Annotated in this window: 199 protein-coding genes and 6 pseudogenes (2 of these 205 running past the window's edge); 99 read left to right on the top strand and 106 right to left on the bottom strand. The window is 70.2% G+C overall.

Annotated features, from left to right (window positions below):
- Positions 1–409: the 3' end of an RNA polymerase sigma factor SigJ gene (gene sigJ, locus RDV84_RS07200; RefSeq protein WP_309152917.1), read on the top strand. Its footprint begins 494 nt before the window's first position; the window shows 409 of its 903 coding nt (coding positions 495–903); its start codon lies beyond the left edge, outside the window; its stop codon occupies positions 407–409.
- A 983-nt stretch (positions 410–1,392) separates the two neighbouring features.
- Here the strand turns inward: sigJ and RDV84_RS07195 are convergent.
- The 3 genes from RDV84_RS07195 to RDV84_RS07185 form a co-directional block, all read right to left on the bottom strand.
- Complete coding sequence (locus RDV84_RS07195; protein ID WP_309152916.1) at positions 1,393–1,935, bottom strand: cytochrome c oxidase assembly factor Coa1 family protein; 543 nt, start codon at positions 1,933–1,935, stop codon at positions 1,393–1,395.
- 68 nt (positions 1,936–2,003) lie between these two features.
- Positions 2,004–2,717 carry an aspartate/glutamate racemase family protein gene (locus RDV84_RS07190; RefSeq protein WP_309152915.1) on the bottom strand — a complete coding sequence of 238 codons (714 nt, stop codon included), beginning with the start codon at positions 2,715–2,717 and terminating at the stop codon, positions 2,004–2,006.
- 145 nt (positions 2,718–2,862) lie between these two features.
- Complete coding sequence (locus tag RDV84_RS07185) at positions 2,863–4,533, bottom strand: M28 family peptidase (RefSeq protein WP_309152914.1); 1,671 nt, start codon at positions 4,531–4,533, stop codon at positions 2,863–2,865.
- Between the two features lie 205 nt (positions 4,534–4,738).
- Between RDV84_RS07185 and RDV84_RS07180 the strand changes: the two genes are divergently transcribed.
- On the top strand, positions 4,739–5,605 hold the full coding sequence (locus tag RDV84_RS07180) for a hypothetical protein (protein ID WP_309152913.1): 867 nt from the start codon (positions 4,739–4,741) through the stop codon (positions 5,603–5,605).
- Between the two features lie 13 nt (positions 5,606–5,618).
- Here RDV84_RS07180 and RDV84_RS07175 read toward each other — a convergent pair whose 3' ends face one another.
- The 6 genes from RDV84_RS07175 to RDV84_RS07150 form a co-directional block, all read right to left on the bottom strand.
- On the bottom strand, positions 5,619–6,212 hold the full coding sequence (locus RDV84_RS07175; RefSeq protein ID WP_309152912.1) for a hypothetical protein: 594 nt from the start codon (positions 6,210–6,212) through the stop codon (positions 5,619–5,621).
- Between the two features lie 79 nt (positions 6,213–6,291).
- On the bottom strand, positions 6,292–7,062 hold the full coding sequence (locus RDV84_RS07170; protein ID WP_231783908.1) for a transporter: 771 nt from the start codon (positions 7,060–7,062) through the stop codon (positions 6,292–6,294).
- Positions 7,059–7,430, bottom strand: a complete 372-nt coding sequence (locus tag RDV84_RS07165) for a hypothetical protein (RefSeq protein ID WP_309152911.1) — start codon at positions 7,428–7,430, stop codon at positions 7,059–7,061. The genes RDV84_RS07170 and RDV84_RS07165 overlap by 4 nt, the downstream gene beginning before the upstream one ends.
- A gap of 140 nt (positions 7,431–7,570) precedes the next feature.
- Positions 7,571–8,047, bottom strand: a complete 477-nt coding sequence (locus RDV84_RS07160) for a nuclear transport factor 2 family protein (RefSeq protein WP_309152910.1) — start codon at positions 8,045–8,047, stop codon at positions 7,571–7,573.
- A 153-nt stretch (positions 8,048–8,200) separates the two neighbouring features.
- Entirely contained in the window at positions 8,201–9,352 is a 1,152-nt protein-coding gene (dinB, locus tag RDV84_RS07155) for a DNA polymerase IV (protein WP_309152909.1), read from the bottom strand.
- Between the two features lie 86 nt (positions 9,353–9,438).
- The gene (locus RDV84_RS07150; RefSeq protein ID WP_309152908.1) at positions 9,439–9,876 is read right to left on the bottom strand and encodes a hypothetical protein; all 438 of its coding nucleotides are present in this window, start codon (positions 9,874–9,876) and stop codon (positions 9,439–9,441) included.
- Positions 9,877–10,019: 143 nt separating this feature from the next.
- On the opposite strand from RDV84_RS07150, the gene RDV84_RS07145 reads away from it, so the two are divergent.
- From RDV84_RS07145 to RDV84_RS07130, 4 genes are all read left to right on the top strand, one after another.
- Entirely contained in the window at positions 10,020–10,520 is a 501-nt protein-coding gene (locus tag RDV84_RS07145; RefSeq protein ID WP_057949689.1) for a hypothetical protein, read from the top strand.
- Positions 10,521–10,687: 167 nt separating this feature from the next.
- Positions 10,688–11,725, top strand: a complete 1,038-nt coding sequence (locus RDV84_RS07140) for a class 1 fructose-bisphosphatase (RefSeq protein ID WP_078996076.1) — start codon at positions 10,688–10,690, stop codon at positions 11,723–11,725.
- A 299-nt stretch (positions 11,726–12,024) separates the two neighbouring features.
- A complete protein-coding gene (locus RDV84_RS07135) occupies positions 12,025–13,488 on the top strand; it encodes a sigma-54 dependent transcriptional regulator (RefSeq protein WP_250448571.1) in 1,464 nt (487 codons plus the stop codon).
- A 35-nt stretch (positions 13,489–13,523) separates the two neighbouring features.
- Positions 13,524–14,192 carry a hypothetical protein gene (locus RDV84_RS07130; RefSeq protein WP_057949691.1) on the top strand — a complete coding sequence of 223 codons (669 nt, stop codon included), beginning with the start codon at positions 13,524–13,526 and terminating at the stop codon, positions 14,190–14,192.
- An 84-nt stretch (positions 14,193–14,276) separates the two neighbouring features.
- On the opposite strand, the gene RDV84_RS07125 is transcribed toward RDV84_RS07130, so the two are convergent.
- From RDV84_RS07125 to RDV84_RS07095, 7 genes are all read right to left on the bottom strand, one after another.
- On the bottom strand, positions 14,277–15,680 hold the full coding sequence (locus tag RDV84_RS07125; protein ID WP_309152907.1) for a transporter: 1,404 nt from the start codon (positions 15,678–15,680) through the stop codon (positions 14,277–14,279).
- 35 nt (positions 15,681–15,715) lie between these two features.
- Entirely contained in the window at positions 15,716–16,456 is a 741-nt protein-coding gene (locus RDV84_RS07120; protein WP_309152906.1) for a hypothetical protein, read from the bottom strand.
- Positions 16,457–16,482: 26 nt separating this feature from the next.
- Complete coding sequence (locus RDV84_RS07115; RefSeq protein ID WP_309152905.1) at positions 16,483–17,229, bottom strand: C39 family peptidase; 747 nt, start codon at positions 17,227–17,229, stop codon at positions 16,483–16,485.
- A gap of 76 nt (positions 17,230–17,305) precedes the next feature.
- Positions 17,306–18,121 (bottom strand): hypothetical protein, encoded by an 816-nt coding sequence (locus tag RDV84_RS07110; RefSeq protein ID WP_309152904.1) that lies wholly within the window; start codon positions 18,119–18,121, stop codon positions 17,306–17,308.
- A gap of 59 nt (positions 18,122–18,180) precedes the next feature.
- A complete protein-coding gene (locus RDV84_RS07105; RefSeq protein WP_250448561.1) occupies positions 18,181–18,942 on the bottom strand; it encodes a hypothetical protein in 762 nt (253 codons plus the stop codon).
- A 55-nt stretch (positions 18,943–18,997) separates the two neighbouring features.
- The gene (locus RDV84_RS07100; RefSeq protein ID WP_309152903.1) at positions 18,998–19,621 is read right to left on the bottom strand and encodes a hypothetical protein; all 624 of its coding nucleotides are present in this window, start codon (positions 19,619–19,621) and stop codon (positions 18,998–19,000) included.
- Positions 19,618–20,145: a hypothetical protein gene (locus tag RDV84_RS07095; RefSeq protein ID WP_309152902.1), complete on the bottom strand. Its 528-nt coding sequence runs from the start codon at positions 20,143–20,145 to the stop codon at positions 19,618–19,620. The genes RDV84_RS07100 and RDV84_RS07095 overlap by 4 nt, the downstream gene beginning before the upstream one ends.
- Before the next feature lie 367 nt (positions 20,146–20,512).
- Here RDV84_RS07095 and RDV84_RS07090 point away from each other — a divergent pair, with 367 nt between their 5' ends.
- The gene (locus tag RDV84_RS07090; protein WP_309152901.1) at positions 20,513–21,271 is read left to right on the top strand and encodes a 2OG-Fe(II) oxygenase; all 759 of its coding nucleotides are present in this window, start codon (positions 20,513–20,515) and stop codon (positions 21,269–21,271) included.
- Between the two features lie 9 nt (positions 21,272–21,280).
- Here RDV84_RS07090 and RDV84_RS07085 read toward each other — a convergent pair whose 3' ends face one another.
- The 6 genes from RDV84_RS07085 to RDV84_RS07060 form a co-directional block, all read right to left on the bottom strand.
- The gene (locus RDV84_RS07085) at positions 21,281–22,708 is read right to left on the bottom strand and encodes an APC family permease (RefSeq protein WP_309152900.1); all 1,428 of its coding nucleotides are present in this window, start codon (positions 22,706–22,708) and stop codon (positions 21,281–21,283) included.
- A 203-nt stretch (positions 22,709–22,911) separates the two neighbouring features.
- Positions 22,912–24,222, bottom strand: coding sequence for a fumarylacetoacetase (fahA, locus tag RDV84_RS07080; RefSeq protein ID WP_309152899.1), 1,311 nt, complete (start codon positions 24,220–24,222; stop codon positions 22,912–22,914).
- Complete coding sequence (gene hmgA / locus RDV84_RS07075; protein ID WP_309152898.1) at positions 24,219–25,520, bottom strand: homogentisate 1,2-dioxygenase; 1,302 nt, start codon at positions 25,518–25,520, stop codon at positions 24,219–24,221. Before hmgA ends, fahA begins: the two co-directional genes overlap by 4 nt.
- The gene (locus RDV84_RS07070; protein WP_057949702.1) at positions 25,517–25,735 is read right to left on the bottom strand and encodes a DUF2783 domain-containing protein; all 219 of its coding nucleotides are present in this window, start codon (positions 25,733–25,735) and stop codon (positions 25,517–25,519) included. Before RDV84_RS07070 ends, hmgA begins: the two co-directional genes overlap by 4 nt.
- Positions 25,732–27,327: an FAD-dependent oxidoreductase gene (locus tag RDV84_RS07065; protein ID WP_309152897.1), complete on the bottom strand. Its 1,596-nt coding sequence runs from the start codon at positions 27,325–27,327 to the stop codon at positions 25,732–25,734. Before RDV84_RS07065 ends, RDV84_RS07070 begins: the two co-directional genes overlap by 4 nt.
- 4 nt (positions 27,328–27,331) lie before the next feature.
- Positions 27,332–28,291 carry an MBL fold metallo-hydrolase gene (locus tag RDV84_RS07060; protein ID WP_057949704.1) on the bottom strand — a complete coding sequence of 320 codons (960 nt, stop codon included), beginning with the start codon at positions 28,289–28,291 and terminating at the stop codon, positions 27,332–27,334.
- A 143-nt stretch (positions 28,292–28,434) separates the two neighbouring features.
- Between RDV84_RS07060 and RDV84_RS07055 the strand changes: the two genes are divergently transcribed.
- The 5 genes from RDV84_RS07055 to feaR all read left to right on the top strand — a co-directional run bounded on the left by RDV84_RS07055 (position 28,435) and on the right by feaR (position 33,729).
- The gene (locus RDV84_RS07055; protein WP_309152896.1) at positions 28,435–29,175 is read left to right on the top strand and encodes a LuxR C-terminal-related transcriptional regulator; all 741 of its coding nucleotides are present in this window, start codon (positions 28,435–28,437) and stop codon (positions 29,173–29,175) included.
- Between the two features lie 120 nt (positions 29,176–29,295).
- A complete protein-coding gene (locus RDV84_RS07050; protein ID WP_309152895.1) occupies positions 29,296–30,594 on the top strand; it encodes an NAD(P)/FAD-dependent oxidoreductase in 1,299 nt (432 codons plus the stop codon).
- Between the two features lie 32 nt (positions 30,595–30,626).
- Positions 30,627–30,992, top strand: coding sequence for a cupin domain-containing protein (locus RDV84_RS07045; RefSeq protein WP_078996091.1), 366 nt, complete (start codon positions 30,627–30,629; stop codon positions 30,990–30,992).
- Between the two features lie 104 nt (positions 30,993–31,096).
- Positions 31,097–32,584, top strand: a complete 1,488-nt coding sequence (locus tag RDV84_RS07040; RefSeq protein WP_309152894.1) for an aldehyde dehydrogenase family protein — start codon at positions 31,097–31,099, stop codon at positions 32,582–32,584.
- A gap of 179 nt (positions 32,585–32,763) precedes the next feature.
- Entirely contained in the window at positions 32,764–33,729 is a 966-nt protein-coding gene (feaR, locus tag RDV84_RS07035; RefSeq protein WP_309152893.1) for a transcriptional regulator FeaR, read from the top strand.
- A 21-nt stretch (positions 33,730–33,750) separates the two neighbouring features.
- Here the strand turns inward: feaR and RDV84_RS07030 are convergent, their stop codons facing one another.
- Positions 33,751–35,187: an APC family permease gene (locus RDV84_RS07030; protein WP_309152892.1), complete on the bottom strand. Its 1,437-nt coding sequence runs from the start codon at positions 35,185–35,187 to the stop codon at positions 33,751–33,753.
- 401 nt (positions 35,188–35,588) lie between these two features.
- Between RDV84_RS07030 and RDV84_RS07025 the strand changes: the two genes are divergently transcribed.
- Positions 35,589–36,452, top strand: coding sequence for a transporter (locus RDV84_RS07025; RefSeq protein WP_309152891.1), 864 nt, complete (start codon positions 35,589–35,591; stop codon positions 36,450–36,452).
- 134 nt (positions 36,453–36,586) lie between these two features.
- Here the strand turns inward: RDV84_RS07025 and RDV84_RS07020 are convergent, their stop codons facing one another.
- Together RDV84_RS07020 and RDV84_RS07015 are read right to left on the bottom strand one after the other, a co-directional pair.
- Positions 36,587–37,021 carry a response regulator gene (locus tag RDV84_RS07020; protein WP_031374300.1) on the bottom strand — a complete coding sequence of 145 codons (435 nt, stop codon included), beginning with the start codon at positions 37,019–37,021 and terminating at the stop codon, positions 36,587–36,589.
- The gene (locus RDV84_RS07015; protein ID WP_309152890.1) at positions 37,014–38,198 is read right to left on the bottom strand and encodes a sensor histidine kinase; all 1,185 of its coding nucleotides are present in this window, start codon (positions 38,196–38,198) and stop codon (positions 37,014–37,016) included. Before RDV84_RS07015 ends, RDV84_RS07020 begins: the two co-directional genes overlap by 8 nt.
- A gap of 125 nt (positions 38,199–38,323) precedes the next feature.
- On the opposite strand from RDV84_RS07015, the gene RDV84_RS07010 reads away from it, so the two are divergent.
- Both RDV84_RS07010 and RDV84_RS07005 read left to right on the top strand, forming a co-directional pair.
- The gene (locus RDV84_RS07010) at positions 38,324–40,120 is read left to right on the top strand and encodes an SLC13 family permease (RefSeq protein WP_057949710.1); all 1,797 of its coding nucleotides are present in this window, start codon (positions 38,324–38,326) and stop codon (positions 40,118–40,120) included.
- A 658-nt stretch (positions 40,121–40,778) separates the two neighbouring features.
- Positions 40,779–40,997, top strand: coding sequence for a hypothetical protein (locus RDV84_RS07005; protein WP_309152889.1), 219 nt, complete (start codon positions 40,779–40,781; stop codon positions 40,995–40,997).
- Here the strand turns inward: RDV84_RS07005 and RDV84_RS27305 are convergent.
- Positions 40,975–41,193, bottom strand: coding sequence for a DUF6053 domain-containing protein (locus tag RDV84_RS27305; RefSeq protein WP_486624528.1), 219 nt, complete (start codon positions 41,191–41,193; stop codon positions 40,975–40,977). The two genes, RDV84_RS07005 and RDV84_RS27305, sit on opposite strands and share 23 nt — an antisense overlap.
- Before the next feature lie 287 nt (positions 41,194–41,480).
- Here RDV84_RS27305 and RDV84_RS07000 point away from each other — a divergent pair, with 287 nt between their 5' ends.
- Entirely contained in the window at positions 41,481–43,391 is a 1,911-nt protein-coding gene (locus RDV84_RS07000) for a M4 family metallopeptidase (protein ID WP_309152888.1), read from the top strand.
- A 218-nt stretch (positions 43,392–43,609) separates the two neighbouring features.
- Here RDV84_RS07000 and RDV84_RS06995 read toward each other — a convergent pair whose 3' ends face one another.
- The 3 genes from RDV84_RS06995 to RDV84_RS06985 form a co-directional block, all read right to left on the bottom strand.
- Entirely contained in the window at positions 43,610–44,716 is a 1,107-nt protein-coding gene (locus RDV84_RS06995) for a lysozyme inhibitor LprI family protein (RefSeq protein WP_309152887.1), read from the bottom strand.
- Positions 44,717–44,729: 13 nt separating this feature from the next.
- The gene (locus RDV84_RS06990) at positions 44,730–45,572 is read right to left on the bottom strand and encodes a lysozyme inhibitor LprI family protein (RefSeq protein ID WP_250448532.1); all 843 of its coding nucleotides are present in this window, start codon (positions 45,570–45,572) and stop codon (positions 44,730–44,732) included.
- A 441-nt stretch (positions 45,573–46,013) separates the two neighbouring features.
- Complete coding sequence (locus tag RDV84_RS06985; RefSeq protein ID WP_057949715.1) at positions 46,014–46,916, bottom strand: LysR family transcriptional regulator; 903 nt, start codon at positions 46,914–46,916, stop codon at positions 46,014–46,016.
- A 128-nt stretch (positions 46,917–47,044) separates the two neighbouring features.
- Here RDV84_RS06985 and RDV84_RS06980 point away from each other — a divergent pair, with 128 nt between their 5' ends.
- On the top strand, positions 47,045–48,613 hold the full coding sequence (locus RDV84_RS06980) for an MFS transporter (protein ID WP_309152886.1): 1,569 nt from the start codon (positions 47,045–47,047) through the stop codon (positions 48,611–48,613).
- A gap of 91 nt (positions 48,614–48,704) precedes the next feature.
- On the opposite strand, the pseudogene RDV84_RS27300 reads toward RDV84_RS06980, so the two are convergent.
- The 3 genes and pseudogenes from RDV84_RS27300 to RDV84_RS06970 all read right to left on the bottom strand — a co-directional run.
- A pseudogene (locus RDV84_RS27300) lies at positions 48,705–48,770 on the bottom strand (DUF6053 domain-containing protein); the annotation flags it as partial.
- Positions 48,767–49,885, bottom strand: coding sequence for a PA0069 family radical SAM protein (locus RDV84_RS06975; protein ID WP_309152885.1), 1,119 nt, complete (start codon positions 49,883–49,885; stop codon positions 48,767–48,769). The gene RDV84_RS06975 and the pseudogene RDV84_RS27300, both read right to left, overlap by 4 nt.
- A 468-nt stretch (positions 49,886–50,353) precedes the next feature.
- Positions 50,354–51,172 carry an SIMPL domain-containing protein gene (locus RDV84_RS06970; protein ID WP_309152884.1) on the bottom strand — a complete coding sequence of 273 codons (819 nt, stop codon included), beginning with the start codon at positions 51,170–51,172 and terminating at the stop codon, positions 50,354–50,356.
- A gap of 403 nt (positions 51,173–51,575) precedes the next feature.
- On the opposite strand from RDV84_RS06970, the gene cls reads away from it, so the two are divergent.
- The 3 genes from cls to RDV84_RS06955 all read left to right on the top strand — a co-directional run bounded on the left by cls (position 51,576) and on the right by RDV84_RS06955 (position 54,574).
- Positions 51,576–53,024, top strand: a complete 1,449-nt coding sequence (gene cls / locus RDV84_RS06965; protein ID WP_057949719.1) for a cardiolipin synthase — start codon at positions 51,576–51,578, stop codon at positions 53,022–53,024.
- Between the two features lie 429 nt (positions 53,025–53,453).
- The gene (locus tag RDV84_RS06960) at positions 53,454–53,714 is read left to right on the top strand and encodes a hypothetical protein (RefSeq protein ID WP_057949720.1); all 261 of its coding nucleotides are present in this window, start codon (positions 53,454–53,456) and stop codon (positions 53,712–53,714) included.
- A 104-nt stretch (positions 53,715–53,818) separates the two neighbouring features.
- Positions 53,819–54,574, top strand: a complete 756-nt coding sequence (locus RDV84_RS06955) for a pyridoxine 5'-phosphate synthase (protein ID WP_078996102.1) — start codon at positions 53,819–53,821, stop codon at positions 54,572–54,574.
- A gap of 845 nt (positions 54,575–55,419) precedes the next feature.
- On the opposite strand, the gene RDV84_RS06950 is transcribed toward RDV84_RS06955, so the two are convergent.
- The 14 genes from RDV84_RS06950 to dnaA form a co-directional block, all read right to left on the bottom strand.
- Positions 55,420–55,725, bottom strand: coding sequence for a hypothetical protein (locus RDV84_RS06950; RefSeq protein ID WP_138885499.1), 306 nt, complete (start codon positions 55,723–55,725; stop codon positions 55,420–55,422).
- Between the two features lie 733 nt (positions 55,726–56,458).
- Positions 56,459–56,863 carry an ExbD/TolR family protein gene (locus RDV84_RS06945; RefSeq protein WP_309152883.1) on the bottom strand — a complete coding sequence of 135 codons (405 nt, stop codon included), beginning with the start codon at positions 56,861–56,863 and terminating at the stop codon, positions 56,459–56,461.
- Positions 56,864–57,272: 409 nt separating this feature from the next.
- Positions 57,273–57,689, bottom strand: a complete 417-nt coding sequence (locus tag RDV84_RS06940) for an ExbD/TolR family protein (protein ID WP_057949723.1) — start codon at positions 57,687–57,689, stop codon at positions 57,273–57,275.
- A 15-nt stretch (positions 57,690–57,704) separates the two neighbouring features.
- Positions 57,705–58,118, bottom strand: a complete 414-nt coding sequence (locus RDV84_RS06935; RefSeq protein ID WP_057949724.1) for an ExbD/TolR family protein — start codon at positions 58,116–58,118, stop codon at positions 57,705–57,707.
- 44 nt (positions 58,119–58,162) lie between these two features.
- Positions 58,163–58,912, bottom strand: a complete 750-nt coding sequence (locus RDV84_RS06930) for a MotA/TolQ/ExbB proton channel family protein (RefSeq protein ID WP_057949725.1) — start codon at positions 58,910–58,912, stop codon at positions 58,163–58,165.
- Between the two features lie 90 nt (positions 58,913–59,002).
- Entirely contained in the window at positions 59,003–59,680 is a 678-nt protein-coding gene (locus tag RDV84_RS06925) for an energy transducer TonB (protein WP_057949726.1), read from the bottom strand.
- Between the two features lie 146 nt (positions 59,681–59,826).
- Positions 59,827–61,044, bottom strand: a complete 1,218-nt coding sequence (locus RDV84_RS06920) for a tetratricopeptide repeat protein (protein WP_057949727.1) — start codon at positions 61,042–61,044, stop codon at positions 59,827–59,829.
- Between the two features lie 133 nt (positions 61,045–61,177).
- A complete protein-coding gene (locus RDV84_RS06915) occupies positions 61,178–61,981 on the bottom strand; it encodes a M48 family metallopeptidase (protein ID WP_057949728.1) in 804 nt (267 codons plus the stop codon).
- A gap of 88 nt (positions 61,982–62,069) precedes the next feature.
- Complete coding sequence (locus tag RDV84_RS06910; RefSeq protein WP_309152882.1) at positions 62,070–63,083, bottom strand: CPBP family intramembrane glutamic endopeptidase; 1,014 nt, start codon at positions 63,081–63,083, stop codon at positions 62,070–62,072.
- Positions 63,076–65,508: a DNA topoisomerase (ATP-hydrolyzing) subunit B gene (gyrB, locus tag RDV84_RS06905; protein WP_309152881.1), complete on the bottom strand. Its 2,433-nt coding sequence runs from the start codon at positions 65,506–65,508 to the stop codon at positions 63,076–63,078. Before gyrB ends, RDV84_RS06910 begins: the two co-directional genes overlap by 8 nt.
- 148 nt (positions 65,509–65,656) lie before the next feature.
- Positions 65,657–66,727 (bottom strand): DUF5694 domain-containing protein, encoded by a 1,071-nt coding sequence (locus RDV84_RS06900; RefSeq protein ID WP_309152880.1) that lies wholly within the window; start codon positions 66,725–66,727, stop codon positions 65,657–65,659.
- Between the two features lie 152 nt (positions 66,728–66,879).
- A complete protein-coding gene (gene recF / locus RDV84_RS06895) occupies positions 66,880–67,965 on the bottom strand; it encodes a DNA replication/repair protein RecF (RefSeq protein WP_309152879.1) in 1,086 nt (361 codons plus the stop codon).
- A 359-nt stretch (positions 67,966–68,324) separates the two neighbouring features.
- The gene (gene dnaN, locus RDV84_RS06890) at positions 68,325–69,425 is read right to left on the bottom strand and encodes a DNA polymerase III subunit beta (RefSeq protein WP_057949732.1); all 1,101 of its coding nucleotides are present in this window, start codon (positions 69,423–69,425) and stop codon (positions 68,325–68,327) included.
- Between the two features lie 750 nt (positions 69,426–70,175).
- On the bottom strand, positions 70,176–71,525 hold the full coding sequence (dnaA, locus tag RDV84_RS06885) for a chromosomal replication initiator protein DnaA (RefSeq protein ID WP_057949733.1): 1,350 nt from the start codon (positions 71,523–71,525) through the stop codon (positions 70,176–70,178).
- A gap of 317 nt (positions 71,526–71,842) precedes the next feature.
- On the opposite strand from dnaA, the gene rpmH reads away from it, so the two are divergent.
- The 3 genes from rpmH (at position 71,843) to yidC (ending at position 74,241) form a co-directional block, all read left to right on the top strand.
- Positions 71,843–71,983, top strand: a complete 141-nt coding sequence (gene rpmH, locus RDV84_RS06880; RefSeq protein ID WP_027083663.1) for a 50S ribosomal protein L34 — start codon at positions 71,843–71,845, stop codon at positions 71,981–71,983.
- Positions 71,984–72,060: 77 nt separating this feature from the next.
- Positions 72,061–72,495, top strand: coding sequence for a ribonuclease P protein component (rnpA, locus tag RDV84_RS06875; RefSeq protein WP_057949734.1), 435 nt, complete (start codon positions 72,061–72,063; stop codon positions 72,493–72,495).
- Positions 72,496–72,510: 15 nt separating this feature from the next.
- Positions 72,511–74,241, top strand: a complete 1,731-nt coding sequence (gene yidC / locus RDV84_RS06870; protein ID WP_309152878.1) for a membrane protein insertase YidC — start codon at positions 72,511–72,513, stop codon at positions 74,239–74,241.
- Here the strand turns inward: yidC and RDV84_RS25975 are convergent.
- A complete protein-coding gene (locus tag RDV84_RS25975; RefSeq protein WP_425606296.1) occupies positions 74,174–74,428 on the bottom strand; it encodes a DUF6053 domain-containing protein in 255 nt (84 codons plus the stop codon). The genes yidC and RDV84_RS25975 overlap by 68 nt on opposite strands.
- Before the next feature lie 59 nt (positions 74,429–74,487).
- On the opposite strand from RDV84_RS25975, the gene mnmE reads away from it, so the two are divergent.
- Positions 74,488–75,858, top strand: a complete 1,371-nt coding sequence (gene mnmE / locus RDV84_RS06865) for a tRNA uridine-5-carboxymethylaminomethyl(34) synthesis GTPase MnmE (protein ID WP_309152877.1) — start codon at positions 74,488–74,490, stop codon at positions 75,856–75,858.
- 488 nt (positions 75,859–76,346) lie between these two features.
- Here mnmE and RDV84_RS06860 read toward each other — a convergent pair whose 3' ends face one another.
- From RDV84_RS06860 to RDV84_RS06840, 5 genes are all read right to left on the bottom strand, one after another.
- The gene (locus tag RDV84_RS06860; protein ID WP_309152876.1) at positions 76,347–77,447 is read right to left on the bottom strand and encodes an alkene reductase; all 1,101 of its coding nucleotides are present in this window, start codon (positions 77,445–77,447) and stop codon (positions 76,347–76,349) included.
- 221 nt (positions 77,448–77,668) lie between these two features.
- Positions 77,669–78,472 carry a 2,5-didehydrogluconate reductase DkgB gene (gene dkgB / locus RDV84_RS06855; RefSeq protein ID WP_250448501.1) on the bottom strand — a complete coding sequence of 268 codons (804 nt, stop codon included), beginning with the start codon at positions 78,470–78,472 and terminating at the stop codon, positions 77,669–77,671.
- A gap of 33 nt (positions 78,473–78,505) precedes the next feature.
- The gene (locus tag RDV84_RS06850; RefSeq protein WP_309152875.1) at positions 78,506–79,708 is read right to left on the bottom strand and encodes an MFS transporter; all 1,203 of its coding nucleotides are present in this window, start codon (positions 79,706–79,708) and stop codon (positions 78,506–78,508) included.
- A 316-nt stretch (positions 79,709–80,024) separates the two neighbouring features.
- On the bottom strand, positions 80,025–81,371 hold the full coding sequence (locus RDV84_RS06845; RefSeq protein ID WP_309152874.1) for a TFIIB-type zinc ribbon-containing protein: 1,347 nt from the start codon (positions 81,369–81,371) through the stop codon (positions 80,025–80,027).
- Positions 81,371–82,438, bottom strand: a complete 1,068-nt coding sequence (locus RDV84_RS06840; protein ID WP_250448495.1) for an SPFH and helix-turn-helix domain-containing protein — start codon at positions 82,436–82,438, stop codon at positions 81,371–81,373. Before RDV84_RS06840 ends, RDV84_RS06845 begins: the two co-directional genes overlap by 1 nt.
- 504 nt (positions 82,439–82,942) lie before the next feature.
- Between RDV84_RS06840 and RDV84_RS06835 the strand changes: the two genes are divergently transcribed.
- Entirely contained in the window at positions 82,943–83,983 is a 1,041-nt protein-coding gene (locus RDV84_RS06835; RefSeq protein ID WP_078996115.1) for an energy transducer TonB, read from the top strand.
- Between the two features lie 86 nt (positions 83,984–84,069).
- Here the strand turns inward: RDV84_RS06835 and RDV84_RS27295 are convergent.
- From RDV84_RS27295 to RDV84_RS06815, 5 genes and pseudogenes are all read right to left on the bottom strand, one after another.
- A pseudogene (locus RDV84_RS27295) lies at positions 84,070–84,144 on the bottom strand (DUF6053 domain-containing protein); the annotation flags it as partial.
- Between the two features lie 33 nt (positions 84,145–84,177).
- Positions 84,178–85,365 (bottom strand): ABC transporter permease, encoded by a 1,188-nt coding sequence (locus RDV84_RS06830; RefSeq protein WP_057949743.1) that lies wholly within the window; start codon positions 85,363–85,365, stop codon positions 84,178–84,180.
- Positions 85,362–86,108 carry an ABC transporter ATP-binding protein gene (locus RDV84_RS06825; RefSeq protein ID WP_057949744.1) on the bottom strand — a complete coding sequence of 249 codons (747 nt, stop codon included), beginning with the start codon at positions 86,106–86,108 and terminating at the stop codon, positions 85,362–85,364. Before RDV84_RS06825 ends, RDV84_RS06830 begins: the two co-directional genes overlap by 4 nt.
- A gap of 106 nt (positions 86,109–86,214) precedes the next feature.
- Positions 86,215–87,759: an alpha/beta hydrolase gene (locus RDV84_RS06820; RefSeq protein ID WP_309152873.1), complete on the bottom strand. Its 1,545-nt coding sequence runs from the start codon at positions 87,757–87,759 to the stop codon at positions 86,215–86,217.
- Between the two features lie 255 nt (positions 87,760–88,014).
- Positions 88,015–88,761 carry a ferredoxin--NADP reductase gene (locus tag RDV84_RS06815; RefSeq protein WP_101943574.1) on the bottom strand — a complete coding sequence of 249 codons (747 nt, stop codon included), beginning with the start codon at positions 88,759–88,761 and terminating at the stop codon, positions 88,015–88,017.
- 235 nt (positions 88,762–88,996) lie between these two features.
- Here RDV84_RS06815 and RDV84_RS06810 point away from each other — a divergent pair, with 235 nt between their 5' ends.
- From RDV84_RS06810 to RDV84_RS06800, 3 genes are all read left to right on the top strand, one after another.
- Positions 88,997–90,019 carry an ABC transporter ATP-binding protein gene (locus RDV84_RS06810; protein ID WP_309152872.1) on the top strand — a complete coding sequence of 341 codons (1,023 nt, stop codon included), beginning with the start codon at positions 88,997–88,999 and terminating at the stop codon, positions 90,017–90,019.
- Positions 90,016–90,828 carry an ABC transporter permease gene (locus tag RDV84_RS06805; protein ID WP_078996119.1) on the top strand — a complete coding sequence of 271 codons (813 nt, stop codon included), beginning with the start codon at positions 90,016–90,018 and terminating at the stop codon, positions 90,826–90,828. The genes RDV84_RS06810 and RDV84_RS06805 overlap by 4 nt, the downstream gene beginning before the upstream one ends.
- 1,148 nt (positions 90,829–91,976) lie before the next feature.
- On the top strand, positions 91,977–92,516 hold the full coding sequence (locus tag RDV84_RS06800) for a hypothetical protein (protein ID WP_309152871.1): 540 nt from the start codon (positions 91,977–91,979) through the stop codon (positions 92,514–92,516).
- Positions 92,517–92,573: 57 nt separating this feature from the next.
- Here the strand turns inward: RDV84_RS06800 and RDV84_RS06795 are convergent, their stop codons facing one another.
- Positions 92,574–93,434: a hypothetical protein gene (locus RDV84_RS06795; protein WP_309152870.1), complete on the bottom strand. Its 861-nt coding sequence runs from the start codon at positions 93,432–93,434 to the stop codon at positions 92,574–92,576.
- 370 nt (positions 93,435–93,804) lie between these two features.
- On the opposite strand from RDV84_RS06795, the gene RDV84_RS06790 reads away from it, so the two are divergent.
- Together RDV84_RS06790 and RDV84_RS06785 are read left to right on the top strand one after the other, a co-directional pair.
- Positions 93,805–96,957, top strand: coding sequence for a TonB-dependent receptor domain-containing protein (locus RDV84_RS06790; RefSeq protein WP_309152869.1), 3,153 nt, complete (start codon positions 93,805–93,807; stop codon positions 96,955–96,957).
- 186 nt (positions 96,958–97,143) lie between these two features.
- A complete protein-coding gene (locus tag RDV84_RS06785; RefSeq protein WP_309152868.1) occupies positions 97,144–97,611 on the top strand; it encodes a hypothetical protein in 468 nt (155 codons plus the stop codon).
- 13 nt (positions 97,612–97,624) lie between these two features.
- Here RDV84_RS06785 and RDV84_RS06780 read toward each other — a convergent pair whose 3' ends face one another.
- Positions 97,625–98,419, bottom strand: a complete 795-nt coding sequence (locus RDV84_RS06780) for a TatD family hydrolase (protein ID WP_057949750.1) — start codon at positions 98,417–98,419, stop codon at positions 97,625–97,627.
- 350 nt (positions 98,420–98,769) lie between these two features.
- Here RDV84_RS06780 and hrpB point away from each other — a divergent pair, with 350 nt between their 5' ends.
- The 3 genes from hrpB (at position 98,770) to RDV84_RS06765 (ending at position 103,904) form a co-directional block, all read left to right on the top strand.
- Positions 98,770–101,316, top strand: coding sequence for an ATP-dependent helicase HrpB (gene hrpB, locus RDV84_RS06775; protein WP_309152867.1), 2,547 nt, complete (start codon positions 98,770–98,772; stop codon positions 101,314–101,316).
- Between the two features lie 285 nt (positions 101,317–101,601).
- The gene (locus RDV84_RS06770; protein ID WP_057949752.1) at positions 101,602–101,964 is read left to right on the top strand and encodes a hypothetical protein; all 363 of its coding nucleotides are present in this window, start codon (positions 101,602–101,604) and stop codon (positions 101,962–101,964) included.
- A gap of 878 nt (positions 101,965–102,842) precedes the next feature.
- Positions 102,843–103,904: an IS30 family transposase gene (locus tag RDV84_RS06765; RefSeq protein WP_057945874.1), complete on the top strand. Its 1,062-nt coding sequence runs from the start codon at positions 102,843–102,845 to the stop codon at positions 103,902–103,904.
- Positions 103,905–104,196: 292 nt separating this feature from the next.
- Here the strand turns inward: RDV84_RS06765 and RDV84_RS06760 are convergent, their stop codons facing one another.
- Complete coding sequence (locus tag RDV84_RS06760) at positions 104,197–105,294, bottom strand: hybrid sensor histidine kinase/response regulator (protein WP_057949753.1); 1,098 nt, start codon at positions 105,292–105,294, stop codon at positions 104,197–104,199.
- A 252-nt stretch (positions 105,295–105,546) separates the two neighbouring features.
- Between RDV84_RS06760 and RDV84_RS06755 the strand changes: the two genes are divergently transcribed.
- Both RDV84_RS06755 and RDV84_RS06750 read left to right on the top strand, forming a co-directional pair.
- The gene (locus RDV84_RS06755; protein WP_309152866.1) at positions 105,547–106,500 is read left to right on the top strand and encodes an aldo/keto reductase; all 954 of its coding nucleotides are present in this window, start codon (positions 105,547–105,549) and stop codon (positions 106,498–106,500) included.
- A 73-nt stretch (positions 106,501–106,573) separates the two neighbouring features.
- Entirely contained in the window at positions 106,574–107,527 is a 954-nt protein-coding gene (locus tag RDV84_RS06750) for a DMT family transporter (protein ID WP_309152865.1), read from the top strand.
- A 67-nt stretch (positions 107,528–107,594) separates the two neighbouring features.
- Here RDV84_RS06750 and RDV84_RS06745 read toward each other — a convergent pair whose 3' ends face one another.
- Entirely contained in the window at positions 107,595–109,346 is a 1,752-nt protein-coding gene (locus RDV84_RS06745; protein WP_309152864.1) for a hypothetical protein, read from the bottom strand.
- 494 nt (positions 109,347–109,840) lie between these two features.
- Here RDV84_RS06745 and RDV84_RS06740 point away from each other — a divergent pair, with 494 nt between their 5' ends.
- Entirely contained in the window at positions 109,841–110,242 is a 402-nt protein-coding gene (locus RDV84_RS06740; protein ID WP_309152863.1) for a hypothetical protein, read from the top strand.
- A 13-nt stretch (positions 110,243–110,255) separates the two neighbouring features.
- Here the strand turns inward: RDV84_RS06740 and RDV84_RS06735 are convergent, their stop codons facing one another.
- A complete protein-coding gene (locus RDV84_RS06735; protein ID WP_057949758.1) occupies positions 110,256–110,792 on the bottom strand; it encodes a pseudouridine synthase in 537 nt (178 codons plus the stop codon).
- A 408-nt stretch (positions 110,793–111,200) separates the two neighbouring features.
- Between RDV84_RS06735 and RDV84_RS06730 the strand changes: the two are divergent.
- Positions 111,201–112,260: pseudogene (locus RDV84_RS06730) on the top strand (IS30 family transposase).
- Between the two features lie 859 nt (positions 112,261–113,119).
- On the opposite strand, the gene RDV84_RS06725 reads toward RDV84_RS06730, so the two are convergent.
- Entirely contained in the window at positions 113,120–113,944 is an 825-nt protein-coding gene (locus RDV84_RS06725) for a class I SAM-dependent methyltransferase (protein ID WP_425606439.1), read from the bottom strand.
- 488 nt (positions 113,945–114,432) lie between these two features.
- Positions 114,433–115,404, bottom strand: coding sequence for a LysR substrate-binding domain-containing protein (locus RDV84_RS06720; protein ID WP_309152862.1), 972 nt, complete (start codon positions 115,402–115,404; stop codon positions 114,433–114,435).
- A gap of 161 nt (positions 115,405–115,565) precedes the next feature.
- Here RDV84_RS06720 and RDV84_RS06715 point away from each other — a divergent pair, with 161 nt between their 5' ends.
- The gene (locus tag RDV84_RS06715) at positions 115,566–115,802 is read left to right on the top strand and encodes a hypothetical protein (protein WP_057949759.1); all 237 of its coding nucleotides are present in this window, start codon (positions 115,566–115,568) and stop codon (positions 115,800–115,802) included.
- A 52-nt stretch (positions 115,803–115,854) separates the two neighbouring features.
- On the opposite strand, the gene aceK is transcribed toward RDV84_RS06715, so the two are convergent.
- On the bottom strand, positions 115,855–117,585 hold the full coding sequence (aceK, locus tag RDV84_RS06710) for a bifunctional isocitrate dehydrogenase kinase/phosphatase (RefSeq protein WP_309152861.1): 1,731 nt from the start codon (positions 117,583–117,585) through the stop codon (positions 115,855–115,857).
- 74 nt (positions 117,586–117,659) lie between these two features.
- On the opposite strand from aceK, the gene RDV84_RS06705 reads away from it, so the two are divergent.
- Together RDV84_RS06705 and RDV84_RS06700 are read left to right on the top strand one after the other, a co-directional pair.
- On the top strand, positions 117,660–118,136 hold the full coding sequence (locus tag RDV84_RS06705; protein ID WP_309152860.1) for a hypothetical protein: 477 nt from the start codon (positions 117,660–117,662) through the stop codon (positions 118,134–118,136).
- 295 nt (positions 118,137–118,431) lie between these two features.
- The gene (locus RDV84_RS06700; RefSeq protein ID WP_309152859.1) at positions 118,432–119,469 is read left to right on the top strand and encodes a DUF4344 domain-containing metallopeptidase; all 1,038 of its coding nucleotides are present in this window, start codon (positions 118,432–118,434) and stop codon (positions 119,467–119,469) included.
- Between the two features lie 83 nt (positions 119,470–119,552).
- Here RDV84_RS06700 and RDV84_RS06695 read toward each other — a convergent pair whose 3' ends face one another.
- The 4 genes from RDV84_RS06695 to icd form a co-directional block, all read right to left on the bottom strand.
- Positions 119,553–119,939 (bottom strand): hypothetical protein, encoded by a 387-nt coding sequence (locus RDV84_RS06695; RefSeq protein ID WP_309152858.1) that lies wholly within the window; start codon positions 119,937–119,939, stop codon positions 119,553–119,555.
- Positions 119,905–120,867, bottom strand: coding sequence for a peptidoglycan recognition family protein (locus RDV84_RS06690; protein ID WP_309152857.1), 963 nt, complete (start codon positions 120,865–120,867; stop codon positions 119,905–119,907). Before RDV84_RS06690 ends, RDV84_RS06695 begins: the two co-directional genes overlap by 35 nt.
- A 224-nt stretch (positions 120,868–121,091) precedes the next feature.
- Positions 121,092–121,469, bottom strand: a complete 378-nt coding sequence (locus RDV84_RS06685; RefSeq protein WP_309152856.1) for a hypothetical protein — start codon at positions 121,467–121,469, stop codon at positions 121,092–121,094.
- Between the two features lie 324 nt (positions 121,470–121,793).
- A complete protein-coding gene (gene icd / locus RDV84_RS06680; protein ID WP_309152855.1) occupies positions 121,794–123,122 on the bottom strand; it encodes an isocitrate dehydrogenase (NADP(+)) in 1,329 nt (442 codons plus the stop codon).
- A gap of 234 nt (positions 123,123–123,356) precedes the next feature.
- Here icd and RDV84_RS06675 point away from each other — a divergent pair, with 234 nt between their 5' ends.
- On the top strand, positions 123,357–123,956 hold the full coding sequence (locus tag RDV84_RS06675) for a hypothetical protein (protein ID WP_309152854.1): 600 nt from the start codon (positions 123,357–123,359) through the stop codon (positions 123,954–123,956).
- 25 nt (positions 123,957–123,981) lie between these two features.
- Positions 123,982–124,494 carry an SPRY domain-containing protein gene (locus RDV84_RS06670; protein WP_309152853.1) on the top strand — a complete coding sequence of 171 codons (513 nt, stop codon included), beginning with the start codon at positions 123,982–123,984 and terminating at the stop codon, positions 124,492–124,494.
- Here RDV84_RS06670 and RDV84_RS06665 read toward each other — a convergent pair.
- Both RDV84_RS06665 and RDV84_RS06660 read right to left on the bottom strand, forming a co-directional pair.
- Positions 124,491–124,889: a YkgJ family cysteine cluster protein gene (locus RDV84_RS06665; protein ID WP_309152852.1), complete on the bottom strand. Its 399-nt coding sequence runs from the start codon at positions 124,887–124,889 to the stop codon at positions 124,491–124,493. The two genes, RDV84_RS06670 and RDV84_RS06665, sit on opposite strands and share 4 nt — an antisense overlap.
- Before the next feature lie 294 nt (positions 124,890–125,183).
- A complete protein-coding gene (locus RDV84_RS06660; RefSeq protein ID WP_057949773.1) occupies positions 125,184–125,891 on the bottom strand; it encodes a UPF0149 family protein in 708 nt (235 codons plus the stop codon).
- 71 nt (positions 125,892–125,962) lie between these two features.
- Between RDV84_RS06660 and RDV84_RS06655 the strand changes: the two genes are divergently transcribed.
- The gene (locus RDV84_RS06655) at positions 125,963–126,358 is read left to right on the top strand and encodes a YchJ family protein (protein ID WP_309152851.1); all 396 of its coding nucleotides are present in this window, start codon (positions 125,963–125,965) and stop codon (positions 126,356–126,358) included.
- Between the two features lie 367 nt (positions 126,359–126,725).
- On the opposite strand, the gene RDV84_RS06650 is transcribed toward RDV84_RS06655, so the two are convergent.
- From RDV84_RS06650 to RDV84_RS06625, 6 genes are all read right to left on the bottom strand, one after another.
- Positions 126,726–127,238, bottom strand: coding sequence for a hypothetical protein (locus RDV84_RS06650; protein WP_057949775.1), 513 nt, complete (start codon positions 127,236–127,238; stop codon positions 126,726–126,728).
- A gap of 77 nt (positions 127,239–127,315) precedes the next feature.
- Positions 127,316–127,624, bottom strand: a complete 309-nt coding sequence (locus tag RDV84_RS06645) for a LysM peptidoglycan-binding domain-containing protein (RefSeq protein WP_057949776.1) — start codon at positions 127,622–127,624, stop codon at positions 127,316–127,318.
- A gap of 267 nt (positions 127,625–127,891) precedes the next feature.
- The gene (gene queF / locus RDV84_RS06640; RefSeq protein ID WP_309152850.1) at positions 127,892–128,704 is read right to left on the bottom strand and encodes an NADPH-dependent 7-cyano-7-deazaguanine reductase QueF; all 813 of its coding nucleotides are present in this window, start codon (positions 128,702–128,704) and stop codon (positions 127,892–127,894) included.
- A 184-nt stretch (positions 128,705–128,888) separates the two neighbouring features.
- Positions 128,889–130,268, bottom strand: a complete 1,380-nt coding sequence (locus RDV84_RS06635) for a M20 family metallopeptidase (protein ID WP_309152849.1) — start codon at positions 130,266–130,268, stop codon at positions 128,889–128,891.
- Between the two features lie 90 nt (positions 130,269–130,358).
- Complete coding sequence (locus RDV84_RS06630) at positions 130,359–131,051, bottom strand: hypothetical protein (protein WP_309152848.1); 693 nt, start codon at positions 131,049–131,051, stop codon at positions 130,359–130,361.
- Positions 131,052–131,054: 3 nt separating this feature from the next.
- Positions 131,055–132,371 (bottom strand): amidohydrolase, encoded by a 1,317-nt coding sequence (locus RDV84_RS06625; protein WP_309152847.1) that lies wholly within the window; start codon positions 132,369–132,371, stop codon positions 131,055–131,057.
- A 46-nt stretch (positions 132,372–132,417) separates the two neighbouring features.
- Between RDV84_RS06625 and RDV84_RS25965 the strand changes: the two genes are divergently transcribed.
- The 4 genes from RDV84_RS25965 (at position 132,418) to RDV84_RS06610 (ending at position 133,530) form a co-directional block, all read left to right on the top strand.
- A complete protein-coding gene (locus tag RDV84_RS25965) occupies positions 132,418–132,540 on the top strand; it encodes a DUF6053 domain-containing protein (protein WP_425608194.1) in 123 nt (40 codons plus the stop codon).
- 176 nt (positions 132,541–132,716) lie between these two features.
- Complete coding sequence (locus RDV84_RS06620) at positions 132,717–132,932, top strand: hypothetical protein (protein WP_057949780.1); 216 nt, start codon at positions 132,717–132,719, stop codon at positions 132,930–132,932.
- Positions 132,933–133,054: 122 nt separating this feature from the next.
- Positions 133,055–133,267: a hypothetical protein gene (locus RDV84_RS06615; protein ID WP_250448436.1), complete on the top strand. Its 213-nt coding sequence runs from the start codon at positions 133,055–133,057 to the stop codon at positions 133,265–133,267.
- A 44-nt stretch (positions 133,268–133,311) separates the two neighbouring features.
- Positions 133,312–133,530, top strand: a complete 219-nt coding sequence (locus RDV84_RS06610) for a hypothetical protein (RefSeq protein WP_309152846.1) — start codon at positions 133,312–133,314, stop codon at positions 133,528–133,530.
- A gap of 93 nt (positions 133,531–133,623) precedes the next feature.
- On the opposite strand, the gene RDV84_RS06605 is transcribed toward RDV84_RS06610, so the two are convergent.
- Positions 133,624–134,946 carry a hypothetical protein gene (locus RDV84_RS06605; protein ID WP_309152845.1) on the bottom strand — a complete coding sequence of 441 codons (1,323 nt, stop codon included), beginning with the start codon at positions 134,944–134,946 and terminating at the stop codon, positions 133,624–133,626.
- A 563-nt stretch (positions 134,947–135,509) separates the two neighbouring features.
- Between RDV84_RS06605 and RDV84_RS06600 the strand changes: the two genes are divergently transcribed.
- Positions 135,510–137,651, top strand: a complete 2,142-nt coding sequence (locus tag RDV84_RS06600) for a TonB-dependent siderophore receptor (RefSeq protein WP_309152844.1) — start codon at positions 135,510–135,512, stop codon at positions 137,649–137,651.
- Between the two features lie 217 nt (positions 137,652–137,868).
- Here the strand turns inward: RDV84_RS06600 and RDV84_RS06595 are convergent, their stop codons facing one another.
- Entirely contained in the window at positions 137,869–138,870 is a 1,002-nt protein-coding gene (locus RDV84_RS06595) for an aldo/keto reductase (protein WP_057949785.1), read from the bottom strand.
- Positions 138,871–139,077: 207 nt separating this feature from the next.
- Here RDV84_RS06595 and RDV84_RS06590 point away from each other — a divergent pair, with 207 nt between their 5' ends.
- From RDV84_RS06590 to RDV84_RS25960, 3 genes are all read left to right on the top strand, one after another.
- The gene (locus RDV84_RS06590) at positions 139,078–139,953 is read left to right on the top strand and encodes a LysR family transcriptional regulator (RefSeq protein WP_309153700.1); all 876 of its coding nucleotides are present in this window, start codon (positions 139,078–139,080) and stop codon (positions 139,951–139,953) included.
- Between the two features lie 237 nt (positions 139,954–140,190).
- Positions 140,191–141,582 carry an APC family permease gene (locus RDV84_RS06585; protein WP_309152843.1) on the top strand — a complete coding sequence of 464 codons (1,392 nt, stop codon included), beginning with the start codon at positions 140,191–140,193 and terminating at the stop codon, positions 141,580–141,582.
- 9 nt (positions 141,583–141,591) lie between these two features.
- Positions 141,592–141,714: a DUF6053 domain-containing protein gene (locus tag RDV84_RS25960; protein WP_425606297.1), complete on the top strand. Its 123-nt coding sequence runs from the start codon at positions 141,592–141,594 to the stop codon at positions 141,712–141,714.
- Positions 141,715–141,723: 9 nt separating this feature from the next.
- On the opposite strand, the gene RDV84_RS06580 is transcribed toward RDV84_RS25960, so the two are convergent.
- From RDV84_RS06580 to RDV84_RS06565, 4 genes are all read right to left on the bottom strand, one after another.
- Positions 141,724–143,448: a serine hydrolase gene (locus tag RDV84_RS06580; RefSeq protein ID WP_309152842.1), complete on the bottom strand. Its 1,725-nt coding sequence runs from the start codon at positions 143,446–143,448 to the stop codon at positions 141,724–141,726.
- A gap of 109 nt (positions 143,449–143,557) precedes the next feature.
- The gene (locus tag RDV84_RS06575) at positions 143,558–144,115 is read right to left on the bottom strand and encodes a DUF2569 family protein (RefSeq protein WP_309152841.1); all 558 of its coding nucleotides are present in this window, start codon (positions 144,113–144,115) and stop codon (positions 143,558–143,560) included.
- Between the two features lie 108 nt (positions 144,116–144,223).
- On the bottom strand, positions 144,224–144,730 hold the full coding sequence (locus tag RDV84_RS06570) for a DUF2569 family protein (protein WP_309152840.1): 507 nt from the start codon (positions 144,728–144,730) through the stop codon (positions 144,224–144,226).
- A gap of 221 nt (positions 144,731–144,951) precedes the next feature.
- Positions 144,952–145,380: a hypothetical protein gene (locus tag RDV84_RS06565; protein WP_309152839.1), complete on the bottom strand. Its 429-nt coding sequence runs from the start codon at positions 145,378–145,380 to the stop codon at positions 144,952–144,954.
- Between RDV84_RS06565 and RDV84_RS06560 the strand changes: the two genes are divergently transcribed.
- Genes RDV84_RS06560 through RDV84_RS06550 form a run of 3 tightly spaced genes read left to right on the top strand, consistent with a single transcriptional unit; the run spans position 145,379 to position 149,814 of the window.
- A complete protein-coding gene (locus tag RDV84_RS06560; RefSeq protein ID WP_309152838.1) occupies positions 145,379–147,067 on the top strand; it encodes an efflux MFS transporter permease in 1,689 nt (562 codons plus the stop codon). The genes RDV84_RS06565 and RDV84_RS06560 overlap by 2 nt on opposite strands.
- A 15-nt stretch (positions 147,068–147,082) precedes the next feature.
- Positions 147,083–148,426 carry an HlyD family secretion protein gene (locus RDV84_RS06555; protein WP_309152837.1) on the top strand — a complete coding sequence of 448 codons (1,344 nt, stop codon included), beginning with the start codon at positions 147,083–147,085 and terminating at the stop codon, positions 148,424–148,426.
- Positions 148,423–149,814: an efflux transporter outer membrane subunit gene (locus tag RDV84_RS06550; RefSeq protein ID WP_309152836.1), complete on the top strand. Its 1,392-nt coding sequence runs from the start codon at positions 148,423–148,425 to the stop codon at positions 149,812–149,814. The genes RDV84_RS06555 and RDV84_RS06550 overlap by 4 nt, the downstream gene beginning before the upstream one ends.
- Positions 149,815–149,977: 163 nt before the next feature.
- On the opposite strand, the gene RDV84_RS06545 is transcribed toward RDV84_RS06550, so the two are convergent.
- From RDV84_RS06545 to RDV84_RS06520, 7 genes and pseudogenes are all read right to left on the bottom strand, one after another.
- Positions 149,978–150,793, bottom strand: a complete 816-nt coding sequence (locus tag RDV84_RS06545; RefSeq protein WP_057949795.1) for an aminoglycoside phosphotransferase family protein — start codon at positions 150,791–150,793, stop codon at positions 149,978–149,980.
- 344 nt (positions 150,794–151,137) lie between these two features.
- The gene (locus RDV84_RS06540; RefSeq protein ID WP_057949796.1) at positions 151,138–151,407 is read right to left on the bottom strand and encodes a hypothetical protein; all 270 of its coding nucleotides are present in this window, start codon (positions 151,405–151,407) and stop codon (positions 151,138–151,140) included.
- A 27-nt stretch (positions 151,408–151,434) separates the two neighbouring features.
- A pseudogene (locus tag RDV84_RS25955) lies at positions 151,435–151,632 on the bottom strand (DUF6053 domain-containing protein); the annotation flags it as partial.
- A 75-nt stretch (positions 151,633–151,707) separates the two neighbouring features.
- Positions 151,708–152,091 carry an HU family DNA-binding protein gene (locus RDV84_RS06535; protein ID WP_057949797.1) on the bottom strand — a complete coding sequence of 128 codons (384 nt, stop codon included), beginning with the start codon at positions 152,089–152,091 and terminating at the stop codon, positions 151,708–151,710.
- 551 nt (positions 152,092–152,642) lie between these two features.
- Positions 152,643–153,755, bottom strand: coding sequence for a cell division protein ZapE (gene zapE, locus RDV84_RS06530; protein WP_309152835.1), 1,113 nt, complete (start codon positions 153,753–153,755; stop codon positions 152,643–152,645).
- Positions 153,752–154,804 carry a lysozyme inhibitor LprI family protein gene (locus RDV84_RS06525; RefSeq protein ID WP_309152834.1) on the bottom strand — a complete coding sequence of 351 codons (1,053 nt, stop codon included), beginning with the start codon at positions 154,802–154,804 and terminating at the stop codon, positions 153,752–153,754. Before RDV84_RS06525 ends, zapE begins: the two co-directional genes overlap by 4 nt.
- Positions 154,805–154,821: 17 nt before the next feature.
- A complete protein-coding gene (locus tag RDV84_RS06520; RefSeq protein WP_309152833.1) occupies positions 154,822–155,514 on the bottom strand; it encodes an alpha/beta hydrolase in 693 nt (230 codons plus the stop codon).
- A 183-nt stretch (positions 155,515–155,697) separates the two neighbouring features.
- Here RDV84_RS06520 and RDV84_RS25950 point away from each other — a divergent pair, with 183 nt between their 5' ends.
- Together RDV84_RS25950 and RDV84_RS25945 are read left to right on the top strand one after the other, a co-directional pair.
- Complete coding sequence (locus RDV84_RS25950; RefSeq protein ID WP_425606441.1) at positions 155,698–155,781, top strand: DUF6053 domain-containing protein; 84 nt, start codon at positions 155,698–155,700, stop codon at positions 155,779–155,781.
- 62 nt (positions 155,782–155,843) lie between these two features.
- On the top strand, positions 155,844–155,918 hold the full coding sequence (locus RDV84_RS25945) for a DUF6053 domain-containing protein (protein ID WP_425606442.1): 75 nt from the start codon (positions 155,844–155,846) through the stop codon (positions 155,916–155,918).
- A 36-nt stretch (positions 155,919–155,954) separates the two neighbouring features.
- On the opposite strand, the gene RDV84_RS06515 is transcribed toward RDV84_RS25945, so the two are convergent.
- On the bottom strand, positions 155,955–157,736 hold the full coding sequence (locus tag RDV84_RS06515) for an ExeM/NucH family extracellular endonuclease (protein ID WP_309152832.1): 1,782 nt from the start codon (positions 157,734–157,736) through the stop codon (positions 155,955–155,957).
- 236 nt (positions 157,737–157,972) lie between these two features.
- Positions 157,973–158,488, bottom strand: coding sequence for a c-type cytochrome (locus RDV84_RS06510; RefSeq protein ID WP_057949800.1), 516 nt, complete (start codon positions 158,486–158,488; stop codon positions 157,973–157,975).
- A gap of 459 nt (positions 158,489–158,947) precedes the next feature.
- On the opposite strand from RDV84_RS06510, the gene RDV84_RS06505 reads away from it, so the two are divergent.
- The 10 genes and pseudogenes from RDV84_RS06505 to RDV84_RS27290 all read left to right on the top strand — a co-directional run.
- Positions 158,948–159,364 carry a YjfI family protein gene (locus RDV84_RS06505; RefSeq protein ID WP_057949801.1) on the top strand — a complete coding sequence of 139 codons (417 nt, stop codon included), beginning with the start codon at positions 158,948–158,950 and terminating at the stop codon, positions 159,362–159,364.
- On the top strand, positions 159,361–160,125 hold the full coding sequence (locus RDV84_RS06500; protein WP_057949802.1) for a PspA/IM30 family protein: 765 nt from the start codon (positions 159,361–159,363) through the stop codon (positions 160,123–160,125). Before RDV84_RS06505 ends, RDV84_RS06500 begins: the two co-directional genes overlap by 4 nt.
- A gap of 315 nt (positions 160,126–160,440) precedes the next feature.
- Positions 160,441–160,563, top strand: coding sequence for a hypothetical protein (locus RDV84_RS06495; RefSeq protein WP_309152716.1), 123 nt, complete (start codon positions 160,441–160,443; stop codon positions 160,561–160,563).
- Positions 160,564–161,286: 723 nt separating this feature from the next.
- The gene (locus RDV84_RS06490) at positions 161,287–162,336 is read left to right on the top strand and encodes a potassium channel family protein (protein ID WP_309152831.1); all 1,050 of its coding nucleotides are present in this window, start codon (positions 161,287–161,289) and stop codon (positions 162,334–162,336) included.
- A 19-nt stretch (positions 162,337–162,355) separates the two neighbouring features.
- Positions 162,356–163,024: a DUF2491 family protein gene (locus RDV84_RS06485; RefSeq protein WP_425606443.1), complete on the top strand. Its 669-nt coding sequence runs from the start codon at positions 162,356–162,358 to the stop codon at positions 163,022–163,024.
- A gap of 46 nt (positions 163,025–163,070) precedes the next feature.
- Positions 163,071–163,478, top strand: a complete 408-nt coding sequence (locus tag RDV84_RS06480) for a DUF350 domain-containing protein (RefSeq protein ID WP_057949805.1) — start codon at positions 163,071–163,073, stop codon at positions 163,476–163,478.
- Positions 163,479–163,486: 8 nt separating this feature from the next.
- Complete coding sequence (locus tag RDV84_RS06475; RefSeq protein WP_057949806.1) at positions 163,487–164,122, top strand: DUF1190 domain-containing protein; 636 nt, start codon at positions 163,487–163,489, stop codon at positions 164,120–164,122.
- 21 nt (positions 164,123–164,143) lie between these two features.
- Positions 164,144–165,331, top strand: a complete 1,188-nt coding sequence (locus RDV84_RS06470) for a glutathionylspermidine synthase family protein (protein WP_309152829.1) — start codon at positions 164,144–164,146, stop codon at positions 165,329–165,331.
- Between the two features lie 100 nt (positions 165,332–165,431).
- Positions 165,432–165,512, top strand: a pseudogene (locus RDV84_RS25940) (DUF6053 domain-containing protein); the annotation flags it as partial.
- A 215-nt stretch (positions 165,513–165,727) separates the two neighbouring features.
- A pseudogene (locus RDV84_RS27290) lies at positions 165,728–165,772 on the top strand (DUF6053 domain-containing protein); the annotation flags it as partial.
- Between the two features lie 34 nt (positions 165,773–165,806).
- Here RDV84_RS27290 and RDV84_RS06465 read toward each other — a convergent pair.
- Positions 165,807–167,060, bottom strand: coding sequence for a serine hydrolase domain-containing protein (locus tag RDV84_RS06465; RefSeq protein ID WP_309152828.1), 1,254 nt, complete (start codon positions 167,058–167,060; stop codon positions 165,807–165,809).
- Between the two features lie 397 nt (positions 167,061–167,457).
- Here RDV84_RS06465 and RDV84_RS06460 point away from each other — a divergent pair, with 397 nt between their 5' ends.
- The 7 genes from RDV84_RS06460 (at position 167,458) to RDV84_RS06430 (ending at position 181,576) form a co-directional block, all read left to right on the top strand.
- The gene (locus RDV84_RS06460) at positions 167,458–169,098 is read left to right on the top strand and encodes a M4 family metallopeptidase (RefSeq protein WP_078996176.1); all 1,641 of its coding nucleotides are present in this window, start codon (positions 167,458–167,460) and stop codon (positions 169,096–169,098) included.
- 290 nt (positions 169,099–169,388) lie between these two features.
- Positions 169,389–170,144 carry a 4'-phosphopantetheinyl transferase family protein gene (locus RDV84_RS06455; protein WP_309152827.1) on the top strand — a complete coding sequence of 252 codons (756 nt, stop codon included), beginning with the start codon at positions 169,389–169,391 and terminating at the stop codon, positions 170,142–170,144.
- Between the two features lie 162 nt (positions 170,145–170,306).
- The gene (gene pabB / locus RDV84_RS06450) at positions 170,307–172,487 is read left to right on the top strand and encodes an aminodeoxychorismate synthase component I (protein WP_309152826.1); all 2,181 of its coding nucleotides are present in this window, start codon (positions 170,307–170,309) and stop codon (positions 172,485–172,487) included.
- 549 nt (positions 172,488–173,036) lie between these two features.
- Entirely contained in the window at positions 173,037–175,493 is a 2,457-nt protein-coding gene (locus RDV84_RS06445; protein ID WP_309152825.1) for a type VI secretion system Vgr family protein, read from the top strand.
- Positions 175,494–175,508: 15 nt separating this feature from the next.
- Positions 175,509–175,940, top strand: coding sequence for a DcrB-related protein (locus RDV84_RS06440; protein ID WP_309152824.1), 432 nt, complete (start codon positions 175,509–175,511; stop codon positions 175,938–175,940).
- Between the two features lie 48 nt (positions 175,941–175,988).
- The gene (locus RDV84_RS06435; protein ID WP_309152823.1) at positions 175,989–180,725 is read left to right on the top strand and encodes an RHS repeat-associated core domain-containing protein; all 4,737 of its coding nucleotides are present in this window, start codon (positions 175,989–175,991) and stop codon (positions 180,723–180,725) included.
- Positions 180,707–181,576, top strand: coding sequence for a hypothetical protein (locus RDV84_RS06430; protein WP_309152822.1), 870 nt, complete (start codon positions 180,707–180,709; stop codon positions 181,574–181,576). The genes RDV84_RS06435 and RDV84_RS06430 overlap by 19 nt, the downstream gene beginning before the upstream one ends.
- Here the strand turns inward: RDV84_RS06430 and RDV84_RS06425 are convergent.
- Together RDV84_RS06425 and RDV84_RS06420 are read right to left on the bottom strand one after the other, a co-directional pair.
- Positions 181,553–181,975: a hypothetical protein gene (locus tag RDV84_RS06425; protein WP_309152821.1), complete on the bottom strand. Its 423-nt coding sequence runs from the start codon at positions 181,973–181,975 to the stop codon at positions 181,553–181,555. The genes RDV84_RS06430 and RDV84_RS06425 overlap by 24 nt on opposite strands.
- A 59-nt stretch (positions 181,976–182,034) precedes the next feature.
- Positions 182,035–183,675: a SulP family inorganic anion transporter gene (locus RDV84_RS06420; protein WP_309152820.1), complete on the bottom strand. Its 1,641-nt coding sequence runs from the start codon at positions 183,673–183,675 to the stop codon at positions 182,035–182,037.
- A 350-nt stretch (positions 183,676–184,025) separates the two neighbouring features.
- On the opposite strand from RDV84_RS06420, the gene RDV84_RS06415 reads away from it, so the two are divergent.
- Together RDV84_RS06415 and RDV84_RS06410 are read left to right on the top strand one after the other, a co-directional pair.
- Positions 184,026–184,622 (top strand): ECF-type sigma factor, encoded by a 597-nt coding sequence (locus RDV84_RS06415; protein WP_309152819.1) that lies wholly within the window; start codon positions 184,026–184,028, stop codon positions 184,620–184,622.
- Between the two features lie 10 nt (positions 184,623–184,632).
- Positions 184,633–187,353, top strand: a complete 2,721-nt coding sequence (locus RDV84_RS06410; protein WP_309152818.1) for a protein kinase domain-containing protein — start codon at positions 184,633–184,635, stop codon at positions 187,351–187,353.
- On the opposite strand, the gene RDV84_RS06405 is transcribed toward RDV84_RS06410, so the two are convergent.
- From RDV84_RS06405 to RDV84_RS06395, 3 genes are all read right to left on the bottom strand, one after another.
- On the bottom strand, positions 187,350–188,315 hold the full coding sequence (locus RDV84_RS06405; RefSeq protein ID WP_309152817.1) for a hypothetical protein: 966 nt from the start codon (positions 188,313–188,315) through the stop codon (positions 187,350–187,352). The genes RDV84_RS06410 and RDV84_RS06405 overlap by 4 nt on opposite strands.
- Positions 188,316–188,441: 126 nt before the next feature.
- Positions 188,442–190,049 carry an adenosine deaminase gene (locus RDV84_RS06400; RefSeq protein WP_309152816.1) on the bottom strand — a complete coding sequence of 536 codons (1,608 nt, stop codon included), beginning with the start codon at positions 190,047–190,049 and terminating at the stop codon, positions 188,442–188,444.
- Positions 190,046–191,191 carry a purine nucleoside permease gene (locus RDV84_RS06395; protein WP_309152815.1) on the bottom strand — a complete coding sequence of 382 codons (1,146 nt, stop codon included), beginning with the start codon at positions 191,189–191,191 and terminating at the stop codon, positions 190,046–190,048. The genes RDV84_RS06400 and RDV84_RS06395 overlap by 4 nt, the downstream gene beginning before the upstream one ends.
- 372 nt (positions 191,192–191,563) lie before the next feature.
- On the opposite strand from RDV84_RS06395, the gene RDV84_RS06390 reads away from it, so the two are divergent.
- The 20 genes from RDV84_RS06390 (at position 191,564) to RDV84_RS06295 (ending at position 210,971) form a co-directional block, all read left to right on the top strand.
- The gene (locus RDV84_RS06390) at positions 191,564–192,376 is read left to right on the top strand and encodes an alpha/beta fold hydrolase (RefSeq protein WP_309152814.1); all 813 of its coding nucleotides are present in this window, start codon (positions 191,564–191,566) and stop codon (positions 192,374–192,376) included.
- A gap of 164 nt (positions 192,377–192,540) precedes the next feature.
- Entirely contained in the window at positions 192,541–192,759 is a 219-nt protein-coding gene (locus RDV84_RS06385; protein WP_057949819.1) for a hypothetical protein, read from the top strand.
- Between the two features lie 271 nt (positions 192,760–193,030).
- A complete protein-coding gene (locus RDV84_RS06380) occupies positions 193,031–193,366 on the top strand; it encodes an I78 family peptidase inhibitor (RefSeq protein ID WP_078996190.1) in 336 nt (111 codons plus the stop codon).
- Between the two features lie 172 nt (positions 193,367–193,538).
- The gene (locus RDV84_RS06375) at positions 193,539–194,315 is read left to right on the top strand and encodes a fimbrial biogenesis chaperone (protein WP_082644769.1); all 777 of its coding nucleotides are present in this window, start codon (positions 193,539–193,541) and stop codon (positions 194,313–194,315) included.
- Positions 194,316–194,334: 19 nt separating this feature from the next.
- The gene (locus RDV84_RS06370) at positions 194,335–197,007 is read left to right on the top strand and encodes a fimbria/pilus outer membrane usher protein (RefSeq protein ID WP_309152813.1); all 2,673 of its coding nucleotides are present in this window, start codon (positions 194,335–194,337) and stop codon (positions 197,005–197,007) included.
- Positions 196,997–197,971, top strand: coding sequence for a fimbrial protein (locus tag RDV84_RS06365; protein WP_309152812.1), 975 nt, complete (start codon positions 196,997–196,999; stop codon positions 197,969–197,971). Before RDV84_RS06370 ends, RDV84_RS06365 begins: the two co-directional genes overlap by 11 nt.
- A gap of 675 nt (positions 197,972–198,646) precedes the next feature.
- Complete coding sequence (locus RDV84_RS06360) at positions 198,647–199,183, top strand: fimbrial protein (RefSeq protein ID WP_078996194.1); 537 nt, start codon at positions 198,647–198,649, stop codon at positions 199,181–199,183.
- A 111-nt stretch (positions 199,184–199,294) separates the two neighbouring features.
- Positions 199,295–201,052, top strand: coding sequence for a S8 family serine peptidase (locus RDV84_RS06355; protein WP_309152811.1), 1,758 nt, complete (start codon positions 199,295–199,297; stop codon positions 201,050–201,052).
- Between the two features lies 1 nt (position 201,053).
- Positions 201,054–201,596, top strand: coding sequence for a hypothetical protein (locus tag RDV84_RS06350; RefSeq protein WP_057949825.1), 543 nt, complete (start codon positions 201,054–201,056; stop codon positions 201,594–201,596).
- Positions 201,597–201,757: 161 nt separating this feature from the next.
- Positions 201,758–203,443, top strand: coding sequence for a S8 family serine peptidase (locus RDV84_RS06345; protein ID WP_309152810.1), 1,686 nt, complete (start codon positions 201,758–201,760; stop codon positions 203,441–203,443).
- 2 nt (positions 203,444–203,445) lie between these two features.
- The gene (locus RDV84_RS06340) at positions 203,446–203,982 is read left to right on the top strand and encodes a hypothetical protein (protein ID WP_057949827.1); all 537 of its coding nucleotides are present in this window, start codon (positions 203,446–203,448) and stop codon (positions 203,980–203,982) included.
- A gap of 447 nt (positions 203,983–204,429) precedes the next feature.
- Positions 204,430–204,966 (top strand): fimbrial protein, encoded by a 537-nt coding sequence (locus RDV84_RS06335; RefSeq protein WP_057949828.1) that lies wholly within the window; start codon positions 204,430–204,432, stop codon positions 204,964–204,966.
- Positions 204,967–205,068: 102 nt separating this feature from the next.
- Positions 205,069–206,838: a S8 family serine peptidase gene (locus RDV84_RS06330; RefSeq protein ID WP_309152809.1), complete on the top strand. Its 1,770-nt coding sequence runs from the start codon at positions 205,069–205,071 to the stop codon at positions 206,836–206,838.
- A 2-nt stretch (positions 206,839–206,840) separates the two neighbouring features.
- Positions 206,841–207,401 carry a hypothetical protein gene (locus RDV84_RS06325; protein WP_250448361.1) on the top strand — a complete coding sequence of 187 codons (561 nt, stop codon included), beginning with the start codon at positions 206,841–206,843 and terminating at the stop codon, positions 207,399–207,401.
- Between the two features lie 354 nt (positions 207,402–207,755).
- Positions 207,756–208,172 carry a transposase gene (locus RDV84_RS06320; RefSeq protein ID WP_309152808.1) on the top strand — a complete coding sequence of 139 codons (417 nt, stop codon included), beginning with the start codon at positions 207,756–207,758 and terminating at the stop codon, positions 208,170–208,172.
- Between the two features lie 69 nt (positions 208,173–208,241).
- Positions 208,242–208,649, top strand: a complete 408-nt coding sequence (locus RDV84_RS06315) for a transposase (RefSeq protein ID WP_057949831.1) — start codon at positions 208,242–208,244, stop codon at positions 208,647–208,649.
- A gap of 215 nt (positions 208,650–208,864) precedes the next feature.
- Complete coding sequence (locus tag RDV84_RS06310) at positions 208,865–209,533, top strand: DUF4240 domain-containing protein (protein ID WP_309152807.1); 669 nt, start codon at positions 208,865–208,867, stop codon at positions 209,531–209,533.
- Between the two features lie 58 nt (positions 209,534–209,591).
- Positions 209,592–209,933, top strand: a complete 342-nt coding sequence (locus RDV84_RS06305; protein ID WP_309152806.1) for a hypothetical protein — start codon at positions 209,592–209,594, stop codon at positions 209,931–209,933.
- Positions 209,930–210,403: a DUF952 domain-containing protein gene (locus tag RDV84_RS06300; RefSeq protein ID WP_309152805.1), complete on the top strand. Its 474-nt coding sequence runs from the start codon at positions 209,930–209,932 to the stop codon at positions 210,401–210,403. The genes RDV84_RS06305 and RDV84_RS06300 overlap by 4 nt, the downstream gene beginning before the upstream one ends.
- 349 nt (positions 210,404–210,752) lie before the next feature.
- Positions 210,753–210,971, top strand: a complete 219-nt coding sequence (locus RDV84_RS06295; RefSeq protein WP_057949833.1) for a hypothetical protein — start codon at positions 210,753–210,755, stop codon at positions 210,969–210,971.
- Here RDV84_RS06295 and RDV84_RS06290 read toward each other — a convergent pair.
- Positions 210,961–211,269, bottom strand: a complete 309-nt coding sequence (locus tag RDV84_RS06290; RefSeq protein ID WP_309152804.1) for a hypothetical protein — start codon at positions 211,267–211,269, stop codon at positions 210,961–210,963. The genes RDV84_RS06295 and RDV84_RS06290 overlap by 11 nt on opposite strands.
- A gap of 234 nt (positions 211,270–211,503) precedes the next feature.
- Here RDV84_RS06290 and RDV84_RS06285 point away from each other — a divergent pair, with 234 nt between their 5' ends.
- Positions 211,504–213,267, top strand: a complete 1,764-nt coding sequence (locus RDV84_RS06285; RefSeq protein ID WP_057949834.1) for a S8 family serine peptidase — start codon at positions 211,504–211,506, stop codon at positions 213,265–213,267.
- A 2-nt stretch (positions 213,268–213,269) separates the two neighbouring features.
- On the top strand, positions 213,270–213,818 hold the full coding sequence (locus RDV84_RS06280) for a hypothetical protein (protein WP_309152803.1): 549 nt from the start codon (positions 213,270–213,272) through the stop codon (positions 213,816–213,818).
- Between the two features lie 157 nt (positions 213,819–213,975).
- On the opposite strand, the gene RDV84_RS06275 is transcribed toward RDV84_RS06280, so the two are convergent.
- The 4 genes from RDV84_RS06275 to RDV84_RS06260 form a co-directional block, all read right to left on the bottom strand.
- The gene (locus RDV84_RS06275; RefSeq protein ID WP_425606445.1) at positions 213,976–215,178 is read right to left on the bottom strand and encodes an acyltransferase family protein; all 1,203 of its coding nucleotides are present in this window, start codon (positions 215,176–215,178) and stop codon (positions 213,976–213,978) included.
- Positions 215,179–215,580: 402 nt separating this feature from the next.
- Positions 215,581–215,781, bottom strand: coding sequence for a hypothetical protein (locus RDV84_RS06270; RefSeq protein WP_309152801.1), 201 nt, complete (start codon positions 215,779–215,781; stop codon positions 215,581–215,583).
- Entirely contained in the window at positions 215,765–215,989 is a 225-nt protein-coding gene (locus RDV84_RS06265; protein ID WP_309152800.1) for a hypothetical protein, read from the bottom strand. Before RDV84_RS06265 ends, RDV84_RS06270 begins: the two co-directional genes overlap by 17 nt.
- A 692-nt stretch (positions 215,990–216,681) precedes the next feature.
- On the bottom strand, positions 216,682–217,137 hold the full coding sequence (locus tag RDV84_RS06260; RefSeq protein WP_309152799.1) for a hypothetical protein: 456 nt from the start codon (positions 217,135–217,137) through the stop codon (positions 216,682–216,684).
- Between the two features lie 595 nt (positions 217,138–217,732).
- Between RDV84_RS06260 and RDV84_RS06255 the strand changes: the two genes are divergently transcribed.
- Both RDV84_RS06255 and RDV84_RS06250 read left to right on the top strand, forming a co-directional pair.
- Complete coding sequence (locus RDV84_RS06255) at positions 217,733–218,179, top strand: hypothetical protein (protein ID WP_057949869.1); 447 nt, start codon at positions 217,733–217,735, stop codon at positions 218,177–218,179.
- Positions 218,180–218,435: 256 nt separating this feature from the next.
- Positions 218,436–218,903: a hypothetical protein gene (locus RDV84_RS06250; RefSeq protein WP_138884504.1), complete on the top strand. Its 468-nt coding sequence runs from the start codon at positions 218,436–218,438 to the stop codon at positions 218,901–218,903.
- 44 nt (positions 218,904–218,947) lie between these two features.
- On the opposite strand, the gene RDV84_RS06245 is transcribed toward RDV84_RS06250, so the two are convergent.
- From RDV84_RS06245 to RDV84_RS06235, 3 genes are all read right to left on the bottom strand, one after another.
- Positions 218,948–219,295 (bottom strand): hypothetical protein, encoded by a 348-nt coding sequence (locus tag RDV84_RS06245; protein WP_157490474.1) that lies wholly within the window; start codon positions 219,293–219,295, stop codon positions 218,948–218,950.
- A 409-nt stretch (positions 219,296–219,704) separates the two neighbouring features.
- A complete protein-coding gene (locus RDV84_RS06240; RefSeq protein ID WP_309152798.1) occupies positions 219,705–222,890 on the bottom strand; it encodes an RHS repeat domain-containing protein in 3,186 nt (1,061 codons plus the stop codon).
- Positions 222,891–222,968: 78 nt separating this feature from the next.
- Positions 222,969–225,443: the 3' portion of an RHS repeat protein gene (locus RDV84_RS06235; protein ID WP_309152797.1), read on the bottom strand. 318 nt of this gene lie beyond the right edge of the window; the window shows 2,475 of its 2,793 coding nt (coding positions 319–2,793); its start codon lies off the right edge, out of view; its stop codon occupies positions 222,969–222,971.

Below are 225,443 nucleotides of genomic sequence, written 5' to 3'. Positions count from 1 at the left end.
CGAGCAGGCCAAGGTCCGCCACGTCACCCCCGCCGAGCAACAGGACCGGCTGCTGGCCGCGTTCGAGACCGCGATCGTGCATGGCCGCACCGCGCCGCTGGCCTCATTGCTGTCGCAACAGATAGCCCTGCACGCCGACGGCGGCGGCAAGGCCACCGCGGCGGCGCAGGCCATCCACGGGGCCGACGCGGTGCTGGGCTTCATCGCCTCGGTGCTGCACCCGGCATGCCGCGAAGACCGCTGGACCTTCGTCGACCTCAACGGCTCGCGCGGAGTGATCCTGGAGCGGGCCGGGCGGATCGAGGCGGCGATCAGTTTCGGTTACGAGGAAGGCGGGGCGCTGCGGGATATCTTCATCATGCGAAATCCCGACAAGCTGGCGCGGTTGGAGGCGGTGCGGATTCGGTGAGGGTGGTGGACAAGCGGGGCGGCATGGGTCGGAGAAGGATCGGCGAAGGATCGGAGGGAGTCTGGCTTGCTTTGGCTTTGGCTTCGATCTTTACTTTAGCTCTAGCCGCTGCCACTGCCACTGCCACTGCCGCTGCCGTTGCCGTTGCTCTCGCTCTTGGCTTGGACGCGATCCCGAACGAGGCCATGGTTCCGCAGCCCCGAAGGGCGCGCGCATGGATGCGCGCGCGCGCCATGGGACAGGATGTCCCTTATGGCGCGGCCCCGCGCCCGGTGCTGGACCTAGTGGCTTTTGACCTTAAACAAGCGTTTTTCTTTGGCTACTTTCTTTTGTCGCGCTGACAAAAGAAAGTAGCTCGGCCGCTTGCGGACGAAAGCTGTTGATGGTGGCTTGTCGTCGCGTGACACATCGATAACGGTGAGAGCAGCAGCAAAGTCAAAATGGGTTCCGGCTTTCGCCGGAATGACGGCCGTGGGGTTGCGTGTCCGACTGTAGGAGCGGCGCAAGCCGCGACCGCGGCAACGCAACTACGACGAAACCTTCACTGTGTTTGCGATGGCGCGGTCGCGGCTTGCGCCGCTCCTACAGGGGGCGTGCCGCGGTGGGCTCTGCGTTTGCGTGTTCGTTCGGGTGACGACAAGCGAAGATCAAGAGCTTCCGTCCGCAAGCGGCCGGGTCACTTTCTTTGTCTGAAGCCACAAAGAAAGTAACCAAAGAAAAGGCCTTGTTTTTTCGGATCAAGAGCCACCATGGCTCATCGTGGCGCGGGGCCGCACCATAAGGGGCATCCTGCCCCATGGCGCGCGCGCGCATCCATGCGCGCGCCCTCCGGGGCTGCGGGGCTGCGACTCGGCGTATCGGCGAGCGCCTGCAACGGCAAAAGCAAAAGCCGGGGCAAACGTAAGGCAAAAACCGAGGCGAGGGTTGGTTCCGACGCTCGGCGGAATCCAGTTCATCGCCTCGCTTCGCAACCGATCCGCGCTTCAAGCCGCCGCGGATTCCTCAGCGGGAGCCTCTGGGTCGCTTTCTTCTTCCGGCGTCGACTCGTCCGGCGCCGAGCGCTCCGGCGATGCCGCTTCCGGCGCGGCGTCGGGTGCGGCATCGGCGCCGAGCAGGTCGATGCGGCGCTCGCTGCCGTCGATGGCCACCTCGATCAAGCGGTAGCTCCAACGGTCGGCCTCGCGCGTGCCTTTGACGTAGATCCGGCCGCTGCCCTTGGGGCCCTTGATCGGCAGCGACAGGTCGGCCTCGCCGCTGTCGTTGTTGGTGGTCAGCGAGCCCTGGAAGCCCATGCCGGTCTCCAGCGGTTCGCCGAACGCGGCGCGTATGTCGGGGTTGGCCTTGGCCAGGTCCATCGCGTGGCGCACCGGTTCGCTGCCGCTCATCAGCCCCGATACGCCCTTGATGCCCAGCCCGATCAGGCCGGCCAGCGCCAGCGCGGCGAACAGCAGCACGCTGAGGCAGCCGGTCGGCACGAACCATTTCCAGTTGCGGCCGAACCAGCCGGGATTGGGGCGATCGTTCATTGCGCACTCCTTTCGCAGTGGAAGCCGTAGTGTCGCCCGCCGCCGCGGCCGGCACCACCCGGCGGCGGTCAGGTCTGGCCGATCGACGCCAGCGCCGCGGCGCGCGCATGCAGCGCGGTGGTGTCGAACAACGGCAGGTCGACGTCGTCCGCGCCGAGCAACAAGCCGATCTCGGTGCAGCCCAGGATCACGGCCTGCGCGCCGCGCGCGGCCAGGCCGTCGACGATGCGGCGATAGCCCTCGCGCGAAGCGTCGCGGATTTGTCCGACGCACAACTCGTCGTAGATCACCCGATGGACGAAGTCGCGCCCGTCCGGCTCCGGCACCAGCACCTCCAGCCCGTGGCGTTCGACCAGGCGCCGGCGATAGAAGTCCTGCTCCATGGTGAAGCGCGTGCCGAGCAGGCCGACGCGGGTCAGGCCGGCGGCGCGGATCGCCTCGCCGGTGGGATCGGCGATGTGCAGCAGCGGAAGCTGTGAAGCCCGCTCCACCGCGTCGGCGACCTTGTGCATGGTGTTGGTGCAGATCACCAGCAACTGCGCGCCGCCGTCGCGCAGCGCGCAGGCAGCGCGGCCGAGCAGGGCGCCGGCGGCGTCCCAGTCGCCGGCGTGCTGCAGGCGCTCGACCTGGGCGAAGTCGACGCTGTACAGCAGCAGGTGCGCCGAATGCAGGCCGCCGAGGCGCTCGCGCACGGTCTGGTTGATCAGCCGGTAGTACGGCAGGGTCGATTCCCAGCTCATGCCGCCGAGCAGGCCGAGGGTGCGCAGGTGGGGTTCGCTCATGCGGCGAGTATAGGCGGGGCGTCGCGGGTCGGGCGGAAAGCGTCGGGCCTGAAGGCCCTCCCACAAAAGCCGGCCACGAGCCCGCGCGGGCCGTTGTGGGAGGGCCTTCAGGCCCGAGGCTTTCCTGTCGGCCGCGCAGAACCCCTCAAGGCTTAGCCGCCGCGCCGAACGTCTCGCCGAAGAAATCCCCGCGATTCCACGCCGGCCGCGCCTCCTCGCCGGCGATCGCCTCGCCGATGCGCGCGTTGAGCCGCGCCAGCCGCGCCGCGTCGGCGTACTGGATCGGCTGCGAGGCGTCGTCGCCGGGCTGGTGATAGTCGCCGCGCAGGAACGCGCCGAGCTGGCCCCGGGCCGCCTCGCTGCCCGACAGGCCGCCGATCAGGTACACCGCCGGCACGCCGCGGCGGATGAAGGCGTACTGGTCGCTGCGGATGAAGATGCTTTCCTCCGGCATCGGGTCGGCCGACAGCGCCACCCCGGTCTGCGCGGCCGCGCGCTGCAGCACCGCCTGCAGGCTGGAATGCTCCACGCCGATCGCGATCGCATCGCTGGTCGGCGCCAGCAGCACCGGCATGTCCATGTTGACGTTGGCCACCAGCGCCGCGCCGGCCGGGGTGGGATGGCCGGCGAACCAGTGCGCGCCGAGCAGGCCCTTCTCTTCGCCGGTCAGCGCCACGAACAGCAGCGAGCGCTTGCGCGGCGCCGCGCCGCGCTGCAGCTGCCGCGCCGCCTCCAGCATCACCGCCACGCCCAGCGCGTTGTCGAGCGCGCCGTTGTAGATCGCATCGCCACGCACCGGCGCGCCGATGCCGAGGTGGTCCAGGTGCGCGGTGAACACGACATGCTCGTCGGCCAGCGCCGGTTCGCGTCCAGGCAGGCGCCCGACCACGTTGCGCGACAGGGCCGATTCGAGCCGGTTGCGCACCGCCAGGCTCAGCGTGCCGGGCAGGTCGTAGCCGCGCAGCCGGCCGCTGCGGGCCTGGCGGAACAGCTCGCTGGCGCTGCGGTCGCCGGCATCGAGCACGGCGCCGGCGCGCGCGGCGGCGACCTGGGCGACCACACGCAGCTGTGGGAAGGTGTCGAGCGCACCACCGTCGGCGCCGCGCAGGCGCATTCCGGGCTTGTCCCACTGGCGCGCGCTGCGCTGCCACGGGTAGCGCTTTTCCTCTTCGTCGGTGGACACCATCACCGCGCCGACCGCGCCGCGCCGGGCCACCGCGGCGAGCTTCTCGCGGTTGGAACTGTAGAACGCGCGGCGGTCGCGGTCGAAGCGCGCCGGCGCGCCGTTGAAGAACACCGCGATCTTGCCGCGCAGGTCGATGCCGGCGAAGTCGTCCTGCTCCAGTTCGGGCGCATAGACCGCCTGGCCGACGAACGCGGCCGGCGCGGTCACTTCGGCCTGGCCGCTGGCGAAGTCCGGCAGCGGCAGGTAGTCCTCGCGAAAGCGCAGTTCGACCGCGCCGAGCGCGCGCTCGATCCGGAACGCGCCGCCGCCGTCGATGCGCTGCGCGCGCAGCAGCGGCACCGTCTGGAAATAGCCGCCGTCCTCGCCGCCGGGTTCCACCCCCATCGCGCGCAGGCGCTGGGCCACGTACAGCGCGGCCAGATCGTAGCCGCGGGTGCCGGTTTCGCGGCCTTCCAGCAGGTCGTCGGCGAGGAAGCGCACATCGGCTTCGATCCGGCGCGCCTGCGCGTGCTGGCCTTCGGCGGCGGACGCGGCGGCGGGCGCCGCCGCCGGAGCCACCGGCGCGGCGGCGCGCTGGCATCCGGCCAGGGCGAGCAGGGCGCAACCGCACAACGCAACGAGACGGCGCATCGGGCCTCCGGCGACGGCGCGACGGGCGCGCACTGCCGGCGACGCTAGCACCCGCCGCGGCGCGCCGCCACGCCGGCCGCGGCGCGTTCACCGACGTGGCGGAGCGCCAAGCCGGTCGCACAAACGCGCATGCGCGCCGCAACGGTGGCAGTTCCGGCGGCCGCGCCGCGTTGGTCCAAGCACCTTCCCGCTTCGGAGCCGCGCCATGAACCTGCTGCCCTCGCCCATCGTCGCCGCCTACTGCCAAGGATTTTTCGGCGCCGACGGCCCGGCCTATGTCGAGCGGGTGAAGCGCTCGGGCTTCAACACCGTCGTGCTGGCCCTGGGCCACGTGCATTACCGCGACAGCGAGCCCGACGCGTACTACGGCGATGTCTACTACAACAACACCGAGATCGTCGCCAACGGCAGCTACGTCGGCCCCGCCGGCTGGGCCGGACTGATCGGGCAGCTCAAGCAGGGGCCCGACGCGGTCGAGCGCGTGCTGTTCTCGATCGGCGGCTGGGGCGTGGGCGATTTCGCCAACATCGAGCGCCTGATCGCCGAATTCGGCACCGGGCCGCAGAGCCCGCTGTACCGGAATTTCCTGGCGCTCAGGCAACTGTTCCCGGCCATCGACGCGATCGACCTGGACAATGAGGAAGGCCTCGACCAGGCCAGCATGGTCGCGTTCTGCCGCATGCTCGGCGCGATCGGTTTCCAGGTCACCTTCTGCCCCTACAACGATCAGGCCGGCTGGATCGACTGCCTGGCCGAACTCGAATCCAGCGACCCGGGCCTGGTCGTCGGCTTCAACCTGCAGTGCTACGCCGGCGGCGGCGGCAACGATCCGGCCGACTGGATCCGCGCCTTGCGCGCGCGCCTGGGCAACGGCTTCCCGGCGAGCTTCGTGATCCCCGGCGTCGACACCGGCGGCGGCCCGGCGCAGGTGCGCGCGCAGTTCGCCGGCTGGGCCGGCGACGGCATCGGCGGCGGCTTCTTGTGGACGTTCGAAGGCGCCGGCCCGCAGCCGCGCGACTATGCCCGCGCCATCGCCGCCGGGCTCGGCGCCGACGCCTCGGTGGCGGCCTGAGCGCCGGCGCGGCTCAGACCCGCAGCACGTAGAGCGCGAACAGACCGGCCAGCAAGCTCAGCCACAGCAACGCGCCCAGGACCAGCCAGACGTAGTTGAGCGCGCTCAGGCGGCGGTTGCCGTCGCCGTCCGGGTCGCCGCAGGCGAGGTTGGCCGCACGCTGCAGGCGCAGCAGGCTCAGGCCGACCGGCGCCAGCAGCACCAGGCTGGCGACGTCGGTCAGCGGCGAGCCGATCTCGCGCGAGCTCAGCCGGTCGAGCGCGCTGCTGGCGATCTGCGAGACGACGTAGATCGTCGCCACGGTGCCGGGCGCCCAGTCGTAGCGCTCGCCGCGCGCGCGGACGGCCGCGTCGATGCGGCCGGCCAGGGCGTGGGCGAAGAAGATCGAGAAGATCGCCCGCGCCACCGGCCACAGGGTTTCGCCGGGATGGCGGCGGCGGTAGCGCGCCCACTGCATGTAGAACCAATACAGCTGGTAGAGGCCCAGGGTGAAGAAGAACAGCAGGCAGAACTTGAGCGGCGCGACCACGTAGAACTCGTTGCCTTGCCCGCTCGGCGCGGGCACGACCACGTCGCTGGCGGGCGGGGCGTAGACGTTGTCTTGCATGCGGCGGCGCTCAAGGGGACAGGCGCCAGGATAGCGCGGCGGCGCGGCGCGCACGCCGCGCGCGCCGGTCGCGGCGGAGTCAGTCGAAGAAGACCGACACGCCGATGCCGCCCTGCCAGTCCGGCGCGGCGTCGTTGAGCCCGGCGTCGAGCGAGGCGTCGAGCTGGATCGTCGGCGTGGCCATGAACGTCACTCCGGCGCCGGCCACGCCGGTGTCGGGCGCGCGTTCGGTGCGGGTCCAGCCGGCCTCGACATAGCCGCCCCAGCGCGCGCCGAACGCGCGGCTCAGGCTCGGCGAGAACGTCCACGCGTCGGCGCCGCCGCTGCGTTCGACATTGAGGTACAGCGAACCGGAGGTGGCGTCGTCGAAGTCGTAGGCGACCGTGGCGCCGAGCGCGTACTGGTCGCGACCGTCGCTGAAGTCGCGGTCGCCGGTCGCGACCGCGGCGCTGCCGAGCAAGCCCCAGCTGAATTTTTCGTGGCGCGACGGCAGCGCCAGCTTCAGCGCCAGCGCGGTGTCGCCGGCGCCGCGCGCGCTGTCGCGCTGGCCGCCGCCGCGCTGGCGCGAGTAGTTGTACGGCGAACCCGACAGCTGCAGTTCCAGCCGGTCGGTCAGGCCCAGGCGCAAGGTGGTGGCGGCGCTGTAGCCGGTGCTGCGCACGCCGCCGCTGCGGTCGCGCTCGAAGTCCGGCAGGCCCTGTTCCCAGGCGAAACCGCCGCGCGGCAGGGTGCCGGTGGAGAACGCGATGCCGGGCCGGTCGAACGCGGGCGTGTCGGTTTGCGCCTGCGCCAGCGCGGGCGCAACCAGCGCCGTCGCCAGCCACGCCAACGCCGCGCGCCGCGGACTCAAGGCTTGATCCACTGGCCGCCCTGCATCTGGCAGGCCTGTTGCACCGTCGCCAGTTCCTGCGCCGAGCGCTTGTAGTAATAAATCCGCGCCTGCGTGCCCCTGGGGTTCTCGCACACGCCGCCGGCGCCGGTGGGGCAGGCCGCGACCACGCGCGCATCGGCCTGGCCGCCGAGCTCCGCCAGGCCCGGCACCTCGCCGTTGCACTGCTGCTTGAGCTGATCGGCGGCGACGTTCTGGTCGGTCTCGGTGCACTCGTTGATGACCATGCCGCCGACTTGGCCCTGGATATGGCAGGCGCTCTTGGCCTGCGCGAGGGTCGGCAGCGAGGCGATCGCCAGCGCGGCGAGAACAAGGCAAAGACGTTGCATGGCGGGCTCCGTTCGCAAGGGGAGACCACGACGACGCGACGGCGGAGGCCGCGGCCGCGCTGCGTGGACGCGGCGCCACTGTAGCGCGGGACGGCGGCGGCCGGCATGGCGCCGCGCGCGAACCGCCGACCGCGCCGCGCTCAGGGTTCGACCGGCTTGGGTTTGGCGTACCACAGCGCGTTGACGATGATCCAGCGCTCGCCGAACTTGCCGAGATGGAAGAAGTCCACGAACCACGGCGTTTCCGCGCGCGCGACCGCGACGTTGCCGGCGACGTCGAGCGCGGCGCAGCTGCGGTTCCACTGCGCCTTCGGCGTTTTCAGCGCGCCCTGGCGGGTCAGTTCGACCAGTTCGTCCTTGCTCATCCGGCGCAGGCCGAGCGTCTCGTCGGCGGTTGCGCCGAGCACGCGGCGCTTGGCCAGGTCGGGATGCAGCGAGCGCGCCACGCGCGCGGGATCGCCTTCGAGCTGGCCGTCGAGGTAATCGAAACAGGTGGCCTCGATGGCCGCGCGGGTGGCCGGATCGATGCCGGCGGACGCGGCATCGGCGGGCGCGGCGAACGCGGCGGCCAGGACGGCGACGGCGGCGAGGTGGCGCAACGGAGCGTATGCGGTCATGGACGAGTGCCTGTTCGCGGCGCGACCCGGCCGATCCGGCGCGTCGCGGCGCCACGCTGACGCGACGCCGGCGAGCATGTCCGCAACGGCGGGCGGATGCATATGCCGTTGGTTATCCCCGGCGGATGGTCGGTAGGCGGCGTTCGCGCCCGCTCAATCCTCCAGACCCGCCTCGTCAGCGGCGAACGAATCCATCCCCGCGTCCAGCTCGAATCCCGCCGCGAACAGATCCGACTGCGCCAGCGCCTCACCCTCCTCGGCGAATCCCGACAATCCCACGCCCACCAACCGGTACAACGTGTCCGCCGGCAACTCGACCCGCAGCCGCAATGCGCTGGCGATGTCGGCCAGCTCGCGCTCGCTCGCCGGCGGCTGCGGCGGGGTCAGGCTGCGGGTCAGGATGCGGAAGTCGGAGGTCTTGAGCTTGAGCACCACGGTCCGGGCGATGCGTCCGGGCCGGCGCTGCAGTTCGCGCCGGTAGCCGGCCCAGGTCTTGCCGGCCAGCGCGCGGATCCCATCGCCGGTGCGCTCCAGCGGCACGTCGCGCTCGAAGGTGTCTTCCGAGGAAATCTGCAGGGTCGGCCGCTCGGGCTCGACCGGGTGATCGTCCAGGCCGTAAGCCAGTTCGTGCAAACGCCGGCCCCAGCGGCCGAAGCGCTGTTCCAGCGCCTCGCCGCCGAGCGCGCGCAGGTCGGCGACGGTGGCCACGCCCACGTCCGCGAGCTTGCGCTCCATCACCTTGCCCACGCCGGGCAGGCGCCCGACCGGCAGCGGCGCCAGGAACGCCTCGACCTGGTGCGGCTTGACCACGAACAGGCCGTCGGGCTTGTTCCAGTCCGAGGCGATCTTGGCCAGGAACTTGTTCGGCGCGACGCCGGCCGAGGCGGTCAGTTCGGTTTCCTCGCGGATCGCGGCGCGGATCGCCTGCGCGGTGGCGGTGGCCGAGGGCAGGCCGGTCTTGGTCGCGGTGACGTCGAGGTAGGCCTCGTCCAGCGACAAAGGTTCGATCAGGTCGGTGTGGCGGGCGAAGATCTCGCGCACCTGGCGCGAGACCGCCTTGTAGCGCACGAAGTCCGGCGGCACGAACACCGCCTGCGGACACAGCCGCTCGGCGCGCACCGCCGGCATCGCCGAGCGCACCCCGAACACCCGCGCCTCGTAGCTGGCCGCGCACACCACCGAGCGCGCGCCGCGCCAGGCCACCACCACCGGGCGGCCGCGCAGCGACGGCTCGTCGCGTTGCTCGACCGACGCGTAGAACGCGTCCATGTCGATGTGCAGGACCTTGCGCGGAGGGACGGACACGGGCGGAGACGGGCGCGGGCGAAGTGGCGTGGCGTGCGGATGCGCGCATGGTAGCCGGTCCGCCCGCGTCCGCCGCCGCGCGCGGCTCAGTAGGTCGGTTCCAGCACATCGCCGTCGTTGAGGCCGGCGCCGTACTGGCCGTCGCCGAAGGGATACACGTCCGGGTCGTCGAGCGCGGCGAGCAGGTCCTGGTAGGCCTGCGGCGCCGAGGCCTGCCAGGCCGAGGTCTGGCCGAGCACGATCACGGTGTCGATGTCGTAGTTCCAGTCCTGCAGGATCGTGGTCACGGTGGCGACATCGGCGCTCGCGAACAGCGTGCCGTCCTGGTCGTAGAGCGACAGATGGATGCCGATCACCTCGGTGCCGTCGTTGTTGCGCGCGCAGATGCCGATGCAGGAACTGAAGGCGGTGAACTGCACGGTGGGCTGGGTCTCGTCGCCGACCGGGGCCACGTTGGCGTTCGCGCTCCAGCGGCGTTCGGGAATCGCCAGCGGGGTGCTGCAGGGTTCGATCTGGTAAGCCATGACACGCTCCGGTAACCGCGGCGGGATCGCCGCGCACCGACGCTGGACGCCGGCGCGGCGCCGCGCCATGCGGGCCGGGTCCGCAGGCGGCGGCCGCGGGCGCGCGCATTCACGTGGCCGGCGCAGCGGCGTTCATCGCAGACATGGACCTGCATGCCACGCCGCTTCCGCCCGCCGCCGCCGCCGCCGCGGCCGCCCCGCCTTGTTTCGCCGGACTGCCGACGCCGGACGGCGAAAACTTCCATGCGCTGTGCGAGTTCTGCCAACGCCACCGGGTGCAGACGCTGGCCGCGTTGCCGTGGGCGGCGGCGGAAATCGCCGAGTCCTGCGGTTTCGCCGCGATGCTGCGCCTGGTCCATCGCCACGGCGGCCGCCGCGTCTACCTGCCGCGCGGCCGCGGCGCCTGCGCCTCGCGCCTGGGCCTGGACGCGGAGTTGGACGCGGCCGTGCACCGTCGCCTGCTCGACCGCGCCAGCGCCGCCGGCACCATCGAAATCCCCTCGGCCTGGGGCGTGTTCGTGGCCTTGCGCCGGGTCGCGATCCGCGCCGCGGTGCGCGCCGGCTGCGACCAGCGCGAGATCGCCCACGCCTTCGGAGTCACCGAGCGGCATCTGCGCCGCGAGGTCGACGCGCTGCGGGCTTGAAGCGCGCGCGCGGACGGCCGCCGGGAGACACGCGGTCTGCATGCCCCGCGTCGCTGTCGCCCGGCGCCTGCCGCTGTCTCCCAAGCTGAACAGCGACGCGCGCGCACAACGCCCAGTCACCGACTTCGGCGACAATGGCGCCCCCTCGCCGCCAGCGCCCGAGAGCCATGTCCGCCGTACCCACTCCCAGCTCCGCCATCTCCCTGACCCGCTACCTGATCGAAGAACAGCGCGCCGGTCGCATCAACGCCGACCTGCGCCTGCTGATCGAAGTGGTCGCGCGCGCCTGCAAGTCGATCTCCATCGCGGTGGGCAAGGGCGCCCTCGGCGGCGTTCTGGGCGATGCCGGCACTGGCAACATCCAGGGCGAAGCGCAGAAGAAGCTCGACGTGCTCAGCAACGAGATCCTGCTCGAAGCCAACGCCTGGGGCGGCCACCTCGCCGGCCTGGCCTCGGAGGAAATGGACACCTCGCACCCGATTCCCGACGTCTACCCGCGCGGCAACTACCTGCTGCTGTTCGATCCGCTCGACGGCTCGTCCAACATCGACGTCAACATCTCGGTCGGCACGATCTTCTCGGTGCTGCGCGCGCCCGACGGCGTGACCCAGGCCGAAGACAAGGACTTCCTGCAGCCGGGCACCGCGCAGGTCTGCGCCGGCTACACCACCTACGGCCCCAGCACCATGCTGGTGCTCACCATCGGCCACGGCACCCACGCCTTCACCCTCGACCGCGAGGTCGGCAGCTTCGTGCTGACCACGCGCGACATGCAGATTCCGGCGGACACCCAGGAATTCGCGGTCAACATGTCCAACCAGCGCCATTGGCAGCCGCCGATGCAGCGCTACGTCGGCGACCTGCTCAGCGGCAAGCAGGGCCCGCGCGGCAAGGACTTCAACATGCGCTGGGTGGCCTCGATGGTCGCCGACGTGCACCGCATCCTGACCCGCGGCGGCATCTTCAGCTATCCGCTCGACGCCAAGTGCGCCGACAAGGGCGGCAAGCTGCGGCTGATGTACGAAGCCAACCCGATGGCGATGCTGGTCGAACAGGCCGGCGGCGCGGCCAGCACCGGACGCCAGCGCATGTTGGAAGTGCAGCCCACCGGCCTGCACCAGCGCGTGCCGGTGTTCCTGGGCAGCAAGCGCGAAGTCGAGACCGCGGTGCGCTACCACCACGAGTTCGACGCCGAGCAACCGTAACGTTTCGCGCAAACCGCGGCGGCCGGCGGCCGCCGCCGCGGTTGCGTCGCCCTTCGCGCGACCGATGCGCTGCGAATTTCGCGATCCCGGCCGCCGCGCCTGCCACGATCCAATGCGCCCGCCGCGCGCCCGCGCCACTACCTGTAGCTATCGCAGCCGCCGCGCTGCGAACACTCCGCCGAAAACGCACTAGGACGAGACGACCGGCCGTCGGTGGCCGGCTTTCGCGAGCCACTGCGTTGGAGTAAACAACAGGGAATGTTTGCGCGTTTTTTTTGCGCCCGCGGGGACAGATCATCATGGCCAACGGTATCCACAGCGAGCGGGCGCAGCGCTACGCCGCGCCTGCGCTAAACGTCGCCAAATCTCCCGCGAGACGCGGCGAGCCCGCGCGCGAGCTGCTCTACCTCAGCCCCGGCGGCGCCGGCCGCATGCACGCCCTGGCGCCGCTGCAGAGCCTGGGCTGGAACCTGCGCCGCGCCAACGACGCCCGTGCCGCGCTGCGCCAGCTGCAATCGAGCCCGCGCCTGCCGCATGCGGTGCTGATCGACCTGCGCGAAGGCTTCCAGGCGCGCGATCTCGACGAACTCGGCCCGGCCCTGGCCGCGCACAACGCCGGCTGGATCGCCGGCATCGCCGCCGCCCAGCTCGAACACGAAGCCACCCGCCGGCTGATCCGCGACTACTGCTACGACTACGTCACCCTGCCGTGTCCCGAGGCGGTGCTGCACACCGTCATCGGCCACGCCTACGGCATGGCCGCGCTGGCCTGCGGCGCCGGCGGCCACGGCGCCGACGGCATCGGCGTGGACGGCATGATCGGCCAGAGCGAACCGATCCGCGCGCTGTGCCGCAGCCTGCACAAGGTCGCCGGCACCGACGCGCCGGTGTTCATCGCCGGCGAGACCGGCACCGGCAAGGAACTCGCGGCGATGGCCGTGCACCGGCACTCGCCGCGCGCGCGCCAGCCGTTCGTGGCGATCAACTGCGGCGCGATCCCGCAACACCTGGTGCAGTCGGAACTGTTCGGCTACGAGCGCGGCGCCTTCACCGGCGCGCAGCAACGCAAGCTCGGCCGGATCGAGATGGCCCACGGCGGCACCTTGTTCCTCGACGAGATCGGCGACCTGCCGCTGGACAGCCAGGCCTCGCTGCTGCGCTTCCTGCAGCAGGGCACGATCGAGCGCCTCGGCGGCCACGAACCGGTGCCGGTCGACGTGCGCATCGTCTCGGCCACCCACCACGATCTCGACCGCGCCGTCGTCGACGGCGGTTTCCGCGCCGACCTCTACCACCGCCTGTGCGTGCTGCGCCTGCAACAGCCGCCGCTGCGCGAGCGCGGCGGCGACATCGACCTGCTCGCCGACCACGCGCTGCAGCGCTACGCGCAGGAGACCTCGCGCGGGATCAAGGGCTTCTCGCCGTGCGCGCGCCAGGCCATGCACCGCCATCCCTGGCCCGGCAACGTGCGCGAACTGATCAACCGGGTGCGCCAGGCCGTGGTCATGGCCGAAGGCCGCTACCTCACCGCCACCGACCTGCACATCGGCGACGCCTGCGGCGGCGCGCCGGTGACCCTGGAACAGGCGCGCGACACCGCCACGCGCGAAGCGATCGAACGCGCGCTGCAGCGCAACCGCGGACGGCTGGGCGAATCCGCGCGCGAATTGGATGTGTCGCGGGTGACGCTGTACCGGCTGATGCAGCGGCTGGGCATGCGCGGAGCCGAGGAAGTCGCAGGCGAAGAGACGGCCGCCGGCTAAGCTGTGTCGGTGCAATCACCGACACAGGGAACAGGATGGATCCTCGCATCTCGGTCAACAAACTCGGCGAATACATGACGGCCACGCCGGCCCGGCGGCGGCAGATCGTCAGGGACCAAAAGCACGTACCGGCGGTCAAGGCCGTGCGCTACCAACATGCGCGCGAGGCCATCTCCGGCCTGATCGCGTCCGGCCTGGCCGACGGCGCGCGCGCGCACGGCATCGCCCAGGCGCTCAGGCGCGAGGCCGGCGGTTCGGAGTTCGAAACCCAGGACCGCGCCCACTCCGCCGACGCCATCGACTCCTTCGTCGAACTCAGCGCCGGGTTCGACCTCGATTCGCTGGTTCCGGTCGCGGCCGATGCGCGGTGCGCGGACGGGATCGAGCTGGCCGGCGTGCGCGTCGTCGCCCGCCCCGATGCCTTGCTGCTCGATCCGCAGTCGGGCGAAGCGGTCGGATGCGTCAAGCTGCACTTTTCCAAGAGCCAGCCCCTGAACGAGACCGGCGCGAACTACGTCGCCGCCGCGCTGCAAGCGCACCTGGAACGCAAGCTGTCCGCTCCCGGCGTGGTGCGGCCTTCGCGCTGTTACGTGGTGGACATCGCCACCCGCAGGATCTACACCGCGCCCAAGGCCAGCAAACGCCGGCTCGACGGCCTGACCGCCGCCTGCGCGGAAATCAAGGACCGCTGGGACAGCCTGTGAGGTAAAAAACGGGGCGGAAACCCTCCGCCCCGTCCCCGGGCACCGTGCGACGTCATGGCCCGCAAGCGAAACCGCGCGGCGCGCTCAGAACGAGCGCGATCCGCGCAGCGAGAACACGAAGTTCGGCGCGTCCGGGGTCAGCCCCGCGGCGAGCTGGCCGTTGAAGGTCCAGCCCGAAGGCAACACGTAGCTGGCGCCGATGTTGAAGGTGGTGGAGTTGCTGGAGCTGCCGGCCACGCGCCGCTTGCGCGCGCCCGGCGCGGTGGTGTGGGTGGCGCCGGTGGAGGCGCTGGCGACGCTGAAGCTCACCGCCGAGCGATCGTTGAGCGCGATCGCCAGGCCGCCGCTGAGCTGCACCGTGTTGCCCAGCGCGACCCGCGCCGGCGAGACCTGTTCGGCCACCGGCGAGATGTCGTCGAAGTCGCGCGGCTGGTTGTAGGTGTAGCCGAGGTTGCCGAACAGGATCACCGGATCGTAGGTGCGCAGCGCCGAGACGTTGAACGTCGCCGCCCACACCCCCGAGCCGGTCGGCAGGTCTTCGGGGATGTTGAGGTTGTTGTTGTCGGCGTCGGGCTGGACCAGCTTGAGCCCGAACGGATCGCGCCCGGTCGGCGCGCGCACGCGCAGGCTGGTGACGATGTCGGGCCAGCGCTGGGATTCCTTCACCCACTGGTAGTACGCCGCCACGCTGGCGTCGCCGAGCCCCTGCGAGCGCATGCGCACTTCGCTGACCACGCTCGACGCGCCGCCGGCGCCGCCGCTGACGAAACGCGAATCGCGATACACGTAAGGCAGGCTGGCCTCGACGCTGAGCCGGTCGCTGAGGCCGTAGCGGCCGCTGAGTTCGACCGTGCCGACGCTGGCCTTGGTCTGGTCGAGGTTGATGCTGCCGAGGAAGATCGCGTCCAGCGCCAGGAAGCCGCTGAGCGCGAGTTGGCGCCGATCGTAATAGCTGTAGCTGATGCCGGCGTCGAAGGTGAAGCGGCGTTCGAACAGCGGCGCGTGCTCGCGCACCACCAGCGCCTTTTCCTGTTCGCGGCGCTGCGCGTCCTCGTCGCGCTGGGCCTGGCCGATCTGCACCGGCGCGGCGCCGTCGCCGCTGTTGCCCGGGTCGGCGTGGCCTTCGCCGCGCGCATCGCCGGCCGCCTTGCGCCGCGCGTCCTGCGCCAGCTCGCGCGCATCGCGCGGCGCGCCCTGCTGCGCGCCGTCGGGCGCCGCGGTCTGCGTCGGGCCCAGGCCGCGACCGCGCCCGGCCAGTTCCAGTTCGTCGACCTCGCCGCGCAGGCGCTCGATTTCGGCGCGTTGCGCGGCCAGTTCGCGGCTCATCTCGAGCATGCGCTGGTGCAGCGACGCGAACGGAGGCGGCGACGACGATGGGTCGGATGCGGCTTCGCCGGACGGGGCTCCGTCGGACGCAGACGCGCCGGCGGCATGGGCCGGCGCGGCGAGCGTCGCGGCCAGGATGAGGGACAGCGGTGCGGCGCGCATGATCGGGCCTCCTTGCATGCCGGCGTCGAGGGGATTCAGCGCGGCACGCCGCGCAGGCCGGCGAGCGCCTGCAGCAAGCCGAGTTCGCGCCCCAATTGCGGGGTCATCGGCGCGGTCGCGATCTGCAGCTGCAGGCGGTTGCCCGCGGCCACGCCGTCGCCGGCGATGCGGCCGCTCTGGGCGATCCCGCCCAGGCCGCCGTCGAGGCGTTGTTGCAGCGACACTCCCGGCGCTTGCACGCCGACCGCGGCGGCGCCGTCGAGGAAGGTCACCTGCGCGCGCAGCGCGCCGGCGGCGCTGTCGCTGTGGGTGCGGCCGTTGAAGCCGCCGGCGTCGGCGGCCAGGCCGGCGGCATCGACGAATTCGATCGCGGCCAGGTTCGACAGGCGATTGCCGTCGCCGGCGATCTGCGCGAGCTGGCCGATGCCGTGCATGCGCACCGACTCCCCGCCGCTCGCGGCGGCCGCCGACGCGTCCGCGCCGACGCCGGCCGCGGCTTCGCTGCGCGCGTCGCTGCGCACGCTGAAGCCGGCGCCGTCGCGCAGCACCAGCAGCGAGCCGCTGGCCACCGCCGCGCCCTGTTGCGGCGTGGCCACGCTGGAGATCAGGTCCACGCGCAGGCCGACCAGCATCTGCGCATCGAAATAGCGGCCGTTGAGCGCGGCCAGGGTGGCGTCGTCGACGAGGTCCGCGCGCAGCGGCGGCAGCGCCGCCGCGGGTGGGGTCGCGGCCGCGAGGGCCAACAGCAGGGCAAGTCGGAGCGATGGACGTTTCATCGGGCACCTCAACAAATCGCTGGACATCAGAACCAGTCGGACAGGGTCAGCGCGTATTCGGCGGCGCGCGGCGCGGCGGTGGCGCGTTCGAGCGCGTCGCCGCGTCGTCGCAGCGCCGGCGAACTGCGGTCGCCGACCAGATAGGAATCCGCGCGCATCGGCCGGTCGCCGACCACGGCCAGGACGATGCCGTTCCAGCCGCGCTCGAATTCGGCCTGCGGCATCACCCGGTGGCCCAGCGCGGGATCGGCGACGAACACGCGTCCGCCGGCCGCGCCTTTGATCACCACGAAGTGGCGGTAACCGCGCAGGTCGAGCAGGGCGATCACCGGCATCTGCAGCCGGTACAGCGCCTCGGCGTCGATGCGGAAACCGTGCGCGCGCATGCCGATGCCTTCGACGTAGCGCTTCATGTCCAGCATCGAGAAACCGTTTCGCACGACTTCGCGCGGGTCCGCGCCGGCCATCATCTTTTCGATCAGCGCCGGTTCGTCGACGTCCAGGCCGTAGCCGTAATGCAGCAGGCTGGCCAGCGCGGCCGAGCCGCAGCTGAAGTCGTAGCGCTGGCGCAGCAGTTCGCGGTAGCGCAGATCGCGCAGGCTGCGCATCGGTTTGCGCAGCGGCGTCGCGGTGGCGCCGGTGAGCCGGGTGAGATCGACCGCGCTGTAGCGCTCGCCGCCGGGCGCGGCGGACGGCTGCGCCGGCGCGGCGCCGGCATGGGCGAGCGCAAGGGCGATAACGAACGAAGCGGCGCGGGCAGGGGAGGCGGACATGGCGGGGCATCGACGGGAAAACGGCGGCAAGGCCGCGATGGCCGTCGCGCGGCCATCGCGGTGCGGCGGGGGGAGGTCAGTCGCCGCAACTGGTGCAGCTCGGCGGCGGCGGCGGCGGCGGAGCGCAGGCGCCGCAGGACGCGGTCGCGATCGCCAGGCCGTTGTGCTGCAGATTGCCGACGCCGGAGGCCACGTTGACGCCGATGTTGCCCTGCGCGCCGGACAGCGCATTGCCGCCGAGCGAGGCGTACAGGTCCAGGCTGAGGCGACGGCCGTCGCTGTCGAGGACGTTGGCCAGCGAACGCTGCTCGCTGTCGGAGGTCGCCAGCGCCACCGTGCCGGAACTGTTGACCGAGGCGGCCATGCCGTTGCCCTGGACGTTGCCGACGCCAGCGGCGACGTTGACGCCGATGTTGCCCTTGGCGTTCGACAGCGCGTCGCCGTCGAGGGTGGCGCGGTAGAACGTGTCGTCGGTGTTGGTGGCGGCGAAGTTGCCGAGCGCGCTCTGCGCGCCGAACACCATCGCCGAGGCGAACACCTTCTCGCCGTCCACCGCCGACAGCGCGGTGTCGTTGCTCTGCGCGTTGCCGACGCCGGCGGCGACGTTGGCGCCGATGTTGCCCTGGGCGTTGGACAGCGCGCTGTCGCCCAGGCGCGCGTCGTGGTCGCCGTCGCCGAGCGAGCCGTTGCTCAGGGTGTGCTGGTCCTGGTCCACGGTCGCGGCCGATTCGGACGCGACCCGGATCTGGCCCTTGACCGCGACGCGGCCGCCGACCTGGATGCGGTTGCTTACCGAGGTGTCGCTGTGGATGCGGGCGTCGTCGCCCTCGGCGAAGGCCGGCGAGGCCAGCGCCGCGAGCGCGAGTGCGAGCAGGGAATGCATGAGTTTCATCGGGGTTCTCCGTCGGGAGCGCGGCCGCGGCGGCGCGTGCCGCCGCGGCCGCGCGCGCGTCATTGGCAGCTGCCGCAGGACGCGGTAGCGATGGACAGACCGTTGTGCTGGGCGTTGCCGACGCCGGCGGCGACGTTGGCGCCGATGTTGCCCTGCGCGCCCGACAGCGCGCTGCCGGCGAGGGTGGCGAAGGTGTCCAGGTCGCAGGCCGCGGCGAGTTCGTTGAGCCAGGTGTGCTGCTCGCTGTCGGAGGCGGCCTTGGCGATCGTGCCGGAGCTGTTGACCGAGGCGGCCATGCCGTTGCTCTGCGCGTTGCCGACGCCGGCGCCGACGTTGACGCCGATGCTGCCCTTGGCGCTGGACAGCGCGCTGCCGTCCAGGGTGGCGTCGTAGTAGGTGTCCTGCTGGCTGGAGGTCGCGTAGTTGAACGCGGTCTTCTGGTCGTTGAACACCATCGCCGAGGCGAACACCTTCTGCCCGTCCACCGCCGACAGCGCGGTGTCGTTGCTCTGCGCGTTGCCGACGCCGGCGGCGACGTTGGCGCCGATGTTGCCCTGGGCGTTGGACAGCGCGCTGCCGCCGAGGTGGGCGTCGTGGTCGCCGTCGCCGAGCGAGCTGTTGCCCACGGCGTTCTGGTCCTGGTCGACGGTCGCGGCCGATTCGGACGCGACCCGGATCTTGCCGCGCACGCCGACGTGGCCGCCGACATGGATGCGGTTGCTCACCGAGGTGTCGCTGTGGATGCGGGCGTCGTCGCCTTCGGCGTACGCGGGCGCGGCGACGGCCAAAGCGAGGGCGAGCAGGGTCAGTTGCGCTTTCATGATCTCTCTCCTGAAGGGTGGTGGGTGTCGCGACTGCGTTCCGCCGTTGTGGTTGTTATGGAGCGCTCCCCGGCAGTCGGAGCACGATGGCGTTGACCGACGCGTTGCCGGTCCCCGCCGTCTGGTTGAGTTGCAGCACGCCCTGGCCGCCGCGCAGGGCGTCCGCGGCGATGTCGGCCTGGCGCGCGCCGGGCGCGGCGCGGGTGGGCGCGGCCTCGGCCGGCGGGCCGGCGACGGCGGCGAGCGCGGCATCGTCGAGCGCGCTCGCGGCGCCGCGCGCGAGCGCGAACCGGTTGAGCTGGGCGTTGCCGGCGCCGGCGGTCTGGTTGAGCTGGAGCAGGCCGTGGGCGCCGTCGAAGGCGCCGGCGCCGATGCGCGCCTGCGCGTCGCGCGACAGCGCCGCGGGGCCGGGACGTTCGACCCGCTGTCCGGCGCTTGCCGAAGCGATCGCGAGCCCACCGGGCGACAGCGACAGCGCGGCCTGGTTGGCCTGGGCGTTGCCGGCACCGGCGGCCTGGTTGATCGCCGCGCGGCCGTCGAGGCCGCGGCCGGCCGCGCCGACCTCGGCGCGGTCCAGCGGCGCGCCCTGCGCGCGGCCGTCGCCGGCGATCGCGGTCGCCAGCAGGCAGCCGGCCAGCCACAGCGGCGCGTGGCGCAAGGGGCGGGGGCGCGCGTTCACCGCCCGCTCCCGGGCGGTGGCGCCAGCGCCTGCATGACCGCGCCGGTGAGGGTGTCGCCGAGACCGGCGGTGGCGCCGACCACCGCACCGCCGACGCTGGCGCTGGCGCCGAGCGGCGCCGACGCGCCCGGCCCGGCGAACGTCGCGCCCGCGCCGGTGGCGGCTGCGGGCACCAGCATCGCGCTCGCCGCATCGGCGGCCGCGGCGACGCCGAGGCCGCCGGAGCCGTGCTGGCCGAGCGCGGCATCGTCGAGCGGCGCCAGCGAACGCGACAGGGTGGCGTGGAACACCTGGCCCGGGAACGTGGTCGCCTCGGTGCGCACCGGATTGTCCTGTGCCGGCAGCGCGCGATAGGCGATGCGCGGGTGGACGGTGCGGGCGATCACCACGGTGGTGTCGGCGCCGGGTTCGGTCGCGCGCACGCCGGGCAGGGCGGCGGCGAGGACCAGCGCGGCCAGCGCCGAAGCGTGGCGGTGGCGGCGGGCGGCGCGGATTGCGGCGACGCGGGGGACGGACGGGTACATGGCGGACTCCGAGACGGGGGATGCTCGAAACGCCGGAAGCGGGGCAGTCGCGGCCGGCGAGAGGTCCTACGCCAGACCCGTGCCAACTTTGCAAACGATTGAATCGAAAGCGCTTTTGCGCGCGGGGCCGACACCGGGCCGGCGCCGCGCGGGCAAAGCGTTGCGCCGGCGCAACGCGCCGCGGCCGCGCCGACGCGCGGTTTTCCCCGGTCAGCTTCGGCGCGCGCGACCGCGCAGCGCAGGCGCAGCGGGCCTTTCGCCGCGTGCGTGCGGTCGCAACATCGCGGCCGCTCGGGCGACGTTGCGTTTCCGCAACCTCGCGCACGTGCGAGGATCGGGACTTCGCTTGCCTTCGCCCGCCCACGCCATGTCATCGCCCGCCGACGCCGTCCACGAACCGCTGCCCGCCGCCGCCGCCGCCGCCGCCGCCGGCGACGATTTCATCGAGGTCTATCCCGAGGCGCTGACGCGCGAGCAGTGCGAGCAGTTGGTGCGCCGCTTCGACGCCAGCCGCGACAGCGAGCCCGGCCGCGTCGGCGGCGGGGTGATGCCCGACCTCAAGGACAGCCGCGACCTCACCATCACCGGCCGCGACGGCTGGAAGGACGTCGAGCAGACCTTGAACCTGGCGGTGTTCCGCGGCCTGCTGCAATACCTGCGCCGCTATCCGCACACCATGATCGCGCCGCTGATGCTGGAAACGCCGGGCGCCGACGGCAAGCGCCACCGCATCACCGCCGAGCGCATGGCGCAGATGGACGACAACGCGCTGTCGCCGGTGGCGCAAACCGTGTTCCGTCCCGGCGCGATCAACCTGCAGCGCTACACCGCCAACCGCGGCGGCTATCCCTACTGGCACTGCGAGCTGTACCCGCGCGACCCGCACGCCGACACCCTGCACCGCCACGTGCTGTGGACGATCTACCTCAACGACGGCTTCGAGGAAGGCGAGACCGAGTTCCTCTACCAGCGCCGCAAGATCGCTCCGCGCGCCGGCGACCTGCTGATCGCGCCGGCGGCCTTCACCCACACCCATCGCGGCAACCGGCCCAAGGGCGGCGACAAGTACATCGCCACCAGTTGGATCCTGTTCCAGCGCGCCGAACGGCTGTACGCCGGCGGCTGAGCCCGGGCGTCAGCGGCCGCCGCGGCCGAGCGCGGCGTAGACGGCCGGCGCGCGCCGCTTCAGCGCTGCGGCATACGCCGCGCCCAGCATCACGATCGCCAGCAGCGCGATCGCGATGGTCCACGCCGCCGCGCCGCTGCCGCCGGTCAGCAGCGGCAGGTTGGCCAACATGGTCGCCAGCAACGCCGACAGCGCCGCCGCGCTCAGCGCCGGCGCGACCCGCGTCGCCAGCACGCCGCCGTCGCTGCGGGCGCGGAAGAAGCCGATCACCGCCAGGCTGGTGAGGATTTGCGCGCATACCAGCGCGATCGCGCCGAACGCCGAGGTCGCGCCGATGGCGATGCGCAACGGGTCCTGCTCGACGAGGCCCAATGCCGACAGCAGCAGCACCGACACCGTCGCCTGCGCCAGGTTGGCGACGTAGGGGGTTTCCTGCACCGGATGCATCTGCGCCAGCTCGGCGCGGATCGCGCCGTCGCGGCCCAGCGCGTAGAGATAGCGCGACACCACGTTCTGCATGCCGACGATGGCGGCGAACAGGCTGGTCAGCAGCAGGCCCGACATCGCCTCGGCCAGGCCCGGCGGGACGAAATACGGCACCATCGAGAACCACAGCCGGCCCGGATCGCGCAACGCCGCCTCGACCACCCGGTGCGGGCCGTACGCCGAGATCAGCGCCCACGCCGCCGCCGTCGTGGTCGTCGCGATCGCCAGCACCGCCGCGTACAGCGCGCGCGGCACGGTGCGCTGCGGGGAGCGCGCTTCCTCGGCGTAGACCGCCGCCGTCTCGCAACCGCAGAACGAGGCGATCGCGAACACCATCGACGCGCCGAATCCGGCCGAGAACACCTGCGACGGCGCGAACGGCTGCGCGCTCAAGCCCTCCGGGCCGCCGCCCTGCGCCAGCACCGAGACCACGAACGCGGCCATGATCGCGAACTCCGCCAACGCCAGCAGCCCGAGCAACCAGGCGGCGAACGCCAGATTGCGCTGGCTGCAGAACGGCACCACCGCGCTGACCAGCAAGGCGCAGAACCACCACGGCAGGCCTTCGCCCCACAGCCGCTGGCCGAGTTGTTCCATGAAGAAGCCGATCATCGCGTAGCAGCACAACTGCAGCGCCATGTACGCGCTCACCGCGAGCCCGGCCGCGACCAATCCGGCCGACGGCGACAGCCCGCGCGCGACGCAGGCGTAGAACGCGCCCGCATCGACCACGTGCCGCGCCAGCGCGGCGAAGCCGATGTTGAACACCAGGTACACCGCGCCGGCCAACAGGAAACAGCCGACGATGCCGATGCCGTTGCCCAGCGCGAACGCCACCGGCACGCCGCCGAGCAGGCCGACCATCGGTCCGGTGGTGGCGAACACGAAGGCGAGAATCTGGACCCAGCCGACCGCGCCGGCTTTCAAGCGTTGCGTCGATGTATCGCTCATCCGTCCCCCTGGCCGTCCGCGGCGTGCCTGCGCGCGGACCCATCGGACAGCGATCCTCGCGCACGTTGCGTCCGCTAGCCACCATCGACGACGGCGATGAGCAGATGCACTGCATTTATCGTGACTAAGCGGCGCTATGCGGACACGCAGTCGGTGTTCGCGGATTTACAAAGGCAGCAAAACGCCTCAGAAAAGCATACTTTTTATGCTTTATCGCTGTCCGTAACGACCCGGCCGCGGCATTCGCCGAAACCGATCGGAACGTATCCCGGCGCGCGCGCCGTCGCATTCAGGCTTACCTCGTCGCCATCTTCGAGGAAGCTGCGCAGCTCGCCGTTGGCCAACGTCAGCGGTTGCCGGCCGCCCCGGCTGCGCTCCAGCAGGCTGCCGCACTCGTCCTCGCCCGGGCCGGACACGGTGCCGCTGCCGAGCAGGTCGCCCGGCTGCAGGTTGCAGCCGTTGCTGGTGTGGTGGGCGATCATCTGCGCCGCGGTCCAGTACAGGCGGGCGGCCGCGGTGCGGGTCAGGGTCTGCGCGGGCGCATCGTCGCGGCGCATTCGCGCGGTGCGCAGCGCGACCTCGAGTTCGATGGCATAGCCGCCATGGCTGCGGTCGCCGGGATCGTCGAGGTAAGGCAGCGGCGCCGGATCGCCGGCGGGCCGCGCCGGCGCGGCGACCGCGAACGGCGCCAGCGCCTCGGCGGTGACCACCCACGGCGACACCGTGGTCAGGAAGCTCTTGCCCAGGAACGGCCCCAGCGGCTGGTATTCCCAGGCCTGCAGGTCGCGCGCCGACCAGTCGTTGAGCAGGCACAACCCGGCGATGTGCGCGTGCGCCTCGGCGATCGGCACCGGCTCGCCGAGGCGGTTGCCGCGGCCGATCCACACGCCCAGTTCCAGCTCGAAGTCCAGCCGCCGGCTCGGCCCGAATTCGGGCTCGGCATCTGCGGCGGCGAGCCACTGGCCGTGCGGACGCCGCACCGGCGCGCCGCTGGCGCGCACCGAGGACGCGCGGCCGTGATAGCCGATCGGCAGGTGTTTGTAGTTGGCCAGCAGCGGCCGGTCCGGGCGGAACAGGCGGCCGACGTTTTCGGCGTGATGGATGCCGGCGTAGAAATCGGTGTAGTCGCCGATGCGCATCGGCAACTGCAGCGCGCAGTCGTCGGCGCGATGCAGCCACGGCCGCGCCGCGGCCGCGCAGGCCTCGTCGCTGAGCAGCCGCGACAGCGCCAGCCGCAACGCCGCGCGCGCGGCCGGCGCCAGCGCGAACAGTTCGTTGAGGCTGTCGCCGCGCAACGCCGGCACGGCGTCCGCCGGCAGCGCCCCGGCCGCAGCCGCCGCGCGCAGATCGAGGATGCAGTCGCCGATCGCCGCGCCCGCGCGCGCCGCTTCGCCGGGCGGGGCGAACACGCCGTAGGGCAGGTTCTGGATCGGGAACTGGGCGTGCTCCTGCGCGCCTTCGACCCAGCTGCGCAGCGCGGGATCGTGGCTGGCGTCGATGCGCGGCCGGCTCACGCCGGCACCTGCGCGGGCGCCAGCCGGGCCTTGTCCAGGTCCGACCAGCATTCGTCGTAATCGAGCTGTGACAGCGGCGTGCGCACGGCGAAACGGGTCGGTCGGATCACCCGCCGGCTCTCGAACATGAAGGCCATCGCGCCGTCGATCTTGTGCGGCGCCAAGTCCGCAGCGATCGCGCGCTCGTAACTGGCCCGGTCCGGGCCGTGACCGCTCATCTGGTTGTGCAACGACGCGCCGGCCGGCGCGAAGCCGCCGGCCTTGGCGTCGTACTCGCCGTGGATCAGGCCCATGAATTCGCTCATCACGTTGCGGTGGAACCACGGCGGGCGGAAGCTGCGCTCGGCCACCATCCAGCGCGGCGGGAAGATCACGAAGTCGATGTTGGCGGTACCCGGCGTGTCGCTGGGCGCGGTCAGCACGGTGAAGATCGACGGGTCGGGATGGTCGAAGCTGACCGTGTTGATCGTATTGAAACGGCGCAGGTCGTAGCGATACGGCGCCAGGTTGCCGTGCCAGGCGACCACGTCGAACGGCGAATGCGGCAATTCCATCGTCCACAACCGGCCCTGGAACTTCTGCACCACCTCGGTCGGCTCGTCGCGGTCTTCGAACCAGGCCAGCGGGGTTTCGAAATCGCGCGGGTTGGCCAGGCCGTTGGCGCCGATCGGGCCGAGCTCGGGCAGCCGCAACGGCGCGCCGTAGTTCTCGCAAACGTAACCACGCGCGCTGCCGTCCAGCGGCTCGACCCGGTAGCGCAGGCCGCGCGGCAGCACCGCGATCTGCTGCGGTTCCAGCTCGATCCGGCCCAGCTCGGTGTCCACGCGCAGGCGTCCCTGCTGCGGCACGATCAGCCATTCGCCGTCGGCACAGCAGAACGCCCGCCCGCGCATCGGCGCATTGATCGCGTACAGGTGGATGCCGATGCCGTCGCCGGCGGCGACATCGCCGTTGCCGCCGTAGCTGACCAGGCCGTCGATGAAATCGGTCGGCGCCTGCGGCAGCGGCAGCGGGTCCCAACGCAGGCGGTTCGGCGAGGCCGGTTCTTCGTCGAACGGGCCCGAACGCAGCAGGGTGTCGCGCGCGTAGGGCACGTACGGCGGATGCTGCGCGGTCGGCCGCAGCCGGTACAGCCAGCTGCGCCGGTTCTCCGCGCGCGGCGCGGTGAACGCGCTGCCGGACCATTGCTCGGCATACAGGCCGAACGGCACCCGCTGCGGCGAGTTCTGCCCGAGCGGCAACGCGCCAGGCACGGCCTCGCTGCTGTGGTGGTTGCCGAAGCCGTTCGCGTAGTTCATGCCGGTTCCTCCTGCGCGGGCCGCGCGACACGGCCGGCCACGGCGATGGCCGCCAGCACGGTGTCGGCATCGCCGATGTGATTGATCAGGATCAGCACCAGGCGCGCGTCGGCGCGGCGGCTGGCGGCCTCGTCCAGGCCCTGGTGCAATTCGATGAGGCGCTGGTAGACCTCGTCCGCGCGCGCCAGGTTGGGTTGCAGATTCAATGCGCTCATTGCGGCCTGCCTTGCGCGCGCGCCAGCGCGGCGGCGACCGCGACGCGGTCGGGCCGGCGCCAGCGCGCGCAGACGTAGTGATCGGGTCGGATCAAGTAGGCGCTGCCGGGCCGCAGCGCATAGCGCGCGCGCAGCGCGTCGATACCTTCGCCGCGCGCGCCCAGGTCGTACAACTCCACGTCCTGCGGCGGCTCGCCGCGCCAGCCGTCGGCCAGCAAGACGAAACGATCGCCGAGCGCGCGCAGCAGCCAGCCCTCGCCGAGCGGCGCGTCCAGCGCCGGCGAACCGGGCGCGACGCCGCCGTCCCAGTCATCGGCGTCGGCGGTGTTGAGCGGGCTGTCCGGGTAGCTCACCGCGGTCGACAAGCGTCCGGAATTGACCAACGGACGGGCGAACGCGCAGTCGCGCGCCAGTTCCAGCACCGCGTCGCGGTAGGCGCGGCTGGCCGCGCACTTGGGGGTCATGAAATCGGTCGAGCGCGAGGAGTGGGCGATGTTCTCGTCGGCGGTCTGCACCGCTTCGAAGTCGTAACTGTGCAGCAGCGCCGCATCCGCCGCGCCGCGCAGCACCCGGTCGAGCTTCCAGCCCAGGTTGTCGGCGTCGGCCAGGCCGCCGTTGCAGCCGCGCGCGCCGAACGGCGAGACCAGGTGCGCGCTGTCGCCGGCGAACAGCACCCGTCCGTGCACGAAGCGCTGCATGCGCCGGCACTGGAACGTGTAGACGCTGTACCACTCGCGGCTGAACTTCGCCCGCGGCCCGAGCATCGCGCGCACGTAGCGCTCGACGTTCTCCGGCTGCGCCGCGGCGGCGCGGTCGATGTCCCAACCGAGCTGGAAGTCCAGGCGCCACACGCCGTCGGGCTGCTTGTGCATCAGCGCCGACTGGCCCGGATTGAACGGCGGATCGAACCAGAACCAGCGCTCGGCCGGACCCTCGCCTTCGTCCATGCGCACGTCGGCGATGAGGAAGTTGTCCTCGAACACGCGGCCTTCGAAATCCAGGCCGAGCCGGTCGCGCACGGTCGAACGGCTGCCGTCGCACGCAGCCAGCCACTGGCAGCGGATGCGGTATTCCTCGTGCGCGCTGCGCACGGCGATCTCGACCGCATCCTCGCCCGGCGCGACCGCGGTGAGCCGGTGGCCCCAGCGCAGGTCCACGTTCGGCAACCGCTGCAGCGCGTCGATCAGGATGTCCTCGACGTGATACTGCTGCAGGTTGATGAAGCCCGGCCGCTGCTGGTCTTTGACCGGCAGCACGTCGAAGCGGTACACCGGCTCGCTGTCGGCGCCCCAGAACACCTTGCCGACGTTCCAGGTGACGCCGCGATCGACCATGGCCTGGCCGACGCCGAGGCGGTCGAAGATGTCGAGTGAGCGCTTGGAGAAGCAGATCGCCTTGGACCCGGCGGCGACGAAGTCCAACCGCGAGAGCACCACCACGCGATGGCCGCGCCGGCCCAGGTCGAGCGCCAGCGCCAGTCCGACCGGCCCGGCGCCGACCACGACCACCGCGTGCCGCTCGAGCGGTTCGCGGCTGGCGCGCGCGCTGGCGCCGATTTCGCGCCACACCGGAATGCCTGCGACGTTGGCCATGGCGTCAGTCCTGCAATTGCGCCCAGACCTCGCGGTCGCGCTCCATCGTCCAGATGCGCGGCCAGTCGATGCCGTCGAGTTCGTCCCACACCCGCTGCACGTCGAACGGCAGGCAGTGTTCGAAGATCGGCCAGCGCCCGAACTTCGGCGCGAGCGCATCGTGGGCGGCCGCGAACGCCTCGCGCAGGCCGCCGCCGGCGGCGTGCACGCGGCCGACCTGGGCGATCATCGTGCGCAGGAATTCGCGGGTCTGCTCGATCGCCGCATCGCAGGCCTCGGTCCCGCGCGCGACCCGGCCGCGGCCGCCGACCAGGATCTGCGCGCGAAACGCCTTGACCCGGTCCAGCGTCGCCCCGCTCCAGTCGAAGTGGAACGCATCGCCGGTGTACAACGCCGCCTCGGCCTCGACCAGATCGCCGGCGAACAGGGTCTTGCTCTTGTCGTGCCAGACCACGATGTCGCCGGCGGTGTGGCCGCGGCCGCAGAACTGCAGTTCCAGCGCGCCGCGGTCGCCGCCCAGCTCGATGCGGTGGCGCTCGGCGAAGGTCTGGGTCGGCCAGGTCAGGCCGGGCACGCCTTCGGCTTGCTTGAACAGGCGCGGCATCCGGCCCAGTTCGCTGGCCCAGTCTTGCTCGCCGCGTTCTTCGATCAGCTGGCGCGTGGTCTCGCTGGCGACGATGTGTTCGGCATCGAAGGCGCTGGCACCTAAAACGCGCACGGCGTGGTAGTGGGTGAGCACCAGATAGCGCACCGGCTTGTCGGTGTGCTCGCGCAGGCGCGCCAGCCAGTCGCGCGCCGCCGCGGGCGTGGCGCGCGCTTCGATGCAGACCAGGAAATCCTCGCCCTCGAACGCGCCGACGTTGGGATCGCCCTCTGCGGTCAGCGCGTAGACGCCGTCGGCGAGGACTTCCAGGGTTTCGGTCTTCGCCGCCAGATCGGTGGACGAGGCGAAAGGCTTGCTCATGGGATCGCTCCGAAGGACTCCGGCGCCGCGCCGGCCTGCGACGAGAATGCGCGCGCCGCGGCGTGCCGTCTGTCCACAGATCGATGGACAGCGCCGGCGCGGCGCGCTTATCGTCGGCCGGTCTTCCGCCGGCCGGACCGTACATGCGCAGCCGCGACCTCGACGCACCGCTGGACCCGGAACTCGGCGCGAACGTGCTGGCCGCGGCCGGCGGCGCGCGTTTCGGCGCGGTGCTGCTCGGCTCGGCCCGGCGCCTGGACGCGGTCGAGGAAGTGTTCGCCTATCGCGTCAGCGCCGACGCGGCGCCGCAAGCCCTGCTCTCGTGCAGCGACCGCCAGGACGCGCAGGAGCGCGCCCGCGGCTATGCACAGCGCTACTACCGGCTCGATCCGCTCAACCGCGGCGACGCCGGCCAGGCGCGTGGTTTCGTGCGGGTGGTGCGCGCCGCGCAGATTCCCGCCGGCGACTACCGCGACACCTGTTTCCGCCGGCCCGCGTTCGCCGACAAAGTCTGCTTCGGCTGGCAGCGCGGCGACGAGCGCCTGGTGCTGAATTTCTACCGCGGCCCGCACGCGCGCGGCGAGCCGGCGCGCGCGCTGGCGGCGCTGGGCTCGCTGGCGATGGCCGCGCTCAGCCGGCGCGAGCCGCCGCCGCCCGCGCCGGATCCGCTCGCGCGCCTGGAAGCGCGCCTGCGCGCGGCCTATCCGGCGCTGAGCGCGCGCGAGCGGCAGATCGTCGCGCGCACCCTGAGCGGGCGCAGCGCCGCGCAGATCGGCGCGGAGCTGGCGATCGGCGCGGCCAGCGTGCTGACCTACCGCCAGCGCGCCTACCGCCGCTGCGGCCATGCCGGCGCCGGCGAATTCCTCGCCGCCCTGCTCGACTGAGCGCACGTCCCCGCCGCGCTGGCGCGCAGGGACAGGCGCGCGGGCACGCAAAGGCGAGACCGCCGGCCGCGTCGCCGCGACCATCGGCCCGACACCTTGGCCGACTTGCTGCCGCCGCCGATGCATAGCGACGAAACCCCCACTTACTACACCGCGACCAAGAAATACGACCTGCGCTTCCCGTCGCTGGAACAGGACATCGATGCCGACGTGGTCGTCATCGGCGGCGGCTTCTCCGGCATCAACACCGCGCTGGAACTCGCCGAGCGCGGCGTCACCGACGTGGTGGTGCTGGAAGCGCGCCACCTGGGCTTCGGCGGCACGGGACGCAACGGCGGCCAGATCATGGCCGGCATCGGCCACGACCTCGACGCGGTCAAGAAGGACGTCGGCGAAGACGGCGTGCGCGCGATCTTCGCCATCAGCGACCAAGGCGCGGCGATCATCCAGTCGCGCATCCGGCGCTACGGCATCGACGCCGACTTCCACCACGGCTACGGCTACCTCGGCTTCAACGCGCGCCAGGCCAAGACCCTGCGCGCCTGGGAAAAAGAGTTCAAGGCGCTGAGCCCGGACCAGGACATCCGCTACCTGGAAGGCGCGGAAGTCCGCTCGATCATCGGCTCGCAGGCCTACGGCAGCGCGCTGCTGCACATGGGCGGCGGCCATGTCCACTCGCTCAACCTGCTGCTCGGCGAAGCGCAGGCGCTGGCCGGCCACGGCGCGCGCATCTTCGAACACAGCCCGGCGCTGCAGATCGAGTACGGCGAACGCATCCGCGTGCGCACCGCCAAGGGCTCGGTGCGCGCGCAGAAACTGCTGTGGGCCTGCGACAGCTTCCTCAACGGCCTGGAGCCGGAGCTGCACCGCTCGACCATCAACACCTACGCCTTCCAGCTGATGACCGAACCGCTGCCAGACGAGCTGATCGAACGCATCAGCCCGATCCGCGGCGCCTACAGCGACATCCGCCCGGTCATCGATTATTTCCGCGTGACCCGCGAGAACCGCCTGCTGTTCGGCTCCGCCACGCCGATCGTCGAACACATCCCGCGCGACCTGAAGCAATGGAACCGGCGGCTGATGCTCAAGGTGTTCCCGTACCTCAAGGACGTGGCGATCGACCTGGCCTGGGGCGGGCCGATGGCGCTGTCGCCGAACCTGTTCCCGCAGATCGGCTCGCTGCCGGGTCGGCCGAACGCGTTCTTCGTCCAGGGCTATTCCGGGTTCGGCGTCACCCCCAGCCACATCGTCTGCCAAGTGCTGTCCGAAGGCATCCTCGGCGGTTCGCCGCGCTATGCGCTACTGAGCTCGGTCTCGCGCGCCAGCATCCACGCCAAAGACCAGCTGCGTCCGCTGATCTGCACGCTCGGCAAGAGCTGGCACCAGCTGTCGGGCTATTGGAACGGCCGGCGCTGACTTTCTTCTTCACTTCCCGAGGCAATCGCAACATGAGCATGACTCCGATCGAACGCGGCGTGGGCATCGAGGCGCTGGACCCGTGGGGCACCGTCGCCGACCTGGGCTCGCAACCGCTGGAAGGCGAGGTGCGCGCGTACGGCCGCATGACCTACGGCGCGCCGACCGATGCGCTCAGCGCCGGCTACTTCGGCGCCACCCGCGGCAAGTTCCGCCTGGTCTATCCGTTCGCCGAGCACGCGGTGGTGGTCGCCGGCGAAGTCGCGCTGACCGACGAATCCACCGGCACGACCACCCGCTACCGCGCCGGCGACGGCTGGTTCGTCGCCAAGGGCACCTCGACGGTGTGGGAGATCCTCAGCGACGAGTTCGTCAAGCACTACGTCGCAGTCGCCTGAGATCGCGGCGGCGCGCGCCGGCCGCGCCATCGCGCGCAGTCCCGCGGCGGCCGGACTCCCGGCGCCGCGGGTTCTTCACCTTTCGATTCCTACGAGACGATGCCATGGCCCGACCCGACCTGCTGCCCGAAGTCGCCGCGTTCCTGCAACGCGCGCACGGCCATTTCATCGACGGCCGCGCCGTGCCGGGCGACGGCGCGCGCCTGGCGATCGTCGATCCGGCCACGGCCGAGCCGATCGCCGAAGTCGCCGCCGCCGGCGCGGCCGAGATCGACGCCGCGGTCGCCGCGGCGCAGCGCGCGTTCGCCGGCGACTGGGGCCGCGCGGTGCCGGCGCAACGCGCGCAGTGTCTGCTGCGACTGGCCGACTTGATCGAAGCGCACGGCGACGAGTTGGCGCAGATCGAAACCCTGCAGTCGGGCAAGCTGCTCGGCCTGGCGCGCGGTTTCGAGATCGCCCAGGCCGCGGCGTTCCTGCGCCACTACGCCGGCGCGGCCACCCGCCTGCACGGGGAAACCATCGCGCCGTCGATTCCCTCGTTCCACGACGAGCGCTACACCGCCTTCACCCGGCGCGAGCCGGTCGGCGCGGTCGCCGGCATCGTGCCGTGGAACTTCTCGATCCTGATCGCGGTGTGGAAGTTCGCCTCGGCCCTGGCGACCGGCTGCACCAGCGTGATCAAGCCCAGCGAGTTCACCCCGCTGACGATGCTGCGCATCGCTGAGCTCGCGCTCGAGGCCGGCATCCCGCCCGGCGCGCTCAACGTGGTCTGCGGCGGCGGCGACAGCGGGCGCCTGCTGTGCGCGCATCCGGGCATCGCCAAGATCAGCTTCACCGGCTCGGTCGCGACCGGCCTGCAGGTCGGCCGCGCGGCGTTCGACGGGCGCCTGGTGCGCACCACGCTGGAACTGGGCGGCAAGAACCCGGTCGCGTTCCTGCCCGACGTGCCGATCGAACGCATGCTCGGCGGGATCATGGAAGCCGGCTTCCTGCACCAGGGCCAGATCTGCGCCGCGGGCGAGCGTTTCTTCATCCACCGCTCGCGCATCGACGAGACCCTCGATGCCCTGGCCGCGACCTTGCGCACTTTGCGCATCGGCGACCCGATGGACCCGGCGACCCAGTTCGGCCCGCTCGCCAACCGCCCGCACCTGGACAAGATCGCCGCGCTGTTCCGCCAGGCGCGCGGCGACGGCACCCGGATCGTCTGCGGCGGCGAAACCCTCGACCGGCCCGGCTTCTTCGTCGCCCCGACCGCGCTGCGCGTGGACCGCGCCGACGCGCCGCTGCTGCACCAGGAGACCTTCGGCCCGATCGGCACCTTCCTCGCCTACGACGACGAGGACGAACTGCCGGACCTGCTCAACGGCACGCCGTACGGCCTGGCCGCCAGCGTGTGGACGCAGGACATCGCCAAGGCGCTGCGGCTGGTGCCGCAGGTGCGCGCGGGCACCGTGTGGATCAACATGCACACCCTGCTCGATCCGGCGGTGCCGTTCGGCGGCGCGAAGCAATCCGGCGTCGGCCGCGAATTCGGCGCGGCGTTCGTCGACGACTACACCGAACTCAAGTCGGTGATGATCCGCTACTGAGCCGCGGGCCGCTCGCGCGGCGGCCTCCGTCCCGCCCCGGCGACATAGGACGGGTCAGAAAAACGCGCGCGAAACGGCTGAACATGGCGATTTTGCTGCGTCGCGGTATGCGCGGGCGGCGAGCCTTCTTCTAGGCTCGCAAGGGCCGCATGTTCGCGGCGACGCAGCGGAGACGGCGCGTGTTCCAGCAGGTCTGCAGTACCCACGATATCGATACCTGGAGCCGCTCGCTGCAGGGCGTATGCGGCCTGTTCGAGACCCAGCCCGCGCACGAGCATTCGCTGTTCATCGGCGACCTGCGCTACCGCGATTTCGCCGAACTGCGGCTGGCGCGCATCCGCACCAACGCCGCGCGCCTGCTCTACCGCGCGCCCGTCGGCGACCGCCTCGACGATCGTTACTGCTTCCTGGTCATGCAGACCTACGGCCGCTCGCGCATCCGCCAGGACGGCGAGACCACGGAATTGAGTCCGGGCAACCTGGCGCTGATCGATCCCACCCGCAGTTGCGAGATCCTGCCGCAAGGCCTGATGGAGCACGCCTCGTTGCATCTGGAGCGCAGCCGCGTGTGCCGCAGCCTGCGGGGCGCGGCGCGCAGCTTCGGCAAGATCGGCGCCGGCAGTCTCAGCGCGCGGCTGTTGCGCGGCCTGGTCGAGCAACTCGCCGACAGCACCCTGCCCGCGCACGCGACCTGCGGCGAGGAAGGCGCCGCGCTGCAGGAAGCCCTGCTGCAGCTGCTCGCGCCGGCCTGGAAAGCGGCGCGCCCGCATGGCGAGGCCGATGCCGAAGCGGGCACTCCGGCGGCGGCGTTGCGCGAACGCGCCTGCCGCCTGATCGACGAATGCCTGCCCGACCCCTGCCTGGGCCCGAAGCTGGTCGCGCGCCAACTCGGCACCTCGCTGCGCCAGCTGCACCGGCTGTTCGAAGAAAGCGACGAAAGCGTCAGCCGCTACATCCTGCACCGGCGGCTGGAACGCGCCGCCAGCAACCTCGGCGATCCGGCCCTGACCTCGCGCTCGATCACCGAGCTGGCCTATCGCTGGGGCTTCACCGACTCCACCCACTTCAGCCGCATCTTCAAACGCCGCTACGACTGCTCGCCGCGCCAGTACCGCAGCCGCGCGCTCGCGGTGGCTGCGGTGTGAGCGGTGTGAGCGCCACGGCGCTCACACCTCCTCGAGCAGGCGCGCCAGCCGCGCGTAGCGCTCCGGCCGGTGGCTGCGCAGCCACAGCGCCAGGCCGAGCCCGGCCAGACCGACCCCGAGCATGCCCAGCGGGATCAGCGTGTTGAACGCCGATTCGCCGCCGGTCAGCAAATGCATGTTGCGCACGATCAGCGCGACCCCGACCAGCATCGCCGCGCCGCTCAGCGCCGGCGCGATCAGGCGCTGCCACAGGTTGGTGTGGCGCGGCTGGCGGCGGAAGAAGCCGATCACCGCCAGCGACGTCAGCGCCTGCACGGCGAGGATGCCCAACGCCGCCGGCGCGCTGCCCAGCGGCAGCACCAGGGTCATCGGATCGGCGCCGGCCAACCCGCACAGCAGCAGCAGCGCGACCACCAGCGCGGTCAGCGCATAGCCGGCCAGGTACGGGGTGCGGTGGCGCGCGTGGGTGCGCGCGAACGCGACCGGCATCAGCCCTTCGCGCGCCAATGCGAACAGGTAGCGCGATAGCGTGTTCTGGAAGCTCAGGATCACCGCGAACAGGCTGGTGATCAGCAACACGTTGATCGCGTCGCCGAGCAGCGGCCCGACCAGCAAGCCGGCGCGGTCGAACCACAGCCCGCCGGGGTCCTTGGCCGCGGCCGCGAGCACCTGCGAGGGCCCGAAACTGACGATCAGCAGCCACGAGGACAGGGTCAGCGTGACCGCGATCAGCACCACCGCGATGTAGGTCGCCGCAGGCACCGTGCGCTCCGGCTCGCGCGCTTCTTCGGCGTAGATTGCAGTGGTCTCGAAGCCCATGAACGAGCCGGCGACGAACACGAACGTCGCGCCCAGCCCCGGCACCAGCACGTGCTCGGGCTGGAACGAGGCCAGGCTGAAGCCCTCCGGCCCGCCGTGCGCCAGCACCGCCACGTCGAAGACCACCACCACCGCCAGTTCCGCCAGCATCAGCAGGCCGAGGAAGCGGCCGTTGAACACCACGTTGCGGCTGCTGCACAGCTGCACCAGCGCCGCCACCGCCAACCCCACCGCCCACCACGGCAGCGCCAGCCCCCAGCCGGCCAACGCGGTGGCGCCGAAAAAGCCGATCAGGCCGTAGCAGGCGAACTGCAGCCCGGCGTAGGCGACGATGGCCAGGAACGCCGCGGCGGTGCCCAGCGGCCGGCCCAGGCCGTTGGCGACATAGGCGTAGAACGCGCCGGCGTTGCGGATGTAGCGGCCCATGGCGACGAAGCCGACGCTGAAGACCAGGTAGATCGCGCCGGCGATCAGGAACGCCGCCGGCACGCCGATGCCGTTGCCCAGCAGGATCGCGGTGCTGACCACGCCGACCAGCGCGGTCAGCGGGCCGTTGGTGGCGATGACGAAGAACACGATGGTCCACAGGCCGAGCGCGTTCTGACGCAGGCCGGCGGGAGAGGATGGGGGTGCGGTCATGCGCGGCGGACCTCGCGGGCAGGGGCCGCCGGCGGTCGCGGCGGCGGTGGAACGCAGGCCGCGCGATGCGGCGGCGCCACCGATGCTGCGCAGCCGGCGCAACGGCTTCTAGCGTCTGCCTGCCAGCGCAGTTGGCTGTCAGCGCCAGCGGCTCGCCGCGCATATCGGTATGGCCGGGCGCCGACGTGCGCGGACGCGTGGGGCAGGCGTGCGGGCCGAGGCTGCGCGCACGCACGCGGGTCGGCGCGGGAGCGCGCGGCCGGGCCGGTCGGGACGCAGGACGCGAACGCAGGAACGCGCAGTCAACTGTCCTGGCGCGCAGACGCAAGAACCCGGCGCGCGGCTTTGGACTAATCGCACGGCGGCCATGTCCGCCGCGTCCGCCGCCGGGAGAATCCGTCATGCCCCACACCTCGCTCCGCCGCGCCGCGCTGCGCTGCGTCGCTTCCCTGGCGCTGTTGTCGTGCGCGCTGCCGGCCGCCGCCGCGGGCCTGCCCGATCCGGGCGACTACGCCGCGCCGCCGCCGGGCGTGCGCATCCTCGCCCTGTACGCCCAGCACAACTGGGCCGACGCGTTCTACGCGCGCGGCGACAAGGCCGTCGACGGCCTGGACCTCGAGCTCGATGTCGCCGTGGCGCGCTACATGCACTATTTCCAGGTCGGCGGCCGCACCGCCGACGTCGAGGTGATCCTGCCCTACGCGCGCCAGCGCATCGGCCTGGACGGCTACCGCGAGCGCGGCCTGGGCAATCCCAGCGTCGGCGCGACCCTGTGGACGCACGCCGACCAGACCCGCGGCGAATACCTGGGCTGGGCCGCCTACCTGTCGCTGCCGCTGGGCCAGCACCGCGACCGCGGCTTCGCGGTCAGCGAGGACCGCTACGCGTTGGACCTGGAAGTCGGCTATGTGCGCAAGCTCAACGACCGCTGGTCGCTGGACCTGATCGGCCAGGCCGAGTTCTACACCGCCGACCGCAGCACCGACGTGCGCCGGCGGCCGATGCTGCGCGGCATCGGCCACTTGAGCTACCACGTCTCCGACAAGACCCGGCTGGCGCTGAGCCTGCGCCAGACCTTCGGCATGCGCGAGCGCCTGCACGGCGAGCAGCTCGCCGGCGCGCGCAACGACACCAATGCGATGCTGACCTGGGCCTACCAGGCCAGCGACGCCGCGCAGGTGCAGGTGCAGTACGCGCACGACCTGAGCGTGCGCGAAGGCGTGCGCGCCGACGCGCTGCAGGCGCGGCTGGTGCTGGCGTTCTGAGCGCGGCGGCGGCAGGGCGGCTAGGCGGCTCCGGCCGCTCCGCGGCGCCGACCGGGCCAGCGCACGCACGGTCGCGCTGAAGCGCGCGGTCGCGCTGAAGGCTTCGGCCCGCGCCCGCGACGGGCGCGGCGGACTCAGGGATTGCGCGGGTGGTTCAGCACCAGCCAGTACAGCCCGACCTGCTTGACCGCCCAGACGAACTGCTCGAAATCCACCGGCTTCTGGATATAGCTGTTGACCCCGAGCGCATAGCTGGCTTCGACGTCGAACGGCTCGGTGCTGGTGGTCAGCACCACCACCGGCAGGGTGCGGGTGGGTTCGTGGGCGCGGATCGCCTGCAGCACTTCGCGGCCGTCGACCTTGGGCAGGTTCAGGTCCAACAGCACGATCGACGGCAGATCGTTGGGATCGCGGTCGGAATAGCGGCCACGGGCGAACAGGTAATCCAGCGCCTCGGCGCCGTCGCCCATCACCACCAGCCTGTTGGCGATCTTGGCCTCGTCGAAGGCGAGCCGGGTCAGCTCGACGTCGTCGGGGTTGTCCTCGACCAGCAGGATCTCCTTATGCATCTGCGTTTTCCTCGCCCCTCGACACGAGCGGCAACTCCACTGTGAACGTACTGCCCTGGCCGGGCTCGGACTGGGCGAGCAGGCGCCCGCGGTGGCGTTCGGCCACCCGTTGCGCGATCGCCAGCCCCAGGCCGTGGCCGCCGCCCTGGTCCGGCCCGTGCAGGCGCTGGAAGGGCTCGAACAGTTTGTGAGCATAGCGCATGTCGAAACCGCTACCGCGGTCACACACGGTCAGGGCCAGGACCCCGTCGCGCGCCTCGCCGGCGACCTCGATCCGCACCGCCGCGTCGGCGCCGGCCTCCACGCCCGAGAATTTCCAGGCGTTGTGCATGAGCTGGGTCAGCATGACCTTGAGCAGGCGCTCGTCGCCTTCGACCTGCAGCCCGGGCTGGACCTCGATCTGGCCGCGGCGCGCCGGGTCGGCGTCCTGCAGCTCGGCGCCGACCCAGTCGGCGAGCAGGCTCAGGTCCACCGGCGCGATCCGCATCTCCGCGCGGGTCACGTGCGACAGCTCGGTCAGCATCGCCAGCAGCCCGGTCATGCGCGAGGCGGCGGCGCGAATGCGCGCGAGATAGTCGCGGTCGGTGTCGTTCAGCCGCTCGCCGGCGCGGTCGGCCAGCAACGCGGAAAAGCTTTCGATCGAACGCAGCGGCGCGCGCAGGTCGTGGGCGACCGCGTCGGCGAACAGCTGCAACTGGCGATGCGAGGCGTCGAGCGCGGCGCCGTGCTCGGCCACGCGCGCGCTCAGCGCGATGCCGGCCTCGCGTTCGCCGCGGATGTCGCGCATGTGCGAGATGAAATAGCGGGCCGCGCCGTCTTCGTCGCGCATCACCGCCACGTTCAGCTGCACCCACAGCTCGGAACCGTCGCGGTGCAGGTAGCGCTTGTGTTCGTCCACCGAGGCCAGCTCGCCGCTGACCAGCGCCGCGACCAGGTTCTGGCTGATCGCCAGGTCGTCGGGATGGGTCACTTCGCTGTAATGGTGGCCGCGCAATTCCTCCACGCGGTAGCCCAGCATCGCGCACAGCGCCGGATTGACCTCCAGCCACACGCCGTCGAGCGAGACGATCGCCATGCCGATGTTGGACGCCTTCATCGCCTCGCGGAAACGCCCGTCTGCGGCCGCAAGATCGTCTCCGGCAGGCAGCGTGGGCGGCAGGGGATGCGGCAGATTCATCGGTTTGGAGCGGAGCGTCGGCCATCGGCGGCGAATTGACCGGGAAGTGTAGCCAATGCGGTCGTGATGGCAGGGTAGACGACGCACACGGCGCGGACACGGCCAAGTCCCGCACAATCGCCGCCATGGACTTTTCTCAGATCGCCTTCCTCCTGATCCTGGGCGCCGCCCTGTACCTGTTCGTCAGCGAGCGCCTGCGGGTGGACGTGACCGCCATGCTGACCCTGCTGGCGCTGGTGCTGACCGGGGTGCTCGACGCCAAGCAGGCGCTGTCGGGCTTCGCCAGCGAACCGGCGATCATCGTCGCGGCGGTGTTCGTGATCTCCGGCGGCCTGGCCGCGACCGGCATCACCGAGCGCCTGGGCCAGTGGATCGGCCGCGCCGCCGGCCACAGCGAGGGCCGCGCGATCGCGGTGACGATGCCGGCGGTGGCGGCGCTGTCCTCGTTCACCCACCACGTCATGGTCACGGCGATGATGCTGCCGATCCTGACGAGATTCGCGAAGTCGCGCGGGCTGTCCGCTTCCCGTCTGCTCATGCCCATGTCGTTCGCGGCCTCCCTGGGCACCACCCTGACCTTGGTCAGCGCGCCGGCGTTCCTGCTCGCCGACAACCTGATCGAGCGCACCGGCGCGCCCGGGCTGGGCATTTTCTCGATCACCCCGATCGGCCTGGCGCTGGTGGTGGTCGGCGTGCTGTACATGCTGGCCGCGCGCTGGATCCTGCCCAAGCGCAGCGGCGAACACGGCGACGACGGCTACCTGCGCCTGGACCGCTACCGCACCGAACTGCTGGTGGTGGAAGGCTCGCGCTGGAGCACGCGGCCGCTGGCCGAACTGCAGAAGGCGCTCGGCGACCGCTTCGTGCTGACCGGCTGGCTGCGCGACGGCCTGCGCCGCCAGGACCTGGGCCCGAGCAGCCCGCTGATCAGCGGCGACATCCTGCTGGTGGAAGCCTCGGCCGACGCGCTGGCCTCGCTGCACGACGATCCCGGCCTCGACCTCAACGCGGTCGCGCGCTTCGGCGAACACGCCCAGGGCGACGGCGAGGCGCAGCTGGTGCAGGCGCTGGTCGCGCCGGGCTCGGAATTCGTCGGCCGCAGCGTGCGCGAGCTCGACTTCGCCCGCCAGTTCAACGCGGTGATCGCCGGGCTGTGGCGGCGCCAGGGCGCGGTCGCGCCGCGGCTGGCCGACGCGCGCCTGCGCGAAGGCGACCTGCTGGTGCTGTGGGGCCGGCCGGCGCGCTTCGCCGAACTCGCCGCGCACCACGGCTTCCTGATGCTGGTGCCGTTCGCCGGCGAAGCGCGGCGACGGCTGCGCGCGCCGATCGCGCTGGCGATCCTGGCCGCGACCGTGGTCGCCGCGGCGACCGAATGGCTGCCCGCGCCGCTGGCGTTCCTGCTCGGCGCGGTGGCGATGGTCGCCACCCGCTGCGTCGACGTCGAACAGGCCTATCGCGAGATCGACGTGCGCATCTTCGTGATGATCGCCGGGGTGATCCCGCTCGGCGTGGCGATGGAGCAGACCGGCACCGCGCAGTTGCTGGCGCAGGGCATGTTGCACGTGATCGCCGGCTGGCCGCCGCTGGCGATCTTGCTGGTGATGTTCACCGTCGCCGCCTTGCTGACCCAGATTCTTTCCGACGCGGCGACGACGGTGTTGTTGGGGCCGATCGCGATTTCGCTGGCGCAGTCGCTGGGGCTGCCGGCGACGCCGTTCGTGGTGTGCACGGCGTTGGGCGCGGTGGTGGCGTTCCTGACCCCGATCGGTCACCACGGCAACCTTCTGATCCTCGGCCCGGGCCAGTACCGCTTCAGCGACTTCCTGCGCATCGGCTTGCCCTTGACCGTGCTCATCGCCTTGGTCAGCGCCTGGATGGCGCGCTGGCTCTGGCTCGGCGGTCCGTTCTGGCCGGGCGGCTGAGGCAGCGCCCGCGGGTCGATCTCGCCGGCGACCAGGCTGACCGTGCCCGCGCCGGTCGCGGCCTGCGCCGCGACGCAGGCCAGCAGCAGGGCCAGGGCCAGCCAGCGCCCGCGTCGTGGCGAGCGGGTTGGGGCTGCGACCGAGGTCCTGGCGATGGCGGGCATGCGCATTCCTTGGCAGCCGCCCTGGCGCGGCAACGGCCACGTTAGGGGCGCTCGCGGCACGGTTGATCCGTCTAAAGTCGTGGTGGCGATAACGGTTACAGCCGGCGTTCATCGAATCGGCGCAGCGGTGGCGCGACGGCGAGGGCGCCCCACGGGTGCGGCGTCGGAGGGCTCAGCTATCGTCCGGTGCGCGGCTCTGACGGACGCGTCGCCCGGGAGCCGCGCCATATCAACGACTCGCCCGCCGCGGGCCGGACCCGCGTCGCGAGCGTTTGGTCAGAAATTTCCTACAGCGCGCCTCGTGTTCCCCCGAGGGTAAACAACTGCGTCATGCGTCACTTTATGCGCGCCCCGGCAGCACGATCCATGCGCCGGTTACGGACGCCGCTCACCACCGCTGTCGCTCGCGCGATCAGCCACACGATGGATCGCCGCCCTGAGCACGCGGCGAAGCTGGGCCGGGGCCTTTTCGTTCGCCATCCACGCGGGGCGTCATGATCTTCACGGTGCAACTCAACGAATCCACCTACCACGGCCGCACGCTGTCGTGCGACGTCGCCGACGAGCGCTTCGCCGATGCGGCCTCGGCGTCCGCGGCGGCCAAGGCCCAGGCGTTCGATCTGTCGATGCAACTGCGCGTGGCGGTGGCGATCCGGATCTTCGAAGACAGCCGCATCTACCTGTCGCACATCATGCCCGCGCCGCCGCGCTGATCTCACCACACGAATCTCCTCCACAGGCAGTCGCGGTGGGAGGGACTTCAGTCCCGACGCTCTTCGCTCCGCTCGCCGCGCATCCGCAATGCGAGCCCGATGCCTCAACGCTTTGGAATTCTTTCGCGCGATCGCGCTTTGCCTGATTCGCCGAAACGCGCGCGCTGCGCACCGTGCAACAACTCCGACGCGACATCACAACGCCGCCGCGCCGAACACGCGCGCACTTAGACGTGCATCCCACTTCATCGACGCCATCCGCCCGCGAGCCGCGCGCGAGGTGGGGGGGTGCGTGTGCCGCCGCGTTCGCTGCAATGGGGAATAGCTGCAACGGATGTGCCTTCACTCGTCGTAAGACGCATCCGCTGGACACGCTCACGCTCCCTGCCGTTGTGCAGTAACGCCAGGTGCGCGGCTGCGGCCGCGCATCGGCGCTTCGCGTTTCTTTCTCTTTTCGCTTTGCATGACCCGGAGACCCAATCCATGTCCATCAAGCACAAGGTGCTCACCGCATCGATCCTGCTCGCCATCACCGGCACCACCGCGACCGCGCTGGTGACCGCGCAGCGCGACCGCGACGCCGGCAACGCCGCCGCGGGCGCCAACGCGCAGGCCGCGGCCACTGCCGCCGCCGCGCGCAACGCCGCGCATGCGCCGGCCGCGCGCGCCAGCCTCGAACATCCCTTCGCCGACGCCGCGGCGCGCTCGGGCGCGACGCCGGTGGCGCAACTGGAACGCCACCCCGCGGTCGAGCGCGCGCGCGAACTGCTGCAGGCCGACAAGGCGCGCAATGCCGCCGCCCGCGGTCTGTCCGGCGCCGGCGCCGACACCGCGCTGGCCGCGGAGCGCTACCAGCCGCGCGATGTGATCGTCGAAGCCGACGGCAGCGAACACGTGCGCTTCCAGCGCGACTACCAGGGCCTGCCGGTGATCGGCGGCGACCTGGTCACCCATGCGCGCAACGGCCTGCTGACCTCGATCAGCAAGACCCTCGACCTCACCCTCGGCGACGGCGGCGCCGCGCCGAAGCCGAAGCTGTCCTCGGCGCAGGCCATCGCCGATGCCGGCGTGCATTTCGCCGGCCGCTTCCTCGAACAGCCCAAGTCGCGCATGGTCTATTTCGCCAAGGACAACCAGCCGACGCTGGCCTTCGAGGTGACCTTCCGCGGCCTCAACAAGGCCCAGCGCCCGGTCCACGAACTGCTCTACGTCGATGCCGGCAACGGCGACCTGCTCGGCCGCGACAGCCGCATCTACAGCGCCGAATCCACCGAGGCCGAGGGCTACACCGTCACCCGCGGCAAGGTCACCATCACCACCGCCAAGGTCGGCGCCGAGGAAAGCGACGGCCGCGGCGCGGGCTACCTGCTGCGCGACGACAAGCGCGGCGGCGGCACCACCCACAACACCGGCGGCACCGTGGTCGACCTGATCTTCGGCGGCGGCGACTTCAGCGCGCCGGCGATGTTCGATGCCGACAACATCTGGGGCAACGAGCAGATGACCAACATCGAGCGCACCGGGGTCGAGGCGCACTACGGCGTGGCGCGCACCTGGGACTACTACAAGAAGTTCTACGACCGCGTCGGCATCTTCGGCGACGGCGTCGGCGTGCAGAGCTTCGTCAACGTCACCTTCAGCTATTTCGGCGTCTTCGACCTGGGCGGCACCAACGCGTTCTGGGACGGCGACGCCAAGCGCATGGTTTACGGCAACGGCGACTTCGGCGTGTCGAATCCGGTGGTGGCGATCGACGTGGCCGGCCACGAGATGTCGCACGGCGTGACCCAGGCGACCTCGGGCCTGCTGTACTCCGGCGACGCCGGCGGCCTCAACGAAGCCACCTCAGACATCCACGGCACCCTGGTCGAGTTCTTCGACAACAGCCCGAAGGACCCGCCGGATTACCTGATCGGCGAGAACGTGAACCTCGACGGCACGCCGCTGCGCTACATGTTCAAGCCGAGCCTGGACACCGACGCCGCCGGCAACGGTTCGTTCGACTGCTACCCGGCCGCGGGTTTCACCGAGGAAGATCCGCACTACACCTCGGGCGTGGGCAACCACTTCTTCTACCTGCTCGCCGAAGGCCAGAAGGTGCCCAAGTCGCACCGCAAGACCGTGCTGGCCTCCGACCTGGTGTGCAACGGCGCGACCGGGCTCAAGGGCCTGACCCCGACCGTCGCCGGGCAGATCTGGTACCGCGCCAACACCCTGTACCTGACCTCGCAGTCGAGCTACCCGGATGCGCGCGTGGCGACCCAGACCGCGGCCCAGGACCTGGTCGACCGCGGCCTGCTCAAGGCCAGCGCGGTCAAGACCGTGGCCTGCGCGTGGGAAGCGGTGAACGTCGGCCTGCCGGAAGGTTCGGACGCAGCGCGCTGCAAGCAGTGAGCGACGGCGCCGGAGCTACGCGCTCCGGCGCTTCGTCGGTGAGTGGGATCGAAAACGCGAGCGCCGGGACGTTTCCGTCCCGGCGCTTTTTTTCGCACGCCAGCCCGTGTAGGAGCGGCGCGAGCCGCGACCGCGAATCGCGGACGACGGCGCAAGCTCGATGCCCCGCGGTCGCGGCTTGCGCCGCTCCTACAGGAAGACTTCGCGCCTTCTCGCGATCAACGCTGCCGCGGCATGGATTGGAAGTACCAGCCGTCGAACGAGCCGTTGTGGCCGCAGAATTCCGATGCGGGATGCGGCTGGCCGCGGACGTCGAGTTCCTGCACGCGCAGGGCGTTGCCGATGCGGGTCAGTTGCAGGCCGGTGCCGTCGGCATCGCCCTCGGCGCGCGCGAGCACGCGTTCGTCGCTGCCGCTGCCGCTGAGGTCCGCGTCGCACACCCAGCGCCCGTCGATCGGATGGGCCGCGTTGCCGCGCACCCGGTACACGCCCTGGGCGTCGCGGCTGATTTCCAGGCCGCCGGCGAAGTTGTTCCAATCGCCGACCAGGCCCTTGCGCGGGAATTCGCGGATCCGCTGCAGGTCCTTGAGCCGGCTGTCGAGCTGCTCGCGCAGCACCTTCGCGCGTTCGCCGCGCTCGGCCTGTTCGTAGGCCGCGTCGCGCACGCCGACGAACCAGCGCTGGTCCTCGCGCAGGCCCTTGACCGCGTCGCCGCTGAAGCGCGGCAGCAGCTTGGCGTAGAGGTGGGCGATCGCCGAATCGGTGCGCGCGGCGGCCGGATCGGCGCAGATGCCGCGCTCCACTGGCGTCTTGGCCTTGGCGCAGTCGAACGAGGGATGCGCCTTGCCGTCGTCGAAATATGCCTGGGCGGAGAAGTCCACCGTATCGACCTGGTCGCGCGCGACCCGGCGGTAGCGCGAGCCGTCGTCGATCTTGGCGTTGCACGCCGTCATCCGCGCGTCGCCCCATTGCAGCTCGGCGCCGCATTGCAGCAGGTAGCTCGGTTGTTTCGACGGCGTGCGCGGTTCGCAACCGTTCGCGCCGATCGAGCAGCCTTCCGGATCGAATTCGACCCGGCCGTCGACCACCCGGCCCTTGAACAGATTGGTGCCGCCGGTGTTGCTGGCGCGCCAGTTCCACGCGCCGCGGATCTGCGCGCCGCGCTGCTCCAGTTGCAGGCTCTGGCACCACAGCTCGCCGTCGTAGCGCTGGCAGGCCTGCCAGGTGCCGTCGAACGACGCCGGTGCGGCCGGCGCGGCCTGGGACACGACCGGCGCGGAGAACAGCGCGGCGACGGCGGCGATGCGGAACAACGAAATCGTCATGGAGCGTCCTGCCTCAGGAATAGAACGGAATACGCTGCAGCTTGTACACGCCATCCACGCGCTTGAACACACGCTGGCCGTGGAGGTCGTCGTTCTCCAGCAGGTACTCGCCCTGCTCGATCGCGCCCGGCGCCTGCACTTCGCCGTTCTCGTCCTCGCCCGAATCGCGCTTGCGCGAATACGCGCGCACGCGGTTGGCCTTGAGCGCGGCGCGCACCGAGGCGGTGAGGATGCGGTCGTACTTGGCCGCCACTTCGGCCGCGTCGCGCGCGCTGGCCGACTGCTGGCGCTGCTGCGCGTCGCAGGGGTCGTTGCCGGGCAGGCAGCTGCTGCCATGGCTGAAGTCTGCGAACGGGCGCGCGGTCATCTTCGCCACCGCGGCGCGATCGTCGGCGGCCACCGCCTTGCGGAAGTCGGCGATGAAGATCTTGAAGTCGCCGTGGCGGTCGTAGCGGTAGGCGTTCTTGTCCTTGGCCGGCGCGGCCGGCGGCGGGGCCTGCTGCGGCAATGCCTGTGCCCAGTCGCGGCGCATCTGCGCGATGCGCTGCTGGTAGGCGCTGCGGATGCAGGCCGGATCGCGGCATTCGTTGCGGCCTTCGAGCCAGCGCGCGTTCTCGGCCGCGATCGGATCGAGCTGCTTGCCGGTCTCGCCGTCGACGCCGCGGGTCTCGGCGCGGATCTGCCGGTAGAGCTCGTTCATTTCGCTGTCCAGGCGCGACAGCTCGGCGTCGGCGCAGATCGTCTTTTCGACCTGGGTGCGCGCGCGGCGGCAATCGAAACCGGCGGCCTGGCTCAGGCCGGCGACGGCGAGCAGGGCCAGCGCCGCACCGGCGCGCAAAGCGTGGGATCGGAACATGCGGAATCCTTGCAGGGGAAGGGAAGCGCGAACGGCCCGGCGCGATCCGCCGTGGCGGGCATCGCGCAGGCGGGCGGCGGGCGGTCGGGCGGAAGACGGCGGCGGCGTGGGCATCCTTGCGGGGGCGTCCTTACGAAAGCGTTCTCGGCCGGTGCGCCTTCGCTGGCGCGCGGTGGATAAGCGAGGACTCGGCGAATGCGGCGGAGAACCCCGTGCTGTGGATAAGCCTGGGCTGTGGATAAGCCCGGGGCTGTGAATAAACACGTCCCCGCCGATGCGCTGTCGTCGCCTGCGTCGCCAACCAGACCCGGCGGTCGCGGATCGGCCGCCGCGCCCGGTCCGCGGCGCGCAGCCGCATTGTCGGCCACGCCGCGCGCGGGTGCCAGCGCGCGGGCGCTGCGGCCAGAGTCGGCCACATGCCACGGCGCGGCCGCCGCGCGCTCACGCGATCGGCTGGTACTGGAACAATCGCTCGCCGATGAAGTCCAGGAACACCCGCAGCTTCGGCGACACGTGCCGGTGCGCCGGCCACAGCGCCCAGAACTGTCCGCGCTGGGTCTCGAATCCCGGCAGCACCCGCTGCAAGCGGCCGGCGGCGAGGTGCTCGCGGACCAGGAAATCCACCGAGTAGACGATGCCCAGCCCGTGCACCGCCGCCTGCACCGCCGCTTCGCTGTTGTTGCACACCAGCGCCGCCGGCAGGTGCGGCGCGGTCTCGCCGGGCGCCAGCCGCAGCGACCATTCCTGCAACTTGCCGCTGTTGGCGAAGCGGAAATGGATGCAGTCGTGGCCGGCCAGATCGGCCGGCGCGCGCGGCTCGCCGCGCCGGGCCAGGTAGTCGGGCGCGGCGCACAACATGAAGCAGAACGGGCCGAGCCGGCGCGCGCGCAGGCGCGAGTCGGGCATGTCGCCGCTGCGGATGGCGGCGTCGAAGCCGCCGTCGATCACGTCGACGATCTGGTCGTTGAAGTCCAGCTCCAGCTCGACCTCGGGATAACGCTGGCGGAACTCGCCCAGCACCGGCATCAGGAAGCGATAGCCCACGGTCGGCAGGCCGATGCGCAGGCGCCCGCGCGGCGCCTGCATGGCGTGGGTCAGCGCGGCCTCGGCGTCTTCGAGTTCGTCCAGCAGCGGCTTGCAGCGCTCGTAGAACTGGCGGCCTTCCTCGGTCAGCTGGACGTTGCGGGTGTTGCGCTGGAGCAGGCGCACGCCGAGCTGCTGTTCCAGCCGGGCCACGCTCTTGCCCACCGCCGAGGACGAGACCCCGAGCTGGCGCGCGGCGGCGACGAAGCTGCGCGCATGGGCGGTGCGGACGAAGGCGAGCAGGCTGCCGAGCTTGTCCATGCGGCGATTCTCGACGGGTGGGGTAGCAGCCATTATGTCCGTTCGCTCCGCAAAGCTTGAACCGGAGCGGTGTTTTTCGCCGATTGCGGCCTGCCTAAGCTGTGGCACCGCCCCCACGGCCCTGTCCCATGCCTTCATCGAATCCCGCCGCCGCGCCCGCGCGCGGCCGCCACGACCGTTTCTGGATCCTCGGCGCGATCTGCCTGGCCGGGCTGGTCCTGCCGCTGAGCTTCACCGCCCCGCCGGTGGCGATCCCGGCCATCGCCGCCGAGCTCGGCGGCAGCCCGGTGGCGCTGAACTGGATGACCAACGCCTTCATGCTCGCGTTCGGCAGCTGCCTGATGGCGGCCGGCACGCTCGCCGACACCTACGGCCGCAAGCGGGTGTTCGCCACCGGCATCGTCGCCTTCGCCGCGGTCTCGCTGCTGCTGGCGCTGGCGCCGAGCCTGGCCGCGCTGAATGCGCTGCGGGTGCTGCAGGGCGTCGCCGCGGCGCTGGCGCTGGCCGGCGGCAACGCCGCGCTGTCGCAGGAATTCCACGGTCCGGCGCGGATCCGCGCCTTCAGCCTGCTCGGCACCGCGTTCGGTCTGGGGCTGGCGTTCGGGCCGAGCCTGGCCGGCTGGCTGGTCCAGGCGCAGGGCTGGCGTTCGGTGTTCCTGTCGAGCCTGGCGATCGCGGTGCTGGCGACCGTGTTCGGCCTGCCGCGCATGCGCGAGTCGCGCGATCCCGACGCCGGCGGCCTGGACTGGCGCGGCAGCCTGAGTTCCACCGCGATGCTGGCGCTGCTGACCATCGGCGTGCTGGAAGCGCCCGAGCGCGGCTGGGGCGATCCGTGGGTGCTCGGCGCGCTGATCGGTTCGGCGCTGCTGCTGGTGTGGTTCGTGCGGATCGAGAACCGGGCGCAGCGTCCGATGCTCGACCTGAGCCTGCTGCGCTACCCGCGCTTCGTCGGCGCACAGTTGCTGCCGATCGGCACCGGGCTGTGTTACCTCGCGCTGATCGTGCTGCTGCCGGTGCGGCTGATCGGCATCCACGGCCTGGGCACGCTCGACGCCGGGCTGATGATGATCGCGCTGTCGGCGCCGATGCTGGTGGTGCCGATGCTGGCGGCGGTGCTCAACCACCGCGTCGGCGCTTCGACTTTGTGCGCGGCCGGCCTGTTGCTGGCCGCGGCCGGGCTGGCCTGGCTCGGCTGGGCCGCCGGCCGCGGCGAGGTCGCCGGCCTGGTCGCGCCGATGCTGTTGATCGGCACCGGCTCGGCGATTCCGTGGGGCCTGATGGACGGCCTGGCGATCAGCGTGGTGCCCAAGGAGCGCGCCGGCATGGCCGCGGGCGTGTTCGGCGCCAGCCGGGTGTCGGGCGAGGGCATCGCTCTGGCGATCGTGGCCGCGGCGCTGGCCGGGCTGCTGCAGTGGCGGCTCGGCCAGGGCGGCGCGGCCGCCGGCGAAGCGCTCAACCAGGCCGCGCAACGGCTGGCCACCGGCGACGCCGTACGCGCGCAGGCGCTGTTGCCGCAATTCGCGCCGGCGGCCTTGCGCGCGGCCTACGACAGCGCGTTCGCGTGGCTGATGTATGCCTTGGCCGGCGCGACCGCGGTGGTGGCGTGGGTGGTGTATGCGTTGCTGGGGCCAGTGGCGGAACCGGCCGCGCAGATGGCGGCGTCGGCGGAAGCCCTGTGCGAGGACGGCGTGCGCTGAAGCTGCTGGCGGTCTGACAAGAAAGCGTCGGGGCTGAAGCCCCTCCCACAGCAGCGGCCCCAGCCACGGCGGCGGCCCCAGCCACGGTGGCTGCTGTTGTGGGAGGGGCTTCAGCCCCGACGCTCTTGTTCCCGGTCGCGACGATCGCGGCCCTCAGAACAACTCCATCTGCGGCGTAGGCTTGCGCGGCGCGACGAACCGGCTGGTGTCCAACGCCGGCAAGCGCCCGAACCCGTGCCGCTTCCACGCCTTCTGGAAACGCTGCTCGATCAGCTGCGCGAACGGCCCGTGCCCGCGCATGCGGTGGCCGAAGCGGCTGTCGTAGTCCTTGCCGCCGCTCATCTGCTGGATCAGGCTCATCACGTGCTCGGCGCGGTCGGGGTAGTGCAGGCGCAGCCAGTCGCGCCAGACCTGCTTGAGTTCGTGCGGCAGCCGCAGCAGCACGTAGCCGGCGGCGCGCGCGCCGGCCTCGTGCGCGGCCTCGAGGATGCGCTCGATCTCGCCGTCGTTGATCATCGCGATCACCGGCGCCACCATCACGCCCACCGGCACCCCGGCCTGGGCCAGCGTGCGCATCGCCTTGAGCCGCGCATGCGGCGCCGAGGCGCGCGGCTCCATCCGCGCCGAGAGCTGGTTGTCGAGCGTGGTCACCGAGAAATACACCGACACCAGGCCGCGCTGCGCCATCGACGCCAGCACCTCGACGTCGCGCACGATCGAGGCGTTCTTGGTGATCAGGCTGAAGGGATGCGAGCAGGCGTCGAGCACCTCGATCACCCCGCGGGTGATGCGGAAGCGGCGCTCGATCGGCTGGTAGGAATCGGTGTTGATGCCCAGCGCGATCGGCGCGCACTGGTAGCCGGGACGCGCGAGTTCGTTCTGCAGGCGCTCGGCGGCATTGGTCTTGGCGAACAGCCGGGTCTCGAAGTCCAGGCCCGGCGACAGTTCCAGATAGGCGTGCGAGGGCCGGGCGAAGCAGTAGACGCAGCCGTGCTCGCAGCCGCGGTACGGGTTCACCGACTGGCCGAAGGCGATATCGGGCGAGTCGTTGCGGCTGATGATGCTGCGCGCGGTTTCCTCGGTGACCACGGTGTCCGGGCGCGGGGCGAGGTCGGCGTCCTCGTAGACCGAGCCCCAGCCGTCGTCCTCGCCGTGGGCGGTGCGCACCGCGAAGCGGCCGTCGACGAAGCTGGCCGCGCCGCGGCCCTTGATCGCCGCCGGCTGCATCGACAGCCGCGCTTGGGAGAGCTGGGTTTTGCGCGCCGAATCCATGCGTCCCAGGCTACGCCGGCGGCGTCGCAGCGGACGCGACAGGAAAGCTCAGGCGCTGAACCGCTCAGGCGGGTCTGTGGATAAACATTCGGGTCGGGGTTGTGGACAACTCGGCCCGCAAATAAACGCATTCAGCCTTATCGACAGCAGTTATCCCCAGCCGACCCCGTTCAGGAAAACCCGCGCCAGCCATCGCTTTGCGCAGGTTTGCACACAGCGCTGCCCACTACTTATCCCCAAGCTTGCCGGTGTTCTGTTTCTCGCGCCGCGACGCGACGCTGGTGGAGTTTCGAGCCTTGATGCGGGAGCGGCGCAAGCCGCGGGGCCGCGAGGCCGCGGACTCGCGGCGGTGGTCGCGGTCCGCTAGGTTTTGCGCGGCGAAGCGGGAGCCAAGCAAAGCTTGCGGCGTTTGTGTGGTGTCGCGGTCGCGGCTCGCGCCGCTCCTACAAAAGCGGCGACCGCGAGGGCTCAGTCGATCGCGAAGGTCGCGTTGACCGTGGCGTTGACGCTGATCTGGCCCACCGCCAGCGCCCCGCCCTCGCCGCCGACTTCGCCGCCACCGCCGCCGCTCTGCTGGACCACGTTCTGCAGCGCCTGCCCGCCGAGGTTGCCCCAACCGCCGCCGCGCCACCAGCCGCCGGAATACGACTCCGAGGCGCTGTAGACCGCGCCGCGGCGCACGCCCAGTTCGCGCGCCAGGGCGTCGGCCTTGTCCTGCGCGGCGCGGATCGCCAGCGCGCGCGCCGCGTCGCGGTGCTTGCGCAGTTGCGAGGTGCGGAACTCGATCCCGTGCACGTGCTGCACGCCGTTGGCCAGCAGCCCGGCCAGCACCGGCTCGAACGCGTCGACCTTGGCCAGGCGCACGCCGATGCTCTTGCGCACGATGTAGAACTGCGGCCGCAGCTTGCTGGCCAGGTCGCGCTCGTAGCTGTATTGCGGCTCGATGTTGAGGTAGTCGGTCTGCACGTCCTTGTCGGCCACGCCGTGCGCGCGCAGGAATGCCAGCGCCTTGGCCACATCCTTGTCGTTCTCGCGCCGGGCCTCGTCCAGGCCGGCGGCGCGCGACTCCACGCCCACGCTCAGCAACACTTCGTCCGGCGGCACCTTGACCTCGGCCGAACCGGACACGCTGATCAGGCGCGCCTGCGACCCGGGCGCCGCCGGGTACGCGGCAGGTACGGCGGCGGCAGGTACGGCGGCGGCAGGCACGCCGGCGGCCGATATGGCGGCGGCCGGTATCGCGGTGAGCAGGGCGGACAACAACAACCAGCGGGCGAGACGCGGCATGGGCTTGCTCCAGGTGGATGGCAGGGTCGGTCATGGGCCAACGCATGCAGGGTGGCGGCGGGGTCGAGGCAGGGCGGGGCGGGCAGTGGCGGCGTATGCGCGGTGTCGCGGTCGCGGCTTGCGCCGCTCCTACAGGGAGAAACGTAGCTCGCGCTGGCTCCCTGTAGGAGCGGCGCAAGCCGCGATCGCGAACCCGCAAGCTCGCGCCGGCCGCCGCGATCCGCCCAGCGCCTTTGCGCCAACCCGAAACATCCCCGATCGCCGGGGCCCAGCCAGACCCACCCCAGCGTCGCGCCCGGATCGCCTGCGCGCATGCCGCGAACACCGCCCGAATCCACACTTCCGGCTGCCACGCCGCCGGGCTAGCCTAGCCCGGCGCCGGCCGCGGCCGCGCCACCGTCCGATGGAGCTCCCCGTGCCCGACTCGCTGACCGCTGTGTGGCAGGACCTGATCCACATTCCCCACATCGGTTTCTACCTCACCGCCGGCTGGGCGGTGTACCTGGTCTGGCTGGGCACCTGGATCGTGCTGCAGAAGCGCGAGCCGGTCGCGACCCTGAGCTGGTTGTTCAGCCTGGCCCTGTTGCCCTACATCGGCTTCCTGATCTATTTCTTCTTCGGCCCGCAGCGCATCCACCGCCAGCGCCTGCGCCGGGTGCGCGCACGCGCCGCGCTGCCGCCGCCGCCGCCCGGGCTGACGCCGTCGCCGGAAGCGATCGAACTCTCGCGCCTGGGCCAGGCCACCACCGGCCTGCCGCCGACCACCGCCACCGACGCGCGCCTGCTGATCGACGGCGGCGCCAAGTACGCATCGCTGCTGGCCGACATCGCCCAGGCGCGCGAGCACATCCACCTGGAGTACTACATCTACCAGCCCGACGGCATCGGCACCGCGCTGCGCGACGCGCTGGTCGAACGCGCCCGCGCCGGGGTCAAGGTGCGCCTGCTGCTCGACGCGGTCGGTTCGGGCAGCACCTCCAAGCGCTTCCTGCAGCCATTGCTCGACGCCGGCGGCGAGGCCGCGTGGTTCCATCCGATGAAGCTGCGCTGGTTCTGGCACCGGCCGTGGCTCAACCTGCGCACCCATCGCAAGATCGTCGTCATCGACGGCCGCGTCGGCTACACCGGCGGCATCAACATCACCGACGAGGAAGACGAACGCGCGCGCAAGGACGCCTACCGCGACCTGCACCTGCGCCTGGAAGGCGACGTGGTGCGCGAGCTGGAACTGGTGTTCATCGAGGACTGGTGCTACGCCACCGGCCAGCCGCCGCTGAAGCAACTGCACCTGGCGCCGCAACCGGGCACGATCGCCGCGCAGGTGGTCAGCTCGGGGCCGGACTCGAACTGGGAAGCGATCCACCGCGTCCACGTCGGCGCGATCCACGCCGCGCGCCGGCGGGTGTGGCTGGTGACCCCGTACTTCGTCCCCGGCGAAGCCGCGCGCATGGCCCTGACCTCGGCCGCGCTCGGCGGCCTGGACGTGCGCCTGCTGGTGCCCAAGCTCAGCGACAGCCGCCTGGTCACCTATGCCGCGCGCTCCTACTTCGACGAGCTGCTCGAAGCCGGGGTCAAGATCCACGAGTACGGTCCGCGCATGCTGCACACCAAGGCGCTGCTGTGCGACGACGAGAGCGTCATCATCGGCTCGGCCAACTTCGACCACCGCAGCTTCCGGCTCAACTTCGAGATCTCGGTGATGTTCTACAACGCCGACGTCGCCGGCCGGCTGGCCACGCTGATCGAACAGGAATGCTCGCGCGCCCCGCGCGTGCGCAACGACCGCAACCGTTCGCTGTGGCGCGTGCGCCTGCCCGAAGCGCTGGCGCGGCTGGTGTCGCCGCTGCTTTGAGCGGCAGGTTGCGCGAATGCGGCCGCTGCCTTCGGGCGGCGGGCGGGCGGGCGGCGGGACCTCACTCTCGCGCCGACGATTGAGGGAACGCGGTCGCGGCTTGCGCCGCTCCTACAATCGGGTCGCGCGCAATCGGGTCGCGCGGCAACGCTTCCTCCGGCCGTGCGCGATGCCCCGCCTGCCCCTTGCAGGAGCGGCGCAAGCCGCGACCGCGCCGCCCCGATCTCGCGCCGCTTCCTGCCACCCGTCCTCAATCTCAACCGCCACTCCGCCCCGATGTGCCGACGGTCGCAGCCGCGCCTCGCCCCGGCTGTCGCCTGCATCGGCCCGCGCTACACTCGACCCGGGCCCGTCCGAGGCCCCGGCCGGACGCGAGCCAGCGACCGGCCCGGACAGGGGAACGCCGATTTCGTCAGGGAGCACGCCGTAATGCCTTGGGTTTATCTGTTGCTGGCCATCGCCGCCTTCGGGCTGGCGCTCAAGACCACGTCGCCCGGGCTGATGGCGATCGGCCTGATGGCCGCGCTGGGGCTGTTGATCGTCGGGGTCATGGGCCTGCTGGCGCGGCGCCTGGACAACAGCAGCCGCGACGTGTCCTCGATGGTCGACCCGGCCGAACTGCGCCGCCTGCGCGAGCAGGCCGAGGCGCGCAAGCTCGCCGCCAGCCAGTCCGAGCCGCCGGCGCGCTGAGCCGCGCCGCGGCCGGTTCCTCTTCCACGCGCCGCGCCGGCCCGCGCCGACGGCGGCCAGATTGCGTACTCGCCGCGCTCCGCGGCGCGCGCTAGGCTTTGGCCATGACCGTCCTGAGCGTCAACGTCAACAAGATCGCCGTGCTGCGCAACTCGCGCGGCGGCGCCGAGCCCGATGTGGTCCGCGCCGCGCGCGCCTGCCTGGACGCCGGCGCCCACGGCATCACCGTGCACCCGCGTCCCGACGCGCGCCACATCCGCGACTACGACGTGTACGCGCTGGCCGAACTGGCCCATGCGCGCGGCGTCGAATTCAACATCGAAGGCAATCCGTTCGCGCCGCCGCGCGCGGGCTATCCCGGCATGCTCGAACTGTGCCGGCAAACGCGCCCGGCCCAGGCCACCCTGGTGCCCGACGGCGACGACCAGCTCACCTCCGACCACGGCTTCGACTTCCAGCGCGACGCCGACGCGTTGCGCCCGCGCATCGCCGAACTGCGCGAACTGGGCTGCCGCATCAGCGTGTTCGCCGACGCCGACCGCGACGGCATCGAACGCGCGGCCGAACTCGGCGCGCAGCGGGTCGAGTTGTACACAGGCCCGTATGCCGAAGCCTTCGCCGCCGGCGATGCCGGCGCGGCGCTGGCCGCCTTCGCCGACGCGGCGCGCCGCGCCCAGGCCGCCGGCCTCGGGGTGAACGCCGGCCACGACCTCAGCCAGGCCAACCTCGGCGCATTCCTGCGCGCGGTGCCGGACGTGCTGGAGGTGTCGATCGGCCACGCGCTGATCGGCGAGGCCTTGTACGACGGCCTGGACGCGACCGTGCGCGGCTACCTGGCGGTGATCGCCGGCGCTCGCTGAGCGATTCGCATCGGGGCGAGGTTCGGCGATCGCCCTGTCGGTTTCCTGTTGTGTTGTTCGCGAGCGCGTGTGGATAAGCGTGCGACGCTTCGGCGCGACATTGTTTTTCGTCGCGGCAATTGGTGTCCGCGGTGGTTCGGATCGGCGACGTGCGGTCTGTGGATAGCTTCGGATCCGGTCCGAGGTCGCGACAGAAACCTGGGCCGTTCGCTTGCGCGGCCTGTGGACAAGCCCGATAGAGCGCAGCGTTCGCGGACGGCGAGGCCGATACACGCTCGGGAAATCGCAATCTCAGCCACCGTCCTCGGCGGGAGTCAGTCCGAATCCTTCGCGCTCGGGCGACGCGAATCGCTTCGGCGAATCTCGCCTTGTGGACAAGTTTGGAGCGCACGTGCGTCGCACGCGATGGCTGCGATGTTGCCGATAGGCGTCCGGTGCTTGTGGATAAGCGGCGGCTCTCGTCGCGGGCGTCGATGAAGATTGCGCGTCTGCGCGCCGTCGCAAGCCCGGTCAAGCGACCTGTGGACAAGCACGTCTCCAACCGAGCAACCGCAGCGATGTTTCGCGCGGCCATCGGCCTGCCGCACCTACTGCGCGAACGCCTGCGACACGCGGCGGCATAGCGAAGTCCCCCATGTCAGTCACACGGCGATGCAGTCGTGCAGATCCCTGTGGACAACCGCGCCCGACATCGCCGCGCACCCTCGAGCGAGAGCCGGGGCCATCGCGGTCACGCCAGATTCGGACAAGTGTCGCCTGCGTGTTGCGATACGCCGCTCACGTCGCAGCCCGGCGCGCTTCGTACACAGGCGTCCGGGTTCGCGGCGTCTTGTGGACAACTCTTGTCATAAGTTTTCCAGGCCGTTCATGAAAATGCTTAATTCCAGGCATTTCTCTGGCCTATCCGCACGCTTGGATCGATGTGGACAACTGCGTGGGTTGCGCGCGGGGATGCGCGCCATCGACAGATCGATGAGATCGAAGCCGCGACGCCATACGTCCATGTGTGGACAACTCGCCTCTGTCGCTGCGGCGGCACTGGCCCGGATCGCCGTTCGCCGCGTTTCCATCCGCGCACATCGGGCGTGAGCCCCGACGTTGGCGCCGATCTTCAACGATGCCGATCTTGTCGCCGATTCGAGGTTTTCCACGGCGATGCTCGGTCGGCGCTGTGGACAACTGTCGGTGGCAGTTCAGAGCGTCTGGCATGCCCGGTCGCAGGTCTTTCTCCATGACAAATCCATTGCGAGCGTGTCGCGCGACACATCGTGCTTGTGGAAAACCGGTTTGCGGCGGTAGCGGCGACGGCGGGCATCGCGCGAGGAGCGCTGTTGCTGCGCGTTATCCCTTCAGGCGCCATGTGTGCCACGACCGTGCGATTGCGCAGCTTGCGTCGTCGGTCGCGGTTCGTGGTCGCGGCTTGCGCCGCTCCTACAACGACTCCATGCGGATTCTTTGCCGTTTGAGTGGCGAACCGAAGCGCGTGGTGGAGCGTTCGTGCATGTCGCTGCCGCGCCCATGCCGCCGCCAAGCATGTGGATAAGAGCGCCTCGCGATGCGAGCCGCCTTAGCGCATGCGCATCTTCGACGCGCGGATCGCATATCGCTCGATGCGCGACGGTGGATACACGCGTCCGTGCGAGCATTCCGCGCTGTGCATAAATCTCGCAGGCGCACACTCGATGCCGCACCGCGAGGGCTGTGGATATCGACTGTGGACAATTCCAGCGACGCGGCGCCGATCCAATGCCCGCTGCAAGCGCTCGGCATCCGCTCCTTCGCTGTGGATAAACCGTAACGTCGACAAAAGAAAACGGCCGCCTTTCGGCAGCCGTTTTCCCTAACGCCGACGCAGCGCGCGCTCGGCGCCGCGCAAGTGGGCGACTACTTGGTCGAAAGATTACGGATCCCGGCCTCGTCGGCCGCCGCCAGCGCCTGGGCGAAGGCCTGGTAGTCGGCATCGGCGTTGGCATCCACGGTCAACACCGTTTCGGGGTTCTCCACGGCGAGGGCGGTCAGCGCTGTGGACAACTGCGCCCGGGTCAGCGCGCGTCCGTCCAGGACGAAGCTGCCGTCCTGCTGCACGTTCAACTCGGCTTTCGGCGACGTCCGTTCGGGAGCCGGGGTGGGCACCGGCAGGCTGAGCTTGAGCTGCCCGGTCACCGCCGGCGCGGTCACCATGAAGATGATCAGCAACACCAGCATGACGTCGACGAGCGGGGTCACGTTGATTTCGGCCACGGTGTCGTTGCCGAAGCGACCGGCGGGGGAATACGCGGTAACGGCCATGAGCTACCTCCATCCTTGGGGCGGGATACCCGGCTCCACGTTAGGCCCGGCGCCGGGCGGTGCGCAAGCACGAGGCGAGGGCAGGGCGGCAGAACCGCGCCGACGAGGTTTATCCACAGACGGCGGAGTTATCCCCGACCCGGGCCGCGCTGGTTGGCCATCAGCGCGAACGGGGTCGCTTCATGGCTGCGGGCCATCCATCCGTTTCCGACTTATCCACATACCGCAGCTTATCCCCAGCCCGGCCGGCTCAGCCTGCTCGGCAATAGGTTTCACGTTTATCCGCGACCGCTCCCGGACCCGGCTTATCCACAAACCTGCGGCGGCTTTCCACCCCGGCCGATGCAGAAAAAAAAACGCCGCCCAGACGGGCGGCGTTTCACGACGGTAAGCGTCGGTTCCGAACGGATTACTTCTGGACGAAACCGATCTTTTTCATGTCTGCGTTTTTGGCGTAAGCCAGCACCTTGGCGAGGACGCCGTATTCGGCGTCGTCGTTGGTGTCGATTTCTAGCAGAGGTTGGTTGGTGGGATCGCGCTGCACCGTTTCGTTCATCAGCCCCGGGATCGCCGTGAGCGGCGTGGGGTTGTTGTTCCAGAACACCTGGCCGGTCGCGTCGATGCGCAAGGCGATCGGCGGCGGCGGTTCGGAGGTCTGCGGCGGCGGGTTGAGCGTCGGCTGCGGCAAGTTGACGTCGATCGGATAGGACACCGTCGGCGCCGTGACCATGAAGATGATCAGCAGCACCAGCAGCACGTCCACGAGGGGCGTGACGTTGATGTCCGAAATCGCGCCGCTATCGGAGGAGTTGTTGCTGAAAGCCATGTTTCCAGTCTCCGATTAGCGTTCTTTGATCGCGACGAAGCCGACCTTACGCATGCCTTGCTTCTGCGCGATGGTCACCACGTTGTTGATCGTGCGGTACTTGGTGGTGCGGTCCCCGCGGACGTTGATCGACGGCTGCGGGGTTTTCTGCGCTTCGACCGAAAGACGGCTCTCGAGCTGGTCGGCGGTGATCGGCTCGTCGTTCCAGTAGATGTGTCCGTCTTCTTGAATCGACAGCGTGATCGGCGGCGTCTTCGGCGCTTCCTCGACCTTCTTCAGCGTGGCCTCGGGCAGCTTGATTTCGACCTTATGCGTCATCAACGGCGCCGTGATCATGAAGATGATCAGCAGCACCAGCATCACGTCCACGAGGGGCGTGACGTTGATTGTGGCCATCGGGCCGCCGGTGTCGCCTGAACTAAAGGCCATGTCCGAACTCCAGGAGCTACGCTAAAGGGGAGACGTGTTGCGGATTAGCGCTTGTTCGACACTTCGCCGACGCGCGAGCCGGTGGCGAAGAAGTCGTGCAGATCGTGCGCGAAGGTGTCGAACTTGTTGTTCGTCACGCGGTTCAGACGCACGAAGAAGTTGTACGCGAGCACGGCCGGGATCGCGACGAACAGACCGATCGCGGTCATGATCAGCGCCTCGCCCACCGGGCCGGCGACGGCCTGGATCGACGATTCGCCCGAGGCGCCCAGGCGCAGCAGGGCGTGGTAGATGCCCCACACGGTGCCGAGCAGACCGACGAACGGAGCGGTCGAACCGACGGTGGCGAGCACGGTCAGGCCGGCTTCCAGGCGCGAGCTTTCGCGGGTCACGGCCTGACGCAGGGCGCGATCGACGAACTCGGAACGGTTCAGCGACTCGACCAGGCGCGAACCTTCGTGGCGCTGGTGGTGAGCGGCGGCCTGGGCGGCGTCCAGGGCGATCTTGGAGAACGGCTCGCTGCGCGGCTGCTCTTCCATGTAGCGGATCGCGTCCTGCGCGTTCGGGGTTTCCCAGAAGGTGCTGACGACGCGGTCGGAGGAACCGCGCAGGCGCAGGTTCTTGACGAAGTTGATGACGATCCAATAGACCGACAGAACCGACATCAGCGTGAGCGTGATGAACACGATCCAGCCGACGAGGTCGAAGTTCTGCAACAGATGCGAGAAGCTCATCTGCTGGAGCGCTTCAGCGTTGGAGCCTCCGGCGGCGGCGGTGGTGGTTTGCTGCAGCATGACGCTTACCTTTGAATGTCGTGGAAAGGAAGAAAGGTTTTACGCGGAACGAACGGCACAACTAGCAACTAGCGATCCAGCCGAACCCGATCAGTTCGGCGGGACGAAATCGACGGGGACGCGGACGCGGCTGGCGACCGGCTGACCGTTTTTCATCTCGGGGTTGAAGCGCCACTTGCGTGCGGCATCCATGGCCGCGCGGTCCAGATTGCGATTACGGCTGGACTTTTCGACCTGCACGTCCAGCACGTTGCCCTGGCCGTCGATGCTGATCACGAGGACTACGGTACCGCCTACGCCCTGGCGGGCTTCGGTCGGCGGGTACTTCGGCGGGTTCAGGCGGCGCGAGGACGGGTCCACGCTGGAACCGATGTCGCTGGCGGCCGTCGGCGGCGCGGGCGGCGCCGGCGGCGGAGCCGGCGGATCGACCGGGCTCGGATCGAGGTTCTCGATCGGCGGCTGTTCCGGCGGCGGCGGCGTCGGGGTCGGACGCGGCGGCGACAGTTCCTTCGGAGGCTGCTTGATCTCCTTCGGCGGCTCCGGCGGCGGGGGCGGCGGCGGGGGCGGCGGCGGCGGCGGCTTGATGATGTTCACCATCGTCACCTCCTCCTTGTCCTGCTGCTGGGCAGGCGGAGTCATCGGGGCCAGCAACAACAGCAACGCCGCAGCATGCACGGCGATCGCGCAGGTGATACCGGCAATACGTGCCCAGTTCAAACCTTCGCGGTCGTCATCTTTCCTAACTTGGAGTTCGAGGTCTTGCGTCATGCCGTCAGCTCGGGAGGTGTTACCGGACGCCTGGGCGCCTCGGGCCATCGTTCGGTTCCTGCAACCGTTTCCAGTCGCGGGAACCTCCTAGCATATACCAAACCGCGTCACAGGTTTACAAGCGCGGATGGGCCTGCACGCTGAAATTACTTGCCTTTCAGCGCGAGAATCTTTTTGGCGTCGTCGGGCTTTTTCACGCCCTTCGCGATCGCCTGCTTGGCGGCTTCCTTTGCCTCGGGAATGCGGTCTTCCTGCCACAGCACGCGGGCGAGATTCAGGTACGTCTCACCGTCGGGCGCGAGCGGAGCCGCTTTCTTGTATGCGTCGATCGACTTATTGGCTTGCTCGGAGAAGTAATAGGACTGGGCCAGGGCCACGTAGGCCTGGTAATCCGGCTTGAGGACGCCTTTCTCCAGGCCCTCGTTGATGACGTTCGCCGCTTCCTTCTCCTTACCGTCGAGATTCAGGTAGGTGGAGTAGAGCTGGCGGTAGTCCTTGTCTTCGGTGAACTGGCCGGCGGCGCGCATCTTCTCGAGCACGGTCGCGGCCTTGTCGAGCATGTCCGACTGCGAATAGACCGCGGCGACGTTCATCTGCGCGCGCTTGTCGTTCGGGTTCTTGGCGGCGATCTGCTCGGCGATCTTGGCCGCTTCGGCGCCCTGGTTGTTCTCGACGTAGGTCGCCATCAGCAGCTGCAGCCATTCCGGCTTCGCTTCCGGGCTGCCGTCGACGGCCTGCTTGATGACCTTGGACGCGTCGGCGTAGCGCTCCAGGCGGTACAGCGCGTTGCCCTTGACGATCAGGTGCTCGGGCTTGGTGCTCTTGGACTCGTTGAGGAAACGGTCCATGGTCGCCAGCGACTCGGCGTACTGGTCTTCCTGCAGCTGCAGCTGGGCCAGCACGAACATGCGGTCGAAGTGGCTGTTGTTGTCGAGGCCGTTGGTCTCGATGGCCTTCTTCAGGTAGTCCATCGCCGCCTTGTTGTCGTCGGCGTCGTAGGCCACCTGGAAGCCGATCTGCGCGGCGAAGGAGCGTTCGTAGGCGTTGAGACCGGTGTCGGCGATGATCGCGTCGGCCTGGGCGCGGGCCTCCGGGAACTTCTCCTTGTCGTACGCGTCCATCATCTTCTGCAGCTTGGCGCCGCCCTTGGACGAGGCCTTGGCTTCCGGCGAGGTGCGGGTCGCGTTCGGGTACTGGTTCTCGGCCGGCTTGGCCTTGCCGCCGCTTTCCTTGGCCGCGCGGCGCTGGGCGCTGCGCTCGGAGGCGCTCTGGGCATTGACCTGGGTGACGGCACCGAACGCCAGCACCGCACCGATGGCGGCGGCGAGCAGGGTGGTGCTGCGTCGGGTGGGTTGCTTGCTCATGGACTCACCTTGAAGGGTTCAGCGGCCGCAGACGGGGCCTCGCGGCGGACCGGCGCAAGGCCAAGGGGCCGCCAACCTAACAGAAATTCGGGGCTGCGCGATACGGGTTCGGCCCGCCTTTTTCACCCCGTCATCATCCACACCTGGGCGTACGGCCGGCCGCGCGCGCCTGTTCGTAGACCGGGATCAGGGCGCCGGCGCGGGCGTTGAGTTCGTGGATGCGGGCCTGCGGGTCGGGGTGGGTCGACAGCCACTGCGGCGGCCGCGAGCTGCTGGCCGAGATCATGTTTTCCCATAGATTCACCGCCTGCCGCGGGTCGTAGCCCGCCTGTGCCATAAGTCGTTGACCCACCACGTCCGCCTCGCTCTCCTGGGTGCGCGAGCCGGGCAGCAGGAACGCGGTCTGCAGGGCCGCGCCGCCGAGCTGGCTGGTGGCGCTGGCGGCGCCTTCGCCGTAACGCGCGCCGAGCAGGCTGCCGAGGATGTTGAGCGCGGTCTGGCTGCCCATCTGGCGGGTGATGCGTTCGTCGTGGTGGCGCGAGACCACGTGGCCGATCTCGTGCGAGATCACCGCCGCGAGCTGGTCCTGGTTCTTGGCGACGGTGAAAATTCCCGTGTTTACGCCAACCTTTCCGCCAGGAAGGGCAAAGGCGTTGGGGGAACTATCCACGAACACGGCCACTTCCCAATTGGCCTGCCAACCCGGCGGCAGTTCGCGGGTGATCGAGCTCACCACGCAGCGCACGTAGGCGTTCTGGCGCGCGTCGGTGCTGATGCGCTCTTTCTTCTTGGTCTCGGCGAAGGCCTGTTCGCCCATCTGGTCGAGCTGCGCCTGCGAGACCGCGCCGACCCGCTGGGTGCGGCCGGTCGGCGAGGTAGTGGTGGCGCAGGCGGCGACCGCAGCGGCGATCGTCAGCCCGAGCAGGATGCGTTTCATACCGGTTTTCCCCGAAGCGATGGCCGTTTGTAGCCCTGCGCGGATTAACGGCCCGTCAATGGCCGCGACGGCGGCGGGCCGGCCGCGCTCAGCCGGCCGCGAGCAGTGGCAAGGTGGCCAGCAGGTTGTTGCCGGCGTGGGCCAGATAGGGCACCCACAGGCTGCCGCTGCGGCGGTAGATCCAGGCAAAAACCGCGCCCATCAGGGTGTAGACCGTCCACAACACCAGCACCCCGGCGCCGCGGCCGGCGCCCAGGCCGGGCGGTTCGTGGACCAGGGCGAAGGCGACCGAGCTCAGGACCAGGCCGAGCCAGGGCCGTCCCGCCGCCCACAGCCGTCCGAACAGCACCCGCCGGAACAGCAGTTCCTCGTAGGCCGGAGCGATCAGCACGGCGAAGGTCAGCCACAGCGCCGGCTGGGCGCGGATGGCCGGGCCCAGGATCTGGTTGGTCGGGGTTACGTCCAGACCCTGCGCCTGCGCTGCCGCAACGATCAACGTCGAGCACGTTACGAGCACGATCGGCGCTATTGCGATCCAACCCCAGCTCGATGGCCGCCACAGCGCCCGCCACGAGGCGGCCCGCTCGACCGCGTTCGCATTTCGACGAAAGTAGTAGACCGCCAGGGCCGAAATCGCCGTCGCCGAGAGCGCGATCAGCATCGTCGCGGTCAGCCCGGGCGCGGCCTGCGCGCCATCAAGACCGCGCAGGCCCTGCGCGAATCCCCAGCCGAGGGTGCCCAGCACGCTCAGCCCGGCGAGCAGGGCCAGTGCCAACAGCAGGTCGATGGCGAAGGCGCCGAGCAACGGCGCCAGCGGGGCGGGCGGCGCGGCGCGATGCGCGAATGCGGCGTTCGCGGGCGGCGGCGGTTCAGTGGAACCGGGCGCGGGATCGGCGTGGTTGGAAGCAATGTCGCTGGAAGGGACCTGCTTCGAACCGGCCTGCGCGGAACCCGACGCCACGGCGTCGGAGTCCGCGGTGGCAGTCAGACCGGACGCGGGCAGGCCCGCGCCGGCGGAATCGGGCTCCTCGGGCGGCTCGCCCGCGGCGACGGCGGCGGCAGCCGGACCGTCGCTCGGGGCGTCCGGCCCGGGCTCAGACATCGAGGTTGGCGACCTTGAGCGCGTTGTCCTCGATGAACTCGCGGCGCGGTTCGACCACGTCGCCCATCAGGGTGCTGAAGATCTGGTCGGCGGCGACCGCGTCCTCGATCCGCACCTGCAGCAGGCGGCGGGTTTCCGGATTGACCGTGGTGTCCCACAGCTGCTCGGGATTCATCTCGCCCAGGCCCTTGAAGCGCTGGATCTGGCGGCCCTTCTTGGCTTCCTCCATCAGCCAGGCCTGCGCCTGGCCGAAGCTGGACACGGCCTGCGCGCGGTTGCCGCGCACGATCTGCGCGCCGTCGCGCACCAACCCGTGCAGCAGCGCCGCGGCTTCGCGCAGCGCGCGCAGCTCGCCGCTGTCGAACGACGCCAGCGGCAGCACCTGGGTGAGCTCCTGGCCCATGTGGACGCGCTTGACCAGCAGCGCGGCCTGACGCGTTTCGTTGGCCCGGTGCAGGGTCAGCGAGTAGCGCGGGCGGCCCAGGCCGGACTCGTTGAGGCGCGCTTCCAGCGCGGCGAAGTCCGGCGTCTGGTTGAGCAGGTGCTCGCTGTCGAGGCGGGTGAAATCGATCAGCGCCGAGAGCACGTTCGGATCGTAGCGATGCGCGCTGCGGGCGATGGTGTCCTTCGCTTGCGCGTAGGCCAGCAGCAGCTTCTCCAGCGCCGTGCCTTCGATCGGCGGTTCGCCGTCGGCCGGAATCAGGCCAGCGCCCTCGACTGCGTTGCCGGCGAGGTAGGCGTCGAGCGCCGCGTCGTCCTTGAGGTAGATCTCGTTCTTGCCCTGCTTGATCTTGTACAGCGGCGGCAGGCCGATGTAGATGTGGCCGCGCTCGATCAGCTCCGGCATCTGCCGGTAGAAGAACGTCAGCAGCAAGGTGCGGATGTGCGAGCCGTCGACGTCGGCGTCGGTCATCAGGATGATGCGGTGGTAGCGCAGCTTGTCCGGGTTGTACTCGTCCTTGCCGATGCCGGTGCCCAGCGCGGTGATCAGCGTGCCGACTTCGGCGCTGCCGAGCATGCGGTCGAAACGCGCGCGCTCGACGTTGAGGATCTTGCCCTTCAGCGGCAGGATCGCCTGGGTCTTGCGGTTGCGGCCCTGCTTGGCCGAGCCGCCCGCGGAGTCGCCCTCGACGATGAACAGTTCGCTCAGCGCCGGGTCTTTTTCCTGGCAGTCGGCGAGCTTGCCGGGCAGGCCGGCGATATCGAGCGCGCCCTTGCGGCGGGTCAGGTCGCGCGCCTTGCGCGCGGCTTCGCGCGCGCGCGCGGCGTCGATGATCTTGCCGGTGATCGCGCGCGCTTCGTTCGGGTGTTCCTGCAGGAACTCTTCCAGGCGCGCGCCGAAGGTGCTTTCCACCACCGGGCGCACTTCCGAGCTGACCAGCTTTTCCTTGGTCTGCGAGGAGAAGCTCGGATCGGGCACCTTCACCGACAGCACCGCGATCATGCCTTCGCGCATGTCGTCGCCAGACAGCGAGATCTTCGCCTGCTTGGCGATGCCGCTCTGCTCGATGTAGTTGGTCAGCGTGCGCGTCAGCGCGGCGCGGAAACCGATCAGGTGGGTGCCGCCGTCCTTCTGCGGGATGTTGTTGGTGAAGCAGAACATCGTTTCCTGGTAGGCGTCGGTCCACTGCAACGCCACTTCCACGGTGATGCCGTTCTGCTCGCCCGACACCGAGATCACGTGCGGATGCAGCGGCGTCTTGACCTGCGCGAGGTGCTCGACGAACGAGCGGATGCCGCCCTCGTACTGGAACACGTCGCGGCGGCCTTCGCCGCGTTCGTCGATCAGGGTGATCTTGACGCCGGAGTTGAGGAACGACAGCTCGCGCAGGCGGCGGGCGAGGATGTCGTAGTGGAACTCGATGTCGGTAAAGATCTCCGCCGCCGGCAGGAAGCGCAGCAGGGTGCCGCGCTTGTCGGAGGCGTCGAGCTGCTTGAGCGGATACACCGGCTCGCCCAGCGCGTATTCCTGCTGGTGGTGGTGGCCGTCGCGCCAGATGTCCAGCCACAGGTGCGAGGACAGCGCGTTGACCACCGACACGCCGACGCCGTGCAGGCCGCCGGAGACTTTGTAGCTGTTGTCGTCGAACTTGCCGCCGGCGTGCAGCACGGTGAGGATCACCTCGGCCGCCGACACGCCTTCTTCCTTGTGGATGTCCACCGGAATGCCGCGGCCGTTGTCGTAGACCGACACCGAGCCGTCGGTGAGCAGGGTGACGACGACATCGTCGGCGTGGCCGGCGAGCGCTTCGTCGATCGCGTTGTCGACGACTTCGAACACCATGTGATGCAGGCCGGTGCCGTCGTGCACGTCGCCGATGTACATGCCGGGCCGCTTGCGCACGGCCTCCAGGCCGCGCAGCACGGTGATCTTGCTGGAGTCGTAGTTGGTCGTGGGCGGAGTCGGAACGGTATCGTCGGTCATTCGCTTCGGGTCGGCTGCAAAGGCTGGCGTGGCCGGGTCGGAAGTACGGCGCCCGGCCAGACATTAGCTATTGGGTTCCAGAGCGGAATTATAGCACTTCGCGCCCCTCCCCCTCTGGGTCCCCAGCCGCGCGTGCGGCGGCGGCCTCTCAGCGCGTCCCAGGCGCCAACAGCGCCCCGACGTCGACCACGTCCACGTCGTGCATCTGCCGCAGGTAGGCGTCGAGGTAGGCCTTGTGCGAGGCGCCGACGATGTCGAGCACGCGCGCGCCCGGGCGGTTGCCGAAGGCCTCGCGCAGGTTGGCGGCCATGCGCAGGTTGCGGGTCTCCCACCAGGCCACGTACTGGCGGCCGTAGCGCTCGGGCGAGGCTTCGCGCAGGGCGGCGCCGAAGTCCGCGGCGATCGCGGCCTGCTGCGCTTGCGGGGTGTTCATCAGCCGATACAGGCCGATCAGGTCGCCGCGATCGATGAACGCCTTTTCGCGCGCGGTGTAGGGGTTGTCGTAGCCCGCCCAGACCGCCTTGATCGCCGCTTCGTAGCCCGTGCCGGCGTCGCCGGTGATGCGGTCGGCGCTGTGGTCGTCGACGGAATGGACCCGCTGCAGCCCCAGGCGCGCGGCCAGGACGGCGCCGATGCGGTAGTTCTCGTTGCGTCCGTGGGTTTCCAGCCGCTGCAGCTGCGCCACCAGGGCCGGGTCCAGGCCGTCGCCGGCGCGACGCTCGGCCGTCGGCAGCTGCAGCCACTGAGCCAGGGCCGAGGCGCGGTCGTTGGCCGCCAACAGCACGCTGGCCAGTGAGCGGCGCTGGGCCGGGGTCGGCCGCGCCGGCCAGTCGGCATAACGCTTGCGCGCCTTGACCACGGCGGCGTGGACGTCCAGGCCGGTGGCCTTGCGCGCGGGCTCGGTGTCGGCGCAGTAGCTCTCGGCGGCGCCATCGAACAGCTCGCGGTAACGGGTCAGGTGATCGCAGCCTTCGCCGGAGACCGCCTCGATCGCGATCACGTCGGGCTTGAACGCCGCCAGCCGTTCCAACACGGGTTCCAGGGCCTTGAGGTCGTAGTCCTCGGGCAGGCCGCTGAGGTGGGTCGTGGCGAGCACGGCGACCTGGGTGCGCGGGCCGGCGCTGCCGCGACTCAGCGCGTCGAGATCGACCTGGGCGAGGGCGGGCGCGGCCTGGGCGGCGAGGTACAGGCCGAACATGGCGCAAACGATGGCTCTCAAGCGGTTCCCCTGGTGTGGTTCGTCTCCAGGGGATGCGGTCTGGACGCGTTTGGTTTACACGCGACGTGGTGCCTGTTCCACGTGGAACATCGCTTGCGTGGAGCACACCCGGCGTTTCACGGGCTTGGATTCGGTTCCACACCGGCCGTGGATCATTCCGGTTTCAGATTTCCATGTTCCACGTGGAACCGAGCGATCTCGACGTCCATCTCAGCCAAGGCCGGCGGTGCTTCGGTACCGGTGATGAAAACCTGGGCCCGGCTGGCGATAAGGCGCTCCAGCACCCGGCGTTGATGGCGGCGATCCAGCTCGGACGCCAGATCGTCCAGGGCGATGACCGGCCATTCGCCTTGCACCTGCGCGTGCTGCTCGGCCTGGGCCAGCAGCGCGACCAACGCGACCAGCTTGGCCTGGCCGCGCGACAGGGCTTCCCGGCCCGGGATCGCGCCGTAGCCGATGCGCCAGTCGGCGCGGTGCGGGCCGACCGAGGTAAAGCCTTGTTGCTGGTCGCGTTCGCGGGCCAAAAGCAGGGCGTCGGCCAGCGGGAACTCCTCGCGGCGCCAGCCTGGGACGTAGTCCAGACGGATCGAACCCAGGCCGGGCGCCAGTTCGGCGGCGAGCGCGGCGAACCGCGGCTGCAGTTCGTCCAGATACTGCTGGCGGCGCCGGCTCAGGGGTTCGCCGGCCTCGGACAGCTCGCGATCCCAGGCATCGAGCTGGCCGTCGCGGGCCCGCACCTTCAGCAGGGCATTGCGCTGCTTGAGCGCCCGGGTATAGCGGCGCCACAGCGGAGTGAAGTCGTGTTCCACGTGGAACAAGCCCCAGTCGAGGTAGCGCCGGCGGATTTCGCCGGGCCCGGTGATCAGGGAATGGCTGCCCGGCTCGAAACTGACCACCGCCAGCGCCGCGCACAACTCGCCGAGCTGCGACACCGAGGCGCCATCGAGCCGGCCGACCCAATCCTGGCCGCTGTGCCGCAGTCCGGCCTTGCGGCGTTGGTCGCGGCGCAGTTCCTGCCATTCGACGAACACCTCCAGGGCCGGATCGCCCGAGCGGATCAGGCCATCGCGGACCCGGCCTCGAAAACTGCGGCCGTAGGCCATCAAGTGCAGAGCTTCGAGCAGGCTGGTCTTGCCCGCGCCGTTCTCGCCCGTGATCAGGTTGATCCCGGGCGCCGGCAGCAGGCTTACGTCGGCGAAGCGGCGCAGGCCGCGGGCGTCCAGGCGGGTGACGTGCATCGGGAAATGATCGCAGATTGGGTGGGTGCGAGGCAGACGGAGCGGGGCGAACGGCCGATGTCGTCGCATGGGCTCCCTGTAGGAGCGGCGCGAGCCGCGACACCCGAAGCGGTGGACGAAAGCGGACCGCCCCAAGCCGAAAACCCGCCGGCTCCGGGCTTTACCGATTGAAAATCAACAACTTCCGTAAGCGCGTGGAAGCCAAGCTGTTCGAACTATCGCGGCTCCCGCTGCACCGACAACGGGCTCTGCAAGCATTGCCGAAGCCTGAAAGCCCGCTTCGGCCGCAAAAACGAACACGCCCGGCAGAAGCCGGGCGTGTGTTTGTTCCACGTGGAACCGAATCGAACCGGCGTGGATCAGAGCCGCAGCGGCATCACCACGTGGCGGCAACGCTCGTTCGAGGCCTCGCGCACCAGCGCCGACGAGTTAGCGTCGCGCAGCGCCAGGACCACGTGCTCGTCGCGCAGCGCGGTCAGGGCGTCGAGCAGGTAGTTGACGTTGAAGCCCACGGCCAGGTCGTCGACCTTGGTGTCGGCTTCGACTTCTTCCTGCGCTTCTTCCTGTTCCGGGTTGTGCGCGCTGATCTTGAGCTGGCCCGGCGAGACCTCGATGCGCACGCCGCGGTACTTCTCGTTCGACAGGATCGCCGCGCGCTGCAGCGAGGCGCGCAGGATCTCGCGCTCGATCCGCACTTCGCGGTCGGCGCCGATCGGGATCACCGCTTCGTAGTCCGGGAAGCGGCCGTCGATCAGCTTGCTGGTGAAGGTCACATCGTCGCGCTTGATGCGGATGTGGCCGCGGCCCATCTCCAGCTCGACTTCGCGATCGCCGCCTTCCAGCAAGCGCTGCAGTTCCTGCACGCCCTTGCGCGGAACGATGATCTGGCGCTTGGTCTGGGCGCCGCCTTCGTACGCGGCCTCGCACAGGGCCAGGCGATGACCGTCGGTGGCCACGCAGCGCAGGCTGGTTTCGCGCAGATCGAACAACAGGCCGTTGAGGTAATAGCGCACGTCCTGCTGGGCCATTGCGAACGCGGTGCGTTCGATCAGTTCCTTCAGCGCGGCTTCCGGCACGCGCACGCGCTCGGTGGCCTCGACTTCGTCGATCGACGGGAAGTCGTTGGCCGGCAGGCTGGACAGGGTGAAGCGCGAACGTCCGGCCTGGACGGTGATCTTCTCGGCCGTCTGGCTCACGGTGACCTTGCTGCCGTCGGGCAGGGCGCGAACGATTTCGAACAGCTTGCGCGCCGGAATCGTGGTCTCGCCGTCCTTCGCATCGTCGACGTTGACGCGCGAAATCATCTCGACTTCCAGGTCGGTACCGGTCAGCGAGAGCTGGCCGTCCTTGACCTGCACCAACAGGTTGGCGAGGACCGGCAACGTCTGCCGGCGTTCGACGACATTGACCACTTGGGCCAACGGCTTGAGAAAAACTTCGCGTTGCAGGCTGAAACGCATGCGGACCCCTTGGCCGGTCGGTGGGCGCAAGCCCAATTACAAAAGAGATGTATAAATCAAAAGCTTAGTGGCGGTGGAGCGGCGAAAAACGGTTAAGAACCGACTTAAACCTATGATTTACAAGTGTTTTTAGCTACTTCAAACGCGGGTAGAACTGGCCCTGGAGGGCAGGTAGAACCTGTGGATAACATCGGCGCGGCAGCGCGGCCTGAACTTTATCCACAGCTTGTACGAATCTAATCCCCGAACTTATGCCTTTCGTATCAGCTACTTAGCGACTACCTTGTGTCCACCGGCGGCGCGGTGTCCTTTTCGGACCCCAGTCGCCGGGCCCGACCTGGACCGACCGGATCGCCGAGCGCCCGCGCCTGTTGCATGCGCTTTCGCGACCGCCGGCCGCAGCCGGAACCTGCGATACCGCCAACGACGAAACACCCGCCCGGCCCTGCAGCCGCGGTCCTGCGATCTCTACGGATGAGCGCGGACGGCAGCGCGGCGACCGGAGGGCCGTGCGGCTGCGTTGCGCTCGTCGTCGTGGATGCCGGCAGGAGCCGCCCTACGCGAACGAGCCGCTGGCCCGTTCGCCTGGCGAGGATCGCGCGGCCGGTTCGCCGGCCCGGGGGGCCGGAATGCGGTGCCGGCTGGGCGTGGGCGGCGCGACGCGGCCGCCAGCGCGATGTCGGGATCGCGCCGTCGGCGCTGCCGCGCATCCCAGGCCGAGGCCGGCGCCCGCGCAACGGGCGCTGCGGATCACTCGCTGAGCTTGCGGATCAGCTTGTCCCAGTCTTCCCGCAGCTTGCCGTCGGTTTCCATCAGGGTGCGGATCTGACGGCAGGCATGCAGGACGGTCGTGTGGTCGCGACCGGCGAACGCGTCGCCGATCTCCGGCAGCGAGTGTTCGGTCAGCTCCTTGGTCAGCGCCATGGCCACCTGGCGCGGACGGGCGAGCGAACGCGTACGCCGCTTGGACAACAAGTCCTTGATCTGGAGGCCGTAGTAGTCTGCCACGGTCTTTTGGATGTTGGGGATGCCGATCGCCTGCTGCTGGGCGCGCAGCAGGTCGCGCAGGGTTTCCTGGGCGAACTCGGCGGTGATCGCGCGGCCGGTGAAGTTGGCGCGCGCGGTCAGGGTGTTGAGCGCGCCTTCCAGGTCGCGCACGTTCGAACGCATCTTCTTGGCCAGCAGGAAGGCGACTTCCTCGGGGATCGCGGCGCCGCGCTCCTTGGCCTTGGAGATCACGATCTGGGCGCGGGTCTCGAAGTCCGGCGGCTCGATCGCCACCGACAGGCCCCAGGCCAGGCGCGACTTCAGCCGCGGCTCCAGGCCCTCGACCTCGCGCGGGTAGCGGTCGCAGGTCAGGATGATCTGCTGCTTGCCGTCGAACAGCGCATTGAAGGTATGGAAGAACTCTTCCTGGGTGCGGTCCTTGCCGGCGAAGAACTGGATGTCGTCGATCAGCAGCGCGTCGACGCGCTGGAACTGGCGCTTGAACGCATCCATGGTCTTGTCCTGCAGCGCCTTCATCATCGCGCTGAAGAACTGCTCCGAACGCAGGTACATCACCCGCATCGCCGGATTGGCGTCGCGCATGGCGTTGCCGGCGGCGAACATCAGATGGGTCTTGCCCAGGCCGGTGCCCCCGTACAGCAGCAGCGGGTTGTGCGCACGCTCGCCCGGCTTCTGCGCGGCCTGCCACGCGGCGGCGCGGCCGAGCTGGTTGCTGCGGCCTTCGACGAAGTTGTCGAAGGTGTAATGGGTATCGAGGTTGCCCTGGAACGGCTCGACCGGCGCGGCCACCGCGGCCGGCGCCTGGCGCACGACACTGGTGGTTTCCAGCGGCAGCGGCTGGGTGCTCGCCGGCGAACGCGGCAGCGAACCCACTTCCAGGCTCACGTCCTCGCTGCCGGCGAAGTACGACAGCAGTTCGCGGATGCGCGCGAGGTAACGTTCGCGCACGTGTTCGACCACGAACGCATTGGGCGCGTAGAGCACGGTCTTGCTGTCGCGCTGCGTGGCCTGCAGCGGCTTCAACCAGGTATGCACGTCCTCGACCGGGAATTCGGCTTCGAGGCGTTCGAGGCAGCGGGGCCAGGCTTCCATCTGTAGCGTGTCTTCTTTATGCGTGATGCGGTCGGCCGCGGCGGCGGATCGGCCGGCGACGGACGAAAGCGGCCCAACGCACGATGCGGACATCGCGACGCAGGAAGCCGGGGGGTCGGTCAGACTACCACCGCGACCGGGCTCGGAACAGGACTAATCCACAGGTTCATGCACAGCTCGTGCACAGGCTGTCCCCTGCCGCTTTGGCGGCGCGCGTCGCGGATCGGCAATGCCAAGCGGAACAAAGGCTTGACCCTGACTTGGGTGCGCCGCTAGAATCGGCGGTCCACTTTCGTCGTTACCTTTGCGAGCCTGTCATGGCCACCAAGCGCACCTACCAGCCCAGCAACCTCAAGCGCAAGCGCGACCACGGTTTCCGTGCCCGCATGGCGACCGCCGACGGCCGCAAGATCCTCGCCCGTCGTCGCGCCAAGGGCCGCAAGCGCCTGACCGCCTAAGCGTCGCCGGCCGCTGCGTCGCGATCGTTCCCGGCTCCGGCCCGGATGATCCCGCACCGCGCGGCCGCCCGCCTGCAATGAATTCGTCCCGCTTCCCGCGCACCGCGCGGGTACGCGCGCGTTCCGATTTCGACCGCATCTTCAAGCATGGACGGCGCGTGGCGCTGCCCGTGCTTGCGCTGCATTTCCAGGCCGATGCGGACGTCCCGGCGCGGCTGGGACTGGCGGTCTCGCGCAAGGTCGATCCCAACGCGGTCGGCCGCAACCGCATCAAGCGGGTTTTCCGCGACGCCTTTCGCCACCTGCGCGCCGAACTGGCGCCGGGCGACTATGTGCTGGTCGCGCGTCCCGGCGCGTCCAAGCTGTCCGGCGAGGAACTCCGCGCCGCGTTCCACAGTCTGCTCAAGCGCGCCGGCGCCCGGAGCGCGCTCGCATTGCCCGAGACTGCGGCCCCCGGCACAATGCCGGCCGCTTCCCCTTCTCACCCCACGCCGGACCCCGGTCCCGGCTGAGCCCGCCTGCTGCCCATGAACCAGACCCGTGCTTTCCTGATCCTCGCCTGGCTGATGGTGGCGACCCTGCTGTGGATGGAGTGGGGCAAGGAGAAGTCGGCGCCGCCGGTCGCGCCGCCGAGCGCGGTCGCGCCGGCCAGCAGCGTGCCCAGCGTCGCCGGCCTGAGCGCCACGCCGGGCGTGCCCGCCGCGCCGACCGCCGCCCCGTCCGCGCCCGCCGCTTCGCCCGGCGTCGCCGCGGCCGCGCCGAGCGACGCGCCGGTGGTGGTCAGCACCGACGTGTTCAAGGTGATCCTCAACGGCGGCGAGATCAGCGAGGCCGACCTGCTGCGCTACCCGGTCGGCACCGAGCCCAACAGCCCGCCGATGCGGCTGCTGGCCCACGACTCGACCCTGTACTTCGTCGCACAGAGCGGCTGGGTCAACCAGGCCAAGATCGCCCCGACCCACGACGCCGGCTTCCGCTACGCCGGCGATTCGCGCGAGCTCAAACTCGGCGACGGCGCCAAGGAAATCGCGGTGCCGTTCGTGTGGACCGGCGCCGACGGCGTCACCATCACCCGCACCTACACCTTCCGCCGCGGCGACTACGTCATCAAGGTCCGCGACGAGGTCGCCAACGCCAGCGCCGCGCCGTGGCAGGGCTACATCTACCGCCAGCTCAGCCGCGTGCCGCGCGAACTGGCGCGCAAGGGGCCCTTCAGCCCGGAGCAGTACAGCTTCCAGGGCGCGGCGTGGTACAGCCCGACCGACAAGTACGAGAAGCGCAAGTACGACAAGTTCGCCGCCGACGGCAACCTCAACAAGCAGGTCACCGGCGGCTGGATCGCGATGCTGCAGCATCACTTCTTCGCCGCCTGGATTCCGGGCGACAAGGACCAGGGCCAGTTCCAACTCGACCAGCTCAACGCCGGCGGCGCGCCGCAGTACGTCATCCGCGACGTCGGCCCGGGCTTCACCGTGGCGCCCGGCCAGAAGGTCAGCACCGAAGCGCGGCTGTGGGTCGGCCCGAAGCTGGTCAAGGCGATCGAAGCGCAGGGCGTGCAGGGCCTGGACCGCGCGGTCGACTTCAGCAGCTACTCGATCTTCGCCACCCTCGCCAACGGCCTGTTCTGGCTGCTCGATAAGCTGCACGGCCTGTTCGGCAACTGGGGCTGGGCGATCATCGGCTTGGTGGTGCTGCTGAAGCTGGCGCTGTATCCGCTGTCGGCGGCGCAGTACAAGTCGCAGGCGAAGATGCGCAAGTTCCAGCCGCGCGTCGCCCAGCTCAAGGAGCGCTACGGCGACGACAAGCAGAAGTTCCAGATGGCGCTGATGGAGCTGTACAAGAAGGAGAAGATCAACCCGGTCGGCGGCTGTCTGCCGGTGTTGCCGAGCATCATCATCTTCATGACGCTGTACTGGATGCTGGCCGAGTCGGTCGAGCTGCGCCACGCGCCGTGGACGCTGTGGATCCACGACCTGACCTCGCGCGATCCGTTCTTCGTGCTGCCGCTGTTCAACATCGCGATCATGTGGGCGACGCAGAAGCTGACCCCGATGACCGGCATGGACCCGACCCAGCAGAAGATGATGCAGTTCATGCCGCTGGTGTTCGGCGTGATCCTGGCGTTCCTGCCGGCCGGCCTGGTGCTGTACCAAGTCGCCAACGGCGGCCTGGGCTTGCTGCAGCAGTGGATCACCACCAAGCGCTACGCCGAGGAGAACGCGACCGGCGGCGCTGGCGGCAAGGACAAGGACAAGTAACCGTTCGGCCTGGCCGGATCGGTTCCGCGAAGCCCGCCGCAAGGCGGGCTTTTGCGTTCTTGGGGATAAGTCGCGGGCTGCGCCGCAAGGACGGCCAGCCTCGTGTGGGAGGGACTTCAGCCGCGACGCCTTTGTTCCAGATCGCCGCGACCTGAGCCGAAGGCGTCGGGGCTGAAGCCCCTCCCACAACAGCCCGCGCCGATACGCGAGTTATCCCCAACCCGGGCCAGCCACTATCATTCGCCCATGACCGCCCCCGCCTTCGCCCGCGACACCATCGCCGCCATCGCCACCGCGCCCGGCGCCGGCGGCGTCGGCATCGTGCGCCTGTCCGGCGCGAACGCGCGCGCGATCGCCGAAACCATGAGCGGCCGCACGCTGCAGCCGCGCCACGCGCACTACGTGCGCTTCACCGACGCCGCCGGCGACACCCTCGACGACGGCATCGCGCTCTACTTCGCCGCGCCGGCCAGCTACACCGGCGAGGACGTCGCCGAATTGCAGGCGCACGGCGGCCCCGCCTTGCTGGAAGAACTGCTCGCGCGCGCCTGCGCGCTCGGCGCGCGCCGCGCGCGGCCGGGCGAGTTCAGCGAACGCGCTTTTCTCGAAGGCCGGCTCGATCTCGCCCAGGCCGAGGCCGTCGCCGACCTGATCGCCGCCGCCGACGCGCGCGCCGCCCGCGCCGCGCGGCGCGCGCTCGACGGCGAATTTTCGCGCCGGGTCGAAGCGCTCGCCGGCGATCTGCTGGCGGTGCGCGTGCACGTGGAAGCGGCGATCGACTTCGCCGACGAACCCATCGACACGCTCGGCGGCGGCGCGCTGCGCCAGCGCCTGGACGCGGCCGCCACGGCGCTGGACGAATTGCTCGCCGCGGCCGAACGCGGCCGGCGCCTGCGCGACGGCCTGCATGCGGTGATCGTCGGCCCGCCGAATGCCGGCAAGAGTTCGCTGTTGAACGCGCTGGCCGGCAGCGAACGCGCGATCGTCACCGACATCGCCGGCACCACCCGCGACCTGCTGCACGAAACCATCAAGCTCGACGGCGTCGAACTGACTCTGGTCGACACCGCCGGCCTGCGCGACGGCGGCGACGCGATCGAACGCGAAGGCATGCGCCGCGCGCGCAGCGAACTCGACCGCGCCGACCTCGCCATCGTCGTACTCGACGCGCGCGACCCGCACGGCGGCCTGGCCGCGGTCGCCGACGCGATCGCGCCGGTGCCGGCGCGCCTGTTCGTCTACAACAAGATCGACCTGCTCGAATCGGACTACGACTCGCCGGGCCCGGCCGATGTGGGCGGCGAGGATCGCGTGTTCGTGTCGGCGCAGACCGGCGCGGGACTCGACGCGCTGCACGCGCGTTTGCGCGCGCTGGCGCAGGGCGACGCGGGCGAAGCGATGGAAGGCGCGTTCACCGCGCGGGCGCGGCATGTCGATGCGCTGATACGCGCCGGTGCGGAACTGGACGAGGCGCGGGTGCAGCTGGACCACGAGATGCTCGATCTTGCCGCGGAGTCCTTACGACAGGCGCACGATGCGCTGGGCGAGATCACCGGACGGGTGCGTGCGGACGATCTGTTGGGGCACATCTTCTCCAGCTTCTGTATCGGCAAGTGAGGTGGGCCGCGTGTTCTTCGATAGCGGGCGTTTTTAGCGATCTGCCTACAGGAGCGCTGCTAGCGGCGAAGTTCTCGTTGCAGTGGCGTCGTAAGCGTGGTGTCGCGGTCGCGACTTGCGTCGCTCCTACAGTCGCTAAGTTGAAGCCGCGCAGAGCTGTGGATAGACGAACGCTACGATCCGAGTTCCAAGACCGCGATGGTCTCGGCGACCTACCTGTAGGAGCGGCGCGAGCCGCGACCGCGTTGTTGCAGTGGCGTCGTAAGCGCGATGTCGTGGTCGCGACTCGCGTCGCTCCTACAGTCGCTGCGTTGAAGCCGCGCAGAGTTGTGGATAAACGAGCGCCACGATCCGAGTTCCAAGGTCGCGATGGTCTCGGCGACCTACCTGTAGGAGCGGCGCGAGCCGCGACCGCGTTGTTGCAGTGGCGTCGTAAGCGCGTTGTCGCGGTCGCGACTCGCGTCGCTCCTACAGTCGCTGTGTTGTGACTACGCCGCGCGCGAATAGTCCGTGTAGCCTTCGGCCCCACCGCCGAAGTACCGCGAACGATCGCCTTCGTTCAACGGCACGTCGTGCTGCAACCGATACGGCAAATCCGGATTGGCGATGAACGGCCGGCCGAAGCCGATCAGGTCGGCCCAGCCGCGCGCCAATGCATTCTCGGCGCGCGCCTTGGTGTATTTGCCCGAGTAGATCAGCGTGCCGCGATAGATCATGCGCAAGGCTTCGCGGAACGCGTCGGGCATGCCGGGGGCGTCGTCCCAGTCGGCTTCGGCGATGTGCAGGTAGGCGATGCCGATGTCGTCCAGGAGTTTGGCGGCGGCCAGGTAGGTCGCTTGCGGGGTGTCGTCGACCGCGCCTTGCAGCGTGGTCAGCGGGGCCAGGCGTACGCCGACGCGGTCGGCGCCGATGGCGTCGCTCACGGCCTGGGCGACTTCGCGCAGGAAGCGCAGGCGGTTGGGCAGCGATCCGCCGTATTCGTCGTCGCGCGCGTTGGCTTGCGAGTCGATGAATTGGTTGATCAGGTAGCCGTTGGCGCCGTGCAGTTCGATGCCGTCGAAGCCGGCGGCGATGGCGTTGCGCGCGGCTTGGGCGTAGTCGGCGACGATGCCGGGAATTTCGTCCAGGCGCAGCGCGCGCGGCGCGGAGTGCTGGACCATTTCGCCGACGCCCGCTTCGGGGCCGCGGCCTTCGGGGTCGACGAACACCTTGACGCCTTGCGCGATCAACGCCGACGACGACACCGGCGCGGCGCCGCCGTCCTGCAGGGCGATGTGGGAGACGCGGCCGACATGCCAGAGCTGGGCGAAGATGCGTCCGCCCGCGGCGTGCACGGCGTCGGCGACGCGGCGCCATCCGGCGACTTGTTCGGGTGTGTGGATGCCGGGCGTCCAGGCGTAGCCCTGGCCCTGGCGGCTGATCTGGGTGCCTTCGCTGACGATCAGGCCGGCGCCGGCGCGCTGGGCGTAGTACTGCGCCATCAGTTCGGTGGCGACTTCGCCGCGGCCGGCGCGCGAGCGGGTCATCGGCGGCATGACGATGCGGTTGGGGACGTCGAGGGCGCCGATGCGGTGTGGGGTGAACAACATGGGGGAATCTCGCGGGAGTTGGGGACGATGTGGGGCGCGGCGTGCGCGCGGGTAGGCGTCGCGGCGCCGATGCTATGTTGCGTGGGTGAGGCTGCGGGGCGAACGTGCGCGATGGCGGTCGCGACTCGCGTCGCTCCTGCACGGAGATCGCGTAGCGGCCGCGGCTCGCGCAGGAGCGACGCGAGTCGCGACCGCGAACACTCAACGACCGCGCAACCGCCTCAATCCCACGCCGGCGCCAACCCCGCCGGATCGGTCAACCGCTCGCCGCGATCCAGCGCCGCGATGCGCCGCAGGTCCTCATCGTCCAGGCGGAGCGACATCGCCAGCAGGTTGCCGGCGAGGTTCTCGCGTTTGGTCGACGACGGAATCACCGCATAGCCCGACTGCATCGCCCAGGCCAGCGCCACCTGCGCCGGCGTGGCGCGATGCTTGCCGGCGATATCCACAAGCGCGGGATCGTTCAACACCTTGCCGTAGGCCAGGGTCATGTACGAGGTCAGCCCGATCCCCGCCTCGCGCGCGAACTGCGCGAGCTTGCGGTTCTGCAGGTACGGATGCAGCTCGACCTGGTTGGTGGCGATCTCATCGCTGCCGACCGCGGCGATCGCGCGCTGCATCAGGTCGATGTTGAAGTTGGACACGCCGATCGCGCGGGTCAGGCCTTCGCGCTTGGCCTGCAGCAGCGCGGCCATGAATTCGTCCACGGCCACCGCGTCGTTCGGCGAGGGCCAGTGGATCAGGGTCAGGTCGACGTAGTCGCTGCGCAGCTTGGCCAGACTCTCGCGCAGGCTGGGGATAAGCCGCTCGCGTGCGAGGTTGTCGATCCAGATCTTGGTGGTGAGGTACACCTCGCCACGCGCCACGCCGCTGTCGGCGAGCGCTTGGCCGACCTGCGCTTCGTTGCCGTAGATCTGCGCGGTGTCGATGGCGCGGTAGCCGAGTTCCAGGCCGGTGCGGACGGAATCGACGACGGTCTGGCCCTGGAGGCGGAAGGTGCCGAGGCCGAAAGCGGGAACGCTCATGTGGATATCTCCGGAAAGTAAGCGGGGAAGGATTCAGTGCGCGGCGACGGCGAGGCCGTCGGCGCGGTCGGCGACGCCGTCGCGGCGGTCGAGGCGGCCGCTCAGCGCGGTCAGGCCGAACGCGGCGAACACCACCAGCGCGGCGATCCACGGGGTGTGGGCGAGGCCGAGGTGGGCGACGACCTGTCCACCGGCCCAGGCGCCGCCGGCGACGCCGAGGTTGAACGCGGCGATGTTGAAACCGGCGGCGGTGTCGACCGCTTGCGGCGCGTAGCGCTGCGCCTGCTTGACCACGTACACCTGCAGGCCGGGCACGTTGCCGAACGCGACCGCGCCCCAGGCCAGCGCCGTGAGCACCACCAGCCACGGGCTGTGCGCGGTGAAGGTCAGCGCCAGCAGCACCGCGGCGAGCAGCGCGAAGATGGTCTTGAGCGCCTTGACCGGGCCGTGGCGGTCGGCGAGGCGGCCGCCCCAAACGTTGCCGACCGCGACCGACACGCCATAGGCCAACAGCACCGCGCCGACCAGGTTCGGGCCGAGTCCGGCGATGTCCTGCAGGATCGGGGCGAGGAAGGTGAAGGCGATCAGCGAGCCGCCGTAGCCGACCGCGGTCATCGCGTAGACCAGCAGCAGGCGCGGTTGCAGCAGCAATGCCGCCTGCTGGCGCAGCGGCGCCGGCGCGGCGTGGGCGATCCGCCGCGGCACGAACAGCGCGCTGCCGGCCAGCGCGATCAGGCCGAAGCCGGCGACGGCGAGGAAGGTCGAACGCCAGCCGAAGTGCTGGCCGAGGAAGGTGCCCAGCGGGATGCCGGTGACGAAGGCCACGGTCATGCCGCTGAACATGGTGGCGATGGCGCTGGCGGCCTTTTCCTTCGGCACCAGGCTGGTCGCGATGATCGAGCCGACCGAGAAGAACACGCCGTGGGCCAGGCCGGTCAGCACGCGCGCGACGACCAGGGTGGCGTAGCCGGGCGCCAGCCAGGCGACCACGTTGCCGACGGTGAACACGGCCATCAGCCCGACCAGCAGCGCCTTGCGCGGCACCCGCCCGGTCAGCGCGGTCAGCAGCGGCGCGCCGAGCGCGACGGCCAGCGCGTACAGGCTGACCAGCAGGCCGGCCGAGGGCAGGTCGACGCGCAGGTCGGCGGCGAGGGTCGGGATCAGGCCGACGATGACGAACTCGGTGGTGCCGATGGCGAAGGCGCCGAGGGTCAGGGCCAACAGGGCGAGGGGCATGGCGGGCATCCAGGGGCCGAAGGATTCGGCGGTTCGGGATGCGCAGTGTCGGCGGACGGCCTTTGCGGAAAAATACGGGTTCTATCGAATTACATTTGACTGAAAATCAAATATCGAAGCGGCGCGGGTTGTGGATAAGAGCGGTACAAGATCCGCACAACCTCCGGGAAAACCAGGCTGCGCAAGGCGATAGAGGCGGTTCGGTTTATCCACAGCCGGCTTATCCACAGCTGGTCTATCCACAACCTGCGATGCCAGCGCCGCGAACACCGGCGCGGTCCCGAAGCTGTGGATAAACCCCGCCTGTGGATAACGCTCAGCGATTGGCGCCGAACACCGCCAGCAGGACCAGCAGCGCGATCGCCGCGGCCGCCACGGCGAAGGCGATCTTGATCCAGCTGTACGGCCGCTCGCCGGCCAGCGCGCCGGTGTAGCCGTTGGCCAGCACCTGATAGCTGCGCGAGCCGTAGGTGTAGCTGACCAGCCACACCGGCACCAGCACGTGCTTGAAGGTGCGCCGGCTCAGGGTCGCGTCGACCTGCAGGTTGCGCTGGGTGTCGCCCGGCACTTCCGCCGAGCAGGCGTCGCGGGTGCGTGCGCGCATCTGCGCCTCGCCGCGCTGGGCGGCCTGGCGCAGGTCCACCTGGTAACGCTCCACGGTCCAGCCGCGCACGAACTCGGGCGAGTACGGCTTGAGGTCGCTGGCGGTGGGGAAGTCGCCGATCTTCTGCAGCAGGTCCGCGTGCACGCCGACCGTGCCCGGCACCAGTTCGTCGTTGAAGAACAGCTGCAATGCGCCCGAGGCCGGTTCCCAGCGGATCTTCTGCACCTCGCGGGTCTTGCGCTGGCCGTTCTCGGTGTAGCTCTCGGTGACGTAGTAGTAATGACCGGCCTCGGCGCTCCAGCGCGCGGACACGTCGGCGTCGAAGGTCCAGTACGGCAGGTACACGCCCTTGAGCGTGTCGGTCAGCGCCGCGGTCTTGAGCCGGTTCGGCGCGAACCAGCGGCTGCCGTACCACTTGCGGATCGCGTCGCGCACCTGGCCGTCGCTGACCTTGAACGGCAGCAGGCTTTCCGGGGTGATCGCATCGCCGAGCGACTCGTGGTCGATGATCGAGGGCGAGCCGCAGAACTCGCAGCGGTCGGCGACCTTGCCGTCGACGAACACCGAGATCGCGTGGCAGCTCTGGCACTGCACCTCGCGCCGCTGCGCGCCGTAGCCGCGCTGCTCGGGCGGGGTCGCGGCCATGCTGCGCAGCAGGTCGAGCGCGTGGCCGTTTTGCGAGCCCTTGAGCTCGAATCCGCCGCCGTCCGCGCCGCTGGCCTTGACGCTCCAGCTGCTGGCGGTCGCCGGCGCGCCGCCGGGCGTGCGCGCCAGCCGCTCGATGGTGGCGTGGATCGCGGCGAGGTCCGGGTCCTGCGCGCCGGTCGCGGTCGCGGCCGGCGCGTTCGCGCCCGGCGACTCGGGCGGCAGCCGCGCCAGCGCCTGTTCCAGATCGTGCTCGACGATCTGCGCGCTGCCGTCGCCGGCGCCCTGCGGCGCCTGCGCCAGCGGCACCACGGTGCCGCAGTACGGGCAGGCCAGCGCCTGCTTGGCCGCATTCCATTGCAGATCCCCGCCGCACTCCGGGCAGGGATGTTTTCCGACGGTGGCCTTGTCCATCAGCCGCGCAGGAATTCTTCGAGCGCGGACTTGGCGATGCGGGTGGCGTTGCCGATCTTGCGCGCCTTGAGGTCGCCGGCGGCGATCGCCGCCATCACGTCCTCGACCGACACGCCGAGCGCGGCGGCGGCCTGTTCGGGCGTGAGCACTTCGAGCCCGGCGGCGGCGGGGGCGGCGTCGGCGGGCGCCGCGGCCTGCGCCGGCGCCGCGCCCGGCGCGCCCTGCATGCCGCGCATCATTTCCTGGGCGATGCCGAAGCCGACCGCCATCTGCGCCGGCACCGCGGCCGAGGCGTCGCCGCCCTGGCCCATCGCGCTGCCCATCTGGAACTTGACGTAGTCGTTGAGGTTGCCGACCGCGCTCATGCTCGAGCGCGCGTCGATGGCCTTCTCCACCTCCGGCGGCACCGACACGTTCTCCAGCACGAACGAGGTGATCTCGATGCCGTACTTGGAGGTCATCGCCGGGTTGATCACCGGCAGCAGCGCGTCGCCGAGTTCGCTGTAGCGCGAGGCCACGTCCAGCGCCGGCACCTTGGCGGTGGCCAGGGCCTCGGTGAACACGCTGACGATGCGCGAACGCATGGTGTCGGCGAATTCGTCGAGGCGGAAATTCTGGTCGGTGCCGGCCACTTCCCGGAGGAACTTCGGCGGATCGACGATGCGGAAGTCGTAGGTGCCGAACGCGCGCAGGCGGACCACGCCGAAGTCGGCGTCGCGCATCATCACCGGGTTGGCGGTGCCCCACTTGTTGCCGGTGAACAACCGGGTGTTGAGGAAGTAGACGTCGCACTTGAACGGCGAATCGAAGCCGTACTTCCAACCCAGGATGGTCGACAGGACCGGGATGTTCTCGGTCTTGAGGGTGTGCTTGCCGGGACCGAACAGGTCGGCGTACTGGCCGGCGGCGACGAACTGGACCTGCTGCGACTCGCGCACGATCAGCTGGGCGCCGTTCTTGATCTCCTTGTCGTCGTCCGGATAGCGGTAGGAGAGGGTGTCGCGCGAGTCATCGGTCCACTCGATGATCTCCAGCAGTTCGCCCTTGATGAAACCCAGAATGCTCATGGTGCCGCTCCCGCTTCCTGCCAGTGGTGCGGCCGATTCTAAGACAGCCGGTTCGCGCGCCGCATGCCGGCGCGCAGGCCGGGGTGGACCCGCGGGCGGCGCGACGGCGTCGGCGGCCGGCGGCCCGGCCCACAGGCGGCCGGCGCCGCGCCGAGAGCGCCAGGTTGCGCGGCCGGGCCGGGCTCGATGCAGCGCCGGAGCGCATCGATTCCACGCCCGCGCGCCGACCTGCCGCGCTGCGTCCATCCGTAACCGCACGGGGCACCGCCGCGACGGTGCCGGCAAGCGCGAGAACTGTGGCGCCGGTCGCGTGCGCCGCCGCGAACCGACACACCCGGTATCGGTGCGCCCCGCGATGGATGGCACACTCGGCCCCTGACGCCCATCGCGGGGGCCGCGGCAACCTGAATGCTTGACAAACGCGGCTCGCTGGCGCGTTCTATCCGGCGTGCGCCCGGCCCCGTATCGGACGGGGACTCGCGTACTTCAGGGGAGCTTTTATCGATGATCGCCAATAACGACCGGCACTACAGCCGGCTGTCCGCTGTGAAGCAGGTGTCCGCCGTGTTCGCGCTCGGATGCGCGCTGGCGGCCTGCGGTAAGAAGGAAGACGCCGCCCCGGCCGCGCCGGAGCAGGCCGCGCCGAACGCCGCCGCACCGGCGGCGAGCGCGAACAACGCCGTCTCGGCCAAGGTCTCGGCCCTGTCGGTGGAGCAACTGCGCGAAGCCGCGCGCAAGGCGTACGCGGAGAACCGCCTGTACGCACCGGTCGAAGACAATGCGGTGGAGTACTACCTGGCCCTGCGCGAGAAGGCGCCGGCCGATGCGGTGGCCTCCAGCGCGCTGACCGACCTGCTGCCGATGACGGTGATCGCCACCGAGCAAAGCATCGGCCGCGAGGATTTCAGCGAAGCCCAGCGCCTGTCGGCGCTGATCGAACGCGCCGACCCGCAGCACCCGGCCCTGGCCCGGCTCAAGGCCTCCATCGGCGCCGCCCAGCAGGCGGTGACCAAGCGCGCCGAACAGGAAAAGCTCACCGCCGAGGAGCAGGCGCGCAAGCAGGCCGAGCTGGAGAAGCAGCGCCTGGCCCAGCAGCAGCAACAGCAGCAACAGGCCGCGCAGCAGCTGGCCACGCAGCAGGCGGCCGAACGCCAGGCCGCGACCCAGCGCGCGGCCGAACAACGCGCCGCCGAACAGCGCGCGGCCGAGCAGCGCGCCGCCGCGCCGGCCGTCGCGCCGGAACGTCCGGCCCCGGCGCCGGCCGCGCCGAGCGCACCGGCCGCCGCGCCGAGCGAACTGCGCGCGGTTTCGACCCCGGCCCCGCGCTACCCGCCCGACGCGTTGCGCGCGGGCACCTCCGGCGAAGTCCAGGTCGAGTTCACCGTCGGCACCGACGGCTCGGTCACCGCCGCGCGCGTGGTCCGCGCCAACCCGCCGCGGGTGTTCGACCGCGAAGCGGTCAACGCGGTGCGCAAGTGGCGCTTCCAGCCGGTCGCCGCGCCGGTCACCACGCGCCGCACGATCGGGTTCAATCCGGGCGGTTGATCGCGGCGGACGCGACCGAAACGAAAAAGCCCGGCTCGCGCCGGGCTTTTTCTTTCTTGCGGGAAGGCCTGCAGTTTTGTGGGAGGGCCTTCAGGCCCGACGCTCTTGGCTCCGATCGCCGCAACCTGAAACAAAAGCGTCGGGCTTGAAAGCCCTCCCACAGAAAAGCCCTTCCATCGAAGGGCCTTCGCGGATCAGCCCGAAATCGCCAGCCGCTCGTTGTGGTAGCGACGTACCGCCGCGATCCACAGCAGCGCCGCCAGGCCGAAGCCGCAAGCCAGGTACATCGCCCAGGTCTGGCCGCTGATGGCTTCGCCGCGGATCACCTTGAGCAGCAGCTGGTTCTGCGCCAGGAACGGGACCGCGAACTGCCACAGCTGGGTCTTGAGCGGATTGACCATCAGCACGAAGGTCGGCAGCAGCGGCAGCAGCATCAGCCAGGTCACGTGGCTCTGCGCTTCCTTCAGGCTCTTGGCCGCGGCCGACAGATAAGTCAGCAGCGCGGTGCCGATGAACGACATCGGCAGCAGGATCAGCAGCATCTTGCCGATCGAGTACAGGCTGACGTCGAGCATGCGCCCGATCCCGCTGCTCATCTGCGCGCTGAGCTTGAACGCCAGCAGGGTCAGCAGCAGCGAGAACAATCCCAGCACGCAGGCCGCGGCGATCTTGCCGCTGACGATCGCCGAGCGCGGCGCCGGCGTGGCCAGCAACGGTTCCAGCGATTGCCGCTCGCGCTCGCCGGCGGTGGCGTCGATGATCAGGAACGCGCCGCCGGCGAAGGAGGTCATGATCAACAGGTACGGCAGCAGCGCCGACAGCACCAGGCCGCGCTTGGCCTCGGCGGTGGCGACGTCGCGGTCGGCGACGTTGACCGGCTGGACCACGTTGGCCGAGATCCCGCGCGCCAGCAGCCGCAGCGCGCCGACCTGGCGGCTGTAGCCCTCCAGCGCCGCGTGCAGCCGCCGCGCCGGGATGTCGGCGTCGCGGCGGGTGCTGTCCTGGACGATCTCCACCAGCGCCGGCTGCCCGGCCTTCCAGTCCTTGGCGAAATCGGCCGCGACGATCAGGCCGACGTCGTGGTCCTGGTTGCGCACCGCCGCGTCCAGGTCCTTCGGCGCGGGCACCGCGACGATGTTCTGGGTGGCCAGGAACTTGACCAGGTTCGGCGCGTGCTCGGCGCCGCGCACCGGTACCTTGAGCGCGCTGTCGAGCTGGGTGCGCGCGCGGTTCTCGGCCAGCGAGCCCATGCCCAACATCAGCAGCGGATACAGCAGCGGGCCCATCAGCAGGGTGATGGCGAGGGTGCGGCGGTCGCGCGAGATGTCGCGCAGTTCCTTGCGCACGACCGACCAGAAAGCGGCGAAGGCGTGGGTGTTCATGCGTGCAGGCCCTCGTCGCTGCCGATCGCCTTGACGAAGGCGTCTTCCAGATTGTCCTCGCCGGTCTGGGCGCGCAGTTCGTCGGCGGTGCCGGCGGCGACGACCTGGCCCTTGGCGATGATCACGATGCGGTCGCACAGCGCGGCGACCTCTTGCATGATGTGGCTGGAGAAGATCACGCAGCGTCCTTCTTCGCGCAGTCCGCGCAGGAATCCGCGCATCGCGCGGGTGGTCATCACGTCCAGGCCGTTGGTGGGTTCGTCCAGGATCACGTTGCGCGGGTCGTGCACCAGCGCGCGGGCGATCGCGGTCTTGGTGCGCTGGCCTTGCGAGAAGCCCTCGGTCTGGCGGTCGAGGATGTCGCCCATGTCCAGCGCCTTGGCCAACGCCAGCGTGCGCTGTTCGATCTGGGCGCGGCCCAGGCCGTGAAGTTCGCCGAAGTAGGCGATGTTCTCGCGCGCGGTCAGGCGCTTGTACACCCCGCGCGCGTCGGGCAATACGCCGAGCGCGCGGCGCACCGCGGCCGGGTCCTGGGCCGCGTCGACGCCGTCCACGCGCACCTCGCCGCGGTCGGGCCGCATCAGCGTGTAGAGCATGCGCAAGGTGGTGGTCTTGCCGGCGCCGTTGGGCCCGAGCAGGCCGGTGATCTGACCGTCGCGCGCTTCGAAGTCGACGCCTTGCACCGCGGCGACGGTGCCGGTCTTGGTCTTGAAGGATTTATGCAGGTCGTGGGCGATGATCATGTCTGTGTCCGGGAATCGAGAATGGGGACGCGCGGTCGGCGCGCGGTCGCGCCGCGGAACCGGGAGCGGGGACGGTCGATCCGATCCCGCGTCCGGCCGCCGGCGGTTACGGTTCCCACCCGTTGAACGAAACGAACGGCGGCACATAGCCCAGCGCGTCCAGGCAGCGCGCGTCGAGCTTCTTGGCGTCGGCGCTTTCCAGGAACTGGCCGAGCAGCTTGGGCGCGCAGCCGATGCGCAAGGTACTGTGGCCCTGGCCGCGCAGGATCAGGTGGCGGCCGTTGGGCAGGTGCTTGAGCACCTGGTCGCCGTAGCGCGGCGGCGTCACCGGGTCGAGTTCGCCCGACAGCAGCAGCACCGGCACGTCCGAGCGCAGCGGTTCGTGGAAGTGCTTCGGCCGCGCGCCGGTCGGCCAGACCTTGCACTGGGCGGTCAGCGCGTCGGTCATCGCCGCGCCGAGCACGGTGTCCTTGTCGGCCGGGTCGGCGACGAACAGGTCGGCGTCCTCGGCGCAGGTCACCGACAGCTGCATGCCGTAGTTGATCTCCTCGCTGAGCTGGCCGCCGATCATCTTCGACAACGCCAGCAGCGGCGCGTAGCGGCCCTGGTCGGCCTCCGACAGCACCAGCGGCAGCAGCGAGGCGGCTTCGGGCTGGTAGGAGAACATGCGCGTGAGCATGGCCACGTGGCCGGCGGTGACGCGTTCGCGGCCGGGCTCGCCGGTGGACGGATCGCGGTAGTCGACCTCGACCGGATCGGCCTGCAGCCGCGCCATCAGCTGGCGCAGCTGCTCGCGCGGCGCGGCGCCGAAGCGGCTGCGGCAGGCCGGCGTCTGCTGGCACAGCTTGAACTGCTGGGCCAGCGCGGCGTCGAGGTTGCGCGCGTGCTCGGTGCCGAGCACCAGCTCGTTGGGGACCACGCCGTCGAGGACCACCGCGCGGGTGTGCTGGGGATAGCGTCCGGCGTACTGCTGGGCGACGCGGGTGCCGTAGGAGACGCCGACCAGATCGATCTTGGCCGCGCCGATCGCCGCGCGCACCGCGTCGAGGTCGGCGACGGCGTCGGTGGTGGTGAAGCGGCGGGCGTCGACCTTGAGGTTCTGCGCGCAGCGGCGCACCGCGGCGAGCGAGTCGGCCATGATCGCGGCCTCGTCGCGCTCGCCGGCGTCGTCGGGCACCGCGTCGGCGCAGGTCAGCGGCGAGGACTTGCCGGTGCCGCGCTGGTCGATCAGCACGATGCTGCGGCGCTTGCGCACGTCGCGGAAGGCCGCGTCGACCGCGGGCCAGCTCGCCACCGCGGCCTGACCGGGGCCGCCGGCGAGGAAGAACACCGGGTCGTCGTCGACCGCCGCGTTGTCGCTCGGCGGCAGCCAGGCCAGGTTGAGTTCGATCGTCTTGCCCTTGGGCTCGGCGTGGTTCTCCGGCACCTTGAAGCGCGCGCACTGGGCGGCGATGGTGCCGCTGGCGAACGGCGAGGCCAGGGTGCAGGGTTCGAACGCGATCGCGCCGTAGCGGCGCTTGGGCGCGCTGCCGTCGCCGGCCTCGCCGCCGGCGGCGCGGTCGCAACCGGCCAGGACGCCTGCGGCCGCGAGCGCGGCGATCAACGCGAAGGCCGCGCGCAGCGGCCGGGGGTGCTTGCAAACGATGGGCATGTTCCGTGGTCTCGTCGCCAGGGCGGTGTGCGCCTGCAAGAATGACAGACCACGGTTGTGGGAAGAATGTGACCGCTCGGGGTGGTTTTTTTTCGGCGATGGTTTTCGCCGTGGGCAGGCGCGGCGGGCGGAGCCGAACGCATCGGGCCTGAAGGCCCTCCCACAAGCGCTTCGGACCTGCCTGGCCCGGGCTGTTGCGGGAGGGCCTTCAGGCCCGATGCGTTCCTCTCGGCCGGGACGCCCCGGCCGCAGCGATCACTTCGACGAGACGTACTTCTCCCGCCGGATCTGCGGCACCGGCAGCCCATGGCCCTTGAGCGCCTCGAAACAGGCGTCGACCATGTTCGGGTTGCCGCACAGGTAGGCGATGTCGCCGGCGCCGTCCGGCGCGAATTCGTCGATGAACTGCTGCACGTAGCCGTGGCGCACGTCCGGGTGCGGCTGCGCCGGCAGCTCGCGCGAGAAGCACGGCACGAAGCGGAAGCCCGGCACCCGCTCGGCGAACGCGCGGAACTCGTCGCCGTACAGCAGCTCGGCCGGAGTGCGCGCGCCGAACAGCAGCACCGCCTCGATGCCGCGCTCGCGGATCTGCTGTTCCAGCTGCGGCAGCATCGCCCGGTACGGGGTCACGCCGGTGCCGGTGGCGATCAGCAGGTAGCGGCGGTTGGCGTCGGCCGGCATCAGGCAGAAGCGGCCGAACGGGCCGCTGGCCTGGACCGTGTCGCCGTCGGCCAGACCTTCGAACAGCGCGGTCGCGGCGCCGCCGGGGACGTAGCTGACCGCGATCTCCACCGCCTCGCCGGGACCCAGCGCGTGGTCGTGGATGGTCGCCAGCGAATAGCTGCGCTTGGTCGTGGTGCCGTCGGCGTACTGGAAATGGATCTGGATGAACTGCCCGGGGATGTAGTCCAGCGGCTCGCCGTCGTCGCGCTGGAACACATAGTGGCCGACGGTCGGCGCGAGCATGCGGCGCGAGACGAGCTTGAGCGGGAATTGCTTCATTGCGACGGGTTTCTCGATGGGCCCCCGGCCGGAGCCGGACGGGCGCGGAAAGGGGCCCGGCCGCGGCATCGCGCGCGCCAAGCGACCGTCTGCGCAAAATGCCGGCCGGACCGGCGCCTGGACGCCGCGCAAACCCGGGATTCGCAACAGTCTGTGGCCGCAGTGCGGCCACGCGGCCGCCTATACTAAGCCATTCGCCGCGAGGCCCGCGGCCAGCGACCGAGACCCTCCCGCAATGACCCAGCCAACGGCCCTCGCCACGGGCCCTCGACCGGCCACGTCCGGCACCGCCACGGTCGGCACCCCCGCGCGCGCCGACGCCGTCCCCGCCCTGCGCGTGCGCGACCTGCGCAAGACCTACGACAACAAGGTCGAGGCGCTCAAGGGCGTGTCCCTGGACGTCGCCGAGGGCGATTTCTTCGCCCTGCTCGGCCCCAACGGCGCCGGCAAGTCCACCCTGATCGGCATCGTCAGTTCGCTGGTCAACCTCAGCGACGGCGCGGTGGAGATCTTCGGCACCGACCTGCAGCGCCGCCGCGACCAGGCCATGCGCCTGATCGGCCTGGTGCCGCAGGAGATCAACTTCAACATGTTCGAGAAGCCGCTCGACATCCTGGTCAACTACGCCGGCTTCTACGGCGTGCCGCGCGAGCAGGCGCTGGCGCGCGCCGAAGAGGAGCTCAAGCGCGCGCAGCTGTGGGACAAGGCCGACAAGATGAGCCGCACGCTGTCGGGCGGCATGAAGCGCCGGCTGATGATCGCGCGGGCGATGATGACCCGGCCGCGCCTGCTGATCCTCGACGAGCCCACCGCCGGCGTCGACATCGAGATACGCCGCGGGATGTGGAAGACCCTGCGCGAGATCAACGCCGCCGGCACCACCATCATCCTCACCACCCATTACCTGGAAGAAGCCGAGAGCCTGTGCCGCAACCTGGCGATCATCGACCAGGGCCGGATCGTGCAGCAGGGCCCGATGAAGGCGCTGCTGGCGATGCTCGACGTGGAAGGCTTCCTGCTCGACATCGACGGCACGCTGCCGGCCGCGCTGCCGTACATCGAAGGCGCGACCCTGGCCGCCGCCGACGACCACACCCTCGACCTGGAAATGCCGCGCGCGATGGACCTCAACCGGGTCTTCGCCGCGCTCGGCGAGGCCGGCATCCGCGTGCGTTCGATGCGCACCAAGTCCAACCGCCTGGAAGAGCTGTTCGTGCGCATGATCGCCCAGCCTTCCGCCGCCGGGAGCGCCGCATGAGCACCGACATCCAGCCGGCCGATCGCGCCGAGATTTCGCCCGCGCGCCGCAACCTGACCGCGCTGGGCACCATCGTGCGCCGCGAAGTCACCCGCATCCTGCGCATCTGGGGCCAGACCCTGGTGCCGCCGGCGATCACCATGACCCTGTACTTCCTGATCTTCGGCGGCCTGATCGGCTCGCGCATCGGCGACATGGGCGGCTACAGCTACATGGAGTTCATCGTCCCGGGCCTGGTGATGATGAGCGTGATCCAGAACAGCTACGGCAACATCTCCTCGAGCTTCTTCGGCGCCAAGTTCGGCCGCCACGTCGAGGAACTGCTGGTCAGCCCGATGCCGAACTGGGTGATCCTGTGGGGCTACGTCGCCGGCGCGGTGCTGCGCGGGCTGATGGTCGGCGCGATCGTGCTGCTGATCGCGATGTGCTTCACCAAGGTGCGCATCCCGCACCCGCTGGTGACCTTCACCACGGTGCTGCTGGGCGCGACGATCTTCTCGCTGGCCGGCTTCATCAACGCGGTGTACGCGAAGAAGTTCGACGACGTGGCGATCGTGCCGACCTTCATCCTGACCCCGCTGACCTACCTGGGCGGCGTGTTCTATTCGGTCAAGCTGCTGCCGCCGTGGGCCGAGGCGGCGACCCACGCCAACCCGATCTTCTACATGGTCAACGCGTTCCGCTACGGCCTGCTGGGCAGCAGCGACGTACCGCCGTGGGTCGCGTACGCGCTGATGCTGGCGTTCGTGGCGGCGTTGTCGTCGCTGGGCCTGTGGCTGCTCAAGCGCGGGGTCGGCCTGCGCAGCTGAGGCCGGCGTGTGCGTTCGCGGCTGCGGTATCGCGGCCGCGTCCCGCGCCAACTCCCACCGGTGCGTCGCGTCGGTGACCGTATGTACGAGTGCAGGAGCGGCGCAAGCCGCGACCGCGGCGACGCGACTACGACGAACCCGAGCTACCGCGATTGCGGCGAGAGACGGAATCCATTTTGCTCCGGCCGTTGCCGTTGCCGTTGCCGTTGCCGTTGCCGTTGCCGTTGCCGTTGCTGTTGCTGTTGCTGTTCGCCTGGACGCAACCCCAAGCAAAGCATACGTCCCGCAGCCCCGGAGGGCGCGCGCATGGATGCGCACGCGCGCCATGGGGCAGGATGCCCCTTATAGCGCGGCCCCGCGCCACTTTCGAGCCATAGTGGCTCTTGATCCGAAAAAAAGGCCTTTTCTTTGGTTACTTTCTTTGTGGCTTAAGACAAAGAAAGTGGCCCGGCCGCTTGCGGACGGAAGCTCTTGATGTTCGCTTGTCTTCATCCGTACGAAAACAAAAAAGCAGAAACCACCGCGGCACGTCCCCTGTAGGAGCGGCGCAAGCCGCGACCGCGCCATCGCGGCGATCGCGAAGTTTCGTCGTAATTGCGTTGCCGCGGTCGCGGCTCGCGCCGCTCCTACAGTCGGATACGCAACCACCCCACAACCGTCATTCCGGCGAAAGCCGGAACCCATTTTGATTTTGCTGTTGCTTCCGCCGTTATCGATGTCTCGCGTGACGACAAGCCACCATCAAAAGCTTTCGTCCGCAAGCGGCCGAGCTACTTTCTTTTGTCAGCGCGGCGCGGGGATGCGCCATAAGGGACATCCTGTCCCATGGCGCGCGCGCGCATCCATGCGCGCGCCCTCCGGGGCTGTGGGACGTGGGCTTTGCTTGGGGTTGCGTCCAAGCCAAGAGCAACAACAACAGCAGCAACAACAACAACGGCAACCGCAACTACAACCGCCGACGCTACCACCCGAAAGATCCTGCCTTGCCATCCCCTCACCGATCGAACGCCACGACGAAAATCCACACGCAACCTCACCCGCGTCGCCACCCTGAACCGACCTGCCTCTCGTTGACCCCTCCTGCACCCGGCAGGCGTTACAACGAGCCCGCCCGCACCGGGCGTAATCGCCATACCCAAGGAGCCGCCATGCGCCTGATGCCCCTCGCCGCGATCGCTTCGATCGCCTTCCTCGCCGCGTGCACCGCGCCGGACCAGAACAAGGACGCCGCCGCCCCGCCGCCGGCCGAGGTCGCGCCGGCGGCCGGCACCGATGCGGGCGCGCCGCCCGCGACCGATCCGGCCGCGCCACCGTCGGCGAAGATCGGCGCCGATCAGGTCGGCAAGCTCAGCCCGGTGCCCGCGTTCAAGGGCTTCGGCGAACACTGGAGCATCGATATCCAGTCCACCGGCGAGATGAACCACAAGGTCGATCTGACCTGGGGCAGCGGCGGCGAGAAGGCCAGCGGCACGGCGCGCTACAACGGCCAGCCGGCCGACGCGCCGAGCACGCTGATCGTGCTCAGCGGCGAATTGAACACCAAGGACGGCGCCAAGCCGATGACCATCGAGATCAGCCGCAAGGAATGCATCGACGACGGCGACAACAAGCACATGCAGTCGGTCGCCGTGCATGTCGATGGCATGGACAAGTTCGACGGCGGTTGCGGCGATCTGGCCGTGTACTGATCGCGCCGGCGCCCGCCGCGCAGACGCAACGGCCCGCATCCGCGGGCCGTTGCGTTTCTAGCGGTCGTCCGTCCGCGCCGCCGCACCGAGCCGGCGCCGCACCAGCAGCCACGACAGCGCCGGCGCCAGCAGCAACACCACCAGCACCACGATCACCCGCGCCGGCAGGTTCCAGTGTTCGCCGCCGAACATCGCCGGCAGCGAACCCAGCACGATCAACACCGGCGTCAGCAACGCCGAGACCAACGCCGGCAGCGCGCCGGCGCCGCGGCGCATCGGCGCGATCAGCGCGACCAGGCCGTGCACCGCGCCGACGCCGAGCGCGACCACGCTCATGCCCACGCGCTGTTCGCTGTCGCCGAGCGCGGTGAAGGCCGCGGCCAGGGTCTGCACCAACAAGGCCACGCCGGCGCCCAGGCACAGCGCGGTCAGCGCGCCGAGGACGCGGCGCTGGCGCGGGCTCCATTGCACCGGCGTCGCGCCGCGGCCGCCCAGGCGCCAGGCCAGCGGCAGCGCGACCAGCGCGACCAGCAGCGATTTCAGCGCGCCCAAGCCGTCGGTCCAGGCGAGCAGCGCGCGCGCGTCCGCGCGTCGCGACAGCGAGGCCAGCCACGGCATTTCCAGCATCGACCACGCCAGCCCGAGGCCGAACAGCAGCACCAGCGCGGCCAGCACGCAGGCCCAGGGGCGCGCCGGCACGCCGCGGCGATCGGTCAGCGCGCAGGCGACGACGACGACGAAGCCGACCGGCAGCCCGATCGAGCCGAGCCATTGCGCCGGATCGAAGCGCGCGCCGTGCAGCGCCGGCAGCGAACGCATCGCGATCGCGGTGAACGCGGCCGTCAGCGCCAGCATCAGGACGGTCAGAGCCAGCGGGACGAAGGCGGGCGAGCGGTTCTCGGCGGGAGCTGCGGACATGGGCGTCGTCGGCGGTTGGAAAGGGGGCGCGACAGGGTAGCCGCTTGCCCCGGGTCCGCGGTCGGCGGCTGCCGCGGAACGAGGCGGCGGCGAGCGTATCGCTTGCGTCCGACGAGCCGGATGCCGGCTAGATTGGCTCTAATTTATTCGTACTGACTTAAATTCATTGGTACCAATACTTTGCCGAGTTTTGCGCAAATATTGACCGAGTTCGAGTGGGTGTTAGCCGATCATCGCCATATTATTTTTTATTAATCATATAGATAAGTGCGAAAAACACTTTGTTACGATTTTTTCTTGTGCTGCCGGCCGAGCGCGCCCTACTAATGGGCCAGGGGGCGTGGCTCACGCTGACTTACCGGGGAAAAAAATGAATACGAATCAGGACCGCGGCCTCGCGCCGCGCCGCTCGCCGTTGATGCTGGGCATCTGCCTGGCCCTGGCCGTTCCGGCCGCGCTGGCGCAACAGGCTCCGCCCGCCGCGCCGTCCGCGGCACCAGCCGACAAACCGGCCAGCGCGCCGACCGATCTGGATCGCCTGATCGTCACCGGCTCGCGCATCCGCCGTGCCGGTTTCGACACGCTCGAACCGGCGACCGTGGTGACCAAGGACTACATCGCCAACCGCGGCCTGACCAACGTCGCCGACGCGCTCAACGAGATTCCCGGCTTCGGCCTCGGCGTCACCCCCGAAGGCGGCCAGGCCGGCTTCGGTACCGGCGTCAACTTCGTCAACCGTTTCGGCCTGGGCAGCGCGCGCACGCTGACCCTGGTCAACGGCCGCCGCTTCGTCACCAGCGCGCCGACGACCCTGTTCGGACCGGCCGCGCCCGGCCTGCAGGTCGACCTCAACGCGATCCCGACCGCGATGGTCGAGCGCATCGAGAACATCGCCATCGGCGGCGCGCCGACCTACGGCTCCGACGCGATCGCCGGCGTGGTCAACGTGATCCTGCGCAAGGACTACGAAGGCGTCGAATTCGGCAGCAGCTACGGCGTGACCGAGCAGGGCGACAACCAGCGCTACAACTTCTGGGCGCTGGTCGGCGCCGGCTTCGACGAAGGCCGCGGCAACATCACCTTCTCGTTCACCTACGACGACCAGAAGGGCGTGCTGCAGAAGGACCGCGACTACTTCCGCACCGGCTACTTCAACGCCACCAATCCGCTGGCCAGCACCATGGCCGCGGTGTTCCCGGGCCGCCAGGCCGCCACCGACGGCCGCTACAACCCGAACATCCCGTACAACACCGGCGCCAACGACGGCATCCCCAACGGCGTGATGATCCGCGACCGGCGGATCTGGACCACGCCGTTCGGCGGCCTGCTCTCGCCGACCAGCGGCCCGTTCCGCACCGGCTCGGGCAACCTGCGTCCGAACGGCTTCGGCCCCAACCGCGACGTGGTGCTGGCGTTCGACCGCTCCGGCAACGTGGTGCCGTACAACCCGGGCACGACCTTCTCGGCGACCGACGCCAGCGGCGGCGACGGCCTGAGCCTGGTCGAGGCCGGGCAGATCACCTCCGACCTCAAGCGCATGTCGATCAACACCACCGCGCGTTGGGGCCTGACCGACAACGTCGATGTGTTCATGGAGGGTTCGTTCTATTCCGCCGAGAGCACCGAGCTGGCCGACCAGTGGGTGTACAACGCGCCGCTGTTCGGCGGCCTCAGCGGCATGATCACCTTCCCGACCACCTACGCCGGCCTCAGCGACCAGGCCCGCACCACCCTGCAGGGCCTGGGCGTGGGCGCGTTCAACCTGTCGCGCGCTTCGCGCGACCTGGTCACCAACAACGGCAGCGGCACCACCGAGCTGGGCCGCATCGTGGTCGGCCTGGAGGGCAACTTCGAACTCGCCAACCGGGTGTTCTATTGGGAAGCCTCGGCCAACTACGGCCGCAGCGATTCGCGTTCCTACGGCACCTCGCTGGTCCAGCAGAATTTCATCAACTCGCTCAACGTGGTGCGTAACGCGCAGGGCCAGCTGGTGTGCTCGCCGACGCCGATCGCGGACCTGTTCATTCCCGACGCGAACGGCCGCAACGGCAACACGCCGATCGCCGATCCCAATTGCGTGCCGCTGGACCTGTTCGGCGAAGGCCGTCCCAGCGCCGCCGCGCGCAACTACGTGACCACCCGCACCGTCGCCCAGGCGCTGCAGGAGCAGGAGGTCTACAACGTCAACGTGTCGAGCACGCTGCTGGAGATGTGGGGCGGCCCGGTGCAGTACAACATCGGCTACGAACACCGCAAGGAAAGCGGCCTGTTCGATCCCGGCCAGTTCCTCACCGCCGGCCGCGGCCGCTCGGTGGCGATCACGCCGCTGCAGGGCGAGTACTCGACCAACGAATGGTTCGGCGAATTCGTGTTGCCGCTGGTCAACCCGGAGAAGAACTTCATCGGCCTGCGCAAGCTCGATGTGATCGGCAAGTACCGCCAGGTCGACAGCAGCATCAACGGCAAGTTCGACACCTACACCTACGGCCTGCAGTGGAAGCCGTTCGACGATCTGGAAGTGCGCGGCAACTTCACCCGTTCGCTGCGTTCGCCGTCGATCACCGAAGCATTCCTGCCGCGCGCGACCTCGTTCGCGTTCGTCACCAACGACCCCTGCGATACCCGCTTCATCAACGGCGGCAACCGTCCGGCCACGCGCGCGGCGAACTGCCAGGCGTTCCTGAACTACTACGGCCTGCCCAACTTCACTTCCAACGCCCACGGTGCCTCGATCCAGGGCGTGTCGTCGGGCAACCCGAACCTGCGCAACGAATCCTCCGATTCCTACAGCTACGGCTTCACCTGGGCGCCGTCGTTCCTGGAAGGGCTGACCGTCACCGCCGACTACTACAAGATCGAGATCACCGACGTGATCGCGCAGCTGACGCCGCAGGACATGGCGGCGGCCTGCTTCGACTCGACCGAGTTCAACACCGCCGACATCCCCAACGCCAATCCGTTCTGCAGCCTGATCACCCGCAACGCGCCGGGCAGCGCGCAGCCGGGCCAGGCGACCACGTTCAACGGCCAGTTCGTCAACGGCAAGTTCTACAACATGGAGGCGTACTCGACCGAGATCGCCTACCGCTTCGACACCGACCGCTTCGGCCGGTTCGCGCTCGGCATGACCGGCTACTTCCCGCGCGAGCTGACCCTGGACACCACCGGCGTGGCGCCGAACCCGGCGGTCGGCGAGATCGGCAACTCCAAGCGCCAGTACCAGTTCAGCGGCGCCTGGGAGAAGGGGGCGTGGGGCCTGAACCTGGCCGCGAACTACCTCAGCAGCGCCGAGTTCGACGTGCTCAACACGGCCGAGACGCGCGACATCCTCAAGATCGACAGCTATTGGCTGTTCAACGCCGGCGCGCGTTATCGCCTCAACGATCACGCCACCATCCGCCTGGCGGTCAGCAACCTGCTCGACAAGGACCCGCCGGCCTTCGCCCAGACCTCGGCCAATCTGTTCAGCACCTACGACATCCTCGGCCGCCGCTACAACCTGTCGTTCGAGTGGAAGTTCTGAGCTGGCGCGACCGCGACAGCAGGTCCGCATAGAAAACCGGCAACACCGTGAGCCGGCCCGATCTCCGACGGGCCGGCTCTTTTTTGCCTGCGTAGCGGCTTCACGCCGGCCGCCGCTTCACGCCGGTCGCGGCGGCGCGTTGAGCATGACGACGGCGGCGCGTCGCTGCCGATACAGGAGTCGTCCATGCGTACTTTCTTCGCCGCGGCCTGCGCGCTGGTCCTGGCCGGGTCCGGCGCCGCCGCGCACGCGCAGCAAACCACCTTTCCCGCGCCGAAGTTCCGCGGCGGCAACACCGACTGGCAGGTGGTGCTGAGCACGCGGCAGACGGACCTGTCGGTGGTCTACCGGCTGCGCGTGCCGCAAGCCGCTGATCCGCTGAGCAGCGGCCTGCGCCACGGCGGCGCCGCGGCCGGCGGGTACGAACTGATCGGCACGATCGGGGTGGAAAAGACTTCGGTGACGGTGAAGATCGCGCCGGTGCCGTTGGGCGGGGTATGCAAGATCGACAACGGCCTGATGGGCGACGCCTACGGCCGCTTCGCCTACTCGATCGACGTGATCCCGGAGAAATCCAAGCCGCTGTCGACCAAGGCCGACCACAAGCCCTGGCCGGCGAAGTGGTCCGGCTGCGGCAACTTCACCCTGGACTGAGCGGGCGCAGCGGTCAGCGCGGCGGCAGGCGGAAGAACGCGGTCGCCGTCGCGGTGCTGTGGGCGGCGGCGGTCGCAGCGTCCTCGCCGCGGTCGCGCGCCAGCTCCTCGACGATGTGGGCCAGGTACATCGGTTCGTTGCGCCGGTGCGACGGCGCCGGCTTGACCGTGCGCGGCAGCAGGTAAGGCGCGTCGGTCTCGATCATCAGCCGCTGCGCCGGAATGTGCTTGACCAGCTCGCGCAGGTGCAGGCCGCGGCGTTCGTCGCACAGCCAGCCGGTGATGCCGATGTACCAATCGCGGTCGAGGTAGGCGAACAGCTCCTCGCGCGTGCCGGTGAAGCAGTGCACCACCGCCGGGCCGATCTTGCCGTCGAAGTTCTTCATCATCGCGACGAAGTCCTCGTGCGCGTCGCGCTGGTGCAGGAACAGCGGCTTGCCGGTGTCGGCCGCGGTCTGCAGCTGCATCTCGAACGCGCGCCGCTGCGCCGGGCGCGGCGAGAAGTCGCGGAAGTAGTCCAGGCCGCATTCGCCGACCGCGACCACCTCGTCGTGGGCCAGCAGCGCACGCATCTCCGCATCGCATTCGGCGGTGTACTCGCTGGCATGGTGCGGATGCACGCCGGCGGTGGCGAACAGCTCGCCCGGATGCCGCCGCGCCAGTTCCAGCGCCTTGGGCGAATGCTCGCGGCTGGCGCCGGTGATCACCATGCGGCTCACGCCGGCCTCGCGCGCGCGCTGCAGCACCGCGTCGCGGTCGTGGTCGAAGCTGTCGTGGGTGAGGTTGGCGCCGATGTCGATCAGTTGCATGGGGCACAGCGGAAGCGGGGGCAGCGCGCAGTGTAGAGGCTCGCCGCGACCGGCCCAACCTGCGCGCGGCCACGGGGTTCGGCCGGCGCGTCCGTTCCGCCCGGCCAGCGTTCGCGACGGGGGCTTCGGGGCGGGCGACGCCCACGCCATGCGCACGATCGGCGCGACATCGCTCGTCGTCGCGCGCCCGAGCCGATGGCGAAGACGAAAACGCCGACCGCACCCAACGCCGCGCGCCGCGGTCGGCGCCGGAAGCATGGCGCTTGCGGCGGCTGCGGCAAACCCCGGTCGGCGACGCGCCGCCGGCCGCGCCATTCCGGCCGCCGTCGCCGGTCCGTATCCTTGCGCGGGTGAACACGCCCGCCTTCCCCATCGATCCGCTGTTGCCGCAGATCCGCGCCAGCCTCGCCGCCCATCCGCGCCTGGTGCTGGAAGCGCCGCCCGGTGCCGGCAAGACCACCCAGGTGCCGCCGGCGCTGCTCGACGCGCCGTGGCTGGACGGGCGCCGGATCGTGATGCTGGAGCCGCGCCGCGTGGCCGCGCGCGCCGCGGCCCACTTCATGGCGCGCCAGCGCGGCGAGGCCGCCGGCGACACCGTCGGCTATCGCATCCGCTTCGAGAACAAGGTCGGCCCGCGCACCCGCATCGAGGTGGTCACCGAAGGCATCCTGACCCGGATGATCCAGGACGACCCCACGCTCGAAGGCGTCGGCGCGCTGCTGTTCGACGAATTCCACGAACGCCACCTCGCCGCCGACCTCGGCCTGGCGCTGGCGCTGGACGTGCAGTCCTCGCTGCGCGAAGACCTGCGCATCGTGGTGATGTCGGCCACCCTCGACGGCGAGCGGCTGGCGCAGTTCCTCGACGCGCCGCGATTGAGCAGCGCCGGGCGCAGCCATCCGGTGCAGATCGGGCACTACCCGGCGCGGCGCGAGGAGACGCTCGAACACCAGCTCAGGCGCGCGGTCGAGCACGCGCTGGCCGCGCACCCCGGCGACGTGCTCGCGTTCCTGCCCGGCCAGCGCGAGATCGCCCGCGCCGACGCCGCGCTGGCCGCCAGCGAGGCCGCGCGCGGCGTCGACGTGCTGGCCCTGTACGGCGAACTGCCGGTGGAGCAACAGAGCCGCGTGCTGCAGCCCGACCCCGACGGCCGCCGACGGGTGGTGCTGGCGACCAACGTCGCCGAATCCAGCGTGACCCTGCCCGGCGTGCGCGTGGTGATCGACTCGGGCCTGGCGCGCGAGCCGCGCTACGATCCCAACAGCGGCTTCGCCCGCCTCGACGTGGTCGCCATCGCCCAGGCCTCGGCCGACCAGCGCGCGGGCCGCGCCGGCCGCGTCGCCGACGGCTGGGCATATCGGCTGTGGCCGCAATCGCAGCGGCTGGAGCCGCAGCGGCGGCCGGAAATGGCCCAGGTCGAACTGGCCGGTCTGGCGCTGGAACTGGCCGCCTGGGGCGATGCCGGCCTGCGCTTCCTCGACCCGCCGCCGCCCGGCGCGATGGGCGCGGCGCGCGAACTGCTGCTGCGCCTGGGCGCGCTGGAACCCGGCGCCGGCGCGCAACCGGCGATCACCGCGTTCGGCCGGCGCATGCTCGCGCTGGGCACGCATCCGCGCCTGGCGGCGATGCTGTTGGCGCCGCGCGACGCCGGCGAGCGCGCCCTGGCCTGCGACCTGGCCGCGTTGCTGGAGGCGCGCGACCCGCTGCGCAGCGGCGGCGACGCGCTGCACGCGCGCTGGCAGGCGCTGGCCGCGTTCCGCGCCGGCCGCGCGCCGGCCGAGGCCTCGCGCTCGGCGCTGGCCGCGCTCGACCAGGCCAGCAAGCAATGGCGCCGGCGCCTGCGCGTGGACGCGTCGCCGCCGGTCTCGGCGCCGGCGCATCGGCTCGGCGACCTGCTGCTGCACGCGTTTCCCGACCGCATCGCGCGCCAGCATCCCGCCGACCCCTACCGCTACCAACTCGCCAACGGCCGCAGCGCCAAGCTGTTCGACGACAGCGCGGTCTACGGCGAGCCGTGGCTGGCGATCAGCGAACTGCGCGACGACCCGCGCGACGCGCGCATCCTGCGCGCCGCGCCGCTCGACTCGGCGCGGCTGGAGCGCGAATTCCCGCAGCGCTTCGTCAGCGAAGACCGGGTGGTGTGGGACGCCGGCGCGCGCGCGATCGCGGCGGTGCGCGAGCGCCGCTTCGACCGCATCGTGATCGACAGTCGCGCACTGGCGCGGCCCGACCCGGCGCGCTACGCCGACGCCCTGGTCGACGCGGTGCGCCAGCTCGGCCTGGACGCGTTGCCGTGGACGCCGGGCCTGCGCCAGTGGCGCGCGCGGGTGCGCTGCCTGCGCGAATGGATGCCCGAGCTCGCACAGGGCGAGGCGCCGCTGCCGGACTTGTCCGACGCGGCCTTGCTGGAACGCCTGGACGCATGGCTCAAGCCCGCGCTCAGCGGCAAGAGCCGGCTCGACGCGCTCGACGAAGCGGCCTTCGGCGATGCGCTGCGTTCGCTGTGCGATTGGTCGTGGCGGCAGAAACTCGACGCGCTCGCGCCGACCCGCATCGTGGTGCCCTCGGGCATGGAACGGACGATCGAGTACGGCTACGACGACCACGCCGACGACGGCCGCGGCGCCGCGCAGGCGCCGGTGCTGGCGGTGAAACTGCAGGAGCTGTTCGGCCTCGCCGACACCCCGCGCATCGGCGACGGCCGCGTGCCGCTGACCCTGCACCTGCTCTCGCCCGCCGGCCGGCCCTTGCAGGTGACCCAGGACTTGCGCGGCTTCTGGGAGCGCACCTACCCGGAAGTGAAGAAGGAAATGAAAGGCCGCTATCCCAAGCACCCGTGGCCCGACGATCCGTGGACGGCGAAAGCCACGCACCGGGCCAAGCCGCGCGGCACCTGATGCGTGCCAAACGATTGGCATCAAGCGATCCGTGCAAGTGATTCGTACCAAGTGGGTCGCGCCAAGTAATCCGTACCCGGCCGTAGCCGCGCCGGCGTTCGCTGGCGGCGGCGCAAGCCGTCAGCGCGTCGAGCCCACCACGACGCCGTCGCGTCGTCGTATCCTCTACCCGCGTATTCAGCCCGCAGCCATGCCGTGTCGCCTGCGCTCACAGAATTTCAACGGTGGCGCACCGACACTGGAACCCGCTTTTCTTCCTGTCCCCTCTCATCCAGGACCGATACGATGAGCAAGTTCGATTCTCTGCCCGACCGCGCACTGGAACTGGTGCACGCGATCAGCGCCAACCTCAAGGAAGCCGCGCCCAAGGCGGGCCAATGGCTCGACACCGGCGCCAAGTTCGGCGTGGTCAAGGCCGGCGCGCGCACCGCCGGCGGCTTCATCCGCCGCAACCCCGTGGTCGCCGTGGCCGCGGTCGCCGGCGCCGGCCTGCTGTGGTACGCCGCGGCCCGCCGCAAGGCGCGCCAACAGGCCGAAGGCGAGCCGATCGAAGGCTCCGCGCGCCGCATCGATGCGCGTCGCGCGGCGCCGGGCGCAGGCCGTCGGCGCAGCACCCGGAACACCGCAGAGGACACCGCGGGCGAGTAAGCCGCGGTTGCTGTCGCAACGCGCAGCGCGCCGGGACACGGTGCGCTGAGTCGAAGAAGCCGGCGCGCGAGCGTCGGCTTTTTTTGTTTCGGTGGGGCACGAGTGGCGGATGTGTTCTGGATCGTTGCGGGCACGGCGGTGGTTTGCGCCGTAGCCAAGTGTCGCGGTCGCGGCTCGCGCCGCTCCTACAGGGGCTTCGGCGGCTTGCGATGCAGTCCGCTCCTCTCGTCATTCCGGTGAAAGCCGGAACCTATGTCGCGGTTGTTGCTGTTGCCTTTCGCTTGGACGCAACCCCAAGCAAAGCACACGTCCCGCAGCCCCGGAGGGCGTGCGCATGGATGCGCACGCGCGCCATGGGGCAGGATGCCCCTTATGGCGCGGCCCCGCGCCACGATGAGCCATAGTGGCTCTTGATCCGAAAAAACAAGGCCTTTTCTTTGGTTACTTTCTTTGTGGCTTAAGACAAAGAAAGTGACCCGGCCGCTTGCGGACGGAAGCTTTGGATGTTCGCTTGTCGTCACCCGAACGAACACGCAAACGTAGAGCCCACCGCGGCATGCCCCCTGTAGGAGCGGCGCAAGCCGCGACCGCGCCACCGCAAACACAGTGGAAGTTTCGTCGTAGTTGCGTTGTCGCGGTCGCGGCTCGCGCCGCTCCTACAGTCGGATACGCGACCCCACGTCCGTCATTCCGGCGAAAGCCGGAACCCATTTTGACTTTACTGCTGCTTTCGCCGTAACCAGTGTGCCGCGTGACGACAAGCCACCATCCAAAGCTTTCGTCCGCAAGCGGCCGAGCTACTTTCTTTTGTCAGCGCGACAAAAGAAAGTAGCGCTGGTCTCTAACCTCAAGTGCATCACCTCAGTGAGGCACTGTGAATGGGCCAGCAGTATTCACATCTGAGCGCAGAAGAGCGCGGGGCCATCATGGTCTTGATCGCCCAAGGGGCGAGCGGACGGCAAATCGCCCAGACGTTGGGTCGGGCGCAAAGCACCATCGCTCGCGAGTTGCGCCGTAATGGGTTTCGGTCCCATTCGGGGCCGCCGCTGCGCGGACGCCCCCGTTTCGACCCTGGCTACGATGCGACCCGGGCGGGCCGGCGGGCCCAACGGCTGCGTCGGCGGGCGCGGGTGCGCCGCAAGCTGCGACGCGACACCGTGCTGTGGCGACGCGTGCGCTATTGGCTGGAACGGTGCTGGTCGCCGCAACAGATTGCCGACAAACTGCGCGATCTGTACCCGGACCGGCCCTGGCTGCGCGTGTCGCACGAAACGATCTATACCGCGATTTATGCGATGCCGCGCGGCGAATTGCGCCGCCAGGTGACCCGTCTGCTGCGGCAGGGGCGCAAGTCCGGCCGCCGCACGCGCCAGGGAAGCGACGCCCGCGGCCATCTGCCGGATCTACCCAACATCCGCCTGCGGCCGCCGGCCGCGCATGAGCGCCTGATGCCGGGGCATTGGGAGGGCGACCTGATCGTGGGCGCGCACAATCGCTCGGCGATTGGGGTATTGGTCTGCCGCCGCACCTTGTACGTCAAGCTGGTCAAGCTCGCCGACGCGACCGCGCACACGGTGCTGGAGGCCTTCAGCTCGGCGTTCGAAGGTGTGCCGGAAAGTTTGAAGAAGACCTTGACCTACGACCAGGGCAAGGAAATGGCATCGCATCGGCAGTTGAGCGAACGCACTGGTTTAGCGATCTACTTCGCCGACCCCCATAGCCCGTGGCAACGCGGAACCTGCGAAAACACCAACGGCTTGTTGCGGCAATACTTTCCCAAGGGCACCGATCTGTCGGTGCATTCCGCGCAGCGCCTCAAAGAGGTGGCGTGGGAAATGAACAACCGCCCCCGTCGTAGCCTGGGCAGGCGCTCGCCCGTCGAGGTGCTCTATGAGGAACTCAAAAACCCGCGGGCGCAGGGTGATGCACTTGGACATTGACTCCGCCAGCCAAAGAAAAACGCTTGTTTAAGGTCACAAGCCACTAGGTCCAGCACCCGGCGCGGGGATGCGCCGTAAGGGGCCTCCTGCCCCTACGGCGCACGCGCGCATCCATGCGCGCGCCCTCCGGGTCTGCGGGACATCGGCCTCGCGCGAGATGCAGATAAAGCAACGGCAAGAGCAACGGCAACGACTGAATGGATTCCGGCTGTCGCCGGAATGTCGATGGCAGATGCGTGGCTTCGGATGGACGTGGGACGTAAGGCGCCGACGAAAATCCGCGGTCGTCCGATCAGGCTTCCGGCAACTCGATGATGAACCGCGAGCCGCCGTGCTTGCGTTCCTCGTACCACAGCTGCCCGCCGGCGTTGACCACGATCTGCTTGGCCAGCGACAGGCCCAGCCCGCTCGACAGGCCGTCGTCGATGTCGGCTTCGTGCAGGCGCACGAACGGTTTGAACAGTTCGCGTTGGCGCGCCACCGGAATGCCCGGGCCGCGGTCGGCGACGATCAGTTGCCAGAAGCCGGGCGCGCTGTTGCGCGCGGCCAGGGTCAGGTCGCTGCCGGGCGCGTATTTCATCGCGTTGGTGACCAGGTTCTCGCTGACCTGGCGCAGCACCCGCGGGTCCATCGCGACCTGCGCCGCGCCGTTCGCCGGCGGCTGCACCTGCACGCGGATGCCGCGCGCGTCCAGTTGCATTTCGTAGCGACGCACCAGCCAGTCCAGGGTTTCGGCGAGGTCGGCGCGGATGCCTTCTTCCTGTTCGGCGCGCTCGCGGTGGCCGGCCTGGCTTTCCAGGTAGTGGCGGATGTAGCCCAGCGCGTCGTCGGCGCTTTCGTGGATCATCTGCAGGTAGCGCGGCACGCGCTCGGGCTTGCAGCCGTTGTTGATCAGCAGGTCGCTGGCGAACAGCACGCTGGTCAGCGGGTTCTTGAGATCGTGCGCGACCAGGTTGACCAGTTCCTCGCGCTCGCGCGCGACCCGTTCCAGGCGGTCGCGGGTCAGCTTGAGGCCGACGTGGGCGTTGACCCGCGCCAGCAGTTCTTCGGGCAGGAACGGCTTGGTGACGTAGTCGACCACGCCGGCGTCGAAGGCGCGCAGCAGCAGGTCGCGGTCGTGGGCGGCGGTGACGAACACCACCGGCACGCGCAGCGGCGAGTCGGCGCGCAGCGCGGCCATGACTTCGAAGCCGTCCATGCCCGGCATCATCACGTCGAGCAGGATCAGGTCGGGCGGGGACTGCGCGTAGAGCTCCAGGGCTTCGTCGCCGGTCGAAGCGGCGACCACTTCGTAGCCCTGTCGGGACAGCAGGGCGGTCACCACGCGCAGATTGGCGGCCTGGTCGTCGACGACCAGGATGCGACCGGTGGATGTCGCGGGAGTGCTCACGTCCTGTAAATCTCCTGGAGCCGTGGGATCGCTATGCGATTCACACGAATTTCGCATAAGTGAATCGAATGGAAATCGTGTGGCAAGTTAACAGAAACCTTCACACAAAGGCGGAACCGGCGCCGGGATTGATGAATGATTCACGCCTATGCGGCGACTGGCCGCAGTCAGCAACGCGGCGTTGCGAATTCGGTTGCGGTGGCGCCGTTTGCGGCGGCGCATCATGAACATCCGCGCATTAAGGAAATTGCAATGAACCTGCGTCCGCTCGGCCGTTCTTCCCTGTCGGTGGCTCCGTTGGCCTTCGGCGGCAACGTGTTCGGCTGGAGCGCCGACGAGGCCGCCAGTTTCGCGTTGCTGGACGCGTTCACCGAGGCCGGATTCGCGTTGGTGGATACCGCCGATGTGTATTCGGCCTGGGTGCCGGGAAACCAGGGCGGCGAATCCGAACGCATCATCGGCCGCTGGCTGGCCCAGGGCGGCGGCCGCCGCGAGCGCGTGGTCATCGCCACCAAGGTCGCCAAATGGGCGCCGCGGCGCGGTCTGGCGCCGGCCAACATCCAGGCCGCGGTGGAAGACTCGCTGCGCCGGCTCGGCACCGAGGTCGTGGATCTGTACCAGGCCCATGAAGACGATGCGTCGGTGCCGCTGGAAGACACCCTGGGCGCGTTCGCCCGCCTCATCGAGCAGGGCAAGGTGCGCGCGATCGGCGCGTCCAACTATTCGGCCGCGCGCCTGGCGCAGGCGCTGGACCTGTCCGAACGGCTGGGTCTGCCGCGCTACGAGACCCTGCAGCCGCAGTACAACCTGTACGACCGGGCAGGGTTCGAGGCCGAACTGGAACCGCTGGCGCGCGCGCGCGATGTCGGCGTGATCGGCTACTACTCGCTGGCCAGCGGTTTCCTGACCGGCAAGTACCGCAGCCGCGCCGATCTGGGCAAGAGCCGGGCGCGCGCGGGCGCGGTGGAGAACTACCTCGACGCGCGCGGGCTGCGGATCCTGGCCTCGCTTGACGAGGTGGCTGCGGGCCACGGCGCGACCCCGGCGCAGGTGGCGCTGGCGTGGCTGATCGCGCGGCCGTCGGTGACCGCGCCGATCGCCAGCGCGACCAGCGTGGTGCAGTTGCAGGAGCTGCTGGCGGCGGCGCGGCTGTCGTTGCGGGCGGACGAGATCGCGGCGCTGGACGCGGCCAGCGCCGGCGGCTGAGGCGGCGCCGCCGCGCGACCGACCTGCGCCCATCGCCTGCCGCCTTCGCCCCCACCACCGCCGCGAGCCCTCCGTGTCCCACGCCACCGCTTCCGCCCGCCGCACCGGCGTCGCCCTCGCCGCCGCCGGCGCGGTGCTGTTCTCGGCCAAGGCCATCCTGGCCAAGCTGCAGTACCGCTTCGGCGTCGACTCGGTGCAGGTGCTGACCCTGCGCATGACCTTCTCGCTGCCGCTGTTCGCCGCGTTGGCGGTGCGCGAGCAGCGCCGCGCGCGCGCCCGCGACGCGCTGCCGACCCGGCGCGACTGGGGCCTGATCGTGGTCCTGGGCGTGCTCGGGTATTACCTGTCGAGCCTGCTCGACTTCTGGGGCCTGGAGTACGTGCCGGTCTCGCTGGAGCGGCTGATCCTGTTCCTCAACCCGACCATCGTGCTGCTGATCGGCCTGTTCGCGTTCGGGCGCCGGGTCGCCGCGCGCGAGTGGATCGCGCTGGCGGTCAGCTACGCCGGGGTGGTGTTGGTGATGGTCGAGAACCTGCGCCTGGAAGGCGAGCATGTCTTGCTCGGCAGCGCGCTGGTGCTCGGCGCGGCGGTCAGCTACGCGCTGTACCTGGCGTTGTCGGGCGAACTGGTCAAGCGCCTGGGATCGCTGCAGTTGGTGGCCTGGGCGATGATCGTGTCGACCGCCGCGGTGACGATCCACTACCTGATCGCGCGCGATCCGGCCGCCTTGTTCGGCCTGCCCTGGCAGGTCTACGCCCTGGCCGTCGCCAACGCGGTGCTGTGCACCTTCCTGCCGGTGACCTTCACCATGGCCGCGGTCGGGCGCCTGGGCGCCGGCACCGCGGCGCAGTTCTCGGTGATCGGGCCGGTGTCGCTGGTGTTCCTCGGCGCCTGGGTGCTCGGCGAGAAGATCACCGCGATCCAGCTGATCGGCACGGCGGTGGTGCTGGGCGGGGTGTTGCTGCTGAGCCGGCCGGGGGCGAACTCGGTGCCGGTGCAGGCGCCGCCGCAGAAGCCGCCGGCCTGAGCGCGGCGCGAGAACGCGAACAGGCGCCCGTGGGCGCCTGTTCGCATCGCGCCGCGGTGGCGATGGCTCAGTGGGTGGCCAGCAGCGGCGCGCGGATCGCTTCCTCGAACACCGCGCCGGACAGGCACAGGTTGTTCTGCAGCGCCGCCAGCTTGGACTGGCGTGCGAACAGGTCGCCGTAGCTGCGCAACGGGCTGCCCGCGACCGGATCGGGGATGGAGAACGTGCCCGGCGAGGTCAGGCTGCCGTTGCCGATCAAGAATCGCGACAGCGGCGAAGCCGTGCCGGGATTGCGCGGACCGATGTGCACGAAGCGGGTCTGGGTTTCGCGGCCGTGGCAGGAGTCGCACGTGTCGCGCGAAACGATGTGCCGCGCGTTGTTGTTGACGATGCCCGGCGCGTTCCACACCGTCTGGGTGTTGCGCACCGTGCCGGTCAGCATCGGCTGGCCGAGGTAGCTCAGCGGCACCACATGGGTTCCGGCCAGGATCGCGGCTTCGTTGGCGTTGATGTAGCTGGCCAGCAGGCTCGAGCCGTTGAGGCTGTGATGCGGCGTCTGCTTGGCCGTAGTGATGGTCAACTGGTTGCCGCCGCGCGGAATGAAGTACTCGCGCAGCTCCCAAGGATTTTGCAGGAATTCGTTGGTGCGGACCTGGCTGATCGCGCTGTTGTTGGGCATGCCCGGCGCGGCGTTGGCCGCGGTGAAGCGGTCGGTGACGTTCTGCAGCGCGCTGTTGTACGCCGCCGAACCCAGCGCGAGGCCGCCCAGCGCGCCCCACTGGCGGGCATAGCTGCGCACGTTGGCGCAACCGGCGATCGGGATCTTGTACTCCAGGATGATCAGGTCGTCGACCGCGGTGCAGGTGCCGTTGGCGTTGCGCCGGACCATGCCGAACACGAACCGGCCCTCGCCGGCGTTTCCACCGCCGTAGGCCGAGTTGGTGCGCAGGTCCATGCGATTGACGATCGCCAGCAGACGGAACGGCGACTGGTCGAGGTTGAGCTTGCCGGCGCCGTCGAGCGGCCAGCTGCCCAGCGTCTGCGAGACGACCTGCGGGCGCGCCGCGGCCGGGAAAGTATTGACCGTGGTCGAACTGCCCCAGCTGAGGAGCCAGTTCTTGACGAAATCCGATGGGTGCACGCCGCTGACCGGCTGGTTGGCCATGTTGGTCATCAGGCGCTTGAAGGTCCACGCCCCGTTGGGATTGCCCGCGCCGGTGCATACATCGAAGGTCCGGGTCGGGTCTTCGACCACGCGAGGGTCGGTGATCAGCAGCGAGCGTTCCGGCCGCACCAGCGCCGACGGTCCGAGCACCACCGGGAACGGAATGCGGATCGGCACCTGCAGCTGGATCTGCTGGCGCAGGACCTGTGGGTCGAGGAAGGCCACCGGCGACTCGCCGAGGAACTGGCGGTTGACGAAGGTCGGCACCGTCAGCTGCTGCCCGGCCTGCTTCTGGCGCTCGGCCTGCTCGGCGACGAAGCCGTCGAAGTCGAACGCGATCGGAGCGCTGTAGAGCTGCGGGTTCTTGTCGTCGCGCCGCAGGGTGACGGGCTGGTCGCCGGCGTTGAACGGAATCTGCGCCGGCAGGTCCTGGCCCTTGGCGTAGATCAGCTGCAGCAGGGCGTCGCCCTGGCTCGACTGCGGTGTCGGGGTGATCAGCATGTCCTCGACCACCGGCGGCGCCAGCTCGAACGGAAGCGGTCCGTCCCCGGCGGTGGGCACGGCGCTGCCGGCCGCGGGCGGATAAAGCAGATAGACCGCGCCGGCGGCGAGGGCCAGGCCGGCGCCGAGGGTCAGGGAACGCAGGGTGGACATGGGTCGGGCTCCTCCGGTGAGCAGACCGCGAGTGGCGTAGCGCCAGGCGCGTAGCTGTCGCCGACGCTAAGGCCGCGCGCGCGGCCGGCGCCAGCGGCGCGACGGGATCAAACCGGGTCGGTTTCTCAGCGGCGCCGGCGAGGTGCGAACGCGGTCGCGTCCGCGATGAGAGCGGCGCCGCATTCGATGGTGAGCGAAGGTGACCGATGCGGGCGGCGGCGGGAGGTGTCCGCCGCGGATGCGGTTGCTGCGACGCTGCGGTTGGCGGCGCGGTCGCCGGCGCGAGCCGGGCGGTCGGCATCGGCAACGGTCGCTGGAGATGGCGCCTCCGGCATCGTCGCGAGGCCGGTGGCACGGCCGCGCCGGCCGCATCGGCGCGATGCGGTGCCGGTGCGGTGGATTCGCGCCTCGGACCGGATATGACCTTCGAGTCTCGCCAGCGCGCGAGCGATCCGCGAAAATGCGCGCCCCCCACTGCGCCCGGAATGCCGCGCATGCAACGACTCCTGCTGCTGATCGTCCTGGTCGCGGCCGCCGCCTTCGCCTATCTGCATTGGTTCGCCGCGCCGGCGCCGCGCTACAGCCTCGCCGCGATCGAGCAGCAGCCGGTGCCGCGCGCGGAGTTCTTCGCCCTGTGGCGCGAAGTGGCCGATGGCCTGTGCGCGCCCGGCAAGAGCGGCAGCGAGCGGGTCGGCGTGCAGGCGTGCCGCGAGCACGTGGAGCGCGCCCACGAGCGCTGCCTCGCCGCGGCCGGCGCGCCGGCGACGATCGTGGGCCGGGCCGAATCGCGGCGCTGGGCCCGTCCCTACCTGGACTGCGTGCTGCCGGCGCCGAGCGTGTGCGGCGGCGCGCAGGTGCGCAGCGACGAAGACGCGCGGCGCCACTGCCCGCCTTGAGCGCGGCGCCCGGCTAGAGCGCGCGCCACTGTCCCGGCGCGAGCCCGTCGAGCCGGTGCGGACCGATCGCGACCCGGATCAAGCGCAGCGTCGGCAGTCCGACCGCCGCGGTCATGCGCCGCACCTGGCGGTTGCGGCCTTCGCCGATGCTCAATTCCAGCCAGGCATCGGGCACGGTCTTGCGGAAGCGCACCGGCGGATCGCGCGGCCACAGCCAATCCGGCGCCGCCACCGCGCGCGCCTGCGCCGGCAGGGTCGGCCCGTCGTTCAATTCCACCCCGTCGCGCAGGCGCCGCAACTGCGCCTCGTCCGGCGCGCCCTCGACCTGGACCAGATAGGTCTTGGCCTGCTTGTGGCGCGGATCGGTGAGGCGATGGGCGAGCGTGCCGTCGTCGGTCAGCAGCAACAGCCCTTCGCTGTCGTGGTCCAGGCGCCCGGCGGCATAGACCCCGGCCGGCAGCCCGAACCCGGCCAGAGTCGGCTTGGGCGGCTGGCTGCGGTCGGTGAACTGCGAGAGCGCGCCGTAGGGTTTGTTGAGGGCGATGAGCATCGGAGTCGGGCGGACGGTGGCTGGTGCGCAGGCTATTTTGCGCTTGAGTGAGCTCTTGAGGGGCTGGGCCTGGGTGGGGGCGGTCTTCGATTGCGCAGGCGATGGTGTTGCGGGCAGCGCGAGCGCGGTGACGACTGTTGTTGCTGTTGCTGTTGCTGTTGCTGCTGTTGCTGCTGTTGCTGCTGTTGTTGTCGTTGCTGTTTTGTCTCCACCTCGAACGAGGCCGATGTTTCGCAGACCCGGAGGGCGCGCGCATGGATGCGCGCGTGCGCCGTAGGGGCATGGATGCCCCTTACGGCGCATCCCCGCGCCGGGTGCTGGACCTAGTGGCTTGTGACCTTAAACAAGCGTTTTTCTTTGGTTGCTGGTCTCTAACCTCAAGTGCATCACCTCAGTGAGGCACTGTGAATGGGCCAGCAGTATTCACATCTGAGCGCAGAAGAGCGCGGGGCCATCATGGTCTTGATCGCCCAAGGGGCGAGCGGACGGCAAATCGCCCAGACGTTGGGTCGGGCGCAAAGCACCATCGCTCGCGAGTTGCGCCGTAATGGGTTTCGGTCCCATTCGGGGCCGCCGCTGCGCGGACGCCCCCGTTTCGACCCTGGCTACGATGCGACCCGGGCGGGCCGGCGGGCCCAACGGCTGCGTCGGCGGGCGCGGGTGCGCCGCAAGCTGCGACGCGACACCGTGCTGTGGCGACGCGTGCGCTATTGGCTGGAACGGTGCTGGTCGCCGCAACAGATTGCCGACAAACTGCGCGATCTGTACCCGGACCGGCCCTGGCTGCGCGTGTCGCACGAAACGATCTATACCGCGATTTATGCGATGCCGCGCGGCGAATTGCGCCGCCAGGTGACCCGTCTGCTGCGGCAGGGGCGCAAGTCCGGCCGCCGCACGCGCCAGGGAAGCGACGCCCGCGGCCATCTGCCGGATCTACCCAACATCCGCCTGCGGCCGCCGGCCGCGCATGAGCGCCTGATGCCGGGGCATTGGGAGGGACCTGATCGTGGGCGCGCACAATCGCTCGGCGATTGGGGTATTGGTCTGCCGCCGCACCTTGTACGTCAAGCTGGTCAAGCTCGCCGACGCGACCGCGCACACGGTGCTGGAGGCCTTCAGCTCGGCGTTCGAAGGTGTGCCGGAAAGTTTGAAGAAGACCTTGACCTACGACCAGGGCAAGGAAATGGCATCGCATCGGCAGTTGAGCGAACGCACTGGTTTAGCGATCTACTTCGCCGACCCCCATAGCCCGTGGCAACGCGGAACCTGCGAAAACACCAACGGCTTGTTGCGGCAATACTTTCCCAAGGGCACCGATCTGTCGGTGCATTCTGCGCAGCGCCTCAAAGAGGTGGCGTGGGAAATGAACAACCGCCCCCGTCGTAGCCTGGGCAGGCGCTCGCCCGTCGAGGTGCTCTATGAGGAACTCAAAAACCCGCGGGCGCAGGGTGATGCACTTGGACATTGACTCCGCCGTTACTTTCTTTTGTCGCGCTGACAAAAGAAAGTAGCTCGGCCGCTTGCGGACGAAAGCTTTGGATGGTCGCTTGTCGTCGCGCGACACATCGATAACGGCGGAAGCAGCAGTAAAGTTAAAATGGGTTCCGGCTTTCGCCGGAATGACGGACGTGGGGTTGCGTATCCGACTGTAGGAGCGGCGCGAGCCGCGACCGCGACGATGCAACTACGACGAAACTTTCACTGTGTTTGCGGTGGCGCGGTCGCGGCTTGCGCCGCTCCTACAGGGGGCGTGCCGCGGCGGGGTTCGTCTTTGCGTGTGCGCTCGCTTGACGACAAGCGAACATCCAGAGCTTCCGTCCGCAAGCGGCCGGGTCACTTTCTTTGTCTGAAGCCACAAAGAAAGTAACCAAAGAAAAGGCCTTAATTTTTTCGAATCAAGAGCCACTAGGGCTCATCGTGGCGCGGGGCCGCGCCATAAGGGGCATCCTGCCCCATGGCGCGCGTGCGCATCCATGCGCACGCCCTCCGGGGCTGCGGACGACTGCAGCGCGCTCGGGGGTGAGCACGAACAATGGCAACAGCAACGGCAAAATGGATTCCGGCTTTCGCCGGAATGACGGTAGGTGGGATTCGTTGCAGCCGGATGCTGCGGCGGCCGCTCGCGCAGCACCGGCCGCCGGATACGAAACCCGCCGAAGCCCCTGTAGGAGCGACGCGAGTCGCGACCGCGCAGCTGCAGCCACGATGAATGCCTACACGCCTCACCGCTGCGCGACATCGCGCCCGCACGACAGCCCGCCGATCAGCCGTCGGCCGCCCATAAAAAAACCCGCGACGGCCGCCAGGCCGCCGCGGGCTTGCGCGGCTCAGCGCGGCTTGCGGAAACGCAAGGTCATCCGGTCGCTCTCGCCGATCGCCTTGTACTTGGCGCCGTCCGCGGCCTCGTGCTGGTTGCTCGGCGGCAGGGTCCACACCCCGTTGGGGTAGTCCTTGGTGTCGCGCGGGTTGGCGTTGACCTCGCTCTTGCCCTCGAGCCGGAACCCGGCCGCCTCGGCCAGCGCGATCACCTGGGCCTGGCCGACATAGCCGGACTTGTCCTCGGCCGGCACGTCGCCCTTGGCGCGGTGCTCGACCACGCCCAGGGTGCCGCCGGGCTTGAGCACGTCGTAGAAGCCCTTGAACATCACCTCGGCCTGGCCGGCCGAACGCCAGTTGTGGACGTTGCGGAAGGTCAGCACCACGTCGGCCGAGGCCGGCGCGCCGAAGGCCGGCTTGAACGGGTCGTAGGCGGCGATGACGGCGCCGCCGTACTGCGCCGGGGCGGCGGCGAACTTCTTCTCCAGGCCGCTCTTGGCCTTGGCGAAGTAGGCGCGCGAGCTGTCCTTGGTCTGGCTGTCGGGGTCGACCACCGCGGCCACGTAGCGGCCCTTCTCGCGCAGGTACGGGGCCAGGATCTCCGAGTACCAGCCGCCGCCCGGGGTGATCTCGACCACGGTCTGGTCGGGGCGCACGCCGAAGAACTGCAGGGTCTCCAGCGGATGGCGGTAGCCGTCGCGGGCGACGTTGGCCGGATCGCGCCAGCTGCCGGCGACGACGTTCTTGAGCGGGCCGCCGGCGCCGGTGGCCGGCGCGGGCTTGCGCGCGGCGGGCTTGGCCGCGTCCTTGGCCGCTTCGGCGGGCTTGTCGGCGATGCGCTCGGCGGCGGCTCGCTCGGCCGGCGGCTGCGCGACTTTTTCAGTCGTCCTTTCCACCGTCGGCTTGGCGGCCGCCGGCGGTTCCGCCGGCGGCGCGGCGGCGGGCGTTTCGGTTCCCGTGGTCGGCGTTGCGGCGGCTGCGGGCGCGGCGGGCGTCGTCGCGACCGGCGCCTGCGCCCCGTTCTGCGCGGCCGGCTCGGCCGGCGTCTGCGCGGCCTGCTCCACGGTCTTCGCGGTCGCCGCGTCGGTGGCGGCCTGGGTTTCCTGGGCATGCGCCGCTGCGCAGGCGCCGGCGGGCAACAGCGCGGCGAGCAACAGGCGGGCAAGGCGTTGACGTTCCATGCAACGGACTCCAGTGGCGTTCAGAAACCCGCAGCCTACCGCAAAGCGTTCGGCGGCCGCTGTAGCGCATCTGTGCGCCCGTCGCCGACCGACGCGCCGCGGCGCGTGCGCGGCCACGTTCGCGCGCCGCCTCGCGCGGCCGCTCAGCGCGGCTTCGCGCGCGGTTTTTTCGGTGGTCGCGCCGGCGCCGCGGACACCGCGGCGGGTTCGCGCGCCGCCAAGTCCGCATCCATCTGCTCGACGTACTGGCGCGCCTGTTCATGCAGCCAGGTGCGGAAGGATTCGAGCCCGGCGTGGTCGACCGAGCGTTGCGGATATACCAGGTAATGGCCCCAGTCGATCTTCAGCCGACCCTGGCTCAGCGGCACCAGCTGGCCGTTGCGGATCAGCAGCCGGGTGCGCGCCAGCCGTCCCAGCGCCACGCCCAGGCCTTCGACCGCGGCGCGGTGCATGGTCTCGGAGTCGTCGAAATGGGCGACGAAGCGCGCCGGCGGCTGGCCGCCGTAGCGGTCGAACCAGCCCTGCCAGTACGTGGACAGGTCGCCGAGCAGGGGCCAGCGGTGCAGGTCTTCCTGCGCCGGCAGGCCGCCCATGCGCGCGACCAGCTCCGGGCTGGCCACCGGCACCAAGGTCTCGTCGAACAGGTGTTCGATCACCAGCCCCGGCCAGCGGCCGTAGCCGCCACGCATGGCCGCGTCGATGCCCGGTTCGCGGTCGAAATCGACCAGCGCCGAGGACGAGAACAGGTTGAGTTCGAGCTGGGGGTACCGGGCGACGAAGCTGCCCAGCCGCGGCACCAGCCAGGACGAGGCCATCGACGCCATCAGGCTCAGGGTCAGCACTTCGTCGCGGCGCGGGCTGTACGGGCGCAGGGCGTGGTCGAGCGCGTCCAGGTGCGGCGCCACCACCGACAGCAGGCGCTCGCCGTCGGCGGTCAGGCGCACCCCGCGCGGGCCGCGCTCGAACAGGCGCCGGCCCAGGCGCTCTTCCAGGGTGCGGATCTGGTGGCTCAGCGCGCTGACGGTGAGGTGCATCTGCTCGGCCGCGCGGGTGAGGTTGCTCAAGCGCGCGGCGGTGGCGAAACCCAGCAGGGCGTGCAACGGCGGACGGTTCATCGCGGCGGTCCCGGAAGACGGATCAGCGTTCGATCCAGCTCAAGTCTGGCTTGCAAACGTATCGCTTTTTGGGCGTCCGTGGCGAGCGTAATTTGAGCCTCGCCCGCAGCGCGCCGGCGATTTCCCCGCCTCGGCCGCGCCGCCCCACTGGAGATCCGGCCATGAATATCTACAAGAACCTGATGTTCCTGCACGGCCATTTCGTCGATCCGCGCGATGCCGACGACGACGAGCGTCCGGCCGCGCCGGCGCCGGCGCAGCGGCCGGCGGCCTACGTTCCCGCCTCGCGCCCGGCTCAAGCCGCGCCGCGCGCCGACTGGCGCCGCTGGTGGCTGCGGCTGTGGCCGGCGCAGAGCGCGCGGGTCGAGGCCGGTTGCGACGGCGCGCGCTGCGCCTGAATCGCGATGGTGCCGGCTCGGCGCCGGGCCAACCCCCGGCCCCGGCCGCCGCTCACGGCAGCCGCCGCGCCGACGGATACGGCGCCACGTCGTTGATCCGCCCGGCCGCGAGCCCGGCCTGCACCTGCCGCCACCACTCGACCTGAAAGATCTCGCCATGGGCGTGCATCAGCGCGCCGAGCAGCGGCGGCGACAGGCCCAGGAAGCGCGGGAACTGCTCAGGGAAGACGTCGTTGCCGTGGGCGTAGAACCACGCGCCCGATTCCATCTCCTCCTCGTGGTTGCGCGGCGCCGGCACCTCGCGGAAACGGCAGTCGCTGACCAGGCACAGTTCGTCGTAGTCGTAGAAGATCGCCCGGCCGTGGCGCGACACGCCGAAGTTCTTCAGCAGCAGGTCGCCGGGGAAGATGTTGCTCAGGGCGAGGTCGCGGATCGCCTGGCCGTAGTCGATCGCCGCCGCGCGCGCGGCCTCCGGCGTCTGCTCGCGCAGGTACAGGTTGAGCGGGCGCAAGCGGCGTTCGACATAGCACAGGTGCAGGACCAGGTCGTCGCCGTCCTCGGTGATGCTGCCGGCGCAGGTCGTCATCAGCTCGTCGAGCAGGTCCGGGGCGAAGCGCGCGCGCGGGAAGCGCAGGAACCGGAACGGCTGCGCGTCGACCAGGCGGCCGACGCGGTCGTGGTGGAACACCAGCGAATACTTCGCCTCCACCTCCTCGCGCGCGACTTCCTTCGGGTACGCGAAGCGGTCGCGTATCAGCTTGAACACCAGCGGATAGCTGGGCAGGGTGAACACCGCCATGACCATGCCGCGCTCGCCTTCGGCGCGGATCAAGCGCTCGCCCGGCTGCGCGGCGAACTGGCGGAAGAAGGTGCGGTAGCGCTCGGTCTTGCCCTGCTTGGCGCGGCCGAGCACGGTGTAGAGCTCGTCGATCGGCTTGCCCGGCAGCAGCGTGCGCAGGAACACCACCGCGTCGCCGACGGTCGGCAGGTCGGCGTGGAAATAGCTGCGCGAATAGCTGAAAAGCTGCACCACCTCGGCGCGCAGGGTCAGCACCGCATCGACCCGCAGCGCGCCGCCGTCGTTGACCAGGGCGATCACGCACGGCGAGAAACTGCGTTCGCCGAACACCCGCCCGACCAGATAGGCGCGGCGCTCGCGGTAGAACACCGTGTCCAGCAGCTCGACCGCGCGCACCGGTTGCGGGCCCCAATGCTGCAAGTCCTCCTGCAGCCGCACCGCGATCCCGGCCGCGCAGCGGGTGCGGTGGGCGTAGGGCACGGCGAAGGGGTAGTCGTCGAGCACGCGCATGAAGGTCTCGACCAGGCGCTCGCCCGACACCGCATAGCTGTGCCGCGCCACCGGATGGGTGATCGCGTCGGTCGGTTCGATGTCCAGCGCCACGAATTCCAGCGCCGGGTCGACGCCGCGGGTCTTGAAGAAACGCCGCGTCAGGGTGTTGAAAAAGGTCTTGTACAACTCGCCGTCGAGCAGCGGCGCGACGATGCTGGCATAGGCTTCGCGCACGCTCGCCCACAGCGCGCGTTCGCGCGCGCGCTCGCCGAGCCGGGTTTCCAGCGCGCGTCCGGCCTCGCCCACGCACAGGTCGTACAGCGCGATGCGCTCGACCGCGTCCTCGCGCGCGCCGTTCCAGTCGCAGCGTTCGAAGCGGCCTTGCGCGCGCCGGGTGATCGCGGCGAAGCGCGCGTGGTAGTCGGCGAACGCGTCGCGGATCTGGCTGGCGACGGCGACCGCTTCGGCGAGAGCGTCGGGGGCGGCGGACATGGCCGCAGTGTACGGCCGCGCGCGAGCGGCTGTGGCATGCTCGCGGCCCGACTTCGCTTACCGATGAAACCATCATGAAAACCCGGACATGGACGCCCGCGATCGCGTTCGCCGCCGCCGCGCTGCTGGCCGCGCCGGCGCCCGCCGCCGCCGCCACCCAGGACGACGGCACCACCGTGACCCTGTACACCGGCCGCGTCGGCACGCGCGCGGTGACGATGTACCTGCAGGACGAACCGGCGCCGTGCGGCGGCATCCTGCGTACGATCAGCGCGGTCTACCGCTACGACGGCGTGTCCAAGTGGCTGGCGCTGGACGCCAACAGCGACCGCAAGGGCCACCTGGCGCTGGTCGAATCCAGCCTCGGCAGCGGCGTCAGCGGCGCGCTGATGCTGGTGCGCGACGGTGCCGGGCTCAAGGGCAAGTGGATCAGCCCCGACGGCGAACGGGTGCTGCCGGTGCGGTTCGACCCGGCGCCGGCCTCGGCCCGCAAGCGCAAGGAAATGGCGGAGACCCTGGAGAAGGTGCACTACGAGAACGACGACTGCTGAGCCGGCGTCGCCTGCCGCGGCCCAGGGGGCCACGCGGCGGCGACGCCCCGTTCGCGACCGTCATTCCTACTGTCATTACCGGCAAAATCCGATGCACTTCTCGAAAACATCGGAGTACCATCCGCCGCGACGGTGCAGGGATGCCTCTACGCGCCGATCGGACCGGCCCGCTGAGGGGGCTGTCCAGGCGGCGCCGCCGCCGGACCGCATCGCGCCGGAACCGCTCGCCGCTCGCGTCTTGCGCTCGAACCGGGGCCTGGGGCCCCGTGCCTTTCCTGACGAGAGCGACACATCCATGGTTCAAAAGATCATCATCGGCGTGCTGGCCGCGGCCTTGATCGCGGTCTGTTCGATCTGGGGCTACAGCACCTGGCAAAAGCAACAGGCCGCCGCGCCCGCGCCGGTCGCCGCGCCGGCCGCCGCCGTGGTCGAGCCGGCCAAGCCGGTCGACGCCGCGCTGCCGGCCGAAACCGCGCCGGTCGCCGCCGAGGCGGCGGCGACGGAGAAGGCCGATGGCACCCACTTCACCTACAAGTACGTCTCCCCGCGCAGCCCGCAGCTGCTGTCGATCTACAACATGGCCAGCGAGATCGACGTGCTGCGCAACCTGCCCGAGGTCAACCAGCTCGACGGCTGGCTGACCCTGCCGCGGCCGATCAACTTCATCACCGCCGAGTGCGGCACCATCAACGCCTTCTACGCCCGCGACAAGGGCGACGTGGTGCTGTGCTACGAGATGCTCGACATGCTGGTGCGGCAGGGCGCGGCGATCGCCCAGGCCAACGGCGGCAGCACCCGCGACCAGCTCAAGTACCTGATGGCGAACCTGCGCTTCCTGATGCTGCACGAGACCGGCCACGCCCTGGTCGACATGCTCGACCTGCCGCAGACCGGCCGCGAGGAAGACGCGGTCGACCAGCTCGCCACCACCTTGATGCTGTCCTTCGTCAGCGCCGACGAGTCCGAGGGCGACATCGCCCAGAACCTGCAGCTGGCCTCGAACTTCTTCCTGCTGACCGACAGCGGCAACCACGACATGGCGACCTACGCCGACGAGCACTCGGTCGGCGCGCAGCGCTTCTTCAACCTGCAGTGCATGATCTACGGCCACGACCCGGGCAAGTACCTGCGCATCGTCACCAGCGGCCGCCTGCCCGAAGCCCGCGCGCTGCGCTGCGAGGACGAGAGCAAGCAGATCACCCGCAACTGGATGCGCCTGATCGAGCCGAACATCGCGCCCAAGCACCGCATGACCCGCGAGGAAGAGCAGGCCAAGATCGACCAGATCAAGCAGAAGCAGGTCGAGAACGCACCGGCGCCGTACGTGCGCTGATCGCCGCCGCGATGGCAAAAAGGGCGCCCCGGGGCGCCCTTTTTCGTATGCGGCCGCAGCCCCTGTAGGAGCGGCGCGAGCCGCTACGGGCCCTCGTTGCCGTCCGGCATCAGCAGCACCAGCGGCTCGCAAGCCTTGTCGGTGCAGCCCCAGCGCCGCGCCGTGTCGCCGTCGATCCAGGTCGCGGTGGCGGCGGCGTTGATCTCGAAATCCCACTCGCGGCCCTGCGCGCGCAGGCGGCCCTTGATCGAGCACGGCAGCCAGTAGAACGCGTCGTGGGTGCCGTCGGGGTACTCGCGGCTGGCGCGGAAGAATTTCGCCGCCTGCTTGGCATCGAGCGTCCACTTCGCGCAGGCCGCGCGCACGGCTTCGTCCTTGCCGGCCGGGTCGTACGCGGCCGGGTCGATGCGGGTCACCACGATCGCGTCGGCGGCCTCAGCGGCGCGGCGCGGCGGACTGCACGCTGCCATCGACAGCAGGAGCGTTGGCAGCAGCAGGCACGTACAGACCTGCGCCCTCGCCCTGGGTCTTGTACGAGATCGCATCGTGCTTGTAGACGTCTTTGTCATCGAGTCCGTACTCCTTCTGCAGCGCGCCGACCAACTTGTTGATCGAGGCGGTCTGCGCGCCCGTGGGCGCGTCCCAGGTCTTGGTCTTGGCGTTGTAGCTGCCGACCACCTCGATGCCGACGCTGTCGTCGTTCATCGGGAAACGGTCGGGATAGGCCTTGGCTTTCTCGTGGTCGTGGACGGCCTTGGGATTCCAGCCGGTCTTGTCGAACCAGGCCTGTTCCTGCGCCGAGCAGTTGCCTTCCTCGACGCAGCGGCCCTTGATCTTGCCGACATGATAGGTCTTCTGGTCGAGGCTGGCGGTCTGGTAGATCGTGCCGTCCTTGTCGATCAGGAAGTGGGTGCCGGTGCCGCTCTTGAACGCGTCCAGCGCGCTCTTCGCGGTCGCCGATTCGGTGCGGTGCATGACGATGCCGTGGTGCGCGTCGATCGCGCCTTTTTCCAGCGCCGCGATCGGCTGGCGCTTGATCGCCGGGTCTTCGAGGTAGCCGTCCTTGTCGACCTGGCTGGCATGAACATAGCCGGCCAGCGTCTGCGCGGCATCGACCTCGCGCAGCGACAGCGGCACGCCGACGCGCTGCGCCGCCGGCGAGGACGGATCGCCGCGCAGCGCGAACAACGACGGCACCGGCGCATCGGCGCTGCCGGCGACGATGCGGTCGAAGCCGCCCATCTGCGGATGCTGCTTGAGTTCGGCGTACAAGCCGGCGGCGAGATTGCGCGCCTGCGCATCGCTCCACGGACCGGCGGCCTTGACCGCGTCGTAGGTCCGCTGGAACTGCGCATGGTCCGGATGCGCGGCGTCGTAGGGAAAGCTTGGCGTGCCCATGGGAATCCTTCCTGTGGTCGGCCGATCGCAGGGATCGTGGCGCCTCACGCTGCCATGCGCGCGCCCGCCGGGCAAGCCGCGGGCCCGGGATCGGGTGCGTCGGCGTCGCGACGACGGCGCAGGCGTTGGCGATTTCGCCGCGGGATGCGTCGATCCGATCGCGCCGCGGCCTGTTCACGCGCCGCTCGCCGCGCGCGTCGCCGTTCGTCGTCGGCGCGCCGCGGTCAGCGCCGCGGCTTGGGGAAATCCTCGGCCTTGCGCTCGAACGCGTCGCGCGGCAGGCCGGCGTAGCAGACGAACGCGGCCACCGCCTGCTCGACGCCGTGGACGTCGAAGGCGAGGCCGGCGTCGCGGCCGGACAGGCGCGAGAGCAACGAATCGCGGTGCAGGCGGTCGCTGCGGAACGCGAACTCGTCCTGGCCGCGCGGGCGCGCTTCGAGGAAATCGCGCCGGTCGCGGTACAGGCCGATGGCGTAGGCGCGGCGGGGGATCGCGGCCTGCGCCTGGGTCAACAATTCGCCCAGGCGCGCGGTCGGCACCGGGCCGAGTTCCTCGACCGCGCCATCGTCGTAGATGCGGTAGCCGCGCAGCTCGCTCGCCATGTCCGTCGTCCGCGGGGACCTGCCGCGATGCTAGCGCAACCGGCCGCGGCCGGTAGGCCGGCCGTCGTCCGCCGAGGGTTGCGCAATCGCAACAACGTCCGGTAGGCGCTGCGCAAGCTGCGAGCGCGAAGCCGCGGGAACGGCGAATCGTTCGTTTGTCGCGGATCGGGATCGGCGAGCGACGCGGTGGAGTTCGGCGGGCGACGTCAGCGCGGTTTCGCGGTCGCGGCTTGCGCCGCTCCTACAGGGAGCGATCGCGGCATTCGCAAAAAAAACACGGGGCGCCGAAGCGCCCCGTGTTCATCAACGTGCAGCCGCGTCGCGTCAGAGATGCTTGATGATTTCGTCGGCGAACTCCGAGCACTTGACCTCGGTCGCGCTGTCCATCAGACGGGCGAAATCGTAGGTCACGCGCTTGGACGCGATGGCCTTGTCCATCGCCGCGATGATCGCGTCGGCGGCTTCGGTCCAGCCCAGGTAGCGCAGCATCATCTCGCCCGACAGGATCACCGAGCCCGGGTTGACCTTGTCGAGGTCGGCGTACTTCGGCGCGGTGCCGTGGGTCGCCTCGAACACGGCGTGGCCGGTCACGTAATTGATGTTGGCGCCCGGCGCGATGCCGATGCCGCCGACCTGCGCGGCGAGCGCGTCGGAGAGGTAGTCGCCGTTGAGGTTCAGCGTCGCCGACACGTCGTATTCCTTCGGACGCAGCAGGATCTGCTGCAGGAAGGCGTCGGCGATCGCGTCCTTGATCACCAGGCCCGCGCCCGGCTTGCCTTCCGGAATCACGTGCCACGGGCCGCCGTCGAGCTCGACCGCGCCGAAGGCTTCGCGCGCGATCTGGTAACCCCAGTCGCGGAAGCCGCCTTCGGTGTACTTCATGATGTTGCCCTTGTGGACCAGGGTCACCGACTTACGCTTGTTCTCGATCGCGTATTCGATGGCCGCGTGGACCAGGCGGGTGGTGCCGAGGAAGGAGACCGGCTTGATGCCGATGCCCACGTCGACGCCGAGCTCGCGCTTGGGCGCGCCGACCGCGACCAGCTCGTCTTGCCAGGCGTCGATCTTGGCCTGGGTGCCGAAGCGGATCTTGTCGAAGGCCTGCGGGAACTCGGCCTGCAGGAAGTCGAGCACCTTCTTGGCGTCGGCGCTGCCGCCGGCCCATTCGATGCCGGCGTAGATGTCCTCGGTGTTCTCGCGGAAGATCACCATGTCGACGTCGCCCGGCTTCTTGACCGGCGAGGGCACGCCCTCGAACCAGCGCACCGGGCGCAGGCAGACGTACAGGTCGAGCATCTGGCGCAGGGCCACGTTGAGCGAACGGATGCCGCCGCCGACCGGCGTGGTCAGCGGGCCCTTGATGCTCACCAGGTAATCGCGGCAGGCCTGCACGGTGCCGTCGGGCAGCCAGGTGCCGTAGGTGTTGTTGGCCTTCTCGCCGGCATAGACCTCCAGCCACTCGATCTTTTTCTGGCCGCCGTAGGCCTTGGCGACCGCTGCATCGAGCACGCGGACCGAGGCGCGCCAGATGTCGGGGCCGGTGCCGTCGCCTTCGATGAACGGGATGATCGGGCGGTCCGGCACGTTCAGGCCGGTCGGGGTCTTGGTGATCTTGGCGCCGCCGGAGGGCGGCGTCGCTACGAACTCAGTCATTACGATCTCCAGTGGGGCCGCCCGTGCGCGTGCGCATGGACGGAGCAGGGTTCCTGCGGCCCGTGGGGTGGCGCGACGGGCCGGCCGGCCATTGTCGCGGTTCGGGGGAAGGGAGGCAAAGTGCGGGGCAAGTCGCTGTGTTGCAGGCAGGCGACGGTCGCAACCGGGACTTGCTATGGTGCCGCCTGGCGCGGCCGGCGGCCCGCAGCGAGCCAAGGCAGGCGAGGCGGTGCGATGAACGTGGAAGCTTCCAGCAAGACCCCAATCGTGCGCGCGGGCATGGAGCGGATTTCGCGCGACTTCAGCGAAGGCTTGGCCGGGCTCGGCTATGCGCGCACTCGCAGCAAGTTCTGGACGCGTCGCTACGAACACCACCTGGAGTTCATCCACCTGTTCCGCTCGGGCAGCAGTTACGGCGCGCCGTACAACGCCTCGATCAGCCTGCGCGTGCACCTGGGCATCGCGGTGCTCGACGACGAGCGCGAGCCGACCTGGCTCAACGGCCCGAACAGCAGCGACCTGGCGCTGTTCCATGCCGATCGCTTCCATCTGCGTTTCAACGCCGCCTCCGGCAGCACCTACGAGCGCTGCCTGGAGGACTTGTTGCGCTTCGCCACGACCCGCGCCGAGCCCTGGTTCTCGACATGGCGCGAGCCGACCGCCCTGCTCGACGAAGAGCGGTCGCCGTTGGACGGCGAAGCGCGCGCGGCGCTGGCCCGCGCCTTGCGCGGCGAGGCGTCGTCGGAGCGGGTCGCGCTGACGTTGAAGCGCTTCGGCGTGCCGGTGGCGGGCGCCCGGGCCAAGCGGCCGCGCGCGGCCGAAGCGGCGTCATGACCCACGTGCGCGCGGAAGACGCGGCATGAGCGTGCAACGCATCGACGGCGACCGCTGGGATTGGGTCGAGCCGTTCTGGTTGTGCGTGCTGCCATGGACCAGCCATGAGTTCGAGCGACGCTGGGCGGTGGGGACGTTCGCCGAGTATCAGGACGACGGCCTGGGCGTGTGCCGCGCCGCGATGCTGCGGATCGGCGCGACCGCGTACCTGGCCCAGGCGCATCCGCACGGGCCGGCGGGCTGCGAGCGGGTGGTGCTGTCGGCGGCCGCGGACTCGGCGGACTCGCGGCGCGATCTCGACAATGCCTTGGCCCACCTGGGCCTGCGCGAAAGCGATCTGGGCGCGGTGCGGGCCGGGCTCGGGCCGGCGCGGTGGCGGTTGTCGCGGGTGGACGACAACGGCCGCGAGTTCGAGCTGGCGCGCTGCCAGACGCGCAGTTGCGCCGATCACCTGTGCCGGACCTACACCGCCAAGGACCACACGCGGCTTTATTGCGTCCGCGGGCCGACCGACGAGACTGCGGCGGCCTCGGGCTAGGAGTGAAATCCGCCGCGGTCCGGACCGGGCGTCGACTCCGCCGCCCAATCGCCCGGCGTCAACGGCGCCATCCCATGCAGCGCCCGCGCCTTGTCGCACTGCGCGCTCGGCGCGCCGTCCTCCCACGCCGGCCTGACCTCGCGACAGGGCGAGGGCCGCAGCGGATAGATGCCGCAGTGGGCATCGTGCGCGACCTGGCCGCGCAGTTGCCCGCAGCGCACCGGCGCGCCGCCATAGGTACCGCGCATGACCACGCGGTGCGGGTCGAGGGGTTCGGTCAGCGTCGCCGGGGTGAGCCCGCCGGGATGCGCGTCGGTCTCGCTCCAGTGGAAGGCGACGCGGAAGCTGGCGCAGCAGGCGCCGCAGCGCAGGCACGGGTGGGTGGCGTCGGACATGGCCGGCGGGGCGTGTGGGGACGGCGCCGACGGGCGCCGAAGCGGCGCGATTGTCGCACCCGGGCGCGCGGCGCGACAGCGCCGTCCGGGCGGCGGCGGGGGCGGCGCTAGACGTTGAAGCCGGTCAGGCAGACGCACAGCGCGACCGTGACCAGCAAGGCGGCGACCAATCGGACAACGAGTAGCTGAAACCGAATTGCGATTCGCGCACGGCGCGCGTCCCCGAACGCGGCATTGCGATGCGAGGTACGCCCGCGGCGGCGCCGGTTCAGCGCCGCCGCGACGCGGCGGGGCTCAGGCCCCGCAGCACTTCTTGTACTTCTTGCCGCTGCCGCAGGGGCAGGGTTCGTTGCGGTCCGGGGTCTCGGCGCGGCGCAGCGGTTCGCGCGGGGTCAGCGCCTCGACCCGGTGGTGCTGCAGGTCGGCGAGCATGCCGGGCAGGCCGGCGACGATCTCCAGGCGCTCGCGGTAGCTCAGCTGCGCCGGCGGCGCGGCCGGGTCCTCGCCGAGCACCTCGCCGCTGGCGAGGCGGTCGAACAGGACGAAGATCTCGTCGATCCAGTCGTTCTCGTCCAGCCACGTCTCCCAGGTCGCCTCGTGCAGCTCGACCCCGCGGAAGAAGCCCAGCGCCCAGTCGCGGCCGACGTCGAGCTCGTCGGGCTGCTCGGTGTCGGGTTCCTCCGGCAGCCACAGCAGCGGGGCGAGGTGGTCGGGCAGGTCGTCGTCGCCGTGCCGCACGCGCGCGGACACCATGTTCCAGTGGCCGATCAGCAGCGCCTGGACCTGGTCGGCCTCGGCCTGGTCGTTCCAGCGCGGCTCCTTGCCGCCCCAGACCGCCGGCTGCCAGTCGGCCGGGGCCGGCTGGCCGGGACCGACCGCCAGGGCCGAGAGGTAGCCGTCCAGCGCTTCGAGATTGAAACCCTTGTACGGCACGGCGCGCTGGTCGAGCAGGTCGGCCAGGCGTTCGATCTGGTCGTCGTCGAGATAGGCGGGGGCTTTCATGGGCGGCGCTCGTGGGGCATGCGGGGCGTGCATGGTAGTCGCAAGCGCGTGGCCGCGGCGAAAATACCGGCATGACCGCCCGCCTCGCCCCGCCCGCCGCCTGCCCCTGCGACCCCTCGCGCCGCTATGCCGCCTGCTGCGGGCCGCTGCACGCCGGCCAGGCCGCGGCCACCGCCGCGGCGCTGATGCGCTCGCGCTACAGCGCCTATGTCCTGGGCGACCTGGAGTACCTGCGCGCGAGCTGGGCGGCGCGGACCTGCCCGGACACGCTCGAGTTCGACCCGGCGGTGCGCTGGCTCGGGCTGGAGCTGAAGCGCCAGCGCGAGGACGGCGACGCGGCGGTGGTGGAGTTCGTGGCGCGTTACCGCGTCGGCGGCGGCAGCGCGGTGCGGCTGCACGAAGTGAGCCGGTTCGAACGGGCCGAGGGGCGCTGGGTGTACGTGGACGGCGAATTCCCGCGCGGTTGATGCCGCGAAACCGCGTTGCAGGAGCGGCGCGAGCCGCGACCGCGATAGCGCGGCTACGGCGACATTCCGGATGCCTGCGTATCCGCACGTGTGGCCGCTCGGGATAGCCGCTAGCGTCGTCGTTGCGGGTTCGCGGTCGCGGCTTGCGCCGCTCCTACAGGGCGTGGCCGCGACAGTGCGAGTGCGGCGAAATCCCGAGGCATCCGTGTCCGCGCGTGTGTTTGCGCGGGGCGGTTGGTTGCGTCGTGGTTGCGAGGGCGCGGTCGCGGCTTGCGCCGCTCCTACAAGGGGCATCGTGGGGTTCGGGCAAAAAAAGGCGCGGCCGTGAGGCCGCGCCCGGGCTTGCCCGCCCTTCAGGCGGAGAGGCTTACTTCTTGACCTCGAATTCCTTGCTCTGGACGACGTTGCCGTCCTGGGTGATCTCGACCTTGTACTTGCCTTCCGGGAAACCCTTCGGGCTGTTGATGCTGAACTCGGTCACGCCGCCGTTGGTGGCGTTGATCTCCGTGGGCTGGTCTTCCTTGACGGTCTGGCCGTCCTGGAAGGTCCACTTGGCGCCGATCTTGGTCGCCACGGTGGCGGACGGATCGGAGGTGTTGGTGGTGACCGAGGCGTGGACGGTGTCCTTCGGCTTGAACGTGGTCGCCGCGGCGGTGACCTTCTTGTCGGCGCCGACGGCGCTGCCGAGGTCGACGCTGGCGACCGTAGCGGTCGCGGCGACCGGCGCCGGAGCGGGTTCCGGAGCGGGCGCCGGAGCCGGGGTTTCGGCGGCCGGCGGCGGGGTCGGCGCGGGCTCTTCCTTCTTCTTGCAGCCCGCCAGCGCCAGCGAGGCGACCAGGGCGGCGGCGACGGCGTACGTAGTGCGATTGCGGATCAGCATGGTGGATCTCCTTGGAAAGACGTTGAAAGCGGAAAGCGTTGCGGCGCGCATTCGCGCCTCGTCGCGGACGGTGCAGGTCAGTCGTTGACGGCCGGAATCTTCAGGACCTGGCCGGGCTGGATCTTGTCGGGATCGTCGAGCTGATCGCGATTGGCCTCGAAGATCGCGTTCCACTTGCTCGCCTTGCCGTACAGCTCTTTGGCGATGTGCGACAGCGTGTCGCCCTTCTGGACCGTGTAGGTCTGCTGGCCACCGCCGGTGATCTCGTCGGTCGAGCTCACGCCGCTCTGGACGTCGCTGAAATCGGCTTTCTCTTTGATTTCGTCGGTGCTCGACACACCGCTTTGCACATCGGAAAAATCGGCTTTCTTATCCGGGGTAGTCATGGGTAGAGGGCTCCTGCCGTGTTGGCGGGGGCACCATGACATGGCGCTTGTTAAAAAGACATAGCGCCCGCGTGAACTTTGATGATGAAACTGAATGGGGATATGACGCGGACGGCGTCCACCTCGCGCGGGCCTGCGCAGTCGTAATGCCCGCAGGCACCGGCCGTGTGCCGGGCCGGTGCCGGGAGCGTCAGCGCGGCCGTGCGACCGCTGCCCGAATCGGTGCGCGAATCGCCGCGCCGACTGTCGCGCGGACTGTCGAGTAAATCACTGCCGCTCGTCGCGCCCCGCGGCCGGCGCCGCCAGGCCCGGGCTGCCGCGCCAGGGATTGATGTCCAGGCCGCCGCGGCGGGTGTAGCGCGCTTCCACCGACAGCCACTGCGGCTGGGCGATGCGGGTCAGATCGGCGTGGATGCGCTCGACGCATTGCTCGTGGAACTCGGCGTGGTCGCGGAACGAGACCAGGTAACGCAGCAGACCGGCCCGGTCCAGGCGCGGGCCGCGATACGCGATGACCACGCGCGCCCAATCCGGCTGGCCGGTCACCGGGCAGTTCGACTTCAGCAGCGCCGAGTTCAGCGTTTCCTCGACGATTTCGCCCGCGTCGGCGGACAGGTGCGCGGCATTCGGCGGACCGTAGTCGTCGATGGCCACGTCGAGGCCGTCGATGGATTCGGCCGTGCCGTCGCCGTCGATGGGCGGCAAGCCGAAGACCACGGCGACCGGCGCGCCGGCGGCCGCGCTCAAGTCGGCGGCGATGGTGTCGAGCACCGCCTGGGCGCTGTCGAAACGGCTGGAATTGAAGGAATTCAGGTAGAGCTTGAGCGACTTGGACTCGATCAGGTGCGGCGAGGTGGCCGGCACCGACACGGTCGCGGTGGCGACCCGCGGCTTGCCGCGGCCGTCGAGCCAGCTCAGTTCGTAGGCATGCCAGCGGTCGTGGCCGACGAACGGCGGGGCGGCGTCGTCGATGCCGATGTGCTCGCGGCCGAGCGCGCGGGCGATGGGGAACAGCAGCGAGGCGTCGTACTCGCGCGGGTAGTCGACGTGGCGGCCGAGGGGGAGTTCGTGGGCGGTCATGGCGGCATTTTAGCCGCTGGGGCGGGGTTCGCCCGGGTTCCGGGCTTGCGCCGGACGCCGATTGGCGCGGTCGCGGCTCGCGCCGCTCCTACAGGAAGCCCATGTAGGAGCGGCGCGAGCCGCGACCACGAAAATTCAACCGCGCCGCAACAGCGACCGCGACCGCGCGACCGCGGCCCCGCGCTCACCCCGCCTTCGGCGCGTTCAGATAATCCAGCGTCACCTGCAGCATCGCCCGCAGCCCCAGGTCCAGCGAGCTCTCGTCGAGCTTGAACTTCGGCGAGTGGTTGCTCGGCGCGGTCGCCGGGTCCACGCCCTTCTCGGTCGAACCGACGAAGAAGAACATCGCCGGCACCTGCTTGGCGTAGTAGGAGAAATCCTCCGCGCCCATCACCAGCGGCATCTCGACCACGTTGGCCTCGCCGGCCACCGCCTTCAGGCTCGGCAGCATGCGCGCGGTCAGCGCCGGATCGTTGTAGGTCACCGGGTTGCCGTCCTGGTCGGGCACCAGCGCTTCGGCGTGGGCGCCGTGCGCGGCGCTGACGTGTTCGGCGACGTTCTTGAGGTCGGCGAAGATCGCCTGGCGCATGCCGTCGTCGAAGGTGCGGATGGTGCCGATCATCTCCACGTCGTCGGGAATGATGTTGTAGCGGATGCCGCCCTTGATCGCGCCGAAGGTCACCACCGCCGGCAGCTTGGCGATGTTGGTGCGGCGGCTGACGATGGTCTGGGCGCTGCCGATGACGTCGGCGGCGGCGACGATGGGATCCACGCCCATCCACGGCGTCGAGCCGTGGCTCTGGCGGCCCTTGATCTTGATGGTGAAGCGGTCCGACGCCGCCATCAGCGGGCCGCCGCGCACGCCGAGCTGGCCGGCGTTCAAGGTCGAGAACACGTGCAGGCCGAACACCGCCTCGGGCTGGAAGTCCTTGAACAGGCCTTCCTTGAGCATCAGCGAGGCGCCGCCTTCCTCGTTCGCCGGCGCGCCTTCCTCGGCCGGCTGGAACACCAGCATCACCTGGCCGGGCAGGTCTTTCTTCATCGCCACCAGCGCGTCGGCGATGCCGAGCAGGATGCCGGTGTGGGCGTCGTGGCCGCAGGCGTGCATGACCCCGACGGTCTCGCCGCGGAAGCTGGCGGTGGCCTTGGACGCGAACGGCAGGTCGACCTGTTCGGTCACCGGCAGCGCGTCCATGTCGGCGCGCAAGGCGATCTTCGGGCCGGGCTTGCCGCCTTCGACGATCGCGACCACGCCGTGCTTGGCGATGCCGGTGCGCGGCTTGAGCCCGAGCTTGCGCAGGTGCTCGGCGACCTTGGCCGCGGTGCGTTCCTCGCGGTTGGACAGCTCCGGGTTCTGGTGGAAGTCGCGGCGCCAGGCGATCACGTCGGCCTTGACCTTGGCCGCGGCGGCGGCGACCTCGGGACGTTGCGCCGCTGGCGAAGAGCCCGTTTGCGAGGAAGCCGCTTGCGAAGAGGCGGTCTGCGCGATTGCGGCCAGCGGCAGCGCGGCCAGCGCGGAACAGGTCAGGGCGCAGCTCAGCGCGACGGACAGCGGACGCTTCATCGACGGTCTCCGGCGGGAAAGTCCCGATGCTAGCCGATGCGGCGGGCCCGGGCTGCGCGACGTTGGTCGCGAGAACTTAGCGCGCCGTCCTCACAATTCGATCAGACCCGGCGCGGGATCCAGCGGCGAGCCGAATCCGAGCGCGGCATATACCTGTTCGGTGTAGCGCTGGCGCCGCGTCGGCCGGCCCAGGCGCCAGCGCAACTGCAAGGCCGCCACCGGCAGCCAGATCGCCGCGTCGATCAGCGCCACCAGCGCCGCGACGTCGGCGAGCGTTCGCTGCCACGGCGTCGACGAGCCGACGGCGAGGGCGAAGCCGGGGATCGCCGCGCACGCCAGCAGCGACAGGCCGAGCGTCCACCACAGCGCCGCACGCAGCATGCGCGGGGTGTAGCCGACCGGGGCGATGTCCAGCATCAGCCAGCGGAACGCGCTGTGGCAGGCATACGCGGTGCGGCGATCATGGTTGCGCAGGGCCACCACCGCGCCGGCCTCGGCCTGCCGCGCGTCGTCGCGCGCATCGGGGCGGTAGCGCTGCGCGAGCAGCTCGACCCGGTCGCCCTCGGCCAGCGGCGGCGCCGCCGGCCCGTCCGGCGCCAGCGGCACGTACAGCGCCACGCGCCGGCGGTCGAGGTCGAAGCGATAGACCGCGAATTCGACCCGCGCGCCGTGGCGGCCGCCGCGGCTGAGAGTCTGCACCGTGCGTTGCAGCCGCCGCACCGCGCCGCTCAGGCGCAGCGGCGCGGCCGCGCCGCGGTCCGGGTCGGATGCGGGTTCGTTCACGCCTCAGGGCCCGTGCAGGTAATCCAGCGCCACCTGCAGCATCGTCTTCGTTCCCACCTCCAGCGCGCCTTCGTCGAGCATGAAGTTCGGCGAATGGTTGATCGGCGCCTTGGCCGCGGCGCTGCCCTGGGCGGTGGAACCGACGAAGAAGTAGAAGCCCGGCACGGTGTTGGCGAATTGGGAGAAGTCCTCGGCCACGGTCACCAGCCCGGATTCGCTCACGTTGGCCTCGCCGGCCGCGCGCCGCAGCGACGGCAAAACGCGGCGGGTCAGGGCGGCGTCGTTGATCGTGGCCGGGGCGTTGTTGACCACCGCCAGCTCGGCGCTGGCGCCGGCGGCGTGGGCGTAGTCGTCGGCGGTGCGGCGCAGGCGCGCGATCACGTCTTCGCGCACGGCCGGGTCGAAGGTGCGCAGGGTGCCGACCAACTTGGCTTCGTCGGGAATGATGTTGAATCGCACGCCGCTGTTGAACTGGCCGGCGGTCAGCACCACCGGGGTCGCGGCGATGTTGACCTGGCGCGCGATCATGCTCTGGCTGGCGAGCAGGATCTGCGCGCCGACGGTGATCGGGTCGACGCCGTCCCACGGCCGCGAGCCGTGGGTCTGCTTGCCGCGCACGGTCAGGCTCCATTCGTCGGCGCTGGCCAGCATCGGGCCGCTGCGGTAGCCGACCTGGCCGACGTTGAGCCCAGCCCACACGTGCAGGCCGAACACCGCGTCGGGTTTGAAGTCCTTGAACACGCCCTCGTCGAGCATGAGCTTGGCGCCGAAGGGTTCGCCGGCGGTCGGCGGGCCTTCCTCGGCCGGCTGGAACACGAACATCACCTCGCCCGGCAGCCGTTCCTTCTGCGCCGCCAGCGCGGTGGCCACGCCGAGCAGGATCGCCACGTGCGCGTCGTGGCCGCAGGCGTGCATCACCCCGACCGGCTGGCCGCGGTAATCGGCGGTAACTTTGGAAGCGAACGCCAGGCCGGCCGGCTCGGTCACCGGCAGCGCGTCCATGTCGGCGCGGATGGCGATGCGCGGGCCGGGCAGGCCGCCCTTGAGCACGGCGACCACGCCGGTGTGGGCGATGCCGGTGCGCGGCTGCAGGCCGAGTTTGCGCAACTGGTCGGCGACGAGCTTGGCGGTGCGCACCTCGTGCTGGCCCAGTTCGGGATGCTGGTGGATGTCGCGGCGCCAGGCCACGACCTGGGTCTGCACCGAACGCGCGGCCTCGGCGACCGCGGCGGGGTCGGCGGCTTGCCCGGCGAAGGCCGGGGCGGCGATCAGGCCGAGCGCCAGTGCGGCGAGCGCCGTCGGGCGGAAGCGAGGGGACATCGCGAAACTCCAATGCGGTAGGAAGGCGGGCGGGTGGCGCGCCGCTGTGGTGGGAGGGCCTTCAGGCCCAATGCTCTGGTGCCTGGTCGCCGCGACCGGACCGGACAGCATCGGGCCTGAAGGCTCTCCCACCACAGCAAGCCGCCGCCGCGATAACGCCCGATGCTAAGGCCGAAGCTGCGGCCGGCGATACCCGCGCCGTTCGCGTGCGCGCGCTCGCCGCGCCGGGCATCGGCCGGCCAGGGACTCGCCAACCGCCCCGTGATCGCAGTCACGGGCCGCGGCGACCCCCGCGCGCATGCTGTCGCTGGCCGTTCCGGCCCGCCGACCAAGGAGCAGGTTCGCATGCGTTCGATCCGACGCCACACCCTGATCTTCGCCGCCGCCTTCGCGCTCGCCGCCGGTTTCGCCGGAGGCGCCGCGGCCCAGCGCAATTGCAGCATCTGCACCGGCATCTACGACAACTGCATGGCCAAGCCCGACGCCAGCGAGTACGAGTGCGTGCTCGAACACAACCGCTGCGCCAAGTCGCTGGGCTGTCCGTTCAAGCCGCAGACCTGAGCAACGCCGGCGCGCGTGCGTCCCGCGTCCGGCGCGTCCGGTCGCGCGCGCATTCGCCGCCGGCATCCATGCGTCCGGCGCCGCCACGGCGCGCGGCCGCCCCGACCAAGGAGAAGGTTCGTATGCGTTCCATTCGCCGCACGACGTTGTTCCTCGCCTTGTCCGTATTCGCCGCCGGTTTCGCCGGCAGCGCGTTCGCGCAGCGCGATTGCAGTTGGTGCACCGCCATCTACGACGCCTGCATGGTCCAGCCCGATGCCGACCAGGGCCTCTGCGCGCGCGAGCACAACTATTGCGCCGAGCCGATCAACTGCCCGCTGATGCCGGAGTTCTGAAGCGCGCCGCCGACCGTCCGTTCCACGACCAAGGAGAAGGTCCGATGATTCCGACCCATCGCACTACCCTGCTCGCCGCGTTCGTCGCCTTCGCGTTCGCCGCCGGTTTCGCCGGCAGCGTCGCGGCGACCGAGCCCGACTGCAGTCCGTGCGTCGCGATCTACGACAGCTGCATGGCCCGGCCCGACGGCAACTGGGAGATCTGCGCGCGCGAGCACAACCTCTGCGCCGGGCCGCTCGGCTGCCGGTATCTGCCCGAGTAGCGCATCGCGCACCGGCGCGCGCCGCCGTCCGGCGGCGCGTTGCCGCGCACGTGGAAGCGTCCGCTGCGCCGGGTTCGCGCTGCAGGCGCCGGCTTACACGTCGTGCGCGTGCGCGGGCAGCGGCGCCAGCGGCGAACCCAGGTCGAGCGCCGCGTAGACCCGTTCGGTCAGGCGTTCGCGGGCGTTGGCGCGGCCGATGCGCCAGCGCCGGCGCGACCACGCGTACGGCAGCGCGATCGCCGCGATCATGGCGACGAACACGGCCGCGAAGAAGCCGGCCCGTTCGAGCGAACGGCCGGCTTCGTCCGGGTCGAAGCCGAACACGAAGTAGCACAGTGTGGTCGCGATCAGCGCGATCGCCGCGCCGCCCGCGCCGCGCAGGCGATAGCTGCGCGCGGTGAAGCCGGTCAGCGCGTGCTCGCCGGCGGGGTCGCCGCCGGCGAGCAGGCGGAAGCCGCCGTGGGCGATGTAGATCCGCCCGTCTTCGAGATTGCGCAACGCGTACACCGAGTCGGCCTCGGCCCGTTCCTGCGCCGGCACCAGCACTTCGACCCGGTCGCCCATCGCCAGGAACGGCGTCGGGTAGCCGGGGCCGTGCAGCGCGCGCAGGCTGAGGTAGCGCCCGCACAGCGCGAACCGGTAGTCGTCCATCAGCAGCATGCTGCTGCCCTCGCCGTGCAGGCCCTGGCTCGACCACGGCATCGGCAGGCGGCCGTGCAGGCGCTGCAGCGCGACGGTGCCGGCGGCGGTGTCGTCGGTCAGCGTCTGCGTCCAATCGCCGCCTTGGGTCTGCGCGCGCGCGGCGTCGCGCGCGGCCCGGCGCAATGCGGCGCTGCGCAGCCGCCGCGACCAGACGCGGTGTTGCGTGCGCATCGCGCCGATGGCGTGGACCAAGTGGTGCTCCGACGCGGCCAGGATCGGCCGGCGCCGGCGATGCTGCAGCCAGGTCCAGGCCTGGGTCGCGAGGGTCGCGGCGATTCCGGCGGTACCGCCCAGCGCGATCAACAGCAGCAACATCCAGCCCAGGCCCGCATGCGCCTGGGGCAGCGCCACGCCGCTCCAGATCGACCACAGCGCCAGCACCGGCAGCCAGCGCATCGCCTGGGCCAGCGCGAGCTTGCGCTCCAACTCGGTCGGCATCGGAATCAGGCCGGCGCTGCCGGCGGCCACCGCCCAATGCGCCTCGCGGCGGCCGTCGGCGTACACCAGCACGCCGACCCGCGCCGGCAGCGCGTTCAACGCCATGCGTTGCAGCGCCTGCCAGGCGAACGGCGCATTGAAGGCGTCGCGGGTGCGGCCGTGCACCTGCTGGCCCGCGATCCAGGCGACGAAGCGGCCGTCGGCCGCGGCGGTCAAACGCAGTCGTTCGATCGGTCCTTCGAGTTGTTCGATGGCGACCGGCGGGGGCTGGAACATGCGGGCGCTTCCTGCGCTGGCGGCCGTCGGCGCTGGCCGGCGGCGATTGGAAAATGTCGGAGGTATACCGCGGCGGCGAACGCTGTCGGCCGCGCCGCGGTTGCGGCGGCCGCGCCGTCCGGGCGAATCGTCATCAATGCCGGTGCGGGCGTCAATCGGGTCCGGTGGGGACCGATCCGGCGCACGGGCGTCGCACGGCCGGCACGGATTCGATGCGGGAGCCGAGGCGTGGCGCGCGACGAAGGGCGCCACGTCCACACGGATCCGATGCAAGGGTCGCGACGCGCGGCTGAAGGCGGCCGGCCCAGGCCGCCAGGCCGCACAGGCCGGCCGATGCGCCGGCACCGGGCGCTTCCCGGGCCGAGTCCGGCCGCGCCGGGCCGGGCCCCGACCGCGGCGCCGCGCCGGCCCCGGCATTGCCGGCGCGCCTGCCCCCGCCTACAATTGAGAATCATTATTGTTTACAGCGGGCGGGCGCCAACCCTGGCGCGGCCGACCCGCTTGCGCTGTCGCGCCAAGGAACGGTCGGCGCTCCCTCCTTTCCCGTCCTCAGGCCGCTATCGATGCCTTTCTCCCGTGCCGTCTCCACTCCTTGCCGCGCGCGTTTGCCGCGTGCGGTCCGCGCGGCCTTGCCGGGCCTGCCGCTGGCCTTGGCCGCCTTCGCCGCGGCCGCGCAACCGGCGCCCGCCGATCCCACCACCCTCGACAACGTCCAGGTCCAGGCGCCGATCGCCAAGCGCAGCCAGACCGTGACCAAGACCGACACCCCGCTGATCGAGGTGCCGCAGTCGGTGTCGGTGATCACCGCCCAGCAGATGCGCGAGCGCGGCATCCAGGGCGTCGAGGAAGCGGTGTGGTACACCGCCGGCGCCCAGGGCGGCGGCTACGGCCAGGACACCCGCAGCGACTGGCTGCTGGTGCGCGGCTTCAGCCCGGCGCGCTACATGGACGGGCTGACCCTGACCGACGGCGTATGGACCGGCGGTACCCGCATCGAGCCTTACGGCCTGGAGCGGCTGGACGTGCTCAAGGGCCCGTCGTCGGTGGCCTACGGCGCGATGCCGCCGGGCGGCCTGGTCAACATGGTCAGCAAGCGGCCCACCGACGAGGCGCTGCGCGAAGTCGAAGTGACCCTCGGCAACTACGACCTGCGCCAGGCCGCGTTCGACTTCGGCGGCCCGCTCGGCGCCGGCGGCACGCTGAGCTACCGGCTCACCGGCCTGGCGCGCAACAGCGACAACGTCGTCGACTACGTCAAGGACGACCGCTACTTCTTCGCCCCCGCGCTGACCTGGAAGCCGAGCGAGGACACCGAACTGACCGTGCTGGCGCGCTGGCAGAAGGCCGACACCGCCCAGGGCGGCGGCTTCCTGCCCGCGGCCGGCACCCTGCTGCCGAATCCGCACGGCAAGATCCCGCGCGAGCGCTACACCGGCGAGCCGGGCTGGAACGACTACGTCAAGACCATGCGCTCGCTGGGCTACGAGTTCAGCCATCGCCTCAGCGACGCGGTGACCTTCCGCCAGAACCTGCGCTACGGCAAGGTCGATGTCGACCACGACGCCGGCGTCGGCGCGTTCGGCCTGCAGGACGACCAGCGCACGCTGGCGCGCTATTACTTCCCGCTGGAAGAAACCTCCAAGTCGTTCGCGGTCGACAACAACGTCGAATGGAAGTTCGGCGGCGGCGCCTGGGACCACACCGTGCTCGCCGGCGTCGACTACCGCCGCCTGGAAAGCGACTACAGCTCGGCGTTCGCGTTCGGCGCGCCGTCGCTGGACATCTTCAATCCGGTCTACGGCGCGCCGATCGTCAAGCCGGCCTACACCTCGCGCACCGACAAGGTGCAGCAGCAGTTCGGCGTGTACGTGCAGGACCAGATCCGCATCGACCGCTGGGTGATCTCCGCCGCCGGCCGCCAGGACCGGGTGCGCACGCGCACCGACAACCTGCTGGCCACGCCGGTCGCGCGCGAGCGCCAGAACGACAGCAAGTTCTCCGGGCGCCTGGGCGTGAACTATCTGTTCGATTCGGGCTGGGCGCCGTATGTGGCCTGGTCGCAGTCGTTCGAACCGACCGTGGGCGCCGATTTCGCCGGCCGCTCGTTCGTGCCGACCACCGGCGAGCAGATCGAGGCCGGCCTGAAGTTCCAGCCCGCCCACGGCCGCGCGCTGCTGACCTTCGCCGCGTACGAGATCAGGCAGAAGAACACCCTCACCGTCGATCCCGTCCACACCCTGTTTTCGGTCCAGCAGGGCGAGACTCGGGTGCGCGGCGCCGAGCTGGAAGGGCGCTGGAACTTCGCCAACGGCCTGAGCGTGTACGGCGCCTACACCTACACCGATTCGGAAGTCACCAAGACCAACGACGCCGGCGCGCTGGGCAAGCAGATCGCGCTGCAGCCGCGCAACGTCGCCTCGCTGGGCGCGGACTACAGCATCGGCTACGGCGCGCTGTCGGGGCTGGGCTTCGGCGCGGGCGTGCGCTACACCGGCGATCACTACGGCGATACCTACAACCAGTGGAAGACGCCCTCGTACACCCTGTTCGACGCCTCGGTGCGCTACGACCTGGACGCGTGGCGGTTCCAGCTCAACGCCAGCAACCTGAGCGACAAGGAATACATCGCGGTGTGCAACAGCGCGACGTGGTGCTACTACGGCTATCCGCGCACGGTGACGGCGTCGGTGCGGTATCGGTGGTGACGCAGTGAAGCGTCGCCGCGGTGTCGTTCGATGGCCGCGTTCGTCGTAGATGAGGTGTCGCGGTCGCGACTTGCGTCGCTCCTACAGTCGCTGCGTTGCGGCATCGCGCCCTGTAGGAGCGACGCGAGTCGCGACCGCGCAGCGACCGGTCGCGCCGCAACCGCGGCCCGCATAAAAAGCAGGACGCGGCGTCGCCGCCGCGTCCCGCGCGCGCGGCTCAGCGACCGATCATCGCCATGCCCGCTTCGGTGTAGCGCTCGCCCGCGGCCGCGCCGGGGGCGAACACCGCGTCCAGGCGGGCCAGATCGTCGGCCGTCAGCGTCACCTCGACCGCGCCGAGGTTGTCGTCGAGGTACTTGCGCCGCTTGGTGCCGGGGATCGGCACGATGTGCTCGCCCTGCGCCAGCACCCAGGCCAGCGCCAGCTGCGCCGGCGTGCAGCCCTTGCTCGCCGCGAGGTCCTTGGCCTGCTGCGCCAGTTCGAGGTTGCGGGCGAAGTTGTCGCCCTGGAAGCGCGGCGTGCTCAGGCGGAAGTCGTCGCGGCTGAGGCTGCCGGTGTCGGTGATCGCCCCGGTCAGGAAGCCGCGGCCGAGCGGGCTGTACGGGACGAAGCCCACGCCCAACCGTTCGCACGTGGCCAGCACGCCGTTGTTCTCCGGGTCGCGGGTCCACAGCGAGTATTCGCTCTGCACCGCGGTGATCGGATGCACCGCCTGGGCGCGTTCCAGGGTCTGCGCGGAGGGTTCCGACAGGCCGAGGTAACGCACCTTGCCCTGCGCCACCAGCTCGGCCATCGCGCCGACGGTGTCCTCGATCGGCACGTTCGGATCGACCCGGTGCTGGTAGTACAGGTCGATGCGGTCGGTGCGCAGGCGCTTGAGGCTGCCCTCGACCGCGCTGCGCACGTACTCGGGGCGGCCGCTGACGGTGCGCGCGCCGGGGTTGGCCGGATCGGTCACGAAGCCGAACTTGGTCGCCAGGAACACCTGGTCGCGCCGGCCCTGCAGGAAGCCGCCGAGCAGCTCCTCGTTGGCGTGCGGGCCGTAGATGTCGGCGGTGTCTAGGAAGGTCATGCCGCGCTCCAGGGCGCGTTCCAGCGTGGCCAGCGATTCGTCCTGGTCGGCGGCGCCGTAGGCGAAGCTCATGCCCATGCAGCCCAGGCCGAGCGCGGACACGGTGGGGCCGTTGCGGCCGAGGCGGCGGGTCGGAAGCGTAGTCATTGCGGGAGTTCTCCGTGATCGGGGGGAGAGACGAAGCGCGGTGGGCGGGGGCGCCGCCGCGGCGCCCGGGGAGGGCGTGCGGGCACTGTAGGCCTGCGCGATTGCGCGAAAAACCGGACTAGTCCACATGCGTCATGAAGATTTTCTTCATAATCGCCGGCAGGTCCCGCCGGAGCCGCCGCCATCGCCGCCCATCCCTTGCCCGCGGTGCTCGGCTTCGCCCGAGTCGCCCACTTCGGCAGCTTCACCCGCGCCGCGGCCGAACTGGAGGTGTCGCCCTCGGCCCTGTCGCAGAGCGTGCGCGCACTGGAAACCAAGCTCGGCGTGCGCCTGCTCAACCGCACCACGCGCCAGGTCGCGCTGACCGAGCACGGCGCGCGCTTCCTCGAGCGCATCCAGCCCGGGCTGGCGCAGATCCAGGCCGCGTTCGACGACCTCGACGAAGTCCGCCACCGTCCCACCGGCCGGCTGCGCATCAACGTCGGCCGCACCGCGCTGCGGATCATGATCGAGCCGAAGCTGCCGGCGTTCATGGCGCTGTATCCGGAACTGGAAGTGGAACTGTTCGCCGACGACACCCTGGCCGACCTGGTCGGCGAAGGCTTCGACGCCGGCATCCGCCTCGGCGAAAGCCTGGCCCGCGACATGGTCGCGGTGCCGTTCGGCGGGCCGCAGCGGCAGGTGATCGTCGGCGCGCCGGCGTACTTCGAACGCCATCCGCGGCCGGCGACGCCGCAGGACCTGGCCGGGCACGACTGCATCCGCCTGCGCCTGCCCGGCGCGCGGCGCCTGTACCCGTACGAGTTCAGCCGCGACGGCCGCGATTTCGACGTGGAAGTGCAGGGCCGGCTGATCCTCAACGAAGGCTCGCACATCCTTTCGGCCGCGCGCGCGGGGCTGGGGCTGGCGCAGGTGTTCGAGCCGTCGGCGCGCGCCGACCTGCGCGAAGGCCGGCTGATCGAAGTGTTGTCGCCGTGGCAGCCGCCGTTTCCGGGGTTCCACGTCTATTACCCGGCGCGCAAGCAATTGCCGATGAAGCTGCGGGTGTTCGTGGATTTCCTGCGCGCGCAGACGTGGGAGTAGCGGTTGGCGCGAATTTCCGCCGCAGCCAATGCCACAACGCAGCGACTGTAGGAGCTGCGCAAGCTGCGACCGCGGGGCGGCCGGTTGCGACTCAAGCGCGGTGTCGCGGTCGCGGCTCGCGCCGCTCCTACAGGCAGATCGCGTGGTTGCCGGCGAGCGGGAACAAGGCTGCGACGCAGATCCCTCGCATTTCCCCGCGCCGCGTGCGAGGCTGCGGCGGATCGCTGGGGAGCCGTCATGAACGATGCCGTGTCCGCCGTAGCACCCGCCGCGTCGAAAGCGCTGCACGGCGACGCCGCGCTGGTGCGCGCGCTCGGCCCGTTCCAGCTCGGCGCGTCCATCGTCAACATCATCGTCGGCGCCGGCATCTTCATGCTGCCGGCGCTGTTGTACGGGCGGCTCGGCGCGGGCGCGCCGCTGGTGTTCGTGGCCGGGGCGATGGCGATCGTGCCGATCGCGCTGTGCTTCGCCGCGATCGGCAGCCGCGCGGCCGCCACCGGCGGGCCGTACACCTTCGTCGGCGCGGCGTTCGGGCCGTTCGCCGGGTTCCTCGCCGGCGCGCTGATGTGGGTGTGCAACGCTTCCTCCAGCGCCGGCGTCGCCGCGGCCCTGGCCGAGCAGGCCGGCAACGCCTGGGCGGCGCTGCGCGAGCCGTTGCCGCGCGCGGGGTTCATCGCCGCGGCGTACGCCGCGGTGTTCGCGCTCAATGCGTTCGGGGTGAAGCTGGGCGCGCGCGCGATCGTGCTGCTGGCCACGCTCAAGCTGGCGCCGCTGTTCCTGCTGGCCAGCGTCGGTTTGCTGTTCGTGGACTGGAACCAGGTCGGTGCCGGCGCATGGCCGTCGTGGAGCACGCTGTCTTGGAGCGCGTTGCCGTGGAGCGCGTTGCCGTGGAGCGCATTGGGCTCGTCGATGGTGCTGGTGGTGTTCGCCTACTCGGGCATGGAGACCGCGCTGGTGCCGACCGGCGAGGTGCGCGATCCTGCCCGCCACGTGCCGCGCGCGACCTTGTCGGCGATCGTGCTGGTGGTGCTGCTGTACATCGGCATCCAGCTCGCCTGCCAGGGCTTGCTCGGCGCGCGCCTGGCCGGCAGCGGCGCGCCGGTGGCCGACGCCGCCGGCGCGTTGTGGGCGCCGGCGCACGGCGCGCTGCTGGCCACCGCCGCGGTGTCGATGGCCGGATTCCTGATGGGCAATCTGTTTTCGTCGTCGCGGCTGTTGTTCGCGCTGGGCCGCGACGGCTACCTGCCGGCCGCGTTCGGCCGCGTCGATGCGCGCCACCACGTCCCGCGCACCGCGCTGCTGGCCCATGCCGGTATCGCCCTGGCGCTGGCGCTGATCGGCAACTTCGAGACCCTGGCGCTGATTTCCGGCGGCGCGATCTGCCTGCTGTTCGCCGCGGTCGCGGTCGCCGCGTGGCGTGCGCAGGCGCGCGACCTGCGCGGCCCCGGCGAGCCGTTCCGCCTGCCCGGCGGCGCCTGGCCGATGCCGCTGCTGGCGGTGGCGGTGATGGCGGCGGTGTTGGCGACGATGAGCGCGGCGCAGTGGCTGGCGATCGCGGTATCGCTGTTGGCGTTGGTGGCGGTGTACGCGGTGCTGGCGCTGCGGCGGCGCCGGGCGGCGCTGGGTTGAAGGAGCGGTGTGGGAGGGCCTTCAGGCCCGACACTTTCGGCTCGGATCCGCGCGACTTGGCACAAGAGCATCGGGGCTGAAGCCCCTCCCACGACAGCCGCGGCTGCGGTTTCCGGCGCGATGAGTCTTTGATCGCGAGCGTCAGCGGCGCTGGCAACGCAGGTCGCGCACGCGGCCCACGTCCATCGACACCCCGTCGATCGCGCCGGCCGCATCGCGCTGGAAGCGGAAGTTCAGCGAACCCAGCAGGAAGCGGTCGCGTTCCAGCGGCTGCAGCCGCGCCGGCCCGCTGCACGCGTCGGCCCGATGCAGGGCGCCGTCGATCGCGCTGAAGCGATAGTCGCGGCCGAGTTCGTCGCAGCGGTAGTCGCCGGCGTAGGCGGCCAGTGCGGCGGCGTCGGGCTGGGCCACTTGCAGCTCGGGGAACTCGGTGCGCTTGCCGTCGGCCAGCTGCACCGCGACGCGCGGCCGGCCGCGGCCGGGGTCGCGGAACGACAGCGCGGCCACCGGGGCGTCGTCGACCTCGAACTCGTCCTTGCCGACCGGCCGCATCGGATAGGTGTCGCCGAAGGCGTGCAGCGACAGCGCGCCCTCGTCCCATTCGATCCGGCGCAGGCTGCCGGTGGCGGGATTGCGGTACACCCCGGCCCAGCGCTGCATCGCGGCGGGCGCCGTGTTCACGGTCGGGCGCGGGGCGCGTCGGGCCGCCGGTTCGGGCGGCAGGCCCAGCCACAGGTCGGCGACGCGCAGGGCGAGGCTCTCCGGGTCGGTCGAATCCAGGTTGCACAGCGTCGCCACCGACAGGTGCCGCTCCGGGAAGCGCAGCAGCTGGGCGCGGTAGCCGCCCCAGGCGCCGTCGTGGGAAACCGTCTTGAGCCCGCGGTGGCTATCGACAAACAGGCCCAACGCGTAGTCCAGCCGCGTGCCGTCGGCGAGCCGGCCCGGCTGCTGCAGGCGGGCGAGGAAGTCGGCGTCGCCGACCACGGGGCGGTAGAAGTTCTCGTCCCAGCGCTGCAGGTCGGCCAGCGTGGTCAGCACCGCGCCGTCGCCGACCTGGTCCCAGTTCGGCATGTCGATGCGGAAGCGGGCGATGCCGTCCGGCGCCTCGCCGGCCGCGCCCCCGGCGCGCGTGTAGGCGCTGGCGCGGCCGCGTACCGGCAGGGTGTGGTCGTCGCGGAACAGGGTGTCGCGCATGCCCAGTGGCGCGAAGATGCGCTCATGCGCGAACTGCGCCAGCGGTTTGCCGGCGACCCGCTTCACGATCTCGGCGGCGAGGAAATAGCCGGTGTTGCTGTAGACGAACTCGCTGCCCGGGGCGAAGTTCAGCGCCTTCTGCTTCGCCAGCAGGTCCAGGGTCTGGCGGTCGCTGCTGTAGTCGTCGTAGGCGACGCCGGCCAGCAACTGCACGTCGAGGTAGTCGCGCAGGCCGCTGGTGTGCTGCAGCAGCTGGCGCAGGGTGATGGTCTGGCCGTAGTCGGGCAGCTCGGGCACGTACTTGCGCACGTCGTCGTCGAGCGAGAGCTTGCCGTCGCGCTCCAGCAACAGCAGCGCGGCGGCGGTGAACTGCTTGGACGTCGAGCCGATGTCGAACACCGTGTCCGCGCCGATCGGCGCGGACAGCTCCAGGTTGGCCTGGCCGTAGCCTTTCTGGAACGCGATCGCGCCGTCGCGGAACACCGCGACGCCGCAGCCGGGGCTGTCGCCGCGGTTCCAGCGCGCGAAGATCGCGTCGGTGCCGGCTTCCAGCGCTGCCGGCGCTGCCGGCGTCGCCGCCGCGATGGGCGAAGCGGGCGCGGCGACCGTCGCGAAGCTGGCCAGAGCCAGAGCCAGAGCCAGCGTGGCGGCGAGGGGACGCGGAGCGTGCATGGCGTGTCCTTACGGATGCGGAGCGAGGGCCGAGCACTATAGGCAGCGCGCGCGCCGGGCCTGCGTGGCGGAAGTCACGCAGGCGCGCGGGACCAACCTGCGGCCGCGCTCAGGCGCGTCGGGGCGCGAAGGTGTTCCTCACCCGTTCGGACATGACCGCGTAGGCCATCCACGGGCCGTTCCAGAACAGCACCCGGCCGACCAGCGCCGCCGCGGCGACGCCGGCGAAGCCGTCGCCGCTGGCCTGGGACAGCAGGCCGGTCGCGATCGATACCAGGACCAGATCGATGCCGAGCCAGGCGAGGTAGACGCGCGGGAACCACGGCGACTTGATCGCGAACAGCACCAGGGCGACGAGGTTCAACGCGAACATCGCGGCGCTGACCGCGAGATAGAAGCGCAAGGCGCCGGCCTTGGCCCCGTCCATCGCCGAGGCCACCTCGGTCGATGCCAGCAGCGCGGCCATGCCGCCGGCGTTGGCCATGGCGAACAGCAGCGACCACACCATCATGATCGCCACGCCGATCAGCCAGCCGCCGCGGCCGACCGCGCCGCGGTTGCGTTCGCTGCGGTCGGTGCCGAACCGCAGCGGTTCGTCGCCGAGCCGCAGCGCACCGCGCGCGGCGGGCGGCGCGGGTTCGCGGCGGTACGGATCTTGGTCGTGCATGGCGGGTCCCCTGTGCGCGGCGCGGACGGTTCCTCCCCGGAACCCGGCGGCGGGCGCGGCCGCCACGATAGCGCCATCGCGCGTCGCGGCGCATCCATGCGGCGACTGTCAGCGGCGCGCGGCGAAGGTGTTGCGGACCCGCCGGGAGCGCAGGATGTAAACGATCCACGGGCCGTACCAGAGCAGCGCCCACAGCAACGGTGTCGCCAGGGCCATGACCAGGCTGACGTCGCCGGTCATGGCCATCATCCACGGCCGGACGCCCTTGCCGAACGCGGCCACCGCCGCCCAGGCGACGAACGTGCGCGGGAACCACCGCGACTTGCGCCAGAACAGCGTCAGCGCGGCGAGGGCGAGCGGCAGCAGCAGCGCATCGACGGCGACCCGCGCGCGCATGTAGCCCAGATACTCGGGCGACAAGTCGCCGGACAAGCCGCTACCGAACACGGCCAAGCCCAGGCTGAGAATCGCGAACGCCGCCGACAGGCCCAGGATCGCGGCGACCGCGATCAGCCAGCCGCCGAGCCCCTCGGGGCCGCGTCCGTCGCGTTCGCCATAAGGGTTCGGCACCCGGTCCGCGACGGAGGTATGCCGATACGGATCGTCCTGGTCCATCGCGTCCTCGCTTCTCGCGCTTCTCGCGCTTGTCTGGCGCCGGCCGGCGCCGTGCCGCATGTGGCGCGGCTGCATGCATCGCAGCGGCAGGATAGCCGTCCCGCGCAGTCCGTCACATCCCCGCGACGCAGGAATCGCAACATACGCGGGCAGGGGAAAGCGACTCGAACGGACAGCCCAGCCGCCTCGCGCGCGCTTGATCGTTGACCGCCCGCTGTTGCCTACTCATCCATCGCAACGCCAACGCCAGCGGGAGCCGCGCGCCTGCACATGGCCAGCACCGCCGCCACCGCCTTGTCCTTGTCCGACTCTTCCGTTCCGGGCGCCGCCGCGCCGTCTTCGTCGCCTGCCGCGTCCGCGCGACCCGTGTCCGGGCCACGGGCCGCGTCCGCGCGCGCGCCTGGGTCGTCCGCGCCGGCCGCGTCCGCGCCGATGGCGGCGAGCGCGCCCGCCATCGAGGCGCCTGCCGTCAATAGCTCCGTCGCCAACACGTCCGCCGCCAACACGCCCGGCGCGCTCGCCACGCGCGCGCCGGGCGCTCCCACCGCCGCGCCGCGCGCGCCCGGCTCGGATGCAGGCACCGGCGCTGCGCCGCCACCCCCGCCGGCCGGCCCGCCGGCCGCGCCGGCGCCGATGCCGCGCTGGCGCATGGCCGCGTTCGTGGCGATCTCGCTGCTGCTCGGGCTGACCCAAAGCCTGGGCATGAACCTGGTCGCGTCCAACCTGCCGCAGGTGCAGGGCGCGCTCGGCGCGACCACGGCCGAGGGCGCGTGGCTGCTGACCGCCTACTTCGCCACCAACATCCCGGCCAGCCTGCTGCTGACCAAGTTCCGCCTGCACTACGGCCTGCGCCTGTTCGCCGACCTCGCCATCGGCCTGTTCGTGGTCGCCGCGGTGGTGCACCTGGTCGCCAACGACCTCAGCTCGGCGATCGCCGCGCGCGCCGCGCTCGGCATCGCCGCCGCGCCGCTGAGCTCGCTGACCGTGCTGTACATGGCAGAGGTCTTCAGCGGCCCGAAGAAGGTCATCGGCCTGATGTTCGGCTTCGCCGCGTTGCAGACCGGCGCGCCGGTGTCGCGGATCATCGCCGAAGGGCTGTTCCTGCACGGCCAGTGGCACGGCGTGGTGATGTTCGAGCTGGGCCTGGCGTTGGCCTGCTTCGCCGCGATCAACCTGCTGCGGGTCACCCCGGTGCCGCGCCAGCCGATGTTCGACGGCCTCGACATCGTCAGTTTCCCGCTCTACGCCAGCGCCATCGCCCTGGTCACCGTGGTGTTGACCCAGGGCCGGCTGCGCTGGTGGCTGGACACGCCGTGGCTCGGCGAATGCCTGGTCGCCGCGGCGGTGTGCGCGGGTTTGTTCGTGATCGTCGAGATCAACCGTTCCAAGCCGATGGTCAACCTGCGCTGGCTGCTGCACGGCGGCTACATGGTGCGGCTGGGGCTGGCGATCACGCTGTCGCGCATGGTGCTGTCGGAGCAGTCGGTCGGCGCGGTCGGCCTGCTCAACGTGCTCGGCCTGCTCAACGAACAGATGCACACGCTGTTCTGGCTGGTGCTGCTGGGCACCGTGGCCGGGTTCGTGGTGACGCTGCTGTTCCTGCCGAAACAACGCTTCGATCTGCTCGGATTGATCGCGGTGGCGATCGTCGGGGTGTGCGCCTACGTGGATTCGCACGCGACCAACCTGACCCGGCCGGAGAATTTCTATCTCACCCAGACCCTGATCGCGATGGCGGCGTCGATGTTCCTGGCCTCCTCGATCCTGCTGGCGCTGGTGCGCGTGGTCGCCGACGGGCTGCGCAATCTGGTCACCTTCATCGTCTTGTTCAGCACCACCAACGCGCTCGGCGGCCTGCTCGGCTCGGCGGTGCTGGGCACCTACCTGGCCCAGCGCCAGACCGCGCACTACCAGCACCTGATGCAGCAGGCCACGCTCGCCGACCCACAGGTGGCGCTGCGCACCCAGCAACTCGGCGGCGCGGTCGCGCGCGTGCTCGGCGACGCCGCGGCGCGCGGCAACCAGGGGCTGGCGTCGTTCAACCAGCAGGTCGTGCGCGAATCGTGGGTGCTGGCCTACAACGACGTGTTCCTGGCGGTGGCGTGGCTGGCCGCGGCGGTGCTGGCCTGGGTGCTGCTGCTGAAGTGGCAGCTGTGGCGGCGTGGCCACACCGTGGTCAGCTTCGCCTCGCAGGTGCCCGGCCCGTTCGGCCCGCCGGCCGCGGCGCCCGCGCCGGCGCCCGGCCGCGACGCCGCGGCGACGCCGCCTGCGCTGCAATCGCCGCCGAACCCCGCCGCTTCCGCCGCCCCTTCCGCTCCCGCCCCCGCCCGCTCCTGACCCGAAGGACGCCCCATGCCCCTGAAGACGCCCTTCAAATCCAAGGCCACCATCCCGGCGCTGCTGATCGCGCTGCTGGCGGTGCTGGTGATCCTCTACGCCTGGCGGCTGTGGCCGTTCTCCAGCGCGCGCCAGACCACCGAGAACGCTTACGTGCGCGGTAGCGTCACCGTGATCGCGCCGAAGGTCGACGGCTACGTCGCCCAGGTGCGGGTGCAGGACTACATGCAGGTCAAGGCCGGGCAGGTGCTGGTCGAACTCGACGCGCGCAACTACCGCCAGCGCCTGGACCAGGCCCAGGCCAACCTCGCCGCGCAGCAAGCCAACCTGTCCAACTCGACCCAGGCCCAGCGCGTGCGCGAGGCCGCGGTGGCGAACGTGGACGCGCAGCTCAAGGCGGCGCAGGCCAACCTCGCCCGCGCCCAGGCCGACATGCGCCGCGCGCAGGCGCTGGTCGGCGACGGTTCGCTGTCCAAGCGCGAGCGCGACCAGACCCTGGCCGCGTTGCGCCAGGCCGAGGCCTCGATGGGACAGGCCCGGGCCGCGCGCCGTTCGGCCGACGAAGACGTGCGCTCGGTGATCGTCAACCGCGACGCGCTGACCGCGGCGGTGGCCAATGCGCGCGCCGCGCTCAAGCTGGCCGAAATCGACCTGGCCAACACCCGCATCCTGGCGCCGCAGGACGGCCAGCTCGGCGAGATCGGCGTGCGCCTGGGCCAGTACGTCACCCCCGGCACCCAGCTGATGCAGCTGGTGCCGCACCGGGTGTGGGTGGTGGCGAACTTCAAGGAATCGCAGACCGCCGGCATCCGCCCGGGGCAGGCGGCATGGTTCCGGGTCGACGCGCTCGACGGCAAGACCCTGCGCGGCCGGGTCGAGCGGCTCTCGCCGGCGACCGGTTCGGAATTCAGCGTGATCAAGACCGACAACGCCACCGGCAACTTCACCAAGGTTGCCCAACGCCTGCCGGTGCGCATCGCGCTCGAACCCGGCCGCGACGAGGCCGAGCGCGCGCTGGTCGCGCGCCTGCGGCCGGGCATGTCGGTGGAAGCGACGGTCGATACCGCGAGCGCGATCGACGCCGACGCGGTGCATCGCGCCGAACAGGCCGCGGCCGCGGATGCGGCGCGCGACGCCTCAGTGCCGGCGCTGCAAGCCGACGACGGCGCGGCGGCGGGTGCGGCGGCGAGTCCGACGTCGAGCGTCGGGCCTGCGAACAGCGAGGCTTCGAGCGGCAGGCTTCCGAATGGCGGGCCTGCGAACAACGCTTCGTCGCACAGCGCGCCTTCGCCGGCCGGCCCGCCCGATGCCGCCGCCGCGAAGCGCGATGCGGCCAACCACGGGACGCCATCGCGATGAGCCGGCTGCGCACGCTCGCGCGCACCGCCGCGCTCGCCGCGGCGACGGCGGCGCTCGCCGCCTGCGTCACCATCGCCCCGCCGCCGGCGCTGGACGCGCCGCCCGCGGCGTGGCGCGACGCGCCCGGCGCCGGCATCGCGGTGCAGCGCGACTGGTGGCGCGGCTACAACGATCCGGCGCTGTCGCAGTTGGTCGAGACCGCGCTCGAACACAACACCGACCTGCGCCTGGCCGCCGCGCGCGTGGCCGAAGCGCGCGCGCTGCTCGACGCGCAGGGCGCGCAGCAGTGGCCGACGCTGGACTTGGCCGGCAGCGCCACCCGCGCGCGCAGCGTCGGCGCGGCGACCGGACGGCCGAATCTGTCGACCGTCAGCCAGCCGCAGTTCCAGGCGGCGTACGAAGTCGATCTGTGGGGCCGCCTGGGTTCGCTGACCGACGCGGCGCGCGCCAACCTGCTCGCCAGCCAGACCGGCGCCGACAGCGTGCGCCTGAGCGTCGCCGCGGCGGTGGCCTCCGGTTATCTGGGCCTGCGCGCCAGCGACGCGCGCCTGGACGTGGCCCGGCGGACTCTGGCCTCGCGCGAGAACGCGCTCAAGCTGGCCCAGCGCCGTTACGACACCGGCTACACCTCGCGCCTGGAACTGGCCCAGGCCCAGGCCGAATACCGCGCCACCGCGCAGGTGGTGCCGCAGCTGGCGCTGGCGATCCGGCGCCAGGAAGACGCGCTGTCGGTCTTGCTCGGTCGCGCGCCGCAGCCGATCCAACGCGGCCGGCCGCTGGCCGAGATCGCCGCGCCCGCGCTGCCGGCGGCCGGCGTGCCCTCGCAACTGCTGCGGCGCCGTCCCGACATCGCCCAGGGCGAGGCGCAGATCGCCGCCAGCGACGCCAGCCTCGCCGCCGCGCGCGCGCAACTGCTGCCGTCGCTGCGCCTGACCGGTTCGATCGGCAGCCTGGAATCGAGCCTGCTGCACGGCGATCCGATCCGGGTGTGGAGCGTCGGCGGCAGCGTGCTGGCGCCGCTGTTCAACGCCGGCCGCCTGCGCGCCGGCGTCCACGCCAGCGCCGCGCGCCGCGACCAGGCGGTGCTGGGCTATCAGAAGACCGTGCTGACCGCGTTCGCCGAAGTCGAGGACGCGATGGCGGCGATCGCCCACCTGCGCGAACAGCGCGAGCAGGCCGTGCAACAGCAACAGGCGCTGGCCGAAGCGCTGCGGATCGCGCACAACCGCTACAACGAGGGTTATGCCTCGTACCTGGAAGAGCTCGACGCGCAGCGCAACCTGTTCAACGCGGAACTGACCGCGCTGCAGTTGCAGGGCGACGCGCTGACGGCGGAGGTGAATCTGTACAAGGCGCTGGGCGGCGGGTGGGAGGCGGCGGCGCGGTGAGGGGTCCGGCGAGCTGAGCGGACAGCATCGGGCCTGAAGGCCCTCCCACAACAGCAAAGGCCCTCCCACAACAGCACTCGACGTCGGGCTCGCTTGGCCCGTGCTTGTGCTGTTGTGGGAGGGCCTTCAGGCCTGACGCTTTCCTGTCAGGTCGCCATCGCCCTCAAACCCGATCCAACTCGTTCAAGGCCTTGCCGATGATCGCGAACTCCTTGTCCGGCTGCTCGGCATCGCTGAGGAACCACGCTGCCGACAGGCCCTGGAACGCGACGATCCACTGCAGCATCCGCCGCCGCTCGATCCGCGCGTGTTCGCACACCACCGCCAGCCGGCGCTCGAAATTCCCCGGCGCCAGCGCGGTCTCGCCGTCGGGATCGGTGAACAGGTTGGCGTAGTCGAATCCGCGCTCGCCCATCACCCGCTTGGGATCGATGGCGATCCAGCCGCGCTGCGGGCCGGCGTCGAGCACGTTCTCGTGGTGGATGTCGCCGTGCAGCGGCACCACTTCGCGCGGATCGTCGAGCAACTCCTGCGCGACTTCCCAGCAGCGCCGCAGCACGCCGCCGTGGCTGGCCGCGTACACGGGCAGGTCGGCGAACCATTCGCGCAAGCCCGCCAGTCCGTCCGGCGGCGGTTGCGGCCGCGGCGCGTGCAGCCGCGCGATCGCGCCGCACAGGACACGCGTGGCTTCCTCGTCCTGGCCGTTGCGCGCCATCTGCACCAGCGAGCGCGGCCCGCAGGCGCGTTCGAGCAACAGCGCGCCCTCGCCGTCGTCGGCGTAGACGCGCGCGGCGCCGTCGCCGTCCCACCAGTTCATCAACAGGCCGCCGCGCTTCTCTTCGGCTTCGCGCGCGATCTTGAGCATCGCCGGACGGCCTTCATGGCGCACCGGCAACAGATCGCTGCTGTGGGTATGGATGGGCGCTCCGTCGGCGCTGAGGTTCCACAGCGCGAGGTGTCGATCGTACGGCGTCGTCATGCGCGAACGGCGGTGGCGGCGGAACCTTGGATATCGGGACGAATCCGACGCGGGCAAGAGCCGCGCGCGTGCACAGATGTTTCTTTGTGTAGCCCGCGATGCGAATGTCGCGCCCGCTCCCTGTAGGAGCGGCGCAAGCCGCGACCGCGACACTGCAACTACGGCGACGGCGATCCCGCGACAGTAGCGGATACCGCGAGGTCGCTCAGGTAGGCGAGGCGCGTCGTTATCGCGCTGGCGCGGTCGCGACTTGCGTCGCTCCTACAGGTCGCTGCTACAAGAGGAATCGGGAACGCGCGCGAGACGTGGCGGGCGAAAAAGCCGATGAGGCAAAGTCGCTGCGGTCAGGGCGCATCGGTTTCCTGCGCCGCGTCCTCGCGCTCCTTGAGCACCTGCGCGGCTTCGGTATCCGCCGCGACCCGGTGGCGCAGCGACTTGCAACGCTCCACGCCCGCGTCGGTGAGGATCAGCACGCCGTCCTCGCCGGCCTCGGCCAACGCCGCCTCGACCAGGCGTTCGCTGAGGGCGCGCGAATGGTGGCCCGGCGCGTGGCCCTGATCGATGCGCTGCAAAACGTCCAGCAAGGCCAAGTCTTCCAGGCTGATCGGATCCACGACGGAGCTCCAAGGCGAATGCGCGCACTATGCCACGGCGGTCGCGCCGGAGATGCGGCGCGTGCGCGGCTTCATCGTATTCATTTTTTGGCGCGGGCTGGAATGTGGCCGCTGGCCGAAAAGCATCGGGCCTGAAGGCCCTCCCACCCGAGCGGCCGCGGTGTCGGCTCGTGTGGGAGGGCCTTCAGGCCCGACGCTCCTCGCTCCGGTCGCCGCTCCGCGAAAACACGAACGCCGCCCGAAGGCGGCGTCCGGCGAAGCAGCCGATGCGGCGGGCCGAAGCGCGCCGCATCCGCAGGATCAGAGCGCGGCGTCCTTGAGCTTCTTGAGCGGGCGCACCTTCACCTTGACGGTGGCCGGCTTGGCGGCGAACCACTGCTCTTCCTTGGTGAACGGGTTGATGCCCTTGCGCTTCGGCTTGGCCGGGACGCTGACGGCGGTGATCTTCAGGATGCCCGGCAGGGTGAACGCGCCGGCGCCCTTCTTGTTGATCGAGGCGTGCACGGCGCCTTCCAGCGCGCCGAGGATCGAGCGCACGTCCTTGGCGACGACGCCGGTGGTTTCGGCCAGGTGCGCGACCAGACCCGACTTGCTCAGCACTTCCTTGATCGGCTTCGGAGCGGCGGTCTTGGCGGCGGCCTTCGGCGCGGCCTTCTTCTTTGCAGCGGTCTTTTTCGTAGCCATAGTGTTTTCCGGTAGTACGGCGTTGGATGGATGGGTTGCCTGGTTAACCCCTCGGCAAGGCGGAATGTAGGGCAAGCCCGCCGCGTCGCCAAGAGCTTTGGCGTAAAAAAATGCGGGTTTTTCAGCCGCGCGCGCCCTGTTGCGGCCGCGCGCACGGAAAAAACCCTGGCGCGTACGGGGTTTGGCCTCGATCCGGGCGCGCGGGCGCGCCGTCGCCGCGCGCGAAAAACCCCTTGAAAACAGGGTTTTCGACGGTTCGTGCGGCGGCGCAGCGAAACTTTGCGCGCGCCGCGCGCGCGGCCGGCCCGCTCGCGCCGCGCCGGCGTCGGCGGCGCGGCGGCATTCAGTCGCGGGCGGGCTCGTGCGTGCGCGGGGCGTCGCGGTTGTGCACGGTTGCGCGAAATGCGCCGCGGCGCGGCGCGCTGGCGCGGCGAACGAGCGCGGGCACGCAACGCAAACCGGCGCGCGTAGCGGCGCAATCGCTGCACGCGGCCTTCACCGGCGACGGCGCGCGCGGTCGCGGCCCGGCAGGCAGCGACGGGCCGCGGCGGCTAGCCGCGGTGCTCGCGCGCCAGGTACTCGGCCGACTGCATCTCGATCAGGCGCGAGGCGGTGCGTTCGAACGCGCCGGTCAGGCGCTCGCCGCGGTACAGCCCGGTCGGCGCGTCGGCGGCGGTGCACACCAGATTGACGTGGCGGTCGTAGAACTCGTCGATCAGGTTGACGAAGCGCCGCGCCGGATCGTCGTTGCGGCCGTCGAACAGCGGGATGCCGCCGAGCAGCACGGTGTGGTACTCGGTGGCGATCTCGATGTAGTCGCTGGCCGCGCGCGGGCCTTCGCACAGCGCGGCGAAGTCGAACCAGGCGTGGCCGTCGGCGCGCGCGCGCACCGCGATGTCGCGGTCGTCGATGCGCAGCGGCCCGGATTCGGGCGCGCAGCCGGCCGACAGCTCCTTCCAGCGTCCGGCCAGCCAGGCGTCCGATTCGGCGTCCAGCGGCGCGCGGTACACCGGCGAGCGGGTCAGCGCGCGCAGCCGGTAATCGCGCTGGCTGTCGAGCAGCAGCACCTGGCAATGGGACTGGATCTGCTCGATCGCCGGCTTGAAGCGGTCGCGCTGCAGGCCGTCGGCGTAGAGGTTGGGCGGGTCGATGTTGGAGGTGGTGACCAGGGTCACGCCCTCGGCGAACAGGCGCTCGAGCAGGCGCCCGAGCAGCATCGCATCGCCGATGTCGATGACGAAGAACTCGTCCAGCACCAGCACCCGCAGCGTGTCGCGCCACTCGCGCGCGATCTTGGCCAGCGGGTCGCTCTGGCCGGCGTGCGCGCGCAGCTGGGCATGGACCTCGCGCATGAAGCGGTGGAAGTGGGTGCGGCGCTTCTGCGCGATCGGCAACTGCTCGTAGAACAGATCGATCAGGAAGGTCTTGCCGCGGCCGACGCCGCCCCACAGGTACAGCCCGCGCACGCCTTCGCGCGGCTTGCCGCGCAGGCGGTCGAACAGGCCGGGCTCGGGCGCGTCGAGCAGTTGCGCCTGGATCCGGTCGAGTTCGCGCAAGGCCGGATGCTGGGCCGGATCGTCGCTCCATTCGCCGCGCGCGACGCCGGCGGCGTAGGCCTGCGACGGCGTGCGCGCCGCCGCGCCGTCCTGCGGATGGGCGCTCACGGTTGCGCCAGCACGCGGCCGCCGGCCGACATCGCCCGCACCGGCACCTGTTCCTGGTAGCCGTCGGCCCACGCGTCCACCGCCGTCGGCAGCTTGCCGGTCCAGGCCGGATCGGAGCTGTAGTAGCGCAGTTCGGCGTGGCCGCGCTTGTCTTCGCCGCGCACCGCCGCCCATTGCCGGCCGTCGTCGGCCTGGATCAGCAGCGCGCGCATGGTCACCGCCACCCCGCGCACGTATCCGCTGGTGACCTGGGCCTTGAGCTCGGCGTCGGCGCGGGTGTCGGTGACGTCCATGCGCTCGACCAGCGCGTCGTAGTCCTCGCCGACCAGGGCGCGCAGGCGCGCGTCGTCCTCGGGCTTGAGCACCACGCCCAGGTCGAGCAGGGTCCAGTGGGTGGTCGCCACCGCCGCCGGCAGGCCGGGCAGGTAGCGGCCGCTGAAGAACACGCCCACGCCGGCGCCGCAGTCGCTGCCGGTGTGCTGCTGCTCGATCTGGATCTGGCGGTGGAAGCGGTGGAAGGTCAGTTCGCAGCGGGCGTTGTCGCCCTGGCCCTTGAAGGTCATCTCGCTGTCGCCGGCCTTGCGCGCGCGGCCGGACAGCAGGCCGGTGTTGGCGCCGGAACTGGCCTGCAGTTCGAGTTCGTAGCGGTCCTCGCCGGCCGGCTTGAGCGAGAGCGTGGCGGTGCCGTCGCTGCGGGTCCACTCGCCGCTCCAGTCGAACTTGCCCGATACCGCGGCCGGCTTGAGTTCGGTCAGGCGGCCGACGTAGGCCATGCGCAGGCAGCGCACCTGACCGTCGCAGCGGTCGCGCTCGCGCAGCCAGGCCTGCTGGTCTTTCTTGAGTTCGCCGCGGTAGTCGCTGGCCTTGCGCGCGGCGGCGTAGGCGTCGTCGAGTTCGCCGTCGCGCTGGCGCAGCAGCGGATCGGCGCAGATGGCTTGTTCGTTGCGGTTGGCGGCCTTGGCGCAGTCGATGCCGGCGGCGGCGGCCGGCGGCGCGACGGCGGCGAGCGCGGCGGCCAGCGGCAGCGCCAGGCGGGGGGAAAGGCGCATGGGGGAAGCGTCCTGGGTCAGGCGGGCGGCGCGGCGCTGTCGGCGTCGGTCTGGGGCGGCAGGTGCGGGCGCACCGAGTTCTTGATCGCGCCGCGCAGGTCGATCAGGCGGCGATGGAAGAAATGCGAGGTGTCGGGCATGCGCACCAGCTCGGGCGGCTGGCGCAGGCCGGCGATCCAGGCGTAAACCGCTTCGGGATCGACGATCTCGTCGGCCTCGCCCTGGATCACGATCCACGGATAGCCCGACGGCGGCGCGATCCGGTCGAAGTCCCAGCGTCCGGCCGGCGGCGCGATCGAGATCAGCAGCTTGGGCTGCAGTTCGTCGGCCATGCGCAGCGAGACGTAGGCGCCGAAGCTGAAACCGGCCAGCCACAGCTGCGCGTCGGGACGCTGCGCGCGGACCCAGGCGGCGACCGCGCGCAGGTCGTCGCATTCGCCTTCGCCCTGGTCGAACTCGCCCTCGGAGTGGCCGACGCCGCGGAAGTTGAAGCGCACCGTGGCCGCGCCGCATTCGCGCAGCGAGCGCGCGGCCATGGTCACGACCTTGTTGTGCATGGTCCCGCCTTCGGTCGGCAGCGGGTGGCAGACGATGGCGACGATCGGGCGCGCCGGCGCCTCGGGCGCTTCCACGATGGCCTCGATCGCCCCGGCCGGGCCGGCCAGGGTCAGCGTGGCGCTCGCATCGCTGGGAAAGGCGGGGATGCTCATGCCGCGCATGATACGGGGCGGCGCGAGGCGGGTGTTACGGCGGCGTGTGCGCGGCGATGGCGGCCAAGGCGGGCAAATCGGCGCGTCGCGACGGCGGGGAGGCCGAGGTCGCAGGTCGTCGATCCTGGCGGTGTGTCGCATCGGATCGAAAGGCGTCGGGGCTGAAGCCCCTCCCACAATTGCATGAGCTCGGTGGGAGGGCCTTCAGGCCCGATGCTTTCGGCGCAGGTCGCGGTGTCGCGTCGGATCGAAGAGCGTCGGGGCTGAAGCCCCCTCCCACAACCGCGCAGGCACGAATCGCCAGCGCGAGCCTCGATGCCTGCGGCTCGGTGGGAGGGCCTTCAGGCCCGATGCTTTCGGCGCAGGTCGCCGCGTCGCGTCGGATCGAAGAGCGTCGGGGCTGAAGCCCCTCCCACAAGGAGTCGAATCCCGGCCCGCGCTCAGCGCGGCAGCAAGTCGAAGCCGAGCAGCACCGGATCGTGGTCGGAGCTGCGCCACGGTCCCGCGCCGCCGTTGCGGTAGCCGGCGCTGTCGGGTTCGTCGGCGTTGACGTGCCACTCGGCCGCGCCGCGCAGGGTCGCGGCCAGCGCCGGCGAGAGCAGGGCATGGTCGAGGCGGCCGAGTTCGCCGTCGTAGACATAGCTGTAGGGCGAGGCGACCTTGGCCGCGGCGAACGCGTCCTGCCAGCCGGCCGCGTACAGCTCGCGCAGCGGTTGTTCCTGGGCGTAGGCGTTGAGGTCGCCGACGATCATCGTCAGCGCGCCGCCGCTGCGGGTCGGGTCGGTCTTCAGCCACGCGTCCAGGCGCCGCGCCGAATCGCTGCGCAGCGCGTTCCAGCAGGCCGCGCCGTCGCCCTGGTCGCGGTCGGCGCCTTCGGCGTCGCGGCAGCCCTTGGACTTGAAGTGGTTGGCCGCGACCACGAACGCCGGGCCGCGCGCGCCGCCGGCGCCGAGCGCCTGGAACGCCTGCGCCAGCGGCACCCGCGAGTGCGGGCCGAACGGGCCCTGTTCCAGCGTCGCGGCCAGGCCGCGCGCGGCCACGCGCTGGCCGCGATAGATCAGGCCGACCCGGATCGCGTTGTCGCCGGGGCCGCGCACCGCGAGCGCGCAAGGCTGCTTGCACGGCGCGGCGTAGCGCCAGTCCTGGGCGCCGCCGCCGCCGGCGGCATCGGCGCGGTCGAGCGCGGCCACCAGTTGCGCCAGGGTCGAATCGGGGCCGTAACCGTCGTTCTCCAGCTCCATCAACGCGGCCACGTCGGGGTTCATGGCGTGGATGGTCTCGACCAGCTTGGCCAGCTGGGCGTGGAATTCGGCCTCGGTGCGCGCGCCGCGCGGGGTCGGGAAACCGCCGCCGCGGCCGTCGCCGTTGAACAGGTTCTCCAGGTTGAACGCGGCGATGCGGACCTGGCCGTCGACCCGCGGCGGCTGTTGCGGGCGCGGCGCCGGCTGCAGCGCCGGCGCGCGTTCCAGGCGCAGGCCGGGGCCGTCGCCGCGCGGCAGGGCGATGCCTTCGACCGCGCTCACCGCGCTGCCGCTGCGGGCGCGGTAAGCCTCGTCGCCGAGCGCCTCGCCGCTGAGGGTCAGGCGCCGGCGCAGGTTGTCGGCGGCGACCGCGCGCGCGGCCTCGCTGCCCGGCATGGCGCGTTCGCCCGGTTGCCACAGTGGGCCGTCGAAGGCGACCGCGACGGTGCCGCGCTCGCGGTCTCGGTCGGCCAGGACCAGCGGCGCGTCGATGCGCACGCGCATGCCGGCGAGCGCGTTCCAGTCCGGCGCGGCGGTCAGCGCGACCGGCGCGACCGGGCGCAGCCGCGCCCGCGCGCGCATCGGTTCGATCCGTTCGGCGTCGATCGCCAGCAGGCTGGCGGCGCGGCCCTTGCCGGCGGCCGGCAGCGCGGCGCGATGGACCCGGCCGGTCACCTGCACGTTCTGGCCCGGCGCCAGGCCCGCCGCGGCCGGGCCGAGCACCCAGATCGCATCGGAGGTGGCGGCGTCGCCGTCGCCGGCGTCCTGCAGCAGCCAGCCTGGCTGGCCGTCGGCGCCGGCCAGGGCGGCGGTGACGGTGCCGGCCACGCGCGCCTGGACGATATCGCCGGCGGCCTGCAGCGAGCCGATCGGCACCGCTTGCGGCTGCGCCGCCGCGTCGCGGTCGGCGCGCGGCGCGCTGGCGCAGGCGGCCAGCAGCAGGCAGGGCGCGAAGGCGAGGGCGGGGCGGATACGCGTCATGGCGGACTCGGCGGGACGGAGGGAGCGGCCATTATCCGCAGCCCGATTGCGGTCCGTCGTGTGCCGTGTGGCGGCAACGCGGGTGCCGCCGGGCCTGTCGGGCGCGTGCGGGACGACGGCCGCGGCCAGTGCGGGGCGCGCGGGCGTCGGGCCGGAAACGAAAAACGCCGCCCCTAGGGCGGCGTTTCCGGATCGGCGCGGGCGCGGCGGGCCGCGGCGTCGGCTTAGGCGTCGGCTTACTTGATGTTGCCGAGCATCCAGTCGACCGTCGCGCTGACCTGTTCGTTGGTCAGGGCCGGGTTGCCGCCCTTGGCCGGCATGATGCCGGTCGAGCCGGTGAAGCCTTCGATGGCGTGCTTGTGCAGGGTGTCCTTGCCCTTGGGCAGGCGCGTCGCCCAGTGCGAGGCGTCCAGGGTCGGGGCGCCGCCGGCGCCGGACTTGTGGCAGCCCGCGCACAGGCTGTCGAAGATCACCTTGCCGTCGAGGGTGCCGCCGTAGGCCACCTGCGAGGCCGCCTTGGCCGCCGCCGCGGCGACCGCCGCCTGCTGCGCCGCCGCGCCGGTGGCGCCGGCGTAGACCGCGCCGGTCGGGGCGATGCGGTTCTCGGTGCGCTGCGCCGCGCGCGGGTCGACTTCCTGCGGCAGCTGCTTGTGGACGAAGTAGGCCGCGATCATCAGGCCGAGGGTCACCAGCATCAGGAAGCCGATCACCATCGAGAATTTCTTCAGGAATTCCAGGTCGTAATTGCGCACGGTCCACCTATTGCGTGCGCCCCGCCCGGGGGCGCATCGAGCCATCGACGTGGCCGCCACCGGGGTTCGGCGCGACCGCTGCACGGACCCGCCCCACGACGGACCCGCCGTCCGCCGCCTGGGCGGAACCGCGGGCCGGGAATGCCGGTCGGGTAGTTCCGCCGGACAGTTTAGCCCAAAGCTCGCTCTGCGCGGATCGGTCGCTTGCGGCCCGGTCCGGCCCGCGCGAACCCGCGCCGTTGCGGGCTTTGCGCCCCCCGCGGGCGGGCGCGCGGGCGACTTGTGCGCCTTGCGCCGGCCAGCGCCCGCCCCTATAACCTTTCCGATCCATGAGCACGGTCACGGACGATGATCGCGGCGGCGCCCGGGCGCCACCGCGCGCAGCGCCCCGCGATCCGGACGCTTCGCGCCGCGCTGCCCTGGCTCCTCACCCAAGGACACCCCCTCAAGGACCGCCCTATGTCCCGCTGGACCACGCAAGAACTGATCGCCCGCCTGCAAGCCACCTTCGGCGCCGAGAACGTCGAGGAAGTGCCGACCGCCGACGCGGCGATCCAGGTGACCCTGCCCGAGAGCGGCGACCTGGGCATCACCATCGCCCTGACCGACCGCGAGATCTTCGTCTCCACCCCGCTGGTCGAATCCGGCCAGGTCCGCGACGCGCACGGCTTCAACGAGGCCTGCCTGCGCCTGAACCCGATCAACCCGCTGTCCAACCTGGGCCTGACCACGATCAACGACCGCGACGTCTACATCGTGTTCGGCGAGATGGCGCCCGACTCCAGCGCCGAGCAGATCGAGCTGGAAATCCGCACCCTGGCCGACAACGCGATCGACGCGGTGGAAGCCCTCAAGTCCTACCTGGTGAGCGCATGAGCATCCTGCAGAAAATCCTGACCCTGTTCCGCGGCACCGCGCACGAGGCCGGCCAGGCCGTGGTCGACGCCAACGCGCTGAAGATCCTCGACCAGGAGATCCGCGACGCCGGCACCGAGCTGTCGCGGTCCAAGGAAGAGCTGACCAAGGTCATGGCCCAGCGCCAGCTGCAGGCCAACCGCAGCAAGGACCGCTTCGCCAAGAAGGCCGAGTACGAGACCTACATCGCCGGCGCCCTGCGCCAGGGCAACGAGCAGCTCGCGCGCGAAGTGGCCGAGCGGCTGGCGGCGGTCGAGAACGACCTGAAGAACGACGAACAGGCGATCACCAGCTACGACAACAGCATCAGCCAGCTCAAGACCGCGATCGCCGCCACCGAGCGCAAGCTGGCGCGGGTCAAGCAGCAGGTCGACACGGTCAAGGCGACCGAAGCGGTGCAGCGCGCGCAGACCGCGGTGGCCTCGCGCCACTCCGGCGCCAACGGCAAGGTCACCACCGCGCTGGACTCGCTCGAGCGCATCCAGCAGCGCCAGGCCGAACGCGGCGCGCGCCTGGAAGCGGCGGCGCAGCTGGAATCGGAGGCCGGCGAGGGCGACCTGAACAAGCGCCTGCAAGCGGCGGGATTGCTGCCGGAGTCGACCAGCGTCGACAACATCCTGGAGCGTTTCCGCGAGAAGCCGGTGCAGCAGCTCAGCCACGAGCCGCTGTCGCTGCCGGCGGCGGAGATCAAGGAAACCGACAAGGTCGAGCGCAAGGACTGAAGCAAGCGTCGGCGGCGGCCGCGAGGTCGCCGTCGTGCGGGCGGGGCGGGTGTGGGGCGGCTGCGCTTTGCGTGCGGTGAGGCTGCGATGCGGCTCGCTTTCGACGCAGGCGCGGTTGCGCGGTCGCGGCTTGCGCCGCTCCTACAAGGGGTGGCCGTTTGCGACGCAGCCCACCCGCGCTCCTTGCGACGCAGCCCACCCACCCTCCGTCATTCCGGCGAAAGCCGGAATCAATTTTGCCGTTGCCGTTGCTGTTGGCTCTGACGCAACCCCACGCAAAGCCCATGCTTGCAGCCCCGGAGGGCGCGCGCATGGATGCGCGCGCGCGCCATGGGACAGGATGTCCCTTATGGCGCGGCCCCGCGCAAGGTGCTGGACCTGGTGGCTTTTGACTTAAAACAAGCGTTTTTCTTTGGCTACTTTCTTTTGTCGCGCTGACAAAAGAAAGTAGCTCGGCCGCTTGCGGACGAAAGCTCTTGATGGTGGCTTGTCGTCAGGCGACACATCGGTAACGGCGAAAGCGGCAGCAACGTCAACATGGGTTCCGGCTTTCGCCGGAATGACGGGCGAGGGGTCGCGTATCCGACTGTAGGAGCGGCGCGAGCCGCGACCGCGACAACGCAACTACGCCGTAACTTTCACTGTGTTTGCGATGGCGCGGTCGCGGCTTGCGCCGCTCCTACAGGGGGCGTGCCGCGGTGGGATTCGTCTTTGCGTGTGCGTGCTTGTGACGACAAGCAAACATCAAGGGCTTCCGTCCGCAAGCGGCCGGGTCACTTTCTTTGTCTTAAGCCACAAAGAAAGTAACCAAAGAAAAGGCCTTGTTTTTTCGGATCAAGAGCCACTATGGCTCAGCGTGGCGCGGGGCCGCGCCATAAGGGGCATCCTGCCCCATGGCGCGCGCGCGCATCCATGCGCGCGCCCTCCGGGGCTGCGGGGCATGGGCTTTGCTTGGGGATGCGTCAGAGCGAACAGCAACAACAACGGCAACGACAACCGCAACACCCGTCGCGTTTTCGCGCAGAATGTGGCCCATCCGACGAACGCCGGCATCCGACCGTTCGTCCAGCCCAGGACAACACGCCGCCGCACGACGCGTCGGAGCAAGGGGAAAGGGACGTTGAGACAGCGCACGCCGCCATCGCCATCCGGACCGGCGCCATGATCGTCCTGGGCAAGCTCTACCGCAGCCTGCGCGGCCACCTGCGCCGGATCGGCTGGGGCGTGGTCGCGCTCGCGCTGGCCGTGCACATGTCGGCGAGCTGGCTGCTGCTGGCCTGGGCCGGCGAAGCCAAGCTGCTGGGCTGGGATTCCTTCGTCTATTACTACGTCACCACGGCCAGCACCATCGGCTACGGCGATCTCTCGCCGGGCAGCGCCGCCGGGCGCTGGGTCGCGGCGTTGTTCGTGATGCCCGGCGCGATCGCGTTGTTCGCCTCGATCCTGGCCAAGACCAGCGCCGGTCTGCTCAATTTCTGGAGGCGCCATCAGGTGGGCAAGATGAGCTACGAAGACATGCGCGGCCACACCGTGCTGATCGGCTGGCACGGCCGCGAATCGCAGCGGCTGGTGCAGTTGCTGCTGGCTGACACCCATACCGACGACGAAGGCATCGTGCTGGTCGCCGAAGGCGTGGCCGAGAATCCGCTGCCGGACCAGATCCGCTTCGTCGCGGTCGACTCCTACGCCGACTGCGGCGAATACGAGCGCGCCGCGCTCGCCACCGCGGCGCGGGTGATCGTGCACGCGGTCGACGATGACCGCTCGCTGGCGGCGGTGTTCGCGGTCATGGCGCAAAAGCCGTCGGCGCACATCGTCGCCCATTTCGAATCGGCGGCGGTGGCGCAGCTGGTGCGCAGCCACTACCCGCACGTGGAGTGCACCCGGCCGCTGCACGTGGACGTGATCGCGCGCGCCGCCCAGGACGCCGGCAGCTCGCTGGTGGCCGGCGAATGGCTCGGCGCGGGCGGGCCGACCCAATTCAGCTTGCAGGTGCCGGCGGCGGCCGCGCCGGTGCGCGCGGGCGCGCTGGCCGCGGCGTTCCGCCAGGAAGCGGCGCTGTGGATCGGCTACCGCGACGGGCGCACGTCGGCGCCGGTACTGAATCCGCCCGATCATGTCGAGATCGCGCCGGGCACCTTGTTGTATTACCTTGCCGACGCGCGCATCGACGGCGCGCGCCTGCCGTGGGCGTCGCTCGCGGCGGACTGAACACACCGAAGACGAGGTCATCGCGATGGGTTGGTTGGACGGATTGTTCGGCGGCAAGAAGCGCGAGGCGGACAAGCCCGCGGCGCCGTTCGCGCACGAGCTGCCGCTGGGGCTGCGCATCAACGGCCGGGTCGCGTTCGACACGCTGACCTTCCGCGCCAACCCGGAGGCCTGGACCCTGCGCCTGCCCGAAGGCCACCAGGGCATTCCCTGCTACGGCCATATCGACCTCAAGGGCGGCCACGCCCTGCATCGCTTCTATCTCGACGAAGACGCCTATCTGCAGGTCAGCACCGCCAACGGCCAGGTCGAGGGCATCAAGGCCTTCGTCTTCCACGACACCGTGAATCCGGCCAACCAGGCCGCGTTCAAGCGCTTCATCCACGACAGCCCGCATCTGGGCGCGGCGTCGATCGAGTACGCCGGCCGCACCTGGCACCGCGAGTTCGGCGACGACGTCGCCGAACGGGTGCCGCCGGTGGTCTACGACGAAGTGCTGTACCGCCACGACCCGCCGCGCCGCGACGACGACCTGACCCACTACGCGATGCTGTACCGACGCGAGATTCCCGAGCTGGAACGCGACGAATTCCTGCTGGTCACCGCCGAGGACTACGGCCCGAGCGAATTCGTGGTCACCTACGCGCTCGGCATCGACCTCAACACCGCCGACCTCGACATCACCTGACGCCGCCCCGCGCGCCGCCGCGCCGCATTCATCGCAAGGACCCACCATGGACGCACCGATCAACGCCCAAAGCTTCCTCAATTTCCTCGCCTACGCCGGCACCGGCATCGGCGTGCTGATCCTGGCCGCGCTGGCGGTGTCGCTGATCACCCCGCACCGCGAGCTGAGCCTGATCCGCTCCGGCAACGCCGCCGCCGCGACCGGTTTCGCCGGCACCCTGGTCGGCCTGGCGCTGCCGCTGCATTCGGCGATCTCCAACTCGGTCAGCCTGGTCGACGCGGCGATCTGGGGCGCGGCGGCGGTGGTGGTGCAGGTGTTCGCCTACCTGATCGCGCGCCTGGTCGCGCCGAAGCTGTCGCAGCAGATCACCGACGGCCAGGTCGGCGCCGGCGTGTTCTACGCCGGCGTGTCGGTCAGCGTCGGCCTGATCAACGCCGCCGCGATGACGCCGTGAGCGATGCCATGACCACCAACGCCCACGATTCCGCGCCGCGCGGCAAGCGCTCGCGCAACCTCAAGCTGGTGCTGATGGCGGTGGCCGCGCCGGCGGTGCTGGCCGGCTGCGACGACGATCCCAGCGGCAAGATCCTGCTCTCGCGCGAAGAGTGCGCGGTGCAGACCGAGATCTCGCGCGAGGAGTGCGAGAAGGCCTACGGCCAGGCCCTGGTCGAGCACGAGAAGGTCGCTCCGCGCTTCGAGAGCCAGCAGGAATGCAACCAGCAGTTCGGCGCCTGCACGCCGCTGCAGGGGCAGCAGGCGAACGCCAGCCAGCCCTACTACATCCCGCCGATGACCGGCTTCCTGCTCGGCTACGCGGCCTCGCAGCTGATGAGCGGCGGCAACCGCTACTACCACATCGGCGGCGTCTCGCCGCTGTATCGCGATTACCAGGGCGGCCGCTATCTCAAGCCCGACGGCAAGCAGATCAGCACCCACAGCGGCACCGTGTACGGCAGGAAGGCCGGCGACACCGCATTGCCGGCGCGCGCGGTCACCGTCTCGCGCGCGGGCTTCGGTTCCAGCGCCGCGGCGCGCGGCGGTTTCGGCCGCAGCAGCAGTTCCAGCAGCAGTAGCCGCAGCTTCGGCCGCGGCGGCTGATCCCCACCTCATCGAGCGCGCATGAAACGCATCGTCGTACCCGAGCGCCCGGACTGGCGCGAACAGGCCGAGTCGCTCGGCTTCCGTTTCCACACCATCGACGGCGCGCCGTACTGGGACGAGCGCGCTTACTACGCGTTCGGCCTGCGCCAGATCGAGGACGAGATCGAGCAGCCGACCCAGGAACTGCACGACATGGCGATGGCCCTGGTCGACGAAGTCGTCGGCTCGGAGCGGTTGCTGGAGCGGCTGGCGATCCCGCGCGAGTATTGGGACTGGATCGCCGACTCGTGGCGCCGCGGCGAGCCGCACCTGTACGGCCGCATGGACCTGGCCTACGACGGCCGCGGCCCGGCCAAGCTCTACGAACTCAACTACGACACCCCGACCTCGCTGTACGAGGCCGCCTACTTCCAGTGGCTGTGGCTGGAGCAGGGCATCGCCCGCGGCACGATCGGCGAGGGCGGCGACCAGTACAACCGCATCCAGGAACTGCTGATCGAGACCTTCGGCGCGCTCGCCCGCGACAAGCGCATCGCCACGCCGGTGCACTTCGCCGCGGTCGAGGATTCGCCCGAGGACCAGGGCACGGTGCGCTACCTGCGCGACTGCGCCGAGCAGGCCGGCGTGGACACGCTGGAGCTGAGCATCGAAGGCATCGGCCTGAGCCGCGAGGGCTATTTCACCGACGGCGACGACCGGGTCATCCGCACCTTGTTCAAGCTGTATCCGCTGGAGTGGATGTTCGTCGAGGAGTACGGCCCCAAGCTGGCCGGCTCGCGCGTGCAGCTGATCGAGCCGGCGTGGAAGGCGATCCTGAGCAACAAGGGCGTGCTGCCGCTGCTGTGGGAACGCCATGCCGGCCACCCGAACCTGCTGGAAGCGCATTTCGAGGACGCCGATGCCGGCGAACTGGCGCCGGGTTGGGTGCGCAAGCCGCTGTTCTCGCGCGAAGGCGCCAACATCGAGCTGGTCGGCCTGGACGGCGAGCGCCTGCGCAGCGACGGCCCCTACCAGGACGGCCCGACCATCCGCCAGGCCCTGCACCCGCTGCCGCGCTTCGACGGCGCCGACGGCGAGCTGAACTATCCCTTGATCGGCAGTTGGGTGGTCGCCGACCAGGCCGCCGGCATGGGCATCCGCGAGGACGAAGGCCCGATCACCCAGGACAGCTCGCGCTTCCTGCCGCACGCGATCGTCGAGGACTGAGGCGCGCTGGGCGGAAAAGCCTCGAAGCCCGATGCCGTGATTTGAGTGGTGGCAGGGCCTTCAGGCGCGATGCTCTTGTTTCAGGTCGCCATGTCGCCGCGGATCGAAAAGCGTCGGGGCTGAAGCCCCTCCCACAACAGCAGCAAGCAAGCGGATCTTGTTCCTGTGGGAGGGCCTTTAGGCCCGATGCTTTTGTTTCAGGTCGCCACGCCGCCGCGGATCGAAAACCGTCGGGGCTGAAGCTCCCTCCCGCAACAGCGGCAGGCAGGTCGATCCTGCTCCTGTGGGAGGGCCTTCAGGCCCGATGCTTTTGTTTCAGGTTGCTATGTCGCTGAGAATCGAACAGCGTCGGGGCTGAAGCCCCTCCTACAACAGCCGCAAGCCGTCGCAGCTTTTGTGGGAGGGCCTTCAGGCCCGACGCTCTCGTTTCAGGTCGCCGCGCCGCACCGGATGCGCAAAGTTTCCGAAGCGGCCTTCACTCCAGCGCCTGGTACACCAACGTCGGAAACACCGACTGGATGTCGGTGCGGTTGGGCATCAGCTGGATCATCAGCACCATCACCAGCCGCGCTTGCGGATCGACGCGGTACAACGTGCCGTAAGCGCCCGCCCAGCCGTACGCGCCCTCGCCGTCGAGCCCGTTCGCGCCGTAGCGTTCGGTGACTTCGAAGCCGTAGCCGAAGCCCTTGCCTTCGTCGGGATACAGCGCGCCGGACTGGTTGCTGCGCATCAGCCGCACGCTGCGCGGCGAGAGGATGCGCACGCCGTCGAGTTCGCCGCCGCGGCGCAGCGCTTCCAGGAAGCGCGCGTAGTCGCGCGCGGTCGACAGCAGTCCGGCGCCGCCGGCGAAGTTGCGGCGCGGGCCGTCGACGTAATGCCCCTGGCCGCGCGCGCCGTCGGGCGCGCGCGCGGCGCGGCCGTCGTCGCCGCTGGCGTACACCGCCGCCAGCCGCTCGCGCTGCGCCGGCGGCAGGAAGAAGCGGGTGTCGCGCAAGTCCAGCGGTTCGGCGATGCGGGTGCGGACGAATTCGTCCAGCGCCATGCCCGAGGCGCGTTCGACCACGCAGCCGAGGATGTCGGTGTTGTAGCCGTAGACCCAGCGCTCGCCGGGCTGGGCCACGAACGGCAGCGTCGCCAGCCGCTCCATCGTCGCGCAGGTGGCTTCGTCCTTGTCGGCGGTGTACCAGCCGTAGCCCGCGGCCGGGCCCAGGCCCTGGGCGCGGTAGGCCTCCTTGATCGCGGCGTCGGTGCCGTAGGAAATGCCGGCGGTGTGGGTCAGCAGGTCGCGCACGGTGATGCGGCGCTTGGCCGCGACCGGTTCGCCGCCGGCGACGGCGACGGTGGTCTTGGCGAAAGCCGGGATCGTGCGGCCCACCGGTTCGTCCAGGCTGAGCTTGCCTTCCTCGGCCAGCATCAGGATCGCCGCGCTGGTCAGCGCCTTGGTCTGCGAGGCGATGCGGAAGACCGTGTCCTCGCGCATGTGCCGGCCGGCTTCCTTGTCGCTCCAGCCGAACGGGCGCTGGTACACCGGCTTGCCGTCCTGCAACACCAGCGCCACCGCGCCGGCGATGCGGCCGTCGTCGATGTAGCGCTGCAACGCGGCGTCGATGCGCGCGAGCCGTTGCGCGGCGATGCGGGTGCCGGCGGGCGTCGCGGCTTCGCGCGCGTCGGCGGCGGGCGCCAGCAACGCGGCCAGGAGCAGGAGCGATTTCAGAGCAGGCAGGCGCATGGGCGGAGGCCGTCGGCAAAGCCGCGACCATACACCACGGCGCTTCATCGCAGGCCAGGCATGCGCAGCGTCGCGAGGCGCGCGATCGCATTACACAGGCTTTGTGCCCATCGAATGCATCGCAGCCACGAGGCGCGACGGCGAAGCGAATTGGTTACCCGAGAAACCGCACGGTGCCTGCGTCGCAGTTTTACAACGCAGGCGAACGATGAACGATTTAGCGTCATATGACGAATGCGAAAACTGCGAAACGCTTCCGCAATTCGGCCTGCGTCCGGCGTTGAAGCATCGCAGCCGTCGCGTTTGCGCCGACCCAAGATGATCGCGACGGCAGCCAACGCCGCCACGGTCCGCCGGCCGTACCGGCGCTTGCATCACTTGATGAGGGGAAACACGGATGACTTCGCACTTCAACGTACCCAAGCGCATCGCCCTGGTCCTGGCCATCGCCGCCGCGGTGCCGGCCGCGCACGCCGCGCCGCCGGCGGCGCGCGCGCTGGCGATGCAGCAGGCGCAGGGCCTGCTCTCGGCCAATCGCGCCGTACTGAAGGCCGACGCCGAGGATGTGTTCGAGGCGCGCGACGTGGCGGCCGACCGCGACGGTGCCGAACACGTCCGCTTCGAGCGCCGCTGGCGCGGTATGCCGGTGATCGGCGGCGACGTCGTCGCGACCAGCGCGCGCGGCCGCTTCGGCGCCGCGTCGCTGACCCTGCGCAGCGCGCTGCGCCCGACCGGCGAGGCGCGCCTGAGCAAGGACGACGCCGCGGTCGAAGCCGGCTCGCGCTTCCGCGGCCGCGTCGACAAGGTCTATTCCAACCAGGCGGTGGTGTACGCGCGCGGCGCGGCGCCGGTGCTGGCGTACGAGGTGATCCTGTCCGGCGCGCAGACCGACGCCCACTCGGGCCTGGTCAAGTATTACGTGGATGCCGCCAGCGGCAAGGTGCTCGACGTGCAGGACCTGGTCCAGACCGCGGGCGCCGTCGGCACCGGCAAGTCGCTGTACTACGGCGACCTGAGCATCGCCACCGACCAGAAGAGCGCGACCAAGTTCGACCTGATCGACACCACCCGCGGCAACGGCGCGGTCCACGACGCGCAGGGCAAGACGGTGTCCGACTTGTTCAGCATTCTGTTCCTCAACGGCCCGGTGCTGACCGACGCCGACAACGTCTGGGGCAACAACACCACCAGCGACCGCAACAGCGTCGGCGTGGACATCCACTACGGCGTCGGCGCGACCTGGGACTACTACAAGAACGTGCACGGCCGCACCGGCCTGTCCGGCGACGGCAAGGGCATCAAGAGCTACGCCCACACCACGTTCAAGACGTCCACCGGCGCGATCACCGGCGCCAACGCGGCCTACGTGGCGCTGACCAACACCATGTTCTACGGCGACGGCGACGCCGCGCGCGGCTTCAAGCCGGTGGTGGGCATCGACGTGGCCGGCCACGAGATGACCCACGGCGTGACCGCCAAGACCGCCGCGCTGGCGTACTCGGGCGATGCGGGCGGGCTCAACGAATCGGCCTCGGACATCTTCGGCACCCTGGTCGAGTTCTACGCCAACAACGCCAACGACCCGGGCGACTACCGCATCGGCGAGATGGTGCGCACCGAGCCGGGCAAGGCCCTGCGCGACATGTACAACCAGGCCGCCGACGGCAAGTCGTTCAACTGCTACCCGGCCGGCGGCTTCGATCCGAACCTGGCGGCCGGCGGCATCCACGACCCGCACTACACCTCCGGCGTCGGCAACCGCTTCTTCTACCTGCTGGCCGAAGGCGCGGTGGTCCCGGCCGGTTCCGGGCTGACCCCGGCGCAGCTGGTGTGCAACGGCGACACCGCGATCGCCGGCATCGGCCGCGACAAGGCGGGCAAGATCTTCTACCGCGCGCTGACCACCAAGTTCACCAGCAACACCAGCTACCCGCAGGCGCGCACCCTGACCCTGCAGGCGGCGGCGGAGCTGTACGGCGCGGGCTCGCCCGAGCACACGGCGGTGGCGCGGGCGTGGAGCGGCGCCAACGTCAATTGATCCTCCCGCACCCTTGATGCAGCGAACGGCCCGCCCTGTGCGGGCCGTTCGTTTTTGGGTACGGCGTTGGGGATTTGCGCTAATTCGTCGCGCGCTGGGACGAAAGCGTCGGGGCTGAAGCCCCTCCCACAAAAGCCGCTGCGCGTCATGGCCTTTTGTGGGAAGGGCTTCAGCCCCGACGCCTTGCGGTCCGATGCGACGCAACGAACTGGAACCAGCGCAGCTAGCCCGACGACCCCCGCGCAATCGGCTTATGCGATCCTGACCGCCCGTTCCCGCCCTTCGCGCTCATGACCGCCGACGCGCCGGCCGCCGCCGATTCCGCATCGCCCGCTCCCGGGCAGACCTTCCTGTGCGAAGCCGGCGACATCGAGATCGAGGCGTTCGGCCGCCGCTTCGCCGGCCACGCCTGCCGTTTCGACCTGGGCGCGTATCGCGACGGCCTGTTCGCGCGCTACGGCATCGAACTGCCGGCGCAGCTCGACCGCGCCGTGCCCAAGCGCCGTAGCGAGTTCCTGGCCGGGCGCCTGTGCGCGCGCCGCGCGCTGGACCGGCTCGGCGCGGCGCCGGCGACGGTCGCGATCGGCCGCGACCGCGAGCCGCTGTGGCCGCCCGGCACGATCGCGTCGATCACCCACGCCGGCGACCGCGCGCTGTGCCTGGCCGCGAGCGACGCCGACACCCTCGGCCTGGGCGTGGACATCGAACGCCCGCTCGATGCCGCGCGCGCGGCGGAGATCCGCAGCCTGGTCGTCGACGCCGACGAGCAGGCGCGGATCGCCGACGGCTTCGCCGATCCGGCCGCCGGGCTGGCGGCGACGTTCTCGGCCAAGGAAAGCCTGTACAAGGCGCTGTTCCCGCAGGTGCGGCGCTTGTTCGGGTTCGAGGCGATGCGGCTGGTCCGGGTCGGGCCGCAACGCCTGGACTTCGCCTGCGCCGAGGACCTCGCCCCCGGCGTGCGTCGCGGCCAGGGCTTCGCCGCGCACTACCGCTTCGACGCCGACGGCGGCGTGCTGAGCCTGGTCTGGCTGCCGCGCGCGGCCTGAGCGGCCGCGCCGGCGCGGTGCGCGCGCACGGATTCGAACCCGAGCGCCGGCTGCGATCCCGCGGTTTCGCGCGGGCCGGCACCGGCACGGCGTTGCGCGCGCCGTGGTCCGCCCAGGCCGCGCCGCCGCGTCCGCGCGGCTTTGTACGACAATAGGCCGATCATGCGTTGCCTGTTGATCGACAACTACGACTCCTTCACCTGGAACCTCGCCGACCTGATCGGCCGCGCGTTCGGCCAGGCGCCGACCGTGCTGCGCAACGACGCGGCGGATTGGGACGAACTGCGCGCCGACGCGCGCTACGACTGCATCGTGGTCTCGCCCGGCCCCGGCAGCGCCGCCCATGCCACCGACCTGGGCCTGTCGCGCCCGGCGATCGAACGCACGGCCCTGCCGTTGCTCGGGGTGTGCCTGGGATTCCAGGCCATCGCCCACGCCAACGGCGGCCGCATCGCCCACGCGCCCGAGCCGGTGCACGGCCGGCCCGCGCGCCTGCGCCACGACGGCCGCGGCCTGTTCGCCGGCCTGCCGCAGGACCTGGTCGCGATCCGCTATCACTCGCTGATCGCCGCCGCGCCGCTGCCGCCGGAGCTGGAAGCCAGCGCGCACAGCCACGACGGCGTGATCATGGCGCTGCGCCACCGCCGGCGGCCGCAGTGGGGCGTGCAGTTCCATCCCGAGTCGGTGCTGAGCGAGCACGGCCTGGCGATGATCGGCAACTTCCGCGAACTCGCGCACCGCCATCGCGGCGGCGTCGCGCTCGGCTGGCGCGAAAGCGCCGTGGCGGCCGTCGCTGCGCGCGCATCGGTGGCGGCGGTCGAGTCGGTCGGACCGGCCGAACCGGCCGAGCTGGCTGAGCGGATCGAACCCGTCGCGGCGACGCCGCCGGCCGCGCTGCGCGCCTGGGCGCGCGCGCTGGAACCCGCGCCCGAAGCCGAAAGCGTGTTCGCGCAGTGCTATGCGCAGTCGCCGCACGCGTTCTGGCTCGACAGCCAGGTCGCCGGCGACGCGGCGTGTTCGTTCATGGGCGACGCCGACCCGGCGCAAGTGCTGGCCTACCGCATCGGCGACGACGACGCGGCGCTGTCGGGCGGGCACGCCTTGCTGGCGCAATTGCGCGCCGAACTGGCGCAGGCGGTCGCCGGCCCCGCCGACGCGTTGCCGTTCGAATTCCGCGGCGGCTACGTCGGCTACTTCGGCTACGAAGCCCAGGCCCTGTTCGACGGCGAACGCGGCCACCGCGCCGACGCGCCCGATGCGCTGTGGATGCGGGCGCGCCGCTTCCTCGCCTTCGACCATGCCAGCGGCCGCGCCTGGGCGGTCGCGGTCGCCGACGCCGACGGCGCCGACGATGCGCAGCGCTGGCTCGAACGCACCGCCGCGCGCCTGCGCTCGCTGCCGCCGGCGCCGGCGCCGGCGCCGGCGCCGTGCGCGCCGCCCGCATTGGCCGGGCTGGACGTGGCGATGGACCTCGGCCACGACGACTACCTCGCCGCGATCGGCGAATGCCGGCGCGCGATCTTCGAAGGCGAGTCCTACCAGGTCTGCCTGACCAACCGCCTGCGCGTGCGCGCGCCGCTCGACCCGCTGGCGCTGTACCGGCACCTGCGCCGCGGCAACGCCGCGCCGTTCGGCGCGTTCCTGCGCAGCGGCGCGTACTGCGTGCTGAGCACCTCGCCGGAGCGCTTCCTGCGCGTGGACGGCGCCGGCCGCATCCAGGCCAAGCCGATCAAGGGCACCATCCGCCGCTCGTCCGATCCGGCGCTGGACGCGCAGTACGCGCAGCGCCTGGCCGACTCGGACAAGGACCGCGCCGAGAACCTGATGATCGTCGACCTGATGCGCAACGACCTCAACCGCGTCGCCGAACGCGGCTCGGTCGAGGTGCCGGCGCTGGCGGCGATCGAGAGTTACCGCACCGTGCACCAGTTGGTCAGCACGGTCGAAGCGCGGCTGCGGCCGCAGTGCGACCTGATCGACCTGCTGCGCGCGAGCTTCCCCGGCGGCTCGATCAGCGGCGCGCCCAAGCGCCGCACGCTGGCGATCATCGACCGGCTCGAGCGCAGCGCGCGCGGCGTGTACTGCGGCTCGATCGGCTACCTGGGCTACGGCCGCGTCGCCGACCTCAACATCGGCATCCGCACCCTGGCCTTCGACGGCGAGGAACTGTCGTTCGGCGCCGGCGGCGCGATCACCTGGCTGTCGGACGCGGAATCGGAATTCCAGGAGATGCTGCTGAAGGCCGAAGCGGTGTTGCGGCCGTTGTGGGATTACCTGGGCGGCGGCGCGCCGTTCGCGTGCGAAGTACGCGCGGATCGGTTGGCGGTGGAGCCGAACGGATAGTCCGCGGCGGCGGTTGTGTCGAAGTATTTGCGTTGCTCGCTGCGATAGACGCGGCGCCGGGCGCGGCAACGTCGATCCGCTCGCATCGCGATCCGCCGTCGAGAAGGAACGCCCGCCATTCGCGGCATGCAATCCCTCATGCCAGCGACGCGGTAATCCATTTCGATGGTCGACGGTGCGATCAGTCGCGTATGCGCGATGGCCGATGCCGATTGCGCTACGAGGGTTCCGCTCTCGGAAAGGCCGTCATCGGCGTAGACGCAGTCTCCGAGACGACTGCGCCGGAAGATCGGAGACAGCTCCGCTTTCGCTGAGATTCGTGACGTCAATCGCTTTCGCGTTCAGGTATGCGAGGGCGTTTGATTGGAAATCTGCACACGCGGTGTGCCAGCCGGCTCAGGTTGATGAAAAACGCGGTTTCCTCGCGCAATTCAGCTTGGAAACGGTCGGAGCCGTTGCTATGTTCTGGGCCATCCGCCGGCTGCAGCCGCTCATGGAGCTGCCGCGCACGGAGCACACTCAAACGCGTCTCCACGGAAAGGAGAGGTCATGACTGTCAAGTCGTCCAAGCCCGAAGGATCGCTCGCGGATCGTCCCGGCTCATCCGCGACCACTGCGTTGTCGTCCGAGTTGGACGACATGATCCACAGCGACGGCCGCACTGCGCTGGCGAAGAATCTGGACTCGCTGGTCCATGCCGAAGTCGCGCCGCCAACCGATCTGGGCGGCATCGCCCTGCAGGCCGCCGATGCGATCGATCCGAAGATCGGCCAGGCCGTGTCCGGGGCGGCGACCGCCGCGGGCGCGGTGCAGGCGCTTGCGCGAGGCGGTGCGGCCAATGCGGTCGGATTGGCCGAAGGCGCTTTGCAGACCGGCGCGGCGCTTTCGCCGCAGATCGCCCAGGCGGCCAAGTTCGCGCCGTTGGCCAAGTCCGCGCTCGGCGCGCTGGGCCTGGTCGACAACGCGCCGCGCGGGGTGGACGGACTGGACGATGCGCTCAAAGCCGGCAGTGCGATTCTGCCGGCCGATGCGTCCGCGCCGATGCAGAACTTCGCGCCCAGCCGCGCCGATCGCGGCGGCGCCGATGCAGGGCAGGCCGGCTCCGCCGCACTCGGCTACGACGAAAGCCGGCGTCTGCTGCGGCTGTACTCGCCGCTGGGCAGCGACAAGAAGCTGCTGGTGCGCTCGATCGAGGGCGAAGAGGCACTGTCGCGCGTCGGCGGCTACGCGCTGGAGCTCGCATCGCAGAACCCGGCCATCGACCACAAGGACGTACTGAGCAAGAACCTCACCGTGGCGGTGCGTCAGGACGACGGCAGCGAGCATCCGATCAACGGCTATGTCAGCCGTTTCGGCTATGCCAGCGCGGATGGGGCGCTGAGCGTGTACACGGCCGAGCTGGTGCCGTGGCTGTGGTTCCTGGGCAAGCGGGTGAATTCGCGCATCTACCAGAACCTGGGGCCGGCCGAGGTGTTGCAGAAAGTGTTCGCCGATTATGGCGCGCTGGCCGACTTCGAGTTCCGGATCTACGACCCGCCGGCCGCGGAGACCTACCTCACCCAGTACAACGAAAGCGATCTGCATTTCGTCAGCCGGGTGATGGAACGCTACGGCTTGTTCTACTACTTCGAACATCGCGCCGATGGCCATACCCTGATCGTGTGCGACGATTCGACCCACCCGCAGGGGTGTCCGCCGCAGCAGCGTCATGCGGTAGTGCCCTGGCGCGCGCAGACCCTCAACGACAGCGATCAGGCGATGACCCGGCTGTCGTCGATGCGCGAGCTGCAGCCCAGCTCGATCGCGCTCAATACGTATCGCTTCAAGGAACCTGGCGGCTCGCAGTACCTGGAGTTGCCGTCGATCGCCGACCAGGGCGACGTGCCGGCGCTGCAGGTTTACGACGGCAATCCGGCCTACGCTTACGCCAATCGCGACGAGGGCGAAAAGCAGGCGCAGCGGCGGCTGGAAAGCTACGAATGGCAGGCCAAGCGGTTCACCGCCCAGACCGACTGCCGCGCGATCACCGCCGGACGCACCCTGCGCGTAGCCGAGCATCCTCTGCTCGGCGAGGACGCCGAGAACTGCAGTTTCCTGGTGGTCGGTCGCCAACTGAGCGCGCGCAACAACTACGGCCGCAGCGAGGATCGCTCGGAAGACTACCGCAACACCCTGAGCCTGATCCGCAGCAAGATTCCGTACCGGCCGGTGCGCGAGCACGCCAAGCCGGTCATGGCCGGCGCCCAGACCGCGACGGTGGTCGGTCCGTCCGGCAAGGAAATCCACACCGACGAATTCGGCCGGATCAAGGTGCAGTTCCCGTGGGACCGTTACGGCGGCAACGACGATTCCAGCTCGTGCTGGATCCGCGTCTCGCAGCCATGGGCCGGTCGCGGCTGGGGCACCGTCGCGATTCCGCGGGTCAACCAGGAAGTGATCGTCAGCTACCTGGAAGGCGATCCGGATCGGCCGGTGATCCTCGGCCGCCTGTTCAACGCCGAGCAGCTGCCGCCGCGCAGCCTGCCCGACGCTGCCGACGTGATGGGCTTCGTCAGCCGTTCCACGCCGGGCGGCGGAGGCTTCTGCGAGATGACCATCTGCGACCGCAAAGGCCAGGAGCTGATCAACCTGCATTCGCAGAAGGACATGGCGATCACCGTGCAGGACAGCGAGGCGCACGTGGTGGTCAAGGGCAATCGCCAGATCGCGCTCAACACCGGCGACGAGAGCAAGAACATCGCTCAGGGCAGCCTGTCGGAAACCATCGCCAAGAAGCGCTCGACCCAGGCCAATACCGTACAGGTCACCGCCAAGGGCGGGGCCGCCGGGCCCGGCACCCAGCTGTACGAGGCCACCGACCAGGTCACTCATCGCGTCGGCGACGGCTCGGTCACCATGACCAAGACCAACATCGTGATCAAGTTCGGTCCCTCCAGCATCACCCTGAGCGCGAACGGCATCTTCATCGACGGGCCGGTGATCCACCTCAACAAGGACAAGGGTTGACGCAGCATGTTCACGATGAACGAAGGATCGTTGGCTATTCCCGCCTCGTGGAAGGACGAGACCATCAACCTGCTCACCACCGTGCGCGGCGGCGGCTCGGGACTGAGCTTCACCATCTCCCGCGACAGCCTGCCCTGGGGCATGGGGTTCGACAGCTTCGCCAGGAAAGAGATCGACGCCATCGCGTCGAGCCTGAAGGAGTACGAGCAACTCGCGCGCGAACCGATGCGGGTGGACGGCGAGGAGGCGGTGCTGTCCGAGTTCCGCTGGAGTTCGGCGCAGGGGCCGATCCATCAGTGCATGGTGCTGACCGCGCGCGGCCAGCGCGCATTGATCTTCACCGCGAGCATGCAGGGGCTGTTGTCGGCGGAGCAGAAGCAGCAGGTGCTGGAACTGATCGGGACGTTTCGCTTCAAGCAGGAACAGGCGCAGGCGGAAGCCGAGTAAGCGCTACGGCGTCCTCCATCCATCGCGGCCCGGAATAAGGAGATTCCCATGACTGTGTCGGCTTCTGTCGCGCTTGGCGCCGCACGCAGCGGTACCCGGACGGCGGCGATGGAGGTGGTGCGCGAGCCCGCTTCGCAGGGCTACCAGATACCCAACCCCGATGTCAGCGGCGCCGACCGGCTCAACAACGGCGCGCTCGACTTCCTGGAAAGCGAAGGCTTCAACAACACCGTCATGGTCGCGCAGACCGGCTTCGGCATGTACACCGCGGGCGCGGCCAGCGCGGCTACGGTGACCGCGGCCGGCGGCACCCTGGGCGCCGCCGCGACCGCTGCCGCGGTGTCGGCGGCTTCGGTGCTCGGCATCACCGCGATCGGCATCGGCAGTTTCATGCTCGGCAATTACCTCGGCGACAAGGCCGCGGACGCGGTGTTCGGCGACCTGCTGGGGATGAAGAAGATCGCCACCGAAGGCGACATGCCCGCACGCATGGGCGATCCCATCGCCCACGTCAACAAGAATCTCGGCCTGCTGGGCGCGCTGGTCGGCGCGGCGCTGGTGATCGCGGTCGGCGTGGCGACCTGCGGCGCCGGCCTGGTGGTGATGGCCGCGGCGGTCGCCGTCGCTGGCGTGGCCGGCGGCGCCATCGCTGGTTTCGCGTCCAAAGCCGGGCAGTACGGCGCCAACAAGGGCGCGATCATGCTGGGCTCGCTCAATGTCTTCTTCGAGGGACGTCCGGTGGCGCGGGTGGGCGATCCGGTGATGTGCTCCGACCACCCCGGGCCGATGGTGCTGGCCGAGGGCGCACGCACCGTCTACGCCAACAACCGCAACATCGTCCGCATCGGCCACCGCACCACCTGCGATGCCAACGTCAACGACGGCTGCAAGACCATCGTGGAGACGATGGAAACCGCGCAGGTGTTCGAGATCAAGGACAGCCGCTCGCCGTATCTGCGCTGGGCCAACGTCATCACCAACCTGCTGCCGCTGCCGCGCAAGGGCCGGCGCGGCGCGCCGGAGCACGGGCCGGGCCGGCCGCCGCACGCCGAACCGGCGACCAAATCCGGCGAGGGCAGCGGTTGTTCGCCTTCGCAATGCACCAAGCCCGGCGAGCCGGTCGACGTGGGCAGCGGCGACTTCATCCAGGAATGGCCGGTGCTGGACCTGCCGGGTACGATCCCGCTGCGACTCGAGCGCCTGTACCGCTCCACCGCCGCGTTCGCCGGCGGCTTCGGCGACAAGTGGGCCGACACCTGGTCGCAGCGGCTGGAGTTGGGCGAGCAGACCGTCACCTACCACACCGAGTTCGGCACCACCCTGGTGTTCCACACGCCCGACGACGAAGTCGAGGCGATGAACCTGCGCCAGGCGCGTTACCTGCTGTTCGGGCGCCGCTCGCAGGCTCTGCGCCTGTACGACCGCCAGACCCGGTTGGTCTACAGCTTCGAAGCGGCCGATGGCCGGCTGCGCCGCCTCAGCGACATCGAGGACCGCAACGGCAACCGTATCGGTTTCCTCTACCAGGACGGCGGACTGCGCGCGATCGAGCACAGCGACGGCTACCGGCTGGACGTGCGCCAGGAACAGGGACGGCTGCGTTCGGTGCGGTTCGCCGGCGGCGAGTTCGACGGCCTGGAACTGCTGCGCTGCGACTACGCCGATTCGGGCCAGGTCGGCGACTGCGCCAGCTACCAATTCGGGCGGCTGTTCCACGAGTACGACCGCGCCGGCCGCATGATCCACTGGCGCGATACCCGCGCCACCCAGGCTTGGATCGACTACGACGCGCTCGGCCGCGCCGTCGCCACCCGCACCGCGGGCGGGCACTACGACGATCGCTTCGAATACCTCGATGCCGAGGCGTGCACGGTCTACCGTGATGCCGAGGGCGGCGTCACCCGCTACTACTACAACCGCGACGGCCTGGTCGAGCGCATGATCGACCCGCTCGGGCACGAATGGCTGACCGAGTGGGACGAGTGGACCCACAAGCAGTCCGAGACCGACCCGCTGGGACGCACATTGCGTTACCACTACAACGATTTCGACGAAGTGATCCAGGTCGACCTGCCCGACGGACGCAGCCAGCGCTATGAATACGCCGGCGACGGTTCGCTGCATGCGGCGCAGGCCGAGGACGGCGGTCGCTGGGAGTTCCAGCACGACGGGCGTGGCAACCTGATCGGCGCGATCGATCCGCTCGGCCGGCGCACCGGATACCGAATCGGCGCGAACGGCGAAGTGCTGCGCCAGGACAATCCCGACGGCACCCAGCTGCGCTACGGTTACGATCGCCACCTGCGTCTGGACGAGGCGGTACGCGCCGACGGCACCCGGCTGCGTCTGCGTCACGACGCCTTCGGCCGGGTCACCGAGGCCATCGACGCGCTCGGCCACATCACCCGCTACGAATACGCCGCCGATCACGCCCACCCGCGCGGTTCGCTGAGCCGCGCGGTGCTCGACGACGGCAGCGCGCAGGAGATCGGCTACGACAGCGAACTGCTGGCCGTGCGTTACCGCGACGGCGAAGGCCGGCAGACCCACCGCCGCTACGGGCCGTTCGACCTGCTGGAGGAGATCGCCTTCCCCGCAGGCAACGCCATTCGCCTGGAGTACGACAAGCTGACCCGCCTGACCGCTGTGGTCAATGGCGTCGGCGAGCGTTACCGCTACGAGTACGATGCGCTCGGGCGGCTGGTCGGCGAGACCGACTACAGCGGCATCGTCACCCGTTACGCCTACAACGCGGTCGGCTGGCTGATCGAAACCCGTCGTCACGATGGCTCGCGCGTGGCTTACGAGAACGACCCGCGCAGCGGCCGGTTGTTGGCTATACGCCGGCACGCCGCCGATGCGACCGATGCGGACAGCGACGACACCGAGATCGGCTACGACGAACAGGGGCGGCTGACCAGCGTGCGCAATCGCGACTGCTTGGTCGAATACGAGCGCGACGCGCACGGGCGGGTGATCGCCGAGCGCATCGACGGACGCGAAGTGCGGCTGAGCTACGACGCCGATACCGGCGCGCTGGCGGCGATGGCCGCCGGCCCGCGCAGCCTGCAGTGGCAATACGACCTCAACGGCGCGCTGGCCGCGCTCGGCACGGACGGGCACGCGCCGTTGCGGATCGCACGCGATGCGCTCGGGCGCGACGTGCGCTGGCACAGCGAAGCCGGCTTCGAACTGCGGCAGCAATTCAACGCGCTGAACCTGCTGACCGGCCAGATCGCCGGTCGCGCCGAGTCGGTTCCCGACCCGCGCGCGCCGGCTTCATCGGCGCCATCGTTGCCGCCCCAGGTGCAACGCGGCTACCGTTACGACCGCGCCTTCAATCCGATACACATCGACGACCGGCGCTGGGGCGCGAGCCGCTATCGCTACGACGCCAACGGCCAGGTGACCGGCGGCCGTTTCGACGCCAGCCGCTGGGCGCCGGCGCTGGACGAGGGTTTCGACTACGACGGCGCGTTCAACCTGATCAACCGTACCCTGTCCAACCTGCCCGGCGTAGAACGGCAGAGCCTGCGCCAGGACGGCGGCCGGGTGGTGCGGCGCGGCCGCAGCGAATACCGCTACGACGCGCTCGGCCGGCTGGTCGAAAAGACCGAACACCGCGACGGCTTCCGACCGCAACATTGGCGTTATCGCTGGGACCACGACAGCCGCCTGGTCGAACTGACCACACCGCAGGGCGAGCGCTGGCGCTATGCCTACGACGGCTTGGGCCGGCGCATCCGCAAGTTCAAGTCGCTGCCGGGCGGCCGTATCGCCGGCGCCGTGGCGACCCATGCAGCAGGTGGCGTACCGAGCGGTCCGTCGTCGTCTGCCGCGGCCGCCGCGAACGGCGCAGACCAACGCGGCGACGACGGACGCCACGCGCCCCAGATCATCGGCGAGCAATACCAATGGAGCTTCGACCAGCTGATCGAAGCCGCACCGATCTACGCCGACGGCACCGTCGCCTACGACCGCGCCGTGCAATGGGACTACGCCCCCGGCGCCGTCGTGCCGATGGCCCAGCGCCGCGGCGGCAAACGCTGGTACGTGGTGTCCGACCACATCGGCACCCCGCGCGAACTGCTCGACGAAACCGGCGAAGTCGTCTGGTCCAACCAACCTGAGGTATGGGGCCGGCAGCGGCTATGGCAGCGCAACGCCGCAAACGACGATGCCGTGGACTGCCCGATCCGGTTTCCGGGGCAGTACTTCGATGCGGAGAGCGGGCTGCATTACAACCGGCATCGGTACTACGATCCGGACACGGGGCAGTATTTGAGTCCGGATCCGTTGGGGTTGGAGGGCGGTCACCGCCCGCAGGCTTATGTCGGAAATCCCAATGGCTGGATCGATCCACTCGGTCTGGCGGCCTGTCCGGTACGCGTCGTCAACGATACGAAGATACACGGCACAGGGCAGGTGGATCGCACTCCTGGACATAACCAGTTTTCGGAGGTCATAGCGAACAAGCTGGCGATGTCGGGAAAGTTCACCGATATCTACTTGAACAGGGCGTACAACACCCATACCGGAGGTGGCGTATCCAGAAGGCGGCCGGACATCATGGCCGTCGATCACAATGGCAAGATTCATGCGATAGAGATCGCGTCTAGGACGGATATGAGATCCAATACCTTCTGGAACTTCCTGACATCGCGCAATCAAACTGCGATGTCGAATCTGCCCGTTGGTCAAAGAGGTGACATCATCTCGATCCGACATCCTTACAAGGCAACTCGGATAAAATCCGATCTGGACAATTGGCTGAACGGATTGTGATGGCGAACTCGAAAGGCAGCGCAACCGGCATGGCGTTCTACGGATTGCCGGACCAAGTCGATGCGCAGCGATTGTTGGAGATCGCGCAGACGTTCTTCGTGGATCTTGGGCTCAAGCCGAACACCGTCTCCTATTCGGTGAAGCTCCCGCAAAACGCTCGTGGCGAGGATATCGGATGGAAAAAGGCCGATATCTCCACTCTTCGCGAGGCGTTGGCGACGGAGGGGGCGCATGATTTCTATCTGGAGTGCGTGCCCCCGAAGTCGTCGCAGTGGATCTGTTCGGCCTCTTTCCTCACTACATGGTTCTTGGCGGATAAAGAGGAGTACGACAATGCCGGCCGGTTGGTCTGTACCTACTATTGCGCCGATTCCGCGCAGCTCAACCGGATATTCATGCGCTTGGCGCGGGAAATGGATGATTTGACCCGGACGCCGTACGCAATCGCCTACGAAATCGACGGAGACCTCGCCGATGTTTCGAGCTATGCAAACGCGGACGGATTTTTGACGATCTTCAAGAATGAGGACGCGCGGGCCTGGAAGACACAACTCCCGCTTGGATCGAGGAACGTGCCCAAGCAGTACGTCGAGCGGATGCGTATGGTCTATCCCTGCAATCTGCTCGGGCCTGCCCATCTCGCCCATACGATCGAAGGCGGGAGCCTGTACGACTGGATACACGCTGCCAGCGACCGGGGGGCGCTGGAGGCCTTAGCCAGTGGCGGGGCCGTCTGGACGGTAGCGCCGGAACATCTGGAGCGGATCAACTCGATCCTGGGCGAAGCGGGTCTGCTTATCGGTTGGAAGCCCAAGCCGTCCGCACTTTCATCCAGACGGTTGCCGGGGTAATTGCTGTCGCTCGTTCCGCCGCGCCGGACCGCTCCATCGCCATGCCAGCCACCCCAGCGCCGGCAAGGCCGCCAACAGCCCGGCATCGAACCACAGCGGAAACTCGCCGCCCAGATTGGTCACCGCCCACAGCGCGAGCGCGGTCAACGCCGCCCATGCCGCACCGGCCTGCCAGCGCGCCGCCACCGGCGCCCAGCGCGCGACGATCCACAGTGCCAGCGCGGCCGCGGCGACGGTCCAGGCCAGGTCCCAGCTCAGCCGCGCCGCGCCGCCCGGCGGCAGGCGCAAACGCGCGGCTAATTCGCCGCCGCTCCAGTTGAGCGCGAGGAACGCCATAGCGGCGAGGATCAACGCCAGCAGCGAAGTCAGGAAGAGGCGCAGCGTGCGCAGTGCCGTCATCGCTTCGCCCCCCGTCGATAGGGGGCGCGGCGTCGGTCGCACGTGAGCACGCCGCAGCCTCACGCGTGCGGCTCCGGCGTGGCGGCGGCATTCACCGCATCGTCCACGCTCCAATACTCCAGCGCCGACGCCGTCTGCCCCGGCAACTGCACGCGTTCGAGCAGCGCGCGCACGCCGTCCTTGAGCCGGGCCAGGGTCAGCGCCACGCCGCGCGCGCGCAGCCAGGCGTCGAAGTCGCTGAGCGCTTCCAGCGCGGTGCTGTCGAGGTCCGGCGAGATCTCCAAGCTCAGCACCAGCCGGCGCGCGTCGGGGTGGGTTTCCACTTGTTGCCGCGCCAGCGCCAGGATCGGTTCGGCGTTGGCGAAGAACAGCGGTTGTTCGGGCCGCAGCACCAGCACGCCGGGCACCGGCGCGGCCTGCGGGTGCAGGGCGGTGTCGACGAAGTCGTGGCTGTCCGGCAGCCGTCCGAGCACGCTCAGGCGCGGGCGCGAGAGCCGGCGCAGCAGCATCAGCAGGCTGAAGGCGATGGCCGCGAGCAGGCCGTCGAGGATGCCCAGCGTCAGCACCGTGGCGACCGCGGCGAAGGCGACCAGGCGGTCGCGGTGCCAGCGCAGGTAGGGCGCGAACGTCGCCGGTCGCAGCGACTTGCTCACCGCGTGGATCACGATCGCCGCCAGCACCGGTTGCGGGATGCGTTCGATCCAGGCCAGGGCGAAGCCGACCAACATCAGCACCGTCAGCGCCGCGACCAGCCCGGCCAGGCGCGAGCGCGCGCCGGCGGCTTCGTTGGCCGAGGTCGCCGAATAGCCGGCGCCGACCGGCAGGCCGTGCAGCAGGCCGGAGACGACGTTGGCCACGCCCAGCGCCAGCAGGTCGCGATTGGCTTCGACCGGGTCGCCGTGCTTGAGCGCGTAGGCGCGGATCGCGGTGTAGGACTCGGCGTACAGCACCAGGGTCAGCGCCAGCGCCAGTTCCAGGCAGGTCAGCCATTGCCCGTTAGTGGGCCAGCCCGGCGCGGCGAGCTGCGGGCTCAGCGCGATGGCGCCGGTCAGGGCGACGCCGCGCGCGGCCAGCCACGACGATGCGGCCATGCCCAGCGCGATCGCGATCAGGCTCGCCGGGATTCGCGGAAAGCGTTCGCCGAACTTCAACGCCAGCAGCGCCAGCGCGCCGGCGGCGAAGCTGGCCGGCTGCCATTCGCGCCAGCGCTGCGGCAGTTCCAGCAACAGCGGCAGGAATTCGGAGGCGCGCGCATGCACGCCGAGCAGCGCCGGCAACTGCTTGAGTACGATCACGCAGGCCAGGCCGAAGGTGAAGCCGCGCAGCACCGGCCGCGCGATCATCTGCGACAGTCCGCCCAGGCGCGCGGCCGCGGCGGCGAGGAAGCAGGCGCCGGTGGCCAGGGTCAGGAAACCGGCGATGGCCGCGCGCGCCAGCGGGTCCGGGCCGGCCGCGGCCAGGGTCGCCGCGGCCAGCACCGCGGCCGAGGACGAGGTCGCCGAGACGATGGCGTAGCGGCTGCGCCCGATCAGCCCGTAGCACAGCAAGCCGGCAAACAAAGCGAACACGCCGGTCTGCGCCGGCAGCCCGGCGAGGCTGGAATAGGCCACCGCCTCGGGCAGCAGCAGGCCGGCGATCGCGAGCCCGGCGACGATGTCGGCGCGGCGGCCGCCCGCGGCGGCGGAGGCGGGCGCGTTCATCCTGTCGGCCCGTGCAGGCCCGGCGGGCCGCCGGGCGCGCGCCGGCCGGCCCGCGCGCGGGCGTCGATGGTGGTCGCCCCGCGTCGCCGGCCAACGGCTCCGGCATCGGCGCGGGCGCCGCATCGCAGACGCGCAACCAGGATCAGGACCACGGAGCGCAAACCGTGCTGGGACATGGGGGTTCCGCGGTCGCGCGCCAGCGCGCGACGATGCGGGCATTGAAGGAGAACCCCCTCGGCTTGGCAAGCCCGCGCCGGCGTTGCGCGCGCGCAACCGGTGCGTGGCGCGCGTGGCTCGCCGCAGCGGCGAGGCGCTATGCTCAGCCCACCCCTCCGGGCGCCGCCCCCGCCATGACCGCCGCCGATCCGCCGCCCGACCTCGGCCCGTCCGACATCACCCACCTGTTGCAGGATTGGCGCGAGGGCGACCGGCAGGCCGAAGCGCAGTTGCTGGAGCGCATCTACCCGGTGCTGCGGCGGTTGGCGCGGCAGCGGCTGGCGCGCAGCGGCCAGGTGACCCTGCGCGCGACCGAGCTCGCCAACGACGCCTATTTCGAACTGGCCCGGCAGCGCGAAGTCGAGTTCCAGAACCGCGCCCACTTCTACGCCATCGCCGCGCACGCGATCCGGCGCCTGCTGGTCGACCACCTGCGCGAGCGTTCCGCGCTCAAGCGCGGCGGCGACCTGCTGCGGGTGACCCTGCAGGCCGGCGAGGAACTGGTCGCGCCGGCCGCCGACCTGGTCGACACGCTCGACCTGGACCGCCTGCTGGAGCGGCTGCAGCGCATCAACGCCCGCGCCGCGCGCGGGGTCGAGCTGCGCTACTTCGGCGGGCTCACCATCGAGGAAACCGCGCAGACCATCGGCGTGTCGCTGCCGACCGCCAAGCGCGACTGGCAGTTCGCGCGCGCCTGGCTGCACGACCAACTGTCCGCAGCGCCGGGCTGAGGCGCCCGCCGTGGCCACTTCGACCGCGTTGTGGGCGCAGGCCGCCGAGGCGTTCTCGCGCGCGCTGGAACTGCCGGCGCCGGCGCGCGCGGCGTGGCTGGAACAGGTCTGCGCCGCGCATCCCGACCCGGTCGCGCTGCGCGCCGCGGTCGCGCGCCTGCTGGCCGCGCACGAGGCGATGGAAGCCGAGGACGCCGCCGCCGCCGGCGATGCGCTGCCGTGGCGCGGCGGCGTGCAACTGCTGAGCGGGCAACCGCCGGACGATGCGCGGCTGTGGAACGACGACGACCACGGCCGGCTCGCCCCGGGCGAGCGCGCCGGGCCGTTCGCGATCGAGCGCGAACTCGGCGCCGGCGGCATGGGCCGGGTGTACCTGGCGCGGCGCGCGGTCGAAGGGCTGGAGCAGCGCGTCGCGCTCAAGCTCGCCGCCTCGCCGCTGTGGGCGCCGCAGGTGCAGCGGCGGCTGCGGCGCGAGCGCGAACTGCTGGCGAGCCTGGAGCATCCCAACATCGCGCGCCTGATCGACGTCGGCGAACTGCCGTCGGGGCAGCCGTACTTCGCGATGGAGTACGTCGACGGCGAACCGATCCTGGCCTGGTGCGACCGCCGCCGGCTGCCGCTGCGCGCGCGCATCGAGCTGGCGCTGCAGGCGCTGGCGGCGGTCGACTACGCCCACCGCCGGCTGGTGCTGCACCGCGACCTCAAGTCCGGCAACGTGCTGGTCGACGGCGAAGGCCGCGCGCGCCTGCTCGACTTCGGCATCGCCAAGGTGCTGGCGCCCGGCGCCGACGGCGCGGCGACGGTGGACGCGCAGGCGTTCTTCTCGCCGGCCAGCGCCGCGCCCGAGCAGGCGCTGGGCGCGCCGACCAGCGTCGCCACCGACGTCTACGCGCTCGGCGTGCTGCTGTACGAATTGCTGTGCGGCCAGTTGCCGATCGCCACCGACGGCCGCGGCGCCGCCGAACTGGCCCACGCGATCGCGCACGAACTGCCGATGCTGCCGAGCCGGCGCCTGGCCGCGCTGGAGCAGCGCGACCCGGCGCGTGCGCGCGCCGTCGCCCAGGCGCGCGGCGCTGCGTCGGCGCGGGCGTTGCGGCGGCAGTTGCAGGGCGATCTCGACGCGATCCTCGCGCGTTGCCTGCGCAAGGAACCCGAGCAGCGCTACGCCAGCGTCGAACGCCTGGCCGAGGACCTGCGCGCGGCGCTGCAGTCGCGGCCGGTGGCCGCGCGCGGCGGCGAGCGCTGGTACCGGCTGGGCAGGTTCGCGCGTCGCGAGCGCGTGCCGCTGGCGCTGGCCGCGCTGGCGGTCGCGCTGGCGCTGGGTTTTTTGGTCCACACCGTGCTGCAGTCGCGCGAACTGGCGCAGGCGCGCGACCGCGCCGAGGCGCGCCGGCACCAGGCCGAGCGCGTCACCGCGTTCATGGTCGACCTGTTCCGCGCCTCCGACCCGCTGCAGGCGCGCGGCCGCGATCCCGGCGCGCGCGAATTGCTGCAGCGCGCGGCGCAGCGCTTGCAGCAGATCCGCGATTCCGACACCCGCGCCGCGCTGGCCGCGGCGATCGCCGAGGTCGAATTCAACCTCGGCGAGGTCGACGCCGCCCGGCGCCACGCCGCCGAAGCGCTGGAATTGCGCCTGCGCGCGCAGCAACCCGACCCGATGCTGCTGCGCCAGAGCTATCGCCAGAACGCGCAGGTGGCGCTGGCGCGCGCCGATTACGCCGCGGCCGGGCGCTTGCTCGACCAGGCCGAGCGGCGCCTGCCGGCGCAGGCGCACGACGAAGCGCTGACCCTGCTGCGCCTGCGCGCGCAACTGTCGCAGGCGCAAGGGCGGCTGGAGCAGGCGCTGGCGCAATGGCAGCGTGCCGACGCTGCGCACCGCCGCCGCTACGGCGCCGACGATCCGCGCAGCGCCCAGGTCCGGCGCGGCTGGGCCAGCGCGTTGCTCGCCGCCGGCCAGGAGCGGCGCGCGGCGCAATTGCTGGCGGAACTCCCGGCGCCGCGCAGCGACGGCGGCGACGACGATCCGGCGTTGGCCAAGGCGCTGGCCTCGCAAGCGCGCCAGCGTCGCGACGCCGGCGATTTCGTCCAGGCCGAGCGGCTGTCGCGGCAGGCGCTGGCGATCGCGCTCAAGGTCTACGGCGAGCGCCACGAGCAGACCGCCTCGGTGTTCAACCAGCTCGGCACCATCGCCCAGGCGCGCGGCGATCCGGCCGCGGCGATGGCCTGGTTCCAGCGCGCGCTGACGGTGCGGCGCGACCTGCTCGGCCCGGCCCACCCGACCGTGGCCAGTTCCGAATTCAACCTGGGCACGATGCGCCATCTGTTCATGGCCGACGCGCGCGGCGCCGAGCCGCACCTGCGCCGCGCGGTGGAGATCGCCGCGGTGGCCACGCCGGAACACTTGAACCTGGCCATGTACCGGCTCGGCTGGGCCATGGACCTGCACGACCTGGGCCGCGTGGACGACGCGCGCGCGGCGCTGGCGCCGGCGCTGACGCGCTTCGCCGAACTGCCGGGCCAGGACCTGAACCTGGCGCTGGCGCGGGCCGAGCTGGCGTGCATGGCGCCAGCGCCGTGGAGCGCGGCGCAGCGGCAGACGTTCGCGCGCTCGCTGCAGGCGGTGCGCGCCGAACTCGAGCCCGATCATCCCAAGCGCCGCCGACTGGAAGACTGCGCCTTGCAGCGCGCTATCCAGGCGCAGGCGGCGGCGCCCGCACCCGCGTCGGGCTAGCGCCCGGCGCCCGCGGCCGACTGCGTCGGCGGCGGTGTGGACGGGTTGAGGACGCCGTGCGACAGCGTCGGCCACTGCATCTGCAGGCCCTGGCCGTCGCCGAGCGCGGTGCCGCGCAGCAGGCCGTTGCGCAGCCGCGCCGGCTGCCACTGCGCGTCGGGCAGTTCGAAGCTGAGCCATTCGCGCACCGGTTCGCCGACGCCGACGCGGACCCAGGCGCCGTCGTGCAGCAGGGTCAGCCGCTGGGCCGAGAAACGGCCGGCGTCGTAAAGCTTGGCGACGCGGCTGGCGAGGACGCCGGGCGTCGCCGCCGGCGGCGCGTTCGGGGCGGTGTAGTAGGACCAGTCGGCGCCCGGCGTGGCCAGCCAGTCGGCGCGCAGGAACGCGCCGCGTCGATCCACGCTCACGGTCAGGGCCAGCACGCGCGCGCCCGCCGGGCTCTGCTTCGGCGCGTCGGGCGCGGCCGCGAACGACCATTCCAGGAAGGTCGTTTCGCTCGCGGCCGGCAGATCGATCGCCGCCGCCGCAGCCGGCGCGCGTGCCGCGCCGATGCCCGGCGTCGGCAAGTCGATGCGTTGCAGCAACAGCGGCAGCAGTGGCCATTCGTCTGCGGCCTGGAGCGCGGCGCGGATCGCCGCGGTGTAGGGCAGGTCGCGGATACGCGCGTAGCCCGGCGCGGTCGAGCCGGGCACCTGCGGGCTCACCACCATGCTGACCTCGCAGGAACTGGCCGAGACCTCGCCGGGGTCCAGCGCCTGCGCGGGCGCCGCGCCGCCGCCGGGCGCGCCCGCGCCCTCGGTGTACAGCGGCGGCGTGCCGCAGCTGTCGCAGAAGTCGCTGCCGGAGAACACCGGCTGCGGCGACGTGGATTTGGCCGGGCTCACATTGGTCTGCTGAGCGGCGGCCAGCGCCGGCGCGGTGGCGATCAGCAGGCCCAGGGCGAGGGGAGACAGTGCGCGCATGGGTGAAGCTCCTTGGTTGCAGCGCGCCCGGCGCGGGCGCGTTCCTGTTCGGGTACTCGCGAAAACCGCGCCGGAAGGATCATCGCCGGCGCGGCCGCGCGCGCGCCGCGCCGCTCATCGCGCCGCTCACCGCACCGAGGCCGGCAGGCGCGGCGCGCGCTCGAACCGCGCCAGTTCCCGCTCCAGCCGCCATTGCGCGCGCGCTTTGTCGCTGCCGCGCAGGAATGCGGCGCAGGCCGGCGCGGGCGGCTGCGCCGCGTCGTCGCGCGACGACGCATCGGCCGCGGCGCAGGCCGCCACGCGCGCGCCGCCGGCCTCGCCCTGCCACAGGCTGGCGCCGGGCAGGAACGCGTACTGCAGGCTGTCGCGGGCGATGCGCTTGAGCGCGCGGTAGTCCAGGCCCTGGTCGAGCGCCGCGCGCAGGTATTCGCCGCTGAGATCGCTGCGCAGCACGCCCTGGTCGTCGGTGGACAGCACCACCGGCACGCCGGCGGCGCGGTACAGCGCCAGCGGGTGCGCGGCGCCGGCGACGCCGAGGATGGCGGCGTTGCTGGACAGGTTGATCTCGACCGCGATGCGCTGCCGCGCCATCCGCCGCAACAGCGCGTCCGCGCCGTCTTCGCCGGCGATCGCGACGCCGTGGCCGATGCGCTCGGCGCCGGCCACCGCCACCGCCTGGCCGATGTGGTCGCGCAAATCGCGCGGCGGCGCCAGTTCCGCGCTGAGTTCGCCGGCGTGCAGCGACAGCTTCGTGCGCGGATGGCGCTGCTTGAAGAACGCCAGCATGCGCATGTGCAGGGCGTAGTCGCGCAGCGCCCGCGGATGGTGTTCGGGGCCGAGCAGATTGACGCCGACGAAGCGCGGATCGGCCTCGGCCAGGGCGAAGGCGAAGGCCATCGTCGCGAACGTGCGCGCCGGCGCATGGGTGCGGGTGGCCGGCGCCTGATAGCGCAGTTCGATCGTGCAGCCGGCGGCCGGCGCCGCGCCGGCGCAGCCCAGCAGCGCGGCGGCGCGCGCTTCGTCGGCGTCGAGTTCGGCGCGCGCCCGCGCCACCGCCGGCGCCAGCCGCGGTTGCAGCGCCGCGGCCATCGCGGCGAAGTCGTCGCTGTCGTCCGCCAGTTCGAGGCCGTCGAGCACGTCGCGCGCGGCCGACGGCAGGTGCATGATCTCCAGATATTGAGTGTTCTCCCCGGCGGCGATCGCGCGCACCGCGGCGAGCATGTCGGCGACGCGCCGGCGCGAGACCGGGCGGAACCGGTCGAACGCGGAGAAGAAACGCTGGTGCACCGGCAACAGCGGGTCGCCGCCGCCGCGCTCGTAGCCGCGCACCGACATCGCGTCGATGGCGCGGCCGTACAGCGGCAGGTCGCTGCGCGCCGCCTCGGCGACGGTCGCCCGCGCGGGCGCGGCGCACGGCGGTTCGGCCAGGTGCGCGTTCTCGCGCAGCAGGCACAGGCCGTCTTCGCCGGCCCAGCGCAGGTAGTCCTCGGCATAGACCGCGCCGCTGAGGTGGCTGTGCAGGTCGCCGCCCTTGGGCATCGCCTGCAGCAACGCGCGCAACTGCGGCGGCTGCGCGCGGATGCGTTCGAAGTACGCCGCAGTGGCGGCTTCGGCGTCGCGGTCGGAGCGTGCGCGCTGCGCCGCGCCGCCGTCATCGGCTGCGCGCTCGCGCGCGCTCGCGCCCGCCGCGGCGATGGCGAGGATCAGCGCGAGCCCGGCGCGTGCGGCGTTCATTGCGCCTCCGGCACGGCGTCGGCGTAGCGGTCCCAGTTCGCCTGCAACTCGCGCAGCACCCGGCTGCCGACGCGATACGCGGCCTCGTACGCGGGCAGGCCGCGGCCGGCATGCGGGCGCTGCGTCGATTCGAACGCGTCCATGCCCGGCGGCGGCCGGGTGTAGTTGGAGGCCGCGCGCAGCACCAGCAGCCGGCGCGGATCGACCTGGCCGGTGCGGCCCAGGCGCGCGAACGCCGCGGCGATGGCGGCGTCTTCCATGTCGCTGACGGCGAACCGCGCGCGGCCGTCGGTGTGCAGCCGGGTCCAATCGCGCGCCCAGCGCGTGTCGGCGATGCCGTGCCAGTAACGATTCGACGATACGCTCGCGCCGCGCCGCACCCGCGGGCGTTCCTGGGTGGCCGGGAATTCGCGCCACCGCCGGGCGAGCGCGCGGGTGTCGTCGCTGGCGTCCAACTCGGTGTCGCGGGTCAACGCGAACGCCCAGCCGGTCAGCCCGGGATCGAGCGGATAGACCTGGGCGTAGCGCGCGAACGGCCCGTATTGCATCGGCTGCGCCGGCAATTTGTCCGGGCCTTCGGCGCGGAACGCGTAGACGCCGTAGGGCCAGCCGGCCGGCGCTTCGCGCGGATCGAGCGAGCGGGCCATGTCGTTGAGCGCGTAGTCGACCCACACCGCGTCGCCGACCGCGCCGACCTGCGGATCGATGCCGGCCACGCCGGCCACCAGCCAGTAAGCGCGCTTGAAATCGAAACGCGGGTCCATCGCCAGCGCCATGGTCGAGGCGGCGGCGTTGGCCAGGCCCATGCCGGTGGTCATCGCCAGCACCGAGCGGTCGGCGTTGGCGCGCAGCGCGCGCACGCCGCCGGGAAAGTCGAGACGGCGGTCCAGGCCTTCGCGCTCGACCCATAATTGCAGCTCCCCCGGCGCGTCGCCGCTGTCTTCGCCGTTCTCGTACGCGGTCACGATCACCACCTTGACCGGCCACGGTCTGTTCTCTTCGGCGGGCGCGGCCGCGGCCGCGAGCGATGCCGCCGGCGCCCAGGCCGCCAACGCCCAGCCGGCGATGCGGCGTCGCGCGGATGCGGCCGCGCGCGCGCCGGCCGAGTTCGGAGCTGCGCGCCCCATGCCTGCGGTTGCCATCGTGTTGTCCCTCTTCTGCGATCCGTTCGCGACCGTCGCGCCGCACCGCCGCCGATCTTAGGCCAGACCGATGACCGCGTCGGCGCGGCCGCGGCGACGATGCGCGCCGCTGACGCAAACTCACCGCGCAACCGCGCAACCGCGATCGCTGCGCGGTTGGCTTTGCCGCGATGGGCGCGGCGGCGCCGCGGAACGCCGCGTCGTCGGCGCGCAAGGCGGACTGGATCATGGAGTGCGGCCCAGGGTGGAGAGCGGGCGCGATGCGGCGCGTCGAACAGCCCGTCGTCGCGCGAACGGAGTCAGGGGTTCGCGTGCATGGTTCCTCCTGCGCGCATCCTACACGCGCGGTCGCGGCGGCCCTATCATTCGCCGATGCCGTCGACTTCATCGCAGAGCGTATCGCCCGAGCCGGAATCGCTGTGGATCGCCGGCGAAGGCGGCCGCCTGTTCGCGCAGCGCTGGCCGCGTCGCGCCGCGGCGGCCGCGCCGATCGTGCTGTTGCACGATTCGCTCGGCTGCGTCGCGCTGTGGCGCGATTTCCCCGCGCGCCTGGCCGCGGCCAGCGGTCGCGAGGTGATCGCTTACGACCGTCTCGGCTTCGGCCGTTCCGATCCGCATCCCGGTGCGCTCGCCGCCGACTTCGTCGCGAGCGAAGCCGCCGGCGGCTTGCGCGCCGTGTGCGACGCGCTGCGGTTGCAGCGCTTCGTCCTGTTCGGCCACAGCGTCGGCGGCGGCATGGCGGTGGCCGGCGCGGCGCTGCATCGCTCGCGCTGCGCGGGCCTGATCGCCGAATCGGCGCAGGCCTTCGTCGAAGACCGCACCCGCGCCGGCATCCTCGCCGCGCGCGCTGCGTTCGCCCGGCCGGAGCAGATGGAGCGCCTACGCAAGCACCACGGCGACAAGGCGCCGTGGGTGCTGCGCGCGTGGATCGACACCTGGCTCGACGACGGTTTCGCCGGCTGGAACCTCGATGCGCCTTTGGCCCAGGTGGCCTGCCCGACCCTGGTGTTGCACGGCGACGGCGACGAATTCGGCAGCGCGCGCCATCCCGAGCGCATCGCCGCGGGCGTGGCCGGCGCGGCGACGCTGCGCCTGCTCGCCGATTGCGGCCACGTGCCGCATCGCGAACGCGGCGACGAGGTGCTGGGCATCGTCGCGGCGTGGCTCGAATCGAGCGGGGCTTGATCGCGCGGCATCGGGCATCGCGGCGTCGCGCACCGCGCCGGCACTGTTTTTTTTACAGGCGCGACGCCGATTTGCGACGGCGATTGGCAATTGCCCGGCTTTTGCGCCGCAACAGCGGTGCTAGCCTGCGCCGTGCCCGGTCCTGGGCCTCTATGGAGAGAGAAATGATCCGCAAGACCAAGTTGATGGCGCTGTGCGCGTTCGCGTTCGGCCTGAGCTTCGCCGCCTCGTCCGCGATCGCCGCGTGCAACGTGAGCTGCTTCAACACTTGCAAGACCAACGCGATCAACCGCTGCATCGCCAACGGCGGCACGCAGGAGGATTGCAACATGGACACCACGTATTACCAGTGCTATCGCAACTGCGGCTGCATCATTCCCTGATCGCAGCGCATGGCAACGGCGCCCCGTCCGCGAGGACGGGGCGTTGTTTTTTTGCGCGCGGGTCGTGCGGGCGGGCGCGTTCGCCCTCGGCCAGCGAGGCCCGCGTACGGTGAGGAAGACTTGTCTGCGCGATTCGCCCCGCGGCAACGACACCGGTCCCCGACCGGCGAGGCTGCGTCGCGCGCTCCGCGCCGTCCCGGCCGGCGCGCGCGGGTGACAAAGCACCGCGGATCGTCGGAGTATGGAGGCCACGCACCGTCGAGACCGCCCGATGAACGCCGAACGTCCCGCCGCCGCCCGCGCCGCCGTGCGCCCGCGTGTGCCGCTCCTGTTCGCCGCCGCGCTGGCCCTGGCCGCCGGCGCCTGTGCGCAGAACGCGCCGCGCCCGGACCTGGCCGGCAAGGGCCGCTGCAACGCCGACGGGCTCGGCTGGGCGGTCGGCCAGACCCTCGACGAAGCCACCGGCCGGCGCCTGTTCAAGGACAGCGGCGCCGGGCTGTGGCGCGTGGTCGCGCCGGACAACACCTTCGGCAGCGACCGCCGCGAGGACCGTCTCAACGTCCGCGTCGACCAGGCCCAGCGCATCGTCGCCGTCGATTGCGGCTGAACCGGCGGCCGCCGGCCGGGTAGGGAGGCTTGGCGGCGGCGCGTTGTTACTTAGACCAGGGTCGCCCACGTGCGGCCCGACGACCGGGCCGGCCGCCGCAGGGGGCGACGGCGGCGCACCGGGCCCGCGGCGCCGCGCGCGCCGCGAACGAACGCTAGGAGTCCGACGACGCATGACCATGCTGTGCCGGGGAAAGCAGTGGGCCGTGAAGGCGTGGGCGGTGGCGATGCTGTGCGGCGGCCTGGCCGCGCCGGCGCAGGCCGAGGTGACCATCGCCGGCACCCGCGTGATCTATCCCGCGCAGCAGCGCGAAGTCGCGGTCAAGCTCAACAACGTCGGCGCACGGCCGGCGCTGGTGCAGGTGTGGGTGGACGATGGCGACCCCAAGCAGTCGCCGGATGCGAGCAAGGCGCCGTTCCTGGTGTCGCCGCCGGTGGTGCGGATCGAGCCGGGCAAGGGCCAGGCGCTACGCCTGGTGTACGGCCCGACCCCGAACGGCGCGGCCGCGGCGCCGGGGCGCGAGTCGGTGTACTGGCTCAACGTGCTGGAGATTCCGCCCAGCGTGGCCCCGGCCGAGCTCGACCAGAACCACCTGCAAGTCGCTTTCCGCACCCGCATCAAGGTGTTCCTGCGCCCGCAGGGGCTGCCCGGCGATCCCGAGGCGGCGGCGCGCGCGCTGCGCTGGCGCGTGGTTCGCGCCGGCGATAGCGGCTGGGCGCTGGAGTGCAGCAATCCCGGCGCCTTCCACGTCTCCTTCGGCCGCGTCGCGGTCAGCCTGGGCGGGCGCGAATACCGCTTCGACAACGCCGGCATGCTCGCGCCGGGTGCGAGCCTGCGGCTGGATCTGGCGCAGCTGGCGTCGGCGCCGGCGGCCGGCGCCGCGGTCGCCTATTCGATCATCAACGACTACGGCGGACGCACCGAACTACAGGGGCAGACCGCGGAGTAGCCGCGCCATGGCGCGCATCGTGTCCCCGCCCACCGCCGCGGCCCCGGCCGCGCCCAAGACCCCGAGCGCGCGCGCGTGGCGCGGCGGGCTGTGCCTGGGCATCGCCTTCGCCGGCGCCGTGCAGGCCGCGCAGCCGCAGCCCGGCACGCAGGCGTCGGCGGCGTCGGCGCCGTCGCAGCCGGCGTCGTTGCCCGCGCCGCCGGCGCCCGCGTCATCGCAGCCGTCGCCAGCGCAGCCAGCGCAAGCGACGCCGGCCCAAGCAGGGCCTGCGCAAACGGGGCCGGCCCAAGCGGCGGCGCAAACCGAATCGCAAGCCGCCGCTCAGCCCGATTCCGGATTCGACCTGCGTTACCTGTCCGGCAGCGCGCGCCAGGCCGACCTGTCGCGCTTCGCCCGCGCCGGCGAAGTGGCGCCGGGCCGTTACCGCCTGGACGTGCGGGTCAACGGCGCGTTCGCGGTGCGCGAGGAGATCGAGTTCCGCAGCGCGCAGCCCGACGCGCCCGCGCAGCCCTGCCTGGGCGGCGCGCTGCTGCGCCGGCTCGGCGTCGATCTGCCGGCGGCGGCGGACGAACCCGAATGCATCGACCTGGCCGGGCGCATCCCGCACGCCGCAGTCCAGGTCGACTTCGCCGAACTGGCGCTGGACCTGAGCGTGCCGCAGGCCGCGTTGCGCCGCAGCGCGCGCGGCGCGGTCGCGCCGGAGCTGTGGCAGAGCGGCGAGAACGCGCTGGTGCTGGGCTACAGCTACAGCGCCAGCCGCCTGCGCGGCAACGACGGCGACTACGAAAGCAACTACCTCGGCGTGGAGCTGGGCGCCAACCTCGGCCGCTGGCAATACCACCAGCGCGGCTCACTGAGCTGGGCCGACGGCGAATCGCGGCGCTGGGACACCCAGGCGGCCTATGTCGAACGCGCGCTGCCGGCGTGGTCGGGGCGGCTGCAGCTGGGACGGGCGACCGCGGGCGATCCGACCTTGGGCGTGTACGGCTTCCGCGGCGCGCGCCTGGTCAAGGACGAGCGCATGGTGCCCGACTCGCTGCGCGGCTACGCGCCGGTGGTGCGCGGCACGGCCTACAGCAACGCGGTGGTCGAGATCCGCCAGCGCGGCAGCCTGCTGTACCGCGCCAACGTCGCGCCCGGGCCGTTCGAGATCGACGACCTGTACGCGGCCAGCAACGGCGGCGACCTGGAAGTCGCGGTGATCGAAGCCGACGGCCGCGTCGCCCAGTTCCGCGTCGCCAACGCCTCCAACCCTCAGCTGCGCCGCGCCGGTAGCCTGGGCTACGAATTCGTGCTCGGCCAGGTCGACGAGACCGCGCTGTCGGAGCGCCCCGGCGTGGCCCAGGCCAGCGCCCAGTACGGCTTCTCCAACGTCTTCACCGGCTATGCCGGCGGTTTGGTCAGCCGCGGCTATCGCTCGGCCGTGCTCGGCGCGGCCTGGAACACCGACTGGGGCGCGTTCTCGCTCGACGCCAACCCGGTGCGCATCGACGGCCTGGGCTCGGCGCTGCGCTGGCGCGGCGGCTACAACCGCCGCTTCGACTTCGGCCTGGTGGTGGCGGCGACCGCCTCGGTCTACGCCGACGGCACCCACCTGGACCTGTACGGCGCGCTGCGCCGGCGCGAGCAGCCGGGCCCGGGCGCGGCGCCGCGCAGCCTGCGCGACAGCGGCCAACTCTCGTTGAGCTGGCCGCTGGGCGCGCGCACCTCGCTGTACCTCAGCGGCTCGCGCCTGAGCTACCGCGACGGCGCCAGCAGCGGCAACTACCAGGCCGGCGTGCGCGGGCAGTGGCGCAACCTCGGCATCGTCTTCACCGCCGCGCGCGTGGACGACGCCAGCGGCCGCCGCGACGACCAGTACTTCCTCGGCCTGACCCTGCCGCTGGGCCGCGCCGCCACCGCCGCGGCCTCGCTGGAGCGCAGCGAGCGCGGCACCGACACCCGCCTGGGCATCAGCGGCAGCCTCGGCCAGGAAGACGTGTTCGGCTACGGCGTCAGCGTCGCCGACGGCGCCGGCGGCGACCGCACCGGCGCGGCCAACGCGCTGTACCGCGCGCCGCAGGCGACGGTGAACGCGTCCTACGGCTGGGGCCGCGGCTATCGCCAGTACGGCTGGGGCGTGGACGGCGTGGCGGTGCTGCACGGCGACGGCCTGACCCTGGGGCCGCAGTACGGCGAGACCCTGGCCCTGGTCGAGGCCGACGGCGCCCAGGGCGCGCGCCTGCTGAACCAGGGCGGCGCGCGGGTCGACCGGCGCGGCTACGCGCTGGCGCCGTACCTGATCCCGTACGCGCGCAACACGGTCGAGATCGACCCGCTCAGCGCGCGCGCCCAGGTCGAGATCGCCGGCACCGCGCAGACCGTGGTGCCACTGGCGGGCGCGGTGGTGCGGGTGGAATATCCGACCCAGAGCGGCCGCGGCGCGATCCTCAGCGTGCGCGACGAAACCGGCGCGGCGCTGCCGTTCGCCGCCGAGGTGCTCGACGAATCCGGCCGCAGCGTCGGCGCGGTGGCGCAGGCCAGCCGCATCTACGCCACCGGCCTGGCCGAACGCGGCCGCCTGTACGTGCGTTGGGGCGCGCAGGGCGGGCGCCGCTGCGCGATCGACTATGTCCTGCCCGCGCCCACCCGCCAAAGCGAGAACGCCTATGCGCTGGTCGAAGCCGTCTGCCACCGCGACGATGCGCGCTGAACGCGCCGGCCGTCGCTTCCCCGACGCCGCGGCCGCGGTCGTCGCCGCCTGCGCGCTGCTCGCCGCCGGCGCCGCCGGCGCCCAGTGCGCGGCGCCGGCCGAACGCGCCATCGCCATCGACGCCTCGATCGCGGTGCCGCGCGACCGCCCCGCCGGCAGCGTGCTGTACGCGGCCGACTACCCGCTGCCCGCGCCGGCGCCGGGTTGCGCCGAGGCGGCCCAGGACGGCGGCTGGCGCTACGCGCAGACGCCGCATCCGAGCCAGGCCGAGGACATCTACCGCACCGGTGTGGCCGCGATCGGCGTGCGCCTGTCGATCGACGGCCGGCCGTTGCCGGCGGCCGAGTTCGCGGCGGTGGCGATGAGCCCGTCCACGCGCGGCACGCTGCGCCTGGAACTGATCAAGCTCGACGCCGGCAGCGGCGGCGGCGCGATCCGCGGCGCCGACCTGCCGACCCTGGTGTACCGCGGCGGCCTCGGCGCCGAGGTCGGCGCGGGCGACGCGATCGCCGCGCGGGTGAACTTCACCGGCGCGATCGCGGTGCGCGCGGCCACCTGCAACGCGCCGAGCCTGCGCATCGCGCTCGCGCCGATCGCGCCGCAGGCGCTGGCCCAGCCCGGCGCCAGCGCCGGCGCCAAGGACTTCGACCTGCGCCTGGACGACTGCCCGGCGGGCCTGTCGCGGATCAGCTACCGGCTCGACCCGCTGGCCGGCGCCGATGCCGCGACCTCGGCGCTGGCGCTGGACCCCGGCGCCAGCGCGCGCGGCGTGGCGGTGCAGATCCGCGACCGCGACGGCCGCCCCGTCGCCTTCGGCAGCAGCCACGAACTGCAGGCCGGACACCTCGGCGACGGCGGCAGCTTCCGCATCCCGCTGCAGGCCGCGTACTACCGCGGCGACGCGCAATCGCCGCAGCCCGGCACGGTATCGGCTTCGCTGACCTTCACGCTCAGCTACGAGTGAGGTTCGCGGGGCTGGGTTTGGGAGCGCCGTGAGTCGCGGCTGCGGGATTGCGGCTGCGATGAAGCTTGCGGCGTAAGCGTATTGGCGCGGTCGCGACTCGCGTCGCTCCTACAGGGGGCTTCGGACGGTTCGTTCGCGACTGTAGGAGCGACGCGAGTCGCGACCGCGGGGTTGCAGATGCGAACGAAGCATCCGGCGTAGCTGTATTGGCGCGGTCGCGGCTTACGCCGCTCCTACAGGGGGCTTCGGATGGTTCGTTCGCGACTGTAGGAGCGACGCGAGTCGCGACCGCGAAACCGCAGCAACGACGCAGCTTTCGCCGTTGCCGCGATGCCGCCGTCGCGGCTCGTGCCTTCGCCGCGACGGTCGCGTCCGGCGCGGCGTACTGGATACGCCGCAGCATCGATGATCTGAATTCGAATCTACCTCTCAATTCCACACTTTGTGTGTGGGGTAATACAGGTAGGGCGCGTTTCATGTGATAGCGAGCGAATCCAGGCAGCCCGTGCCGAGCTCCTCCGATCCTCGGGCTGCACGAACGGTTCGCCGCCGCGATGGCCGCTTGCGGGTTCGCCGGGTTCCTCGCCGAGGTTCTCTCCGCACAGCGCGCCGCGCGCACCTGGCCATGCGATGTCCGCACGTTCGTCGCATTCGATTCCTGCATTAGGGGACGTCATGAAGACCGCTTCCACCGCCGTACTCGCCCTCGCGCTCGCCCTGCCCGCGTCCGCGTTGGCTGCCGACGGCACGCTCCGCTTCGAAGGTTCGGTGATCGCGCCGACCTGCACGCTCACCAACGGGCCCACGCCGGCCGATATCCGGGTCAAGCTGCCGACCGTCGCGGTGTCCGCGCTGTCGGCCGCCGGCCAGACCGCCGGCCGCACCCCGTTCTTCATCCGCGTCGCCGATTGCGACGCCGCCACCGCCCAGGTCCAGACCTATTTCGAGCCGGGCCCGACCATCAACACCAGCAGCAACAACCTGACCCTGCAGGGCGGCACCGGCAACGCCGGCAACATCGAGCTGCAGTTGCTCAACGCCGACCACAGCCAGGTCCTGCTCGGCAATCCGCTGGGGCTGCAGAACACCCAGTCGGTCGCGGTGGAAAGCGGCGGCGCCGCGCTGCGCTACTACGCGCAATACGTGGCCACCGGCGCGGCCACGGCCGGCGCGGCCAACAGCAGCGTCACCTTCACCATGATCTATCAGTAAGCCCTTTCCCCACGTACGTACCGCCCGCGGCGGCCGGAGCCCGCGCTCCGGCCGCAGTGGGCGCGGCATGTCCGACGAACGCGAGTTCGCCCCAATCAAGGAGTCGGCGGTATGCGACAGCATCTGAGCAAGAGGACGGTACTGAGCCTGGCCGTCGCGGCCATGGCCTGCGGCGGCGCCGCGCACGCGCAGCAGGGCGACCCGCTGTACCGCTACCAGTGGCATCTGATGAACTACGGCCAGAGCGTGCTCGGCGACACCAAGCCGGCGGTCGGCATCGACCTGGGCATCGACGACCTGCACGACTACAACATCCGCGGCCGCAACGTCGTGGTCGGCGTGGTCGACGAAGGCATGCAGATCGCCCATCCCGACCTCGCCGCGAACGTGGTGCCCGACGGCTCGCGCAACTTCAACACCGGCGGCCCGATCCACGATCCCAGCCCGACCCAGGCCGGCGAAGGCCACGGCACCGCGGTCGGCGGCATCATCGGCGCGGTCGGCTGGAACGGCATCGGCGTGCGCGGCGTGGCGCCGGCGGCCAGGCTCAAGGGCTTCAACTTCCTGTCGCCGCGCGCCGGCGGCAGCCAGGCCGACAACATCGTCTACTCGTGGTGGGACGGCGCCGAAGCCAAGGACGTGGCGGTCTCCAACAACAGCTGGGGCGCCGCGCCGCTGCTGCCGCCGGCGTTCTCCGAGAACGAAGTAGGCGCGTTCGAGAAGCCGATGGCGGCGACCCGCGGCGGCCTCGGCGCGATCTACGTCAAGGCCGCCGGCAACCACTACAACCAGCATCCGGTGTTCTTCGGCCTGATCAACGCCTGCACCGCCGAGACCCGCGCGGCCAACGTCGGCTGCACCCAGGCCGGCTTCGATCCGCGCAACAACCTGTTCAACGTGATGACCATCGCCGCGGTCAACGCCGCCGGCGTGCGTTCGAACTACTCCAGCCCGGGCTCGGCGCTGTGGGTGGCGGGCCTGGGCGGCGAATACGGCCACCAGAAGCCGTACTCGACCCAGACCAACCCGCTGAACTTCGATCCGGCCATCGTCACCACCGACGTCAGCGGCTGCGTCAACGGCTACAACAGCGACGCCGCCGCCGCGCGCCTCAACGCGCTCGATTCCAGCCAGTCGACGATCGACAACACCTGCAACTACACCGGCCGCATGAACGGCACCTCGGCGGCGACGCCGACCGTGGCCGGCGTCAGCGCGCTGGTGCTGCAGGCGAATCCGAAGCTGGGCTACCGCGACGTGCGCTACATCCTGGCCGCGACCGCGCGCCAGATCGATCCGGCCCAGCCGGTCGTCAAGCACGCCAACGGCGCGGTGATCGCGCCTGGCTGGACCGCCAACGCCGCCGGCCACCGCTTCAGCAACTGGTACGGCTACGGCCTGGTCGACGCCACCGCCGCGGTCGAGCGGGCGATGGCGTTCAAGCCGCTGCCGGCGCTGCTCGACAGCGGCTGGACCCGCGCCACGGTGGCCGCGCCGGTCGCGATCGGCGGCGCGGACGCGCCGGCCAAGCTGCAGATCCGCATCGACCGCGCCATCGCCAAGGTCGAAGGCGTGCAGCTGGGCCTGGAGACGACCTACCCGATCACCGCCGGCTTCCTGTCGACCGCGCCCTCGCCGCTGCTGGTGACCCTGACCTCGCCCAGCGGCACCAAGAGCTACGTGGTGCCGGCGATGACCGGCGTCGGCGCGACCACCGCCTTCACCATTCCCTTCATCGCCAGCAACGCCTTCCTCGACGAGAAGGGCGAGGGCACCTGGACCGTGGAAGTGGCCGACGTGCCGCTGGCCGCGGACGCGGCCTCGAAGGGCAATCTCACTGGATTCAAGATCCGCGTGCTGGGGCACTGATATGAAGACCATTCCTGTGTTGTGCGTTTCCCTGCTCGGCATGGTCCTGGCGACCGGCGCGCAGGCCCAGTCCGGCGCCGCCGAATCGTTGCGCCAGGCCGCCAACGGCGCCGCGTTCAAGGTCGGCGACACCCAGTTCCGGCTGGCGCCGTCGGCGACGGTGACCGCCGCCGACGCCTCGGCCGATCCGGGCCAGGCGGTGGTCGCGGGCAAGTACGCGCTGGCCCTGGGCGCGGCGCCGGCCGCGGCCAAGCGCGGCCTCGCCGCCGCGCCGGCCAAGCTGGCCGCGGCGGTGTCGCAAAGCGGCGAGCCGGTGGTGGTGACCTCCTCGGTCAACGTCTACTTCGACCAGCCCGCGGTGCTGGCCGAAGCGGTGCGCAGCAGCGGCGGTCGGCTGACCTACGCCTCCGCCGTCGGCGGCAAGGGCACGATCGAGTTCGATTCGGTCCAGCAGGCGCTCGACGCGGCGGCGAAGCTGCAGGGCGTGGCCGGGGTCAAGGAAGCCAGCCCGAAGATCGAGCAGTTGGAAAACATGCTGCTGTGATCCGCCGCCGGCCGCGCGCACGACCGCGCGCGGCCGGCGACGGCGATTGCAACAAGGCGCGGCCTCGATCGACGAGCGCGGCCCGCGATACGCACGACCCTCGGGCCGGCGGCGCCGCGATGCGCCGCGCGGCCTTCCTCTATCCCGGTGGAGTGGCAGACATGCGGCAAACGATTTTGAGAACGAGCGCGCTCGCGGTGGCGTTGCTGGGCGCGACCGCCGCCCAGGCGCAGAACGATCCGCTGTATCGCTACCAGTGGCATCTGATGAACTACGGCCAGGCGGTGCTCGGCGACACCCGCCCCGCGTTCGGCATCGACATGGGCATCGACGACCTGCACGACTACAACATCCGCGGCCGCGGCGTGGTGGTGTCGGTGGTCGACCAGGGCGTGGAGATCGCCCATCCGGACCTGGTCGCCAACGTGGTGCCGAACGGTTCGTGGAACTTCAACGACGGTTCGCACGATCCCACCCCGGTCAGCGGCGGTTCTTCGCACGGCACCATGGTCGCCGGCATCGTCGCGGCGGTCGGTTGGAACGGCATCGGCGGGCGCGGCGTGGCGCCGGCGGCGCGGCTGAAGAGCTTCAACTACCTCGACGCCGCCAGCACCACCGCGCAGCTGCAGTACGCCTGGTGGGACGGCGCCGAGTCCAAGGACGTGTCGGTGGTCAACAACAGCTTCGGTTCCACCGCCGTGACCATCCCGGCGTTCTCGGAAAACGAAGTGCAGGCTTACGAAGGGCCGATGTCGGCCACCCGCAACGGCCTCGGCGCGGTCTACGTCAAGTCCGCCGGCAACGACTTCATCTCCGACTGCCCCAAGGCCGTGGTCGACGCCAACGTCGGCTGCAAGCAGACCGGCCTGGACCGCCGCAACAACATGTTCAACGTGATGACCATCGCCGCGGTCAACGCGGCCGGCAAGCGTTCGAGCTATTCCTCGGCGGGCGCGGCGCTGTGGGTGTCGGGCCTGGGCGGCGAGTACGGACGCCAGGTCGCCTATTCGCCCGGCTACGCGGCGGTGTCGTACAACCCGGCCATCGTCACCACCGACCTGTCGGGCTGCGCGCGCGGCAGCAACGTCAACGGCAACGTGCGCAACGCGCTGTCCACCGACGCCTCGGCCATCGACAACACCTGCAACTACGTCGGCACCATGAACGGCACCTCGGCCGCGGCGCCGACCGTGGCCGGCGTCGCCGCGCTGATGCTGCAGGCCAATCCGAAACTGAGCTTCCGCGACGTGCGCTACATCCTGGCCACCACCGCGCGCCAGCTCGACCCGGCCCAGCCCGCGGCGACCCACGCCAACGGCACGGTGCTGGTCCCGGGCTGGACCCGCAACGCGGCCGGCCGCAGCTTCAGCAACTGGTACGGCTACGGCCTGGTCGATGCCGCGCTCGCGGTCGAAGTCGCCGGCAAGGCCAAGCCGCTGCCGCGCCTGGTCGACAGCGGCTGGCAGCGGATCGCGCCGACCGACGCGGTCGCCATCGGCGGCGCCGGCGCGCCGGCCAAGCTGCAGATCGCCATCGGCAACGACATCCGCAAGGTCGAGAGCGTGCAGCTGGGCTTCGCCAGCAACTACGCCCACGCCAGCAGCACCGTGCCGTTCCCGGTGCAGGTCACCCTGGTCTCGCCCAGCGGCACCCGCAGCACCGTGTTCCCGGCGATGACGCGGCTCAACACCGCCGCGTTCAAGGCCGACTTCCTGGCCAGCAACGCCTTCCTCGACGAAACCGGGCAGGGCACCTGGACGCTGGAAGTCGCCGACGTGCCGCTGGCCGACGGCGCCGCCTCCAAGGGCGCCCTGGCCTCCTTCAAAATCCGCGTCCTGGGGCACTGAGCATGAAAATCGCGATCCTTGTTGGTCCGCTCCTCCTCGCCGCCGCGGCCGGCGCGCACGCGCAGGCGCCCGACGCCGCGCGCGAAGCGCTGCGCCAGGCCGCCACCGGCGATGCCTTCCGCATCGGCTACACCCAGTTCCGCCTCGCGCCCGACGGGCTGGTGAGCACGGCGGCCCAGTCGGCCGGCAGCCAGGCCGTGCGCGTCGGCGACTACGCCGTGCAAGTGCGGCCGGCCGCCGCGCGCAGCGCCCGCGCCGTCGCCGCCAAGCCGCGCCTGGTCGCGGCGGTCGGCGACGACGGCAAGGCGGTGGTGGTGACCTCCACCCTCAACGTCTACCACCGCGATCCGGCCGCGTTGCAGGCGGCGGCGCGCGCCAGCGGCGGCACGCTGGTGTATTCCTCCGTCGCCGGCGGCAACGGCCGCATCGAGTTCGATTCGGTCGACGCGGCGATGAAGGCGATGGCGAAGATCCAGGCCATCGCCGGGATCAAGGAAGTCGCGCCGGAGATCATCGAGGGCGACGACGCGCCGACCTGAGCCCGGTCCGATTCGCCAGTTCGCATCACCTCGCCGACCCGGCCGGAGCCTCGCGCGCCGGCCGGGTCGTTGCGTTTCCGGCAGGCGGTTGTGCGAACGCACATCGCCGAACGTACGTGCTTAGCGCGCACCGACGCCATGCCGCGCGAAAACGATGCAAACGGGTAACAGTGCCGCGTACCGAGCTGTCGAATACGATGGACGGTGTAGGGGGGATGTGGAGAAATTACGTTGTAGTTAATGAGGGATGGTGAGCGAACTGCCAATTTCATCGCAGTTCGTGAACAGTTCATCGCTAAGGTCGGCGGGCTCGGATCTGCGGTTCGGATCCAGCGGGGACGTATCCAACGGGGATGTAGTCCAAAGGGACGCGATCCACGGGAGCGGATCCAGGTGCCGCGTCACGCCGGTGCACATCGCAACGCGACATCAGATCTAGGGGACGAAATGAAGACCGCTTCGATCGCCGTACTCGCTCTCGCTCTTGCTGCGCCCGTTTCCGCCTATGCCGTCGACGGCACCATCCACATCGAAGGCTCGGTGATCGCGCCGACCTGCGTGCTCACCAACGGGCCGTCGCCGGCCGACATCCGCGTGCGCCTGCCGGCGGTCGCGGTGTCCGCGCTGTCGGCCGCCGGCGAAGTCGCCGGCCGCACGCCCTTCATCATCCGCGTCGCCGACTGCGACGCCAGCACCACGCTGGTCCAGACCTTCTTCGAGCCGGGTCCGACCATCAACACCAGCAACAACAACCTGACCCTGGAAGGCGGCACCGGCACCGCCGCCAACGTCGAGCTGCAGGTGCTCAACGCCGACTTCTCGCAGGTGCTGCTCGGCAACCCGCTGGCGCTGCAGAACAGCCAGCAGGTCGCGGTCGACACCGGCGGCGCCGCGCTGCGCTACTACGCGCAGTACTACGCCACCGGCGCGGCGAGCGCAGGCTCGGCGAACAGCAGCGTCACCTTCACCATGATCTACCAGTAAGCCCACCCCATCCCCGTACATGCGGCCCGCACCCGCCCGCGCGCCAGCGCCGCGGCGGCGCTGCGGGCGGCTTGTCCGACGACCCTCCAAGGAGTTGGCGGCATGCGACAGCTTTCCGGCAAAAGGACGATCCTCAGCGTAGCGACCCTTCTCGCCCTGTCCGCGGGCGCGGCGCAGGCGCAGCAAGGCGATCCGCTGTATCGCTATCAGTGGCACCTGATGAACTACGGCCAAGCGGTGATCGGCGACACCCGCCCGGTCTCCGGCGTCGACATCGGCATCGACGACCTGCACGACTACAACATCCGCGGCAAGGGCGTGGTGGTCGGCGTGCTCGACCAGGGCGCGGAAATCGCCCATCCCGACCTGGCCGCGAACGTCGTGCCCAACGGTTCGTGGAACTTCAACAACAACAGCCACGATCCGACCCCGTCGGCGTCGCAGGGCGGCAACGCCCACGGCACCGCGGTGACCGGCATCATCGGCGCGGTCGGCTGGAACGGCATCGGCGTGCGCGGCGTGGCGCCGAGCGCGCGGCTGAAGAGCTTCAACTTCCTCGACGCCGGCGGCACCACCGCGCAGATCCGCTACGCGTGGTGGGACGGTCCGGAGTCCAAGGACGTGGCCGTGTCCAACAACAGCTGGGGCGACACCACCCCGCTGTTCCTGACCAACGTCTCCGAGAACGAACTGGCGGCGTGGGAAAACCCGATGTCGGCCACCCGCGGGGGACTCGGCACGGTCTACGTCAAGGCCGCCGGCAACGGCTTCAACAGCGTCAGCACCTACTGCCCGGCCTCCAGCGGCCGCGTCGGCTGCAGCCAGTCGGTGTTCGTCGAAGAGTCCAACTACTTCAACGTCATCACCGTCGCCGCGGTCAACGCCACCGGCAAGCGTTCGAGCTATTCCACCCCCGGCGCCTCGCTGTGGGTCTCGGGCCTGGGCGGCGAGTACGGCTGGGAGCGCGCGACTCTGGCGACCCAGGCGACCGCGGCGCAGCTGGCGACCCAGCCGGCAGTGCGCTTCGATCCGGCGATCATGACCACCGACCTGTCGGGCTGCGCGCGCGGCTACAACACCAACCGGGTGGCCCCGGTGCAGTTCTGGTCCGACTTCGACCTCAACCGCCTGGAGTCGAACCAGTCCGCGATCGACAACACCTGCAACTACGCCGCGACCATGAACGGCACTTCGGCGGCCTCGCCGACGGTGACCGGCGTGGTCGCGCTGCTGCTGCAGGTCAACCCGAAGCTGAGCTTCCGAGACGTCAAGTACATCCTCGCCACCACCGCGCGCAAGGTCGATCCGACCCAGGCCGCGGTGACCGACGCCAACGGCACCGTGCTGTCGGCGGGCTGGACCACCAACGCCGCCGGCCGCCCCTACAGCAACTGGTACGGCTACGGCCTGGTCGACGCGACCGCCGCGGTGACCCGCGCGACCGGCTTCAAGTCGCTCGGCGCCCTGGTCGACAGCGGCTGGCAGCGCGTGGACCTGGAAACCCCGCAGGCGATCGGCAACGCCTCGGCGCCGGCGCGCGCCAGCGTCAACCTCGCCGCCGGCGCGGGCCGCATCGAAGCGGTGCAGATCGGCCTGGCCTCGGACTACCCGGTCGGCAACACCCTGCCGCTGAAGTCCACCCCGCTGGTCGTCACCCTGGTCTCGCCGAGCGGCACCCGCGCGATCGTGGTGCCCGCCGGCTCGGTGCCGGTCGGCGCGACGATGACCTTCGACCTGGCCGCGGTCAACGCCTTCCTCGACGAGTCCGGCACCGGCAATTGGACGGTCGAAGTGGCCGACACCAGCCTCGCGGCCGGTACCGACGCGAAGGGCAAACTCTCCTCGTTCAAGATCCGCGTCCTGGGGCACTGAGCATGAAAAATCATTCCCTTTCGATCTGCGCGGGCGTGCTGGCCATGGCGATGGCGCCGGCGGCACTGGCCCAGGTCTCCGCGTCCAAGGCCGAACTGGCCCAGGCCGCGGTCGGCGAAAGCTTCACCATCGGCCACACCGAGTACCGCATCGCGCCGTCGGCGGTGGTCACCAAGCCGGCCGAAGCCAGCACCGAGGCCGGTCGCGAACTGGTGCCCGGCGACTACGTGGTCGCGGTACCGGCGGCGGCCGTGGCGAGCGCGCGCAGCGCCCGCTCGCTGAGCGTCGGCGGCGAGAACCTCGGCGCCGCGGTGTCCGGGTCCGGCGACACGGTGATCGTCGCGCCCGAGCTCAACGTCTACTTCAGCCACCCGGGCGTGGTCGACCAGTTGGTCAAGCAGACCGGCGGCACCCTGCTGTACTCCTCGGCGGTCGGCGGCAACGCCACCATCGGCTATGCCTCGGTGAGCCAGGCGATGCAGGCGCGCCAGCTGATCCAGGGCCAGGCCGGCGTGAAGGAAGTCAATCCGCGCCTGGTCGAGCAGCGTCGGGTTCCGTGGTGATCGCGTCGCGGCGCCGGGCTCGCCCGGCGCCGCGGTTTCGCAGGTAGACGCGTGTGCATAGGCGGGGCCGCTGCCGGCCCCGCGGTTCGCCGCCCGCGGCGGCCGCAGTACGCCAGCCGGGCTGGCGCAGACGCGAAGACGCCCGCCGGCTTCGCAGGGATCGACACGATCGCGGACGACCCGCAGCGTGCGCCGGCAACGCGCCGGCGCCGAGGGCGGCGCGCGCCCCGGCGTCGCCTTCGCGGCCCGATGTCGGTCGGCGCGGCGACGTGCGCGGCGCGGGCGCGAGTACGACGAGGATTCGAAAGCGGCGCAAGAGATCGAGAACCAGGGATTCGGAGCAGGAGCAGGACCATGGAGCACGACCCGACGCCGCGCGACGACGCGGCCACGGCGGCGGCGAACGCGCAGCGCCGCGCCATCGCGCTGGACGACGGCGAGTGGGAGGCGTTCAAGCGCGCGCTCGGCGAACCGGCGCTGGTGCGCGCTGGCAGCGAGCGCGACGACCGTCGCTTCGTCGACGCCGCGCTGTCGGTGATGACCGGCCATTGCTACTGGACCGACCTGCCGGCGCAGGACTATGGCAACTGGGTGTCCAACTACCGCCGCAACCGTCGCTGGATGGCGCGCGGCGTGTGGCTGCGGGCGCTGCGCAGCGGCGCCCTGCCGCAGGCCTGGGCGCAGCGCATCGCCCAGTACGCGCAGCGCCAGGACCAGGAGCGGGCGCGCCGCAGCTCGCGCAAACGCGAGCGCCTGCTCCGGCAGGAATGAACGCACAGGAGTGAACGCGCGCGCCGGCGACCGCGAGGCTGCGGCGCGACGCGCAGCCAGGAGGGAAGCATGCAAACCGAAATCAGGCGGGACCGGATCGGCCATGGACGCGAAGACGCGCGCGGACGCGCCCGCTTCGTGCAACTCAGCGACAGCGAATGGCCGTTGCTGGAACAGGTGGTGCGCCAGGTCATCGCCCTGGAGGATTCACGCCGGCCCGACACGCGCCGCTTCGTCGATGCGGCCCTGTCGGTGATGGTCGGCCAATGCGCGTGGACCCAGTTGCCCGAGGACCAGTTCGGCGACTGGCGGGTCTGCTACAACCGCAACGAACGCTGGATCGAGCGCGGCGTGTGGACGGTGCTGGCCAACAGCGGGGTCATGCTCGAAGCGTGGTCGGCGCGCGTGGTCGCCTACGCCGAACGGCGCGTGCGCGAGAAGCGTTTCCGCGCCAAGCGCCAGCGCCGCGTCGATTAGCGTCCGGCGGGCCGCATGACGCGGCCGTTCGCGCCGCGCCAGGACCCAGCCGGTGGGACCGGGCGGCCGCGCGACGGTGCCCCTCCGGGCCCTTCGCCGCGGCCGTTCGCTGCCGCTGCGCAAAACGCCGCGGCAGGACCCATGGGATAGTATCGGCCCGACCCAGGACGATGATCGCGCCGGCGCGCATCGTCGCTTCGCGGCAAGGACGGACCATGGCGATACTCGGCGGCGATTCCTACCAGTGGTATCTGTACCAGGCCAGGCAGGCCTGCGCGTTGGCCAACGCGCGCGGCCAGTCCGGCGTGCTGGTCAAGGGCGCCGCCTTCGGCGTGCGCGGCGCGACCTCGGACAAGAGCGCGTGCCGCCTGATCCTCAAGGAACTGGGGTCGAGAACGGTGTTCTCCCTGCCGCGCGCCCAGGTCGATGCGTTGCTGAAGAAAAGCCAGCGCTTGGACGACGAAGCGCTGCGGCCGGACCCGAAGGCCAAGCGTCTGGCCGCGCGGCTGGCGCGCGCCGAGCCGAAGGATTTTTGGTCCGTCGTCGCCGCTTTGGACTGGCCCAAATCCAGCCTCGACCCCGCGTACCCGGCGATCGCGCGCGCGGCCCTACGCGAACGGCTGCGCGCGGCGGAACTGGTGCGGATCGCAAAGGCCGCGGCCCGATACCGGCGCGAACTGCAAAAAGCGGTGGAGCGCCTGGAAAAACAGGCCGGCGACCAGCTGTTCCTCGGCGGCGACGACAGTTTCTACGACGCCCTGGCGCACGCCGTCTCCAGCGGGCAGCGCGCGTTCGAAGCGTTCGTGCGCAAGCCGGAGTCGTTCGTGAAGAAGTACAACCGCGCGCCGGTCGAGAGCGAGAACTTCGAATCGTGCTTCATCTGAAGCGCAGCGGCTGAATAGGTGTCGCTGCACGCGTCGCCGATCGCGGCGCAGTGCCGATGTGCTGCCGAAGTCGCTGGCGCACACGAAACACTCGCCGGTTCTGCATTTCGCAAATGGGATCGACACAGGTCCGATCGCCGCGCGCCACGGTGCCGGTTCGACCCGCCGCATGGAGCATGAAACGAACAAGCGTCGTTTCCAAGCGGTCTGGCGGCTACCGGTACGTGAAGCCGGCGCAAAGCCGCATCTCGGAAGAGTGAGCGCGCTCGGCGCGAGCGATTCCGCTGCGAACGGCCAGGCCCGCGCCGCGCGGCGGTCGTCGCGTAGCAGTGGCGTGCGGCGTTCGTTACGCTATGAGCGTGCGCTCGCTGCGCAGGACACGACGGGAGATCCAGAATGATCGCAATCGCGCTCATCGCATCGATGCTGGCCGGGGGCGACGGCCAAGACACGCCGGCGGACGCGGGCGCCGCGCGCCCGACGATCGCCTACAAGATCCTGACCCGGTCGGAGCGGCACACGCTCGACGCGAGCGGACGATTCGAAGGTTCGGCCAAGGACCTGGAAGACGGCTTCGTCCACCTCTCCACCGAAAGCCAGCTGACCCGCACCGCCGACCTGCATTTCGCCGGCAACGACGACCTGTTCGTCGCGGCGGTGGATCTGCGCGCCGCCGGCGAACAGCTCAAATGGGAACTCTCGCCGCGCAGCGGGCTGCTGTTTCCCCACCTGTACGCCGCGTTGGACAAAGCGCTGGTGACAGGCATCGCTCCGCTGCGCCGCGACGACGGCGGACGCGTCGTCTTGCCCGCGCAACTGAAGGCGCCTGCCGTCGCGTCGTCACCTTCCGGCGACCGCGATCCGGGCTGAACCGCAGTCGCCGTGTTCGTCATGTCGCGGGATCTCGGCTTGCGCGGCGCGGCGAATCGCAGTTGCGGCGCGGCGGGCATCGGTGCGGATCGTCGGCCCAGCCAAGCCTCGGCGTAATGCAGCGATTGCCGCCGCAGCCATGGCGTTATCCGTTTAAACAGATCTTCGTTATGAACGACACGTGTCGCCGGCATCGCGATCCGAAACGGGTTTCGTGTTCGCGATCATAAATTTCGCCGCATTCAGCGATGACCCGCGTTTCACGATGATGCGATGCGGCGTGCGCACGCGATGCCGGGTGCGCATGTTGTAGTTCCGGCATCCGGCCGGACACAAGGAGAAACCCGAGATGCGCGCGAAGACCCTGTTGCTTGCACTGACCTTGGCGGGCGTGACCAGCATCGCATCGGCGGCGGGCGGGAAACTGCCGCCTCCCGGTTGGGCCTACACCTACTATCAGGACGGGCAAATCGTCGGCCACGCCGTGCACAACCAGTGCACCGGGCAGATCACCGTCACCGGCACCGTGACCAGCGTCTACACCGGCGGACAGACCGTCAGCTGCTGACGCTGGCGCCGCACCAGACATCGTCCGCGGCGGCAGCGGCCTCGCCGCCGCCGCGGCTCGGCGTATACGAGCCTAGGAGACAGCCGCATCGCGCGCGCGATGCGCGCAGCGCGCTCGGCGATTCGCCGCGCATCGAGCCGCGGCGAGCCGAATATCGCGCATTGCCATAAAAACACGCGCACCCCGTCAGTGGGATCGCCGAACCCTCGTGCGCCATCGTCGCAGCGCTCATGCGGGCATAGCGCGCGTCGATTGCCTGCGCCGAATCGCGCGCGAGCGACACGAACTGCGCGCGCACGCTGACGAAAAATCAGCCACGACAACGCAACGCAGCCAGCCTCCCCCATGCCCGCAGCGTTCGGTTTGCTGACCGGCCGAACACATCGCGCAGATAGGGGTTCGCCGATCGCCACGCGTTCTAGATAGGACCGATCAGTCCACCCACCCCGTGCATGCGGCCCGCATCGGCCGGAGCGAGCGCTCCGGTCGCGACGGGCGCGGCATGCCCGGCGAAAACCAAGGAGTCGGCGGCATGCGACAGCTATTCGGCAAGAGAACGATCCTCGGCGTAGCGACCCTGGCGGCCCTGTCGGCCGGGGCCGCGCAGGCGCAGCAAGGCGATCCGCTGTATCGCTATCAATGGCATCTGATGAACTACGGCCAGGCCGTGCTCGGCGACACCAAGCCGACGGTCGCGGTCGACCTGGGCATCGACGACCTGCACGACTACAACATCCGCGGCAAGGGCGTCGTCGTCGGCGTGCTCGACCAGGGCGTGGACATCCACCATGCCGACCTCGTCGCCAACGTGGTGCCCAACGGTTCCAAGAACTTCGATCCGGGCCGCCCCGAACACGATCCGACGCCGACGACGCCCAGCTACGGCCACGGCACCTCGGTCGCCGGCATCATCGGCGCGGTGGGCTGGAACGGCATCGGCGTGCGCGGCGTCGCGCCGGGCGCGCGGCTCAAGAGCTTCAACGGCTTCGGCGACGTCTCCACTTCGCTGAGCGAGGACAAGATCTTCTACGCGTGGTGGAACGGCGCCGAAGCGCAGGACGTCGATGTCTCCAACAACAGCTGGGGCGTGGGCAGCGGGTCGCCGCAGACGTTCTCCGAGAACCAGGTCGACGCTTACGAGAAGCCGATGGCGGCCGCGCGCAACGGGCGCGGACGCGTCTTCGTCAAGGCAGCCGGCAACAACTACCTGCAGCGCGACGTCGGCGGCTCGCGGCCGAAGTGCGCGCAGGTCATCATCGACGCCAACGTGGGGTGCGTGCAGACGGGTCTGGACCCGCGCAACAACCTGTTCGGCGTCATGACCATCGCGTCGGTGGATGCGAGCGGCCGACGCGCGGTGTACTCCTCGGCCGGTTCCGCACTGTGGGTGTCGGGCTTGGGCGGCGAGTTCGGCGCCGAGCGCGACGTTCTGAGCGACGCGACGCAAACGCTGTATCGCGGGTATTTCGGCGACGCGATCTACAGCCCCGCGATCGTGACGACGGACCCCTCCGGCTGCGCGATGGGCTACAACCGCGAAGACGCCGAAGCGTTCAACCGGCTCGACCACGCGACTTCGGCCATCGATGCGAGCTGCGACTACAACGGCACCATGAGCGGCACCTCGGCGGCGGCGCCGACGGTGTCCGGCGTGGCTGCGCTGGTGTTGCAGGCCAATCCAAAGCTCGGCGTGCGCGAGGTCAAGTACATCCTGGCCACGACCGCGCGCCAGGTGGACAAGGACCAGCCGGACGTCAAGCACGCCAACGGAACCTTGCTGGTTCCGGGCTGGCGCAAGAACGCCGCGGGCCGCCTCTTCAGCAACTGGTACGGCTTCGGCCTGGTGGACGCGACCGCCGCGGTCGAACTCGCCGGCCGCTTCAAGCCGCTGCCGGCGCTGGTCGACAGCGGCTGGCAGCGCGTCGCGCCGGCGCAGGCGGTCGCCATCGGCGGCGCCGGCGCGCCGGCCAAGCTGCAGATCGCGATCGACCGCGACATCGCCAAGATCGAAGGCGTGCAGTTGGGCCTGGCGACCGACTATTCGAGCGCCTCGAACACGCCGTTCCCGCTGCAGGTCGTGCTGATCTCGCCCAAGGGCACGCGCAGCACCATCGTGCCGGCGATGACCAGCGTGAGCAGCTCCGCGTTCAAGCTCGACTTCGTCTCGTCCAACGCGTTCCTCGACGAGCCGGCCAAGGGCACCTGGACCCTGGAAATCGCCGACGTGCCGCTGGCCGCGAACGCCGCCGCCAAGGGCAAGCTCAACTCCTTCAAGATCCGCGTCCTGGGGCACTGACCATGAAAACCCAAGCACTCCTCGTTCCGATCCTGCTGGCGGCGGCGGGCATCGCCAGCGCGCAAACCGGCGACAACGCCCGCCGCGAACTGCAGCAGGCCGCGACCGGCGATAGCTTCAGCATCGGCGACACCCGCTTCACCCTCGCGCCGCAGGCCCAGGTCAGTGCGCTCAAGACCGCGCAGGCCGCCGATGCCCAGCAAGTGCAGGTCGGCAAGTACCAGATCAGGCTGCAGCCGAGCGGCGCCAACTCCGCGAGCAAGACCGTCGCGCCCGCCAAGCAGAAGATGGCGGCGGCGATCGCCGACACCGGCAAGCCGGTGGTGGTGACCTCCACCTTGAACGTCTACGTCGCCGACGCCTCGGCGCTCGACGCCGCCGTGCGCGCGAGCGGCGGCAAGCTGACGTACTCCTCGAAGGTCGGCGGCAACGGCCGGATCGAATTCGGCTCGGTCCAGGACGCGATGAGCGCGATGCGCAAGATCCAGGCGCTGGCCGGAGTGAAGGAAGCCAGCCCGGCGATCATCGAAGAGGAAAACGTCCTCTACTGATCTTCGGTCGTCGGGTAAGCACGAGCCGTCGGCCGGAATCCGTTCCGGCCGGCGGTTTCGCGTGTCGCGCTTGCTATCGTTCGCTTGGCGCAGGCGATGGCCGGCAGCGGCATCGAAGCGCGGCCAGCCCGTGCGCGCCGCGGCGGCGATACTCGCCTCACTCGCCCAACGCGGGACCTCGAACCGCGCCCGCGCCGGGCGTGTGCGTCCTGGCCCGAGCGTTGAGCGCCCAGTCGCGCAGCCGCAGAAACGGCTGTTCCACGCCGTAGTGCAGCACCGCGGCGGCGGCCAATGCGGCGGTGCCGTGGGTGGCGAAGGCGACGAGGCTGTGGCCCGCCAGCAGCTTGCCGACGGATTCGTCCACCACGTGGAACACGCCCTTGTGCACCAAGTACAGGCTGTAGGACGTGGCCGCCAACCAGCCCACGCCCGGGATTGACCAGCGTCCGATCCAACTGTCGCGCGTAGTGCCGGCGAAGACCAGCAAGGCGAAGCCGGCCGACAATACCGGCCAGCCGATCGCGTTGGCGAGCAAGCCGGTGCGCTCGCGGAACAGCCACATGGCCGCGGCCACCACGCCCAATCCCGCGAGCAGGGCGACGTTGGCGTAGGCCTGGGTGCGTCGCCACCACTGCGCGCGGAAGGTCTTCAGGCTGGCCAACACCACGCCGGCCAACAAGCCGTCGAGCCGGTTCCAGGTCGGGAAATAGATGTCCTCGGCGAACCAGCTGCGCGCCGATTCGCCGACCGGTCCCTCGGTTTCGAAGTCGTGCAACCAAACGCCCGCGCGCAAGGCGATGCCGCCCAGCACCACGCCCGTGCAGATCGCGACGAACGCCGCGGTCGAGGCGCGGCGCATCAGCCACCATGCCAGCAGCGGGAACACCAGATAGAAATGTTCCTCCACGCACAGCGACCACGCGTGCGAGAACGCCTGGTTCTGGCGGTAATCGATCAGCAGATTGAGGGTGAAGCTCAGGAACTTCCACGCCGACTCCAGCCCTGGCGATTCGCGGAATCCCGGCACCAGCAGATACACCGCCAGCACCGCCAGGAACGCCGGCAGGATGCGGAACGCGCGGCGCAGATAGAACCCGCCGAACGACAAACGTTCGCCGCGCGCGAGCGGCGCCAGCACCTGCGAGCCGATCAGATAGCCGCTGAGCACGAAGAACAGATCGACGCCCATCCAACCGTAATGGCACAGCCACACCAGGCCTTCGTCGGGCCCTTCGTTGAGGAAGGAGTGGAACAGCATCACCCACGCCACGGCGATCGCCCGCAATACATCGAGTCCGGGCAATCGGTGGGCCTGCGCGGCCGGTGTCGGGGTTTGCAAGCGTGCTGCGCCGACGGGCATGTCTGCCACGGAGCGTCCTCGCGATGAATCGGATTCGCATTGTATTCACAGATGCAACGCGATGAACGGTCGGCAGGTGTCGTGCGTCGCATCTTCGGCGAAAGCGACGAACGTTCGGAAGAGGACGCGAGCGCGTGGATGATCGGGCCCGCAATTCGCATCGCGTCGGCGAAAAAGTGTTCGAACCGGCAATGCGGGCCGATAGACGTACCCAACCCGCGCCCGTCAGGCGGTAGCTGGCGTCGTGCGGCTCGACCAAGCCGTTGCGCAGCAGAGCGCGCACGACGCTTGTGCGGGCGCCGCCCAGCAGGCCGGTGGGATAGTCCTCGACGTAACCGCTGGTGTTGACGGCCATTTCGAGGACGTGACGCTGGTTGTCGGACAGTTCGATGGTGGTCATGATCAAGTTCCTTCTTGGAAGGGGGAGTGCAGTTCGCGCGCGCGGCTGGGGCCAACCCATTCGCCTTCGGGATCAAGACCCCGGCGGATGAGTTCCTCGCGGGCGAGGTGGTTGAGGTCGAGAGTTCCGTTGGCGGCGGCGACCAGCACTGGGCTGGCCACCGCGCGCAGGAACCAAAGGTCGGCGTCACTCGCCGAGGACATGGGCGACCGTCCAGCTCTGGTAGGCGCTGCCGTTGAGCAGGCCGACGACGCTCTCAAGGGGGAGTTGCTGCAGCGCGAGGGCGGCGCGGCGCCGCAGTTCCTCGTGCGCCAGCGCGCTGATGTTTGCGCCGGTCAGCGGGGTGAGATCAGCCAGCACGGTTTCGGGGACGCTGCGCAGGCACTCTTTGAACTTGTCGCTCGGTTGCATCGTGGTGGCCTCCGGGGCCGTCGTTGGGTGACGGCATGAACGCTTCCTTCGGCAGCGAATCCAAGTCGAATTCGCGAAGAAGAATGGACGTTCTCGAAGGCGGACAGGTGTGCGACAGGTTCGTCGTGGGCTGGGGCGCTAAACCGGCCAACTGGCCGGTTTACGAGCACGAGCGATGCGGCGCAATGCATCCGAGGGAAAAGAGATCGCGATCTTTTACGAGGGAAACCGGCAAATTTGCCGGTTTGCGAGCGAGAGCGTTGCAGCGCAATGCTTCCGAAGGAAAAACCTAAGCGACCTATAACTGGCTGGTGGCGGCTGCTGGAGGTCAGCTATGCAAATTTGCATAGCTGCAAGACCCTTGCGCCGCGAGGCATTACGAGGAAAAAGCACAAAAAGGTCGCCGGACCTGAGGCGGTGCCGACATCGCTGGAGCCTGGTCGAGCATGCGCAATCTGATCACGCGAGTGCGAACCTCTTAAGTGCAAACCTGATTCGGGAGTTTGACGCTAGCGAGGTTTTGCGGCGTGGCCCCCCGCTTTACCTAAGCTGAAAGAAGGACCCGCAGATTCTACCGATCGTCGGAAGATAAGCGGCGCTGTGTGCGATGCACGCGAAGGTGGTGGCGCTGCGGCCGCGCGTTCGTAAGGCGCGTTCTCGCAATGACATTGCTGGCGCTGCACTACACGCCGTTAGCCGGCCTGATCGAATGAGGTGAGTAACAAGCGTAGATGATCTCGCTCGCGCTCACTGAGCGAGTGGGCGCACTCCGTAGCGATGCTTTCGACCATATGGTAGTCACCCTCGTTACTAATCAGTCCTGCCGCCAGAATTTGCTTGAAGCGGGAAGATCTGGTTCTACGGACTTCGGAGAGAGTTACGATGCCGTACTGCCGCATAAGCTTGTCATAAGACTTGACTGCCTCTGAAGGCCAGTCGTTTGCCTCTTCAAGCACGTCATCAATTGTTCTTTCAAGCTCGGGCAGCGCTTTGGCAACACCGAATTCCGCCACGCGGCGGCGACCGACGTTTGTCGGGTGATGAACATCGTCTTCCGGAATCTTCCATATGCAAGTCGAGTATACGTGCAGGAATTTCTCCAGTTCGATGTACTCGTCGGCCAGTGCTAGCTTGTTAGAACGTGGCATCGTCAGCTCTCCTAGGCGGCTGATTTGCCGTCTATGTTGCACCTTCAGGGTGCGAGCCCTAGGGTCAGTAACAGCGAATATGATGTCACCGGGGAGTCTACGCCTTCCTTTATGGTGGCGACGAAGCTGCTGCGTAGCATTTTGATATCCGGCTAGTGCATGCCGGCAGGTGCATACGATTTCTCCAGGCCGAACGTAGAGGCGGATCTACCGCCACCATGGGCGTGACTGCAGCCATCTTCTATCCTCAGCGCGTATGTGCAGCTCGGAATACACCATCACAAGCGTCACGACCGTCACAGCGTCCCGAACCTCTGATGGTGGTGACGTTCTAACGGCTCTTGCTTTGTGTTCGTCTGGAAGAGAAGGGCGCGCCTCGCCGCCCATACATCCGTTCACCGGATTAAACGTACGCGCGCATGAGGGACGTTCAGCTGCGAAAGATCCGAGTGAAGAAGAGCGTGAGCCTATCCAGCCGGCTTTTCCGAGTAGCTAAAGGCATGGAAGCCGGCCGACCCAAGAGTGAGGCCATAGGCGCATAGGGATAGCCGGGACTGCCGGAATTCTCCTCTCAGAACGCAGACAAGGATTGAACATGAACTTCTTCTGCAAAGCGAAGCTGACCTTGGCGATGATCGCCATGGGCGCACTGTCCTCGACCGCGGCCATCGCTGGCGAAGGTACGGCGTCCGCCAGTTCAGGCGGATACTCGATGGACATCTGGGCGTCTCCGCAGACGGTGTACACGCCCCGAGGGGGCGTCGGTTCCACGAACATCCACTGGACCTGGAACCGCGTCGCGGGCGCCCCCCCGTACGGCTGCCTGTATGTGCAGAACCCCGACACAGGCAAGTGGCAGGTCGTCCAATGCGAACATCCCAGGAACTGGTACACCACGTACATTCCGTGGATCGCTGGCGGAAGGAACACCTATTTCAGAATCGCCGTCCAGTTCGATACCGTAACCCACGACCAGCCGGCCTTCATCGAGTACTCGCCGTCGGGAAACACGATTCTGTCCGTTGTTGGTGTTGAGCAGTAACCTGGGACACAGCGAGCGCCACCACCATCACAGCGCCTATCCTTCGTGATGGTGGTGACGTTCGTGACGGTTGCTCCTCTATGTTCAATCTCGGTGAGAAGGACATGCCCAGCCGGGCATATACCCCTTTCCCCGAACTAAACATAGGAGAGCAATCGTCACCAACATCACAACCGTCACAGCATCGCGAAAGCGCTTGAGCTCCCGCCGGCCTGGCCGCATCGTGTACGCAGGTCAAGTACGAGGACGAAGCAGTATGAAGAACACGAAGCGCAGACAACCGCGGCGCGCAGCGCGAACGCCCAGGCAGGCGACCCGACTGCACAACAGCCTTGAGGAAAAGCTGCTGAAACTCTGCACCGACATCGGCTGGATCTGCGGCTGGCGGGAGGAGCGACTGGAGCAAGCGCCGGCAGCACGCCGATCGTCGCGGAAGCGCGTCATGCTCGGTCGCGCGCTGGCGGTGGAGATCAGGATGCAGGAGGCCGAGGCATTCCGCCCCGTCGAGGGGGCGTTCGTATCGAGCGGGCGAACCGCCAACGCACAAACAGAGCCGGCTACCGAAGCAAGCGGCTCAGCCGACATCGCCGATGACCTGCAGGATGAACTGGCGAGACTCGGGCGCATGGGCATTAGCGCCGACGCGCTGGTCGGTGCGCTCGGTAACGCAAAGGGGCGTTCGTTCCGCCGGCAACTGTTGGAGCAGCGGTTCTTGACGCTATAGGTCAGCGAAAGGAAAAGCCCCGTTGCCGGGGCTTCTATCAAAGCCTACGCTAAAAGAGAGCCGAAGGTTGCTGCGGCTTCGCGGAAGCCTGGGGGAAAAGGCCCGGTCATAAACTGATCTTTTTGACCGGTCGACGTGTAATAGGACATGAGTCCTAGGAGTCCTTTGTATTCTTTTTCTGCCTTTCTATCTTTGGGCACGGGGGCATTTTTTAGCCATGCAACTGCCGCGCTGGTATCAGCGATATACAGATACTCTTCTCCTTCGGGCAAGACCTGGTCCGCTAGAACGATGCCAGTGTTGAATCCAACATCTCGCAGCTTCGCCGAAGAAAAATTATTTCCGCGAAATTCGTTAACTGATCGTCCCAAAGTTCTCACGTCATCAGCCATTACCTTTCCATGGAACACGGCACTACTAATCGTAGTGTTCTCAAAAACGCATTCCACTAGTTCAAGGTTGGGTGCGATCACTTCCCTGAGAAACGAGTCAACAAAGCGGCACCTTGTAAGGCGTGCATTTCCGGCAACGGAAAGTCTCAAGTCGCACCCTTCAAAAATACAGTCATCCAAGTAAGACATGCTGGGGCCCGACCCAAGGCAGGCCTGCCTGGATCTAATCTTCGAAAAAACACATCCCTGCAGTCTACTCCCCTGAATGCGGAACGAGTCGACCTGCATGTCGTGGAACGTTTCGTTTATCCGATCCGCTGTGATTTCTAATGATGTCAACTTACTCGTGTCGACAAGTCCGGTGGTCTTGGCTGTGACTTTCATTAAGCGCCTCGTTATATAACGCGCCCTACGGCAAGGTGTAGGTTACGATATCTGCCGCTCTGTTCGCATGGCTTGCCACCTGTCCAGGAGTTGTTAGCTCAATCGCTTGGCCTGTCTGCCTGTCCAGGAAGTCAAATGATCGTGTCGAATTGTAGTCGAACCGACCGGGGAAAAGTCTTTCCAAGCTTTTGGCAGTGGCCTCATGTACCGCGTGGCCAAGGTGTGCAGCACTAGTAGGGCTTCCGGACAAAACAGCTCGTTGTCTTGCGGGAGACATGTAGTTCAACAGGTGTGGGATTCCCTTGTTTGCATGAGACTGTGCGGTCTGACCAACCATGCGTTCGATATTGATTGCGCGAATTGGCGTCTGCTCAGCCGCCTGAGTCATCGTGCTTGTCAGTGCCCGCGACTCTAGGCCGATGGGTGGAGCGAACAGCAAGCCGAGCCGGAATATTGCTCCTGTGGGCTCTGCTGTACCTGGGTTCTGCGCCGCTGCGCCGATGGCCTGTATGTCGTCCTTTATACCCGAGAAAATCTTCGCGCCCGCTTCCACAAGGCGATCAACTGGGTTCTTGCGTTGTTCGGACTGCCAGTCGCTATTGGCTTGATCAATAGAGGTCTTATCCATCCGTCCGTCGGGATCGACGAACCGATATGGGTTGTTAGCCGCGTACTTGTAACGATTGAAGTTCCCGCCCGTCACCGAGTCAGCCGTGACCGGGTCGACGCTTAGGAACCGCCCAACGGTCGAGTCGTAGTAGCGCTGTTGCATGTAGGTAAGGCCGGTACGCCCATCCATCACGTGCCCGGTGTAGCCCACGCCGTCGTAATTGGGCTTCCCGATCGTAGCGCCGTACGGTTCCCACTCGGTCCGCTCCACCACCTGGCCTGCCGCATTGGTCACGGCGACCGGGCTACCCAGCGCATCGGTGTGGTAGTACTTCGTCTCCGCCGTGCTGGTCGCTCGGTTCCACTCGACGGTCGCCAGCAGGCTGCTGCCCAAGTAGATGTGCGGCCGGTTGATCTCGGGGTAATTGTTGTTCGTAGCCTCGTTCGCATGGCCTTCGTAGCGGAACAGCAGTTGCCCGCCCAGGTTGTAGAACGAGTACGCGAACGTCGTATCCGCCCGATTCGACTGGCTCAGTCGCCGGCCGTGGGCGTCGTAAACGTAGGTTTCCTTCCCCGGTGTCCGACGCAAGCGGTTGCCGTAGTCGAACTCGTACGCTTGGCCGTTCTTGTTGTTCAAGTTGCCCTGAACGTCGTAGCCCAGGCCGACCACGCTCGGCCCGTTCTCTCCGTCGCGCAGGTTGGTCAGCTGGTTCTTGTCGTTGTAGACATAACGGTGGTTCTTGACCCCGCCCAACGACCAACCGCGCAGGTTGTCGACCGCGTCATAGCTGAAACGATGCCAGCAGTCGCCCCCGAAGCTGCACGAACCGGCCGTGGACAATCGATCCAAGGCGTCGTAGCTCATCCAGCGGCTGTAGTGATCGCCACGCAAGCGATCCAGGATATGGCCGACGTTGCCGTTGGCGTCGTAGCCGGTCTCCAGGTCAAGCGCGCCTGCATCGGCGCTGCGCGATGGCAATTGCCGGGCGTTCTGGGTCATCGTGTGAACGATGCCGTTGCCGTAGGTGAACTGGCGAATCGCGCCGTTCGGGTAGTAGCTGACGCCGGAGGCGTAAGTCCGACCGATCGAGCTGACGTTGGTCTGCTGCCCCAGCGCGTTGACCGCGTAGTTGACCTGAAGGCCATCCGGCGTGGTGTAGCTGACGCGGTTGCCGTTGGCGTCGTAGCCGTTGTCGCTGCTCCAGACCGCGCCGTTCTGGAGCGTGACCGCTTCGTTGCTCAACAGCCGCCGCTTGTTGTATTGGTAGCGATTGACGATGAGGCTTTGTCCGGTGCCCTCGTTGTCTGTGGTGATCTCGCGGGCTAGGCCGTCGGGATAGTAGTTCCAGACCTGATTGCCGCGTCCGGTGGGGAAGCTCAGGGTCTTGAGCCGGTTACGCGCGTCGTAGGTACGTGCGACGACCCGTCCAGACGCGGCCGCCTCGGCACGATTGCACTGCGCTGCATCGGGCAGGTTGAGTCCGGCGGCCGACCACAGCAGGTTGCCGACTGCGTCGTAGTCCATGACTGTCGCGCCGGTCTCCGGCTCGATGGTCTTGCACAACTGCTGATACTGGTCGTAGACGTAGCGGCGCGAGATCCGCAGCGGCGCCGGGATCTTGTAAGTGCCCGAGTTGCCGATCAGCAGGTTGCCCGCGCCAATCGGCGATACGCCGTGGATAAAGATGCCCTGGTTGGCGTAAGCCTGTTGCTGCGCCGGCGTGATCGGGACCGAGAATCGGTAGGCCGTGCCTTGCGCCTGGCACGCCGCGGCGATGCCTGAATCGCTGGGAAGCGAGGCGGTGTGCCCGCTGACCCGGGTTCCCTGCGGCCAGCCGCCGCCCACGTAGAACTCCACGTCGATCGACGCGTTGTGGCCGCTGGTGCAGGCCCAGCCGGTGACCCGGTACTCGCCGTTGCCGGCCGGTTGCACGCCGTCGATGTTGCCGCGAACGGTGGTCTGCGCCACGGTGACCGCGACGGCCGCCGAGGTGGTCTGCTTGCCGTTGTTGTCGGTCGCCACGGCGGTGAAGCTGTAGTTGCCGGGGCCGACGTTGTTCCAAGTGAAGGGATACGGCGCCGACGTGGCGCTGCCGAGCGACAGGCCGTTGACGTAGTACGCCACGCTGACGACCTGCCCGTCGGGGTCAGCCGCATCGGCTGTCAGGCCGATCTGCGCGGGATTGATGAACGGCGCGCCGGTCGGCGCACGCAAGGACACGGTCGGCGGCTTCTCGCCCGGCGCGATGACGGTGAACTTGCGCGTGGCCGATGCGGTACGGTTGAGGTTGTTGCGCGCGATCACCGACACCGCGTAGTTGCCGGGCTGCAGGTTCGACAAGGTGTACGTGAGCTCAGGCCCCTGCACCTGATGCAACTGCCCACTGGCGCCGTTGAGAACGATCGAGGTGACGAAGACGTTGTCGTCAAGGACGGTCGCCGTGGCTTTGATCGCCACGTTCGCGGGCGCGACGTACTGCGCGCCCTCGGCCGGGTAATCGAACGCCACATGAATATACGGATTGGGCTGTTGCGCCGATGCCGCCATGGCGAACAGCAGGTACGACGCGACACCCAGCCACCACTTACTGATCCGGCTCATCCGGAGCTCCTTTACCTATGCTGCACACGCCACGCCTGGACGTGGCTAACTTGATCAATCGACCGGAACCGACGCGGCTCAGCCGTTCGGCCCAGACCGGATCAGTTCTAGCGGCTTGCCGAATATGTCGCGTGCGATCGTGGTCGATACGCCGGTCGGCGCTTCGATCAGCACCGGGCTGCCGAAATCGGGCTCGTCGAAGACCTGGAAGCGTTCGTTGGTGGCGTAGCCGCGCGGGTTGGTGGTGCGGCGCTGGAAGCCGGAGAGGTACTCGACCGAGGTGGTCAGCACGCCCAGTTCAGAGTCCTGCTCGCTGGCGATCGGCCGGTCCAGAGTGTCGTAACGCGTGCGCACGCCGGGCAGCGCGGCGCCGATGTCGGCGACATCGCGCAGCGGATAGGACTGGAAGACCAGTCGGCCGAGGCCGTCGTAGCGCTTGACCACCTGGCTCAGGGTGCCAGCACGGTCGGCGACGTCGTACGTCTCCTCCAGCACCGGACGCCAATAGGCATCGAAGAACACCCGGTCGCGCTTGTTGCCTTCGCTACGCACCTGGCTCCAATGCCCTGCCGGCAGGCCGAACGCGGCCGCGCCGCTGGCAGCGAAATCGCTCGACATCGGATTCCACGCAACGGTATCGCCGCTGGGGTAGGTGATACCGGCCAAGCGCCCCATCGCGTCGTAGCGATAACCGGAGCTGTAGCCGTTCTCGTCTGTGGTCGAGTCGATCAGGCCGAACTCGTCGACGCTGGCTGACTCGCCCGTGCTGTCGGCGTAGCCGATGGCTTGCGGAATGCCTCGCTTCCATTGCGACAAGACCGTCGCCTGTCCTTTGCCGTCCTTGACGCTCGCCACCGTGCCGTCGGGGCTGTAGGCCAACTCCTGCTGCAGGCGGCCGAATGCGTAGACCTTGGCCGGCAAAGCGCTGGCCGCGTGGTAATCCACCTGCGACACGACCAGGCCCGTGTTCTGGTTGATCTGGCGCTTGCCCTGGCCCAGCACCCAGCGCGCGGTGTCGTCGTAATACTCGTTCAAGTCGGTGCGACTGAAACCCAGCGAACTGGACCGGGTGGTCTGGGTCGGGCGCGCGAACGCATCCACAGTGGCGACCTGGCGATCGAAGTTCACCCCGTCCTGCGACACCGTGCGGCCGATCTCCGGGCGTCGATACTCGGAACTGAAGCCGTCGCCGCGCGGTTGCTGGGTACTGCCGAGCGGCGCCGCGAACTGCTGGCCGGGCAGCGCCCAGGCGTAGCGGAACGTCTCCGTACGCGCAATGGCGCTGGCGCTGCTGCCGCGCTCGATCTTCAGCAGCTTGCCCTCGTTGTAGCGGTAGCTGTTGCCGAAGGTGTAGCGGGTCCAGCTCGACTCCGGGCCTTGCATGATCGTGGTCGAGGTGCCGGCGCAGCTGTCGGAGGTGCATCGCGGTTGGCCGCAGTCGCCGCTGGTGCAGACCGGGCCGGTGCCCGGCGCGAACGAGATCTGCGCGCCGTACGCATAGTTCCATTCCGCCGCCGTCACGCCGGGCCCGGACAGTTGTTTCTTCTTGAGTGCGAAGCCGTCGTATGCCAGCGCGTAGTAGGCGACGTCGTCGTTGGGGTTGTTGTTGGGCGTGCTGTAGTTGCTGCACACCATCGGGACGTTGGAGCGCCCCATGCGCTGCACGCCGACCGTGAACACGCCGCGTGCGCCGGCGGGATGGGTGAGGGTCGCACTCAGATCCCCCGGACCGACGACGATGCCGGGATCGCCGCAGCTGCGGACGAGGTCCTCCGGACGCGTCGATTGCTCGTAAAGGATCGTGGCGTTGGCCAGGGCTGCCATGTCTAGGGTCCAGCGCGAGCCGTCCGGCAGGACCACGGCCGACAGGCTTGTACTAACGCCGCCGGGCCGGCTGTACTCGTAGACCCAACTGCGCGCGCCTTCGTTGACCTTGGCGATGTGGCCGGCGGCGTTGTACTCCAGGGTCAGCGCGCGGCCGTCGCTGGCATCGATCCGGGTGAGCCGTACCGGCGCGGTCGCCGCATTGGTGTAGGTGTAGCTGACCCAGTTGCCGAAGCGGTCCTCGACGCGCGAGGCGTACAGCGAGACTTGCCGCCTCCCCAGGTAGGTGACGTTACCGCTGGCGCTGCTGCCGCCGGCCGTGGTCTTTTCCAGGGTCGGTTCGAGCAACTGCGCCTGCCAGTCGAACCAATACTTGGTGCCGTCCGACGTCAACGCCAGGAAGCCCTCGCCGCCTGCGTTCTTCTGATTCGGCAAGCAGGAAAAGAACGTCAGGTCCGCAGTCAACCAGGGATACGGGCCGCCGGTGGAGGGAGTGGCCGGCACCGTGCCGTTGGCGACCATCATGTCCTGCGCGCCGCGGCCGGGCAGGATCATGCGGTTGCCCTGCCAATACTCGTGCGGATAGAAGAACGCGGGCTGTTGGATCAGCGGCGGCTGGCCGTTGCCCTGGTGAGTGCAGGGGCTGCCCCAGCCGGTGCTGGCGGCGAACACCCCGGTCAGGCGAGGTAGCTCGATGTCCCAGTCGGCGAATGCCAGTTCGTTCGGTCC

Origin of the sequence: Lysobacter yananisis, assembly GCF_031199375.1 — a bacterium.
GTDB lineage: Bacteria > Pseudomonadota > Gammaproteobacteria > Xanthomonadales > Xanthomonadaceae > Lysobacter > Lysobacter yananisis.
Note: the sequence above shows the minus strand (reverse complement) of the source record. Positions and strands in the feature narration are given on the sequence as shown.

Excerpts from the sequence above, each read along its gene's own strand:
- RDV84_RS07195 (WP_309152916.1), bottom strand. The coding sequence starts at position 1,935 with ATGAACGATCGCCCCAATCCCGGCTGGTTCGGCCGCAACTGGAAATGG.
- RDV84_RS07190 (WP_309152915.1), bottom strand. The coding sequence starts at position 2,717 with ATGAGCGAACCCCACCTGCGCACCCTCGGCCTGCTCGGCGGCATGAGC.
- RDV84_RS07185 (WP_309152914.1), bottom strand. The coding sequence starts at position 4,533 with ATGCGCCGTCTCGTTGCGTTGTGCGGTTGCGCCCTGCTCGCCCTGGCC.
- RDV84_RS07180 (WP_309152913.1), top strand. The coding sequence starts at position 4,739 with ATGAACCTGCTGCCCTCGCCCATCGTCGCCGCCTACTGCCAAGGATTT.
- RDV84_RS07175 (WP_309152912.1), bottom strand. The coding sequence starts at position 6,212 with ATGCAAGACAACGTCTACGCCCCGCCCGCCAGCGACGTGGTCGTGCCC.
- RDV84_RS07165 (WP_309152911.1), bottom strand. The coding sequence starts at position 7,430 with ATGCAACGTCTTTGCCTTGTTCTCGCCGCGCTGGCGATCGCCTCGCTG.
- RDV84_RS07160 (WP_309152910.1), bottom strand. The coding sequence starts at position 8,047 with ATGACCGCATACGCTCCGTTGCGCCACCTCGCCGCCGTCGCCGTCCTG.
- RDV84_RS07150 (WP_309152908.1), bottom strand. The coding sequence starts at position 9,876 with ATGGCTTACCAGATCGAACCCTGCAGCACCCCGCTGGCGATTCCCGAA.
- RDV84_RS07145 (WP_057949689.1), top strand. The coding sequence starts at position 10,020 with ATGGACCTGCATGCCACGCCGCTTCCGCCCGCCGCCGCCGCCGCCGCG.
- RDV84_RS07140 (WP_078996076.1), top strand. The coding sequence starts at position 10,688 with ATGTCCGCCGTACCCACTCCCAGCTCCGCCATCTCCCTGACCCGCTAC.
- RDV84_RS07135 (WP_250448571.1), top strand. The coding sequence starts at position 12,025 with ATGGCCAACGGTATCCACAGCGAGCGGGCGCAGCGCTACGCCGCGCCT.
- RDV84_RS07130 (WP_057949691.1), top strand. The coding sequence starts at position 13,524 with ATGGATCCTCGCATCTCGGTCAACAAACTCGGCGAATACATGACGGCC.
- RDV84_RS07125 (WP_309152907.1), bottom strand. The coding sequence starts at position 15,680 with ATGCGCGCCGCACCGCTGTCCCTCATCCTGGCCGCGACGCTCGCCGCG.
- RDV84_RS07120 (WP_309152906.1), bottom strand. The coding sequence starts at position 16,456 with ATGAAACGTCCATCGCTCCGACTTGCCCTGCTGTTGGCCCTCGCGGCC.
- RDV84_RS07115 (WP_309152905.1), bottom strand. The coding sequence starts at position 17,229 with ATGTCCGCCTCCCCTGCCCGCGCCGCTTCGTTCGTTATCGCCCTTGCG.
- RDV84_RS07110 (WP_309152904.1), bottom strand. The coding sequence starts at position 18,121 with ATGAAACTCATGCATTCCCTGCTCGCACTCGCGCTCGCGGCGCTGGCC.
- RDV84_RS07105 (WP_250448561.1), bottom strand. The coding sequence starts at position 18,942 with ATGAAAGCGCAACTGACCCTGCTCGCCCTCGCTTTGGCCGTCGCCGCG.
- RDV84_RS07095 (WP_309152902.1), bottom strand. The coding sequence starts at position 20,145 with ATGTACCCGTCCGTCCCCCGCGTCGCCGCAATCCGCGCCGCCCGCCGC.
- RDV84_RS07090 (WP_309152901.1), top strand. The coding sequence starts at position 20,513 with ATGTCATCGCCCGCCGACGCCGTCCACGAACCGCTGCCCGCCGCCGCC.
- RDV84_RS07085 (WP_309152900.1), bottom strand. The coding sequence starts at position 22,708 with ATGAGCGATACATCGACGCAACGCTTGAAAGCCGGCGCGGTCGGCTGG.
- hmgA (WP_309152898.1), bottom strand. The coding sequence starts at position 25,520 with ATGAACTACGCGAACGGCTTCGGCAACCACCACAGCAGCGAGGCCGTG.
- RDV84_RS07070 (WP_057949702.1), bottom strand. The coding sequence starts at position 25,735 with ATGAGCGCATTGAATCTGCAACCCAACCTGGCGCGCGCGGACGAGGTC.
- RDV84_RS07065 (WP_309152897.1), bottom strand. The coding sequence starts at position 27,327 with ATGGCCAACGTCGCAGGCATTCCGGTGTGGCGCGAAATCGGCGCCAGC.
- RDV84_RS07060 (WP_057949704.1), bottom strand. The coding sequence starts at position 28,291 with ATGAGCAAGCCTTTCGCCTCGTCCACCGATCTGGCGGCGAAGACCGAA.
- RDV84_RS07055 (WP_309152896.1), top strand. The coding sequence starts at position 28,435 with ATGCGCAGCCGCGACCTCGACGCACCGCTGGACCCGGAACTCGGCGCG.
- RDV84_RS07050 (WP_309152895.1), top strand. The coding sequence starts at position 29,296 with ATGCATAGCGACGAAACCCCCACTTACTACACCGCGACCAAGAAATAC.
- RDV84_RS07045 (WP_078996091.1), top strand. The coding sequence starts at position 30,627 with ATGAGCATGACTCCGATCGAACGCGGCGTGGGCATCGAGGCGCTGGAC.
- RDV84_RS07040 (WP_309152894.1), top strand. The coding sequence starts at position 31,097 with ATGGCCCGACCCGACCTGCTGCCCGAAGTCGCCGCGTTCCTGCAACGC.
- RDV84_RS07030 (WP_309152892.1), bottom strand. The coding sequence starts at position 35,187 with ATGACCGCACCCCCATCCTCTCCCGCCGGCCTGCGTCAGAACGCGCTC.
- RDV84_RS07025 (WP_309152891.1), top strand. The coding sequence starts at position 35,589 with ATGCCCCACACCTCGCTCCGCCGCGCCGCGCTGCGCTGCGTCGCTTCC.
- RDV84_RS07020 (WP_031374300.1), bottom strand. The coding sequence starts at position 37,021 with ATGCATAAGGAGATCCTGCTGGTCGAGGACAACCCCGACGACGTCGAG.
- RDV84_RS07015 (WP_309152890.1), bottom strand. The coding sequence starts at position 38,198 with ATGAATCTGCCGCATCCCCTGCCGCCCACGCTGCCTGCCGGAGACGAT.
- RDV84_RS07010 (WP_057949710.1), top strand. The coding sequence starts at position 38,324 with ATGGACTTTTCTCAGATCGCCTTCCTCCTGATCCTGGGCGCCGCCCTG.
- RDV84_RS07005 (WP_309152889.1), top strand. The coding sequence starts at position 40,779 with ATGATCTTCACGGTGCAACTCAACGAATCCACCTACCACGGCCGCACG.
- RDV84_RS27305 (WP_486624528.1), bottom strand. The coding sequence starts at position 41,193 with ATGTCGCGTCGGAGTTGTTGCACGGTGCGCAGCGCGCGCGTTTCGGCG.
- RDV84_RS07000 (WP_309152888.1), top strand. The coding sequence starts at position 41,481 with ATGTCCATCAAGCACAAGGTGCTCACCGCATCGATCCTGCTCGCCATC.
- RDV84_RS06995 (WP_309152887.1), bottom strand. The coding sequence starts at position 44,716 with ATGACGATTTCGTTGTTCCGCATCGCCGCCGTCGCCGCGCTGTTCTCC.
- RDV84_RS06990 (WP_250448532.1), bottom strand. The coding sequence starts at position 45,572 with ATGTTCCGATCCCACGCTTTGCGCGCCGGTGCGGCGCTGGCCCTGCTC.
- RDV84_RS06985 (WP_057949715.1), bottom strand. The coding sequence starts at position 46,916 with ATGGACAAGCTCGGCAGCCTGCTCGCCTTCGTCCGCACCGCCCATGCG.
- RDV84_RS06980 (WP_309152886.1), top strand. The coding sequence starts at position 47,045 with ATGCCTTCATCGAATCCCGCCGCCGCGCCCGCGCGCGGCCGCCACGAC.
- RDV84_RS06975 (WP_309152885.1), bottom strand. The coding sequence starts at position 49,885 with ATGGATTCGGCGCGCAAAACCCAGCTCTCCCAAGCGCGGCTGTCGATG.
- RDV84_RS06970 (WP_309152884.1), bottom strand. The coding sequence starts at position 51,172 with ATGCCGCGTCTCGCCCGCTGGTTGTTGTTGTCCGCCCTGCTCACCGCG.
- cls (WP_057949719.1), top strand. The coding sequence starts at position 51,576 with ATGGAGCTCCCCGTGCCCGACTCGCTGACCGCTGTGTGGCAGGACCTG.
- RDV84_RS06960 (WP_057949720.1), top strand. The coding sequence starts at position 53,454 with ATGCCTTGGGTTTATCTGTTGCTGGCCATCGCCGCCTTCGGGCTGGCG.
- RDV84_RS06955 (WP_078996102.1), top strand. The coding sequence starts at position 53,819 with ATGACCGTCCTGAGCGTCAACGTCAACAAGATCGCCGTGCTGCGCAAC.
- RDV84_RS06945 (WP_309152883.1), bottom strand. The coding sequence starts at position 56,863 with ATGGCCGTTACCGCGTATTCCCCCGCCGGTCGCTTCGGCAACGACACC.
- RDV84_RS06940 (WP_057949723.1), bottom strand. The coding sequence starts at position 57,689 with ATGGCTTTCAGCAACAACTCCTCCGATAGCGGCGCGATTTCGGACATC.
- RDV84_RS06935 (WP_057949724.1), bottom strand. The coding sequence starts at position 58,118 with ATGGCCTTTAGTTCAGGCGACACCGGCGGCCCGATGGCCACAATCAAC.
- RDV84_RS06930 (WP_057949725.1), bottom strand. The coding sequence starts at position 58,912 with ATGCTGCAGCAAACCACCACCGCCGCCGCCGGAGGCTCCAACGCTGAA.
- RDV84_RS06925 (WP_057949726.1), bottom strand. The coding sequence starts at position 59,680 with ATGACGCAAGACCTCGAACTCCAAGTTAGGAAAGATGACGACCGCGAA.
- RDV84_RS06920 (WP_057949727.1), bottom strand. The coding sequence starts at position 61,044 with ATGAGCAAGCAACCCACCCGACGCAGCACCACCCTGCTCGCCGCCGCC.
- RDV84_RS06915 (WP_057949728.1), bottom strand. The coding sequence starts at position 61,981 with ATGAAACGCATCCTGCTCGGGCTGACGATCGCCGCTGCGGTCGCCGCC.
- RDV84_RS06910 (WP_309152882.1), bottom strand. The coding sequence starts at position 63,083 with ATGTCTGAGCCCGGGCCGGACGCCCCGAGCGACGGTCCGGCTGCCGCC.
- gyrB (WP_309152881.1), bottom strand. The coding sequence starts at position 65,508 with ATGACCGACGATACCGTTCCGACTCCGCCCACGACCAACTACGACTCC.
- recF (WP_309152879.1), bottom strand. The coding sequence starts at position 67,965 with ATGCACGTCACCCGCCTGGACGCCCGCGGCCTGCGCCGCTTCGCCGAC.
- dnaN (WP_057949732.1), bottom strand. The coding sequence starts at position 69,425 with ATGCGTTTCAGCCTGCAACGCGAAGTTTTTCTCAAGCCGTTGGCCCAA.
- dnaA (WP_057949733.1), bottom strand. The coding sequence starts at position 71,525 with ATGGAAGCCTGGCCCCGCTGCCTCGAACGCCTCGAAGCCGAATTCCCG.
- rpmH (WP_027083663.1), top strand. The coding sequence starts at position 71,843 with ATGGCCACCAAGCGCACCTACCAGCCCAGCAACCTCAAGCGCAAGCGC.
- rnpA (WP_057949734.1), top strand. The coding sequence starts at position 72,061 with ATGAATTCGTCCCGCTTCCCGCGCACCGCGCGGGTACGCGCGCGTTCC.
- yidC (WP_309152878.1), top strand. The coding sequence starts at position 72,511 with ATGAACCAGACCCGTGCTTTCCTGATCCTCGCCTGGCTGATGGTGGCG.
- mnmE (WP_309152877.1), top strand. The coding sequence starts at position 74,488 with ATGACCGCCCCCGCCTTCGCCCGCGACACCATCGCCGCCATCGCCACC.
- RDV84_RS06860 (WP_309152876.1), bottom strand. The coding sequence starts at position 77,447 with ATGTTGTTCACCCCACACCGCATCGGCGCCCTCGACGTCCCCAACCGC.
- dkgB (WP_250448501.1), bottom strand. The coding sequence starts at position 78,472 with ATGAGCGTTCCCGCTTTCGGCCTCGGCACCTTCCGCCTCCAGGGCCAG.
- RDV84_RS06850 (WP_309152875.1), bottom strand. The coding sequence starts at position 79,708 with ATGCCCCTCGCCCTGTTGGCCCTGACCCTCGGCGCCTTCGCCATCGGC.
- RDV84_RS06845 (WP_309152874.1), bottom strand. The coding sequence starts at position 81,371 with ATGGACAAGGCCACCGTCGGAAAACATCCCTGCCCGGAGTGCGGCGGG.
- RDV84_RS06840 (WP_250448495.1), bottom strand. The coding sequence starts at position 82,438 with ATGAGCATTCTGGGTTTCATCAAGGGCGAACTGCTGGAGATCATCGAG.
- RDV84_RS06835 (WP_078996115.1), top strand. The coding sequence starts at position 82,943 with ATGATCGCCAATAACGACCGGCACTACAGCCGGCTGTCCGCTGTGAAG.
- RDV84_RS06830 (WP_057949743.1), bottom strand. The coding sequence starts at position 85,365 with ATGAACACCCACGCCTTCGCCGCTTTCTGGTCGGTCGTGCGCAAGGAA.
- RDV84_RS06825 (WP_057949744.1), bottom strand. The coding sequence starts at position 86,108 with ATGATCATCGCCCACGACCTGCATAAATCCTTCAAGACCAAGACCGGC.
- RDV84_RS06820 (WP_309152873.1), bottom strand. The coding sequence starts at position 87,759 with ATGCCCATCGTTTGCAAGCACCCCCGGCCGCTGCGCGCGGCCTTCGCG.
- RDV84_RS06815 (WP_101943574.1), bottom strand. The coding sequence starts at position 88,761 with ATGAAGCAATTCCCGCTCAAGCTCGTCTCGCGCCGCATGCTCGCGCCG.
- RDV84_RS06810 (WP_309152872.1), top strand. The coding sequence starts at position 88,997 with ATGACCCAGCCAACGGCCCTCGCCACGGGCCCTCGACCGGCCACGTCC.
- RDV84_RS06805 (WP_078996119.1), top strand. The coding sequence starts at position 90,016 with ATGAGCACCGACATCCAGCCGGCCGATCGCGCCGAGATTTCGCCCGCG.
- RDV84_RS06800 (WP_309152871.1), top strand. The coding sequence starts at position 91,977 with ATGCGCCTGATGCCCCTCGCCGCGATCGCTTCGATCGCCTTCCTCGCC.
- RDV84_RS06795 (WP_309152870.1), bottom strand. The coding sequence starts at position 93,434 with ATGTCCGCAGCTCCCGCCGAGAACCGCTCGCCCGCCTTCGTCCCGCTG.
- RDV84_RS06790 (WP_309152869.1), top strand. The coding sequence starts at position 93,805 with ATGAATACGAATCAGGACCGCGGCCTCGCGCCGCGCCGCTCGCCGTTG.
- RDV84_RS06785 (WP_309152868.1), top strand. The coding sequence starts at position 97,144 with ATGCGTACTTTCTTCGCCGCGGCCTGCGCGCTGGTCCTGGCCGGGTCC.
- RDV84_RS06780 (WP_057949750.1), bottom strand. The coding sequence starts at position 98,419 with ATGCAACTGATCGACATCGGCGCCAACCTCACCCACGACAGCTTCGAC.
- RDV84_RS06770 (WP_057949752.1), top strand. The coding sequence starts at position 101,602 with ATGAGCAAGTTCGATTCTCTGCCCGACCGCGCACTGGAACTGGTGCAC.
- RDV84_RS06765 (WP_057945874.1), top strand. The coding sequence starts at position 102,843 with ATGGGCCAGCAGTATTCACATCTGAGCGCAGAAGAGCGCGGGGCCATC.
- RDV84_RS06755 (WP_309152866.1), top strand. The coding sequence starts at position 105,547 with ATGAACCTGCGTCCGCTCGGCCGTTCTTCCCTGTCGGTGGCTCCGTTG.
- RDV84_RS06745 (WP_309152864.1), bottom strand. The coding sequence starts at position 109,346 with ATGTCCACCCTGCGTTCCCTGACCCTCGGCGCCGGCCTGGCCCTCGCC.
- RDV84_RS06740 (WP_309152863.1), top strand. The coding sequence starts at position 109,841 with ATGCAACGACTCCTGCTGCTGATCGTCCTGGTCGCGGCCGCCGCCTTC.
- RDV84_RS06735 (WP_057949758.1), bottom strand. The coding sequence starts at position 110,792 with ATGCTCATCGCCCTCAACAAACCCTACGGCGCGCTCTCGCAGTTCACC.
- RDV84_RS06720 (WP_309152862.1), bottom strand. The coding sequence starts at position 115,404 with ATGAACCGTCCGCCGTTGCACGCCCTGCTGGGTTTCGCCACCGCCGCG.
- RDV84_RS06715 (WP_057949759.1), top strand. The coding sequence starts at position 115,566 with ATGAATATCTACAAGAACCTGATGTTCCTGCACGGCCATTTCGTCGAT.
- aceK (WP_309152861.1), bottom strand. The coding sequence starts at position 117,585 with ATGTCCGCCGCCCCCGACGCTCTCGCCGAAGCGGTCGCCGTCGCCAGC.
- RDV84_RS06705 (WP_309152860.1), top strand. The coding sequence starts at position 117,660 with ATGAAAACCCGGACATGGACGCCCGCGATCGCGTTCGCCGCCGCCGCG.
- RDV84_RS06700 (WP_309152859.1), top strand. The coding sequence starts at position 118,432 with ATGGTTCAAAAGATCATCATCGGCGTGCTGGCCGCGGCCTTGATCGCG.
- RDV84_RS06695 (WP_309152858.1), bottom strand. The coding sequence starts at position 119,939 with ATGGCAGCGTGCAGTCCGCCGCGCCGCGCCGCTGAGGCCGCCGACGCG.
- RDV84_RS06690 (WP_309152857.1), bottom strand. The coding sequence starts at position 120,867 with ATGGGCACGCCAAGCTTTCCCTACGACGCCGCGCATCCGGACCATGCG.
- RDV84_RS06685 (WP_309152856.1), bottom strand. The coding sequence starts at position 121,469 with ATGGCGAGCGAGCTGCGCGGCTACCGCATCTACGACGATGGCGCGGTC.
- icd (WP_309152855.1), bottom strand. The coding sequence starts at position 123,122 with ATGACTGAGTTCGTAGCGACGCCGCCCTCCGGCGGCGCCAAGATCACC.
- RDV84_RS06675 (WP_309152854.1), top strand. The coding sequence starts at position 123,357 with ATGAACGTGGAAGCTTCCAGCAAGACCCCAATCGTGCGCGCGGGCATG.
- RDV84_RS06670 (WP_309152853.1), top strand. The coding sequence starts at position 123,982 with ATGAGCGTGCAACGCATCGACGGCGACCGCTGGGATTGGGTCGAGCCG.
- RDV84_RS06665 (WP_309152852.1), bottom strand. The coding sequence starts at position 124,889 with ATGTCCGACGCCACCCACCCGTGCCTGCGCTGCGGCGCCTGCTGCGCC.
- RDV84_RS06660 (WP_057949773.1), bottom strand. The coding sequence starts at position 125,891 with ATGAAAGCCCCCGCCTATCTCGACGACGACCAGATCGAACGCCTGGCC.
- RDV84_RS06655 (WP_309152851.1), top strand. The coding sequence starts at position 125,963 with ATGACCGCCCGCCTCGCCCCGCCCGCCGCCTGCCCCTGCGACCCCTCG.
- RDV84_RS06650 (WP_057949775.1), bottom strand. The coding sequence starts at position 127,238 with ATGCTGATCCGCAATCGCACTACGTACGCCGTCGCCGCCGCCCTGGTC.
- RDV84_RS06645 (WP_057949776.1), bottom strand. The coding sequence starts at position 127,624 with ATGACTACCCCGGATAAGAAAGCCGATTTTTCCGATGTGCAAAGCGGT.
- queF (WP_309152850.1), bottom strand. The coding sequence starts at position 128,704 with ATGACCGCCCACGAACTCCCCCTCGGCCGCCACGTCGACTACCCGCGC.
- RDV84_RS06635 (WP_309152849.1), bottom strand. The coding sequence starts at position 130,268 with ATGAAGCGTCCGCTGTCCGTCGCGCTGAGCTGCGCCCTGACCTGTTCC.
- RDV84_RS06625 (WP_309152847.1), bottom strand. The coding sequence starts at position 132,371 with ATGTCCCCTCGCTTCCGCCCGACGGCGCTCGCCGCACTGGCGCTCGGC.
- RDV84_RS06620 (WP_057949780.1), top strand. The coding sequence starts at position 132,717 with ATGCGTTCGATCCGACGCCACACCCTGATCTTCGCCGCCGCCTTCGCG.
- RDV84_RS06615 (WP_250448436.1), top strand. The coding sequence starts at position 133,055 with ATGCGTTCCATTCGCCGCACGACGTTGTTCCTCGCCTTGTCCGTATTC.
- RDV84_RS06610 (WP_309152846.1), top strand. The coding sequence starts at position 133,312 with ATGATTCCGACCCATCGCACTACCCTGCTCGCCGCGTTCGTCGCCTTC.
- RDV84_RS06605 (WP_309152845.1), bottom strand. The coding sequence starts at position 134,946 with ATGTTCCAGCCCCCGCCGGTCGCCATCGAACAACTCGAAGGACCGATC.
- RDV84_RS06600 (WP_309152844.1), top strand. The coding sequence starts at position 135,510 with ATGCCTTTCTCCCGTGCCGTCTCCACTCCTTGCCGCGCGCGTTTGCCG.
- RDV84_RS06595 (WP_057949785.1), bottom strand. The coding sequence starts at position 138,870 with ATGACTACGCTTCCGACCCGCCGCCTCGGCCGCAACGGCCCCACCGTG.
- RDV84_RS06585 (WP_309152843.1), top strand. The coding sequence starts at position 140,191 with ATGAACGATGCCGTGTCCGCCGTAGCACCCGCCGCGTCGAAAGCGCTG.
- RDV84_RS06580 (WP_309152842.1), bottom strand. The coding sequence starts at position 143,448 with ATGCACGCTCCGCGTCCCCTCGCCGCCACGCTGGCTCTGGCTCTGGCT.
- RDV84_RS06575 (WP_309152841.1), bottom strand. The coding sequence starts at position 144,115 with ATGCACGACCAAGATCCGTACCGCCGCGAACCCGCGCCGCCCGCCGCG.
- RDV84_RS06570 (WP_309152840.1), bottom strand. The coding sequence starts at position 144,730 with ATGGACCAGGACGATCCGTATCGGCATACCTCCGTCGCGGACCGGGTG.
- RDV84_RS06560 (WP_309152838.1), top strand. The coding sequence starts at position 145,379 with ATGGCCGCGTTCGTGGCGATCTCGCTGCTGCTCGGGCTGACCCAAAGC.
- RDV84_RS06565 (WP_309152839.1), bottom strand. The coding sequence starts at position 145,380 with ATGCGCCAGCGCGGCATCGGCGCCGGCGCGGCCGGCGGGCCGGCCGGC.
- RDV84_RS06555 (WP_309152837.1), top strand. The coding sequence starts at position 147,083 with ATGCCCCTGAAGACGCCCTTCAAATCCAAGGCCACCATCCCGGCGCTG.
- RDV84_RS06550 (WP_309152836.1), top strand. The coding sequence starts at position 148,423 with ATGAGCCGGCTGCGCACGCTCGCGCGCACCGCCGCGCTCGCCGCGGCG.
- RDV84_RS06545 (WP_057949795.1), bottom strand. The coding sequence starts at position 150,793 with ATGACGACGCCGTACGATCGACACCTCGCGCTGTGGAACCTCAGCGCC.
- RDV84_RS06535 (WP_057949797.1), bottom strand. The coding sequence starts at position 152,091 with ATGGCTACGAAAAAGACCGCTGCAAAGAAGAAGGCCGCGCCGAAGGCC.
- RDV84_RS06525 (WP_309152834.1), bottom strand. The coding sequence starts at position 154,804 with ATGCGCCTTTCCCCCCGCCTGGCGCTGCCGCTGGCCGCCGCGCTCGCC.
- RDV84_RS06520 (WP_309152833.1), bottom strand. The coding sequence starts at position 155,514 with ATGAGCATCCCCGCCTTTCCCAGCGATGCGAGCGCCACGCTGACCCTG.
- RDV84_RS25950 (WP_425606441.1), top strand. The coding sequence starts at position 155,698 with ATGAGCTCGGTGGGAGGGCCTTCAGGCCCGATGCTTTCGGCGCAGGTC.
- RDV84_RS06515 (WP_309152832.1), bottom strand. The coding sequence starts at position 157,736 with ATGACGCGTATCCGCCCCGCCCTCGCCTTCGCGCCCTGCCTGCTGCTG.
- RDV84_RS06505 (WP_057949801.1), top strand. The coding sequence starts at position 158,948 with ATGTCCCGCTGGACCACGCAAGAACTGATCGCCCGCCTGCAAGCCACC.
- RDV84_RS06500 (WP_057949802.1), top strand. The coding sequence starts at position 159,361 with ATGAGCATCCTGCAGAAAATCCTGACCCTGTTCCGCGGCACCGCGCAC.
- RDV84_RS06495 (WP_309152716.1), top strand. The coding sequence starts at position 160,441 with ATGCGCGCGCGCGCCATGGGACAGGATGTCCCTTATGGCGCGGCCCCG.
- RDV84_RS06490 (WP_309152831.1), top strand. The coding sequence starts at position 161,287 with ATGATCGTCCTGGGCAAGCTCTACCGCAGCCTGCGCGGCCACCTGCGC.
- RDV84_RS06480 (WP_057949805.1), top strand. The coding sequence starts at position 163,071 with ATGGACGCACCGATCAACGCCCAAAGCTTCCTCAATTTCCTCGCCTAC.
- RDV84_RS06475 (WP_057949806.1), top strand. The coding sequence starts at position 163,487 with ATGACCACCAACGCCCACGATTCCGCGCCGCGCGGCAAGCGCTCGCGC.
- RDV84_RS06470 (WP_309152829.1), top strand. The coding sequence starts at position 164,144 with ATGAAACGCATCGTCGTACCCGAGCGCCCGGACTGGCGCGAACAGGCC.
- RDV84_RS06465 (WP_309152828.1), bottom strand. The coding sequence starts at position 167,060 with ATGCGCCTGCCTGCTCTGAAATCGCTCCTGCTCCTGGCCGCGTTGCTG.
- RDV84_RS06460 (WP_078996176.1), top strand. The coding sequence starts at position 167,458 with ATGACTTCGCACTTCAACGTACCCAAGCGCATCGCCCTGGTCCTGGCC.
- RDV84_RS06455 (WP_309152827.1), top strand. The coding sequence starts at position 169,389 with ATGACCGCCGACGCGCCGGCCGCCGCCGATTCCGCATCGCCCGCTCCC.
- pabB (WP_309152826.1), top strand. The coding sequence starts at position 170,307 with ATGCGTTGCCTGTTGATCGACAACTACGACTCCTTCACCTGGAACCTC.
- RDV84_RS06445 (WP_309152825.1), top strand. The coding sequence starts at position 173,037 with ATGACTGTCAAGTCGTCCAAGCCCGAAGGATCGCTCGCGGATCGTCCC.
- RDV84_RS06440 (WP_309152824.1), top strand. The coding sequence starts at position 175,509 with ATGAACGAAGGATCGTTGGCTATTCCCGCCTCGTGGAAGGACGAGACC.
- RDV84_RS06435 (WP_309152823.1), top strand. The coding sequence starts at position 175,989 with ATGACTGTGTCGGCTTCTGTCGCGCTTGGCGCCGCACGCAGCGGTACC.
- RDV84_RS06425 (WP_309152821.1), bottom strand. The coding sequence starts at position 181,975 with ATGACGGCACTGCGCACGCTGCGCCTCTTCCTGACTTCGCTGCTGGCG.
- RDV84_RS06420 (WP_309152820.1), bottom strand. The coding sequence starts at position 183,675 with ATGAACGCGCCCGCCTCCGCCGCCGCGGGCGGCCGCCGCGCCGACATC.
- RDV84_RS06415 (WP_309152819.1), top strand. The coding sequence starts at position 184,026 with ATGACCGCCGCCGATCCGCCGCCCGACCTCGGCCCGTCCGACATCACC.
- RDV84_RS06405 (WP_309152817.1), bottom strand. The coding sequence starts at position 188,315 with ATGCGCGCACTGTCTCCCCTCGCCCTGGGCCTGCTGATCGCCACCGCG.
- RDV84_RS06400 (WP_309152816.1), bottom strand. The coding sequence starts at position 190,049 with ATGAACGCCGCACGCGCCGGGCTCGCGCTGATCCTCGCCATCGCCGCG.
- RDV84_RS06395 (WP_309152815.1), bottom strand. The coding sequence starts at position 191,191 with ATGGCAACCGCAGGCATGGGGCGCGCAGCTCCGAACTCGGCCGGCGCG.
- RDV84_RS06390 (WP_309152814.1), top strand. The coding sequence starts at position 191,564 with ATGCCGTCGACTTCATCGCAGAGCGTATCGCCCGAGCCGGAATCGCTG.
- RDV84_RS06385 (WP_057949819.1), top strand. The coding sequence starts at position 192,541 with ATGATCCGCAAGACCAAGTTGATGGCGCTGTGCGCGTTCGCGTTCGGC.
- RDV84_RS06380 (WP_078996190.1), top strand. The coding sequence starts at position 193,031 with ATGAACGCCGAACGTCCCGCCGCCGCCCGCGCCGCCGTGCGCCCGCGT.
- RDV84_RS06375 (WP_082644769.1), top strand. The coding sequence starts at position 193,539 with ATGACCATGCTGTGCCGGGGAAAGCAGTGGGCCGTGAAGGCGTGGGCG.
- RDV84_RS06365 (WP_309152812.1), top strand. The coding sequence starts at position 196,997 with ATGCGCGCTGAACGCGCCGGCCGTCGCTTCCCCGACGCCGCGGCCGCG.
- RDV84_RS06360 (WP_078996194.1), top strand. The coding sequence starts at position 198,647 with ATGAAGACCGCTTCCACCGCCGTACTCGCCCTCGCGCTCGCCCTGCCC.
- RDV84_RS06355 (WP_309152811.1), top strand. The coding sequence starts at position 199,295 with ATGCGACAGCATCTGAGCAAGAGGACGGTACTGAGCCTGGCCGTCGCG.
- RDV84_RS06350 (WP_057949825.1), top strand. The coding sequence starts at position 201,054 with ATGAAGACCATTCCTGTGTTGTGCGTTTCCCTGCTCGGCATGGTCCTG.
- RDV84_RS06345 (WP_309152810.1), top strand. The coding sequence starts at position 201,758 with ATGCGGCAAACGATTTTGAGAACGAGCGCGCTCGCGGTGGCGTTGCTG.
- RDV84_RS06340 (WP_057949827.1), top strand. The coding sequence starts at position 203,446 with ATGAAAATCGCGATCCTTGTTGGTCCGCTCCTCCTCGCCGCCGCGGCC.
- RDV84_RS06335 (WP_057949828.1), top strand. The coding sequence starts at position 204,430 with ATGAAGACCGCTTCGATCGCCGTACTCGCTCTCGCTCTTGCTGCGCCC.
- RDV84_RS06330 (WP_309152809.1), top strand. The coding sequence starts at position 205,069 with ATGCGACAGCTTTCCGGCAAAAGGACGATCCTCAGCGTAGCGACCCTT.
- RDV84_RS06325 (WP_250448361.1), top strand. The coding sequence starts at position 206,841 with ATGAAAAATCATTCCCTTTCGATCTGCGCGGGCGTGCTGGCCATGGCG.
- RDV84_RS06320 (WP_309152808.1), top strand. The coding sequence starts at position 207,756 with ATGGAGCACGACCCGACGCCGCGCGACGACGCGGCCACGGCGGCGGCG.
- RDV84_RS06315 (WP_057949831.1), top strand. The coding sequence starts at position 208,242 with ATGCAAACCGAAATCAGGCGGGACCGGATCGGCCATGGACGCGAAGAC.
- RDV84_RS06310 (WP_309152807.1), top strand. The coding sequence starts at position 208,865 with ATGGCGATACTCGGCGGCGATTCCTACCAGTGGTATCTGTACCAGGCC.
- RDV84_RS06300 (WP_309152805.1), top strand. The coding sequence starts at position 209,930 with ATGATCGCAATCGCGCTCATCGCATCGATGCTGGCCGGGGGCGACGGC.
- RDV84_RS06295 (WP_057949833.1), top strand. The coding sequence starts at position 210,753 with ATGCGCGCGAAGACCCTGTTGCTTGCACTGACCTTGGCGGGCGTGACC.
- RDV84_RS06285 (WP_057949834.1), top strand. The coding sequence starts at position 211,504 with ATGCGACAGCTATTCGGCAAGAGAACGATCCTCGGCGTAGCGACCCTG.
- RDV84_RS06280 (WP_309152803.1), top strand. The coding sequence starts at position 213,270 with ATGAAAACCCAAGCACTCCTCGTTCCGATCCTGCTGGCGGCGGCGGGC.
- RDV84_RS06275 (WP_425606445.1), bottom strand. The coding sequence starts at position 215,178 with ATGCCCGTCGGCGCAGCACGCTTGCAAACCCCGACACCGGCCGCGCAG.
- RDV84_RS06270 (WP_309152801.1), bottom strand. The coding sequence starts at position 215,781 with ATGTCCTCGGCGAGTGACGCCGACCTTTGGTTCCTGCGCGCGGTGGCC.
- RDV84_RS06265 (WP_309152800.1), bottom strand. The coding sequence starts at position 215,989 with ATGCAACCGAGCGACAAGTTCAAAGAGTGCCTGCGCAGCGTCCCCGAA.
- RDV84_RS06260 (WP_309152799.1), bottom strand. The coding sequence starts at position 217,137 with ATGCCACGTTCTAACAAGCTAGCACTGGCCGACGAGTACATCGAACTG.
- RDV84_RS06255 (WP_057949869.1), top strand. The coding sequence starts at position 217,733 with ATGAACTTCTTCTGCAAAGCGAAGCTGACCTTGGCGATGATCGCCATG.
- RDV84_RS06250 (WP_138884504.1), top strand. The coding sequence starts at position 218,436 with ATGAAGAACACGAAGCGCAGACAACCGCGGCGCGCAGCGCGAACGCCC.
- RDV84_RS06245 (WP_157490474.1), bottom strand. The coding sequence starts at position 219,295 with ATGGCTGATGACGTGAGAACTTTGGGACGATCAGTTAACGAATTTCGC.
- RDV84_RS06240 (WP_309152798.1), bottom strand. The coding sequence starts at position 222,890 with ATGAGCCGGATCAGTAAGTGGTGGCTGGGTGTCGCGTCGTACCTGCTG.